The sequence below is a fragment of the Viridibacillus sp. FSL E2-0187 genome, from assembly GCF_038006425.1.
In the GTDB taxonomy this organism is placed as follows: domain Bacteria; phylum Bacillota; class Bacilli; order Bacillales_A; family Planococcaceae; genus Viridibacillus; species Viridibacillus arvi.
Genome location: NZ_JBBOVG010000001.1, coordinates 3,287,275 through 3,517,960, shown reverse-complemented (window position 1 = coordinate 3,517,960; position 230,686 = coordinate 3,287,275). Strand labels below are relative to the sequence as shown.

Below are 230,686 nucleotides of genomic sequence, written 5' to 3'. Positions count from 1 at the left end.
ACGGGAGAGATCAAAAAAATCCGGCTACGATCATAGCCGGATTTTATCGATAATAATTTAGTTGAAATTGAATGATAATAGATCAAGGATTTCTTCGTCTTTTAGTTCTGTAATCCACTGACTTGATTGGATGAGATCCTCTGATAATGCTTGTTTTTCAGTTAATAGTGTATCGATTTTCTCTTCAATAGTTCCTGTCGTGATGAATTTATGGACATGTACAAATTGAGTTTGCCCAATACGGTAAGCACGGTCTGTCGCTTGGTTTTCCACTGCAGGATTCCACCAGCGGTCAGCATGTAGAACGTGATTGGCCGCTGTTAAATTTAGACCGGTTCCACCTGCTTTTAAAGACAAGATGAAAATAGGGAATTCACCTTTTTGGAATGATTCAACGAAATGATCGCGCTGTTGCTTAGGCATACTACCTGTTAAAAACGGCACATCTATATCATAAAGTTCAGAGAAACAATGTTGTAGTAAGTGACCCATACCAATATACTGAGTGAAAATTAAGCATTGCTCATTATTACTGGCAATTTCAGAGCCAAGTGTTACAAGGCGATCTAACTTTTCTGAACGCGGTAGCATATCTGCCGCATTATCAAATGGTTCTTTTAAATACAGAGCGGGGTGATTACATAACTGCTTTAACTTACTAAGCATTTTCAAAATCAAACCTTTACGTTCAAAGCCAGTTAATGTTTCGAGCTTATGCATTGTTTCTTGGATAAAGCTTTCGTAAAGCACAGCTTGTTCTTGTGTTAATGGACAGTATTCAAGCTGTTCAAGCTTATCTGGTAAGTTCAGCATAAGTGCAGGATCCTGCTTCGTTCTACGTAATAAGAATGGTTGAATTTTTTTACGTAATTTTTGCTTATGAGCTTCAGAATCATCACGCTCAATCGGAGCGATATAATCTTCTTGGAAGCGACGAATGCTTCCTAAGTAACCTTTGTATATAAAGTCGAAAATAGCCCATAGCTCGGACAAGCGGTTTTCAACAGGTGTCCCAGTTAAGGCAATATGATGCTCACCATGCAACTTACGAATCGCTCTAGATTGCTTTGTTTGCATATTTTTTATATTTTGAGCTTCATCCAGTGCAATACAAGCCCACTTCAATTTTTCAAGGCTATCTGCATCTTGTGTAACCGTTCCATATGTTGTCAACACAACTTGAGGGGATTGCTCTTTTAAATAACTAACTAGTGATTCTTCCTTCAAACGACCTGCGCCATAATGTAAGTAAACTTCTAAAGAAGGGGCAAATCGTTCAAGTTCTTTTTGCCAGTTGCCTAAAACAGAAGTTGGGCAAATGATTAGAGTTGGTGGCTTTTCTTCTTCATAGACATGACATAAATATGAGATAAGCTGAACCGTTTTACCAAGTCCCATATCATCAGCCAAACAAGCTCCAAATTGCTGCTCACGCATGAATGTCAGCCAGTCATAACCTTCCTGTTGATAAGGACGTAAAGAAGCCTGTAGCTTGTCTGATACAGGCACAGACGGCAAACCTTTTTTATCTTGTAGCTTTTTCACATAGTCCTTCAATGACTTCTGAATTTCAAATTGGAAGAATGGATCATCCGCAGAATCATCCTCATCCTCTTCCACTGGTACAACAAGTTCTTCAGGCAACTCCTGGAATAGCAGATCACGAACGGTCCAATTTTCATTTTCAGCTTTATCCATTAGTTTACGGATCTCTTGCATCCAAGCCGCATCCACCCGTACCCATTCTGTACCAGCACGTATAAATTCACGATTATCATTGACCATTTGTTGAAATTGCTCCATGGTAAGTTCTTGCCCGTTTAAGGACAATTTCCAATTAAATGTTAGAATCTCTTGTAAACCAGCAGCTGATTTATAATTTGAAGAAGTGCTAGCACTAGCTCGTACTTTCACACGAGAATCTTTTATATCTTTTAACCAAGCAGGTAAAATGATTTCAAAACCAAGTGCTTGTAGGCGAATAAAATCTGCACGTAAAAACTGTCTAACATCAGCATCCGATAAAGTTAAAGACAAGAATAAACTGGTATCTGCATTATCCATATAGTCATGCATATGCAATAAACTAGACATTTGACCTTGTAGCTTTTCTATTCCGTCAGCATGTTGCTTCCACTTATCAGGCAGCGCGTTTTCGATTTTCAAAGCGCGCTTGCGCATAGGTGGTGCCCAATAAGTTGCACTTTTTTTTCCACGAATAACGGTCTCTAAAACCCAATCCTCAGACAATTCCTCTGGTTCACGTAATCGCAAAGCGACGAAAATTTCATCATGCACATTTTTGGTTGTAATCGGCCATCCACCATTTCGGAAGAAAGGCAACAATGGAGGTAAATCTGTAAAACGCAAACCAGCCTCCACCATTTTTTGCATCAATGCATTTTCTAGTAAATTTGTAGCTGTTTCATCTAATGGAACCTTTAGCTCCAACTTTTCTTCTTCTTCGTCTAGTGAAATTGAATCCCATAGGCGAGGAGAATACCAAAAACTAGATGCTTCATTTGCTGCAGTAAGCAACTTAGCTGATGCTATGTCGATACCTTCATACTGAACAAATGGATGTTGCTCTTTTTCAGAAAATAATTCAACCATTTCAAGGGGTGTTAATGTAACATAGTCCTCCGTATGATTAGCCGTTAAACCATAAAAAGTAGCTTCGTAGTGGAAAAAGAGAAAAGGAAGCCATTCATGTGTATACATTGGTTGTCCATCGGATTTAAAAGCTTGTAACGTGAACGACTGATTGGACTCGGTTTGAATGCCAAGCGTGATGGATTTCATGAAAGTAGATGGCACGTTTGAAATAGTTGTCATAGCTTCAGATTTCCTTTCTCGATTTCTTCTTGTAAAGCTCGTAATCGTTTATATTGTTGTCGAAGCGTTTCGACATATTGATTCCAGTATTCATTTTTTGCACTTTTCTTCGCCGCAGACTTCATTTTCTTCCAGACTCGGACGGCTTGTTTATAATGCTGTCTCGATTTTTGAGAAACTTCTTCTAATGCAAGTGCATGATAAAGAGGAAGAAGAACTTCAGGTTTATACTCCAATACATCCTTCACACCACATAACTCCAAATAAGCTAGTGAAGAAGGGAAGCGATGATGCAGAGCAGCCCATTCTAAATAACGTTCCTTTTCAATCAAATAATGTGAAAAAGGTTGCATGCCATACATACCAGAAGCTGTAAAGAGTACTTCTGCCTCTTCATCAGTTAAATTTATTTTTGAACAAAGACGATTGAAAGTATTAACAAAATTAGAACGATACCTCGTTGCAAGCCAATTATTGATGAATTCATCTAACAGAGGAAGCATCGAACGTAAAATCATTTGTAACGCTTCTGAATCCTCATTGCGGTCTGCAAAATGAGCTAGATCAAGCCATACTAATAACTCATCGACTTTAATCTGAGTCAATGATTGTTGTAAATCATCATATTTTTTCAGCATAAGGAAGAACATAGCTCGGATGCTTTCTACATTTACATCACTCGAAAAGTCTTTTTCTGCTCGAAGCATATCAAGTTCAAGCTCACGTCGCTTTTTCTCATTAAACATAGACTCCCAAAACAATGTGTAAATGTACAAACGCTCTTCAAAATAACCTTCCTGTTTTACAAGGAAATAATGCGTCATTTGTTGCAATGTATCATAAAACGGATCCGTCGCAAAAAGACGAGATTTACTAGCAGTTGAGCGAATATAATCTTTTAATGCCTGGCTCTCTTGCTCGATAAAATTGATCATATAGGAACGCGCTGACTCATTAGCTGGATGTAGATGCTTCCAAGTATGAGATAGAAGTGCCATATGCGTAAATAATTGATATAAACTGCGCCATTCACGTTCTAATGGCGTATGTTTTGCAATCTGAGACTGCATATCAGCAAAAATGCTCTCTATTAAATAAGGGTTTAATGATTGTTGATTATATAAATTTACTTTGTAAATATTCTCCACAAGCTTAAGCCAACTTTCAGGCGTACGCTCATCTTTAAATAAAGAAAGCTGATTTAACTTCTGAGAACGGAAATTCTCGAGCCAACCAGACAGTGAATCAACATATTGATATAACACGAACATCGCCGCTAATTTATGGCGGCACCATTTCTTGTTACGACAATCACATGTAAATAGATCATCGTTTATATATAACGTAGCCGTAGCAGGAGTAGCATCCTGCACAACAAAATGAAGTATATTAAGTACTTCACTATAAGAGGAAATTTTCACATAGTTATGGCGCGCTAAAAAAGCTGCTCTTCTGACAAGCTCTTCATCCTCGGGAACTGATGAATTCAGCTCTAATTCAATTGCAGCCATATTATTGCGAATAGCATCTTCGTATTTTTTGGCAATTTCTGAAATATTTGTATTCATACATTCCGCTCCTGAAAAAAATCGTTCCTTTCATTATACGGCTATTTCAGGTCATCCGTAAATGCATAAGGACAGTCTTTATTTTTTTATATAATTAATCAAACAAGAATAATATTATTTTTACTGAAAATAAGCGGCTGTAAGCATACAGAATGAATTAATAAATAGTGAAGAAAGTCTGTTTTTATTGCAAAATTACATAAAAAGCATGTAGAAAATCGATAAAACAAGGTACTTTTTCATTAAGTTATTGAAATGTTCAGAGAAAAATGTGAGAATGTATATAACTAAATATTGGAATAAATAATAATATTAGGGTGGTGATTAATTGGCACGCTATATGATTCGAATTCCTGATTTAAGATCATCCATACATTCAGTTAAATCATTTAAATGGTATTTAGTATATGCACCTAAAAACCGATCTAAAAAGGTCATCATTTCTTCTGAGGGAAGTTATGAAGAACGCCATGACGTTTACATTGATAACCAATTTTTTGATACAGTTAGTGTAGACTTAACCCGGAATCATATTTTACTACATCAACGAAGTATGCCATACGAGCAAAGCGAGGAGAATTTAAAAGCTTTATTAACGACTATTTATGTAATCGCTGAGCCGAATACTTTTTATTTTTTTACATATGGAAGGAAGAAAAAGAGATAAATTCTAGAAAGCAAAAGAAATTTGTTCTTTTGCTTTTTATCTGAACTTAATGAGCATATAATGGTAACATGTAAATAATCTGAAAATTCTATAAAAAGGAGTGGCTTACATGTTACATGTACGAAGAATGGAACCTTTTTATACTAAGAAAGAGGGGAATCGACTAAAACTAGTATTTGCGTATCAATATTTCTCCATCACAAAAGAAGATGAGCTATATCATTTTGTCCCAGTAGAGGGCAAGGAAATCATTATCAATCTAAATAATTTACAAATTGAAAACTTATCTGAAGTATTTGTTTTCCAGAAGGGTAGTCGTTTCATACGCTTACCGTTGTATCAATTGCTAACCATTTCTAACATCCATGATCATCTGCAACTCATTTATGACTCCCTTGAGTTGAGTAAGGAAAAGGGCAAAACAGAGCAATTCACTAGTACTAATAAGGAAGTAGTAGACCTAATCACTCAACTTGAAAAGGACAACAAACTTCGCCTTATCGATCAAGCACTAGCTGTTCGAGATGAAAATTTATTTATCACACTAACACACAAACTATAGCATCGTACTAACGGAGGATTTCCAATTGAATAACCAAACCACATAGAAAGCACCTATCATTAATAAAACGATAGGTGCTTTTAACATGCCCTCAATGTGTTAACACATATACAAAAATAATTAATAGTGCTATAAAAACCCCAAATGCATTAATTACAAAATCATAGAAATCCAATTTCACATTTTTTTTCGATTCCAATTCACTACAGCCCCTTTCGATGGAAACCAATGATATTTATATAAAGCTTCTCCAAATCACCTAAACTTTAAACACATTAACTAGAATTATAATTTCCTAATAAAGGAATTAATGTAAAAGCCGATATAAATGAAAAACACAAAAGGACTGAGGGGTATGAGGATAGGTGATTGGTCTTCACAAGGACTATCTATATTAAAAAGTATGAATAACAACTGGAATATGGCGAGTAAAGCCCTCGAACGCCTTTCAACAGGCTACCGTATTAATCGAGCAGGTGATGATCCTGCAGGTCTAGCCATTTCAGAAAAAATGCGCGCCCAAATTCGTGGACTCAATATGGCCAGCAAGAATATTCAAGATGGCATTGGGATGATCCAAACAGCCGAAGGAGCACTCAACGAAACACACGCCATGCTTCAACGTATGCGAGAACTATCAATTCAAGCCTCAAGTGATACATTAACTGACGAAGATCGTCGTCAACTGGACCTAGAATTCCAAGAACTAAAAAAAGAGATAACTAGAACATCAACAGACACCGAATTCAATACAAAAAAGCTTCTCAACGGCAGTGCATCAAAAGATCCTTTGAAAATTCAAGCAGGTGCAAATGCAGGTCAGGCTATCGACATATACATTAACGATATGAGTGGCGCAAGCCTAGACATCGGCGGACTATCCATTGATACCAGAGAGAATGCCGATTCAGCCCTCTCAAAACTCGACGCAGCTATCAACAAAGTATCCAGCGAACGCTCACGCCTAGGAGCTTACCAAAATCGTCTCGAACATGCCTACAACAACTCAGTCAACATGGCAGAAAACTTAACCGCTGCCGAATCCCGCATCCGTGATGCAGACATGGCCCAAGAAATGATGAACTTCGTCAAAGCCAACATACTTCAACAAGCAGCTCAATATGCCTTAAGCCTACACATACAACGAGCCCAATCCATCCTAGAACTACTACGCCCACCAAATCCAAAACGCTAGAGGAGGGAGCCTGAGTAGCGCCAAAGGGAGTTTGAGTAGAGCCAAAGGGAGCTCGAGTAACGATAAAGGTAGCGAGTAGAGCTAAAGGGGTCTCGAGTAGTGCTAAAGAGAGCCTGAGTAGAGCTAAAGGGAGTTCGAGTAGCGATAAAGGTAGCGAGTAGAGCTAAAGGGGTCTCGAGTAGCGATAAAGAGAGCCTGAGTAGAGCCAAAGGGAGTTCGAGTAGCGCCAAAGAGAGTCTGAGTAGCGCTAAAAGCACCTCCAGTAGCGCCAAAGAACCCACAATCGGCTCCTAATCCTTCTCAATTACTGTATAAAGAAATATACATATATACTGTATAAAAATGAATAAAAATACGATATGTATATTAAAATATGAATAAAACCTCTAATAAACTCATAATATATTAATTTTTATGTAGACATATGTATAAAAATAAACTATACTTCAATTTATCAACTTATTCTAAAAATTAAATGAAATGAGGTATATATTATGAAGAAATGGTTAGCGGCATTATTAATGATTACCATGCTAGTAGTTGCAGGTTGCGGCAATGGTGGAGATTCAAATTCATCTGCAGGAAAGAGCAATAGCAACTCAACTATCCAAAAAGTAATCAAAGCAAAAAAACTAGTAATTGGTACAAACCCAGGTTACTTCCCATTTGAAATGGTCGACTCAAAAGGAAAATTCATCGGTTATGATATCGACGTTGCTCAAGCAATTGCAGATAACTTAGGCGTTAAATTAGAAGTAAAACAATACGGATTTGACGGACTAGTTCCGGCTCTACAGACGGGTGAAATTGACATGATCTTCGCAGGTATGTCTATCACAGGTGAACGTGCGTTGGCAGTTAGCTTTGCAAATCCTTACTATAAAACAGGACAAGCTATCATGCTTCAATCAAAAAACAACACTATAAAATCATATGAAGATCTAGATAAAAAAGGCACTAAAATTGCAGCTCAAATTGCAACAACAGGTTCATTAATTTCAAAAGATATGTTCAAAAATGCAGAAATTAAAGATTATGAAGACTTCCCAGCTGCAGCACTAGCACTACAATCTGGACAAGTTGATGCAGTAATCTATGATGAACCAGCTATCCAAGTTTACAACTTACAACATGTAGGAAAAGTGAAGAAACTTGAAGGTGTCATCTCTGCAGACAACTTAGGCCTTGCAGTACAGAAAAATGATTTCGAATCAGTACAATGGTTAAATTCATTCTTACACTCATACATCGATAGCCCGGCTGAATTACAATCACGTGCAAAATGGTTCGAAAATAGCGATTGGTTAACAACAGTTAAAGAATAATAGAACAAGCTGTACTTTGAAACATTACAAACGGCGTAGCTAAACATAAGGGGGACGACTCCACTATGTTTGCTGACGTCGTTGTAGTCTTTCATCGAATAAAAACCGATCACAGAAATGATCGAGGAGGACATTTACATGGACATTCAACTAGACTGGAGCGTCATTCCAAATAATATAGACGTCTTCATCCAAGGCGCCTTACTAACATTAGAAATTTCAGCTATCTCACTATTATTAAGTATTCCATTAGGAGTTATTTTTGGAATCGGACGTATTTCACGTAACCCTATTATTCGTTTTATATCAAGTGCTTACGTAGAAATCATGCGTGGCGTACCATTACTAGTATTGTTAATGTGGATTTACTTCGGGTTAGGTCAATTTTTCTCATTAGGATCTTATTGGGGTTCAATTGTTGGTTTAGCAACATTCTCAGGGGCATTTCTTGCTGAAATCGTTCGTTCTGGTATCCAGGCTGTTCCTAAAGGTCAAATGGAAGCGGCACGTTCAGCAGGTATGTCAAACTTCCAAGCAATGCGCTACATCATATTGCCTCAAGCATTTAGAAGAATCTTACCACCAATGGCATCACAATTTATCATTCTTATCAAAGACTCATCGTTAATTTCTGTCATCGCAGGTGTAGATTTAACGTTAAAGGCAAAAAATTTAGCAGCAACATCATTCCGTTATATAGAAATTTGGACATTCGTTGCGCTCGTTTATTTCATCATGACATTCAGCTTATCTTTAATCATTCGTCAAATCGAAAAACGTATGCTGAAAAATGAACAATAAGAAGGGGAATACGAATTATGATTTCTATCAAAAATGTTAATAAAAGTTTCGGTAATCATCATGTATTAACCGACATCGACCTAGAAGTACCAAAATCAAATGTTGTCGCATTAATCGGACCAAGTGGAGCAGGTAAATCAACTCTGATCCGTACCATAAATGCACTAGAAGAAATCGACACGGGTGAAATAATCGTAGACGGTATTTCTATCCATGACAAAAAAACGGATATTAACAAAGCTCGCACGAACATCGGCTTCGTATTCCAAAGCTTTAACCTATATCCGTTCTTATCAGCACTAGAAAATGTCACAATCGCCCCAATAAAAGTAAAAGGGCTATCAAAAGCTGAAGCAGAAAAACGTGGCAAAGAACTACTCACATCTCTAGGTTTAGGTGACAAATTCGATGCCTACCCAGGACGCCTATCCGGAGGTCAACAACAACGTGTAGCAATTGCACGTGCACTTGCAATGGATCCACAAGTCATGCTTTTTGACGAACCAACATCAGCCCTTGACCCAGAAATGGTCAAAGAAGTACTCGACGCCATACGTAAACTTGCGAATGATGGCATGACAATGGTAGTCGTTACTCACGAAATGGGATTCGCAAAAGAAATCTGCGATCAAATCGTCTTCATGGCCGATGGTAAAATCGTCGAAGTAGCACCACCAGAAAAATTCTTCACAAACCCAGACTCAAAACGTGCACAAGACTTCCTATCAGTTGTCTTAAATCACTAATAACGAGCCAGCCGCATAAGCAGCTGGCTTTTTTGTGCAAAATATTAAATTGTAATATATTCCATAAAAAGATATAATGGTATGTAAAATTATGTTGAAAAGGAGCGATAATAATTTTCGAACCACGACCAAAACCAGTGATATTGTCAGCATATCCAAGACTACTGATGAGACTTTCCCCAACATTCTCAAAAACCATTGATTTGCAAAAAGAATTGGAAAACATCCAAGCAGGATACAATGGAGAATGTAGAGTCGACCAATTGATCCAAGAAACGCATTTTACTCTACCATTTCAAACTCTTCCAAATGTTGAAATTCAAGCATCCCCAAACAGACTAATTCAAATAGATTCATTAATAATCACCCCAAGCTATATTTGCGTCCTTGAAGTAAAACATCTAAGAGGAACATTAAAATTCTTAGAAAACCCCTACCAACTAATCCAAACAATCGATGGCAACAACACACCATACGTATGTCCTCAACAACAAATTTTACGAACAGTAGACAGCTTAGAATACTGGTTGCAACACGAAGTCGGCATCCAATTACCAATTTTCAAAGCAATCGTAATACCAAACAAACGCACACACATCGAGATCCCACCAACACAAATTAAATTACTAGGACCAAAAGAAGTACCACTCTACCTACAAAAATTAAATAAATATCCAACCATTATCACAACAAATCAATTGCAACATATTATTTATAAAATAAAGAACAGCAACAAACCATACAACGCCTTTCCATTAATAAAAAAACATAGCATTCCTTTAGACCAACTTAAAACTGGTATCATCTGTTGCTGTGGGGGACAAGGCCGACGTTATTCCCAACGTAAATGGACATGCCAAACCTGCGGAAAAAATATCGATAACGCAATCAAAATAGCAATGCAAGACTGGTTCTGGCTCTTCAAATCAACCATAACCCATAAAGAATGTAGTCAATACCTACAAATCAACAACAAAAACCGAATAACAAAACTACTAAAACAAATGAACCTAACCCCCACCGGTCAAACTAGATCACGAACATATCACTATAAATATAGAAAGCCATTGTTTAAAGAGACTCGATCTAATTAACAAACAAGTATAGTTTCTAAATAAGAAAGCCCGCGCTAAAGCCGTTGTGAGTAGAGCCAAAGCCGTAGCAAGTAGCGCTAAAACCAAAGTGAGTAGAGCCAAAACCAAAGCGAGTAGCGCTAAAGCCAGTGAGTAGAGCCAAAACCAGGCCGAGTAGCGCCAAAGCCAGCGAGTAGCGCTAAAGCCAAAGTGAGTAGCGCCAAAACCAAAGCGAGTAGCGCTAAAGCCAAAGTGAGTAGCGCCAAAACCAAAGCGAGTAGCGCTAAAGCCAGTGAGTAGCGCCAAAGCCAGGACGAGTAGCGCCAAAGCCAGGACGAGTAGCGCCAAAGCCAGCGAGTAGCGCTAAAGCCAGTGAGTAGCGCCAAAGCCATGCCGAGCAGCGCCAAAGCCATGCCGAGCAGCGCCAAAGCCAGCGAGTAGCGCCAAAACCAGAGCGAGTAACGCCAAATCCCGCTCGAGTAGCGCCAATCCCTACCAGAGCACCCAACCAAAAACCAAAAATTCTCCAAAATAAGAAATAAAATATTTAAGTTTTCAGAATATGAGAGTATAATAAAGAGCAAGAAATAATAATGCTAATCATATGAAAGAAGGAACACCAAATGTCTTTATCCCTTAACCCGAAAGCTCTAAAGGGTGGTTTACCTGGTATACGTCAATTCTCAAATCAACTTGTCAATTACCCTGATGCCATCAACTTAACGATTGGCCAACCAGACTTCCCAACTCCTGAATCAATCAAACAAGCAGGTATCCGTTCAATCGAACAAAACCTTACAACATACTCACATAACGCCGGTGTCATCGAACTTCGCGAAGCGGCTGTAGCGTTCTTTAAAGAAAAATACGATTGCCATTATAATGCTGTTGACGAAATTATCGTCACGAACGGAGCAAGTCAGGCCATTGATTCTGTATTCCGTACAATCTTTGAAGAAGGGGATGAAATCATCCTCCCTGCACCAATTTACTCAGGATACGAACCAATTATCCAATTCTGCGGTGCAAAAGTAGTTTACCTAGACACGACAGACACTAACTTCCAACCATCTGCGGAACGTCTAGAAAAACTAATCACGCCTAAAACGAAAGCCGTACTATTTAACTTCCCATCTAATCCAACAGGAGCTACGATCTCCCATGAACAAATGGATGCATTAGCAAAAGTACTAGTGAACCAAGATGTCTATATCATTTCAGACGAAATTTATAGTGAAAACACATTCGAAGGAGAACATCGTTCATTCGGTGCATATCCTGAGCTAAAAGATAAATTGTTCTTAATTCACGGTTTATCAAAATCACACTCAATGACAGGATGGCGTATTGGATTCCTTATGACATCTGCTAAGCTTTTGGCAGAAGTCGTGAAAATTCATGCATACAATGCAATCTGTGCAGCACTTCCTAGCCAATATGCTGCTATCGAAGCACTTACAAACTGCAAAGACATTCCAGCTGAGATGAACAAACAATATATTGTTCGTCGTGATTACGTTTACGATCGCCTAATTGCAATGGGGATTGAAGTTCAAAAACCAACAGGTGCATTTTACATTTTCCCATCGATTAAAAAGTTTGGATTATCATCTCAAGAATTTGCAATCCGTCTTATGAAAGAGGGGGGCGTTGGTGCCATTCCGGGATCTGTATTCACTCCATATGGTGAAGGCTACCTTCGTATCACTTACGCGTATGCACCAGCAAAATTAAAAGAAGGCCTTGATCGTCTAGAAGCCTTCATTCAAACACTATAAATATAAAAATATACCCAAAATGCCAAGTGAAACTATCTCACTTGGCATTTATCATGAACAATGCAAAACATACGGCTAACTTGAAAATAATTGAATTCAGAGCTGAAAACAGAGTATAGTAGACCTTAACAAACACACCCAAAAAGAAAGTAGTGAAATAATGAAAAAAATATTCATGGTCGTTTGGGACATTGACGTAGATAAATATGGCGTTAATAGTGTCATGTATAAGAGAGCTGGCTTATTAAATAACGCTGACTATAGCTCTGAACTAATCACACTAGACTATAAAGATAATTATTCTGAAATAGAATTACAATTAAAAAAAGCAGGCAGACTTGCCGAAAACGTCAAAATCACGAACATTTATGACTACTATAAAAAAAGCTACACAACAAGTGAACCAACAGCTGAAAGTATTGAAAGCTACCGTCTAGCCAGCGAAAAACTTGAACCCGGATATCAAGTAGAAGATAGCGAAGCACAGACGCATTACTTCCAAAATGGTACATATGTAAAATGCAAAGCTTGGGACAAGCATCGAAAACTGAGATACATCGACTATTACACACCCGAGCAAATTCATATTAAACGTGATGAATTTCATAACGATGGTTATATTAATCGTACGCTCAATTATCATTTGTCTAACAATGAGCTAATTCAAGAACTATACTATACACCAGATGGCTTTTGTTATCTTTCGAAATGGTACAACCATAAAACGGGTAAGCAACAGAAGATTTTCCTATTTCATCCGCAGTCAAAGAAAGTCTTAAGTTTTGCCAATAACAGAGAGTTCCATGTAAATTGGTTTAATGAATTATGCAAAAACGAACCTGAAAAGCCAATTGTCATCTGCGACGGAGCAGGCACAGCAAGCAAGGTTCGTAGTATGGAATCCGGCTTGGCACACCGTATTTATACCATTCATGCAAACCATTTTGAAGCACCTTACACATACGGTAGCGAGCTCAAGGAATATCACAAAGGTATACTAGAAAACATGGAGAATGGCGATCCTATTGTTGTCCTAACAGAAAAGCAAAAAGAGGATATTATCAAGCAATTTGGTGAACACGACAACATTTATGTCATTCCAAATGCAATCGAAGTGAAAAATGTGGATATCGCTCAAAAAGATCCACTTCTAGTTACAGTCGTAGCAAGATTAGATGAGGGGAAAGCGGTTGGTGAAGCGGTTCGTGCATTTGCTAAAGTTATTCAAGACGTTCCTGACGCTAAACTTCATATTTACGGTGAAGGACCTAGAAAACGTGCGTTAACTTCGCTTATTCGAAAATTAAAACTGAGAAAAAATGTCGAATTAAAAGGTTACACAAACAAAGTAGACGAAGTATTAGCAAAATCTACCGTAACAGTCCTAACATCAAAATACGAAGGCTTTAGCTTGGTAGCATTAGAATCATTTGCAAATAAAACGCCGGTCATTATATACGACAACAACTACTATATAGACGAATTTGAACCAGCTGGACAGAATGGCTATGCTGTTCCAAATAAGGACCGTGAGCAATTAGCAGAAAAGATCATCTACCTACTAGAAAATGAAGACGAGGCAAAAAGAATGGGCGAAAATGCATACCGTACCGTTCAAACGAAATACTCGCCTGAACTTCAATACAAATTATGGACTAACCTTATAAATAAAGTCATTTCACAAGATTAAAAGGTCGCTTAGGCGGCCTTTTTGTCGTTTCTGTACATACAAAAAACCACCTCTCCAAAATAGGAGCAGGTGGTTAGTTAAAGCGAAATGCTTATTTAGTTACTTGAGTGTTTAAATCTTTTTTAATCTTAGTTGTAGAAATACCTTCAGTACGAGGTAAGTAGATTACTTCGCAATGATCTTTTAGGAAATCGAATTTACCTTCCCAGTCGTGTCCCATAACAAATGTGTCGATATTATGTTCTTTCACGTCTAGAACTTTTTGTTCCCAATTATCTTCAGGAATTACTTCATCTACATACTTGATCGCCTCAAGTATTGTCTTGCGGTCCTCAAAACTATAGTAAGCTTTTTTCCCTTTTAAAGCATTAAATTCATCAGAAGAAATAGCAACAACAAGGTAATCGCCTAAAGCTTTTGCACGTCGAAGAATATTAACATGTCCCACATGAAGTAAATCAAATGTACCATACGTAATTACTTTTTTCATAGTGTGCCTCCATACATAATACTAAATGGTATTATATTATATTTAACTAGAAATGCCAAATTCATTTCTGTAGAAAATCTCCATAAAAAGTCTTAATAGAATAAGAAACGACTAGAACTGATATAAGGTTCCCAAGAATAAGCTCCAAACCATTTACCTAATCCATCAAATACGCTGCCAATCTTTCGCTAGCATGCCCATCAGAATAGGTATTCCAATCATTTGAAAAAGCCTCCACTTGTTCTTGATTAAATTCATGATGGAGTAGAACATAAACTAGTTCTTCATCATTTGAAACAACCGGACCGGGTACTAGCTGTTCATAATCCGTCCAAAAACCGCGCTCCATCTCATATGCTTCTAGATCGTAAGGATAGAAAATCTGCGGTTTCCCAAGTAGAGCAAATTCAAATGGGATTGAAGAGTAATCACTGATTAAATAATCCGTTACAAACAGTAATTTGGAAATAGGTACATCATTAGCAACGGAAATAATTGCAGGATGAGCAATGGACTCAACATTATGAGCTACAGCAGGGTGTAACTTAATCACCATTGCAAAATCTTCTCCAAGTGAATCCATGATTTCTACAAAATTCAAAGGAATCTTCTGTTCTAATAATTGTTGATCACGGAAAGTTGGTGCATATAAAATTACCTTTTTCCCCTCTAATTGAGGATACAACTTGAGAATTTCGCTTCGAGCATTATTCTCTTCCTCTTGTTTAAAGTAAAAGTCAGTTCGTGGAATACCAAAACGCAAAAATTGATCTTGGCGCATGCCAAACGCTGACCTGAAAATCGGTACCATCTCATCCGAACCAATAATTACTTTCGTCATCCGACCATAAACCTTCTCAAATCGCTTTACAGCAGAAGGCGAACGAAACATGATACTAGGATCTTGTAACGCAAATTTTTTAATTGCTCCAGCCGCATGCCATAATTGAATACACTCAACACCTTCACGAAACGGCGTTGCACTTAAAATGGCAAAATAATTGTCGATTAATACCTTACTACCCGTTGCCAAATGATATAAACCTTTCAAATAGTCACCAATATTGGATGTGTGGAAATCCACTACATGCCCAGCAGGTAAGCCTAAATCGGTAAAATCATCTTTGCATTTGCTAGTTTTCAGAACATAAATCTCTTCAAAACCGCGTAATTGCAACTCTCGTATAACAAACCGCGCATTATCCCCAAAGTCACATAAAAAAACAATTTTATTCTTTTGTGGCAAAAACTTAAAAAGCCCAAAGACAATTCTATTCAAAAACAAATATATATATATTATAAATTCCTTTAACATTCATTCACCTATTTTTCTACATTTCATTGGATAAACAAAAAAATATTCGCATATTTATGTTTAATTACCACATTGTGAGAGGTATTGTAATTTAGGAATTACATACAATAACTGCTATTAGTATAACTGAAATAATAGTTATATAACAAAGAAAATTTTAAGAATAATTATACTGATAAATATGTCCTGTGGTATTATCAATGAGGTATTTATATCAAAAAAATAATAAATATGATGGAATATTTACAAGAATCATCATAAAGAGGAAGATAGAATACATAACAATTAATTATTTTAGGATAAGCATGAACTTAATAAAGAGGTGTAAGAATGGATAAATTAGTATCAATTATCGTAACTGTATATAATACAGCTGAATTTTTAGAAGAATGCTTAACATCTGTAACGAACCAAGTATACAAAAACATAGAAATAATTATTGTAAACGACGGCTCTACAGATAATTCAGCAGAAATTATTGAGCAATTTACAAATGCAGATTCTCGTAGCCGTAGCATCAATTTAACTGAAAACAAAGGTGTAGGTTTTGCAAGAAATCTTGGAATCGAACAAGCAACTGGAGACTTTGTATATTTTGTTGATAGTGATGATTTTATCAACGAACATGCGGTTGATAAATTAGTACAAGGCCTTGGTAACAAAACTTATATTATTGGCCGCACTAAGAAACTAACGAATAAAGAAGATAGCAATATCGATATTGATGAACAAGCAGTGACAGTAAGAAAACGTAAAAAGGTATTTAAAGTACTACAAAATTTAAGTGTGCTCAATAGCTTGTTTTCTATGGAAATTATTCGTAAATACAATCTTCGTTTCTCAGAAGAAACAGATTGTTATACCGAAATGGCATTCTTAGTGCCTTTATTTAAAAAGCGTACAGTAATTTATCAAGTAAAAGAAAGTGTATATTTCCGTCGCCTTCGAAATGATCCTATTACAAACCCTTCGCTTATGCAGCAAGATAGAGAAAAGGTATTAAAGGATTTCTTAACAGTTTATAATCAGCTTAAAGCAGAACTAAAGGGGAAAAGCAAAGAACAAAAACTCCTTGATAAATTACTTATTCATTTTTATCGTTCTAAATTTATCCTAATTATGAGAGATGCAACTCAAATCGAACGTAACTTCGAACAACTAGCAGATGCAATGGAAAAGGTTTCTCCAGGTCAATATAAAAATCAAAACCTGTTAGTCAGAGGTGAACTGAAAGCATTACGTGAACACAAGTTGAAAAGTTATAAAAGAGCGATTAGGATTCACCATTTCGGGAGAGAGTCAAAACAAACATTTTCGAGCAAAACAAAATTGACTCGACAAATTTATAAAGACATATTCCAAAAGAGACCTCTTAATGATAAGAAAATAGTATTCGAAAGCTTCCTTGGAAAAAACTACGCGGATAGTCCGAAGTATATTTATGAATATATGGTTAAACACTACCCAGACTATGAATTCGTCTGGTCATTTAATGAAACAAATCATGATATTCCTGGAAATGCGAAGCAAGTGAAGCGTCTAAGCCTTGCTTATTACTATCACATGGCAACGGCAAAGTATTGGGTAAATAACATGCGTCAGCCTCTTCACCTTCAAAAACGTGAAGGGAATGTATTTTTACAGACTTGGCATGGTACGCCGCTGAAAAAACTAGTATTCGATATGGATGAAGTATATTCAGCCAACCCTAAATACAAACAACAATTTTATGAACAGTCACGATTATGGGATTATTTAATTGCAGCAAATTCGTACTCATCGGATATCTTCAAAAGCGCATTTAAATTTGATAAAGTCATGTTAGAAGATGGCTACCCACGTAATGATACGTTGTACATTAACAACAATTCAGATTACATTACGAAGATGAAAACTAAATTAAACATCCCGTTAGATAAAAAAGTCATTCTTTACGCACCTACATGGCGTGATGACGAATTTTATGAACCTGGAAAATACAAGTTTAATCTAAAATTCGACTTGCAAAAACTGCATGAAAAACTTGGTGATGAATATGTCATCTTACTAAGAATGCACTACTTCATAGCAGATGATCTTAACATTGATGGTTACGAAGGTTTTGTCTATAATATGTCCAAATATGATGACATTGCGGAACTATATTTAATCTCAGATATCCTTATTACAGATTACTCATCAGTATTCTTTGATTACTCAAACTTACGAAGACCGATTCTGTTCTACACTTATGATCTCGAAAAGTATCGTGATCAACTGAGAGGCTTCTATATCGATATCGAAAACGAAGTACCTGGGCCACTAGTCAAAACAACTGATGAAATCATTGATGCCGTGCTTAATATCGATAAAGTAACAATTGATTATAAAGAAAAATACGACATTTTCTATGACAAAATTTGTAGCTGGGAATCCGGAAAAGCAACTGAGAAAATCGTAGAAAAAGTATTCAAGAAAAATTAAATTGATGAAAAGCGTTCCCACCCGTTGTATAATCATCGGGATGAACGCTTTTTTTTGAATAGTAAAAAATAAAAATTTTAATGTTTTTTTCTTGTAATGCTTAATGATAAAATATACCTTAGGTCAAATATCCTTAAAAAACAAACGAATATAAATATGAATAGAAAGAGTGGATTCAGTTGTTAAAGAAGATAAAGAAAAGTAAATTCACTAAAAAGCTTATTACAAAGGCATTTAGGGTTTTATCTAGAACACCTCGAAAGAAAAATTTAGTCGTATTTGAAAGTTTCCACGGAAAACGTTATAGCGATAATCCGCGTGCCATTTATGAATACATGAAAGAAAATAACCCAGAATACACACTGATTTGGAGTGTAGCAAAAGACAGTATACCTCTATTTGAAGAGATGGGCGTTCCATACATGAGACGCTTCTCACTAAAATGGTTACTGAATTTCCCTCGTGCAGAATATTGGGTCAACAACGTCCGCTTACCAAAATGGATGCCAAGACCGAAACAAACAACGTATCTTCAAACATGGCATGGTACTCCGCTGAAAAAATTAGGTACTGACATTGAAGAAGTATATATGCCAGGTACAAAAACAAACAAATATCGTAAAAATATTATTGCTGAATCAAAAAACTGGAACTACTTAATAGCGCCAAATGCATATTCAGGAGAAATACTAGCACGTGCATTCCACTTTAAAGGCAAAGTAATTGAGTCAGGATATCCACGAAATGATGCATTGCAAAACACAGATCCAAGCAAAATCGAAAAAATCCGTAAGTCATTGAACATCCCTGAAGGCAAGAAAATCGTCCTTTACGCACCAACATGGCGTGATGACCAATTCTTCAAAAAAGGGAAATACAAATTCGAATTCCAATTTGACATTCAAAAACTTAAAGAACAGTACGGAGACGATTTCGTCCTACTTGCTCGCATGCACTACTTAGTATCAGAAAGCTTTGACTTCGCTCAATACGGCGACTTCATCAAAGACGTTTCAAATTACTATGACATTGCAGACTTATACTTAGTCAGCGACCTATTAATCACTGACTACTCATCTGTATTCTTTGACTATGCCATCCTAGATCGCCCAATTATCTTCTACATGTACGATCTTGAAGATTACCGCGACCGCCTACGTGGCTTCTACATCGACATCGAAGCAGACGCACCAGGACTAATCGTCAAAGAACAGGACGAGCTATTTACTGAAATCGGTCGTGCCCTAACTGAAGGCCACCACTCAAAAGAACAATTCGACCGCTTCGCAGAACGCTTCTGCGAATGGGAAGACGGCAAAGCCTCAGAGCGCGTAGTCAACGAAGTATTCAAAAAATAACACCAAATAAAAAGCGAGGAGAAAATATAATTTTTTCTCCTCGCTTTTTTTATTTGGCAAAGATAATCTTGAGCAGTGCTAAAGCGTTCACGAGCAGCGCCAAAGCCCGAATGAGTAGAGCGAAACCCCGTGAGTAGCGCTAAAGCCTGAGTGAGTAGAGCGAAACCCGTCGCGAGTAGCGCTAAAGCCTGAACGAGCAGCGCTAAACCCCGCGAGTAGCGCCAATGCCCGAACGAGTAGCGCCAAAGCCTGAACGAGCAACGCCAAAGCCCAAGCGAGCAGCGCCAAAGCCCAAACGAGTAGCGCCAAACCCCACGTGAGCAGCGCCAAACCCAGACCCAATCACCCCAAATCAGCCTCAATCCACACCACATCAACAAAACTGTTAAATACTCTCAAATCTTTACGTTTTGAAAACAGAATTAAAGGATATTATATGATATACTATGTTGTATGTTTTTATGGTAATATATATAATATTTGGCGTGATAAAATGCCGTCATCATACACTTTCAAGACTTTTAACAGAGCTACAAAATGATGGAAGATAGTATCGCCAAAAAATGCGAAAATGCATCTTTTCGAAAACAATAGCGTCATGATAAACAATCATTCAATATCTAAGCTATCTAATATACGAAACAATGCGACAAAATCATCCCTTAATGAAATTCGAGGAATTGAGGAAAATACAATATGAAAGCACTTATTAATATTATTAAAGAACAAGTAACGTCTTTTTATATGGTACAAAGACTAGCAAAGTTCCAACTGAAGATTGATAATCAGAACAACTATCTAGGGTTCATCTGGGAAGTACTTAACCCAGCGATTCAAATGGCTATGTACTGGGTTGTCTTCGGAGTTGGTTTGCGTGGTAAATCAGAATTGGACGGAGTACCCTATGTCTACTGGATGCTTGCAGGGATCTCTATGTGGTTCTTTATTAACAAAGCTATATTAAACGGTTCTAAAGCGATTTATCAAAAGTATTCCATGGTCGCCAAGATGAACTTTCCGTTATCCGTTTTACCAAGCTACATTATTACTGGGAAGTTTTACGGACACTTAGCATTAGTGGGCGGCATTATGGTCGTCTTTTGGATAAAGGGTTACGCACCGAGCATATATTATATCCAGCTTATTTACTTCCTAGCGATGAGCTATATATTTGCGTTTAGTATTACACTATTAACTTCGACATTAACAGTCGTAGTTCGCGACGTACAAATGCTAATCCAATCCGTATTACAAGGGATGTTCTTCTTATCACCAATCTTATGGGATCGTAGTGGAAACTTCCCTGAATGGCTACAAAGTTTATTGGCACTAAATCCATTCTATTATTTAGCAAATGGATATCGCGCATCACTACTTTATAACAATTGGTATGCCATTGAAAATTGGCAATTAACGTTATATAACTGGGGACTTATTCTCGTCATATTGATAATTGGTTCATCAGCACACTATAAATTCAGAAACCGTTTCTCTGACTTTATCTAAAAGTAACATGGAGGACATAAAACATGGCAGAATCAGTCATTATAAAAAATGTATCTAAAAAATATCGTATGTATAGATCCAAAAAAGAACAAATCGGTGACCTACTTTTCCCTGGTAAAATGGGCTCTGACTTCAACGCTATCGATGGCATATCGTTTGCCGTTGAAGAAGGAGATGTAGTTGGGCTAGTAGGTATAAATGGCTCTGGTAAATCTACCCTTAGCAACATCATTGGCGGAATTATTCCTCCTTCTTCAGGTGAAATCATTGCTAAAGGTGAGGTCAATGTTATCGCCATTAATGCAGGTTTAAACAACCAACTTACAGGTATCGAAAATATCGAATTTAAATGTCTATTAATGGGCTATAGCAAAGAAAAGATCGATGAAGTAACACCACAAATTGTCGAATTCTCAGAACTAGGAGATTTCATCTATCAACCTGTAAAGAAATACTCTAGTGGTATGAAGTCCAAACTAGGCTTCGCCATCAGTGTTACAGCAGATCCTGATATTATTGTTATCGATGAAGCGTTATCCGTAGGTGATCAGACCTTCGCAGACAAATCACTAGCCAAGATGAATGAATACAAAAATCGCGGCAAAACGATCTTCTTCGTCAGCCATAACTTAAGACAAGTAACAAGCTTCTGTAACAAAATAGCTTGGATTGAAGGCGGTCAACTTAGAGAATTTGGCCCGACAAATGTCGTTATGAAAAACTATAATGATTTCATCAAACAATACAACAAACTTTCATATGAAGATCAAAAAGCGTTCCAAAAGAAACTGGCAGATCGTCGTAAATATGGATCAAAAAAGAAGAAATAAATAACTGCACTAGAAAGGATGTGAACCCCTAATGAAAAGAAAAATCTTCATGACAGCATGGGATATGGACATCGAAAAAGGCGGCATCAATAAAGTCATGCTCAAGCGCGCCAGCCTTTTTGCTAATGACGAATATGATATTGAACTCCTAACAATGGATTTCAAATTTAACTATGACATCATTGAAAAAGAACTGAAGCTATCAGGGCAACTTCCGAAAAGCGCAAAAATAACAAACGTCTATGATTACTATAGAAGAAAATTCACGAAGAATACGATATCACCTGCAGCTCAAGCTAAATTCGAACAGCAACTAAAAAAATTCGAAGAAGGCTACTGGGTTGAAGATGGCGGAGAATTCGCTCGCTACTTCCAAAATGGTACTTATATAAAGTATAAAAAGTGGAATGAAGATGGCACGATTAATTTTATCGATTACTTCGATGACAACCGAGTACGTACACGTCGTGAAGAATTCCATAACACTGGATTCCTTCAACGTGAAGTCCTTTATCATCCAAGTAACAACAAAAAGAACCAAGAACGTTTCTATACGGAAGATGGTTTTTGTTTCTTATCACTTTGGTATAACAACAAGAGTGGTAAGCTTCAAAAAGTATACTTATTCAGTCCAGATTATGATAAGGTCGAATACTTCCCATCGAGCAAAGAATTCCATGATTTCTGGCTAAACGAAATGTGTCGTGTAGAAGTCGTTAAGCCTGTCATCATTTGTGATGGCTCTGCACCAACAACGCGTGTGACATCAATTGACGATGAACTTGTCTACAAAATTTATATGTTACACTCAAATCATTTCGCTGCTCCATATGAATTGGGTAGTCCTTATAGAACCGTGTATCAAGCGAAACTTGATATCATTCCAAAGGGGTATCCGGTCGTAGTGCTAACAGAACAACAACGACTTGATCTACACAAAGAAATTGGTAACCGTGGCAATATCCATGTTATCCCAAACTGTGTAGATGTAAATGATTTTAACATCGAAAAGAATCCGAAGCTTGTGTCGATGATTGCCCGTTATAGTCCAGAAAAACGATTAGACGAAGCAATCAAAGCCTTCTCACTAGTTGTAGAACAAGTACCGGAAGCAAAGTTGCACATTTACGGTAATGGCAATGAAGAAGAGGCGCTAAATAAGCTGATTCAAGAGCTTAAGCTAGAAAACAGTGTTGAACTTAAAGGCTACACAAACAAAGTGCATGAAGTACTTGCGTCATCATCTGTCTCGCTCGTTACTTCAGCATACGAAGGTTTCAGCCTAGCGATGCTCGAGTCACTAGCAAATAAGACACCAGTAATTAGCTATGATATCAACTATGGTCCATCTCAAGTAATCGAAGACGGTGTAAATGGCTATCTAGTCCCAAATGGCGACCGTGAACAACTAGCGGAGAAAATCATTCATCTATTAAATAACCATGATTTAGTAGTGAAGATGGGGGACCAAGCACGTAACACTGTGCTAAAAGATTACACACCTGAAAGATATTATGAAAAGTGGTCAAAATTACTACAAGACGTCGTAAACGAAAATCACAATCTATATACACAAGAAATCTAAGAGTTGCCCCAGGCAGCTCTTTTTTTGCCCCAACAGCGCATTAATTTCCAAAAATAATAAAAAACAACGAACTACAAATGCTACTCCGCAATTTTGTAACATAATCGTAACGACAAACTCTACTATTAATAAGCTATACTTAACGAGAATGGTGATAGGTCGATATACATATCAGATTAAAGAGCGCATTATATTACAAATTATCTGCTTTTTTTAAATATAACGACAACTACATAAGTCATAAGATGTGATAATAAAGAACTAATTTAAGTATTGCAACACAAATTTAATATAATTTGCTATATAATGGAATGTGTGTAATCTAGTAATCTCGTTTTCATAAGGCAAAAGTCTATAGTTCCGCATCAATTTAACCACCCTACGCGTTATCCGCTTTATTACCAATATCTAATGACCACCTATTTTGTTGCCGTAACTAAAAAAAGCTCAAACGATCGCCAACAGTATCCAACATATCTGACGCGTATATGAACCTATTAAAGTGAAAAAGAAAGGAAGTAGAAAATGATAAAAAAACACGCATGGACAATCGTCTGCACATTACTACTAGCAATTTTCGTCATTGGAGCTAACGGCACCAAAGCTGCGGAAAGCTACAAAACAACAGCAATCAGCAAAATCACAGTCATCAAATCTACAAAAGCGAAAATCTATAAACAACCAGATGCAAAGTCTTCTAGTAAAGTCGCAACAGCAGCTCAAACAAAACAAGTAATGATGAGCGATAAAAAAGCCACAACAGGCGGTGTGACATACTATGCCATCTACAAATTTGGAGATACGAAAAAAACACAATTGGGCTGGGTGAAATCCACAGACCTTAAAATCCGAAACTATAGCGTTACTTCGACAAAAGCCCAAACATTTTATCTAAAGGGCTCGGGTAGAGGATATGTTAGTCCGTGGGGAAGTACCGATGCTATCTACACGTCATTAAAAACGTATAAAAACGTTAAATTCTCAGCTACAACAACTATCACATCAACAAGCAAATGGTACCAAGGCAAGTTAAATGGCAAAACAGTTTGGATTCACAACAGCCATCTATCAACAAAGCCAACTGTTGATACTTCAGCAGTCCCAACAGAAAAACCAGTAGAAACAAACGTTAGTTTCGTAGCTAAAGTTAATAGCAGTTCAGCTAAAATTTTCAAAGATATCACAAAATCAACATATACAAAAGCAGGAACTAGCAATATTAACACCGTTTTATATGTTAAAAAGAAAGCTACATATAAAGGGAGTAAATACTACCTACTAAGCACTAAAGAAAGTGCAACATCAGGAGTCATCGGCTGGATCAAATCGACAGATGCAAAAGCCTATAACCATAAAGCAATCAGCACAAAATCTAAAACCCTTTCGCTAACTGGATCAGGGTCAGCCTATACGAAAATTTGGGGCGGCACAAATGATGTTGCCATCAAAACCCTAACAAAATATAAAAACGCAAAATTTGTCGTAACAAAAACAGAAAGAATCGGTAACACAGATTGGTACCAAGGTAAAATCGGTACAAAAACAATTTGGATTTCATCAAAATATACAAAGGCATATGTGGAAGTAGCAGCAGAACCAGAAGAAACTGATGTGAGCTACCTAGGTCGCCTTTCTAGTAAAACAGTGAAAATCTACAAAGATATCACAAAACCAGAAGACTACATCATAGCAAATAGCACATACACAAACGAAACCTTCTATATTAAAAAAGAAGCTTCATACGAAGATGAGGAATATTACCAAATTAGCCGCACAAACGGTACATCAACAACGGTAGTCGGTTGGGTAGAAGCAAGTGATGTAACTACTTACAATAACTCACTTGTAGATACAACTAAATTTACAACTTACATTGCAGGGACAAGCAGTGCTTATAACATCCCTTATGGTACAACAAACAACATCGTCTACGACTTAAGTAAATACCGTGCAAAAACATTCAAAGTTACTCGCACAGAAAAAGTCGGCTCAAGTATTTGGTATCAAGGTACATTATCAAGCAAAACAGTATGGATCAATTCAGCTTACGTAGAAACAAATCCATATATTGCACTAAACTTAAGAAAATCAACAGATCTAACAGCGACACAAATGCGCTCGTTCCTTATTAGTAAAGGAAAAACGACAGATAATGTACTATATAAGTTAGTACCATCATTCTTAGAAGTTCAAAAAGAAGCAGGCATTAACGCACAGTTCATGCTAGCACATGCAATTTTAGAAACAGGTTGGGGCGGCTCAGCCATTTCGCAATATAAAAACAACTACTTTGGCTTCCAAGCATATGACACATGTGCTTTCACATGCGCGAAGTACTTCCCAACAGGGAAAGATGGATTGAATGCCTACGCATTTAAAATCTACCGTGATTACCTAACTACTACAGGTGCTTATTACAACGGTCCGACATTATTAGGTATGAATGTAAAATATGCGACAGACAAAGAATGGAGTCGTAAAATTGCCAACTTAATGGCACAGATGAAAGCCTATAGCTCATCAGACTACAGCAGTAAAACAGCGAGCACAAAAGTAATGACAGCTCCAAAAGAATATGATCATATTCTGCCAGAGTCTAAAGCACAACCAGCTCAATTCGTAAAACTACCAACAGATGTAACAGCAACAGTCTCAGCAAGTAGCTTGAGCATCTACTTTATGCCATACGCGTATTCGAAAAAGATTGGAACTTACGGCAAAGAAAAAGTAATCACATTAAAGGCTTACCATACAGATGTACGTGACTTTAAAAACACGAGTGGCAAAAACACACGATGGTTACGTATTGCTTATAATGGCACACAAGGCTGGGTACGCACGGACGAGATAACGCTAGATAACCTAACATTCACAAAAGACGAATCGAACCTACGCTCAAGTGCAGGAGCAACAGCAAGTAATACAATCCAAGAAGTAGTGCCAAACAACGCACCACTTAAACACGTCTATACTATTTTCGGAAACAAGAAAAAAGAAAAAGTAGGAAAAGACACATGGTACCAAGTATACGCCCCTAAATCAGGCAAAAAACTATGGATCAGTGGCAGCCTATTAACAACATTCTAGATAGAAGGCACCCTTGCAAACGCAAGGGGGTTTTTTTGTCTAAAGAGAATAATCCCATCACCCACCAAAACTCCACAAAATACACTGAATAACGCGCATTTTCCCAGGTCACACAAAACTGCATAAAACGCCTCTAAAAGAGATTCCCCTCAATAAATATGGCTCACACAACTAAAAAATTTTCATTAATTAGGACGTGAATATTCTGCTAAATAACAAACAATCAAGTTAGCGCAACAATCCCTGAACTTAGTGCAACAATCATCCAAGTTAGCGCAATAATCCCCCTACTTAGTGCAACAAACACCCCAGATAACGCAACAATCCACCCCAACCACGAAATATTATATGGATAATATTGGTTTAAACCCAAATTACTAGTATACTAAAAAGGAACAAATAGATTGGAGATGAAAGAAATGAAAATGATGAAGTACATAGTAATGATGGCGGTGATGGTCATGATATCCGTATGTCTAAACAGCACCATAAGTCATGCTGATGAAGTTTATGCAACCATCCCGCTAAACAAAACGCTATCAAAAACATTGCTCATGGATGAAAACGGAGAAGCAGGTAATATGTATAAAGTGAAAATACCAAAAGACGGGGTTGCAAAGCTTCAAATTGAGTCCCCCAAAAACAAGGAATTTACACTGTTCCTTATGAGTAGTTTAAAAAATGTAGGCATTCTAGATCCAAAAGTGAACTCGCCAGTCATTAGCTATGCCATTAGTTCAAAAGCAGCCGATTACTACAAGCCAATTATGACCGATTCAGTAGGTGTTAAAAAGGGAACTTACTACGTATTCGCGTTCACACAAGGGAAAGTAGAGAATGTGAAATTCAAAGTATCCTTCAAAGCAGCTTCCAACTACGAAAAGGAAAACAACAACACGATAAAAACTGCGACACCGATGAAACTTGGCAGTACCTATAAAGCAGATATAAAGATGTATGACATGAAAGATTACTATAAAATCACAGTACCTAATAAGACAATGCTTCAAATTACAGTAAAGAAACAACTAAAAGCTCCATTTAAAATCTCTCTACAAAATAGCAAGAAGCAAACCCTCAAACAGCTAAAATTAAAAACATTAAACAATACATTAACACACACTGGCAAGGTAACAGTAAGTAAAGGAACATACTATGTCAATGTATCCAGTGGAGTATATTTTGGCTCTTCATCTGACTATGATAAAGCACCTTATACGATTAAAGTGAGTACTGTTAAGTAGAAAGTAGCATCACTAGTAGAGCGAGGTTGGAATATTACAGTCTGCAACATTTAACATGCAGACTGTAATATTTGTAATGGAAGAACAGGCATGCTATAGGAAGTGGAATCATATAAATGATTAATAACGAAATGATAGCGCTTTCAATGATGTGAGTGAATTGTGGGAATATTTCTATATAATAGGAAGAAACTCACTTTATTTATTAAGATGAGATAGCTATAAAGCAAGTATTGGTAAGATAAATTTTCCTGAAGTATGTGTCTAATGTTACAAGGAAGTAACTATCGTGTAAGTTATGAATATTAATATAGGTTTTTAATAAACAAACCTCTTAATTAGTATTATATTACTAACTTTTAGAATAAAATTGTAATATAATCATATCTTTTATAATAAATTGACAATTTTGATGTTTTTTAATGATAATTTTAACACATTAATCATATTGATATTAAAGTAATATACATATTCAAATCTTTTACATAAAAAAGGGTGGAAATTCTCTCTTTAATGGACGATAATTAGGCTAAGCATGATTAGCTGAAGACTTAATAAAAACAGCAAAATGCTAATCATATCCAATAAGGGAGGATTTTTTTAAATGGGTAAATTTAACTTAAAATTCGTAAAACCTGTCGCATCATTAGCAATCGGTGCAGCAGTATTAACAGGATCATTTGCAGTAACTGGTGCAACTGACACAGCTTCAGCTGCTACAGCTACTTATAAATTATCAAAGACAGGTAAATTAGTATCTGCTAAAACAGGTAAAGTAGTAAAAGGGTACAAGACTTACAAATCAGTATTATACAAAGATGGTAAGAAATTTACTGGTGTTTATAACAAGACTTATTACAAGTCTGGTAAAAAAGCGACTGGTACTTACAAAAACGTATACTACAAAACAGGTAAAGCATTTACTGGCGTAGCAAACAAAACTTATTACAAAGCTGGTAAAAAAGCGACTGGCGAATACAAAGGCACATACTATAAATCTGGTAAAGCTTACACAGGCTTAGTTGGAACAACATATTACAAAGCAGGTAAAAAAGGCACTGGTTGGTATGGTTCAGGAGATTCTAAAAAATGGTACGAAAATGGTAAAGTACTAACTGGATTAGGTAAAAACTCGGGTAAACTATTTATCGATGGTAAATATAACGTTGGACTAACAGAGTTTGAAGGTAAATGGTACTTCGATACTGCTTTAGCTAATGGTACTTACAACGATAAAGATGGCGTTGAAAAAGCATTTGAAAACGGTGTTGAAGTTGGCGCTAAAGTTAAATCTGTAGAGGCGATTAACGCTAAAGAAATTAAAATTACTTTCAACAAATCTATCGATGAATCAACTGTAATCGGTACTAATGATGCTCTTAGCAACATTACAATTGCTAAAGTAGGTCAAGTTAATGAAACTGGCTTAACAGCTGAATTATCTGACGACAAAAAATCATTAACTATTACTTCAGGTTCAACATTTAATGGTGACTACACTATCAATGTTACTGATTCAGTAAAAACAACTGCTGGTGATAAAGTAGAAGCTTCTACAAAAATTATTAAAGCAGAAGATAAAGTAGCTCCAACATATGTAGGCTTCACTAAAGAAAATGCTTCAACATTCTTCTTTAACTTCTCTGAACCAATTAATGACCTTGGCTCTGTAGTTGTAAAAAAAGCTGATGGTACAGTAATCCCATCTTCTGATGCGACTGTAACAAAAGACGGTTCATCAATTAAGATCGTATTCTCTGGAAACGTTGAAGCTGGTAAAGATATTACAGTTTCATTTGCGGGACAAACAGACTTTGCTTTTAACGTTCTTGAAGCACCATTCACAGTAACTGTTCAAAAAGGTGCTAAAGATGGTGTAGCTCCAGAAGTTACTAGTGTAACTCCACTTAATGCTAAAAAATTCGAAATCAAATTCTCTGAAGAAGTTCAAGGATTTACAGCAGCAGATTTATCTGTAGCTGGTTCAACAGTGAAATCAGTAACTCAAGATAAAACTGATAAAACAAAATACATCGTTGAATTAAACTCAGCTGTATCTGGTTTAACAACTGTATCAGTAACAGACAAATCATACGCTGATTTATCTGGTGAAGAAGGTAAAGCGTTCAGCCAAATCGTAAACTTTGCAGCTGACACTGTAAAACCAACTGCAACAGCAGCTATTTCTGTAAACAAAGATGGTAACCAAGTACTAACATTTACTACAAGTGAAGATACTACTTTAGCTGCTTCAGGTACAATTACATTGTCAGCTAAAGCAGTTAAAAACTTTGTAACAACTTCTGGTAATATCACATTTACTGCAACTGATTTAAAAGCAGTAACTGGTTCTTCAACTCAATATACAGTTGAATTATCTAAAGTTAAATTTGCTGGTTCAGCATTAGTTAAAGATACTGTTTACACAGTAGACTTAGCAGCTGACGTATTTGCAGATGTAGCTGGTAACAAAAATGAAGCTAAAACTTCTGCATTCTCATTCACTCGTGGTGCTGATAAAGATGCTTCTAAACCTGTATTAGCAGCTTCTGATGTAACAGTTACTAGCAATGATACATTCACTGTAAACTTTGGTAAAGCTGTAGAACTTGATAATTCTACTGTAGTAAACAAAGCTAATTACTATGTAGCAGGAGCTACTATTGAATCAGTAACATTATCAAAAGATGAGTTTGAGAATAATATTGCAACAGTGAAACTTGTTTCAGGCTCAAACAACTACACTGGTAACCGTACTGTAAAAGTAACTGGTATCAAAGCTGCAAATGGTAATGTAATGGATGAATTTACTGCAACTAAATCTTTCAATGAAAACGTAAAACCAACTATTCAATCTGTAAAAGTTGCTAACATTGTGAAGGCTTCAGCAGCAGTAGAAAGTAAACCTGCAAAAGCAACTGGTAACAATGAAGATGCTACAGTAGGTGGTTCTTACACAGGTACTAAAGATGCAACTGCAACTTACACTTACAATTCAGATTCAAATACATGGACTTCTGATGCACCATTAGCTGGTGTAACAGTTGTAACTGCGGATACTAAAACTCCATTAAATGGTGCACAAGTAATTGTAACAGCTACAGCGGCAGTACAAGCTAAAGATGCAGATGCAGGTTCTACTACTGTTAAAGTAACATTAAGCGAAGAAGTTAATGCAACAAATGGTACAGAATATGTTGTAAACATCGGTGGTAAAGCAGTTACTGCTAAAGCAACTGTAACTGGTGCAACTAACTCTAAAGAAGTTACAATTACTGTTGATAAAGAATTAACAGCAGAAGATTTCTCAAATGGTGTAACTCTTACATCTACTGATTACAAAATTGTTGATGGTGCTGGCAACAAAGCTGACATCCAAACAGGGATTAAAGTTTCACTTTAATCGTTAAGAAATAAATCCTTTCCAAAACCTTATTGGGCGAACGGATTCAAAGACTCCTATCTTCTTCGGAAGATGGGAGTTTTTTTGTTTCATAGCGTTTGGATTCTCTTTTTAAATATATATTATTATCTTGAATTCTAGCTCTCATGTATTCGTACATGAGAGCTTTTTAGTTAGGAGGGAGATTCATGAGTGTTCTAAATCCAACGTACAGCGTCTAAAAAGCGATTACTTTTAAACGAGCCTAAGAAAGTTAGGGGTTCAAAAAGTAATCGCTTTACACGTCTATTTCAAGGTTTGAAGAGAGAAGGAGAATCCAAATGAAAGAGATTTTTGTGAGGGAATGGTTTACGAAACAACTAAGACAGGTATTTCATGTGTACCCACAAGCATCAAATGTAGAAATTGAGGTCATTGATTTAAAACACCCAGACCTAGAACGATACATGCATTTAATGGAGAATAAATGATGTTTAAAACTAGCTACTAGTGCTTACTTTTGCACACATGATGATATTAGAGGGAATCACTGGGAAGCATATTTCATTTGCAAAGAAACGGGTGTTTTGTTTGAACTGTGGAAGAAGAATGATGAAGTAATTGCTTACGAGGTCAACAAGTAAAGGAGCACTAGCACATTATTTACAGCAACGAACGATTTTTAAAAGGGGTGGCACTAAGAATATCTACCAAGTTACATTAAATGTTATTGCCTACGAAACAATTGAACTCTACAAGCCCCATGCCATTTGGTGTGAGGGCTATTAAAATTTAGGAGAATTAGATAGAGAGCATTTCCAAGTAATATGTCTAAATACAAAGGATGGGCCAACTTAATTGAATATCTGCCATATTGGTAGCTTAAATGATAATTATCTATTCAAACAGGACAATCCATCACCAAAGGATATTGATGTAACTAAGAGATTACAAGATTCGTGAGAGATATTGTCGCCATAGATTATCGAAATTATATCGTGCTCGATACCAAATTATCTAGCTGATAAAGACTATCAACATTAATAATATATTCGTGAATGTTTTGTGAATCTCTCTAATATACATAGCTAAGGAGGTTTATAAATTGTGTAGACAAGTAGCTATGGCCATTATAGTAGATGCACTTGTATATACATATTAATACTACTTTGAGGAGGGCAGCTAAAAATATTTCCTGAATTTTTAGTATTTAGGTAATCTATAGTCTTAACTTAGAAAAGATTGTAGAACTAGATTTAAATTTTTGTGAATATATTTTTTATTATCTTATAACTTGCTGTAATTCTTAGTTAAATACGAGTTGAGGTATGTTTGGAAATTATTATACTTATAAACTTCTTTTAGAGTAGAAAGTTTTTAACTGTTTGTACCAAATTCGTTTTTTGAAAAGGAGAGAAATGAGTGAAAAAGATTCAGAGTTTCAGAAAGAGTGCAATTATTGGCTTGATGGGCTTATTAACAGTCTCAAATGTAACTTTTAGCACTAATTTTGCGAATGCGGAAACAAATAATTTAGACAAGCTAATCAAGATTCAAAAATCAAATAAAAAAATTAAAGAAACGACCAAGGATTATAATAACGATGATGTCGTCAGAGTAGTTGTGGAGTTGGAAGGTGCGCCAGCTATTACTTACTCTACAAAAAAAGGAATAAGATATAAGGATTTAGGTCAAGCAAAGAAAAATGAATTACAAGCTAGTGTAAAAAGTGAACAAGCTGAATTTTTAACTGATGTAAAAAAGGAGAAAATTGATTTCGATGTTGAAAATACCTTTACAACTGTAGTTAATGGAGTGAGTGGGGAAATTGAATTTGGTCAAATTGAAGAACTTGAAAAACTACCAAACGTTGAAGAAGTAAGTATTGTGAACGAGTATGAAAGACCATCTGTAAAACCTACGATGATCTCTAGTAAAGATATGGTTGAAGCGATTCAAACATGGAATGCTGGCTATAATGGCAAAGGCATGGTTGTAGGTGTCATTGATACTGGGATTGATAGTAAACACAAAGACATGACGTTAAAAGCGGATGAAAAGCATAAATTATCATCAACAAAAGTGCAAGACATTGTGAAAACAAATAAACTAACGGGGAATTATTACTCATTAAAAGTTCCTTATGGCTACAATTATGCAGATAAAAACAATGAAATTCGTGATCTTGGTCCTGATGCTTCGATGCATGGAATGCACGTTGCCGGTACTGTAGGAGCTAATGGCGACGAAACAGGTAATGGTATTAAAGGTGTGGCTCCAGAAGCTCAATTATTGGCACTTAAAGTGTTTGGTAATGACCAAGCGATGCCATCCACTTTCGGAGATATTTATATCAAAGCGATTGATGATGGAATTATTCTTGGGGCAGATGTTTTGAATATGAGTTTAGGTTCAACTGCAGGTTTTGTAGATGTGAATAGTCTAGAGCAAAAAGCAGTTGAAAGAGCAGTTGAAAATGGTGTGTTAATGTCTATTTCAGCGGGTAACTCAGGTGATTATAGTTACAATTACGGCGAAAATCCGTTAGCTTCTAATCCTGATATTGGATTAGTCGGTGCTCCTGGACTGGCTACCAATTCAATCTCAGTAGCTTCTATTGAGAATGATAAGATCACATTGGATCAAATGACATTGAAAATTGGATCAGAAACACTACCAATTGCTTATAAAACGCAGTCTTCTCCAATTCCTATAGAGGTATTTGGAAAAAATGTTGAAAAAGATGTTGTCTACGTTGGCGATGGCGGTGCCGCTCAGTATAAAGGCAAAGATGTGAAGGGGAAAGTAGTCTTCGCAGTAAGAACTGCAGCAAATCCAAACTATGGAGAGATTCAAGTGCAAGCTGAAAAAGAAGGCGCAGTAGGTGTCATTATTAGAGGGACTGCTGCCCATGGTGATTACGTTAACATGGCACTAAATAATCCAAAGATTCCACTTGTTTCATTAAGTGTAGCAGATGGAACTACTTTAGAAACCAAGATTAAAGCATCAGGTGGAACAGGTAAAGTGAACTTTAGCGGGAAAATGACTACAGTTGTTAATGGTGCTAAAGGAAAAATGGCAGATTCTAGTTCTTGGGGTGTAACACCAAGTCTTGAGCTGAAGCCAGAAATTACTGCTCCAGGTGGACAAATCTACTCGACATTCAATGATGATAAGTATGGTGTCATGAGTGGTACTTCGATGGCGGCTCCACATGTTTCAGGAGGAGCAGCTCTTGTCCTGGAGAAGGTACAAGAAACGTTCCCAGATTTAAAAGGTGCAGATAAAGTAAAACGTGCAAAAACACTTTTAATGAACACAGCCAAGGTTATTAAGGAACAAGGAAATGACAATATTGCTTACTCACCTCGTTTGCAAGGTGCTGGCATAATGCAGTTGAATGCAGCTGTTACAACGCCAGTTTACGTCGAAGCAAAGGGCACAAAAGAAGGTAAATTGGAGCTAAAGGAAATTGGCAAGGATAAGTTCAGTATGACTGTTACGGCAACTAACTTTAGCGATGAAGATGCTACTTATAATGTTAATGCATCTGTTTTAACTGATGCGACTTCAGGTTCAGGAGAAACAGCAGTTAATGAGTTGAAGGAACAAGTTATTAAAAATGCGAAGGTAACAATTGATACGCCGAAGGTCACCTTATTTGGAGGGCAGTCTAAAGATATTACAGTTCAAATAGATCTAACTAATGCTAAAGAAGCGTTAGAGAAGATTCAAAAGAATGGTTACTTCGTTGAAGGATTCATCACACTGACAAATGATTCCCAAGATGTCGTTTTACCTGACTTATCTATTCCTTACCTAGGTTTTAAAGGTGACTGGAATAAACCACCAGTATTAGATCCGATGATTTACGATACAGGCTCTTACTATGGTGCTGCAGGAATGGTAGATGATCAAGGCTATTATCTTGGTATAAATCCTTTCACTGAAGAACCTAACAAAGATGTAATTGCTATTTCACCGAATGGAGATGGTGAAAATGATTCAATCACACCAGTACTTTCATTCTTACGAAATAGTAAGACAGTTGAATACGTAATTACCGATGCCAGCGGGAAAACATTGCGTAAACTTCGGACTGACAAAGAACAAAGAAAAACGTATCACAATGGTAAATCGAACGGCTCTATATACTCATATAAACCGGCTTATACAAAATGGGATGGTAATCTGAATAATAAAGTGGCTGTAGATGGAACGTATTATTATCAAGTGAAAACAAAAATCGATTTTGGCGAAAAAGAACAACAAGTAACAAAGATTCCTATCATAGTTGATAACAAGGCACCAGTCGTATCTAACATATCTTATAGTAAGACAACGGGCATCCTTTCATTCGATGCTACGGATGAAAATGGAAGTGGATTGCAATATGTTGAATTATATCTGGATGATAAATACCTAGGTGCTATAGATCCTGGTACTAAAAATGACTTTAAAGTATCTCTTGGAAAAGTGGATGATGGCAAGAATATTACAGTGAAGGCATATGACTATGCATATAACCATAGTGAACAAAAAGTATCAAGTCCTGGGGATAACACAATTCCTTACATTGTCTCTGATGTTCCTGAGGCATTAGGAGTTTATGATACACGTGAAGTACCGTTTACAGGTTATGTAACAGATGCTTCAAAAGTGGACTATTTGAAAATAAAAGGTGAAACACTAAGTCCTTCTTCACAAGATGTAAATTTAGTGTATAACAATGTAACAAAGCAATATGAATTCGCTACAAATATTGAATTTACAAAAGATGGTGTCAATGAAGTTTATATTGAAGGTGCAGATAAAGTTGGCAATAAAATTGAATTTAGACGACAAGTAATAATTGATACAGAAGCACCAACACTTACAGTAAAAGACCTTCCAACAAATAACTTTGTTGATTCTGATAGTGAGGATCCAACGGTTACTGTTACAGTTTCTGATAACTTTGATGACTTACGTCTACTAGTGAACGGTAGTGAGGAGTTTACACATGAGTTCGACGAACCTTTTGAAATGAGGTCATTGACGCATGCTCAAAAAGTTCAATTGCAATTAGACGAAGGCAGAAATGATATTGTTTTCCAAGTAGAAGATCTTAGTGGCCATATTACTAAGAAAATCGTTACGATCTATTTAGGTACTCCTGCACCTGCAGCATTTGTAACTTCAGTAGAATTAACAAATGGCAACGCAGATGTAACAGTGGATAATCCTGCAGAAATTCAAGCAGAAGCTTCTGAGTCTATCACTTGGGATGCAAAAGTGATTAGCCCAAGTGGAGAAGAAACGACTCTTGAAACTAAAGAAGGGCAAAAGTATACTGGTAGTTTCACACCAAACGAGTTGGCTGAAAGCGGTAAGTATAAACTGTTAATAGGTGCTGCTGAAAGTAAAGACTCAGAGAAGCAAACTGTTGAATTCACTGTATCGAATTATCCTTTAGCAGTTGAGTCTATCTCAACTACTGATTCAAAAGGAACTGTTGCATCTAGCTTTACTCCTGATAACAGTGTCAGCATTAAAGCAGATATCAAAAACCGAGGATCAAAAGTATCAAATCCTACAGTTGCCTTCCAGATCAAAGATAAAGAAGGTGCGGTCGTATACTTTAAAGAAGCAAGTGCAAGTAAGTTAAATAGCAAATCCAAAAATCGTTTTAGAGTAGATATCCCATTAGAAACGTTTGATAAAGGCGAATATAAGGTTGAAATGTACATCTGGGATAACAATGACAACCCAATTCCACTCGCTGAATCAAGAAAAGTCGGGTCCTTCACAGTCAAATAAGCTATATCGAAACAAAAGGTGAGAGGGGAATAGCTACCTCTCCCTCTTTTATATACTAAAATAGGAGTGAGTGTTTTGAACAAAAGCCTAGTCACCTTCATAGTAACTATCTTTATCATGTTGAATACAATTCTCCCAGCATTTGCGGACAGTAATGTAACACTAACGGTCAAAACAGATGCAGCGCAATATACGGCTGGCAGTAAGATACAAGTTTCTGGAACTGTTTTAAAAGGACAGGTAGCAGGGAAGGGAACTTCTCCAATGATGCAAGTGAAAAATACAGAGAGTAAAGCCATAGAAATTTATCAATGGAATGATTCTGAAATCGATGGAAAAGGGAATTTTTCAACAACAATTAATACAGCAAAATATAGTAATGGATCATATAGCATTCAAATTTCTGCAAATAGTGCCCAAACAGTTTATGCTTCAATTGTAATAACAGAGGGTAAACCTAAAAAGGAAATTACTTTAGATACTAATAAATCAGAATATACTATAGGTGAAAAGGTCATAGTATCAGGACAAGTATTACTTGATAATAAACCTATTAGCAGTGAGAATGTGTATGTCACTGTAGATAGAGAAGGTGAAAAGGTACTGACAGATAGCCCGGCTAAAATAACGAATGATGGGATCTATAGCTTTGACTACGACACTAATAATGCAAAAGTCGGTTTATATACAGTATCTGTTAGGTTGACTGATAAGAGTATTACTAATACAGCATCATTTAAATTGATTGCATCGACTACACAACCAGATCCCGGAAAACCGGTTGAACCAACTCCTGAACCAGATCCAGGTCCAACAGTTCCTACTGATCCAAAGCCAACTCCAAATGCACCAGAAGTATATGTAGTGACTTCAGAAAGTCTTGAAATTAAAGGGCTGGCTGATAAAGGTTCTAAGGTGAAGATTACTGACAAAAAGAAATTTATAAAAGAATCTATAGCAAAAGCTGATGGTACTTTTTCTATTTTGTTAGATAAGAAGTTTGAAGCAGGAACAATCCTTTATGCTACGGTAAGTAATGCTGAAAAAGTAAGTGGAGAAACCAAAATAGTTGTTATAGATAAAACTCCTCCAACTAAGCCAGTCGTCCATAAAATAAGTGATAAGGATCAGAAGGTAACGGGAACAACAGAAGCATATGCAAAAGTGATGGTCAAAGCAGGAAGTAAAGTACTTGTATCAGGAAATGCAAATAAAAAAGGGCAATTTTCACTAAAGATTAAATCCCAAAAAGCAGGCAAAGTCCTAACAGTGGTAGCAGCAGACAAAGCTGGAAACAGCAGCACATCTAAAAAAATCACAGTAGTAGACAAAACTCCCCCAAAAGTACCTTCAGTTAGTACAGTTAAGTCAGTAACTACTAAGCTGACAGGAAAGGCAGAAGCCAACTCCAAAGTCTATGTAAAAGCTGGCAAGAAGGTTATAGGATTAGCCAAAGTAAGTAAAAAAGGCACTTTCTCAGTAAGCATAAAGAAACAGAAAGCCAAGACAAAGCTATCTATTTATGCAAAAGATAAGGCAGGTAATGTTGGAAAAGCGAAAACTATTATTGTGAAAAAATAAACCTTACGCTAAAAAAACAAGATGTTGAAATTTCAAAAATTCTATGAATATGCCGTAATAAATAAGATTTCAAATATATATCATAAACATGGTTGAATGATAAGCCCTAATACCACTGGTATTAGGGCTATTTATATTACTAAACATGAATGATGATGAAAAAGCTTTTAAAAGTGCAAGAAGTAAACAATCTTGAAAAGGAACCACGAATTAATGTAAATAATGTAGCAGGAAAAAAATGAGCAAAACTTCAAAAGGTAAAAGTGTCACACTACCAGTTAAACAACTAGTGAAAAAGCTGGAATTCTATACATCGCTTCAACCGATAATAATAATTACAAACATGAAAGTCATCGAACAGCTGTAAAATATAAAACCGAGTAATTAGAGTTTATCAACCCACTGAGTAATATCTCGGTTTGCTATCGTTTTTATGAATACTATTAACTAATAAATATCCTTTTATTTTAAATAATATGATATTATTGAATTATTATTTATGGAGGTGTATATTTTGTTTAAAAGTTTTATATCTATTTTTAGTGTTTTAATCGGTTTGGTCTTATTTTCTAATGTGAATAATGTATTAGCAGCAAGTGAATATGAATCGAATGATAGCGCTTCGACAGCACAAAGTATAAGTCTTACAAAAAATACGGTTACAATAGATGGTGATTTTTATGATAACTATGATGATGATTATTATGTCTTCACTTTGGACCAAGCAGGGAAATTGGATGTTTCAATCAATCGTCATTTAAATGTACAATATTCTGTGAAATTATATAATGCGAGTATGAATGAAATGGAAAGTTACTATACAAATTATGGAGTGAATAAAGGAACGGCTAATTTATTTTCGCAAGGGTTAGATAAAGGAACATATTATTTAAAGGTTGAAAGATATGCTGGTCAAGGGGAAGGCATACCATATAAATTAAAATTGGATTTTAATCCAAGCGAAAGTTATGAAAAAGAATTTAATAATGATTTTTCATCTGCAGATTTAATTCCTTTAAACAAAGAGGTTCGTGGTTTTGCTGATTTCTTTTCATCAGATTATTTTGTATTTGAATTACCTAAAAGTGGCGAATTAAAAATTGATATGAATCGAAGTTTACAAACGAAATATGAAGTTACTCTTTACTCAGGTAGCAGAACAGAATTAGAAAGATGGACCACTGATTATAGTAATAAGAAAATGAGTAATATTATTAATATTGGTCTTCCAAAAGGCACATATTATTTAAAAGTAAGAACATATGAAGGTGATAGAGATAATATACCATACTCATTTAAAGTGAATTTTAGTGCATCGACTGCGATTGAAAATGAGGACAATGATGATGAATCTCGAGCGGACTCACTTAGAATAGGTTCTTCTAAAAAAGGTATTATTGGATCATATTATGATGTTGATTACTATCGTTTAGATTTATCAAAAAATACAAATGTAGCATTACAAATTACAAATTCAAAAAACGCTAGATTTTATATTGAGGTATCCAATCCAAATAGAACATTTGTACAATATTACTATACACAGTATGGTCATAATAAGTTAAAAACGTTTGCTAATGTCAATTTGAAAAAAGGCATATACTATATTAGGGTTAAAAGATATGATGGTCAAGAATATAAAATTCCATATACAGTCCGTGCCTTCAAGCGTGATACAACTCCGCCAGCTATACCTAGCGTAAATAGAGTAACTTCTAAAACAATCATGATTACTGGGAAGGCTGAGAAAAGTGCAAAATTATATGTATATAAGGGGACTAAATTATTAGGGCAAGGAGTCGTTACTAGTAAAGGAACGTACTCAGTTAAAATTGCCAAACAAAAGAAAGGCACCACTTTGAAAGTATACGCTAAAGACGCAGCAGGAAACAAAAGTAAGGTGAAAACAGTTAAGGTTAATTAGTTAGTTTAATATGAATTACCTATAAATAGGTGGGTAAGCGTAGGGTATCGATTCAATGAAGTTAAGTCCTTACCCTAGAAATTAAGAGTAGAAGTGTCTGTTATGGAAACATTGGGTAAGTCAATTCAAATACTTAATTAGGTGGGAAACATGAATAAAATTTTAAAAATAATAATGACATTTGTTATAGCATTTGTTGCCTTCTATTGTATAAATCATGAAGATGCACAAGCAGCGAAAAGCTTACCATATAGCACAATGAAAAAATATCAACCAAGCAGTAAAAAATGGTCTTTTGTTTATCAAAATACATCAAATGGTACAAAGACTAAAGCTACACTGAAATATCGTAAAGCGATAGATGGATGGGTTTCAAATAATAGTAAACTACCTGATTTAAGCTATAACGTAAATAGGGCAGGATTTTTAGTCGGTGCACCTAGTTCAGACTGGATTTATACTGGATTTAAAGTGCCAACTAAAAAAGGAAAAGTATTAAAAGTGACTGATTTTGATGGAAATATCGTTAACAATTCGAAAATAATAAGTATTCAAAAGACCGTTAAATTAAAAGGAGGAACTTATAAAAACTGTGTTGTAGTTAAAGAACGTGCGACCGATGTAACGTATTATTTTGCTAAAAATATAGGGTTGATATTACTTAAATCTGATATCGGACGAATGGAACTTGTGAAAGTGAATAAATAAATGGTAATAGCCAGCGATTTGTGTGAAAATCGCTGGCTATTTTTTTATAAAAATCACTTTATATTCCACTATTTTATTTGATACTAGTATCCATTAAAATATGCAGCTAAATCCATCATATCGCGTGTACCAATCGCGATATCTGTTATATAATTTTTCCCTCTTTTATAGCTACGGAAGCCAATATAGTAAACACCTGATTTATAAAGCTTGTTTTTTGTACCATATGTACGATTACCAACAGGATGACCGAAATATTTTTTCATTTGTTTGTGTGTTAATTGACCAGAATAAGTGTTAGAAATGTACTCTACATCATCAGTACTTTTAATTTTATATGAGATTGAACCAGTATGTGGATTATATTGCTCAAATCCATACATAGTACCGCCTCTTTTAGCATTATAGACATTTACAGCTTCGGCAGTAATAGCTTTACCAGGTACCGATTTCTTTAATTCTTTATAAGACATACCGACATAGCCTTTATTACCAAGAAGCTGGCCTTTTTTTGCAGCACTTTTAAATGATTTGCTTACTTTAATGCTCTGCGCATGTGAAGTAATTGGAACTACAACTTCTATTATTGAAAAGAGCAGTACAAAAGCACATAGAAAACGCGTCAAAAACTTCATAGTCATTTCTCCTTTTATTGTAAAATATGTATTTACTTATTTTATAATATTGGACATATAACGTCAAAAAGGTATTTTAGGTCTTTAAATTTATACAAGGCTATCAACGTATCACCACAATACTCAAGCAAATCCACATTAACATAGTGTATTGTGAAAAGACGTAGAATATTAATATTACATAACTATCTTTATTTTCAATATAATGGTAAAATTAATAATAAACTTACTAGTATAAGAGGGATACCATGAAAAAATTACGAATTTTTGTATCAAGTCTTATTGCCTTATGCATTTTCTTTACGACATCGGTTGCTTATGCTGCAGAATCATTGGATGAAGTGAAGAAGTTGGTAAAAAAATACTATTACCCAAATGTATCTGAATCAGTATTAAAAAGTACATCAATCGGGGATTTAACAAAACAGCTTGATCCGTATTCCGTTTATATGACGAAAGAGGAATATAAGGATTTTACGAATTCGATTGATATGAAGTTAGTCGGAATCGGTGTGACGATTGAAGAACATAAAAAGGGATTGAAAATTATCACTACTATTAAGGGTGGGCCCGCAGCAAATGGGGGTTTACTTCCAGGAGATATTATCAAGGCAGTCGATGGTAAGAATTTGGCGGGAGAAGCAGTTCAAACAACGATTGGGCTCATTACAGGAAAAGAAAACACAAAAGTAACTTTGACCATATATCGTTCAAAAACGAATAGTACATTTACGAAAACGTTAATCCGTAAAGTCATCAACATACCTAATGTTGAAACAGAAAAATTAGCGGGTAACATTGGCTACATACGTCTGAATAGTTATGCTGAGAATAGTAGCAAAGAGATCCAAAAGGCTATTAAATCAATGCCTGGTATGAAAGGTTGGATTTTTGACTTAAGAAGTAATGGCGGTGGTTACATTACTGCGGCTGAAGAAGTAATTGGTTTGTTTCCAAAAGCACGAGTAGCTTATTTGTTTAAATATAAGGATAGTGAAACCTACTACACAGAGCCGATAAAGCAAAAGATTAGATGGAATGCACCTGTTTCCATCACTATGGATGGCAATTCAGCGAGCGCCTCTGAAATGACTGTAGCATCATTAAAAGATCAAAAAGCAGCTAAATTATATGGGCAAACAACATATGGTAAAGGTGTTATGCAGCAAGTATTTTCTTTAAAAGATGGTAGCCAGTTGAAACTGACCATTGGAGAATTCATGGGACCAAAAAACACTAAAATACAGAAAAAAGGTATCACACCAAATGTTAAAACACCAGTCGGTAAAGAAATAGAATATAGCCATCGAGACTTCTTAAAGCAACAACTAAAAGGGTATAACAAACTCTCGAACATTAATCAAACAACAGTTCAAAAAACGATCACCATTAAAAGCAGTACGAAAATGAAATGGAGCACTATGAAAAACGCTAAAGTATCCCTACTACAAATTGGTGGCAAACAACAATCAATTAAAGTGCAAAAATCAGCAAAACAACAATTGAAACTAACACCAAACAAACTGCTAAAACCTGGCACTAAATACTATGTTGTACTAACGAGCAAAACGAAAAATTCCAAAAGGGCATATACAGAGCTTGCTATTACTAAATAACTCAATTACTCGAATCACCAAATGAAAATATCAATTCCGATACTATAAACAATAATCCTCCAATGCTGAATTGGGGGATTTTAGTCTCTAAAAGGGACAATAGATATATATAGTTTATAAATCATGGATCCATTTTACTTTGCCAAAAAAAATCAATTAAAGCTAATAGCGATTTGGATGCAATAAAGGCGTTCTACACATCATAAAGAAAATCGAAACCAATTAACAAAACAATACACTTAAGGGGATTTGTGATCATGAAAGAATTCAAAATAACATACTTCTTTGATGAAGAGCATTATATTAGAAGGTTTATCCATATCGAGTCTCAAGAAAAAGCGGAAGAGCTCATTCAAAGTGAAAGGGAGCAATATATTACATTTACCGATAGTAGAGGCATATACCACGAACTTCATACAAGTAATGTTCGCGTAATTCAAATATCTGAATACCACAGAGTCGACAAGAGTAAAAAAACGGTTAATTGAATTTAGTGGTCCATACATTTCACTTATAAAAAACTGAGCTTGAGGGAACATAATGGCATACCGAAATGGAGGTGTCTTTATGAACAATAATGGCGAGGGCAATTTTACGTCTTCTGGAACAGATATTGATGAGGTAAAAAGAAAAAATGCAGAGTCTGGCATGTCTTATAATGAAGTAAAAGCAATGCTTGCAAAAACGGATGGAAAAGGTACAGAAATGTATAGTGATACGAATAGTGAGGCAGTAAAAAATAACATTCAAAACAAATACCCAAATTAATAATGAAGCCATGTTAGTTTAAACAATAGGCACAATTTAATTCCTAATCTCTGAGAGGTTAGGTTTTTTGTATAAAGGAATAAGTAACGTAAAAAGAACATGCCATTAGCAGAAGTATTTGGCGAGTAGGAGGAATTGAATGCAGGTTTGACTAAGATGATTAATTTCAAGCTATTATTACTTCAATATACTAATAAGTATAGGGAATTAGTAGAAGTTCTTTTTACACGATTTTTATAATAGGAAGGAAATCATAGTTGAACTATTATGCCAAAATTATTTAAACACTAATAATGGGATGATTCATTTTTTTTATATTGATTGACTCTTTAGTAAAAAAGCACAATAAAAAACGTAGGCACACCTTTAAGTGACTACGCATTCTATACACTATTTAGCTACTCGCAAGTACCCAGTGACCAGGCTTCACTTCTTGCAAAGTACTTTGGTCAAAATCGTATTGTGGTACTTCTACCGCTTCTTTTTTTAATTTCTTCGATTCAATAGAAGGGTCAGGAACAGGTACAGCAGCTAATAATGATTTCGTATACGGATGAATTGGGTTGCTATATAACTCTTCACTGTCTGCGAGTTCAATAATTTTACCTGCATTCATCACTGCGACACGATCGCTAATATGCTTCACCATCGATAAATCATGTGCAATAAACAAATACGTTAAGCCGAGTTTCGCTTGCAAATCCTTAAGTAAATCGACAACCTGAGCTTGAATGGAAACATCGAGTGCAGATAGTGGCTCATCACAAACGATAAATTTTGGATTAACAGCTAGAGCTCTCGCAATACCAATTCTTTGACGTTGGCCGCCAGAGAATTCGTGTGGATAGCGCATCGCATGTTCTTTTTGTAAGCCAACTAGTTCTAACAATTCCTCCACACGTGCAAGACGTTCAGCTTTCGTTTTACATAATTGATGAATATCTAAAGATTGACCTATAATATCCAACACCTTCATGCGTGGGTTCAAAGAAGCATAAGGATCTTGGAAAATAATCTGAATCTCTTTGCGCAGCTGTTTCATTTCCTTCTTGTTCAATCGATTAATAGCCATGCCTTTGTATAAAATTTCTCCGTGAGTAGCTTTTTGTAGCTGTAATAGCAATCGTCCAGTAGTTGATTTTCCGGAACCGGATTCGCCAACAAGACCTAATGTTTCGCCAGGTTGGATTGAAAAGCTAATAGAATCGACAGCTTTTAAAGTACGACCACTTCCAAGTGGAAATACCTGATTTAAATCTTGTACTTCAATAAGCGGTTTATCAGGGTTAATATCTGCTGGTAAATGTAGTTTCCCTTTAGGTTTTTTCTTTTCATCCATACGGGGAAGAGCATTCAACAATTTCTTTGTATATGGATGTTGAGGAGAAGCGAAAAGCTCCTCAGTCGTATTTGTTTCAACAATTTGACCTTCTTTCATCACGACGACACGGTCACACATACCGGCAACAACACCTAAATCATGCGTAATTAAAATAATCGAAGTACCAAATTGTTGTTGCATTTTCTTCATTAAGCGCAATATTTGAGCTTGTATAGTTACATCAAGCGCAGTAGTTGGTTCATCAGCAATGAGTAATTTAGGTTGGCAAGCGAGAGCCATAGCGATCATGGCGCGTTGACGCATCCCCCCAGAAAATTCATGTGGATATTGATTGTAACGTTCTTCGGCATTTTTAATCCCTACAAGTTGCAGCATTTCAATAGATCTGTTTTTCGCTTCTTTAGAAGTAAGCTGCTGATGCTTTGTTAGAATTTCATCGATTTGCTTGCCAACTTTAATCGTTGGATTCAGAGATGTCATTGGATCTTGGAAGATCATACTAATCTCTTTTCCGCGAACTGCTTCCATTTCGTGATCAGTAAAATTAGAAATCGTTTCTCCTGAGAATTCAATAGAGCCGTCAGTCATTAAAGCGGGTGGAGATGGAAGTAAACGCATAATGGAACGTGCAGTAACACTTTTTCCGGAACCAGATTCACCAACAATTCCTAAAGTCTCTCCTTTATGTAATTCAAAAGAAACTCCTTTAACCGCTTCAAAAACTTCGTGATTTGAAACAAATGAAATATGTAAGTTATCAACCTTTAAAATACTATCCATATAATAATTCCTCACTTACTGAAAATTTAAAATAATTATGTTGACTTCTAATACGATAAAATTTATACTTTGTTTCTAATAGTATACTAAATTACTAGGAATAATCAAGATTAAAGGAGTGATTTTTCTGAAAATAAAAAATGGACGGATAAAAGGTAGTTTAGAGAATGTTTATAGCAATCTAAGCTCTCTCCTTTTTTATAAGTACATAATATTCTTGTTAGGTTTACCAGTTCATATCGTCATGTGGTGCGTTTATAAAACAAAATATAAGAGCACGCAATATGAGCAAATGCTATTTGAGCATATGGAAAAGATAAAGAAATCTTCTACATATAGTGAACTGATTCATCGGTATGAAGAACAATATCGAAGTAAAAAGCTATATTTCAATGAATCCATTAGTGAACAAGAAATGCAGGAGGAAGCAACAAAGCTTGCAGATGAAAGAGTATTAAAAATGGCGCAAGCTGAATTGGATACAACTGATCAAAGCAACACCAACTATCAGCACTTCTTTGCGAAATGCTTACAAAATAGAAACTTTGTTGTTGTCAGTTTTATACCAGGTATTCTTATGTATTTGTTCTTAATGATTTATGCTAGACCACTCGTTCGCTATATTTTTGAACGATTAGTGATGACAGTTTTTGTAATAATATCTGTTACTATCTTTGTATTCTCCATTTTGCATTTTTCTCCTGCTGATCCAGCAGCAAATATTTTAGGAGAATCAGCAACAGCTGAGCAGCGAGCAGAGTTTGATCATAGATATGGGTTAGATCAATCGTATTGGGTGCAGTTATGGGATGCGACAAAAGGGATTCTGACGTTAGATTTAGGCTATTCCTATACAGGTAATGAAGATGTAATGGCGAGCATTGCAAACAAATTCCCTGTCACACTAACAATCGCGTTTTGGTCATTATTAATGGCTATTGTAATCGCGATTCCAGTTGGGATGATATCAGCAGCGAAGACCAATTCATTTTGGGATTATAGCTTTATGTTTATCGCCTTAATCGGTTTATCTATTCCTAACTTTTGGCAAGGGCTTGTATTCATTTTGAACTTCTCTATAAAGTGGCACATACTACCAGCTACGTATTCTCCAGGTGATTGGTTATCAATCATAATGCCTGTAATTGTATTAGGGACAGGGTTAACAGCGTCTATTGCGCGAATGACTAGATCCTCTATTTTAGAAGTAGTGAACGAAGAGTATATTGTGACTGCGAAGGCGAAGGGTTTAAAGCCAAGTCGAGTATTTATCAACCATGCTTTACGTAATGCAATCATTCCTATTATTACAATTATCGGATTGCAGTTTGGTGGCATGCTAGGCGGGGCAGCCGTAACAGAGAAAGTATTTAATATTAGTGGTTTAGGCAGTTATATCGTAGATAAACAATTCGTACCAGATATTCCTTCTATATTAGGGGGAGTTGTCTACATTGCTATCACGATTTCGATTGTAAACTTAGCAGTTGATATTTTATATGCTTTCTTAAACCCAAGAATTCGATCGCAAATGAAAAATACTTAACGAGGTGTATGAAATGACAACACAACAGGATTTTGCTTTAAAACGATCGCAAGAGTATAAACATGCACTCTTTGTTTTAGTTATTTCAATTGCGCTAGTACTTGTTTTTTTAGTGAATGCCTTTGATGTTACAGAGGGAACATGGAACAAAGTGTGGGGTTCTTTGACAATTGCGTATTTAGTAATAGCATGCTGGCAAGCTATTATTCTATTTTGTATGAAAAGAGATTTACTAAATACGGGGGATATTCAAAAAAGAACAAGGTTAATGAGTGCAGTAAACTTACTAACTATTTTAGTGGGAAACGTTTTTACTACAACCTTCGCCTTTCGAATGTTACGTCGCAAAGCGTCTATTGAATATACGCTTTCTTACTATATGTTGCTGACTCAATTGTTAATTGTATCAGTATCATTGATAAATCTATTTAAACCATATGTATCAGACATGTTTTTACTGACAATGGCTTTATTCATTTTATTAATCATCTTTGATGTCGTTGCAGTAGTTATCTTTGGCAAGGTAGATACGGACCGTCAAATTAAACCTGCATTTAAATGGTTAGGTATTGCTTTAATCATTACAGGGTTTTCCGGAAATATATTTGGTTTTATTTTAGGGTATAGCGTGTTATTAAAAAGTACAAATAGAGATATGTCCACAATTGAAAAGTGGAATAAGATTTGGTCTAAAATCACAAAGAATTTCACAGCGATGCTAGGCTTACTATTTGTAATTTTCACATTTGCTATTTCAATTGCTAGCTACGGTACATTTGTTTATGAATTTGCTGTAGAAAACAATTATGAAGCCATGTTATTAGAGCCAAGTTTAGCTAATCCATTTGGCACGGATAACTTCGGGCGAGATGTATTTTCACGCATTATTTATGGCGCACGGATTTCATTAATTGTTGGTGTAGTATCAACACTTATTCCATTAGTTATTGGTGGATTCCTAGGTGCTGTTGCTGGGTATTACAACAAGTCAATTGACAACGTCATCATGCGTATTTTAGACGTTCTTTATGCGGTTCCTGGTATCTTACTTGCGATTGCAATTATTGCCGCATTTGGTGCAAATACCGTTAATTTAATCATCGCATTAAGTGTAGGATCCATTCCTACTTATGCAAGAACAATGCGTGCAAATGTCATGATGGTATCCAATTTAGAGTTTGTAGAGGCTGCAAAGGCATTAGGGGAAGCAGATTGGAAAATCATCTTCAAGCAAGTAGTACCCAATTCATTTGCTCCGATGATTGTCAAAGCAACCCTAACAATTGGTGGAGCAGTTATTGCGACAAGCAGTCTAAGCTTTTTAGGATTAGGCGTGGAACCACATATTCCAGAGTGGGGCAATATTTTAAAAGTAGGAAGCATGTATCTTGAAACCAACCCTTATTTAGCGATTTTCCCAGGGATAGCAATTATTTTATTAGTACTTTCCTTTAACTTCTTAGGGGACGGGTTAAGAGATGCTTTAGATCCAAAATTGGATTGATAAATATTATGTATGGAGGAATTCAAATGAAAAAGAGATTAGTGCTTTTTTTAGCAGCAGTAGTACTCGTTTTAGCAGGATGTGTTAATACAAAATCCGATGTAAAAAAAGATGAATCAAAACCATCTTCCGAAACAAAAAACACGTCTATTGAAATTTTAGGCATGAGCACAGGTGAAGATGATTTAAATATTCTACGTGACCAACTAACAAAGAATGGATTCAATGTAAAACTAAACATTCAACCTGATTACGGTAGTTTCACTGCGCAAAGAGATGCAGGTAACTATGATTTAGCGCTAAGTGGATGGACTACAGTAACAGGGAATCCTGATTATGCTGTTCGTTCATTGTTTACAACTGATGGTGACAATACTTTATTTGCTGACGAAGAAGCAGATAAATTAGTAGAAAAAGCAAGTACGCAATTAAAAGAAGAATACACTCAAACGTATAAAGATTTAGAGCAGTTAGTAGTGTTCGATAAAGCTTATATTGTTCCACTATATACTTCTTATAAAGCGCAAGGCGTAAACAACCAAGTAATCGATGAAAAAACTTTACGCTTACCAAAATCAAGAGCAGCAGTTTGGGAAGCAGTATCATTCAAAGATAAGGCTAAAAATGCATCACAACCTTTACTTGTTCAACAAGGAATCGGTGCTTTAACTTCGTTAGATCCGATAAAAGGAAATGACGGTTCTATCAATACATTAAATACAAATATGTATGTGCGTTTAGTAAATTTAACGGATGATGATGAAGTTGTATCAGATGGTTCATTGTCGTTAAATCACGCGATTGCAGATGGTAGTAAAGATTATTATTTCCTATTACGTGATGATATTCATTTTGCATCAGTTAAAGACAAAAAAGCAGCTGACTCAGGTGAGCGCGTAGGAGCAGAGGATGTAAAATTCTCACTTGATCGTGCTAAAGACAAAAACTCTGTACCTGATCACCGTACGTATAGTCTTCATGAAAGCATGAAAGACATTTCTATCGTAAGTGACTTAAAAGAATTAGATGTAAAAACAACAGATGGCCAATCAACTGTTCGTGAACAACTAGAAAAAGGTTTAGATAAAAAGATTTCAACATTAGTAACAGATAAAACAAAAGCAAATAACGGCTCTGGTGCATATCAGATTGTTAAAGTAACGACTGAAAAGCCATTCCCACAAGTACTAAATTACTTAGCGCACCAATCTGCTGGTATCGTTTCTAAAAAACAAGTTGAAAGTATTAACACATATGATGTAGCTAAATACGACGTCAACAAAGATATCGCGTATGGTGATCAAAAAACAATCACTGAAGGCAAAGACTACAATAATGCTCTTTATGCAAGCGGACCTTACATCTTAGTTTCTAAAAATGATTACGAAGCGAAGTTTGTGAAAAATCCTGCTTACATGAAAGGCACAGATTATGAACCGAAAATTTCAACAATAACAGTGAAATTTATTCAAGATCCAGAAAGTGCATTATCTGCATTACGTAACGGTGAAATTCATATTTTAAATGGCGTACCAGAAAGTAAATACGATATCGTGAAGAAAGACGACAAGCTTACATTGCAACAAAATAAGAGCAATGGTGTCTCGTATCTTGCCTTTAATATGAAAGACCGTGATGTGTCTAAAAGTGTAGCATTACGCCAATCAATCTTATATTCAATCAATCAAGAAGAAATTAAAAACTTCTACCAAGGTAACAAAATGAACGCAGTTTCAACGTTAAGTCCTCTTGTAGAAACTGGTTTAAAACTAGAGGCAGATAACAACAAAGCGAAAGAATTATTAAAAGAATACCAAAGTGAGAAGTAACGATTTCACTTAACAAATCATCCCCTAATCTTTTTGGTTAGGGGATTTTAAATTTGTTTTTAATAATATATTGAGGTCAATAGCAGTTAAATGCTTAAAAGACGTAATTAGTATCACATTTATATGATTTTTATGTAATATAACATCAATTCTAATAACAAAACCCATGAATTATAAAAAATGCCTTTATTATACTATTATTGGGTATTTTGATATACTATTCTTAATGGAAAGTAGAGTGTGATATCTATTAAGGAGGATTTTTGAAATGGGGAAATTTAGATTGAAATTTGTTAAGCCTGTAGCTTCTTTCGCAATCGGAGCTGCAATATTAACAGGGTCATTTGCAGTAACGGAAGCTACCAATACTGCGTTCGCTAAATCTGAGACTGTCACAATTACAAAAGGTAAATTAGTTTCAGTAAAGACAGGTAAAGCCGTTAAAGGCTATAAATCTTTCAAAAGTGTATTATACAAAGACGGTAAAAAATTTACGGGACTTTATAAAAAAACGTATTACAAAGCAGGTATAAAAGGAACAGGTCTTTATAAAAAAGTCTATTACAATGCTGGTAAAATAGGAAATGGATTATTCGGCAAGAAATTGTATCAAAACGGTAAAGAATTTACAGGTATTGAAAGCGCCTCTGGAAAACTGTATGTAAAAGGTACTGTGGCAAATGGTGTAGTACTTTATCAGGGGACTAAAAAACTTTATAAAAATGGATTTGTTGTTTCAACTACAGTTAATGCAGTGAAAGTAATCAATAACACAACGATTGAAGTCACATTTGAGAATGCACAAAAGGTTAACGAAATTAATGTTGGACGTTTTATCATCGACGGTTTAACAGTGACGAATGCTTCGATTAAGGCAACGGATGATAAAGTGGTTGTATTAAAGACTTCTCCACAACAAGGTGGCAGAAAGTATATAGTAGCACTCGATGGCGTTAAACAACCAGAATTTGTAGGAGTCTCTGCTGTGATGCCAACAAAGGTCTCATTAAAAAATGCTTCCCTTCAAGGAATTTTAGGTTCTCAAGTAACGGTTGAGGCGCAAGTAGAAGTAGAGAATGGTCAGCCAAAATCTTATATTCCGATAACAATTACAATTGGTAATGCAACGGATACAAGTAAGAAAACAACTGTCGAAGTTCTAACGGACGAAAATGGTATTGCCAAATATAGTTACATACAGCATGTCTTTACCCAGGATTCTATATATGCATATTCATCGGTAAATTCTGGCGTGAAATCATCCGAAACAAAAGTCTATTGGGGTGACTCAGAACGCTTAAGAATTACGGATGTGACAAAGGAATCTACAGTAGCCAACAATTCTAAAAAAGTATATAAAGTAAACGTTAATCCAGTAGATGCGTCAAGTGATACAAAAGGCAAATACGTCAATGTTACATTTGCTGAAAACTTAAATGTCACATCAGATAAGATCAATCGCAAAGCACAGATTGTAGAGAGTAATAAGACAACACCTTATCAAACTGCAACGACTCAAGCAGGAGCAAAAGTGTATGTTAATGCTAAAGGCGAAGGAACTTTTACAATTACGGGTGCTAGTACATCTATAACACCGATAGTATTTGCGAATGGTAATGATTCATTAGAAAGATTAGATACGACAGAACTACAAGCAAAAGGATCGACAGTTAAGTTTGATATTAAGCATTCGATGATCTTAAATGTTGAAGCGCTAGGAACAGAGAATGCTTCAAACGTTTCGACTGCAAAAAATGTCGTAGTAGGTAATACATATGCAGCGAACTTCGGTGGTCGTCAATATGTAGCAACAATAACAGACTTAGCGGGCAATAAAGCACCAGCTAAAATTTCTGTTAAAGTAGCGTTAAAAGGTGACACAGAAACAGCGTATATCTTCCAAGATAATAAAATAATAACGCCAGATAGATACGGTAATTACACATTAGTAACGGATAAAAAAGGCGTTGTATCATTTACAGTTATTAATAAAAAAGTAGGTTCTTATATCATTCCAACAATATTTATAGATAAAGCTTCTAACGCGGGAACTGGTCAACTAGATGTTGGTGATTTACAACAAACAGCACCACTTACTTACTTTAACGAAGCAATCATAAGTATCGCTAGTATGAAATTCGTCAATGCAAATGGTGAGGATGTAACTTCAATTTCAGCAGAAATGCCAGTGATACTAAACTATCAAACTGTAGATCAGAACGGCCTACCATATGCACCTAAAGTCGGCAGTACAGTTACGTTTGAATTTAAGTCAACATTTGCTACGGTGATGTTATCAAATGGTATAAATAAAGTAATTACGCCTGAAAGTCCAGATAACAGTCAAGTAGTAACAATGGGGAACAACGGAAGCATCACATTTACGCTTAAATCAAACCTTGCGGATATAGTGAATATCGAAGCAACTTCATCAGATAGTCTCATCGTACCTGCGATCGCTACTTTAAAAGTTTTGGATCAAGCAACTCCTTTTGAAAGAGCTAATAGTGTAACAGATATTGATGGGATGCTTTCCACACTATATGAAATGGACACTTTAAAGGATAAATTAAGTAGTCTAGATGTTGTGAAAAGTAGAGAAATTGCAAAATACATCCTAGAAAAACGCCCTGCAGGAGCAGGTTATACTAAACAATCAGATTTAGAAAAAGAATTCAATGTAAAGTTCAATGGATTATAAATAATTGATTACTCACAAAGCCCTTCAAACACTTAGGTTTGGGGGGCTTTGTTTTCAAAGAGTTAAAAATAGCATCATTATGCCTACTGATAAAGGAGGATTTAAAAATATTATACATAATTAATGGTTAATTTTTCCTATTTATGATAAATTAAGAGAGGGGATAAAATTTCTAAAAGGAGATGGGAGAAGTGAAGTACTATTATCAAGGGGAAGAAATAATCGATTTTAGTGAAATAACGGTGCATATAATTGAGGCAGATCGAAATGAGCAGAGAATGATATATTTAGTTCGAAAATTATTTCAATTCCCGGTAATATTTATTGTTGATGACACTATGAAGACCAATTCTACTTTTGATATGGAAACAACTGAAACGAGACTTCAACGAAAAGACTTACATATGCATATGAAAGAATGGAAAGGGTTTAAAACCCACCATCATTTTATTACAAGACGAAGAACAAACGAAAAGTAAGACAATCATGCAATCTAAGTAGGTGGAAATAATAAGTCTCCATTATAAAATTGTACGATTACTAATACATAAAATGACTGGAAGAATCCTAATACTATGTAATTAGTGAAAAAGAATGTAAAAACAATAGAAGTATTAAAAAGTAAACCTCCATATGCTCTATTAGGGGGTTTTTTTACTTTTAAAATGAATGTTTTTCGAAGATGAAAAGTGGTATATAAAATTTGATTATACAGTATTTGGTAGTTGTATAGTAATTGGTAAATGCGGTTATTTTTCATTCGTGATAAATTGTAATGACAAAAAAGTATTATTAGTTAATACTAATGGATTATATTTATTTTAAAAACATGTGGATTTTATCATTGTTTTGTTGGATAATAGGACTAGTAAATTTCAATTCAATATCAATTTATAGATGAAATTACTAATTATATAATCTAATTGGGGGAATTATCGATGGAAAAACATAGTATGAAATTCATTAAACCTATAGCAACATTAGCTTTAGGGGCAACAGTATTAACAGCAGCAGTATTAGGAACTCCAGCAAATGTCGCTGAAGCAGCTAGCTATAAAGTATCAAAAGGATATTTAATCTCAAAAACAACTGGTAAAAAGATCAGCGGATATAAAACATACAATGGTAAAGTTTACAAAGACGGTAAACTATTAAATGGCTTAAAATCAGGTGTTTACTATAAACAAGGTAAAAAAGCATCAGGTACATATAAAGGGAAATACTATTCAAAAGGTAAAAAATATACAGGCTTAAAATCAGGCAATTACTATAAAGACGGTGTTAAAGCATCAGGTACATATAAAAGTAAGTATTACTCAAAAGGTAAACTATACTCAGGTTTAAAATCAGGCGTTTACTATAAAAACGGTGTAAAAGGAACAGGTTCATATAAAAGTAAATACTACTCAAAAGGTAATTTACTAACAGGTATCCGTACATCAACTGGTAGTCTTTACGTTAAAGGCGAGCTAAACAAAGGTTTAAAACTATACAAAGAAGAATTGTATAATGGCAGTAAATTAAATAAAGGTTTAGCATTATACGCTGGAAAATTGTATAACGGCAGTAAACTAAACAAAGGTGTCGTAGAATTTAACGAAAAATGGTACAACGGTTCAACACTTGCAAATGGATTAATCAAAACACCAGACGGTAAGACGATTAATGTTAAAGATGGTATCCAAATTTTAAATGCGGTAGAAAAAGCTACAAATGCAGTAGAAAAAGCTGAAACAAGCAAAACAATTGCAGAAGTAGCAGTTGCACAAAACTTGTTAACAGCATTAGAAGATGGCGAAGTAAAAACAGCATTACAAACACGTTTAGATGCAATCGACCTAGCTGAAAAAGTAGCAACAGTTGAGGAATTAACTACAGCTTTAGCAAATGACCAAGTAAAATCTATTACATTAACAGCAGACATTACAACGACAACTCCTGTAGCACCAAAAGCTGGAGTGACAATCGACGGTGCAGGTAATAAAATAGCTATCAATACTTTATCTCCTGAAGGTAATAACACAGCTGATGGTTTATACATCCAACAAGACAACGTAACATTAAAAAATATTACAGTAACAGGAACTCATACCGACAACCTAATCGAAATTTACAGTGACAATGCAACACTTGAAAACGTAACAGTTTCTGGTGGTAAAAAAGCGGGTATTTACGTAAATAATGATGGAGTAAAAACACTTACAGTTAATTTTAATGGTGTTCATACAACTGATAATGGTTGGAATGCAGGTATTGGCTTAGCAGCACAAAAAGCAGATTCTAAAGTTATTGCTAACTTCTCAGGCAATAATACTTTTGGTGAAGATGTAGCGGTTTATTCAGAAAAAGGTACTAAATATGCAGGAACTTATGAAGTGAACGGTTTAGAAAACTTTGTAAAAACAGAGATTGCTTCACAAGATAAATGGATCTATGAAACAAAAGCATTTGTATCAAATGAAGAAGAACTTTCAAAAGCTCTAGCAAATGAAAAAGTAAAAACAATTAAACTTACAGCAAACATTACATCAACAACACCAGTAGCACCAAAAGCTGGAGTGACAATTGATGGAGCAGGTAATGAATTAGCTGTTCATACAGTATCACCAGGAGGAAACAACACAGCTGATGGCGTATTCATCCAAGAAAAAGATGTCACGTTAAAAAACATCACTATTACAGGAACTCATAATGACAACCTAGTTGAAATTTACGGTGACAATGCAACACTTGATAACGTAACAGTAACAGGTAGTAAAAAAGCTGGCATTTATGTGAATCATAATGGAGTAGGCGACATCACTGTCAACTTCAAAGATGTACACACAGATACTAATATTTGGGCAGGTATTGGCTTAATAGCGCAAAAAGAGGAAGCTACTATCATCGCTAATTTCTCTGGAGAAAACAAACTGGATGAAGAAGTAGCACTTTACACTGATGATAAAATGCTTTACCTTGGCGATTATAAGGTAAACGGATTAAAAGGTTATGAAGTGAAACGTGTAGGACAACAATATCATTGGAAAAAAACAAAATAAAGCACTAATTTGAAGAGGTCCCCTTAACTTCGGTTGAGGGGATTTTTTTGTTGTGAATAATTTCCCTTTGAATGTTTTTCTCTTTTTAAAATCTAATGCAATTTGGAGTGCCTTAATCGGGCAGTAACAATAGTTAGGTCATACTCATAAAATATGACTAAAGAAATAGTTGAATCAAACAGCTATTTCACCTTTAGTGAGTATAATTTAGGAGTGTGCGTATGACAGCAATAACCGGCAAACAATATATTGACCGAATTAACAAGTTGAAAACAAATGTTTGGGTTGATGGTAAGCAAGTGACAGGTAATATTTCCGAGCACCCTGCATTCAATGGAATCATGAAGAGTCAGGCAGCATTATATGAAATGCAGCATGATAATTCATTAAAAAGTATCCTCACATATCCATCACCATCTACTGGAAATCCAGTAGGTCTGTCTTATCTACAACCTAAAACGAAAGCGGATTTAGCTAAAAGAAGAGAAATGATTCAGCAATGGGCAAAATCAAATAATGGAATGATGGGCAGAAGTCCAGATTATATGAATACAACGTTAATGGCGTTTGCATCGTCAGCTCAATTTTTAGAAGGGAAAGAAAACTGCTTTCCTGAAAATTTACGAGCGTTCTACGAGTATGCACGAGAGAATGATATATCGATGACACATACATTTGTGGATCCCCAGGTTAATAGAGGGCAATATTATGTGGAGACTACAAAAGAGCCTATTGCTGCAAGAGTAATAGATAGTAACGATGAAGGTATTATTGTCAAAGGCGCGCGATTGCTCGCAACACAGGGTGGTATAACTGACGAATTATTAGTGATGTCAGCTGCAGGAATGTTGGAGGAGGAAAAGGGATTTGCCTTTTCAATACCAAGTAACACGGAAGGGTTGAAATTTCTATGTAGAGAGTCTTTTGTTGGGGGAGATTCAACATTTAATTACCCATTAAGCTCTCGTTATGATGAAATGGATACGATTGTAGTATTTGATAATGTATTAGTTCCTTGGGAGCGCGTTTTTTATTATAACAATTTAGGTGTCGCTAATAATTTTATGATGGCAAGTTCTTTTCAACCTTTTGCGTTGCATCAAGTAGCCTGTAGACAAATTGTGAAAACTGAGTTTGTATTGGGTGTAGTACAGTCTATTATCAATACGATTAATATCGGTGAATACTTACATGTTCAAGAAAAGGCTACTGAAATTATCGTTGCGTTAGAAACAATGAAAGCACTGGTCATGAAGTCTGAAGCAGAAGCCAAGTTGGATGAGTCAGGCATAATGAGACCAGATCGTACAACGTTACAAATATCTATAAATGTATTTCCTAAGGTCTATCCGAGGTTTGCTGAAATCATTCAAACCTTGGGAGCAAGTGGGTTAATGTCAATCCCAACTGAAAATTCATTCCAATCAAGTATAAGAAATGACCTAGATCAATATTTGCAATCGAAAGCCGATACGGCAGAAGATCGGGTTAAAATATTCCGACTTGCTTGGGATATGACTATGAGCTCTTTCGGCACACGTCAAACATTGTATGAGCGACTGTTCTTTGGTGATCCCGTAAGGCTCTCTAGTCAGCTTTATTTTACGTATGATAAAGAGCCATACGTGCAAAGAGTGAAGGATGTACTGAATTCTAATACCGATTCGCTAAAAAAAATTTAGTGTACGAATAGTCCCAATAGCAATAACGAAAATCTCCTCATCATTAGATAAGGGGATTTTTTCACGTCATAATTCAACTCATTTAGAGGATACTACACGTACATTAATTCGAAGAAAAAAGGGGAGTGGTTGTATGAATCAGCATTTGTCCAAAGGCAAAAGATTGATGTTCCAGTACATAGTTATGCTCATCATTCTGACTTTAATAGGTTGCTCCTCTTTCCACACGAAAATTGCTGCAAGTAGTGAGACAACATTATTAGATATGACGATTTTTCAAATTGGGAAAGCTGACAGCATGCTTTTAATGTCGGGTGGCAAAACGATATTGATTGATACTGGAGAAGACAAGCATGGCAAAAAAATTGTCGATTATTTAGAAAAGCATAATATAGAAAAAATTGATTACCTAATCTTGACACATTTTGATAAAGATCATGTTGGTGGAGCAGATACAATCATCAATAGTGTAGACGTCCAAGAAATTATAACGCCAAAATATAAGCGGAGCAGTATACAGTATCTAGAGTACAAACATGCCATTACAGCAAATCACATCACGCCTATAGCTTTGACCGCTACGTACTCCTTTACTGCAGGTACCGCTGAATTCACAGTATACCCACCTCAAAAAAGTAAATACAAAATAGAAAATGATTATTCACTTATAGTAAGCGTTCAGCATGGAAGCAACAGTTTTTTACTAACAGCAGATGCAGAAGAAGAACGCATGGATGAAATAATGAAGCATAGCGTAGTTGAACATACATTTTTAAAAGTACCGCATCATGGGAAATTTGAAGATAATACATTGGAATTTTACAGCATGGTAAATCCAAAATTCGCTGTCATCACCAGTGGAAGGAAAAGAGCAAAAACAGTCAGTGCCTTGGAGAAATTAGGAACAAAAGTTTTTGTCACAAGAGACGGAACTGTATATGTTAAAAGTGATGGTACTTCGATTAGTATGCAACAATAACTACAGTTTAAAACTCGGTCCGTATTAAAGATGTATTGAAACCCTAACCTTTTCGGAGTTTAGGGTTTATTTTTTAATCGTTTGAATATATTCATCAAAGGGAATAATAAATATTGTGAAGTTATTGAAAGGAGTTATGAAATGAATAATAGACCTTGGATCATATCGCAGGAATGGCACGATATATTATTTCTACATTGGCCGGTTTCCGCTGAAGATATACGTCAATACATCCCATCAGAACTCGAACTCGAGATCTTTGACAATAAAGCGTGGATCAGTTTAGTATTTTTTCAAGTAAAAGAAAATCGTCCAAGATTTATACCATCCATACCCGGCATCAGTTCATTTTTAGAATTAAATGTCCGCACATACGTTACTTATAAAGAAAAGGCTGGCGTATATTTCTTAAGCATAGATGCCAATAATCAACTAATCACAAAACTAGTGAATTATAAAAACTTTATGCCTTTCAGAAATGCGAATATTACTTTGAAAAAGTACGAAAAAGCTATTACTTTTTATAGTAGAAGCAAACAAATAGAAACAAATTACGAAACTCTAATAGCTTCATACGAACCAATTTCTGGACCCATTGAACGTAGTCAACTCGAGTGCTGGCTAAGCGAACGTTATCATTGCTGGACAAAAATAGACGACCAGTTACTTAGAGTAGACAACGCCCACCAACCATGGACGCTGCAAAAAGCCGCATACACCATCCATGAAAATTCAATCGCTTCTTATTTAAACTATGATGCCAAAGAAAATTACCCAATCGCTCACTACTCCAAAATGAAAAAAGTCCAACTTTACCCTCCAGTTAAAGAAACGTAAAATCATTGATGTCTTTAGGGGCGAATGAAAGCCTCTAAAGACGTGAATATTCTGCTAAATAACAAAGAGGTGAGTTAGCGCAACAAACGAGTGAGATAGTGCAACAAACAAAGCGCTTAGCGCAACAAACGATTAAGTTAGTGCAACAAATCCCTAAATTCGATCGGCATTAAAATCTGCTGCAATCCAATCCAGAAATACCAGCGAATATCAAAATTGAGATTATCCCAGCCTCAATGTACTTGAAAACGAAGAAAAAGGTACCTAAAAGGACGTGAATATTCTGCTAAATAACAAAGAGGCGAGTTAGCGCAACAAACAGCCGGATTAGTGCAACAAACCCCAACTCACCTCAAATCTCTATTGAAATATTTTCCATATTATGATAGATTCTATCTAACTATAGTTGAGAGGGAGTGAATCTTCATCATTATTATAAGACCCGTTCCACTACAAATTCAAGCACTCAATCGGCTCCTTTATCGAGTCCCGACCACACATCATCAAGCCATCAACAGTATACGGCAAGACTCCGAGCGTATTTTAGCAGGCTATAAAGGAGAATTGCGTGTCGACCATTTCGTCCAAGAAACTCATTTCAAACTGCCATATATCTATGTTCCTAATGTTGAATTACAAGTTTCAAAATTTCGCTTTGTGCAAATAGACTCTCTCATTATTACTCCGAGCTACATTTGCATATTTGAAGTGAAAAATATGCGAGGGGTACTACGATTTCACGAAAATCCATATCAATTAGTCCAAATAGTAGATGGTGAAAAGCGAATATACGAGTGTCCCCAAAGTCAAATTATCCGTGCAGTAAGTAGCCTGAAATATTGGCTCCAAAATAACAAATATGAAATCCCGATATACTATAAAATTATCATGCCAAACACCAACACATTTATACGCCCCAAGAAAGTGCAATTACTGTTCAATAAAGAAATCTCCATCTTTCTAGAACAGCTTAATTCTCTCCCACACAAACACAACGTTGAAGAATTCCGTTTACTTTGCAATCAACTAAAGTCACAAATCAAGCCCTATAATCCCTTCCCCTTATGTCAAAAATACAACCTACAACCCGAAAATTTAATTCCAGGTATGATTTGCACATGTGGTGTCTCGATAGAGAGCACGAAATCGCGTGTGCATTACTATGATTATAATCAACCGTTATTAAAAAAATAAAACCAGCAAAAGCTGGTTTTTTTATGCCCAAAAACCATAAAAATACTAAATGTAAGGATGTGAATATTCTGCTAAATAACAAACGGACGAGTTAGTGCAACAAACAACAGAGATAGTGCAACAAACAACGCACTTAACGCAACAAACAGCCGAGTTTGCGCAACAATCTCCGCACATAGCGCAACAATCGAAACCCAACCTACTTTCTATATCCATCTACAAAAAAAAACTACCCAACTAACTGCGGGTAGTCCCTACTATAAAAAATCACTTCTCAACAGGCTTCGAAACAATCACCGAAGATTCGCCTTTAATAAGATAAATACAAAAACCAATAGCAGTCCCGACAATTGCAGGAATAATCCATCCCAATCCAAGATCAGCAAATGGAAGATAGCTCATATATTTATCTACTACACCAAACGTGAAGCCAAATGCTTTTAGTCCGTCATATAGTGCAACGATTCCAGTAAGTGTCATTGCTGAAACATAAACATATGAAGAACCTTTGAATAACGGATGGAAAAGAGAAATCACGATCAAGACAATTGTTAATGAGTAAGCAGCAACTAAAAAAGGAACGCTTACCAATAAAATTGTACTAAGTCCGAAATTAGCTAACCCGAAACCAATCAATGAAAAGAATAGAGATATTTTCTTATAACTGAATTTAGGAACTAATGAATTGAAATAGTTTGAACAAGCAGACACCAATCCAACACATGTAGTAAAGCAAGCGAGAACGAAAATAATACCTAATAATAAGTTGCCCCATTGTCCGAACAATAAATAGGAAGCAGAAGATAGAAGGTCACTACCGTTTTCAAATGTACTTGTTCCTGCCATTTTCACACCAATATAGCCTAGTGAGCAATATACAACAGCAAGTAAAGATCCGGCTAAAAGACCCGCTTTCAGCATTTCTCTTCGAAGCATTTTACCTTCAGTAGCTCCTTGTTGCTTTAGCGTTGTCAGTATAACAATACCGAATGCAAGTGCAGCTAGTGCATCCATTGTGTTATATCCTTCTAAAAAACCTTTTAGGAAAGGGGATTGAGCATACTCTGTTGTTGTAGGAGCTAATGCACCATCTTGTAAACGAACAAAACCTACTACAACTAAAATTACCATGCTAAGTAAAAGAAGTGGTGTAATGATCTTGCCCATAAGATCCATCATTTTACTTTGATTTAAGCTAACTAAAAATACTAAAAGGAAAAATAAAGCCGTAAAGCCTATTAGCGCAAAAGGAGAATCAGATATAAAAGGTTTTAACCCCATTTCGTATGCAAGTGTTGCATTACGTGGGATAGCAAGAAATGGTCCGATTGATAAATATACGATGATGGTAAATACGATTCCGAAAATAGGATGAATGCGACTTGCTAGTGAACGTACTCCTCCTTCAACAAAAGATAGAGCTGTTAATACAAGTAGAGGAAGACCGACAGCAGTTACGATAAAACCAGTAATTGCGAGTGGAAAGTTTGTTCCTGCATTAGCGCCTAAAAACGGTGGGAAAATAAGATTACCGGCTCCGAAGAACATTGAGAATAACATTAATCCAATAAATAAAGTTGTTGATTTTTTCATTTCATTCACTCCTTCAAAATAGTAATCCATATTCAGTGAAAATAGGCACAAAAAAAACTCGCCCCTATAAAAAGGGACGAGATTACTCGCGATACCACCCTAATTCCGGAATTTTGTGTTCACAAAAAATCCAGCACTCAGCCACCGTACTATCATACGTGATCCCAAGGTAACGGAGGATTTGCCGGCAAAATTTACATCAGGTTCAATTTTGCTTCTCGGAGATGATTTCAGAAAAGGACTTAAACATCGACTTTCAGCAAGCGTCGACTCTCTATAGATTAAGTGTCCATTCGTACTTATTCTCTTCATCGAATTTGGATATGTTTTATAGCTTATCAGCTTGAAAAATAATTGTCAATATAAAATGAAAAATTAGATATTTCAGAGATTAGTTGAGGTGCTATTACATCTAATTAATAGTTTCAGTGAATGTTTAATAGTTATATAATAATGATTAAATATAATAAAATTACATTTTAAGGTATAATAGGTATATCAAAGTGGGTTGTTAATAGATTTAATGGGAGGGGTTTTAATGCGGAATCGTACGAAAAAGGAACAAAAAATGATGGATGAATTAATGGGACTCTTAGTACTTATAGCGGCGATAATCGGCTGGTTTACTACTAACACTTTGACGGGTGTTTTTGTTGCAGTTGGATTATATATTATTGTTATTATAATATTCTCGATTTGGAGATCTATTAGGTTTAACAAGAAGATGAAGGAATCTGGGATACAAGAAATCGATAAGATGACTGGAAGACAATTTGAGGAATATGTTGGTACAATATTTAAGAGCCAAGGCTACAAAGTGTCTTATACATCTACAACTGGAGACTATGGAGCAGATCTAATATTAAAAAAAGAACAGCAAGTTATTGTTGTACAAGCAAAGCGATATAAGCAAACAGTCGGTGTTAAAGCAGTACAGGAGATAATCCCAGCTATTAAGATGTACAATGCAACAGTAGCTTGGGTAATTACGAATAGTACATATACAAAACAAGCCTTAATACTCGCAAAAAAGAATCATGTCCGGATGATTGAAAGAGATGAACTAATCAAGATGAGTTTAGATATGAAAAATAGGAATGTGAAACTGGAGCTCAAGACTGATTAATCCAATCTACGCGATAAAATATATTTGTAATAAATTGGAATTTTATGAAAATAATAATATGTTGAAATCTCATTGATTACATTAGTATCCTGAACACTAAATAATGGATAATTCTAAAATAACTTGAACGATAGTACAAATGTTACTATTACTCAAGTTATTTTTATTTTTAAATACAAATTACAACGGAAATATCATAATAATTTTTCCACTTCACAAAACTTTGGGGCAATCCTAATCATTAATAATTTTATGTAAAACAAAAACCCGACGCATGAATTATCACACGTCGAGCGTAAAAATAGTCGAGTTTCTTCTATTTATATTGTAGAAAAAATTATAGTGTTTCTGAAGTTGTTTTTGCTTGCATATGAAGCTGTAAATAATCAGGACCGCCAGCTTTTGAATCTGTACCTGACATGTTGAAACCACCGAATGGTTGGTATCCTACGATAGCACCAGTACAGCCACGGTTGAAGTACAAGTTACCAACGTGGAAGCGTTGACGTGCGTATTCGATGTTAGTACGATTTTTTGAAATGACAGCTCCAGTTAAACCATATTCAGTATCATTAGCAATTGCGATTGCTTCTTCGAAATTAGAAGCTTTAGAAATAGCTACAACTGGTCCGAAGATTTCTTCTTTCATAATACGTGCTTCAGGAGATACATCTGCAAATACTGTTGGCTGAACGAAATAACCTTCTGATTGGTCAGCAGTACCACCAGCGATTAAGCGACCTTCTTCTTTACCAATTTCGATGTAGCTAGTAATTTTATTGAATGCAGCTTCATCAATAACTGGTCCAGTATAGTTAGTAGGATCTTCTGGATTACCTACTTGTAATGCTTTTGTTAATTCCTCAACACGTGCTACTACTTCATCATAAACTTCATCTACAATGACAACACGTGAACATGCTGAACATTTTTGACCACTAAAGCCGAATGCAGATTTAACGATAGATTGAGCAGCTAATTCTAAATCAGCCTCTTTATCTACTACAATCGTATCTTTACCGCCCATTTCAGCGATAACACGTTTAATCCAAATTTGTCCTTCATTTACTACAGAAGCACGTTGATTGATACGAAGACCAACATCACGAGAACCAGTGAAGCTGATGAAACGAGTAAGCTTGTGATCTACTAAATAATCGCCAACTTCAGCGCCTGAACCTGGGATGTAGTTAACAACACCTGCAGGAAGTCCAGCTTCTTCTAATACTTCAATGAATTTGTAAGCAACAACTGGTGTAGTTGAAGCAGGTTTTAAAAGTACAGTGTTACCAGTTACAACTGCTGCTACAGTAGTACCAGCCATGATTGCAAATGGGAAGTTCCAAGGAGAGATGATAACACCAACACCTAACGGAATGTAGTCATAACGGTTAAATTCGCCAACGCGACTTTCAACTGGTTGACCATCTTTAATCGCTAACATTTGGCGACCATAATACTCAAGGAAATCGATTGCTTCTGCAGTATCAGCATCAGCTTCGTTCCATGGTTTACCAGCTTCGAATGTTAACCAAGCAGAGAATTCGTGTTTACGACGGCGAATGATTGCAGCTGCTTTAAATAAAATATCAGCTCTTACTTCAGCGGGCGTATATTGCCATTCCCCAAAGGCAGTATGTGCAGCTTGCATTGCTTTTTCAGCTAATTCTTGGTCAGCTTTTGATACAACACCAACTAATTCTGATTTCTTAGCAGGATTGTAAGATGAGATTTTTTGCTCAGTTGTTACTTTTTCACCGTTTATGATTAAAGGATATTCTTGTCCTAATTGCTCTTTAACTTGTTTTAATGCAGTTTGATATGCATCTGCATGCTCTTGCGAAGTGAAATCTGTAAATGGTTCATGTTTGTATGGAATCATTATTTTTTCTCCCCCTATGTTGTAAGGTGCAAAATGAGTTTGCACTTTTCTGAAAAGTATATATATAATAATGCAATATCATTTGGCATATTACAATAAAAATATTCAAAAAATTATAAAAAACTTAAAGGGGCATATAAAATTGGAATTAAATGGTCTGCTTCAAGTGTATGAATTTATTACAGAAATGAGTGATATCGGCATTAGTGCAATCGATGCCAATGGAATGCCGGTAATTTATAATAAAAAAATGAAAGAGCTTGAGGGCATAACAGATGAGGAGGTTAAAAAACGCTCTGCAAGGGAAATTATAAATTTTGAAGCTGAAGAGAGTTTATTGCTTCAAGTGTTACATAAAGGTCAACCTATTCGAAATCATAAAAAAACATTTTGGAATCGAAAAGGGCAGGAGATTACGACCATCAATAATATTTTGCCGATTGAAAAAGAAGGGCGAATTCTTGGAGCCGTTGAATTTGCGAGAGATATTTCTACACAAGAATTCATGATGTATCAGCCACTCCGACGTTATGGTCAACCTTTAACATTTGAAACAATCACAGCTGTTTCAGCATCGATGAAAAATGTAATTTCAACTGCAAAAATAGCTGCGACTAGTCGCATTTCTGTAATGCTTATCGGGGAATCAGGAACGGGTAAGGATATGATCGCTGAAGGAATCCACCACTCACTTTCTGTACCCAACGAACAATTTATAACGCTCATATGTAGAAGAGACGAAGAAGCGGTAATTGCACAGTTAGAAAAATATATAACCGAGCATCATAACATTACGTTTTTCGGTGAACGGATTGAATATTTATCAATGTCAGCACAGGAAAGAATCGTAGAATTATTGAAAATCCATGAAACAAAAAATCACGTATTTATAGCTAGTATTGGTGGCGACCCAATTGAACTAATAAGTGATGGCAAGCTATCGAAAAGTCTATACTTTTTCTTCTCATCACTTACAATCCGTGTTCCATCAATCAGAGAAAGAAAAGAAGATATTATGCCCTTCGTGAATGATTACTTTTCGAGGCATCGACAAGACTACGGATCCTTTGTAAAAGGTCTTGCACTAGAAGTCGAAGAAATATTTTTGTCTTATGATTGGCCAGGAAACTTGAAGGAATTAGAAGTGTTATTAGACGAAATAGCATCTCTTATCACTACAGAAGAGAGTATTACTTACGAGATGTTACCGGCTTATTTCCGATGGAAGGTGCAAGACATTCATCGTCAGGAAAATAGTGTGCAAAGTGAATTATTTATCGTGCAGACAGTAAAAGACCTTCGTCCACTCGATCAATATATCCGTGAAGTGGAAGACTATTATGTAGTCAAAGCCCTTGAATTCTTTGGTGGTAATGTCTCAAAAACTGCAAAAGAGCTTGGTTTGAAAAGACAAAGTTTACAATATCGCATGAAACGAATGAAAGATGCTGAAGAGAAAAAATAAAAAATCCCGCCTTTTGAGCGGGATTTTTTTATTTGCGTTTAGATAGACGACCAACGATGAATGCTGATGCAGCTAAACCAATCGCAGTGTTTGTTTTTTTATTGAAAACTTGTTTTGTAACAAGTGTTAAGTTTTGAGGACGCTCCGCTAAACGGCGCATGAAGTAACCATACCAATCACGACCAAATGGAACATAAGTACAGAAGTTATAGCCTTCTTTTGCTAATTGAAGTTGCATATCTTTACGGAAACCATAAAGCATTTGGAACTCAAATTTGTCATTCGGAATATTATTTGTTTTAACAAATTGTTTTACATGATTAATGACACGGTGATCATGTGTTGCGATTGAAGTAAATTTACCATTCAGTAAGTGATATTCAATCAATTTAATATATTTTGCATCGATTTCAGCTTTATCTTGGTAAGCAATATTTGCTGGTTCTTTATAAGCACCTTTTACGATACGCAAACGGTAGTTTTTATATTTTTCGATATTTTCATCAGATTCATGGAAGTATGCTTGGATAACTGTACCGATATTTTGATGCTCACTATTCAATTGCTCCATCAACTCAAAAGAAGGATGTAAGCGATCATAGTTCTCCATGTCAAAGTTCACGAAAATATTGAATTGATCAGCTAGAGCGACGATTTCTTTTAAATTTTCATAACAGAAGTCAATATCAATATCTAAACCTAATTGTGAAGGTTTTAAAGAGATATGAGCATCTACCCCATGATCGTGAATTGCTTGAATTAATTCTAAAATTTGATTTTTAGCAGCAGTAGCTTCTGATTTTTCAAAAACAAATTCTCCTAAGTTATCAACTGTACATGCGATACCATGCTTATTTAATTCTTTAATACTATCAATCGTTTCTTGAATATTAGTACCGGCTACTACACTTTGTGCCCCCATCTTTAAACCGTATCTTTGAGCAGCTGCATTTAGTGTACGATTCTCAGATAAATACATAAAAAAGTCTCTTAATATCATAAAAAATCTCTCCCCATCATTTGTGAACTAAATTCCAAGCGATTATATCACAAAATTTCAAATTGCAAGAGTTTTCTTTTAAAATAAATTTTGACAAAAGAAATAATTCAGATAAAATCTCTGGTCAAAAAAAGCTATAAAATCAGAGTATGATATATATAAATTAAGCCCCTATTAGATTTTTAAAATTTTTTTTCTAATACATTCTTTAGAACTAGTTTTTTGCTACAACTAACATCTGAAAGATTGCTAGTTCATAAAAGTAGAAAAGCTCTAAATATAATACTAGTATAATAATTAGAGCCGTAAGTGATTGCAATATGTTTAGTCATGAATCAATTGAGATAGTTGTAACATGTAAGGGGCTATCAGAAAAATAAACATAACTATATTGATTTATTTGGTAAATGTTGAATTAAGGATGATTTTAAAAAAAGAGGTCAAAATTAAATTATAGATAATTAGATGAGTTTTAGATGAAATGGTACTTTTATATAAATTATTTTATAATAATAAATACCGGGGGATTTATAAGTAAATCTTGTTAGTTTTCATTAGAGAAGAGTAGAGTGAATTTAGCTGCATTTACATACGTTTTTCGCATTCGAAATTTACAAATAGTCTTTAAGTGATTCAGTTACATGTTGATGTATTAAAATGAGTATCCAATGTTATTGAAGAATTGACAGTGTAATAGGACAAGGTTACTCTGTCAATTTTGTATATATAATTGTTAAATCTAAAATTGTCCAGATCTCTTTATCAAGTTCGGTATTTGGCTTATTTTTGTACGAAGTTTATTACTTGGAAACGTGATCATCAACTAATAATAATTTGTTTAAATCGTGCAATGGCAATAGTGCCTTCTGAAATGAGTTTCCAAGTAATTAGCATATAAACTATCAATAACAGGACACAGGCTAATATGACGCTTTAAAAGTTGAAATACATGACGATCATCAAATGGATCTCTAATTTATATTGGTGTTCAAACGAAGAATTAAATAGCTACTTATATTGAGATGACTATCAAGAACAAGAAAAGCTAACGTCACATTTTTATAAATGCTGTATCAGTTTAACACGGGACTTTTTTAATTAGAGAGCGACGCATAATTTCAATTTTTAATAGGTAAATAAAATCTGGATTTAACATGCTAGTAGTTGCAGTAACATAAGCTTTAATCAGTAAATCGTCTGATAATTTACTCACGAATTAGTTCACCTCCATATTTTTGTGAGTCGAGTTCTAAACCAAAACAAGATGGAATATATTGATAGTTAACTTTGCTATAAATAATGTAGCAAATTGCTTTGTACAAGACAACCACCCCTTTATCCACAGACTTTGGTGGATAATTTGTGATTAACTTATGGATATAATGGTGAAATATAGAAGGGGCGGTATGTATAATGTGCATAAAGTTATCCACAGTTGTATGTACCACTAAAATTTGTCGAAAGATTTTTCTGAATCATCAGCTTTTTGTTGGTATTTCGAGTTGAATTGACATCATAAATAGGATTTTAACGCTAGAAATTGAGGTATTAAAAGCTCCCAAATCAGCATGAAATCTAGAATTCACTCAAAATAAGACGTGAATATTCTGGTAATAATAAATTGGATAGTTATTATAATGAATAGTCATAATATTACAAATATTTAGAGTTGTATTATAATGATTTTTACGTTTCCCTCAAAAATCATCGTTTTTAGGCAATAAACCTGTACATGCCCCTTATGCTTAACCCTCAAATAATATAAAAAATATTAATTATCGTAAAACTCTGTCGATTTGTATTTTAAATATAGTTACAGTTGAAATTGGCGCTGTTACTTTTCATGAAAACACCAATTGAAGGAAACTGGAAAAGGTGCTTAATGGATAAAATTTTCAACATATATAAATTGATCTCCTAATTTAATATTTAGGAGATTTTTTTGCATTAACCTCACTTATTTCAAAAATCTTAAATGAGTTCTTATATCTTTTTTTTGCTTTCCTAGATAGAAAAATTGGATTGTTTGTTTTAGAGGTTATCCTCTCATTTTATTGGGGTTAGGATATTAGTCCTTTGAAAACGCAATGTTAAATTTGATATTTCAAATTTCAATAAATAGAAAAATAAGTAAAAAAAGACCTTGTGGATAAGGATGAAAAACACATGAAAACTCTTTATTTTCAACTGTTTATATAAAAAATATATACAGTGAAAAGACAGCGAAATGGAAAATAGAAACAATCCTTTAGTACTATTCATTTATTTTGAGAATTAATAGTCATATTACCCTCTTTTTAATTTTATAGGTGTATTTAGGCATTTTACAATAAAATTGAAAATCTAATAAATTTATTAAAAACACACTTAAACCTTATAAATATTGTTATAGCAACATTCCTGCGTATTTTGTGTGAATAGCTTCAATGTATCAAAATGAACTTTTAGTGACTTAAGACCTGTAATCTAATAGTAAATTACTATTATTTATAAAAATGGAGAAAAAAATCGCTAAAAACTGACAAAAATTTGAATTGTAATCTTATATAGTTGTAGTTACAACTAGAGATTGATATTTGGCACCATTGATTCTGTTTACCTAAATGTCTGTTTGGGAAAGGAGGCAAAGGTGTTTTTCTTTGGTCTTTTTAGGGTGACTTTAAAGGCTATCAGCTTCTATTAAAGAACAAATATCTTTATAAAATTAGAGGGGGAATGAAGATGAGGAAAACAAGTAGTCCTGGCAAAGCATTTAGCATCGCTGCATCTGTACTCATGGCATTTTCTTTAGTTGCTCCAAATGTTGCTAGTGCGAAAACGACTGATAAGCTGCATCAATCTTTCAGAGATTCAAGTTCTAACACAACTCTCGTGAAAGACAAGCTAAGTGATCGATTACTCAATAATTTTAAAGATGATGAAAAGGTAACTTTCCTTATCAAATTTAAAGAAAAGTCTGCTGCAAATAAGGTAGCTACTGAAGCGAAGAAAAATGCAAAGGCAGATAAAATGACAGCCCATCAAGCTAAGCTCGCTCAACGATCTGCAGTTGTATCTGATTTGAAGGCAACTTCAATTGAATCGCAAGAAACAGTCAAAGACTTCCTTGAACAAGAAGAGAAAAAAGGGAATGCAAAAGATATCACATCTTACTACATCGTCAATGGGATGGTTGTTACCGCAACAAAAGAGATTGCTGAAAAAGTGGCGACATTTGCAGAAGTAGAAAAAGTATTACCAAATGAAAAACGTCAATTATTTACGACAAAAACAAAAGAGACACCTGCGCCTAAATCAAAAACTGCAAATGTTGAGTGGAACGTTGAACGAGTTAAAGCTCCTCAAGTTTGGGCAAAAGGAATTGATGGAACAGGAACAGTGGTGGCAAGTATTGATACAGGTGTGCAATGGGATCACCCAGCATTAAAGCAAAAATATCGTGGTTTCAATGCATCTAATGGACAAGTTTCACATGACTTCAACTGGTTTGATGCGACTGTTGGACGTACCACTCCGTATGATGATCTTGGACATGGTACACACGTTACAGGAACAATGGTAGGTAGTGAACCAAACGGGTCTAACCAAGTTGGGGTTGCACCTGGTGCGAAATATATTGCTGTCAAAGCATTTACATCAGAAGGTGGTACAGATGCGGATCTATTGGCAGCTGCACAATGGATTTTAGCGCCAACTGATGCCAATGGAAATGCACGTGTTGATATGGCTCCAGATATTGTGAATAACTCTTGGGGTGGCGGTCCAGGTCTTGATGAATGGTACCGAGATGTAGTGCTCAATTGGCGTGCTGCAGAAATTTTCCCTGAATTCTCGGCAGGTAACACAACGAAAACGAATCCAGGTGGACCGGGTTCTGTTGCTGCACCAGCTAATTACCCAGAGGCATTTGCAACTGGGGCGACTGATATTAATAACAAAGTAGGAAGTTTCTCACTTCGTGGACCATCGCCATATGATCAAATCAAGCCAGACATTTCAGCGCCTGGTGTGAACATTCGATCAACTGTTCCAGGTAGTGGCTATGAAGGTGGCTGGAATGGAACATCGATGGCTGGCCCAGCAGTATCGGGGGTATTAGCTCTTCTTCGTCAAGTAAATGCGAACTTAACAGTTGATGAAATGGAACAAATTTTACTTGATACAGCAATTCCATTAACTGACTCTGAATATCCACAAACACCAAATCATGGCTATGGTTATGGATTAGTAGATGCTCAGGCAGCAGTTTCTTCAATAATTACTGGTCTAGGTACGTTAAAAGGTCAAGTGACAAAACAAGGTGATGACAATGAAGCGCCAGTACTAAAACATAAAAGTCCTGTAGAAGCATTCGCAGGGATGGATTTAGATTTGACAGCTTCAGTAACAGATAACATTAGTGTTTCATCTGTTATCTTAAATTACAAAGACGCAAGTGGTGCTTGGAAAGCAATTACTGCAACTCATAAATCAGGAGATTATAAATCAGGGGAGTTCGGTGTAACGATTCCTGGTGAAGCGATTAAAGTAGATTCATTCAAGTACAAGTGGACAGTCAATGACTTCGGTAATAACGAAGTGAATAGTGAAGAATATGTAGTACAAGTAAAACCTGGTATCACAGTAGGGTACTTTGAAAACCTAGAAAAACAACCTACTGGCTGGTCTTCGTTTGGCAATAAAAACAGCTGGGAGTGGGGAACACCAACGTCTGGTCCAGGAAAAGCTGCTTCTGGGGACAAAGTGTATGCTACAAATTTAGCTGGTAACTATGACAGCCAAATGAACGCAACACTCGTGATGCCTCCAGTTGATTTACCACAAGGCCAATCTTATTTACAGTTCAAACAATGGCATAACTTCGAGGAATCTACATCGGGAAGAGCTTGGGATTATGGACATGTCTTTGTCTCAACAGATAGAGAAGAGTGGACACAAGTAATGATGGTTCAAGGTGCTTCAAACGGTTGGAAAAATGCAGAAGTTGACTTATCAGCTTATGCAGGTCAACGCATCTACATTGGTTTTAATGCTTTCTCTGATGGAAGTGTTAATAAAGAAGGTTGGTATATTGATGATATCGGGTTAGTGGATGTCTCACAAACAGGTAAAGTGTCTAAAGATAAGGACAAAAACAAAAATGTAAATGGCAATAAATCTAATAACGCTAGCGATAAAAATAGCAGTAACAAAGGAAATGTAGGAAAAGATAAAGATAAAGAAGCTATGAAAGAGTGGGTTGATCCTAAGACTATTCGTCCGGTATTGCCTACAAAAGAAAAACCATCGGTAGAAGAAGCTATTGTGAATCCAACGCTTTTACCTTTAGGTGCTCAAGTAAGTATTCTTGAATCTGGCCGTTCAGTGTATTCAAATCCTGCTGATGGTTCATATTCATTAACACATGGTGCCGGAACATTCACTGCGAAAGCAGAAGCTTATGGGTTCACATCTAAACAGCAATCTGTTTCGATTGAAGCAGATGGCATGGCAACTGCAAACTTCACATTGAATGAAGTTGCACAAAATACAGTGAGTGGTAAAATCACTGACAAATCAACAGGTGAAGGCGTAGCAGGAGCAACTATCTTACTAGTTGAAGATGCCAATATTACGCCAGTTACTACAGACGCAAAAGGTAATTATTCATTGACTGCATATGAAGGCGACTACACATTAAAAGTTGTTGCTCGTGGCTTCTATAGCCAAGAAACAACTATTAAAATTGGCCAACAAGCTACGACTCAAGATATTGAGTTAAAACCTTTCTACACTTATCCGGGTGGCGAAATTGGTTATGATGATGGTACTCCTGAAAATGCACGGGCATTTAATGCAGCAGGAAACGCTTGGGCAGTGAAAATGTCCCTTCCTGAAGGAAAAGAAAACGGCATTGTAACTGATGGTGTATTCCGATTCTGGGACACTGAATGGCCAGTTCCAGGTGGTACTGCATTCGCAGTTGAAGTTTGGGACACGACTGGGGCAGATGGATCGCCTGGTAAGAAAATTGCGGGTCCAATTGATGCAACAGCTCTACGTAATGGTGAATGGACAGTTGTTGATTTAAGTGAACACAATATTATTGTAAATGGCGACTTCTACATGGTATATCGTCAAACGCATGCTAGTCCGAACACACCAGGTCTTGCAACAGATGAAAGTGGAGAAAATGCAGGACGAAGCTACCAAGGTGTTTCCGATGCTTGGTCACCATCACCTGCTGAAGAAGGAAACTACATGATTCGTGCCCGTGTAAGTTATGAAGTACAGGGCCCAGTAATTACTTCACCAGCAACAAAATCTGTGACAAATGAAGCATCAACAAAAATCGAAGGAACAGCTTCACCAACAACAACGATTAAATTAAAACAAAATGATCAAGAAGTTGGATCTGCCGTCGTTGGAACAGATGGTAAATTCTCAATCGATGCTAAATTATCAGAGGGTTCAAATGAATTCGTAGCAGTTGCAACTCTTGATGATAGAGTAATAGGAGAATCTAAAGCTGTTAATGTTGTATTAGACACTATGAAACCGGAACTGAAAATCGAAAGTCCGCTTGACGGGGATAAAACAAATCGTGAGTCAGTAACCGTTGAAGGTACTGTTGAAGATGCGAACCTAGATTGGGTCCGTGTAAATGGAAAAGACGCACCTGTGGTCAATGGCAAATATTCAAAACGTATCCTTCTCGACAACGGTTTAAATGAAATCAAAGTAGTAGCTAGCGATAAAGCAAACAACAAAGTGACAAAGAAAATTAGTATCACAGCAAATTACGATGCACCTGTCATTGAAAACTTAACACCAGTAGAAGACCTTAATCTGGAAACAGGTAAAAGTGTTAAAATTGAATTTGATAGTGCAGCAGGATTGAAAGCTACTTTCGTCATCCACATGCCTCTAACAAACGTTAATGGACAAGATCAAAATGCGACTGAGCTACCTATGTCAGAACAAGCAGATGGTCATTACGTAGGCTATTGGACAGTACCATCAGGAACAGTAGCAAAAGGAGCAGTAATTGAAGTAAAAGCTGTTGATAATTTCAAAAACGAAACGCGTCAAGAAGCGAAAGGTAAGCTGTATATCAATATTGAGAAATAAACGCTATTAAGTAATGAACCCCCTATCTCTTTGGAGAAGGGGGTTTCTAACGTCTAAACGAAAAATGCATGTGCTTTAGCAATGGAATTCTAGAGAAACACAGTTTTTTAATCACTATTTTGGACCATTTTATACTCTTATACATATCCTACAAAGAATGAAAAGAAAAAGGAGTGAAATTGAATGGTTCAACCTTTTCATGGAGGACAGTGGCAACGCGAAAGTTCTAATTTTTGGCGGGGGCAGCAATGGAATCAAGGCAACAATTGGCACCAAGGTAACGACTGGCACCACGGCCAAAACTGGTTCCCAGGTCAGCAGTGGCATCATTGGAATCAATGGCAACCGTGGCAACCGTGGAATCCTTGGAATCAATGGAATCAATGGGGTCCATGGCATCCATGGCACCAAGGGCATCGTTGGTAATAAATTAGAACGAGTATAGTCACACATAGATTTCACATATATTTTATACGACTATCAAGCATCCCCTGATTCGATTGAGTCAGGGGATATTATTATGCCTCAGAGGTAAAAACACTTTAGAAATGCTTTTGGGATGTAAATTATCTAACAGAAGCACGCATATAATTGATTGAAGGGTGGGGGAATATTGGAAGAATATGCAGGTGTATTGATGAGATTTTTACCTTCAACGGCAACCATTTTACAATTACAACAACCGGAAAAAAAGCCGGCAATACTACTAGCAGATATAGATGGCGATCATAAAGAAGAGATAATCGGAGCATACAACTATCAAGGTCGAAATTATATTAAAATATTAAAGAATAACCATAATGAATGGGTTCCAATAGCAGACATCAAAGGAAGCGGGTATGGAATAACGAATTTAGTAGCTGTGCCATTAGTTAACAAAAATATAAATACTTTAATTGTAGGTTGGCAAATAGGGAGTATATGGTCGAAGTTAGACCTACTACAATGGACAAACAAAGGTTTTATTCATATACCAACGAATAATATGGTCTATAGTAAATTGCAAGTAGAAGATATGCCGAGTACCCAAAATTCGGACGGGAAATATGAGCTAGCTATTTGGGTTCATGATACGGGTGATGCCTATAAAATAGCTATCTATCGTATTAATGACATGAGACTTATAAAGGCAAAAGATGTGTACCCATATTATTTCAAAAAAGTAGAAGCGTACTATAAGAATCTATTGAAGAATAATGATTATCCTTTTTATTGGTACTATTTATCGGATGCTCAGATGAAGGCGGGAGATTTAGAACAGGCACTTATTTCAATTGATAAAACGTTGTCGTTTAATTCACCATATCCATCTAAAGAGACTCTACTAGAGAAAAGAAGACAAATTTTAAATAAGTTGAAGCAACATCAAGAGGGTGCCCAAATTGTCATTGATAAAAAAAGAGGTGATGTTACAGGAGATGGCTTAATTGATACAGTTCTTCTAACTGCTGAAAAAACTGAAGGAAGCCCATATTTAAAAAATATTACCTTAATTGTTTTTAATGAAAAAACTAATTTCTATGAACAAATCCCATTAAAAGAAAACTCAGGTTATAACCCCACCATATCGCTCGGGGATTATACAGGAAATGGTGTAAAAGACATATTAGTTGTCATAGATTCAGGTGGAAGTGGAGGCATCATATTCGCATATATATTTACATATATGAACGGAGAAATGCGCCAAGTATTTGACTCAGATGCCTATAATGAACTTTCAAAATATGAAGTGAATTATTTGGATAATTACAAAGTAAGTGTTACTAGCTCCTATCCAGCGAAAAAATATATCTTAGATCTAACATATAAAGGGAAAGATTATCTATCTGAAATTTATAATGTAGACGGCACACTTAAAGCGCCAATCCAAGGGTGGGTGGATCCTATTAGCGGATTCTATCCTATTGATTACGCAAGGGACGGCAACTACGAATTTTTGGCGTACCAAGAAATCGCCGGTAGATACCATGCAGATGGCTTAGGTTATGTAGAAACTATATTGAAATGGAATGGACAAAAATTTGTTTCAGACCGCCAAACCGTATCAATTTTCGGTGAAGATTTACCAGTGAAATAATCTATTAGTTAGTAATTAGAGGGTGTTTTAGGACGTGAATATTCTGCTAAATAACAATCAGTCGAGTTAGCGCAACAAACGCTGGAGTTAGCGCAACAATCACCAGAGTTAGTGCAACAAACGCCGAAGTTAGCGCAACAAACACCGGAGTTAGCGCAACAAACACCAGAGTTAGCGCAACAAACCACCAAATTCCAAAACCCAAAAACAATCGTTTCCAAATAAATATTGGAATCTTTTGTTTTTTTGATATAATAGATGAGAAAAGTTCATATGTGCAAGAATGTGGGGGGGCTGGTGTTGCCAGCTGAGAATGTATCCGATAGATGCTGACCCTTAGAACCTGATCTGGTTAACACCAGCGGAGGGAACATCAGCTAAAATCTCGAGTATCATTGAATTTTAGAGTGTATGTTAACGTCCGGAATAGTTCCGGGCGTTTTTCTTTTTGCATGGAACTTGTCAAAATAATATAGATGGAGGCAAGGGAAATGAAAAAATGTATGCTGCTACTTGTAGCATTATTCGCTTTAGTAGGTTGCCAATCAAATGAGTCAAAAGGAAATGATAATGACTCGAAAAACGAATTAAAAAAAGTAACCGTCGTTTTAGATTGGACACCAAATACAAATCATACTGGTTTGTATGTAGCAAAAGAAAAAGGTTTTTTTAAAGAGCAAGGTTTGGATGTAGAAATCATTCAACCAGGTGAAACAGGAGCAGATCAACTAGTAGCTTCAGGAAAAGCCGAATTTGGTATTACAGCGCAAGAATCGATTACACAAGCAAGAGTTCAAGGAGTTCCACTTGTGTCAATCGCTGCGATTATTCAACACAATACATCGGGTTTTGCATCCCCAATAGACAAAAATATTAAATCACCGAAAGATTTCGAAGGTAAGACTTATGGTGGTTGGGGTTCTCCAATCGAAAAGGCTGTTCTTGATTCTCTTATGAAAATCGAAAATGCTGATAGTAAGAAGCTAGACATTATCAATGCCGGAGATGCAGACTTCTTTACAATGGTCAAAAAAGATGTAGATTTTGCATGGATTTACTATGCATGGACAGGCGTCGAAGCGGAACTGCGTGGAGAAAAAATAAATATGCTTTATTTAACAGACTATAGTGACAAACTAGATTACTATACTCCAGTTCTTACAACTAACGAAAAAATGATCCAAAGTAATCCAGATACAGTGATAGCATTTACTAAAGCAACTTCACAAGGATATGAATTTGCTATAAAAGATCCCGAAGCTGCTGCAGATATTTTACTTAAAGCAGCCCCAGAACTAGATGCAGAGTTAGTTAAGAAAAGCCAACAATGGCTAGCTGACAAATATCAAGATGATGCAAAACAATGGGGAGAGCAGAAACTTGAAGTTTGGGAAAACTATGCAAATTGGATGAGTGATAATAACGTATTAGAAGGTAAATTCGATCCTGAAAATGCGTTCACAAACGAATTTTTACCACAATAAGGAGGAGAAAGAATGGCTAATTCATTAATCAGTGTACAAATTATTCCGAAAACAAAAACTTACGAGGATGTTATTCCTTTTGTAGATGCAGCTATCAAAATTATCGACGATGCTGGAGTGAAGTATGAAGTGCATCCACTTGAAACCACAATGGAAGGTGAACTTTCAGAACTGCTAGACATCATCCGTGTGATGAATGAAAAGATGATTGAACTTGGTAGCGTAAACGTCATCACTCAAGTGAAAATGCTTTACCAACCATCTGGTATTGAACTAGGTACATTAACGGAGAAATACAGATAATGAAATGGATACGTGAAAAAGGAGGAGCGATTTTTCTGCTCCTTTTCATTTTATGTTGTTGGGAATTGATTGTTCGCTTAAAAGAAGTTCCAGGTTGGTTGTTACCGGCTCCTACAGCCATCTTTTCAGAAGCAATCAAAGCAATTCCTACTTTTTCAACAGATATTTTATCAACAACTCAGTTGGCAGTATTAGGACTTACAATTGGAAGCCTTGTAGGGTTTATTATAGCGGTCTCCCTCCATATGATGCCTAAAGTGCAGAAACTTGTTTATCCGTTACTTATTCTATCGCAAAATATTCCAATCATTGTTTTAGCTCCGCTTCTAATTATTTGGTTCGGTTTTGGCTTATTACCAAAACTGATTATTATAGGTTTAGTCTGCTTTTTCCCGATCGTTGTAGCAGCATTAGATGGTTTTAAAAATACCGCACCGGAGCTCAAATACTATATGGAAATGGCGGGGGCATCAAAAAGCCAATTATTTTGGAAACTAGAATTGCCACATTCACTTCCGTCCTTATTTTCGGGATTGAAAATCTCCGCGACTTATAGTGTCATGGGGGCAGTTATTTCTGAATGGTTAGGTGCGAAAAAAGGCATAGGCGTATACATGACATTATCTCAATCCTCGTTCCGTACAGATCGTGTGTTTGTCGCTATTTTCACCATCATGCTACTAAGTGTCATCGTATTTGGTTTGCTACGTGTAGTTGAAAGAATAGTAATTAAAGGCAAACTGGAGAGGTGAATACAATGTTACTTAAAATGGATCATATCGAAAAATCTTTTGGTACAACACAGGTTTTACATGATATCTCTATACATGTAGAAGATGGAGAATTTGTTGCATTACTCGGACCTTCAGGGAGTGGCAAGAGCACCATTTTTAATTTAATAGGCGGAATGGGAACGCCAGATGAAGGAACTATTTCTTTGAATGACAAAATCATTCATGGACAAAAAGGGTTAATTGGCTATATGCCTCAGCAACCATCTCTTTTCCCATGGAGAACCGTCATTGAAAATGTCGTACTGATGCAAGAATTATCAGGTAAACCAAATTATGATGAAGCAAGTGAATGGTTAGAAAAAGTAGGATTACGAGACTTTAAAAAATCCTACCCAATTGAATTATCAGGTGGCATGAAGCAACGCGTAGCTTTTATAAGAGCGTTACTCAGTAAACAAAATTTATTATGCCTAGATGAGCCATTTTCTGCGTTAGACGAATTCACAAGAATTGAAATGCAAAAATGGCTTCTATCTGTATGGGAAGAAAATCGAAAATCCGTGCTATTCGTCACGCATAGTATTGAAGAGGCTATCTTTTTAGCAGATCGAATATATATACTAACGAAGCGCCCAGCTACTATAAAAGAAGAGATAAAAGTACCCTTTGCAAGACCGAGAGAGGAAAGTCTCTTAAATACAAATGAATTCTTTCAGCTCAAACAAAAACTTTTCAATCTGTTAAAGGATGAAATTGAGGTAGGTGAGTGAAGTTGATGATCGATGCTCATATCCATTTTGATCAATACAATGAAGAACAACAAAAGATGATTTTAAAAGAAATGGCTCAATTTAATGTAACTCATCTAATCGCAGTATCTACTCACTTAGCATCAAGTAAGGCCAATTTAAAAATAGCTCAAAATGATAAACGCATCCAACCTGCATTTGGTTTTCATCCAGAACAAGAACTGTTGGGGGAAAGTGAGCAAGCTCAATTGTTTGAATGGATAAGAGCACATAGAGATGAGATGGTTGCAATAGGAGAAGTGGGGCTCCCTTATTATTTGAAGCAAGAAAAAGAGGTCCTATATCAACCATATATCGACTTACTTGAAAAGTTCATCGCACTTGCAGCAGAAATGGATAAGCCTATTATTTTGCATGCTGTATATGAAGATGCTCACATTGTTTGTGATTTATTAGAAAAATATAATGTAACTACTGCACATTTTCATTGGTTTAAAGGGGATACACAAGTAGTTCAAAGAATGATTGAAAATGGATATTTCATCTCTATAACACCTGATGTATTGTATGAAAAGGAAATCCAGCAGCTCGTAAAGCAATATCCATTAGAGCAAATGATGGTAGAAACAGATGGACCATGGCCGTTTAAAGGGACATTCTCTGGTAAGATGACGCATCCAATCATGATCAGAGCATCTATTGAGAAGATTGCTACTATTAAGCAGCTATCATATGAAAAAGTTTCTACTAAGCTATATGAGAATACACAGAAATTTTACCGGTTGAAGTGTTCAAATTCATCTCTAAAAGTTTGACTTAATCAAAATATAATCCTCTTTGTCTTTGGGCAAAGGGGATTTTTTTGATATTGAGAATAATAAGAAATACAGCAACAATTTCCACAAAAAAAGCCAGAGATATTTAAATCTCTGGCTGAATCTCAAGCTAAAGCAGTTTTCCGATCTAATAATGTAACACAAGCAAAGCACAGTAATAGGATTCCTGTAAAAATAAAGCCGCCTGTGATTCCAAGTGACAACCAACCTAAAAGGGAAGATCCCACAACTACTCCTAATGAGAAGAACGCATAGAAGTAACCATAAGCCTTGCCTCGGACATCAACAGTTGTCGAATCAATCAGTAACGAATTTAATGAAGGGAATAAGAAGGCGAACCCAAAGCCATAACAAGCCATTGCAATATAAAGTAATGTATTTGAATCTGCCTGGCTAATTAATAGTTGGCTTAATCCCATCAAGCTAATCCCAAGTGCTAATGTTTTGATTGGCTTGACTCTATCGAAAATTCTATTAGTCGGTAGTAAGAATACAAGAACAGCAACAATGCCAAATGTACTCATTAAAGTTCCGCTCAAACGTGAATCAAAACCTAAATCTTGTACCTTTAAAGGTAATAAATAAGCGATAGCTCCTTGAGAAAACATAAGGAAAAATGCGCCTATAAAGGCTTTAAGTGTGCCTGCATTTTTGAAGAACGCTCGAATAGGAACGTGGGCACTAGTAGATGAATCTTTTTTTATTTGAGTTGATTTTAAGATAAAGATGGATAAAAAAGCGAGCACTAGCATGCAGGCAGCAGTAATGTTAAAAACAAATGGCACGCTTGTCCGACTAGCTAAAATACCACTAAATGCAGGGCCGGTAATGGCAGCAATACCTACAAATGCTCCTGATATAGCACTACTCTTACCACGTTTTTCTTGTTCAGTTTCATTTGCTAAAAAAGTAAATGCAGCTGGAACGATTAAACCCGCAACTAAGCCGTGGATAAAGCGAACAACTAAGAGCATGATCGGTGCATCAGCGAACGTATAAAGCAACAAAGCTAGACCAGTAGTGAATAATCCTGCTATCAAGATTTTATATGGACCTCTGCGATCTGTTAAAAACCCTGAAATGATGTTACCAAATGTATTAGACAATGAATACATACCAACCGCCAAGCCTGTTATAAAGGCCGATGCTCCAAGCGATTCAGCAAATGTACTCATGACAGGTAGTTGTGTAAACAAATCGAAGAACGAAAAGAACACAATGACATATATAAATTTTTTCATGTAAAACCTCTCCAACAATTAAATTCTTTATATATTATAGCCTATCTAAGCTAATCACCCAAATTTTCTTGAGTTTATAGAAAATATAAAAGGGAAAATAAGTAATTAAATTATCCTAGTACATGCTATAATAGATTGTAAAAAAGAACCATTTTAAAAAATCAATAGCAATTCAAACTAACTATCAAGATAAACTAGAGGTGTTACTATGGAATTAATACGCTCCAATTCTACGAAGCAAACAAATACCGTAGAGGCAGTTAAAGAAGTTACAAGTAAACTACATACCGAACCTTCATTACTATTATTTTTCACAAGCACGACACATTCATTTCAAGAAGTAACAGCACTATTTAATGCACAATATCCAAATTGTGAAGTTGTTGGCTTAACGACGACAGGCGAAATTGGGCCATCTGGCTTCTTAGAAAATGGTCTCGTAGCAATGAGCTTTGCAAAAAGTATTGGACAAATAAGTACGGTTTTGATGAACGATATTTCCAAATACCCTATATTTTCTCGTAATGATTTAATTTCCTCAGCAAAACATATAGGTATTAATCTTAACAGTCAGTCACTTGAAAAAGAAGGGCTAGCATTAGTATTTCCGAATGGATTAATTGCTGCAGAAGAAAAGATGCTATCAATCGTCAATTCAATCTTCCCGCATGAGGGGTTCCCTGTATTTGGCGCAACTGCTGGTGATGATGCAAAATTCATTGAAACCTTCGTTAGCTTAAATGGAGAAGTATCAAGTAAAGGTGGCGTAGTCATCTTTATGAAACCAACTGTAGATTTTGTCATGCTAAAAGAGAACATTTTCACTAGTACAGGTAAATCGATGAAAATTACTAAGGCTGATACTGAGCAACGTGTTGTCTATGAGTTAGATGGAAAAAAGGCAACGACAGTCTACGCAAATCGATTAGGTGTAAAAGAAAACGAATTAGATCGATATTTTATGACAAATCCACTTGGCAGGAGATTTAATAATGAAATTTTTATCGCATCACCATTCCAAATACTACCGAATGGAACGATCCAATTTTATTGCCAAGTTTTCCAAGATTCGATTGTTGAGATTTTAGAACCAAAAAACCCAGTTGAAACTTTACAACAAACATTACATACTTTCAAGTCCAATTTTACTGAATTAGAGGGCGTATTAGCCTTTAACTGCATTCTAAGAAAACTACAATTTCAAAATCACGGTCTATTCCCAGAATTAAATCGAGAACTTGAGAAATTGCCTAACTTAGGTGGATTCTGCAGTTACGGTGAACAATTTAACAAATCGCTTGTTAACCAAACACTAGTACTTTTAGGTTTAGGGAAGAGAAGATAGGAGCGCTGAGCATGCTGAAAAGCTTTTTCAAACAAAAAGAAAATCACTCTGACATATTAATAGAAAAAATCAACTCATTAACACCCAAAGAAAAAGAATCAATGATTGATGGTTTACTGGATTTAGTCACATTATTAAAATCATCCAATGAAAAGAACGCGAAAGGTGACAGTGTATTTATCGAGCGTATTACAGAGGTAAAAAATACTGTGGAAGAGGGCAGGACATCTTTAATTACCTCGAGTGGTAATATCCAAAGAATTCTTGATGAAGCGCAAAACATACATAGTATTACAGCTTCAGTGGAAGCACAAGGTGAGCAAAATATTCGCTTAGTAAATGAAGGTAATGAAAATATGAACAAGCTCGACTCGCAGATGGATTATGTCAAAGACGTATTTACTAATTTCGAAAAATCCATCGCCGAAGTTCAGCACGAAACAAATGACATCATAGCCATTACCAATATAATAGCGGGGATAGCAGACCAAACAAATTTATTGGCTCTAAACGCCTCAATTGAAGCTGCAAGAGCTGGGGAACATGGGAAAGGTTTTGCAGTAGTGGCTGCTGAAGTGCGTAAATTAGCCGAACAAAGTAAAAATGCATTAGTGAATGTGAATAAAAAAGTAAATGAAATTGTCGATCAAGTTTCGGTACTATCTGCAAATATCGTTGAAAAATCAAAAGAATTCGATCATACGCAAGAAATGACTCGTTTGACAAGTGAATTCTTCGGGAAAATAGCAACATCTGAAAAAGAGCTATTTACAAGTATGTCAGGCATTAAGCTCGCAACAGATCAAACAATGACTGAAATAAGCACATTCCGTCAAGAACTTGAAGCGATCGTCCAATTATCCGAACAATCAACCAAAAGCATTGATGAACTGTACATATTCTCACAAGATAAATTTTTTATTTCAACAGATATGACATCCTATATTACTCAAGTAAAATACTTAGTTGAAGCATTAAAGAATGACCAGCTTTAATATAAATTCAAAAACCCCCAATCACTATTAGCGTGATTGGGGGTTCTCTACATATTCATTAGTTAGCTATAATGATTAATTTACCTTGATCTAGTTCCTCTTCCGCATTTGCAGCTTCTTCTTTTGTTAAGCCAGCAGCTTCCATCTTATTGCGTAGTTCATCACCACGAGAAGTGAACATATTCTTCATACTATTTAAGATACCTTGTTCTTTGATTCCAACTTCAGCAGTATCTAGAGCCTTATTGATATCATCAGATCTTTCTTTAAAGTGTGCGAATACATAAATGTCATCTCTTGTATGACCTTGCAGTTCTAACTTTTTGATTTCTTCCAATGCTTGTACGGCGTTTTCTACTGTTAATTTTAATGTCATTTGAATCCCTCCGATTTTGTTTTACATATAATCTTTACCCTGAAGAACTAGCATCTAAACAATAAGTTGAGAAATACCAAGAGTTCAAACAATAAAAGTAGTAAAATCTTATACTTGAAATAAGTTCCTATATATAGGAAGTAAAGTGCTTTGAGAGAAAGAAATGAATTACTTTATTTTTTTTGAAACCTTTTGTCAATTCGAACGTATATAAAGTAAATCATGATAATTATCTGTGATGAGATGGACTAACGCTCGTATATCAGTGTAAATATCGAGTAGTGCATGATACACTGTTCAGTGGGGTTAGCACCAAAGAAAAACTACCAAAATTGACGGAGGGTCATACATTGAAAAAATTAGTAGCAGCTTTATTTGCAGCCACTCTTGTATTCTCAAGTGTCGGAAGCTTTGTGTTCAACGATCAAGCAACAACAGTTGAAGCAAAAGGGTATAAATCAGGTAAAAAAGGCTTCAATACGAACAAGAACTATAACAACAACCAACCAACAAATTCAAATATTCAAAAAGATAAACAAGATACAAAAACAAATAACGGAACATCAGCTACAAAATCAGGCGGTGGCTTCATGAAGGGCGGCCTTATGAAAGGTCTTATGCTTGGTGGACTAGCAGGACTATTATTCGGTGGTCTATTTGGTAACATGGGAGCACTTGGTTCTATTTTAGGATTCGCAATCAATATCCTTGCGATTATCGTATTAATTGCTTTAGTTCGTAAAGTATTTACTATGATAAAAGCAAAAAAACGTAAAGAGGAAGCAAACCCATGGAACAGATAATTATTCCAGAACAAGATATCATCAATGCAATCTGTCTTTTCCAAGCTCGTAACAAAAACGTTATGCCAGAAGATGTTGAAGTTGAATTGGCATACGATGATGATGAAGGCTTTTCAGCAGAATCATTCATTAGAGGTCAAGTTGAAGCAGTTAGCGAAGCGGGTCTAATAGCGGCAGTTCGTCTATGGATTTCCGAATTCCTAAATCGCGATCCATTCGCTTCAGGAATTGAACTTGTACTAGATGATGAAGAAGGCATTATTGCCGTAGTAAACTAATAAAACACAAAACAAGGCATCACTGATCTTTAAAATCAGTGATGCTTTTTTGTGTTATTTTAATAATAAAACATAAATACCAGCATTTCTCAAAAAAATAGGTTCAAATGTGGTAAAATAAGTATGTTAAATGAATTGGAAGAACTAAATACATATAAGTGAAGGAGCTTTAAAATCGATGCAGAAGAATAACAATACCCGTATCAAACTTCTCAGACGGCTTATGCTTTGTTCCGTACTATTAATCCCTTCGATAATAACGTTAACGAAAACAGACATCGCACAAGCTGCAAATTCAAAAGCGAAGGTCGGTTTTCAAACAACGACAAAAAAACCAACAACGACAAAAAAGCCAACAACAACTAAGAAAAAAGTTTCTCAAAGCTATAATGTGAAAAACGGCAAACTGTATAAAGGAAGCAAGCTCTATAAAAAGCAAAAGCTTTATCAAGGAATCCTCTATGTAGATGCAAAAAAAGCAACTGGTCAATACACGGTTTCTGGTAATAAACGATATTATAAATCCGGTATACTTTTTACGGGTCTATTAGAAGGTTATTATTACGAATCTGGTAAAGAGCCTGGAAGATATGTTGTATATAAAAACAAACTTTATGCCCCAGATGGCTGGCCAAATGAAGGTTATAGAATTTATAACGGTTTACTTTACGATGGGGAAGATTTAAATATAGGTGCGCTTATTTATCAAAGCAAATTATATTACGGAGCAAAAATAAATAGTGGTTATAGAATCTTTGAAGGCGAACTATACTACGGAGCCAATTTAAGAAACACCAAGACAGTATATAAAGATAGATTGTATATTAACGCAAAGCCGAATATCGGTTATACAACCTATAATAAGAAACTATACGATGGATCATATTTAAATGAAGGGTACTTCCTATATAACGATATCTTATATAATGATGCAGATTATAATAAAGGATATACTTTATTTGAGGATCGACTTTATAATGGCAAAGATGAAAACTATGGAATTGCAAAATTTGATGGTCAATATTATTACCATACAGATATCGCAAATGGCAAATACGGCGGAAATCTATACGAAGATGGAGAATTAGTTAGAAAAGCAACGACTATTAAATCTATTCGTATTGTTGATACAAAAACGTTAGAAGTAACATATAGCCAAGCAGTTAACAATAAGAAACCTTTAATTAACGTAGAAAAAAATGGCGTTCTATATACAATCTCAGCATTTAAATGGAACAAAGCCAAGACAGTATCAACCTTTGATATCTCAGGATCCATCACTGCAGGAAAATATAACATTACTATTTTCGGCATCGATAATATTAAACTGTTCGGTTCTATTGCAGTAGAAGGTGAATCAGCCCTCCATATTGCAGATGCCAATTATGGGTATGAAATGGTAGAAGATTAAAGTATAAGAAACGTAGTCAGTAAACTTCTGGCTACGTTTTTACTTTTTTGGGTTAATAAATAATTATGTTAAAATAATATAAATATATTTTAAAACTCCTATTTTCTTTGGAAGATAGGAGTTTTTTTGTTGCCTAGTGAAATACATTTCTTTTCAAATATTTATTATGATTCTGATAATATTCCATGTGGTATGTATTAATCACGTATCAGAACAAGTCAATCCATCACCAGATGATTTACATATTTAACGGTATTGGTTAACATATATAAGTTATTATTTTAATAATTGAAACAATTAACCACATAATTTCTTAAGAAATTATGTGGTTTTGATTTATTAATAAATTTAGAAAACCTCTTTTTTAGGATGTGAACATTTAAAAAAATAGAAAGTGTTTCTTACACAAACGAAACTTAACCTAAACAATACTCATCCAAATCATCAATTAAACTCGGGCATTCAACAAAACTATTTATTCTTCACTTACAGTTCCTTGAAGTATACTTAAATTATTTTCTTCAAAATAATAATCAAGATTTACTTTTTGTAACTTTTCAGTAGGTGCGGATAAAAGGTTTGTATAGTTATTTTGGTTTTCCAGTTTATCACCTTTAATGCCATCTTTCTCTTGGTTTGGTGCGTTTTCTAACTTATCATTACCGAAGCCTAATGTGTTGGATAAGATAATTTTTAACTCATCATATACTTTTTCTAGGTTTTGAGGCAGAACTGAAATTAATTCAACGCCGTCTTGGAAAATAGATTCCTTATTCCAATCAAGGAGTTTAGAGGGGGAATTGTTCATTGTATAATATGATCCTGCAAAAAAAGAAATCGAACTTATTAATAAAATGGCGAAAAGCTTTTTGATCATAATTTATCATCCTTCTTTCAGTGATAAATACATACTTTCCAAAAAAGGATGAAATTATAACTATAAGTTAATAATTAGAAAATGTCCGTTGAGAATAAAACCATTTATTGATGAACTCATTAGACTGTATGGCTAATAATCGTGAATTTTGAGTTGGTTTGAATTATAGATATAACTTTTCACTTAACTCTAAGATTAAGTGGTTTTTGACTGTATAATATTGAATTTCAAGCATATATAAGAATACAGTATCAGTAATCGAAATTACTTTGTCCTCTAATCATTTCTTGAAAATTCCCCCAACAAAAAAGTATATTTCGCCAATGTCTTTACCAGAATAGTACAAGCATACTATTGAATAAAAAAGGGGTTACATTGTTTGAAAGTGAAACTTGCATTTTTTCCTCGTAGCAAACTGTTTTTTGCGGGATTACTTCTATTATTCTTATCCATTTTAGATTCGATTTTCACAGATTTCGGGATTCGATATAACCACATTACTGAAGCAAACCCACTCATGCGATTAGTATATGAAAATAGTGTTATTGTGTTCTATTCGTTGAAAATTATGTTTCCATTATTGTTATTGTACATCCTCAGTAAGGTTCAGCTGAAAAGATCATTACAGCTCTTAATGGGAGCGGCTATTGTCATTTACTCCGTTGTATTCATTCAGCATGTTTGGTGGATTTCATTAGTCATTTAATCAGTAGTTTCCAGATTCTAAGAGTATTTTAATGCTATTAGTCCTTAATCTTCTCGGAGGTTAGGGGCTTTCTTTTGCTGAAAAGGGGAATAATGATATATCAATCAAGTTAGAAAACTACCCTTTATTCAAACAAAAACCTAGCTTCTAAGGACGTGAATATTCTGCTAAATAACAAACATCGGAGTTAGCGCAACAAACAGACGAGTTAGTGAAACAAACACCAGAGTTAGCGCAACAAACAGCGCAGCTACCACAACAAACACCCTAGTTAACACAACAATCCCAAAACCACCCCCAAAACAACACAAAAAAGCCGCCCATTAAGGCGGCTTTCCAAATCATTCAATCCAATTAACAATTCAACTACACAACCTACACTCATTTCCGGCCATCTTTCTTCACCGCAAGCAAAAACTGCGGAATCTTCAGCATTCTCTTCCAGCGTGTAGGTTGTGTAATCAAGCGGTGGAACCATTCCAAATTTAACTTAAGGAAGATGTCTGGTGCGCGATCAATGTTCCCGGATAGTATATCTAAGCTTCCACCAACACCCATCAAGATAGAATTAGGAAACTTTTCGAGATGTGCAGCAATCCATTCCTCTTGCTTTGGAGCGCCTAACGCTACGAATAAGTAGTCAGGAGATACGGCTGCCGCTTTTGCTGCTACTTCATCACCGTTACCGTCTCCGCCATAGCCATCAGCGACTCCGACGATTTGAATATTAGGGTACTGGGCTATTGCCATCTCAGCTGCTTTCGCTGCGATACCAGGCTTGCCACCATACATGAAAATTTTATTGCGCGTGTCCGTTGCATTCGCAACAGCCATAAACTCATGTACTAATTCGACCCCTGGTATGCGCTCTTTTAATGGTTGTCCTAGCATTTTGGAACCAATGACAACGCCTATACCATCTGCCACTACATAATCAGCAGTGTGTAGTAGTTTTTCATAACTAGGTAGCTCTTTAGCAAGCATAATGATTTCAGGATTCGCGGTTACGATCCATACTTGTCCATCATGTTTTGTGACTGTATTTACAAATTCTTTTTTTGTTGTATCCGCAATCGGGATCGATAAAATATCTATTTTTTTCATTTAAAAACCTTCTTTATAAAAGCATTTCTTTCTATTATATAGTAAAGCATCTGAAAGGGGCGTAGTTAACGTGTAAACGTCCAATATGTTTACTTCTTACTATCAACGCCTACAGTCTCTTTTACCCAATCAACGGATCTTACAGCCTGTTTTTCAACATCCTTCAAAAGCTCTACTGAATAGAAACCGTCTTTATTCATAATAGCAGTTGGGGTGAAGCGGGGGGAAGTGATTCGAATAGCCCCTTCAGCATTTTTTACAACATTTAACGAGCCGATGCCACCAACATAAGTAGATGGATCTTGCATAGCCGAGAAGAAATTACCTAAAGAGTAAAATACATGCGTCTCGTGTCCGTCTTTTGCGGTTATTTTCTCATAGGGTTGTAAGACATGTGGATGATGACCAAAAATTATATCTGCACCAGCTTCAGAAATGACTTTAGCCATTTGTTTTTGCTTCTTATTTGGTGTAGATTGGTATTCGGTGCCCCAGTGCATATTGACGATGATGACGTCGCTATTAGGGCGCATTTTTTTGATGTCCTTTTGAATAGTGTCAAGATCGATTCGATTAACTAGGTAGTCTTTACCGGAAGGTGTTTCATTATCATTTGTTCCATAAGTGTAAGATAAAGTTCCGACTTTAATACCTTTGACATCGATAATACGCATCTTTTCGCGATCTTTCGCGGATTTATATGCCCCAACATAAGGAAGGCCATAAGATTTGATATTCTTAAGAGCAGCTAGAACGCCTGCTTCACCACGGTCTAATGTGTGATTATTAGCTACTGACAAGAGATCAACACCAGCTTCTTTTAAATCACGAACAATATAATCAGGGCTTGCAAATTTAGGGTATCCGGATAAGCCAAATTCTTTTCCTATTGGTAAGGATTCCTGATTCGCTAGCAGAAAGTCGTAGCTCTTTAATGTATCTTCTACCCCAGCAAAAGAAGGGGAGTAATCTTGGTAATATAATAATTGTTCATGCAATAGGATATCACCAATCATAGCGATGGAAATCTTCTTATCCTTTATGACAGGCACCTTTTGCTCAACTTGCTCAACTTTTTCTTGTTGTTTATCAGTAGTAGTTTCATTGGATGGTATTTTTTGATATTTTTCAGAAATCGTGCATGCGCTAAGTAAAAAGAGGGTACAACATATTAATAGAATTTTTTTCAAAGAAAATCATCCTTTCTAAGTCCATTTTCTATAGATTGTGCTATGATAAACTTTGTGAAAAATGATTACTACATTTTTTGAAACTTTAGATGTAGTTAATCCGTCTATTATAGTAATGAATTTTATGCAGACAGGAAGTGGATGTGAAAGTGACTAATAATAGGAGATATAATCCCAAAAATACATCCTTTAAACGTGTAGTAGCTTCCGTTATTTTAATCATAGCAGTTATTGCAGGATTATACACACTCCTTACAAAAAATGATGAAGCGACAAATGAACCCAATGTGAAAGTGGCTGATGTCCAAAAGCCAACTTCGGAAGAACCAAAAGAAGATTTAGATGAGGGCACTTCTGATAAGCAAGAAGGATCTGTCACGTCAGCTGTTAAAGATGGCATCACGAATGAAGATGTCACCGATGTGATAATGCCTAAAAACGATACTTCTGCTATTATTGCGAATGCAAAAACGCAAGTGTACACTGTCTACACAGACTTACAACAAGGATCGGGCTTTCTTTTCAATAGAAAAGGGGACATTATTACAAATGCCCATGTTGTAAAGGATGCATCCTATGTATTTGTAACAAATGAGCATGGTCAAGAATTCCAAGGACAAGTAATAGGTATCTCCAAAAAAACAGATATTGCACTGATTCGTGTTCCAGGTTTAGAAGGGAAAGACCCACTTGTACTGGATACTACAAAAGCAAAAGTAAATACGCCAGTCATCGCCATTGGAAGTCCAAATAACAAGGGTGGTACATCAACAGAAGGCGATATTAAGAGTTTAGATAAAAATTTTTCAGATGAATATAATTATTCAAATCTATATGAAATTACAGCAAGATTAGAGCCAGGTTCTAGTGGTGGACCTCTAGTTAATGCGCAAACTGGTAATGTTATCGGTATTAACTCCATCATTTTAACGGATAAACCTGAAATTGGTTACGCAATCCCGGTCTATTCAATAATGTCACTTATTACTAAATGGGCAGACCAAGACGTCGACATTAAACTAGATGACGAAGAAGATTACGATCACAAGCAGGATGCTTATTTAGATAAAAAATTAATTAAAGACTATATTGATGGCTACTATGAGCTATTCCCATACGCTATCAAAGATAAAAATAAAAACTACTATGAAACTTATTTGTTACCAAACAGTAGTGCAGCAACAACAGCAAAAGAGATGATTGCAAACTATTCATCAAAAGATAAAGAGTATCAAGATTTGAAGTTTACTTTTGGCGCAGTGCATATTTACGATGATTCACCGAACATCTCTGATCACTATGCGACAGCGACTATTAACTCGACTTACACTTATAAAGACGTTAAAACAGGTGCAAAAGGAACGATAAAACAATCTATTCAATACACAATTATTATTGATGAATACGGCGATTATCAGTTCTCTAAAATTGACATCTTATCAACAAATACTGATTTACCTACATCAGGTTCTGGTGATAAAAAAGAAGACGATAAAGAAAATGTAACTACTCCACCAACTGATGACAATGGAAAATCAGATGATGAAGAAACAGAAAAAGAAAAGGTACCTGTAGAAACACAAGGTACAGAAACATCTTCTGATGAAAAAGTAGAAGAATAAGTACCCAAACCTCGAGCTAGCAAAGCTCGAGGTTTTTGTATGTAATATAGACTTAAAAGTTTAGAAGAGAAGTAAGGTTACTAATTTTAAATATAAAAACCTCTAAGTAAAGGGCTTTTTTCTAAAAGTCCAATACTTAGAGGTTCTAAAGTGAATGATTTAATTAAATTAGTTTAAAGTACCATAGCTGTGTAAATAGCGATTCCAGTATCCATTGTTGATAGATTGTACTTGAACTTGGCTTCCAGCAGCATGTACGATTTTACCATTACCCATATAAATTGCTACGTGATCGATTGAGCCTCCACCTTGTGTGAAGAATACTAAATCACCTGCTTGTGGGTTGCTTGTATATCTCGTTTCACTACGTTGTGAACGACTTGTACGTGTGAGAGATTTACCTTGTTGTTTGAAAACATATTGTGTAAAGCCACTGCAATCAAATCCAGAAGTAGTCGTACCACCATAACGGTATGGAATACCAATATATTTAAGAGCTTGATCGACAATGTCGCTACCAGAATCATTACTTGCAGATGCTTTTGTTACTCTCTTTGATGTTTTTGATAGGTAATCACCAGACATCCAGCCGTTTTTGCCGTTTACTGAAACTTTATACCATGTTTTGTTATTAATAGTTTTTTTAGCAGACGCCTTTACAACAGTACCTGAAGAAACCGTTGTTTTTACTCTTGAGTTAGTTGAAGCATCAGTACGTAGGTTCAAGCTTGCAGTTGTTTTAAAGCGACTATTAACTTTAGTAGCAGTCGGGTTTGAAACTTGAGTTACTTCTACTGTTCCAACTTTTGTATTTTCTTTAGTGTTGTTGTCGTTTTCAGCAGCTTTGGCACTTCCAAAGGTAAGTGTTAAAGCAAGTGTGCTTGATGCGATTGCTGTAAATAATGCTTTCATATTCATCAATTCGTCCTCCAACTTTTCAACAATTTTTTTGTATATAATGTTCAACGATTATTTTGAATTTTAGTTTGTTTGACTAAGTAATACTTTAAAGAATTCAGAAAAGAAACACAATGCTATTTCGTTTACAGTTATATTACAGTTGTGTAACAAAAATGGGGATAAAGTTCTAATGACTTATGGTAATTAAGTCTTTGTCGCTTGAATATTAGTGGGAAATCACTAATTTGTATTACTTAAAAGTTAAACAATTTATGTGAAAGTAAAAATGGAGGAATAAGTCAGTTGATTTGAGTTTTTAGCGAAGCGTTTTGTAACATAATGTTACAAAATCTAGCCGTTATTGAAATATTTCGTTGCAAGTAACTTTGAAGTATTTCTAGAAGGGTATTTCGGTAATGAGTTCTACTTTGGTCAGGTTACTATTTTCTGGCTAGCCTAATTACACAAAAAAGCATTCCTGAGGCAATTTGAATCGCCGTGGAAATGCTTTTTTGACTGTGCTTTAAAACATCAGTACTGGATTGTAGAATACATTCTTTCATTTATAAGTTTAATCAAGTGAATAGAAACGTTTATAACTATCAAAATGCTGAGCCCAATAAGGTTCATTTACTGAAGAGACTTGAACATGTGTGCCACCAGCATGTACGAATTGACCATTACCAATATAAATACCTAAATGCGAAATACCAGTTTGATATGTATCACGGAAAAATACTAGGTCACCTACTTGAGGTGTATTGATATAGTAAGATCTAGCTTCATAACCAATAGCATTTGTACGAGTCATGGAAAGGCCGGCGTTATTAAATACATAGTGAATGAAACCGCTACAATCAAAACCTGCTGGTGTTTGTCCGCCCCAAACATAAGGGGTATTTTGTAAGGATAGACCTAAGCTAACAGCTTTTTGTTTAATTTTATTTGTTGAAACTGTTGGTGGTGTTGGTTTTGAAACATTTGTTGTATTTTCCTTGTCTTGTTGGATAGTAGAGTTTGAGCTATTTTTGACTTTTAATGTTTGTCCAACACGTATTAGATCAGAAGTTAAACCGTTCCAAGATTTCAACTGTGTTATCGTAATACCGAATTTATGAGCAATGCCAGATAGTGTATCACCAGCTACGATTTTATAGGAAGTAGCATTAACATTATTTGAAGTTGGTGGTTTAGTTGTTTTATCAGGCTTAGGCTTAGATGTTGTAGTATTACCATTTGGTTTACCAGCAGTTGTCGTTGTTGTAGGGATTTTAATCTTTTGTCCTACATATATTAGGTGATCTTTAATATTATTCGTTCTTTGAAGTGCACTGACAGATACTTTATATTTTGTTGAAATTTTTGAAAGTGTGTCACCTTGTTTCACTTTATAAATAGCTGTATTACTAGATGGAGAAACTGCATTTGTATTCACTGTATTAGATGGTGTTTTTGATGTTTGAGTAGATACTTTGCCGGAAAGTATCAATTTTTGTTTTGGATAAATTATATCTGATTTCAAGTTATTCGACTTTTTTAGTTTAGTGACTGTTGTACCATGTTTAAGTGCGATTGTGTATAAAGAATCACCACTTTTTACCGTATAAGTATTTGAACTTGCTTCTGTCGATTGACTATTTATACAAAGTGCGAGTGCACCTGTAGCCAGAATGGAATAGGCAGCTTTTTTCACAAAAATCACTCCTCTTTATATTTCAAATTGTCATCCCTGCTCTTTGTACCCTCATTCTATTGAAAAAAAACAGAGAAAACAATGAAATTAGTAAAAAGGGGTAATAAGATAGTGATTAATTTTTTAAAATGCGCAAGATTCGAAAGTAATGGTAATTTTAAACCATAAAAACCATTGTTATAAAAATAACAAGGGTTTTTATGACTAATTTAAAATAATAAAATTATATCAATAGTAATAAAAATAAACTATTTAACTATTTCAAGCCTAAATGGACTTTTAATTCAGTAGATACATCATTAAGTTCATTCTTATTCATCATATAATACCAAATACCATTCTTCGTCTGACCTTTTCCTTTATTAAAACAGAGTTGTTCAATCGAATTTAGAGCTTCTTTGTGCTTTTTTTGTAGCTCCATCATTTGTCCAAATGTTAAATTAGTTGAAATATTGTCACCAAGTGCATTAAAAATATCTTTATACTGCCATAGACTACTAACAGAAGCTCCTTCTTTTAGAATTCCTTGAATAAGTTGTTTTTGTCGTTCTTGGCGACCAAAGTCCCCGTTAGGATCTTCCTTCCTCATTCGTACAAATGAGAGTGCATGTTCACCATCTAATTTTATTTTCCCTTTTGGAAAACTATAACCGTCTTCCTTAAATGTGAGCATATTAGTCACTGTAATACCTCCAACAGCATCTACTATATCTTTGAAACCTTCCATGTTTACTTCCGTTACATAATCAATTGGAATATCAAGTAAATTTTCAACTGAGGCCATTGCCATTTTAGTGCCTCCAAAAGCATAAGCATGATTCAATTTATCACTCGTTCCGTACCCAACAATTTTAGTATAAGTATCTCTTGGAATACTGAGCATTTTCGTACTTCTTTCATTAGCATTAATCGTGAGTACAATAATCGTATCAGATCGTCCTTTATCATTTTCCCTTTGATCTACCCCTAATAGTAAAATGGAAAACGGCTCTTTTTTCTCTAAATTGACTTTTTCCACCCTCAATTCAGATTTATCTCGATTAATTTCTACGTGAACACTCTTTAAATTTGAAGCTAAATTAGCATATACGTTCCAAACATACATCCCAATTCCTAATATAATTAGTCCAATAATCCACGGCCATTTTCTTTTCTTCTTCTTTTCTATCGGTACATCCATTGGTATAACACCTCCAAAAAGTGGAATTCGACTATTCTATGTATAATCGCAAACTGATTCGACAATTTTGTCAATTATCATATTTACTGGAAAATACGAAATTATACAATATACTACAAAGTATAAAAGTAATCGACAAAAGTTATTTTTATGATCGACTTGCCAGAGAATGTGTCGTAAAAGGTAGTATGTATACATAACTGCTAAAAGTGATTTCAATGAAATTTTTATTTTTTCTTTGTGTAATGTCGTCGTTAAAGTTGTATCAAAACAACATGGAAAGACCTTTTAACAATATATTTAAATAATAAAAAAGCCCGCATTTCTCATGAAAAGGAGCTTTTTTTGATATCACTTTCGGCGAATTAGTGTTTGCTGCTTATTAAAACGTAAAGATAAAATAATCGAGGCTAATCGTTGCTGTTGTTCTTTAACAGTATGTAGTGAAATGTCCAGTATGACTATTTCACCGTGATCAAAATAAAGAATGGTTTGTCCTTTACTATATGCTTCATAACGATAACTATGATAAAACACCCATACACACTCAGGGTGATAAGGTGATCGTGTCGGATATGCGTAAATACCTTCGCCGATATAAAGTGGTAGCTTTTTTGAATAGCCGAGAAGTTCCTTCACAGCATCTATCCGACCTTGAAAAGTAGAACCATAGCGAATACAAATTTTTTCGAGTAGCTGAATAGGCGTTAAAGTCGAGTATAAATATCCATCTCTAGTCATTACCTTTGACTTCATTTCTCCTTCAAATAAGGGGGATAAAACGAATGAATTGGTAGTGATTAAATCTAAATCCTTATCAAACATCATCAAACACCTCGCATTTTCATCCATCATACGAAAATAACCAACTGAAATCAACATAATATTGTATAATTTCCAAATATTATAAATTATTAATGATCTTAAAGTAAGGTATACGTTAAATTTGGTGTAGTAAACGTTCACTATAGTCATTCGTCCTGGACGATAATTCCATATACGATAAGTAGTACCCGGGAATACAAAGCGTTGTGCACAACTAGAAAGGCCATCTAATGGACCGATTTGAAATTGTTTTAGCACAATTTGAACCAATGATTACAAGTATTATGAACCGCTGTCGTATTTATAGAGATCACGAGCTATATAGACAAGCAGCACGTATCGGACTTTGGAAAGCGTGGACAAAATATGAAGACAGTAGAGGTGACTTTGCTCCGTATGCCTACCGATGTATTCAAGGTGCAGTTTTAGATGAATTGAAGAAAGAATCTCGCAATGAAGATCAATATATACCTTCCGAATCAGATACGTTAGAAGTACTAATAAAAAACAACCATGTAGAAAGGTCGGGCACTCACATACTAGATACTATATTAGAATCACTACCGACTAAGGATTTACAGCTACTCATTCTACTGTATATAAAAGGATACAGCTATGACGAATTAGCGGTTATGGAAGGATTGACAATAGGAGGTATAAAAAAACGGAGAGATCGAATTATGAAGCAAATACGTGAAGAAAAAATGAAGAGTCGTAAAAAATAAGTAAAGGCTGATAGTTCATAGAAATGGGAGGTGGGAAAATTATGCAAATCGGAGTGAAATTATTAAGGAATCTATCAGTTTACCGTAGTAAATGTCGAAATCAGTAGCTTTCTCGGCAGAACTTCAAGAGGTGCTGCAGAAAATGTCATAGATAATAGAGAGTAAGAGGATAGTTGTAGAAGAGATTGTAGATTGAAGTGGGAATCGGTTGTCGAATTGACTACAAGCTTTTTGAGAATATATGATTTCTTCGCGAAAACGCATGAATTTAAATTCATGCGTTTTTCAGCATTGAGAAGTAAAAAAGAAAGTAACTGTAATATAACTTTAAGATATAATGCATTTGTAAAAGACTTGAAAGTAGTAAAAAGTAGTAAAAACAACCTCAATTTGCGAATAAGTTAGTTTTTTTATGATTTTTTATAGGTAAACGTATTTACGTGTAGCATATAGAGTAGTATCATAAACTCCATAAACATAAAAGCGTTTTCATATTTGGGAGGAAAGAAATTGAACGTTCAAAGCATTATTCGTAATCTAATAGTAGAAACACCATCTATACCTGGTAATTTGGCAAAGGTTGCTACAGCAATTGGCTCAATTGGCGGTGATATTGGTGATATCAAAACAATGAAAATCGGTACATTATCTACAATTCGTGATATTTCATGTACTTGTGCAGATATAGCTCAACTTGATCAGATTGTAGAAGCGATTAATAATATAGATGATAATATTCACGTTCGTTCAGTTTCGGATGACGTCATGAAAGCGCATGAGGGCGGAAAAATACATATGACGAGTCGAGTAGACGTGCGCTCATTAAGTGATTTACGTCGAATTTATACACCGGGTGTGGCGAACGTTTGCCAAGAAATTCAAAAAGAACCCGAAAAAGCACATTATTACACGAGCATTGGTAATACTGTTGCCATCGTTACTGATGGTACAGCCATTTTAGGTTTGGGGAATATAGGACCAGTTGCAGGTATGCCAGTGATGGAAGGGAAGGCCGTATTATTTGATCAATTTGCCGGTATTAGTGGTATTCCAATCCTACTCGATACAAGTAATCCTGATGAAGTAGTTGAAACCGTAAAACATATAGCAAAAGGTTTTGGTGGTATATTATTGGAGGATATTGGTTCACCGCATTGCTTCGAAATTGAAGAGCGTTTAAAAGCTGATCTATCAATCCCTGTTATGCATGATGATCAGCACGGAACAGCTGTTGTTACTTTGGCTGCAGTAATCTCAGCTTGTCGTTATGCAGGAGTTGAATTGAAAGATGCTGTTGTTGGTCAAATTGGTCTCGGTGCAGCAGGGCTGGCAATTTGTCGTATGCTAATGGCTTATGGTGTTAAAGAAGTATGTGGCACAGATCGCCAAGAGAGTGCATTAGTCCGTTTGCGTAGTTTTGGTGGAACGGTAGTAGGGTCAGTTGAAGAAACGATGGCCAAATGTGATATCGTCATTGCAACAACAGGGGTATCAGGTCTGATTAAACCGTCAATGGTGCGCGAAGGACAAATCATTTTGGCCCTTTCAAATCCATATCCAGAAATCACTCCTGAAGATGCAATTGCTGCTGGAGCTTCATACGCTGCAGATGGACGCCTAGTTAATAATGTTTTAGGCTTCCCTGGAATTTTCAGAGGGGCATTAAATGCTAATGTTAAAAGTATTACGTACCCAATGTTATTAGCTGCCGCTAATGCCATTGTAGACGCAACGCGAAACGGTGACCTTGTACCACACCCACTAGATCCAAACGTCCATAAATCGGTAGCAGAAGCAGTTGAAAGAGTAGCTTTAATAGAGATGGCAAATATAGATTAATAACAATAGACCGCTTATTAAGCGGTTTTTTTGTATTAAAAAAGCATTTCGCAAATGCGAAATGCTTTCTCTCAAAGCCATTTTATTTTTTCTCTAATTCCTCAACGGAGAATACGCGACCATATGCATCTTTATAAACAATATGTTCACTACTTAATTTTGTTGGAGAATCAAGTCCTGCAGCAGCTGCTACACGGAAAAGACCTTCACGCATTGAAACAATATAGTTTGTTACACGGTATTTTTTTTCATCAATGATTAATCCATTTTGTAACTTAGGATTCGTTGTTGCTACACCTGCTGGACAATCATTTGAATGACATCGCTGTGCCATAATACAGCCAACTGATATCATAAAGCCTCGTGCGATATTGATTAAATCTGCACCTAAAGCAAGCATAACAGCTGCACGGTCAGGTGTAATTATTTTTCCGGATGCGATGATTTTCACACGATCACGTACACCATGGCGAACCAATGCATCTTGTAATAACACTAGGCCTGAATGGATAGGTAGGCCTACACCATCAGCTAAATCTTGGAATGTAGCACCAGTACCACCTTCAGCGCCATCAATTGAAATGAAATCAGGACCTTTTCCAGATTCCTTCATATAAGTAGCCAACTCATCCGCATCTTGCGGGCTACCGACTACAATTTTAATACCTACTGGCAGACCACCATGTTCTCTAATCTTTTCGATGAAGTCAAATAGAGTAGGGAAGTCATCAAATTGACGGAAGCGGTTTGGGCTATTAATCGTGACAAATGGTTCAATATTACGGATATTAGCAATTTCTTCTGTTACTTTTTCCGCTTCAACGTGACCACCACGTGTTTTAGCACCTTGCGCCAATTTTAGTTCAAATGCTTTTACATGAGGCATGGCTGCTTTTTCAGCGAGCTTTTCCCAACTGAATTCACCATCTTTTGTACGATAACCAAAGAGACCTGAGCCAATTTGAGCAATTAAATCCGTTTTACCTGCTAAATGGTGTTCTGAAATACCACCCTCACCAGTATTCATCCAAGAACCTTTTGCCATACCAATTCCTTTTGATAACGCAGTGATGGCATTTTTGCCAAGTGCACCATAACTCATAGCAGATTGACCAACTAAACTACGAACGTGAAAAGGCTCACGGCAGTTAGCGCCTATTACAACAGCATCATCTTCTGACAATAACCATGGATTGATATCAACTTCTTCAGTATGTTCTTTACGTGAAAATAAATTGTCCGCATCCATTACATATTTCTTTGTATGAATGCGTTCTTCTGAATCCACATGTAATTCATCCACTTGTTTCGTGAACATTGCATTACGAATATAAAACCCTGCTTCATTAAAATCACGTTTTGAGCCGAAACCAATAACGTTTCCTAAGTATTTCCCAGGTAATACAATATGTAAAAAATCTTCACGATTAAATGGTTTCCCGTCGTGATCATCGTCAAATAAGTATTGACGGAATTCAGGACCGACCTTTTCAAGGATATATCTCATTCTTCCTAAAATAGGAAAGTTTCTTAGAATAGCGTGTTGCTTTTGATGACGGTCAAGGAAATATAAAAAGACTACTGAAATTAATGGAATAACAACTAATACGACTAGCAATATGAGTAATATAGAAGAAATACCTTCAAACCACCCCATATGCGTCACACCCCTTTTTTATATAAAAATCATAATCTATATCAATAACTTATATAACATATCACAATTTGAGATAGATTCAAGGGTTGAATAATAGATAAAAAATATAGAAAATACTATATTTTTAGAATAACTAGAACTCTTAAGTCGCGTAAACACAAAAATACCCAGAGCACGAAGCTCTGGGTAAGTTGATATAAAGTAGCTTATTTTCTAATAAATAATGAAATAATCCAACCAATGATTGTTCCAACTATTGCAGGTACTAACCAACCAATACCTTCTGCATAAAGAGGTAAGTGACTTAATAGATCTGCGTATGCTGGGATATCCATTTTGGCTGCATGTAAACCGTCATATACACTAACTAGTGCGGTAGCGATTAATGCAACAGTGTAAACAATTGATGCGCCATTAAAGAATTTATCGATTAAAGCTAAACTCATTAACACGATGGCAATTGGATAGATAGCTAATAGTACTGGTAAAGAGATCGAAATTAGTTGCTCTAAACCAAAGTTCGAAATAGCCGTACTGAAAATCGCGAAAATGAAAACAAAAGCTGGATACGAAATTTTAGGGAAAAGTTTTGTAAAGAATTGAGATGATGCTGTTAATAAACCAATTGAAGTAGTTAAACAAGCAAGTAAGATAACTGCTGACAATAGAATATTACCAAAATCCCCATAAAGAACGTTTGCCGATTTTGCAATAATTTCAGCGCCACTACCTTGAGCGCCAATTGTTTGGAAGCTAGATGCTCCAATATAACCTAAAGAAATATAAACTAAAGCTAAACCAGCTGCTGCAATAAATGCAGCAAAAATAGTTGTCTTAACAATCTTTTTACTATCGGTTACACCTTTAGCATGTAAGGCTTGTATAATTACAATTCCGAATATTAAAGCAGCTAAGAAGTCCATTGTTAAGTATCCTTGTAGGAAACCTTCAGTAAATGGCTGCGTAGTATATTTACCAACCGCTTCACCGGGACCGTCCATTGGTGTAATAATACTTTTTGCTGCTAAAAGAGCAATTACTAATAGAAGTAATGGAGTGAGAATTTTACCAACACGGTCAACTAATTTAGTTGGATTTAGTGCAAAGAATGTTGTTATTCCGAAGAAAACGATTGTAGAAATCAATAACGGAATAGAAGATTCACGCATCGCATCTGATAAAAATGGTGAGACACCAATTTCATAAGATACTGTACCAGTACGTGGAATTGCGAAGAATGGTCCAATTGCTAAATAGACGATTGAAGTAAATACGATTCCAAATATAGGGTGAACTTTACCGGCCATATCTTGTAATTGTCCGCCAGCTTTAGCAACAGTGATAACACCAATCAGTGGTAAACCAACACCGGTGATTAAAAAACCAAGCATTGCTAAACTAAATGATTCACCAGCTTGTTGTCCTAATTGCGGAGGGAAGATAATATTTCCTGCACCTAAGAATAATGCAAATAGCATTAAACCTACTGCAACTTGCTCCCCAAGTGATAAAGATTTGTTCTTCATAAGTAAGGCTCCTTTAAAAATTTCTTGCGTAATGATTTCATCTATGAAAACACAACACTGATTTTCCGTATGATAAATAATCTTTGTAATCTGAAAATTCTAATTACAAAAGTTATAAAAGTTACTAAACAACTTTAACATGAATATGTTAAGAATGGAACCTTAAAAAAAAGACAAGCTAGTAGGTTTTTTCTCAATCTAGCGCTTTATAGTAATAAAGCGCTTTCATTTAACGGAAAACGATTATGGAGATAGTGTAAAGGAACTGTTAAGTTTTTGTATAATGAAACTTTTAGTCTATTTTCTATGCTAGATTGTCCTTAAGGGGGAATATATATGTTTATATGGAATAAAATGGACCTAAGAAAGAAGTATTTTCTTTCACTTAGTATTACTTTGCTGTTATTTGCCATTATGACAATCACACTTACTTTTCAAGTAAACGAGAATAGAAAATGGTCTCAAGAATTAGATAGTTTATCGAAAAGTATTAATGACATAGATATGTTATCAAAGGAATTCAGTACATTATATATTGCAATTATCCATTATGCAGGGGATCCTTTAGCTAAGCATGATGCTTCGTATGGCGCTTCGATGTCTACTCTTGAAAGTTTACTGAAAAAATCCGGGGATGTAGTGCAACAACGAGACTCGGAAGCAATCGTAGTGGAACTAAATAGGATTCATGAATTATACATAAAGCGTTTGAAAGTATCAGTTGCGAAAAAAGACAATATCGCAAAACGACGTCAACTTAACTCGGTATATCAATCGTATGACAATATAGAAAAAAACTTAAACACAATTCGGGCGGGAGCATCAACGGAACGTGAACAGATTTTGCAAAGTATGAATGAAAGCCAGCGAAGAACATTAATCGTATTATGTGTGTCATTCCTACTGGCGGTAGCTATATCGACCATATTAATGGTGATCACAAATCGCCAAATTCGCCAACAACTTGAATTAGTTGCACAAACAGCAAAAAGTATTTCAAAAGGAAATTTGAACGTTGTAGATTTACCTATACATACGAATGACGAGATAGGACAAGTATCGACAGCGATGAATCATATGAAACATCAACTTGTAGAGATGCTTCAAATAATTAAATCGTCAGCACATGAAATATCAAATGACAGTCATGTACTACAAAATTATTCAGTACAATCTTTAGAGGGATCCAAAATAGTTTCAGTCTCACTTAAGGAGTCTTTACAAAATGCAAAAGCACAGCAATATTCATCTGATGGTATTGTCGCTTTTATGGAACGCTTCTCAGATAATTTGCAACAAATGGTTGGTCAAGTAGAGCAACTGTCAGTAAAGGGGCTTCAAGCGGAACAATATGTAGAAGATAGTAGTGTATCAATGACTGAAGCAGTAAGTAAAATGACTGGGTTACAGCAACTTCTAATAGAAGCAGAGCAGGAAAGAATACTTTTGCAAAAGCGTACTGATGAAATTGTCCGTGTCTCTCTTTCGGTAAAACAAATTGCCAAGCAAACGCATTTGTTAGCATTGAATGCCGAAATTGAAGCGGCACGATCTGGTGAAGCAGGGAAGGGGTTCGCTGTTGTAGCAGAGGAAGTTCGTAAATTAGCGAAGGAAGTTTCGAATGCTGCTCACAATATTCATAATTTGTCCGATGATATAACTGTGCAAGGCGCAACAATGGCGAATACTTTCAACTCGGGTCTCATAACATCAGAAGAAAGTGCAACAGCAATTCAAAATGCGGCACAGCAAATGACGATTATCATACAATATATAGGCGATACACTGGGACAATTTAAAGCGATGTCCAGACAAATACAAACTGTAGAAAAAGAAAAAGAAAGTACTAAAACCTTGATTCACCAGTTAAATGACGCTATTTTTCAAAATACTGAGCATATTGAAGAGACGACATTGTTTTTAAACGATAATTTATTAACTATCGAATTATTGTCGGCACGTATTCATGATGTCTCTGATCAAGCGATGACTATGCGTCAATCAACAACGAAATTTGAAATGTCCAGTTAAATGTAATATATGGAAAAATGTTTAGCCTTCCTAGGAGGGGGGTACAATATTAAGCAAATGCCGTAATGCTTCTCCTAACTGCATTGTTGGGAGATTTTTTCTGTGAAAGTGGGAACTATTTAAAGGGAATCGTCGTCCTATAAAAGAATTGACTAGAGTGTAAGAAAGTAATAATTTCGGTTAAACGAAGTGTGTTTTCTAGTAATTCATGCTATAATACATTGTAAATAAATTGTAAATATATTGGATGCATATTTTCTGCGTCTATAAAATATAAATGAAAAGAGTTATTAAGGAGGAAGGGTATGACATACCTTGCATGGATTGTAGCATTCATAGCTTCAATTTTACTGACTCCGCTTGTGAAACGACTCGCATTTCGTGTCGGTGCGGTCGATCGTCCAAATTATCGAAAAGTGCATGCTAAAATTATGCCAAGACTTGGTGGCTTAGCCATCTATCTTGCATTCCTCATAGGGATTTTGATTTTACGACCTATGCATGAAGCAATGCTTCCTCTATTAATTGGGAGCTTTGTCATTATTGTGACAGGCGTCCTTGATGATATGTTTGAGATTTCAGCGAAGGCTAAACTACTTGGTCAGTTAATTGCTGCAGTAATCGTAATATTTTTTGGCGGAATTCAAATTGACTATATCAACATTCCTTTCGGTGGAGAACTTAATTTCGGTTTCTTAAGTATCCCATTAACAATCATTTGGATTGTGGGGATTACGAATTCGATTAATCTAATTGATGGACTAGATGGCCTTGCTGCTGGTGTTTCAACTATCGCATTAATAGCACTTGCTGGAATGGCCTTTATCATGGGAGATATATTTGTTATTATCATGGCTACAATGTTAGCTGTAAGTACTATCGGATTTTTATTTTACAATTTCCATCCTGCGAAAATTTTCATGGGGGATACAGGATCGTTGTTCCTAGGCTTCATGATTTCAGTTTTAGCTTTAATGGGATTCAAAAACGTTGCGTTTGTTTCACTAGTTATTCCGATTATTATGTTGGGCGTACCAATCTCAGATACATTCTTTGCGATTGTTCGCCGTTTGTTAAATAAACAACCACCATTTTCACCAGATAAGTCACATTTACATCACTGCTTATTAAATGTTGGTTTCACACATCGCCAAACTGTAATAATCATTTATGGAATGGCATCGATGTTTGGTTTAGCGGCGATTGTCTTCTCTATGGCTAAGCTATGGGGAGGTATTCTACTTATAACCGTACTGCTTATTGCAATTGAATTATTTGTAGAAATAATCGGACTAGCAGGATCGAACTATAGACCGCTATTAAACTTAGTGCGTAGTAAAAGTAAATAATAAAAGACGATATTGCAGGGATGACTGCGATATCGTCTTTTTATTTGAAGATAGATATCTTTCTAGAGTAATTATGGATTTAAACGATAGTTAGTAACTTAAGGTCATTGTTATGAATTGTATAAGTGCTCACATTAAAGTACATAAAGGTCAGTTGTGTTTAGTGAGATAACGCTAATGTATTTACTTAAATAAACTACTCTCTAAAATTCTTGATGTAAAAAAAATCCCTTAGTCGTATGTGACTAAGGGATTTTCATGATTATTGATTATTATTGTCTGATTGATAGTTCGATTTATAATCTGAATTATATCCAGAGCCTTCAGCATTATTTGAGTCTGCTGCATTATCTGTTTCACCTGAAGTATCAACTAGGTTACTATCTGTTAGGCCAAGTTGAGTACGTAAGATATTTTGTGTTTCTGTTAATGCAGGCTCATCTAATTGGTAGTAGTAAATACCAGTAGAAGTATCATCATTACCTTTAAGGGACAATGATTCTACGTTTGGCATACCACCTTTAATGTATTCAAAAAATGATTTCATTTCATTGAAAGTCATATTTGTTTTCATATTGTTACCAACAGCTTCTAGAATGTTATCGTATTTAGTAAATGATGTAACGGAAGATGCTTTTTTCAGGATGGCAGCTAAAATCATTTGTTGGCGTTCACCACGTTGAATATCGCTATCTTGTTTACGCGTTCTTGCAAGTGCTAAAGCTTCACGACCATTTACCGTTTGTAAACCCGGTTTTAGGTTTACTGTACGCTTATCATTTTCATCAAGTTCATGAAGTTCATATGGAACATCTACTTCAATACCACCAAGAGCATCAACGATTTCGATAAATGCATCGAAATTTAAGCGGTAATAATAATCAACCGGGACGTTTAATAAATTCTCAACAGTATCAATTGTTGCGTTCGTACCCCCAAGATGTGCGTGCGTAATTTTATCTTTTCTGTCTACATAAGGAATATAAACATATGAGTCGCGAGGAATACTTAGTAACTTTACGGATTTCGTTTTATTATTTAACGTTGCTAGTAATAATGCATCAGAACGGGAATGTTCTGAACCTTGTCCGCGTTTTTCACTATCGTCGATACCGACAAATAGAATAGAAACATTATCTGTCATTGGTTTTACAACCGATTCACGTAAATCCGACTTTACACGTGTATTATCTTTGTCATATGCATTATTTGCAGCTTCTTCTGCTTTTTTTGTTAACCAATATGCATAGGTGCCAGTTGAGACAACCATAAGGCCAATCAGAATTAAAAAAGTGCGTAATATCAGTTTTTTCTTTGAGGGCTTCTTTTTTCTTTGGCCCATTCTTAAATTAGTCATACACGATCTCCTCTAAATTAGGAATAAATGCTATATATAAATATTGGACGTGTGGCGTATCCAAAAAGTTTCGAATGTAAATGTATAGCGAATTTTATTATACTATGCAGTTTTGTAACAGTAAAATTAAATTTATATTACTGCTTGTCGAATTCTAAAAATTCTTGCTTATTACAATTTACTTTACATTGCCCATTAGTCATTTCAATTATCCAATTCGTAAAGTCTTCTACTTCCTCTTTTGGTACAAAGGTATAAAAATCGACATCATCAGTATATTCAATGTTATCTAATATATAAGAAGAATTGCGAATAGCATTTTCTACTTTTCCTAACCATGTATAGCTAACGGAAACTTTCATCAAACTATGAAGGCGACGTTCAACAACCGTTGCAGCTTCAATCCCAACGGTAGTTGCTTTGCCGTATGCACGGACCAAACCACCAGCTCCCAATTTAATGCCTCCAAAGTAACGAGTTACTACAACAACAGTATCTTTTAAATGTTGTTTTTTTAATACTTCAAGCATAGGTACTCCGGCCGTACCGCTAGGTTCACCATCATCATTCGCTTTTTGAATTTGATCGTGTTCTCCGATTTGATAAGCTGAACAATTATGTGTTGCGGAATGATGCTCTTTTTTTATCTTATTTATAAATGTAATAGCTTCTTCTTCAGTCTCTGCTCGCGCGCAATGCGCGATAAATCTCGATTTTGAGATGATTATTTCATCTGTTCCAAAGCTTTTTAGTGTATAATAGTTTTCTCTCATGGTAAACTCCTTAAATAAATCAATTTATTTTTGACATTTAGTTGACACGAAATTTTAATAAAAAAAAATCATAAAAATGCTATAATTAACTTTGTGATGCAGGAAAATAGGTTCATATATATAATTATAATATATGCTCATTACTTCTTCAAAATGTAGCACAATTTGTAAGGGGTTTGGTATGGTGGGAGACAAAATTGATATAAAATCATTAGATTTAATTTTTAATCGAATGGTAAAAACAATAGACGAATCTAAAAGTGATATTTTTACAATCAGTGAACAGAGTAGACAAACATTTGAAGAAATGAAAATCGAACTGGAAGAAGTTCGTGAAAAAATCGCTGATGTAATCACTGAAAATGACATTTTAGAGACCAAAACGAAATTTGCCAGAGGAAGATTAGCGGAAGTATCAAAAAACTTCCAAACTTATTCTGAAGCAGAAATCCACAAAGCATACGATCAAGCAAATCAACTTCAAATACGTCATTCTGTTGTCCAAGCTGAAGAAAAGCAGCTACGTGAGAAAAGAGATGACCTTGAAAGAAGGATGCGCAATTTACTTGATACGATTGAAAAAGCAAATCATCTCGTAAACCAAGTAAATGTCGTATTGAATTATTTGACCTTTGATTTGAAGCATGTCGGTCCAGCACTCGAAAATGCGAAGATGAAAGAAGATTTTACGATTAAGATCATCGAAGCAACAGAAGATGAACGTAAACGTATTTCTCGTGAGATTCACGATGGACCTGCACAAATGTTAGCCAATGTATTACTTCGCACAGATTTAATCAATCGCACGTATCAAGAACGAGGGGTAGAAAAAGCATTACAAGAAATACTACAATTAAAAGATATGGTGCGCGATGCATTACATGAAGTAAGACGCATTATTTACGATTTACGTCCAATGGCTTTAGATGACCTAGGTATAATTCCAACACTAAAGAAATACCTTTCTTCAGTTGAGGAGTATAATAAAGGTACTACAATCCATTTTCAGTCAATGGGTGAGCAAAGAAGAATGGGGACAAATTACGAGGTAGCCATTTTTCGACTTGTACAAGAATGCGTAAATAACGCTATAAAACATGGCAAAGCACTTGAAGTATGGGTTAAATTCGAATGGTTGGAAGAACATGCCAATATAACTATAAAGGATAATGGTGTAGGATTCGATACTAATATTGTGAAAAAAAATTCATTCGGTTTAATTGGTATGCGCGAACGCGTAGAATTACTTAGTGGAGAAATGGAAATGATTTCTGAGATTAATAATGGAACTCGATTCATATTCAAAATTCCACTAAATCATGAACAAAAGAATTAAAGTAGTATTAAATAGGAGGATTTTATATGACAAAAATAATAATAGTAGATGATCACCAATTATTCCGTGAAGGAGTAAAACGCATTTTAGATTTTGAAGATACATTCGACGTAGTAGCAGAAGGCGATGACGGTACTGATGTTGTCCAACTTTATGAAGAGTATAATCCAGATGTTGTATTAATGGATATTAATATGCCTCAAAAAAATGGTGTTGAAGCAACAGCAGAACTTTTAGAGAAATACGCAGATGCAAAAGTTATCATGCTTTCTATCCATGATGACGAATCATATGTATCACACGCATTAAAATCAGGTGCTCTTGGTTATATGTTAAAAGAAATGGATGCTGACGAAATCGTTGAAGCTATCAAAATCGTAGCTTCTGGTGGTTCTTACTTACATCCAAAAGTAACTAAAAACCTAGTTGCTGAGTACCGTCGTTTAAGTGAACGCGAAAACAAAGGTTCATTCCATCAAACTGAAATTCGCCGTCCATTCCATTTATTAACTAAACGTGAATGTGAAGTATTGCAATTGTTAACTGATGGTCAAAGTAACCGTGCAATTGGTGAAACTTTATACATCTCAGAAAAAACAGTTAAAAACCACGTATCAAGCATTTTACAAAAAATGAACGTAAATGACCGTACTCAAGCTGTAGTGACAGCAATTAAAAACGGTTGGGTTGAAGTACGCTAATTGTTTAACACAATCAAGATGATGACAAGCTAGTTGACGCAAGTGAACATACCGTTGCATACTTGTGCTAAATTATGAATTAGCCTATTATTAAAAGTGCAGTTCAACTTTGAACATGATGCAATGTCAGAGCCTGCATTTAAAACTTGAATAGTATTGGTTACTTTCTACATTCTTATAGTTTGCGATTAGCACTGCAAATTTATTTGCACGCATTCTATCATTTTGTATTTGATGGTACCAAACACAACCCTGTTTCTCCTTGTCGAGAAGCGGGGTTTTGTGTTTTTTCTGCAACTTTCAACGTGCTACAAACGTCATCTATTTGTAAATAATTTTTTAAAAAAATGGTGTATTAATCGATAAAAAAGTTTAAGCTATAAGTTGGAACTTTGCATAAAGCTATTAATTTTTAGGTAATCTACAATTATGCTACAATATCCGCGGGAGGTTTTGGAATTGATTATAAAAAAATGGTTGCTTGTCCCAGTATGTGCCGTATTATTAGTGGCATGTGGCAATGATGACAGCACAACAAAAGATAATACTGGTTCAGTCAATGATGGTGAGAACGCATCAACATCTAATGCGGTTGACCATAGTATTAAAGATAAAACTGAAGAAGAAACAAATAACGAAACCAAATCAGAAAAATCAGCAATAGAAGAAACAAAAGAAACAAAAGAAACAAAAGAAACAAAAGAAACTAACGAAGACGAACAAGCTGTAGGATTTGCAATGCAAGATGGCAAAGTAGAAGCGGCGAAAAATGTTCCTGTAGAAGAAGAAAAAGCGCTCCTTCAAGCATTTGATGAATACGTTGCTGCTTTAAATGCAGAAGACCTAGAACGCTATAGCAAAACACTTTCAAAAAATCCTAGAGGCTTCAATCTAGAAGAAGATGTGGAATATCAAAAGCTAAACTTTGAAAATTTCGATTTAAAACATACAGCAAAAGATATCCATGTAGTGCAATATGATGAAAATGAAGCGCAACTTTTGTCTCAAATTACTGTTGAAGTAGAATTAGAAAATGGCGAACCTTTTAAACAGGCTGCCAGAACAAACACTGTCTTTGTTAAAGAAGATGGCAAATGGGTAGTAACAAGTGTAGCTGCTATTGGTGAAAAAATGGATTAAGAAAAGTGAGGCTGGGATAAAACAACTAACCTCAACAATGAAAAGCCTCGAAAATTTTACGATTAGTAAAATCTTCGAGGCTTTGTTTTTTAGTCTACTTCGTAGCCATTGTTCTCCGCTATGGCGGACGCTTTCCGCGGGCACGGCTCCACCCTTCTCCCTCACTTCGCTCAGTCCGGTGCTTCCGTTCGTGCTGTTCCCGCAGGAGTCGCCGCCTTCGCTCCGAACAACTAATGAACTCTTCTATTTCAATTAAATCTATTCATAATTTCAGGCATGAAAAAAGACATCTTCTCATAAAATTTAAGTACCCGTACAAAAATTAACACAGAAAGAAGTGTCCTTATGTTCAAAGATTATTACATGAATCAACTTATTTTACCGCTAGATATAGAAGTGAAATTACAAAAAACGAGATTGCATCATGCAATCTCGTTTTTTTACGTGAACTGAACCTATTTATGTCCCAGCCTCTTTCTATTTTTCCGTAAATAAAAACGAATAGTAGCGAAAAGTAACATTCTTTGTAAACACATTATTTTTCATTTCACTTTCTTACGATATTAATATACTATTGAAGTAGGAGCGTGAACGATCAATGACAACTGCCATCGTAACAGACAGTACAGCTTACTTAACTAAAGCCGAGCGTGAACAATATAATATTCGCATGGTTCCATTAAGTGTTGTAATTAAACATGAAACATTTGAAGAAGAAGTAAACATAACAACTACTAACTTTTATGATAAAGTACGAAATGAAAACGAGCTTCCAAAGACGTCTCAACCACCAATTGGTACTTTTGTGACATTATTTGACGAACTTTCAAAAGAATATGATGAAATTGTGGCTATACACTTATCAAGTGGTATTAGCGGTACATATCAAGGCGCTTTACAAGCCGGAGAAATGGTCCAAGGCATTGATGTCTATGGATTTGACAGTGAAATTTCTTGTGCTGTCCAAGGGTTCTATGTATTGAAGGCTGGAGAAATGGCCAAAGACGGTGCATCAGCGAAAGAAATTTTAGAAGCTCTTGAAGAAATGCGTAAAACAATGCGCGCTTATTTCATGGTGGACGATCTGGCTCATTTACAAAGAGGCGGTCGCTTATCAGCAGCTCAAGCTCTAATCGGTGGACTTTTACAAGTTAAGCCAATACTACATTTTGAAAACAAAGTCATCGTACCCTTCGAAAAAATTCGTACACGTAAGCGTGCTCTAAAACGAGTAGAGGATATGCTAGGTGAAGACGCAGCGAAATACGATCAACTTGATGCAGTAGTAATACACGGTAATTGTGAAAATGAAGCGAAAGAATGGATGGCAACTTTGCAAGATAAATTCCCAAATGTTAACGTCAAATTAAGCTATTTTGGACCGGTTATTGGAACCCATCTTGGTGAAGGCTCTATGGGTCTTGGTTGGGTGAAAAAATAAAGTAAGCGACGAACCCCCTTACAAATGTAGGGTGGTTTTTTTGTGGATTTGTAACTCTAAAAATGTTACTTGCCAACACATGCTGGAAATTGTAAAATAAATCCAACTCTAACCCTAGTAAGGAGGCAATATTTGCGAAAACGATTATTCAAGCAACGAAACAAAACATACCGCTATATAGGTATCTTAGAAAACCCGTCCCTGCGTGATTTCCTAACAGGACGCATTTGGCTACGTGAACATTCCCCTTTCTCAGAAGAACTAATCACCCAACACATCCAATTTGGCTATATCGCCACTCTCCCAGGTGTGAAGAAAAACTCCAAAATGAATTCTCAATTTAAGCGTATGAACTATATATGTAATCGATGTGTTAATAACAATCCAAATCTATTTGTAACTTATTATTGTGCAGCTTGTGAGCAAGCTTGCGTCTATTGTAGACATTGCATCAGCATGGGGCGTGTCAGCAGTTGCTCGGATCTCATAAAATGGGTTGGACCAACACCTAGAAAAGCAGCAAATCACCTATTCTCATGGACAGGCACCTTCACACCCTATCAGCAAAAGGCTTCGAAAGAACTTATTGAAAGTATAAATGCAAACAGAGCTCATCTAATCCATGCGGTTTGTGGTGCTGGAAAGACAGAAATTTTATTCCCAGCTATTTACGAATGCTTAAAAGAAGGAAAACGAATTGCGGTCGCAACGCCTCGAACCGATGTCGTATTAGAGCTAGTACCGCGCATTCAACAAGTTTTCCCAAAGACAAAAATACAAGCACTTTACGGTGGAGCAGATGTCGACAAGAATTACGCCCCGATTATTATTGCGACGACACATCAGCTTTACCGTTTTGAAGATGCTTTTGATACAATCATTGTCGATGAAGCCGATGCATTCCCATATACGCATGATGAAACTTTACAACAAGCAGTCATTAAAGCTAAAAAAAGAGATGCGCCAATCATGTACGTGACAGCAACGCCATCTGATAAACTAATCAACCAAATACAAAAACAGAAAGGTGGCTATTCATTTATCCCTAGAAGATATCATGGGCATCCACTACCAGTGCCACGTTATCAATCATTATGGCGATACAAAAAGCAGATTGAATCAACTAGGTTACCAAAAAAACTTATTCAATGGACAAAAAAACAGCTCCTTGAAAATAAACCTTTTCTCATTTTCTTTCCAACTATTGCTCTAATGGAAAAGGCCATCCCGTTGTTTCAGCAATTGGAACCAAACATTCAAGCTGTTCATGCAGAAGATCCAAATCGAAAAGAAAAGGTGTTAGAGCTCCGTGCAAAAAAAGTGAGAGGATTATTAACAACAACCATTTTAGAACGTGGTATCACAATACCTAACGTACAAGTGGCGGTAGTAGGAGCAGAAAGTGGTATCTTCACTTCAAGTGCACTCATTCAAATAGGAGGAAGAGTTGGACGTTCTTTCGACTGTCCAACAGGTGATCTTGTCTTCTTTCACCACGGTATCTCTATTGAAATGGACCGAGCAACAAAAGAAATTAAACGTCTCAATAATACGGAGCTAACAACAATATGAATATGATTTGTTATCTATGTTCAAAACCTCTAAAAAGACGATTAACATGGAAGCAACTGATTATGTATGAACAGCAAGCAGTCATTTGTCCTACTTGCCATAGTAAATTTGAGCTTGTTAAGCCTGAGGAACAAAAGTCTCCAGATATCCAAACATTATTTCATTACAATGAAGCAATGAAAGACTTCCTACATCAATACAAGTTTTTTAAAGATATTGTGTTAAAAGATGTATTTAGATCCGAAATTGCCAAAGCACTAAAAAACACTGATGCTGTTATTGTGCCAATTCCAATGCATCCAGAAAAAATAAAAACACGCACATTTGCACATATTGATGAATTATTGAAAGCAACTGGTATCCCCTATACACATTTACTAGAGAAAATATCAATTGAATCCCAATCATCTAAATCAAAAGTAGAACGTGAACAAAGCGCTCAATTATTTCAATTAAAACCGAATAGTATAATTGAACATCGTCTACATATTTTAATAGATGATATTGTGACAACTGGAACCACTTTAAAACATGCCAAAGCGATACTCTCTGCGGCTGGAGCACCTTCCGTAAAAGCATTCACCCTAATTCAAGGTTAGTCATAAAGATACAAAAAATCGTACGATTCTTTACAAACTCCCTGCATTTTATAAATTTTATGTTGATTTTACCGACAATATAACTAGTATATTAAGTAGTAGAATTTAAATTCCAGGGGGTAAGAACATGGGTGAATTGCGAAGCTGTCCAAAATGTGGGGACTTTTATAACTATACTGGCATTAGAGAAGTTTGCGGAAAATGTGCGCAAGAAGAAGAGAAAATGTACGAGGATGTATACCGTTTCTTACGCAAACGCGATAATCGATCAGCTACAATCGAGCAAATTGTCGATGCTACAGGTGTAGAAGAGGACTTACTACATAAATGGGTAAGGAAAGGTCGCTTGCAACCAGCTATGTTCCCAAACCTAGGCTATCCTTGTGACAGCTGTGGAGCTCTAACTACAAAAGGCAAGCTCTGCATTAATTGCCAAACCGAACTAAAATCCGAACTCAATAAATTCGAAGCAGCACGCGAATTCAGAGAAAGCGTAGAAGAATCAGAACGAACAACATACTATGCCGACTCAAATAAGAAAAAGCAATAAAGTATAAATCTTCGCATACTTAGGTATGTGGGGATTTTTTGTTTTGGGGGTTACTTGTTTTTGGGTGAGGGAGCTTGTGAGTAGTGCTAAAGCGAGAGCGGAGTAGCGCTAAAGCGGGGTCGAGTAGCGCTAAAGCAGGAGTGAGTAGCGCCAAAGCGAGAGTGAGTAGCGCCAAAGCGGTGGTGAGTAGCGCTAAAGAGAGCGAGTAGCGCTAAAACGGGAGTGAGTAGCGCCAAAGCAGGAGCGAGTAGCGCCAAAACCCGAATGACTAGCGCTAAACCGAGAATGACCAACCCAAAACAAACACCACCAAAAACTCCCGTCAATTACCCTCCCACAAATAAGGCATATAGCACTAGCAATTAAAAAACGGATTAGGATGTCTTTCGCTTTTATTACAAAATACTTAACATCGATATAAACCAACCGAAATAATGAATATATAAAAGGAACGATTGAGAGGAGGCCATTCTATATGAAAATTACTAACTATGGCGTAAACGCTGTAAACCCATATAAAAACCAGCCTGTAAAATCTGATTTTGCCAATAAATCGGTAGCGAATAAGGCAGATCAGCTAGAAATTTCATCAGCTGCAAAGGATCTTCAAGGAATCGTAAGTTATGCAGATGAAAGAGCTGAACGCGTACAAGCGTTAAAAGCACAAATTCAAGAGGGCAATTATAAAGTAGACGCAAAACAAGTCGCTTCAGATTTATTGAAATATTACCGCCCATAAGTAAAAGGAGTATGAGAAATGTCCATTGAAATGATTTTATCTATTTTAGATAAATTAGAAAAAATGCATAAGAGCCTGCTAGAACTTGCATATCACAAAACGGAGTTCATCAAGACAGGAGACATGGACGGACTCGATCAATTGCTCAAGGACGAGCAATCGCACGTAGCTGCCATCTCACAGCTCGAGCAACAGCGTCAGCAAGCGGTAACGGATTACCTTAAGGCAAAAGGAATTGCCTCTGCTGAACATGCAACTGTCGCTCAAGTAATTGAAGTAGCTGATACGCCAATTGAACAACTTAAATTAGACGAAGCACGCAAAAAACTGCTACTCGTCATCGAAACTCTCAAGCACCAAAACGACCTAAACCAAAAAATGATTTTCCAATCACTTCAATTCGTCAATATGACATTAGATATGCTGCGACCTCAACCAGACCAAATCAACTACTCACAAACCGAAGTTCGTGGCAGTACTTTAAAAACCAGCTTTGACTCACAAGCATAAAGAAACAGAGGAGGAAATAAAATGCGCTCCACATTTATGGGATTAGAAACAAGTAAACGAGGGTTGTTTACACAACAAAGCGCCCTATATACAACAGGCCACAATATCTCGAATGCTAATACAATTGGCTACTCTCGCCAACGCGTCAACATGCAATCAACATTAGGTTATCCAGGTGTTGGTTTAAATGCCCCGAAGACCGCTGGGCATATCGGAACAGGGGTAGAAGCTGGATCTGTAGAACGTATCCGTGACCAGTTTCTAGATAGGCAGTTTAGACAGGAAGCAACTAAGCTTGGATACTGGGGTGCTAAAACTGAAGCTATTAGTCAGATGGAAGACATTATGGCTGAACCATCTGAATATGGTTTAAACCAAGCATTCAATGATTTTTATAAATCATTTCAAGACATAAGTACTAATCCAGAAAATGCTTCTGCTCGTAAAGTAGCGCTTGAAAATGCTAAACATCTAGCGGATTCTTTCAACTATATAAACTCGCAGCTTAAGGAAGTTCAAGGCAACTTGAAAAATGAACTCAAAGTTGAAACCGATGCTATTAACTCAATCTTACGTCAAATTGCTGAAATAAATGAACAAATACAAAAAGTTGAACCGAATGGATATCTACCAAATGATTTATACGATGCGCGTGATAACTTAATAGATCAATTATCAGAATATGTACCTATAGAAACTAGCTATAATAAATCTGGTGGTAATGCTTTAGGAATTGCTGAAGGATCAGTCGTTATAAAACTAAAAGGATCAGGTACAACGCTAGTTGACGGAAATAAAGTAGCACAATTACAAGCTCAAGGTAAAAGTATAGATAAAGATGGTAATATAACTGGAGCAGCTGGTGCATTAACTGATGATTTAACAGAATTTCAAGTATTTACGGGTTTTGGTGTTTCGAATTTAGTGAGTGTAGAGGATGCTAAGAACTTGCAATCAAATCAATTTGGTGCCTCTTCTATAAAGGTACAAGATATGCAAATTGGTGGCGGTAAAATGATTTCACTTGCTCACTCATATGGGTATGAAAAAAACGGAGTAGCATTGCCACAAGGTGACTACCCAAATACTATGCAAGAGCTAAGCAAACTAGCAAATGCATTTGTTAGTGCGTTTAATCAAATTCACAATGCAGGATACCAATTGAATAGTGCTACAAAAGGAACTGATTTCTTTAAAATTGATGCTGATGGTAAAGTAACAGTCGAGATTACAGACCCGTCTCAAATTGCGGCATCTACAGCGCCAAATGAAGAAGGTAATGGTAAATTAGCAATTATCTTATCTAATTTAAAAACAACTGCTTTATCAGACGGCAAAGTAATCGATTTAGGAAATGGTAGTTCAATTACATTATCATTCAAAGCGGGAGAAGATTTAGAAGGGGCTACAACACAATCTTTCTACCAAGGTCTTGTAGGTAAAATTGGTGTAAGTGGCTCTGAGGCAGATAAAATGGCGTATAACGCAGCTACAATCCAATTAACAGTTAGTAACAAACGTGCCTCAGTAAGTTCAGTTTCTCTTGACGAAGAAATGACGAATATGATCATGTTCCAGCAAGCTTATAATGCTTCAGCACGAATGGTCACAGTAGTGGACGAAACATTAGATAAAATCATTAACGGTATGGGCCGTGTAGGTGTATAGGAGGTTAGGTAAATGCGTATAACACAATCAATGCTATCAAGTAATATGTTACGTAATTTAAGCAATAGCTATAACAAAATGGGTAAACTTCAACAACAAATTTCATCTGGTTCTAAGCTTACACGTCCATCAGATGATCCGGTTGCTGCTATAAAGGGAATGGGCTATCGTACAGACTTAACAAAGAATGCCCAATATACACGTAATATGAATGAAGTAAATAGTTTGTTAGATACGACTGACGAAGCTTTAAGTCAAGTTGGTGAGGCTTTAAAACGTGTGCAAGAACTGGTCACACAAGCAGCAACTGATACACATACAGATGAAGATCGTCAAAAAATAAAAACTGAAATTGATCAAATTCGTCAGCAAATTCGTGATGTGGCAAACACGCAAAGCGGTGAGAAATACATTTTCAGCGGAACAAAAACATTAGAACCTTTATTTGCAGATACAACAGCAAATGCTGGTGCTGGCCAACTAACAACACTCCAAGGTAATACGAACCAAGTTGAAGTGGAAGTATACAATGGCGTGACATTAGCCGTGAATACAAATGGCAAGGATCTTTTTGCAAATATTGATAAATTAATGAGTGAAGTTCAATCGAAACTAAATGATCCAGATGCTTTGAATGCAGGATCTACATCAGGTACTGAAATTGGTAACTTATTGGGCGATATTACAACTCAACAAAACTCGGTATTAGAATCACTTGCTCAGGTTGGTGCTAAGCAAAATCGGGTAGAAATGATGACGAACCGTCTTTCGGCCCAAGAAGTAAATGTCACAAAACAACTGTCTAACAATGAAGATGTAGACTATGAAAAAGCTATAACACAACTTATTACAGAAGAATCAATTCATCGTGCTTCATTATCTGTAGGTGGAAAAATTATTCAACCCACACTAGTAGACTTCCTATAATCAATAATTAGCCAAAAGGCTCTCGCTATTTAGAGCGGGAGCCTTTTTCAAAGGAGTGAGATTACTATGAAACTTGATCAAATTCAAATTCGTACAACAGATGCTAAAGTAGGACTTAATATTATTGACTCTAATCAAATTATTAGGCAACCACGAGCGCAACAACATATCGAACAGCCTGCAGCTATTTTACAAATAAATTCAGAACCAGCTAAACTAATTGTTGATTCATCTCGCGCATATCGAGACTTAGGATTATATACAAATCGTGAATCTATTGAAAAATTTGCAAGTGATGGCAGACAAAAAGGTTTAGAAGGTATTGGTAGAAGAGCGAGCCAAGGCCGCCAAATGATGGATATTGGTAAAGGAAAAGGCAGTGTTATACCTGCTATTGCTAAAAATATTGCAAATCCTCCAGCTAAGGATATCGGAATCACATGGAAACCTTCAGTAGGCTCTGTGAAAATAAAATATGTATCCGACCAGCTAGATATCAACATCACTCGTCAAAACCCAAGAATTGATGTCCAGGTTGGAAAAGTTGTTCATGATTACACACCAGGTGATGTAACGGGCACTATGCTACAATACCCATCAGTAGAAACTACAGTTATTAAAGGAGAATAAAGATGAAAATCGAAACAAAATTTTTAGGCTCTGTTGAAATAGAAGAAGAAAGTATACTTACATTTGAAGAGGGAATTCCTGGGTTTGAAGAATCAAAAAAATATGTATTCTTACCATTAGAAAATGAATCGCCATTTGGTATATTGCAATCAACTGAACATATTGAAGTTGGATTTGTAGTGGCTTTTCCTTTCTTATTTAAAAAAGATTATGCATTCGACTTATCTGAGTCAGATAAAAAAGCATTACAAATTAAAGACGAATCGGATATTATCACATATGCCATTGTTACATTAAAAGAGCCGTTCGAAACGTCAACCTTAAATTTACTAGCACCTGTACTTATTAATGTTAAAGAAAAAATAGGTAAACAAATCGTTCTACAAGATAACGAGAAATACGCATTACGCCATCCAATAGGTACATTGGAAGGAAGTGCAAAATAATGCTAGTCCTAACACGTAAAAAGGGCGAGTCTATTATGATTGGCGACGAGATTGAGTTTAAGATACTGTCAGTAGATGGTGAGCAAGTCAAGCTAGGCATCGTTGCCCCAAAATCAGTGAAAGTTCATCGTTCTGAAGTTTATGAAGCAATTCAAGAGCAAAATAAAGAAGCAATGAATGTATCCCAATCATTAATAGATCAACTTTCAAAAAAAACTTTTTAAAAACTCAAAAAAACTATTAAACATTTCTATTAAGGTACGATATAAGTATTGTGAGACAAAAGGTAAGTGAAAACGAGCCAGCAGTCAAACAAATTCCACATGGATGTGGAACTAAAAAACAATTTCAAGGAGGAATCTCACAATGAGAATTCAACACAATATTTCAGCTTTAAACACACACCGTAACTTAGGTTTCAACAACACGCAATCATCTAAAAACTTAGAAAAATTATCTTCAGGTTACAAAATCAACCGCGCTGGAGACGACGCTGCTGGTCTTGCTATCTCTGAAAAAATGCGTGGACAAATTCGCGGTTTAGACATGGCTTCTAAAAACGCACAAGATGGTATCTCTTTAATCCAAACTGCTGAGGGTGCTCTTAACGAAACTCACGCTATCCTACAACGTATGCGTGAACTTTCAGTACAATCTTCAAATGATACAAACACTGATGACGACCGTGCACAACTTCAAAAAGAAGTTGCAGCACTAACAACTGAAATTACTCGTATTTCTACTGATACTGAGTTTAATACTCAAAAGCTATTAGACGGTTCTTTCACTGGTAAAATGATTCATATTGGTGCAAATACTGGTCAAACATTATCAGTAAGCGTCAACACAATGGATTCAAAAGCACTAGGTCTTAGTGGGTTATCAATTGCTAAACAAACAGGAGCTAATAAAGCAATTGCGTTACTTGACTCTGCAATTAAATCAGTTTCTTCACAACGTTCTGATCTTGGTGCGATTCAAAACCGCCTAGAGCATACTATTAACAACCTTGGTGCAACTTCTGAAAACTTAACTGCTGCTGAATCTCGTATCCGTGATACTGATATGGCTAAAGAAATGATGGAATTCACTAAAAATAATATTTTAACTCAAGCAGCACAATCAATGTTAGCTCAAGCTAACCAACAACCACAAGGCGTTCTTCAATTATTACAATAATTGAAAACAGTCAGTGATTAAAAAAGCTGAAGCTTATTGCTTCAGTTTTTTTTATAGATTTCTAAATAAAAAGAATATAATACATAGCCTTTTATACGAGATACTTTATAATCATAGAAAAGTACAATGCTGATTAGATGGAAGAGGGACCCAATGTATAAAATTAGTCGTGAAATTAATGCTAGAAAAAACGAGATAGTTAAAGTATTTGACTCCGAAAATAAGAAAATAATCTCGTTAAATTCTGAAATATCCCCAATAAAGGAAATTGAGAGATTTGGTAGTAAATTTACTAATAATAAAAGTTATATTATTATAGGTTCTGGAAATGGTACATTATTAGATTATATTTTAGAGAAAAATCTGAATTCAAAATTTTACATAATAGAAATATTTGATGATATCGATTATGAAGAGGAGTATATAAATAAATTAAATGAAATAAATGTTAATTTTTATCATTCGTCAAATTTAAATTATCTAGAAATTAGTGGTGCTATCAGAAATTCATTAGGAATGGAATTTGAAATATTAATACATCCTAATTATGATAGATTAAACGAGAACCTAACGAAACCTATTATTGAAAAAATAAAAATGGGATCTGTAACTGCCACATTAAATAAAAATACTGAAAAATACTTTATGTATGAGTGGTTAACAGAACCAATATTAAATTTATCAATTTCAAAAAATGCTAAATCATTATTGGAATTAAAAGAACATTTTATCAATAAACCATTTATTCTCATTTCATCTGGGCCATCATTAATAGAAAATTTAGAATTTGTGAAAAAAAATAAGGATAATGCCTATGTAATAGCTTCTGGTTCTGCTGTTAATGGTTTGATGAACAATGGTATTCATCCAGATTTCGTTACAGTAATTGATGGATCAGACATAAATTATACCGCTCATTTTAAAGATACAAAATATGATGGACCACTAATTACGACGGGTACAACAAATCATTCAATTTTAAAAAATCATCTGGGTGATATATTAGTTACAAATATAGCGCAAGATACTGTAACTAAAGAGGAACGACCAGATCTAATAATGGTGCCAACGGTTCCTTCTGTGGCACTATACTCGTTAATGCTAACTCATTTTCTAGGAGCCAAAGATGTATATATGGTAGGACAGGATTTAGCATTAGCTAATGGTCAGTATTATGCTTCGGGTGTAAATGAGCATAAAAATATGAAAAACCTAGGACAGACAATAGAAGTTGAGGATAATCAAGGTGGCAAGGTATTTACAACTCTTCCCTTAGCAACTACGTTAGAAAGTTTTAACAACGTCATTTCTGTTATTCAAATGGCTAATAAAAGCATTCATATTTATAATTTGGCAAAAGATGGTGCGAAGATTTCGGGAGTTGCATATAAACCTGCTGATGAAATTAAGTTTAATGGAAAAGTTGATAAGTCATGGATTAATCGTGCGGGGGAAAAAAACACTCCAAATTATTCTTATTCGATTGAGTTTCTCCAGAAGATAAAAGATTGTAAATATGAAGTTGATGATGTAGTGAGAAAAATAAATAGAATGAATTCAGCTGCAGTTACTTTAAAGGACCTAAAAAAAATATTACAATTAATAAAAAAATTGAGAGAAAATGAAGTTTTAGAGATTCATGTATTGAACATGATATATTCCACAACAAAATCTATAAATAATATGTTTGAATTTGGATTTGATGGTAATTTTGAAACGAATGAAGAGAGAGTAGAAATGCTGAATAAAATAAAGTTTTTTGTTGAGCACATTCAAAAGTATCTTATTGGTTTTGAAGATTCGCCCGCATGGTCTGAGTTTGAATAAAGGAGATAATAAAATGATAAGTATAGAGAATCAACTAATTGAGTTAATAGAAAGTGTTAATCTTTATATGTCTAAGATTCCAAATGGTTGTACGAAAATTGCTGAGTTTTTAAGAAATGGGCAACGTGATGAGGCATATAATTCAATTAGTAATTTTGTAGAAGGAATAGAATGGGTTAGTAGTTCATTTAATATATTAAAAAATAATAATTATTCTATTATATTTAATGAAGAAAAAATGAAATCATTATTATTAGAAGTAAATGATACTCTAGAACAAAGAGATCAAAACGTATTAGCAGATTTGTTTGAATATGAAATAGCAAGCTTTTTTGAAGAAGAAAGCCAATTAGCTATAGCTAAAAAGATGTAGACATATAAAATGTGAAAGATAGGCGATATGATGAAAATATTAGTAACCGGAGCCGATGGATTCATCGGATCCCACTTAACAGAAGAACTTATAAGACAAGGGCACGATGTAAGAGCATTTGTTTATTATAATTCATTTAATTCATGGGGATGGTTGGATCAATCTACCAAAGAAATAAAAGAATCATTGGATATTTTCTCTGGAGATATTAGAGATCCTTTTGGAGTAAAAGAAGCGATGAAGGGGTGTACGCATGTTTTACATTTAGCCTCACTTATAGCCATTCCTTACTCTTACCACTCACCAGCAACATATATTGATACAAATGTAAATGGAACGCTTAATATTGTACAAGCTGCGCGTGAGTTAGGTGTGGATAAGGTTGTACATACTTCTACAAGTGAAGTGTACGGCACAGCTCAATATGTACCAATAGACGAGAACCACCCATTACAGGGGCAGTCTCCATACTCTGCTTCTAAAATTGGTGCAGACCAAATGGCGTTATCATTCTATCGTTCATTTGATACACCAGTTTCAGTGATCCGTCCGTTTAATACATATGGTCCTCGCCAATCAGCACGTGCGGTAATCCCAACAATTATTAGCCAATTAGCTAATGGTAAAACGACGATTAAATTAGGCGCTATTAGTCCAACACGTGACTTTAACTACGTGAAGGATACAGTTAGCGGCTTTATTTCTGTTATGAATTCTGAAAAATCATTAGGTGAAGTCATTAATGTGGGCTCTAATTACGAAGTATCAATAGGGGAAACAGCTGAAATGATTGCGGATATTATGGGTGTCAAACTAACGATAGAAACAGACGAACAGCGTTTACGCCCAGAAAAAAGTGAAGTTAACCGCTTGTGGGCTGAGAATAAAAAAGCTAAAGAATTAATCGGATGGCAACCTCAATATGGTGGTAAAGATGGTTTTCGACGTGGCTTAGAAGAAACAATTGAATGGTTCACAAATCCAAAGAATTTATCTCAATATAAGGCAGATGTATATAATATATGAACACTCAATGGTTAGAGTTCACAAAACAGATTAAAGAGCATTATAAGAAGGATTTTGTGCCATTACATGAACCAACATTCAATGGCAAAGAGTTAGAGTATGTGACAGACTGTGTTCAAACCGGGTGGGTATCGTCCGTTGGTTCATATGTGACACGCTTTGAAGAAGACTTAGCACGCTTTACTGGTGTAAAACGTGCTGTTGCTGTTATGAATGGTACAGCTGCATTACATATTGCCTTAAAGGTTGCTGGCGTTCAGCCAAATGAAGAAGTATTTATGCCAGCTTTAACATTTATTGCGACAGCTAACGCAATTTCATACCTTGGTGCTATGCCACATTTTGTAGATGTTTCTGATAAGACATTAGGTCTAGATCCGCAAAAGTTAGAAGCACATATCTTAGAGATTGGTGAATTGAAAAATAACCAATTAATTAATAAAGAATCAGGTCGAATTATTCGTGCAGTCGTACCGATGCACACATTTGGACATCCTGTTGATTTAGAAGAATTGCAATTGGTTTGCGAAAAGTATCATTTAGTATTAGTAGAAGATGCAGCAGAATCATTAGGGTCTTACTATAAAGGTAAGCACACTGGTGGTTTTGGGAATGTGAGTGCGGTTAGCTTTAATGGTAATAAAATCATTACAACAGGTGGTGGTGGTGCCATTTTGACGGACGATGATGAGCTTGCAAACTATGCAAAACATATTACGACAACTGCAAAAGTTCCACATCTATGGGAGTATAATCATGATGAAATTGGCTATAATTATCGCTTACCAAATATTAATGCCGCGTTAGGATGCGCACAGCTAGAACAGGTGCCACATTTTATCGAACAAAAACGTGAATTAACAGCTTTTTATGGAAAACTAGTTGCTCCGATAGAGGGTGTAAAACTCTTCAAAGAGAGAGAAAATACATCAAGTAACTATTGGCTGCAAACATTGATTTTAGATGATACTTTAGAGCGAGATGAAGTGTTAGCTTTCTTAAATGATAATGGTGTAATGAGCAGACCTATTTGGACACCTATGCACTATTTAAAGCCATTTATAGAATGTCCTAGAGCTGATTTATCAACAGTTGAGCGATTAAAAAAGAAAATTATTAACATTCCAAGCACACCGATAAAAGAGGGATAAATTTTGAAACGAAAAATATGTGTTGTTACGGGGACGCGTGCCGAATATGGGCTGTTATATTGGTTGATGGATAAAATTCAAAAAGATACAGAGTTAGGACTGCAGGTAATTGTTACTGGAATGCATCTATCTCCAGAATTCGGATTAACTTTTCAACAAATAGAAAAGGATGGTTTTGTAATAAATAAAAAAATTGATATGTTATTATCTGGAGATACACCAGCAGCTATTACTAAATCTATAGGATTAGGTGTCATAGGCTTTGCAGACGCATATCAAGAAATTGAACCAGATATCGTTGTAGTACTGGGAGATCGTTTTGAAATTTTAGCAGCAGCACAAGCTGCCATGGTATCAAGAATTCCTATTGCCCATATACATGGGGGAGAATTAACAGAAGGTTTAATAGATGACCCGATTCGACATTCTATTACTAAAATGTCACATATTCACTTTGCAGCTTCCGATGAATATAGAAGAAGAATTATACAAATGGGCGAGCAACCTGATTATGTTTTTAATGTGGGGACTTTAGGAATTGAAGGTATTAAAAAAACAGAAGTATTATCGAAAGAAGCATTTAAGGAATCAATCCAATTTGAAGTGGATAAATTCTTTTTGATTACACTACATCCAACCACTTTGGAAAATAGTACAGCTGAACAACAAATACAAACTTTACTTTCAGCTTTAGATACATTCGATGATTACAAAATAGTCTTTACTAAGACGAATGCTGATACAGATGGTCGTATTATTAATACGTATATTGAACGTTATGTACAACAAAACAAAGAACGGAGTATTGTTTTTGATTCTCTAGGGCAGCTTAGATATTTAAACGCTATACAGCATTGTGCTGCAGTAATAGGAAATTCTTCAAGTGGTTTAGTAGAGGTACCGGTGTTTTTAAAACCGACAGTTAATATTGGAGATCGTCAAAGAGGAAGACTTAAGGCTGAGTCTGTCATTGATTGTAATTTTGAAAAAGAAGATATTATTAATGCAATTAGTAAGAGTATCGATAAAGTATTCCTGCAAAAAATTCAATCAATGAATCAAGTATATGGTGAAGGTAATACTTCTGAACAAATGGTAAGTGTGCTAAAAAAAATTTCACTAGATTCCATTCTTAAAAAGAAATTTTATGATATAGAATAGGGGCAAAACATGAAAATATTATATATAGGATGCGTACAATCAAGTGAAAATTTTCTAAAGGCTTTAATAAATAATACAAGTGTAGATATAGTAGGTATTGTAACAAAAAAGAAATCTAATTTTAATGCAGACCATGTATCACTAGTTACAATTGCAGAACAAAATAATATAGATTGGCTAGATTATCAAGATAACAATAACCTATTAAATTGGATTTCTGAAAAAAAACCCGATATTATTTATTGCTTTGGGTGGTCACATTTATTGCCTAAAGAGATTTATAGAGTTGCTAAAAAAGGTGCAGTTGGTTATCATCCAGCCCTTTTACCACAAAATCGGGGAAGGCATCCTATTATTTGGGCTTTGGCTTTAGGATTAAATGAAACAGGTTCAACTTTTTTTAATTTAACTGAAGAGGCCGATGCAGGGGATATATTGAGTCAAAGAGTTGTAAGAATAAGTGATAGTGATGATGCAAAAACGCTCTATAGCAAACTTTTAAAAGTTGGAGAAGAGCAAGTTGTTAAATTGACAGAGGATATAATTAATAACCGAGTTAGATCGTTTCCGCAAGATGAGAGTAAAGTTAATTATTGGAGAAAAAGAACAAAGGAAGACGGAAAAATCGATTGGAGAATGGGAAGTAAAACTATTTTACAATTAATTAAAGCTCTAACAAAGCCGTATGTAGGAGCTCATTTTACTTATGAAAATAGAGATTATAAAGTTTGGGCAGCAAAAGAAATAATATATGAATACAATATATATGCTAACATTGAGCCTGGAAAAATCGTAGCTATAACTTTAAATTCTTTTATAGTAAAAGTAGCAGATGGCTTACTCGAAATTACAGATTGTGAATTAGATATTATTCCAAAAGTAGGAGAATATTTATGAATAAAAAAATTATTATAGTCACGCCCCATCCAGATGATGAAACATTAGGCTGTGGGGGTACTTTATTAAAATATAAAAAAGAAAACCATGATCTTTATTGGCTAATTGTTACCGGTATGGGGGGTTCCTTTACAAAAGAACGAAAACTGAAACGTCAAAAAGAAATTGATACAGTGGCAAAAATTTATGATTTCAAAGAAGTATTCCAATTGGATTTTCCAGCAGCGGAATTAGATTGTATTCCGATGGGAGATATCGTTGGTCGTATAAGTCAAGTTTTTTCAAAAGTAATGCCACAAATAGTTTTTACACCTTATCCTGGAGATATTCATAGTGACCATAAGGTTGTATTCGATGCTACTATGTCTTGTACGAAGTGGTTCCGTTATCCTTCGGTTGAAAGGGTGCTTGCGTATGAAACTTTATCTGAAACAGATTTTTCTATTGATCCAGATGTTAATGGGTTCAGACCAAATGTCTACATTAACATTGGTGGGTTTTTAGAAGAGAAGATTAAGATTATGAATATTTATGCTTCCGAGATTAGCGCATTTCCCTTCCCAAGAAGCGAGAAAGCTATCAAATCGTTGGCATATTTAAGAGGTGCAGCGAGCGGTTATGAAGAGGCAGAAGCATTTATGTTACTGAAGGAGCGAATAGAATGACAAATACTTATATCATTGCAGAAGCAGGAGTCAATCATAATGGTTCCTATTCGATTGCGAAAAAGCTTGTCGATGTTGCAAAGGAGGCTGGAGCAAATGCAGTTAAATTCCAAACATTTCGTGCGGAGAATTTAGTGACAAAAGAAGCGATGCAAGCAGATTATCAAGTGGAAAATTTAGGTGAGGCTACATCTCAATATGAAATGTTAAAATCATTGGAATTATCATATGAAGAATTCACAGCACTGAAAAGCTATTGTGATGAAATAGAAATCGAATTTTTATCTACGCCATTTGACCATGATAGCGTGGATTTTTTAATTGAAGATTTACAAATGCAGACTATTAAAATACCATCTGGAGAGCTGACTAATTCACCTTTTATCCATTATATTGCGACTAAGAAAAAGAAAATGATTATTTCAACGGGTATGGCTACAATTGCAGAAATACATGAAGCCTTATCCTTTGTCGCATATGGCTTATCAAAGCCGTATGAGGAAGTTTCTATCGAAAACGTCTATTCTTATTATAAAACAAATGAGGCTAAAGAGACTTTACAAAAATTTGTAACGGTACTACATTGTACAACCGAATATCCAGCACCTTTTGAAACAATCAATCTAAAAGCTATGAATCAGTTAGCTGAAGAGCTAAATTTGCCAATTGGATTTTCTGATCACTCTCAAGGGATCTCAGTTCCAATTGCTGCAACTAGCATGGGAGCAACTATCATAGAGAAGCACTTTACATTGGACCGAAATTTACCGGGACCAGATCATGTAGCTTCATTAGAGCCAATGGAATTAAACGCTATGATTGAAGGTATCCGTCAGATTGAGAGTGCTTTAGGAACAGGATTAAAAGAACCAACACCAATTGAGATGAAAAACAGAGTAGCTGCTAGAAAAAGTCTTGTGGCAAGTACTGATATCAGACAAGGAGAAATATTAAAAATATCTAATATCGCTGTTAAAAGACCTGGTAATGGCATATCTCCATCAAAGTATTGGTCGATTTTAGGGAAAAAGTCTACTAAATTTTATAAAGAGGATGAACAAATCGATGAATAAGTCGATAATAATAATAGGAAATGGTGGACAGGCTTCTGTTTTAACAGAAATCTTATTATTGCAACATCGAGATATATTGGGTTTTACTGCACCGAAAGAAGAAGTAAATAGATACGGCTTAAAGTATCTTGGAACAGATGCAGTAATTACTAACTATAATCCCGAAGAGATAGAACTTGTCTTAGGAATAGGAACTGTTCGTATTTCAAATTTTCGTGAAACTCTTTTTGAAAAAATGAATAAAATAGGATATACATTTGCAACATGCATTCACAATAAGGCTATTATTTCAAAAACAGCTATTTTAGCTGAAGGTACCCAAGTGATGGCTGGAGCAATTATACAACCACATGCTCAAATTGGTAAGAATACGATTATTAATACTGGGGCAATTATTGAACATGATTGTGTAGTAGGATCTCATGTTCATATTGCACCGGGTACGACTCTATCAGGCAGTGTTATTATAGGTGACGGGTCTCATATTGGTACAGGTAGTTCTATTATTCAAGCTGTTGAAATTGGTGAAAAAACACTTATTGGTGCAGGTGCTGTAGTTATTTCAAATATAGGTACAAATAAAAAAGCTTTTGGAGTACCTGCAAAGGAAGTGAAATAGTTGAAAAATTGGAGAAGTATCTTAGTTAATGAAAATACAACACTTTTAGAAACAATGAAAATCATCGACGACTCTTCCATGCAATTTGCAGCAGTGGTAGATGAAACACTGAATTTACTAGGTACTGTAACCGATGGAGACATTCGCAGGGGTATTTTAAGAGGTGAAGGATTAGATGTCCCAATTAAACAGGTAATGAATGCTTCTCCTGTAAGTGCATGCATTAATAATACATATAGTGATTGTTTGAATCTGCTAAAAAAACATAAATTAAAGCAATTACCAATTATAGATATGGATAATAAAATTATTGATATCATTTTTGCTGATGAGGACCCAGCTACTAAAAATAATGGAAATACGGTTATTTTAATGGCAGGAGGCCTTGGTACACGCTTACGTCCATTAACTGAAAATATTCCTAAGCCAATGCTAAACGTAGGAAATAAGCCGATTTTAGAAACGATTATAGAAGGTTTTAAGCAATATGGCTTCACTAATTTTATACTATCTGTAAATTATAAAAAAGAAGTCATTCAAGATTATTTTCAGGATGGTTCAGCTTTTGGGGTGTCCATTTCTTACATAGAAGAAGATAAAAGAATGGGAACGGCAGGGGCTTTATCTTTATTGAAGGAAAAACCCTCAAGCCCTATTTTTGTTATGAATGGAGATTTGTTAACTCAAGTAAATTTTGAACAGCTTTTGCAATTTCATGAAGAGACAGAAGCGGCTGCGACGATGTGTGTACGTGAATATGAATATCAAATACCTTATGGTGTTATTGAAACGGAAGGACAGCAGTTAGTTTCAATTAAAGAAAAGCCAATGCATAGAAGCTTTGTGAATGCAGGAATTTATGTATTAAGTCCAGAAGTGTTTGATTATATTCCACAAGATGAATTTTATGATATGCCAGATTTATTTAAAAAATTAATGGATGAACAAAATAATGTATCAGCATTTCCTGTGAGAGAATATTGGTTAGATATTGGACGAATGGCAGACTTTGAGCAAGCTAACTCTGATTATAAGGAGGAAGTAAAATGAAGCCAACCTTTTTAGCGGTGATTCCTGCGAGAGGTGGATCTAAAGGTATCCCTCGTAAAAACATCAAAGAATTAGCAGGGAAACCACTCATTGCTTGGACAATTGAAGAAGCAAAAAAATCGAAGTATATAACGAGACTCATTTTGTCTTCAGAAGATCAAGAGATTATTCAAGTAGCAGAAGAATATGGCTGTGAGGTTCCCTTTGTAAGACCATATGAATTAGCAAGAGATACAACATCGGGTATGGAGCCTATATTACATGCCATTGCTCAATGCCCAGGTTATGATTATATTATCATGCTGCAACCAACTTCTCCGTTGAGAACGGTAGAAGATATTGATAATGCCATTGAAAAGCTACTTGAAAACGATAGTAACTATTGTGTTAGTGTAGTGGAAACATCTGAATCTCCTTATTGGATGTATAAAATGAGTGAAGAAAAAGTTTTACAACCTTTACTTGCAGATGAACCAATCGCTGTAAGGAGGCAAGAGTTGCCTGTAACATACTCATTAAATGGTGCTATTTATATAGGTAAAACAAAAGTATTTCAAGAGTCAAAATCTTTTTTAAATAATGATACAGTGGGCTATTTAATGAGTAAGGAACATTCATATGATATTGATAGTATGATGGACTTTATAATTTGTGACACTTTAAAAAAAGATGTAGAATGTTTATCTAAAAGCTAATAGCTAAATATAATTTTTTATTCTTCCTTTTACATTCAAGTTTGTGTTTATTTTCTTTTAATAAAGAAGCTACAATAAAAGTCATGTTACTTCGACTTTTATTGTAGCTTTATTTTTCTTTGTTTACTTAAATAGACCTAGAATTGATTGAACATTTCGATTGGTAGATTGTATTAGTAATTCGTCACCTTTTTGAACTATGTTTTGTTTTACTAAATCCATCATTTCAAGAGCCATATCTGGATCGCGAATTAGAGATTCTGATTTTTGAAGACTTTCCTCTGTACGGCCTACATTTTCGTGATGCATAGATATTGCATTATAGTCTGCACCTACGTCAGTTAATTTCTTTGAAGTAAAAGCTAATGCTTTGTCGATTTTTGCTATTAATTCATTTGCACTAGAATTCGTTTCTAAACTAGCATTTTCTAAATCCAATGCTTTAGTGCTTACATCTACTGTATCAATTGCTAGTATTTGACCTGAATTCGCACCTGCTTGGATATAAATCGGACGGATTTCCCCTAAAATCTTATGGGTATTAAATTCCATATGATTTGCAGTATCATTAATAGAATTCATTAATTGATCCAATTCTTTTTGTGCAGCATATCGATCATTTTCAGTTAATGTATCATTTGCTGCCTGAACTGCTAATTCACGACCTCGATGTAGAGCATCATTTACATTCTGTAATCCAGAATCAGTAACCTCTAAAACAGATAATCCATCTTGCATATTTTGTTGTGCTCGAGACAAACCTTTAATTTGAGTACGCATTGCTTCAGATATACTGAGCCCAGAAGCATTTAAAGAAGCTCGAACTATTTTATCTCCACCCGATAACTTCTCCAGTGTTTTTGTGATTGCAGATTGATTTTTTTGAACACGGTTATTTGCAAAGGACGTCCATGCCTTATCTTGTATCCTCAATCAATTCACCTCCATGTGAAATATTTGTTTTCAAATGTAATATCGGTTGAAACTTGTGAAATTTTTAGATTTGGTAAAAGATCCTTAGATGATTCCGATAATAACAATAAGAAATATTGTGAGTGTAGGAGGATTGAATCAAATGCGAATATCGTCACAAGCACCCATAGAGAATGCCACAACTACTGTTGTACCCCAAACTAAACCGAATGTTGAAGTGGGTGAAATAAACAAAATGATTAACGTGCAACAGCAGTCGCAACAGGAAGAACAACCAACTAAAGAAACATTAGACAGAGCTGTGAATGCTCTAAATGAGTTTATGGAATTTCATAGCAAAAATTCTAAATTTGTGCTACATGACGGACTAAATCGTTACTTTGTACAAGTAGTAGACACCGAAACAGATGAAGTGGTTCGTGAAATCCCACCAAAAAAACTGTTAGATGCTTATTACACAATGCAAAAGTATTTAGGGATGGTAGTAGACGAAATTATCTAAAGCAAGATTACTGGGAGGTAATATAAATGGTAAACCGTGTAGGTGGATTAGCATCTGGAATGGATATTGATGCATTAGTAGAAAAGTTAATGACAGCAGAACGTGTACCACTAAATAAATTAAATCAGAAGAAAACGACGTATGAATGGCAACGTGATGCATATCGTGCAGTAAATACAAAGCTAAAAACTTTTAGTGATTATTTATTTGACAACTTTTCATTATCAAGTAATTTTGCGAAAAAAACGTCAACTGTAACGGGTGTTAATAGCGGTAAAATCACTGTAAATGCAGGTTCAGGTGCATCAGGCACATTAGATATACAAGCTGTGAAACAATTAGCAACAGCGGCTAAAACAGATATTGCGACTGCTAATAAAACGTCTCATCGATATGCTACAGAAACAGATTCATTAGATGATATTAATGTTACGCCAGGTACTATTACATTAAATGTTACAACTAAAGCTGCAGATGGTAAACTTACAACAACTCAAAAGGATATAACAATTGAGGCCGGAGATTCAATTAAAGATTTTGTGGATAAATTGAAAAGCGCTGGTTTAGATACATCCAGTTACGATCCTTCTACAGGAAAGTTTAAAATTTCAGGTAAAGACACCTCATTTACTATTGATGACCAACAGAGTGCAGAAAAATTAAAATCATTTGGTTTTTCTACTTCTACTACAGTTGAGGGTTTAAAAGTGACAAATGATGAAGGAAAAGAAGTAGCTGCTTCTAAAACGACTGATTTAAATACACTTAATATAAGTCAGGGAATATATAATTTCAAAGTTGGAGATAAAAATGTTTCTATTGAAGTTAAAGCAGGCGACACTATTGAATCATTACTAACTGAGCTTAATAAAGAGGGAAATGGTATTAAAGCTTCTTATAATGAAACAACTGGAAATTTATCCATTTCAGCTAGTAAATCTGGAGAAACAGTTACAGCCGCAGATCCAGATGCATTTGAAATGTTAAATAAACTTGGTATTAAATCAACTACATCACAAAGCAGTGCTCACACTATTAAAAACAAAGACGAAAGTGAATCTAATGCATCGTCTGGTTCAACAGTATTAGGGCATTTAGGTCTTAAGAATGGCTCAATTACATTAAATGTAATACAAGCAGATGGTTCAATGAAAGAAACAAAGGTTTCATATAATGAAACAGACTCAATAGATACATTTGTTAAACGTTTAAACTCATCTGGAGCAGGTGTAACAGCAATATTTTCTCAAGGTCAAATGTCGATTGTTGCAAATAATACTGGTAAAGCTATAGATCCAAGTGTTAAAAGTGAAATTCAAATTGTGACAAATGTTAAAGATTCAGATGGTAATATAACCCAAAATAAAGAAGGTAAAGAACTATTTGCTGCATTAGGATTTATTAGTGCAGATGAAGCGGCTAATAATGAAAATATTAATTTAGTTTCTGAAAATAATCATGGTCAAAATGCAATTTATGCAGTAAACGGTTTAGTCATGGAAAGCCAATCCAATACAACTAGTATTTCAGGATATAGTTTAACACTTAATAGTACATTTAATGCTAATAATCTAGTTACTGATAATAATGGTAAGACAACAATTCAAGGAACTATTTCGGATAGTATTTCTGTTACATCGACAAATGATATTAATTCAATGGTAGACAAAGTAAAAGAATTTGTTACAAAATATAACGAATTGATTGAAGGTATGAATTCACAAATCAAAGAAACAAAATATCGTGAATATACGCCTTTAACTGCTGAGCAACGTAAGGGTATGTCTGAAAGTGAACAAAAATTATGGGATGAAAAAGCAAGAAGTGGGCTCTTAAGAAGTGATTCTATTATTCGTAATGGATTAAGTGATATGCGTAATTCAATTTATGGACAAGTAAATGGTTTAGGAGATAAAGTCATGGATACATTGTCTGAAATGGGTATCACTACATCAAGTAGCTATAATGATGGCGGTAAGCTTGTTATTGATGAAACAAAATTACGTAAAGCATTAACGGATGATCCTGAGCTTGTAACTAAAACATTTACACAAGCCGGAGAAAAAGATGCTCCTGAGGGAGATACTCGTGGTATTGTACAACGTTTACGTGAATCAATGAGTGATTTTACTAAAAGCATAGAAAGCAAGGCTGGTCGTGCTACAATGACTGATAACCAATATTCAATTGGTAAGAGTTTGGTAGATACAGATAAGCGAATCACTACTTTAACAGATCGTTTAAAAGACGTTGAAGCACGCTATTGGAAGCAATTCTCTGCAATGGAAGCTGCAATTAACAAAGCTAATTCACAATCGTCAATTTTCGCGCAATTTGGCGGACAATAACTGGTATAATAGTAGTAAACATTTTGAAGGAGTTGTATGATTTTGGCAGCACAATCAGCGCATCAAGCCTATAAACAAAATAGTGTGACGACGGCATCCCCTGGTGAGCTTACGTTAATGCTTTATAATGGATGTATTAAGTTTTTACATAAAGGTAAACTTGCTATTGAGACTAAAGATGTAGAAGCGAAGAATACGAATCTATTAAAAGCACAGGCAATTATCTCTGAATTAATGTCAACGTTGAACATGGATATCGAAATTTCAAAACAGATGCTAAATTTATATGAATATATGAATCGTCGTTTAGTTGAGGCGAATATTCAAAATGATGTAGCAATAATTGATGAGGTTGAGGGCTATGTTGTAGAATTCCGTGATACATGGAAAGAAGTTATACGTTTAAATCGTCAACAACAATTCACAGGGAATCAGATTTGATGGGAAAAGTGCAGCAATTGCTAATTGCCTCTGAACAGCTTTATTCCCACTTAACAAATTTACCAGCTGATCAAGACCGTGATGCTTTTATCGAGAAGATAGATACCTTATTGGATGCTCGTGGAGCTATCATAGATGATTTGCAGGGTAACGAGCCGAATGCATTGAATAATCATCCGCTTTTAAAGAATCTTATTGAATTGGATAAAGGAATTCAAGAACGTCTTTTGAAAGTGAAAAATATGATTAAAGCTGATATGCAGCAACTCCAAACAACTAAAACTTCGGAGCAAAAATACACGAATCCATATGCCTCTGTTCGTACGATGGATGGCATGTATTATGACCGAAAAAAATAACTCCAACCCTCCTCACCCAATGAGGAGGGTTTTATAATCACTTATACCTATCAATTTACCAATATAAACAATTTATTAATAATGAAATTACATAAAAAGAGAAGGTGAGTTCTGATGAAATATAATCGCTTGGAGTCGTTTCGCCATATTCTTCAAGAGCCTGTGAAAGCTGAATTTCGTTTGTGTATGGATGGCAAAGAACGGGGTAAATTATCAAGTAAAGTTGACTGTTTGATTTTAGAAATGAGTCCGAGTGGCTTGAGGTTATCAACACCTTTAAATTTGCCTGCGGAGAATTATTTAATTCGAATGGAGTTAATGTTTGTTCTTTTTTCGAAGCCTATACGTACAATAGGTGAAGTGAAATGGAAAAAATCAGGTAATGGCTCGTATGTATATGGAATTGATTTAGAAGAAGATGAAGCGGTTGAAGAGATGATTATTTCAGAACTCAAAGCGAGACGACGTACTGAAGTGATGACTAATAAAACGTCTTCTGATAATTGAGTGTTCAATATTTCGACAAATTTCTGCAGAATTCCTAAATTTTTTAAAAGTTTTTTACGGTTTAAGAAGGAGTTTTTAGGGAAATGTAGAATTAGTAAGACATGGTTGAAATAAAGGAGGAGTTTACATGCTAACATTTAACATTCGTGGTGAAAACATTGAGGTGACTCCAGCAATTCGAGAGTACGTTGAAAACAAGATTCAAAAAATGGAGCGTTATTTCAACGAAGATTTCGAAGCAACAGCTAACGTTAACTTGAAGCTTTACAATGATAAGCAAACTAAAGTTGAAGTAACTATTCCTATGAAAAACCTAACATTACGTGCTGAAGAGCGCAATGCAGATTTATATGCAGGTATTGATTTAATTATCAACAAACTTGAGCGACAAATTCGTAAGCACAAAACAAAAGTGAACCGAAAATTCCGTGAGCGTGAAGGTGTAGGCTATTACTTTGCTACTACTCAATCACCGACTGCAGCGGCTGTTACTGAGGAAGAGGACGAATTAACAATCGTGCGTACTAAACAATTCTCATTAAAACCAATGGATCATGAGGAAGCTGTTCTTCAAATGAACCTACTTGGTCATGACTTCTTCATCTTTACAGATGCAGAAACAGACGGTACGAACATAGTCTATAAACGTAGCGACGGCAAATACGGCTTAATTGAAACTAACTAACCAATTAACATTTCATCCCTCCTTTATTAGGAGGGGTGTTTTTTTATGCCGAAAAATGGATTTAGTATAAATATATATATTGAAAATTTCTTTAATTTTCCAATTTAATATTTGTATTGCAATATTTTTTCCATGTAATAAAATAGTTATAGATTAGTTCTTATGTATTATTAGAAGAGGTGTGTTAGTGGTTAAAAAGTTTTGGTTAAATGAAATAAGCTTTACTTGGAAAGTTTTAGTACCTATGTTAATCGTCGTACTTTCTTTTTTTATACTTACTGCAACTTATACATATTCGAATACAAAGAAAATACAATTACAACAATTGGAAAAGGAGCTTTCACTTGAAATACAAAGTATTGAGAAGCAATTTTCAAATGAGTTATTTCAAAAAAGGTTGATTGCCGAGCGTATCGGTGAAAAGAATGAAGTAGAAGCGTACTTACAAAAAGCGTATACACGTGACAATGTGAAATTTAATGACCCAAATAATTCTGTACAGAAATTATTAGATGATGCTAAAAGTAAGATTAGTTATATTGATCGTATGTGGATTACTAATGCTGATGGAGAGTTTCTGATGGGGAATTCAGGATTATCGGCTGAGGATATGATGGGTATAAAACAACGTCCTTGGTTAACACTAGCTACAAAAAAAGAAGGAGTTATTTATACAAAACCCTATCAAGATGAATATACGAAAATGCGTACAATCAGCGTAATTTATCCAGTTACCAAAAATGGTAAGAAATTAGGTTATATAGCCATTGATATGGCCCTAAATAATATTTTACCTACCTCTAAAACAGGTGGTATCACGGGTCAAAATATCCTTCTTTTCTCTTCAGATTGGCAAGTATTATTCGACGAGAATCAAATGTGGTCATTATTAAAAAAAGAGCATATTCCATTGAACATAAGCTCAACGGTCTCTATTGATAAAGGGAAGTATTATGTCGAATTACGTAAAGTGAGTAATAGTGATTGGAAGATGGGCGTTTATGTTCCCGTAGAGAAAGTATTAGCACCTTTAAAAGATTTCCAAAAGAGAATTGTTTTTTTCTGGTTAGTCGCTATTCTTATTTTACTTTTTGTCATTAAGACTGTGATGACTTATTCAATGAAAGATTTTAATTCCGTAGTTGACCAGTTAAAGCAAATTGAAAAGGGAGATTATACAAAGAAATTCAAAATTCAACGCCGAGATGAAGTAGGAAGAATAGCAGATGCAGCAGAACATATGGGGAAACAAATACATAAGCAGATGGAAATTTTGAATTTTCAAGCAAGCTTTGATATGCTAACTAAACTACCAAATCGCTCTTCCATTGAGCGTCGAATAGATGTCGGAATTCGTCATTGTCGCTTGCAAAATGACGAAATGACTGTCGCTTTTATTGATGTCGATAATTTCAAAGATGTAAATGATACACATGGTCATGCTTATGGTGATGAGTTATTAATTCAAGTTGGGCAACGAGTGCAAACGATGATAAGTAAAAGTAGTTATCTAGGTCGCTTCGGCGGAGATGAATTTATATTATTACTTAAAGCAAATTGTGAAGCTAGTTGTCAAAATCTAAAAGAAATACTGCTACTATTCAATGAACCATTCCATTTGAATGGTCATGATATATACGCTACTGCATCTATAGGTGTTGCCATATATCCGAGAGATAGCAAATCAAGGGCAGGGTTATTGGCGAAGGCAGATACAGCTCTCTATGAAGCGAAGAAACAAGGGCGGAACCGGGTTGAATTTTTCCAAGGTGAGATGCAGGAAAGTTTTGAAAAAAAGATGCGTTTAGAGGCGGGGTTACGGACCGCACTTGAAAATAATGAATTTGAGTTATTCTTTCAACCGCAGTTAAATGTTTCTTTAGGGTTTATGGCGAGCGCAGAGGCCTTAATTCGCTGGAATCATCCAGAGTGGGGAATAGTGCCCCCTGATGAATTCATCCCTTTAGCGGAGAGTTCTGGCCAGATACGTTCAATTGGCGCTTGGGTCATTGATGAAGGAATTAAGATGGCAAAGACGTTAAAACAGCATTATCCTAGATTACATCGAATCGCTTTAAATATTAGTTCGGTGCAACTAAGAGAACGAAATTTTGTTGAGCAAGTAAAAACTGCAATTGCAAAATACAATATTGACCCTTCTTTAATTGAGCTAGAAATTACAGAATCCGTTGTCATTGATCGTTTAGAGGAAACAATTGAAAAACTTACAGCGTTAAAAAAATTAGGAATTGCTCTTGCTTTAGATGATTTTGGGACAGGTTATTCGTCACTTAATTATTTACGTCGTTTGCCAATTGACAGGGTAAAGCTCGATCGATCGTTTATTCAAGAAATGGATGAAGATCCTAAAATGGCAACAATGGTGCATTATATTATTGAAATGGCGCATAGTTTAGGACTGAAAGTTGTGGCGGAAGGTGTCGAAACAGAGAAACAAATGCAAATGTTAAATATGCTACAAGTGGACAAGATACAAGGCTATTTTTATAGTAGACCTATAACACAAGAAGGACTTTTCACATTTGTAGATGAAAAATATGGAGAAATTCAATTGTAAAATAACTAGGGTTCATTTGCACTAAGTATCAAATCAGTGTTAAAATGAGCTTTGAGACTATATGGGATGTGAAGATAAATGCTTGGCATATTAAATAAAGTTTTCGATTTTAATAAACGTGAAATTAAACACTTATCAAAAGTTGCAGATGCTGTTGAAGCGTTTGCTGGACAAATAGAGAAATTATCTGATGAAGAATTGAAAGCAAAAACAGAAGAATTTAAAGAACGCTATGCAAATGGTGAAGATTTAGATTCGCTTCGTCCTGAGGCATTTGCTGTTGTTCGTGAAGGAGCTCGCCGTGTTTTAGGTATGTTCCCATTCCGCGTACAGCTTATGGGGGGCGCTACCCTTCATGAAGGTAATATCGCCGAGATGAAAACGGGTGAAGGTAAAACGTTAACTTCTACTTTACCTGTGTATTTAAATGCGATCACTGGTAAAGGTGTTCATGTAATTACAGTCAACGAATACCTTGCAAGTCGTGATGCTGCAGAAATGGGTAAACTATATGAATTCCTTGGTTTAACTGTAGGTTTGAACTTAAATAGTTTGTCTAAAGATGAAAAACGTGAAGCATATAATTGTGATATTACTTACAGTACAAACAATGAGTTAGGATTCGATTACTTACGCGACAACATGGTTCTTTATAAAGAAGAGCGCGTGCAACGTCCACTTTACTATGCTGTAATTGATGAAATTGACTCCATCTTAATTGATGAAGCGCGTACGCCTTTGATCATTTCTGGACAAGCTGGAAAATCAGCTCAACTATATAAACAATCAAATGCATTTGTACGTACTTTAAAAATTGATGAAGATTATACGTATGAAGAACAAACAAAAGGTGTTACGTTAACCGAGAAAGGTATTGAAAAAGCTGAAGGTGCATTCAATATCGACAACCTTTTTGATTTAACACATGTAGGATTAAACCATGCTATTAACCAATCGTTAAAAGCACACGCTTCAATGCATCTTGATGTAGATTATGTCGTTCAAGACGGGGAAATTGTGATCGTTGACTCTTTCACTGGTCGTTTAATGGATGGTCGTCGTTATAGCGATGGTCTTCACCAAGCGATCGAGGCGAAGGAAGGTCTTGAGATTCAAAATGAATCCATGACAATGGCAACAATTACGTTCCAAAACTACTTCCGTATGTATGAAAAGTTATCTGGTATGACAGGTACAGCGAAAACAGAGGAAGAGGAATTCCGCAACATTTACAATATGCAAGTTGTGACAATTCCAACAAATAAACCGATTGCTCGTGATGACCGTCCCGATTTAATTTATGCTTCTATGAAAGGCAAGTTTGAAGCTGTTGCAGATGACATTGCCGAACGCCATAAAAACCAACAGCCAGTTTTAGTAGGTACAGTTGCTATTGAAACATCTGAATTGATTTCGAATTTACTAACAAAACGTGGCATTCCACATGAAGTATTAAATGCGAAAAACCATGAACGTGAAGCTGAAATTATTGCTGAAGCAGGTTCAAAAGGATCAGTTACAATTGCAACAAACATGGCTGGTCGTGGTACAGATATTAAATTAGCTGATGGCGTATTAGACATCGGTGGTTTAGCTGTAATTGGTACTGAACGTCATGAATCTCGTCGTATCGATAATCAATTACGTGGTCGTGCTGGTCGTCAAGGTGACCCTGGTGTGACTCAGTTCTATCTTTCTCTTGAAGATGAATTAATGCGTCGTTTCGGTTCTGATAATATGAAGAATATGATGACTAAACTAGGCATGGATGATACTCAACCAATTCAATCTAGTATGGTATCTCGTGCTGTAGAATCAGCGCAAAAACGTGTTGAAGGTAACAACTTCGACTCTCGTAAGCGTTTATTACAATATGATGATGTTATGCGTCAACAACGTGAAATTATCTACAAAGAACGTTACGAAGTTCTTGAAACGGATAATATGCGTGATTTAGTTGAAACGATGATTGATGAAGTGTTAGTGAACACAGTAAATGCTTATACTGCATCAGATTCGGAAACTGATTGGAACTTAAAAGCAATTGAAGACTTCGTTGCAGCGAATTTATTACCTGAAGGGGTTATCACTGTTGAAGATTTACAAGGTAAATCAGTTGATGATATCCTAGATGAAATTCGTAAAGAAATTAAAGCGCATTATGATGAAAAAGAAGCAGAACTTTCAGCAGAGCGTATGCGTGAGTTTGAGAAAGTAATTTTACTTCGTGCAATTGACTCTAAATGGATCGATCATATCGATGCTATGGACCAATTACGTCAAGGTATCCATTTACGTGCATACGGTCAAACTGATCCACTTCGCGAATACCAACAAGAAGGTTTCGAAATGTTCGATGCTATGGTTGAAGCAATCCGCGTAGATGTTGCAAAATATGCGATGAAAGCTGAAATTCGCAGCAATTTAGAACGTGAAGAAGTGGCGAAAGGCCAAGCCGTTAACCCTAAAGAAGACGGCGAAAAAGTGAAGAAAAAACCAGTCCGCAGCAAAGATGCAAACATTGGTCGTAATGATTTATGTCCATGTGGTAGCGGTAAAAAATATAAAAACTGCCACGGTGCGGTATAATAAAGCCTAATTGTATGATTAAATGAATAGGTGGCAACTAACAAAACATGGGGGGATTTTATCCTCTCATGTTTTATGCCGTCCTAAGGGGTAATCATTTAGGCAAAGATTATTGTGAAATAATCAAACCAAATTTGGAGGAATACAAAAAATGTTTGAATTAGCAGACGTGCGTAACGAGTTAGACAATTCAGCTAAGAAATTAGCGGACTTCAGGGGGTCTCTTTGACTTAGAAAACAAAGAGGCACGAATACAAGAATTTGACGAATTAATGCTTGAACCAGAGTTCTGGAACAATCAACAACAAGCACAAAATGTTATTAACGAGTCAAAGGGCTTAAAAGAAGTTGTGAATGAATATAAAGAATTAGAAGATACACAAGAAAACTTAGAAATGACATTAGAATTACTACGTGAAGAACCTGATGAAGAATTACAAGAAGATTTAGCCGTGGAGTTAAAAGAATTCGTAGCACGTTTAAAAGAATTCGAACTACAGTTATTATTAAGTGAACCGTATGATAAGAACAACGCAATCTTGGAACTTCACCCGGGCGCTGGTGGTACCGAGTCACAAGATTGGGGTTCGATGTTATTACGTATGTATACACGTTGGGCTGAAAAACGAGGCTTTAAAGTTGAAACAATGGATTATTTACCAGGCGATGAGGCCGGCATTAAGTCGGTTACATTGGCTATCAAAGGGCATAATGCGTATGGCTATTTAAAAGCTGAAAAAGGTGTTCACCGTCTTGTACGTATTTCGCCTTTCGATTCATCAGGTCGCCGTCATACTTCATTCGTATCATGTGATGTGATGCCAGAATTCAACGACGAAATTGAAATTGATATTCGCACAGAAGATTTAAAAATTGATACGTATCGTGCAACTGGTGCAGGTGGTCAGCATATTAATACTACTGACTCCGCTGTTCGTATTACACATATGCCAACAGGTACGGTTGTTCAATGTCAGGCTGAACGTTCACAAATTAAAAACCGTGAAAAAGCAATGGGTATGTTAAAAGCGAAGTTGTATCAATTGAAAATTGATGAACAACAAGCGGAATTGGATGAAATTCGTGGAGAACAAAAAGAAATTGGCTGGGGTAGTCAAATTCGTTCTTACGTATTCCACCCATATTCAATGGTAAAAGACCACCGTACAAGTGCTGAAACAGGAAACGTGCAAAATGTTATGGATGGTGACATTGATCAATTTATCAATGCTTACTTACGATCTAAACTTTAATTTAACTATGAAAAGCCATTCGACGGAGTAATTCGTTGAATGGCTTTTTTGCATGTAAAAAGGGTATGCTTCCTACTTGCAATTTCTTATAAACGTAGTAAAATACAAATTAAGAACAAATGTTCCTATTTTGGAGGTGGAAGCATGTCGCGTATCCCAAATGAAGCTCTTGTAGTGCTTGAAACAGTTATTTACTTACCAATGGTACTATCCATTTTCGAAAGAGACTGTAAAGCATTTGAACAAGGAACATTCAAATTGAAGCGGCCATATATCGATTTAGTGCATGAAGCGATGAAACAGGTGCAAAGTGAATTACATGCAGCTCATCAATATTTGCAAAAAAACCGGCTTAAAATTATGCGAGGAAATCGTGATGAGTTATTTTCGGAATATATTTTCATTTACAATAATAATGAAGAACATCGTCGGTATTCTAATATTCGATTACGTAACCGAGTAGAAGAATTGTTATCAATTTATTTAACACAAGTTCAATTTAAAAAAGAGAAGGACGTTTAATCTCAAAACGTTGTTGTAAAAAGTATGCCATTGCTAGTTGAGTTCTCATTGTGATAACTGATACGTCTACTTCGACATCCTGACCATTTTTAAAAGACACAAGACTTTTTGATGGGCCAGCATCTTCAAAAAACTCAATTGCATGCATAGCAAACCACACATTATAATGCGAACTAGGCGATAAAGTGGGCATGAAAATACAAGGTGTACCATAATCATATGCAACAACAATCGGTAGTTTATGGCGTGCGCCAAGATATTCTTTTGACTTGTTAGTAGCAAGCTTAAAAGAAGTACCATAGTCAGAGCAAGATTTATGTATTACTCGAGATGGCCTTGCATCTACAAGAAATTCTCTCTCCTTTTCAACTACTCTTGTGTAAATGTGATTACCCTCAAAAACTGGCATAAGTGCAAATGTACTAAAAGACAATGTAAAATTCGATAATTTTGTCAGTTTTTCATCCAATACTTGTTCCTCCCTTCGAAAATGATTGAAATTAGTATAATTTCACTATCATTTTAACTATAATTGGTATAAAGCGCAATGATAAAATGGGATATATAATTAAAATTCCCTATATATTACCTATACTTTAAATTAAGATTGCTTATTTTTCTGAAATTTCTTATAATAGAAAAAAGGCATTCGAGGTGAGATCGTTGGATAAATATTATTCCTATACCGATTTTCTAAAAGCTCTTGGACGAACTGACAACACGAATAATGCTGAAAAATTATTAGATACGATCTATTTAGATTTGTTCTTAAACCATGTACATCGTGCACAAACGGAAGAGTATCTATTAGCTTGCATTGACTCAGCCCTAGATGAAAGAAATGAAGCCGCCTTTAATAAATACGTAAAAGAATTAGAAAAATTGCAGACGACTGTCGGATAAGCATTGTTAGACGATTAATGATAATAGAAATACTCGTATAAGTTTCGAACTTGTACATAGAGAATTTACAGCATAAAAAATCGTTCCTATATGGGAACGGTTTTTTTTTGAAAAAATAATTGGGAAAATAAAAGCAGCATGAAAGCACAGAAATTATCTTGTTTTTAATTTGAAATTAACAATAGTAAAAGAAGTGAATAAAACCTAAATAACAAATGCCTTGGGAGTACAATAATTGGTAAAACAACGAAACTAGTTTAAAAAACATATGTTCGCTTATCGCTCGATAATTCCAATTTGCTATGGTAAAATATATGTAATTAGTAACAAGGAGGACGTGGCTATGGTTCAGGCATTTGATTTACATTCACCATACAAGCCAAATGGCGATCAGCCAGCTGCAATAGCAGAGCTTGTCGAAGGTGTTCGTCAAGGTAAACAACACCAAACCTTACTAGGAGCAACTGGTACAGGTAAAACATTTACAATTTCCAATGTAATAAAAGAAGTAAAAAAGCCGACTCTTGTTATTGCGCATAATAAGACACTCGCGGGTCAATTATATAGTGAATTTAAAGAATTCTTTCCAAATAATGCAGTAGAATATTTCGTCAGCTATTATGACTACTATCAGCCAGAAGCTTATGTACCACAAACCGATACATATATCGAGAAGGACTCTAGTATTAATGATGAAATTGATAAGCTACGCCATTCAGCAACATCTTCATTATTTGAAAGAGAAGATGTCATCGTCATAGCATCTGTTTCTTGCATTTATGGCCTCGGTTCACCAGAAGAATATCGAGAAATGGTGTTATCCATCCGAACAGGGATGGAAATCGAAAGGAATCAATTGTTACGTAAACTTGTAGATATTCAGTATGAACGTAATGATATTAATTTCACCCGCGGAACATTTAGAGTACGCGGAGATGTTGTCGAAATTTTCCCAGTATCTCGAGATGAGAGATGCTTACGTGTAGAATTTTTCGGTGATGAAGTAGAGCGTATTCGTGAAGTCGATGCGTTAACAGGAGAAATTATAGGCGAACGTGAACATGTCGCTATATTCCCAGCATCCCACTTCGTTACGCGAGAAGAAAAAATGGTCAAAGCCATTGAGAATATTAAAGATGAATTGAAGGAACAACTTGAGAAACTTCGTGAGGAAGATAAATTACTAGAGGCACAACGCTTAGAACAAAGAACAAATTATGATTTAGAAATGATGAGCGAAGTCGGCTTCTGTTCAGGTGTAGAAAACTATTCTCGTCATTTAACGCTAAGACCAGCAGGTGCAACACCTTACACATTATTAGATTACTTCCCAGAGGACTTTTTACTAGTGGTAGATGAAAGTCATGTTACATTACCACAAATCCGGGGAATGTATAACGGTGACCAAGCACGCAAAGGTGTTTTAGTTGATCATGGATTCCGTTTACCATCAGCACTTGATAATAGACCGTTAAAATTTGAAGAATTTGAGAAACATGTTCATAACGCGATTTTTGTTTCTGCTACACCAGGACCTTATGAATTGGAACATACACCTGACATGGTAGAGCAAATTATTCGTCCAACGGGTCTACTTGATCCTGAGATTGAAGTACGACCAATTGAAGGTCAAATCGATGATTTAATCCATGAAATCAATTTACGTACTGAAAAAAATGAGCGTGTATTAATTACAACATTAACGAAAAAAATGTCAGAAGATTTAACGGATTATTTAAAAGAAATCGGGATTAAAGTACAGTACTTACACTCAGAAGTTAAAACATTAGAGAGAATAGAAATCATTCGTGAATTACGTATGGGAGTGTACGACGTATTAATCGGTATTAACTTACTACGCGAAGGTATCGATATTCCAGAAGTATCTTTAGTTGCCATACTGGATGCAGATAAGGAAGGCTTCCTACGTTCAGAGCGTTCGCTTATCCAAACAATTGGACGTGCAGCGCGTAATTCGAACGGTCACGTTATTATGTATGCAGACCGTATGACGGATTCGATGACAAAAGCAATCGACGAAACAAATCGTCGTCGTACAATTCAAGCTGCCTACAATGAGGAGCATGGGATTACGCCAAGAACCATTCAAAAAGAAATTCGCGATGTAATTCGGGCAACACAGGCAGCGGAAGAACAAGAAACATATGTAACGAAAGTATTGAAAGGTAAAAAGCTAACAAAGCAAGAAAGAGAAACACTTTTACTTTCATTAGAAAAAGAAATGAAGGATGCAGCAAAAGCGCTCGACTTCGAACGTGCTGCAGAGCTTCGTGATACAATCCTGGAACTGAAAGCGGAAGGATGAAGGAATTGAAAAACCAAGAAATTATCGTTCAAGGCGCACGTGCAAATAATTTAAAAAACGTAGATGTTAAAATTCCGCGAGATCAGCTAGTTGTTATAACTGGCTTATCGGGTTCTGGAAAATCATCTCTAGCATTCGATACAATCTATGCAGAAGGTCAAAGACGTTATGTGGAGTCCTTATCTGCATATGCTCGTCAATTTCTAGGGCAAATGGACAAACCAGATGTAGATGCTATCGAAGGTCTCTCACCTGCTATTTCTATTGACCAAAAAACAACAAGTCGCAACCCACGTTCAACGGTTGGAACAGTCACAGAAATATATGACTATTTACGCCTATTATATGCGCGTGTGGGCAAACCAATTTGTCCAAATCACGGCATAGAAATTACGTCACAGACTGTGGAACAAATGGTTGATCGACTTGTGCAATACCCTGAACGTACGAAAATGCAATTGTTGGCTCCAATGGTTTCAGGGCGTAAAGGAACACATGTGAAACTTCTTGAAGACTTGAAAAAGCAAGGATATGTCCGTGTTCGAGTTGACGGAGAGTTGCGTGATTTAGATGATAATATTGAATTAGACAAAAATAAAAAGCATAGTATTGAAGTGGTCATTGACCGTGTTGTTTTAAAAGAAGGCGTGGAAGCTCGTTTAAGTGATTCTCTTGAGACAGCACTTAGATTGGCAGAAGGCCGTGTAATGGTTGATGTAATGGAACATGAGGAGCTACTATTCAGTGAACATCACGCTTGTCCTATCTGTGGTTTTTCAATTGGTGAGTTGGAACCGAGAATGTTCTCCTTCAACAGTCCTTTTGGTGCTTGCACAAAATGTGATGGCTTAGGAACAAAATTAGAAGTTGATCCAACGCTTGTAATACCTGATTGGAGTCGCACATTAAATGATGGTGCAATTGCACCTTGGGAACCAACGAGCTCGCAATATTATCCTCAACTATTAAAAGCGGTTTGTGATCATTACGACATCGATATGGATATGCCAGTTGAAGACATACCGAAAGATAAAATGGATAAAATTTTAAACGGTTCGGGTACGGACAAAATCCACTTCCATTATGAGAATGACTTTGGAAATATTCGTGACCAAGATATTGTTTTTGAAGGTGTTCTACGTAATATTGAAAGACGCTTTCGTGAAACAACTTCTGATTATATCCGCGAGCAAATGGAAAAGTATATGGCACAGCAACATTGCCCATCTTGTAAAGGATACCGCTTAAAACCTGAGACATTGGCGGTTAAAATTGATAGCAAACATATTGGAGAAGTGACGGACTATTCTATTAAGGTTGCATACGATTTCTTCTCGACGCTATCGCTTTCAGAGAAAGATATGCAAATTGCCCGATTGATTTTACGCGAAATACTTGAGCGTCTAGGATTCCTCATTAATGTTGGACTTGATTATTTAACATTAAATCGAGCTGCGGGAACATTATCAGGTGGGGAAGCGCAGCGTATTCGCTTAGCAACTCAAATTGGTTCTCGCTTAACCGGTGTTCTGTATATTCTTGATGAGCCATCCATTGGCTTGCATCAACGGGATAATGACCGTTTGATTGATACACTAAAAAACATGCGTGATATCGGTAACACATTGATAGTAGTAGAGCATGATGAAGACACAATGCTTGCGGCTGATTATTTAATTGATGTTGGTCCAGGGGCTGGTGTACATGGTGGAGAAATCGTCGCTGCTGGAACACCTGCCCAAGTTATGAAAAACAAACATTCATTAACTGGGCAATATTTAAGTGGCAAAAAATTCATTCCACTCCCATCAGAACGTCGTAAGCCAGACGGACGTTTCATTACGATAAAAGGTGCTAAAGAAAATAATTTAAAAAATGTTAAAGCGGATATTCCACTTGGTTTATTTATTGCTGTAACTGGAGTTTCAGGATCAGGAAAAAGTACGTTAATTAATGAAATTTTATATAAATCGCTAGCGCAAAAACTGAACCGTTCAAAGGTGAAGCCAGGTGAAGTGAAAGAAATTACAGGTATCGAACAGCTTGAGAAGGTAATTGATATCGACCAGTCGCCAATCGGCCGTACACCGCGTTCAAACCCTGCGACATATACAGGTGTCTTTGATGACATTCGTGATGTATTTGCAACAACGAATGAGGCAAAAGTACGTGGCTATAAAAAGGGTCGCTTTAGTTTTAATGTTAAAGGTGGACGTTGTGAAGCTTGTCGTGGTGACGGAATTATTAAAATTGAAATGCATTTCTTACCTGATGTTTATGTGCCGTGCGAAATATGTCATGGTAAGCGTTATAATCGAGAAACATTAGAAGTAAAATATAAAGATAAGAGTATCGCTGATGTTTTGAAAATGACAGTTGAAGATGCAGTGGAATTTTTCACAAACATCCCTAAAATCTCACGCAAGTTACAAACGATAGTTGATGTTGGTTTAGGCTATATGGAACTTGGCCAGCCTGCTACAACTTTATCAGGTGGGGAAGCGCAGCGTGTAAAATTAGCGTCTGAGTTGCATAAACGTTCAAATGGTAAGTCCATTTATATATTGGATGAACCGACAACTGGTTTGCATGCAGAAGATATCGCTCGATTATTAAAAGTATTACAACGCCTAGTTGAAAGTGGCGATACTGTGTTGGTAATTGAACATAATCTGGATGTCATTAAAACAGCGGATTATATAATTGATTTAGGCCCAGAAGGTGGCGATAAAGGCGGTATGATTATTGCAACTGGAACACCTGAAGAGGTAATTAAAGTGAAAGAATCTTACACAGGACATTATTTGAAGCCAATTATAGAACGCGATCGAGCACGTATGGATAAAGTATTGACAACAGCTACAAACAAGTAGAGATAAATTTTCTAGGTATGTGAAACTTTTTCCATAAACTTTCGTAAATAATAGTAATAAGTAGAAGGAGGCCGAAAAATGCAAAGTGAACGTAAACGCATTTTAACATTGCTTGAAAATGGCACCATTACAGCACAAGAGGCAATATTACTACTAGAAGCATTGGAAAATAAAACAGCAAATACATCAACTGGAGCGAATTCTACAAGTTCCAGCCAAACTGAAATGAATCAACAAGTAGGGCAATCACAACCTGAAAGAGAACAGAAACAAACAAATTATGATGACTTCTTTGAGAAAAAAGAAGAACCAAAACAACAGTCATCTAAACAAAAAACTAGTTCAGAGCAAGAATTCTTTGAAGAAATTAAACAAGATTTCTCACAATTTAGTACAAAGTTTATGGACTTTATGAATACGGCTGTTTCAAAAGTGAAAGACATGGATTTTGACTTTTCATTTGGTGAAAAAAACGCATTCGAACAACGTTTTGATCTAGATAATGCGGACTTTTCTCATATTAGTGTTGATATTCCGAATGGTCAATTGCAAATTAAACCTTCTGTTGATGCAACTGTACATGCAGAATGTCGCGTACGTCCTACAATCGTTCGTTCAGGTGAAGATTTACAGAAAGAATTTCTCAATAAATTTATCTTCACGAACGATCAAGGGAAACTACGCATTATTAGTGATTTGAAATCGATGCGTGTTGATATTGTTCTATATGTACCAATAAGACAATACGAAGCAATTTCAGCGAACTTATTTAATGGTAGTTTTGTATTAACTGATTTGGATGTCAGTAAACTGAAGGTTAAGACAAAAAATGGTCTAATCGATTGTGAAAGATTCGCATTTAAGAGTGCTGAGTTAGAAACCGCTAACGGTGCTATTAAAGTGAAGGATGTAGCAGGAGAAGACCTTGAAGCTGAGACGTTAAATGGCCAAGTGTATATTGACGGTGCAATTCGAGATATAGAAGCGAAATCTGTCAGTGGTCATGTTGTAGTGACTACTCGTGCAATGGATGCGACAAGAATGAAGGCACAAACCGTTGCAGGTGCTGTAGAACTTTATATTCCAAGTACATTGTCACTAGAAGGAGAAGTTTCTTCTAACCTAGGTAAAATGGATGTTCAATTGTCAGATGTTCAATATCGCAATGAGCATGATCAGTTTTTACAAAAATCGGTGCGCTTCTCTAAAAAATTACTAGATGTTTCAACATTAACGATTGATGGTGAAACTAAAACAGGATCTGTCGTTGTTCGATATAATCTGTAATATAAAATAATTTTTAGCGAAGGAGATTCTATCTCCTTCGCTTTTTTAATACATATTTTTGATTAATTCGCTATGACAGCAAATTTTTTTTGTAATAAGCTAGAATTGAAATTACAATTTAATTGAAATGAAATTGTAATAGTAGACAGGCTATTCAATGATATAATAGCTTTATAATAGAGTTGGGTTTATAGAAAATAGGTGGTAAAAAAATGATCGAAATGAAGAATGTTTACAAGAAATATCCGAATGGAATAGTAGCAGCAAATGGGTTAAGTATTAAGTTTAATCAAGGCGAATTTGCTTATATTGTAGGACCTAGTGGTGCTGGTAAGTCGACATTTATCAAAATGATGTATCGAGAAGAACGAGCTACATCTGGAGATGTTATCGTAAACGGTATGAATTTGACGACATTAAAAAACAAAGAAATACCTTATCTCCGTCGACAAATTGGAGTGGTGTTCCAAGATTTTAAATTGTTACCGATGCTAAATGTCTATGAAAATGTTGCATTTGCTTTGGAAGTTATTGAAGAACAACCGGCTACGATACGTAAACGTGTCATGGAAGTGTTAGATTTAGTTGGATTAAAACATAAAGCTCGAATGTTCCCGAATGAATTATCGGGTGGAGAGCAACAACGTGTGTCAATTGCGCGCTCGATTGTGAACGTGCCGAAAGTTGTCATTGCTGATGAGCCTACTGGAAACTTGGATCCTGAGACATCTTGGGATATTATGAATCTTTTTGAGGAAATAAATGCACGTGGAACAACAATTATTATGGCAACACATAACAAAGAAATTGTTAATACAATAAGACGTCGTGTTATCGCTATTGAGGGCGGATTGATTGTTCGTGATGAAAATGGAGGTAGTTACGGCTATGAAATCTAGAACTATAAGTCGCCATTTCCGTGAAAGTATAAAATCGATTGGTCGTAATAGTTGGATGACAGTCGCTTCTGTCTCAGCAGTAACGGTCACACTATTAATAGTTGGCGTATTTATCATGATAATGATGAACTTGAATAAAATTGCAACAGATTTAGAAAATGATGTCGAAATTAAAGTGCTTATTGATTTAGAAGCGGATCAAAAAGCTGAAGATGCTTTACAGAAACAAATTAAAGAATTATCAGGTGTAGATTCTTTCGAGTACTCAACAAAAGAGGAAGAACTTAATCATCTTGTGAAAGATTTTGGAGAAGATTTAAGCCTGTTTAAACAGAGTAATCCATTAAGAAACGTCATCTATGTAAAGGCTAGTGACCCGCAGAAAACGGCAACAGTAGCCGAGGCGATAGACAAGCTCGATAATACATATGAGGTATTATACGGTAAAGGTAAGATTGAAAAGCTATTTAACTTTTTAAATATTAGTCGAAACGTAGGTATTGGTTTAATCATAGCGTTACTATTTACAGCAATGTTCTTAATCTCAAATACAATTAAAATCACAATTGTAGCAAGAAGAAAAGAAATAGAGATTATGAAATTAGTAGGTGCAACAAACTGGTTTGTACGTATTCCGTTTATTCTGGAAGGTATGTGGTTAGGCCTATTAGGTTCTATCATTCCAATTACGGTTGTAACAATTTCATATGTGAAATTACATAGTGTATTGCAACCAAAATTACAAGGTGAAATGTTCCAGCTGTTAGATGTAACTCCATTTATTATCCAAGTAGATTTATTAATTTTAATAATGGGTGTATTTATCGGTGTTTGGGGAAGTTTCATGTCCGTACGCAAATTCTTAAAAGTATAAGTAATAGAGATATATTAATAGGAAAGAGGGGGTTATTAGTTGAAAAAGCAGTTTAAAAATATTTTATATGTCATTACAGCTACGGTATCTTTATCATTGGTTGTTCAACCAATAGCGAATGCTGAATCACTAAGTGATTTAAAGTCTAAACAGCAAGAATTAGATCAAAAGAAATCGAAACTGAATTCTAACATAAATGAAAAATCAAGTAAGATTAAGTACAACAAATCAAAGCAAGAGAAAATCAACAAACAAATCCAAAAGCTTGATAACAAGATTATCAAAACGGATGAGAAAATTAGTATTGTAAAATCAACAATTGCTCAAACAACTAGTGAAATTGAGGACTTACAAACTTCTATCAAAGATTTAGAAAAGAAAATTGCAGAACGTGATGCATTATTGCAAGAACGCGCGCGTGCCATTCAAGAAGGTGGCGGTTCAATTAATTATGTTGACGTTCTATTTGGTGCTAGTAGTTTTGGAGATTTAATTGACCGTTTTTCTGCAGTAAACACTTTGTTAGATGCGGATCGTAAAATTTTGCAAGAACAAGCAGATGATAAAAAAAGCTTAGAAGAGCAACAGAAGAAACTTGAAGAAAAACGTAAAAAACAAATCGACAATCGTGATCGATTAGAAGATCTTAAGAAATCTTTGGACTCACAAAAATCAAGTAAAAATAAGTTAATTGATGATTTAGAGCGTGAGCAATCAAAGCTGAAATCTCAAAAGAAATCACTCCAAAAAGAGTATTCTGAAGCAATTAAAGTAAGTAAAAAAGTGCAAAAAGAAATTCAAAATGAGCAAGCGCGTCTAGCTGAACGAGCACGTAAAGAAGCTGCAGCGAAAGCAAAAGCGAAATCTAAATCAGCATATGTTTCTAATGTGGGAGAATCAGGTGATGTTCCAACTGTTTCAAGTGGTACTTGGACAAGACCTACAACTGGTAGGGTTACATCTAATTTTGGCTGGCGCGATATAGGCTCAGGTCCAGAAATTGATTACGGTATCGATATTGCAAACAGTGTAGGTACGCCAATCGTAGCCGCAGCTGATGGAGTAGTCTTCCGTGCAAGTCCTCTATCTACATACGGTAATGTAATTATGATTACTCACTCAATTGAGGGGAAAACTTTTACAACTGTATATGCTCACTTAAGTGGTTATAAAGCAAAAGCTGGACAATCTGTTTCTAAAGGTGAAGTAATCGGTTATATGGGACAAACGGGTCGTGCATTCGGAAGTCACTTACATTTCGAACTTCATACAACAGCATGGCAAGGACAAAAAGTAGGGGCAGTTGACCCACGTCGTTATATTTCATTCTAATCAGATCAAATAGAAGTCGTCTGGAAATCGGTAAATTCACCGACTACAGGCGACTTTTCTTCTAGGGATAAAAATGATTTTAAATAGAGCTTTAAACTGTGAAAATCAGTCCAGACATCAATTAGTAAAACAAAAATCTTGTATTCTTTCATCACACCCATTAACATACGGTGTAGGGTATATTAGTGGGAGAAGGTGTGAACTTTGCCAATAACAGAATGGTATACTATACGCGGAGTGACATTACCGACATCATGGGTTTCAGTTCTTATCGCGTTTACTTTGGCAGGAATTATTCTATGGTGGCGTTATGGTAAAAAAGAAGCAAGTGTATATGCGGATCATGCTATATTTTTCATTTTAGTTTGGAAATTTAGTGTGATTGTCACAGATTTGTCGTTGGTAATAAAACAGCCTTTAATTATACTATTCTTTAACGGTGGGACGGTGGGCTTTTACATAGCGATAGTTGCAACTTGTATTTCTATTTTCCGTCAATTTAAAAAGAATGCATTTGCAGCTTCTCAATTACGTACATTAACAATGGCTATTATTTTAACGCAAAGCTTGTATCAAATTGCAATGGCCTTGCAAAATGATGGACTCGCTTGGCAAAGGTGGCTGACTGTTGTAGTCTTTATCATTTGGCTACTCATAGCGATAAAAAATGGTCTCAATCAGGATATTTGGCGTAAGCAACTCATCATTTTATTTAGCTTATCGCATATTTTTATCGCATTATTACAGCCTGGTGGTTTTTCGCAAAAGTCACTGATGGCAACTTTCATATTTAGTTTGTTTGTGTTATTTGTCCATTTCTTAAAAGATAACAGTCGTAAACAGATGGAGGCTACCTCATGAAGAAAAAAATATTTGCGTTGCTAATAATTGCAGCGATGATTGGAATTGCTGTTACAAATTTTGTGAAAACAAAAGTTGCTGAAGAGCAAAAAGTGGATACGAGAGCAACAATTGTTGAGGACACATTAGGTGTTAAAAGTGGCTTAGCTATTGGTGAGTTGGCACCAGATTTTGAATTAGAAACATTAGAAGGAAAAAAAGTAAAGCTATCTGATTTTCGAGGGAAAAAGGTTATTTTAAATTTCTGGGCAACTTGGTGTCCACCTTGTAAGGCAGAAATTCCTCATATGCAAAAGTATTACGAGAAATATGCAGAAGAAGATAATTTTGAAATTGTAGCGGTCAACTTAACTAGTTATAAAGAAAGTGTTAAATATGTGAAAAAGTTTGTTAAAACGTATGAGATGACCTTTCCTGTATTATTAGATACTAAGGGTGAACAAATGGATGCATATGAAATTTACGTCGTTCCAACGACTTACTATTTAGATACGAAAGGAGTCATTCAAAAGAAGGTAAGAGGACCTGTCGATCAAGATAGTATGCGGGAAAGTATAAAAGCATTAAATTAATAAAGGAAAATCCACTTTTTGATAGTGTTAATCCTAAGGTAACATTCATAAACTGAATGGATATGAAAGGGGTAGACATAATGCGGAAACGTTGGATTTTTCTTTTTTTTATAGTATTGCTAGGCGCCACAGGAATGTACGCAGTATCAAAAATGCAAGGAGCGGAGCCTTCAAGTGCAAAAGTGAGTAAACTAGAAAAAATTGATGAAGCTTTTAAACTAATAAGAAAAGAATCAGTGCATGAGACTTCTGAGGAACAGTTAGTCGAAGGAGCAATTAAAGGAATGGCGAGTTCATTGGGTGACCCATATAGCACTTATTACACAAAAGAAGAAGCTAGAATGCATAAGGAATCATTGTCTGATTCACGTGTAGGTATTGGGGCAGAAATTACAGCAAGTGATGGTAAATTTATTATTGTTTCACCTGTAAAGGCATCTCCAGCAGAAAAAGCAGGATTAAAACCTTATGATGAAATTGTACAAGTAAATAAGGAACGATTAGAAGGTAAATCGATGGCGCAGCTCTTAGCTCTTATTCAAGGAGAAGAGGGCACAACAGTAAAAATGACTATATTCAGACCATCAGAAGACCGTCATATTGAGGTTTCAATGACAAGATCAGCAATTTCCATGGAAACGGTGCATAGTGAAATTTTACAAGCTGATGATCAACTAATCGGATATGTAAATATCACACTATTTGGTGAAAAAACTGCAGAAGAATGGCAAAAACATACGACCTCATTAATGAAACAAAAAATATCTGGTCTTATTATTGATGTGCGTAGTAATCCAGGTGGCTATTTACGAAGTGTAGAACAAGTTATAGCAAGTGTTGTAAAACCAGGCTCTACATATGCTTTTATGCAAAATGCCAAGGGTGAGCTTGAGCCGTTAGTAACCGAAGAGAAGAAAAACAAATTAAATTTTGACGCACAATTAAAATCGTTACCGATTGTATTACTTCAAGATGAAGGAAGTGCTTCTGCAAGTGAAGTTTTAAGTGGGGCATTAAAAGAATTAGATCGAGCTACTATAGCAGGTGTAAAAAGTTTTGGAAAAGGCACAGTACAAGAAACCTGGCCATTGCTAAATGGTGGAGAATTAAAGTTATCTACGCATAAATGGCTTACACCAGATAAGAAATGGATTCACGGTAAAGGAATAGATGCAACTTTACATGTAGAACAGGATGATTTATATCATATGGAATTGCCGCCATTAACGGGAAGCTTCGTAGAAGGAGATTTCAATGAGCAGGTAAGATATGTACAAGAATTATTATCTAAAATGGACTATAAATTAGAACGAACAGATGGCTATTTTGATCGCCAAACAGCTGAAGCAGTTCTGTTATATAGAAAAACAAAGAAATTAGCACAAGAACCTATTATAAATGAAGCATTCTTTTCAGCATTACATAAAGAAATGGTAGAATATAAGGGTAACAATGAAAATGACCATCAATTACAAATGGCTATCGGTTATATGCTGAAAAATTTAAAATGATGAATTAACAAACAATTTGTTTTTGAAAGTACTTAAAAAGAGTTGTAGTCTTATAATTTTGAGAAATGGTCACGCCTTTACAAGCTTTTTTTAATATTTAAACCAAAATAGGTTCTAATTTTGAAATTTAATCCAAATACTACTACGTTTTCAAACAGTCGTTTGATACAATTAATAAATAGACAAACTACTAGATACACTACGGAAGGTGATACGGAAAATGTACTTAGATATAATAGTTGAGCTGGTTAAAGGCATTGGCCGTTTCTTTTTAAATCCAATTCTATACATTGCCATTATTTTTGCCACATTACTAGGCTACCGACGCGTAATTACAGAACGTAAATCATTCAACACTAGGATTCGATGGGGCTGGACAGAAACGCTTTTCTTGTTAAAAGACGGATGGCTATTAGCACTAGGCATATCGATAGTAAGCATTGCAATTGGATTAGTTGTACCATTTGAATACTTAGTGTTATTCAGTTGCGCAAGTATCATATGTATTTTAACTTTTTATTATTATACAGCTTCAGCGGTTTATCCTTTCGCCATAGCTTTCGGTGTTATTTGGTATTTATATGCGAATGACAAGTCTTTTGATTTTTTAGGATGGACTTTTTCTGGAGGATCGATAGACGAAGGGTTATATGTAGTAATACCAGCGTTTATCGGTTTACTCTTATTAGCAGAAGGTATACTTATTTATAAGTATGCATCGAATTTTGCTTCACCAAGATTAGAAAAGTCTGATCGAGGTATGCAGGCAACTACATATTTAGTGAAACGATTGTGGCTGTTGCCGATTTTCTTCGTTATTCCTGGTGGATTAATTCAACAATATATCCCATATTGGCCACAATTTACGATGTTCAATTCTACGTTTTCGATAATATTAGTACCAGTTGTGATTGGATTTCAGCAGCGCACACGTAAAACATTGCCTGTTCACTTTTATCCTCGAATGGGAAGAACAATTATCTTACTAGCTCTAATTGTATTAATAGGTGCAGGTATTGCTTACGAGGTATCTGTTCTTGGTTATATTGCTGTTTGTATCGCTGTATGTGGGCGTGTGTTAATTTCTATTATATATGCTTGGACTGAGCGAAATGCAGGCTATGCGGTAACGCCAAACAATTCTGGTGTGGTCATAGCTGCTGTCTTACCAGAATCTCCTGCACAGGCGATGGGATTACAGGTGGGGGAATGTATCCGTAAGGTGAATGGTATTGAAGTGCAAACAGAAGAAGAATTATATGAAGCTTTGCAAATAAATGCCGCACATTGTCGTATTGAAGTATTAAATCATGAAGGCGAAGTTCGTCTGCGACAACATGTTATTCATCGACATGATCATTACAAAATCGGTCTACTCGTCGTCAGATAAAGGAGAAAAAATAGAATCTATGGTTACTAAAGTAATTTTAGCGCTGTTCATTCCAGGGTTACTCGTCGTATTGTTTACACGCATCACATTTAGTCATTATGTAGCTTTAGTGCTATCTGTAGCGCTTATTGCAGCTTCAGTTTATGCTGGTTTTACACATACAACTTTTTTATATGTTATTGATGCGTTATCATTAACCGTTGGATTCTGGTATGCCACACGTATGATGAATCGCAATAAAGAACAATAAAAATACAAAAGAAAGCCCGATTCGTCGAATGAGACAATCGGGCTTTTGCTTTTCCAGGAAATGACCTGAATGAATGTGAACTACGAATGAGTAGTATTCATAAAAATATTGCTCGAATGAGAGCGGAAAGAATAGTTGTTACAAATGAGTAACAAATGATATGACTGTACTCAAATGAGAGTGAATGATTAGATTTTCTCGCAAATGGGCGATACTCAAATGAGAGTTTCTTAGCAGACAATTGATATCATCAACTTTCTTTATTGAACGAAAAGAGCCTATTGCTCCTTTACCAGAAAGAAAACAATAGGCTCTCAAATATATACGAACCATCTCGTTCTCATCTTTCAAGCAAATGATGCTTGTAGGAATTGGCACAGTGTTCATACGTGAATCTGTTGCCGAGACTTCATAGGGCCTGTCCCTCAGTCTCTCTGGATAAGAAAGTGATATTACTATGTAATTGTTGTAAGAATTATATATTACTATATACTCCATAGATTGAAAAGTCAAATAATTTTTAAGGGAATTAAAAAAACAAACTGTAAATTGATAAAATAGCAATAGCACCAATTACAACGATGATCACATTAGCACCTGCAAATGCGATGGCAAAAGCAGTTACAGTGCCAACTAAGCCGAATAAAATATCGCCTTCTTTAATCAGTAATATTGCTGGGAAGATCATTGCCCCTAAGATGGCGTAAGGGATATTTTGTAAAACCCCTGAAATAATAGGGGGTAATTCTTTGCCCTCTAAAAAAGTTAACGGAATTGCGCGTGGAATATACGTCACAAGTGCCATACCAATAAGCATCCACCAGTACCAAGAACCCATTACACAAAGCCCCCTTTACGTTTTGCACGATTTGCGTAAACAATTTCAACTGTTATTGAAGAAACCAGGGCAGCAACTAATAATGCCCAGCCAGTTGATAACATTTGTGTCCAGTAGAAAAAGCAATTAATAACTGCAGCGAGTAAAGCGAGCATAACTACTTTGCGATTCCCCTTCATAGAAGGAACTAAAAGGCCGACGAACATAGCATATAGAGCAATTCCCATAGCTACTTGCAAAAAGGCTGGTAAATTTGCGCCGATTAAATGACCGACTGCTGTGAAAACAACCCAACTCCCATATGCAATGAGCATTACACCAACACCAAATGAAGTAGGTAGCTTTTCTTCTTTTCGTGTTGCAAGTACAGAAAAAGATTCATCAGTTACCCAAAAAGCATAGATGGATTTTTTCCATTTTTTTTCGGATTGCATCTTTTCATTAAGTGATGCCGTCATTAAAAAGTGACGGATATTGACGACAAAAGTATTAAGGACAATAAGTAAAGGATCTGTCCCTGTTGTCAATAAATTTAAAGCTATATACTGTGAAGCCCCAGCGTAAACAAGTATACTCATAGCCGTTGCTTCAAGCATTGACAGACCGGTTGTTTTTGCGAGCAAACCAAATGTCAGTGCAATTGGAAAGTAGCCGATCGCAATACTTGAACCTGCCTTCATACCAGCTGAAAAGCCAAGTTTTTTCATGTGTAGGTCCTCCATTGAAATGTTTAATAAAGTATACAACCGTATGATAAAATATACAAGAGGTGAAATTTATGGAAGAAATAAGCCGTAATTTAGGAAAACAATTGAAGAAAATCCGTCATCAACGCTTGCTTAGCTTAGACGATATGGCTAAATTAACTGATGTTAGTAAAGGTCAGTTAGCACAAATGGAAAAAGGAGAATCCAATCCAACTGTGTCGACGATGTGGAAAATTGCTACCGGTTTACGTATTTCATTTTCAACGTTATTACAACCACCGAAGGAGCAATTTTTAAAAATAAATAGTGCAGAAATGCCATTTGTCACAGAGAACGAAGGAAAATATCGAGTATATTCAATTATTCCTTATGACCCTGAACGAGGTTGGGAACTCTTTAAAGTAGAAATGGATCCTGGATGTAGTCATAGGAGTGATGCACATACTGATGGGGTAGAAGAAACTATAACGGCTATAAAAGGACAACTAGTTGTCGAAGCTGGTGATATGAGTGAAACCTTAAATGTTGGTGAAACGCTCGTATTTAAAGGACATCAAATCCATCAATATACGAATACAGCAGATGAAATGACTGTCCTGCACTTTATTTTACAATATAAACAGTAACTTTTAAGTAGCGCTCATTCCTCAATTGGGATGCCGACAAGACGCTATTTTTTAGAGAGGGAGAAACATATGCCTGACTGGTTAACATTAGAAAATTTTCATGCATTAGCAAAAGAATATCGATTATTTGGCACGCTTTTAGGTATATTACTACCATTTGTTGAAGCTTTCCTACCATTTCTCCCACTAGCCGCATTTGTCGTCGCAAATGCCAGTGCATATGGGCTCTGGATTGGTTTTCTACTTTCTTGGAGCGGAGCTGTGTTAGGATCTTATTGTGTATTTTTGATCGTACGAAAATATGGGCAAAGTCGATTATTGAACTACGTGACAAATCGTGCTACGGTGAAAAGATTAATACATTGGGTTGAAATGAAAGGGTTTACTCCATTATTTCTATTATTATGTTTTCCTTTTACACCATCAGCGCTCGTTAATATTGTTGCAGGCTTATCCAATTTAAAGCGCCATCACTACTTATTTACAGTAATGGCTTCAAAACTTGTTATGATATTCGTTATTAGCTGGATTGGATCAGATTTAAGAGCGCTGGTAACAGATCCTATCCGTACTGGTATAATTATTATATTGATAGGAATTATGTGGTGGGGCGGAAAAATGGTTGAAGGACACTTAAATGCAAAAGTAGAAGAAGATATGAGAAGAGCTTCCAGAATGAATAAAAAGTGAAGTAATTTGCCACTGTTCTATTTTTAATATAAAATAGGAACAAGTGTTCTTTTGGTAATGGTCTACATATTTTTGCACATAAATAGTAAAAGTGGTTGGAACTTTTATCGTGATTAAAGAGGGGGAGTTAGAATGTCACTGCGTATCGTTTCTGGAAGGTCAGGCTCTGGAAAATCGACGCTTATTCATCATGAAATAGTTGATATTATAAAGGAACAGCCGATAGGGGCACCAATATTCTTGCTTGTTCCTGACCAAATGTCATTTTCTTCTGAATATGATTTAACACATCGCTATGGTGTATCAGGGCTTATTCGAGCGCAGGTTACGACGTTTAAACGTTTAGCGTGGCGCGTCCTGCAAGAAACTGGAGGCATTAGCCGACAAGAGATTAATGGGTTCGGCTATCGAATGCTTATCAAACGTTTATTAGAGGATAATAAAGAACAGTTTTCATTGTTCCGTCAAGCAGCTGGAAAACGTGGTTTTACAGATGAGATGGAAACTTTGTTAAAGGAATTTAATCGCTATAGTTTAGATAGTAATACATTAGAACTGCTTCTATCAGATTTTGAGGGTATGAATGCACCGCAAACATTGCGTGATAAGGCACATGATCTTCAGTTAATATTGTCAGCTTTAGAAGAGCGATTAGGTACTACATATATTGATAGTGAAGGTTATTTTCCCTTGCTAACAGCACAGCTAAAGGATTCGGAAATTATACAATCAGCAGATATTTATATTGATGGATTTACAGCATTCACAACACGAGAATTTGAACTAGTGCAAGAATTATTAAAAGTAGCGCGTCGAGTAACGGTTGTTTTACCTATGGAGTCAGATGCTGATGCAGACGATGAGCAAGCACTATTTTATCAATCTGCTCGGACAAGTGTACGCTTAAAAGAATTAGCATTTGAAGAAGGTATTGAAGTAGAGCCAACAGTACATTGTCAAACAACATTCCGTTTTCAAAATAATGATTTGAAATGTATCGAAGAAAAGTTTGATTCACATGAAGAAGCAACAAGTTACTCTTCGGATGATTTTGAGATTATTGAAGCCGTCAATCGCCGTGCAGAAGTACATGCGATTGCAAGGAAAATAAGAGAGTTTATGCAAAATGACGCAATTCGTTATCGTGAGATGGCTATTTTGTATCGTCAGGCAGATGTATACGATCCTCTGTTTGCGACAATTTTCCCTCAATACGATATTCCTGTTTTCGTAAGTCAAAAAAAACCAATGCTTCATCATCCATTAATTGAACTAAGTCGCTCGGCTCTGGAGGCTATCCAATCTGATTGGAAGTACGAGCCTATTTTCCGTGCAGTTAAAACGGATCTGTTTTTCCCGGTAGATGCAGATTTACAAGTTTGGCGGGAGCGCGCAGACCGTCTAGAAAATTTTGTTATATCACAAGGGATCTATAGTGAGCGCTGGTTTGATGAGAATCGTTGGCTATATAAAAAATATCGTGGACTGGAATTTTTAACAAAAAATCAAACAGATGAAGAGCGCGCCTTCCAACAAGAAATTGAAGCAGCGCGTAGTAAAGTAAGAGAACCTTTAAAAGAGTTAGAAAATCAATTAGCTAGCTGTAAAACGGGGCGTGACATCGCAACAGCGCTGTTTAAATTTATTGAAAATCTAGAAGTTTATGAAAAACTACAAGCTTTAAAAGATAAAGAAATAGACAAAGGCCAACTGTTAGCTGCAAGTGAACATGAACAAGCGTGGAATCAATGGGTAGACGTACTTGATCAGTTCGTCATGATGTTTGGTGAACAAGAAATGACGCTAGAAGAAGCACTGCACACGTTAGAAGAAGGGTTCGATACATTAGAATTTTCACGTATCCCACCGTCATTAGATCAAGTAACCATTGCAACAGCAGATTTGTCTCGTTTAACGAATATGAAAGCAGTTTTTGTAATGGGTATGAATGAAGGTGTATATCCACAAAGGATGGACCATGAAGGATTACTTTCGGATGCAGAACGTGAATGGTTTATGCATCTTGGAATGGAGCTGGCACCAACTTCTAAAACGAGATTGTTAGAAGAATCATTCATTACTTATAGAGCCTTAACCATGGCTTCTGAAAAGCTCGTTGTTAGTTATGCCATTGCGGATGAGGAAAGTAAAGCATTATTACCATCTCTATATGTGAAGAAGTTACAGCAACTTATTCACAATGCACCATTTACAAGAGCATTAATAGATCCAACAGAGGCTTTATCAGAGCGCTCGAATCTCCCTTATATTAATCACCCAAATACGTCTTTAGCTTATTTAATGATGCAACTTAGACAAGTAGAGCATGGAAAAGAGCTGAAACCCGAATGGCGTGCTTTACAGGTGTATTATGAAGAGGATCCTTATTGGTCGGATATTCTAGAGCGTTTAATGCGCCCACTAAAAGTGCTGAATAAAGCAGAACAACTTACACCAGATATTACTGATGCCTTGTATGGCTCAACTCTGACCTCAAGTGTTTCACGTATTGAGAAGTTCTATGGTTGCCCATTTTCGCATTTTTCAACGTATGGTTTACGTCTTGAGGAGCGTCCGGAATATCGACTTGAAACACCGACAATCGGAGATTTATTCCATGCAGCGCTAAAATGGATTTCAGAGGAAACTCATGAGAAGAATCTAAAATGGGGTCAATTGACGCCAGAGCAATGTGCAGATTTAGCAAAACGAGCAGTAGATAAGATTTCTCCACTGTTGTATCACCAAATTTTAATGAGTACATCCCGTTATCGTTACATTCAACGAAAACTGACATTGATCGTACAAAGAACGATGCTTTCTTTAAGTCAACATGCACGTGTATCAAATTTCAAACCGATTGCTTTAGAAGCTGCATTTGGACCAGGGGAACCTTTACCACCATTAATGATCAAATTAGATGGAGGTAAGAAAATGCAAATGCGCGGTCGAATTGATCGAGTAGATGCAACTACAATCAATGATAAACCGTATATTCGCGTTGTAGATTATAAATCTTCTGCGAAAAAGCTAGATTTAAATGATGTGTATTATGGTCTATCTTTACAAATGTTAACTTACTTAGATGTGGCTGTAGAGAATTCAGAGGCATGGTTGCCATTGCATTCAGAAGCTGGTGGTGTGTTATATATACATGTCCACAATCCGATGTTAAAGCCGCATGATAATTTGGATGGCCAACAAGCGGAGATGGAGCGATTAAAAGAATTCAAGATGAAGGGTCTTTTAATAGATGATCGAGAGACTTTGATTGATATGGATGAGGCGCTTGAAGAAGGGGGCCATTCACAAGTAGTACCAGTTTATGTGGGTAAGAAGGATGGTACCGTTTCACCGAAAATGTCTTCTGTTATCTCGACACAAGATATGGGGCATCTCCGAAATTTTGTACGACACAAGCATCAACAGGCTGGTGAGGGCATTTTAGCAGGTCATACTGATATAAGTCCATACCGTATGAAAACACGTACAGCTTGCGAGTATTGCTCATTTAAGAGCGTATGTCAGTTTGATACAACAGATGCCAATCAACATTATCGATATTTACAACCAATCGGTAAAAAAGAAGATGTTATTGAGCAAATTCGAAAGGAGACTAAAGCAGATGAAGGAAATTCCTGTGAAGCCGGCGACAGCAACTTGGACTGATGAGCAGTGGAAAGCAATTTGGACTACTGGACAAGATACTTTAGTTTCAGCAGCAGCGGGCTCAGGGAAAACAGCTGTATTGATCAATCGTATGATTGAAAAGGTTATCTCGTCGGATAATCCAATCGATGTTGATGAGTTGTTAGTCGTAACATTTACCAATGCTTCTGCAGCTGAAATGCGTCATCGTATGGCAGAAGCGCTTGAAAAAGCTATTATCAATCAGCCAGAATCAAAGCATCTCAGAAGACAATTAAGTTTATTAAATAAAGCACAAATTTCTACATTACACTCATTTTGTTTAAATATTGTTCGACAATATGCGTATCTATTAGACATTGATCCAGGCTTCCGTATTGCAAACGATACAGAAGCTGCACTTTTAAAAGATGATACGTTAGCAGAAGTACTAGAAGAAGCTTATAACAGTGACCAAGTTGACGATGTATATCGATTAGTTGACAGTTTTACATCTGACCGTGATGACCAAGCAATTGAGACATTAATTGAAAAATTATACGAAATGTCACGTGTTAATCCAGAGCCGATGAAATGGCTAGAATCACTACCAGATCAATATGACCTTGAAGGCATTACATCAATTGATGAGTTGCCAATTAGTAAAATAATTAAGCGTTCGGTTAGTCATGCTATTGAAGCTGCCTACGCGCTTATTAAAGATATGCGGGAGCTAAGCCTAGAACCAAGCGGCCCATCAGCTTATGGTGAAACAGCTGAGAAGGATTTTATTTTATTAACTGAAGCACGTGCCTTTTTACACGAACGCTCTTGGGAAGAGGCATATGAATATTTTAATGCAGTTAGCTGGGCGAGAATTTCTACGAAGAAGATGGATTGTGATTTAGAATTAAAAGCTTTAGCTCAAAACAAACGTAAGCAAGCAAAGGAATTATTTGATACGGCTAAAAAACAATATTTCACAAGAAGACCAGAACGATTACTAGAAGAGATTCGTTTAATGAAGCCAATACTCTTAACACTAGTGAAAATAGCAGCAAGTTTCAGTGGAAAATATGCAGCTGCGAAAAATGAAAAAGGTCTTGTTGATTTCTCCGACTTAGAGCATTTTGCGTTGCAAATTCTAACTGATGAAAAAGACGGAGAACTTGTTCCGTCAGCTGTAGCGCTTAGCTATCGAGAGAAGTTCAATGAAGTACTTGTTGATGAATATCAAGATACTAATAGGCTTCAAGAAACCATTTTGCAGCTAGTGAAAAGTGGTGGGGAAGCGGATGGTAATATGTTTATGGTTGGTGATGTGAAACAATCTATTTACCGATTCAGATTGGCAGAGCCGACACTATTTTTAAACAAATATTTGGAGTTTGAAGAAGAACCAACAAATACAGGTATGAAAATTGACTTAAATGCAAACTTCAGAAGTCGTCAAGAAGTATTGCACGGTACAAACTATATTTTCTCACAGATAATGGGCGAAGAAGTCGGAGAAATCAAATACGATGAAGCTGCGGCATTAAAACCACAAGCTCCTTATAATGAAAAAGATGCCCCTATTGAATTGACAGTATTATATACAGATCAAACTGAAGAGGAAGAGTCTAAAGAAACTGATGATGGTGAAGCGGGTGTCAGTTCTGAATTACAAGCTGAAGAAGAATTAAAAAAATCTCAGCAAGAGGCACGCTATATAATTGAGAAAATAAAGCAATTAATGGATTCTGGACAAATGGTTTATGATACAAAAAAAGGCACCGAACGACCTTTAGAATATCGTGATATTGTCATATTAATGCGCTCGATGACTTGGTCAGGTGATTTAGCAGAAGAATTTAAGCTAGCGGGGATTCCGTTATATGCAGAGTTGTCTAAAGGATATTTTGAAGCGCTTGAAGTAATGATAATGATAAATACGTTGAGAATTATTGATAATCCATATCAAGATATTCCATTAGCATCTGTATTAAGAGCGCCATTTGTTGGATTAACGGAGAATGAGCTAGCGAAAATTCGTTTAGCTGACCCGAAAGCACCTTTTTATGATGCTTTGAAACAATTTGTACGCATCGAAGGTACGGGTCTAAAATCTAGTACTGCTGAAAAGTTACAACGTTTCTTACTGCACTTTGAAGATTGGCGTGATTTAGCTCGTAGGGGTTCCCTAGCAGATTTGATTTGGCGAGTATATATTGATACGAATTATTATGAAATGGTTGGTGCAATGCCTAACGGCAAACAACGCCAAGCGAATTTACGCGCACTACATGATCGTGCGTTATCGTATGAAAAAACGTCATTCCGAGGGCTTTTCCGATTTTTGAGATTCGTAGATCGTATGAGATTACGTGGTGATGATTTAGGAACTGCACGGGCTATTAGCGAAACGGAAAATGTTGTTCGTTTAATGACAATACACTCATCTAAAGGATTAGAGTTCCCTTATGTTTTTGTAGCTGGATTAGGTCGAGAGTTTAACAAAATGGATTTTAATTTACCGTATTTATTCGACCAACAATTTGGTTTAGCGGTGAAAATGATTGATCCCGAGAATCGTATTCAATATACCTCTTTGCCATTCCTTGCGATGCAGGAGAAAAAGAAGCTTGAGTTAAAGGCAGAAGAAATGCGTGTTCTTTATGTTGCGATGACACGTGCAAAAGAACATCTTTATCTAGTAGGTACAGTGAAAAACTGGGATAAGACAAAAGCTATTTGGGAAGATGCAAAACTATTACCTGCAGGTGAAATGCTACCTGATCATGTTCGAGCTTTAGCAAAAAGCTATTTAGATTGGATTGGTCCAGCTTTAGCTAGACACCCAGACTATGACCGATGTCTAAATGATGAAACTCAGTTAGCTACTAACGAATTATCAAGATGGAAAGTTCAAGTGATAGGTGCAGAACATTTTAAAGCTCCATTAGAAGTGGGGGAAGTAGAGGAAGAGATTGTTGAGGATACGAAAAAATCTACTCTTGTTGATGAGGATTTATTAACATCTATCAAAAAGCGTTTTGATACAGTATATGCATATGATAGAGCGATAGCAAAACGCTCTAAAACATCTGTTAGTGAACTAAAACGTCTACAAACTTTAGAACAATCCGAGCAACCTGAATTTTTTTGGAATGCACCTAAAAAACAACAACAAGTGGCAAAAAGACCTAGCTTTTTACAACAACGTTCGTTAACTGCAGCCGAAATTGGAACAGCTATGCATACGGTTATGCAACATATACCACAGCAAGGCCTGCATTCAATTGAAGAGGTTGAAGTTTTTGTACAAGGTCTTGTTGACCGTCAACTTTTGACGAAGGAAGAGGGAGCAGCTGTACATGCACCTAAAATTGTAGGCTTCTTTGCAACACCTGCGGGTCAGCGATTTATGAATGCAGTGGAACTTTATCGAGAAACGCCATTTACCTTTAGTATTATTGATGACGACGGTGATTCCCAAATCGTACAAGGGATTGTCGATTGCCTATTTAAAGACGCAGATGGTAATTGGATTCTACTTGACTATAAAACTGACCGAATTAAAGAAACGATGAAAACAGATGAAGGCTTACAAAAAGAAATGAAAGTGCGTTACGATGTACAGTTGACGCTATATAAAAAAGCAATCGAAGAAACTTTAAAAATCAACGTTTCAGAAAAATTAATATATGCATTTGACGCACAGCGTTCAATTGAATTATAGGAGGAAAAGCTTTTGAATTTAACACCAACACCTATGCAAAAAAGGATTGAAACGCTTGACATAATACGGGGGTTTAGTTTGCTAGGTATTTTTTTAGTAAATATGTTTGCGTTTAGTACACCTTCGCCACATATTGATTTAAAAACTTGGTTCGAATCACCACTAGATATTCAATATCATCAGTGGCTAGATATTTTTGTGCAAGGAAGTTTTTATCCACTATTTTCAATGTTATTTGGATACGGTTTAGCGATGCAATTTACAAAAGCAACACAGTTAGGTGACAACTTCTATAAGATTGGTTCGAAACGTTTAGGTGTGTTATTTGGCATTGGTGTGTTACATGCCTTCCTTATTTGGTGGGGAGACATTCTAATGACGTATGCATTTTGTGGTTTCTTCTTATTAATTCTGTTACGTCTGAAACCAGTTTGGTTAATTACAATTGGTGGCGTATTATATGGAATTGTCCATGGCTTTTTAGTGGTATTAATGGGATTAGCATCATTAGTGGAAGAGTCTACTGATCTTTCAGAGTTTGTTGACATAGCAGCTATCGAAAGTGCAATAGCTGCTTACGGTTCCGGTTCGTGGACGGAAGCTTTCATGCAACGTCTAGCAGATTTACAAGTACAGGCATCCCCGAGTATGTGGATTGTGGCGTTATTTACGATTTTACCTTATATGTTATTAGGGGCAGCTGCATCTAAATGGCAACTAGTTGAACGTGCAAAGGAAAAACGAGTGTTTTGGATTACTTTAACTGTTATTACTATACCGGTCGGGGTGGCACTTAAAATGTTGCCATATAATTTAGAGCGAAATCTTTTCCTTGATTACGTGCAAGTTTCTTTCGGTGGTCCAATGCTTGCGATAGGGTATGCGGGTCTAATCGTCTTATTATGCCAAATTCCTAAATTCACAAAAATATTGTCGCCTGTTGCAAAGGCAGGACGCATGTCGATGACAATATATTTAATGCAGTCTATTATTGGAACATTCATTTTCTATCACTACGGATTAGGATTATATGGTAAAATCGGTGTCGATACTGTTACGTGGTTAGCTGTCGGGATTTTTGTTCTGCAGATAGTATTTGCGGAGCTTTGGTTCCTGAAATTTAAGCAAGGACCGGTTGAAGCAGTATGGAAACGATTAACATACGGAAAAATGTTACAGAAAAAAGAGGAAATTAGTCGATAATTAATGTATCATTGATAAAAAAGAAGGAGTGCCAATATTCATGAAAATTTTATCATTTCGTTATAACGATGTAGTAAGTTTTGGTCCGAAAGTAAAAAAAGAAGAAGCTGTATGGGATGTTTTAGCAATCCAAGAAGCTCTTCAAGTACTACCTTCTTTCGCTACAACAATTGTAGAGGGGATGACAGCTGGTTTCGAATTTGTAGAACAATCTCGTAAACTTGTAGAAGCTGCACAGAATTCAGAAAACCCAGAGCAATTTAAATATGCATTTACGGAAATTGAGTGGTTAGCACCAATTCCACGTACAACGAAAAATATTATTTGTGTTGGTAAAAACTATCAAGATCACGCCAAAGAAATGGGCGCTGAATCTGCTCCAGAAAATTTAATGATCTTTACAAAAGCACCAACTTCGATTGCTGCAGATGGGCAAACAATCTCAGCTCATGCAGACGTCACTTCAGAACTTGACTATGAAGGTGAATTAGCAGTTGTTATTGGTAAAAAGGGTAAAAACATCCCTACTAAACTAGCATACGATTATGTATTTGGTTATACAATTGCCAATGATATTACTGCTCGTGATTTACAAGCAAAACATAAGCAATTTTTCTTAGGAAAGAGCCTAGACGGCGCATGTCCAATGGGGCCGTACTTAGTAACAAAAGATGAACTTCCAAATCCACATTCTTTATCAATCGTAACAAAAGTGAATGATGAAATTCGCCAAAATGGTTCAACAAAAGATATGATCTTCACGATTGAAGAAATCATTTCTGAGATTTCTAGATTAGTAACTTTAGAACCAGGTGACGTAATTTTAACAGGTACTCCAGCTGGCGTTGGTAAAGGTATGAACCCACCAACATACTTAGCATCTGGTGATGTGGTAAAAGTATCAATAGAGGGTATTGGAACTCTAGTAAACCGCTTCGAATAAGCTTTTTAGCATTTTTTAGATAATACTACAGACCGGTGGATGATTTTCCATCGGTCTGTTATATTTGTATAGTTTTTCACCTCGTGATAGGATATTAATGATTATTAAAACTAATTAAGGTGGGGTATTTAATGGATTTTTTAGCTAGCACCCATTTACACATTACAACTTGGGTAATCGCAATTATCTTGTTCCTAGTTTCTGCTGCTATGCAAAGTGGTACTAAAGGACAAAAAGTAACGCATATGATTTTACGTGTATTCTATATTTTAATCATCATTACTGGTGGAGCATTATTCGCTAAAGGTATGGATTTTAATATGGGTATGCTTTATGGTTTCAAATTCATTGGTGGTATTTTAGTTATCGGTATGATGGAAATGGTTTTAGTGAGAAAAGCAAAAGGCAAACCAACAACTATGTTCTGGATTCTATTTGCAGTATTCTTATTAATCACTATGTTCCTAGGATTCAAATTACCAATGGGTATGCATTTCTTAGCTTAATAACTGGCATGATAAACAGCCACACAACGAATCTCGTTGTGTGGCTGTTTTTTTTGTTGGGTAAAGATGGTGTTTTAATAGAGTAATTCGTTCTTTTAGGACGTGAATATTCTGCTAAATAACAAAGAGGGCAGTTAGCGCAACAAAGAGGCCGTTTAGCGCAACAAACGATGAAGTTATTGCAACAAAGGAGCCACTTAGCGCAACAATCAATGGAGTTAGTGCAACAAACGTGGATTTGCGCTTTCAGTATCTCGCGCTGGAAAAAATATAGGTGATTAACTAGGTGAATCATGCTTTTAGGACGTGAATATTCTGCTAAATAACAAAGAGGGCAGTTAGCGCAACAAACATCGGCTATAGCGCAACAAACGATGAAGTTAGCGCAACAAAGGAGCCACTTACCGCAACAATCAAAGGAGTTAGTGCAACAAACGGGAAATTCCGCTTCAGCATTTAAGATATCCAGCTTCAAGCGCTAGACTCTCGGGTCGTTTCGGTCTCTCGGCACAAGACAAAAAGCGTCTTGTGTTCGAGCCTTCCAACGCTTGTCGATTCTGAACGAGCGCTTTCAGCATTTAAGTAAATTCACATTTTTGTCGAATTTGTTTCGGTTTCGTTTGTTTTTAGTGTTAAAGCATAGCGGGGATGGTGGGGGTTTGGTAAAATTACGATGGACAGTTCTGCAGAGGAGGACTATAAGTGAACGTTGCAAAGTGGATTAGTACGGTAGTTGCGTCAGCGCTTTTGGCTACGACAATGGGGTTTGCACCTATTGCGAAGGCAGAGACTGAAGTGACGCATAATATTAAAGACGAAAGTATCTATGATCTTTTAGTGGATCGTTATTTTAATTCATCGGTCGAAAATGACTATAATGTAGATGCTCGAGATCAAAATGCTTTTGCTGGTGGTGATCTTACAGGGATTGCTACTAAGTTAACACATATTCAAGATATGGGATTCACTGTTCTATCAATTGGTTCGATTTTTTCGACTGAATCATATGATGGAAGTGCGGTAGTGGATTACGAAAGTATTGAGCGTCAATTTGGCACAGCAAAAGAATTTAAATCTTTGCTTGCTGATGTTCATAAAGGCAAGATGAAGCTGATGGTTGATTTTCCGCTAAATAATGTTAGCAAAAATCATGTCTGGGCTAAAGATAATGCCAATTCAGATTGGTACGAAGCCGCTGATAACGGTCGTATTAATTGGAATACAGAGAATCCTGAAGTACAAAAGGCATTAATCAAAGCAGCAACTGATTTTGCTAAGAAATATGATATTGATGGGATTCGCTTAACTAATTTAGGTTATAGTGATACAGCATTTTTAAATGAAATGATTCAGTCATTAAAAGATACAAGTAAAGATATCTATGTGCTATCTTCCGAAGATAGCGATGCAAATTTTGATATGTCTATTAATAAAGAGACAATAGATATTTATCAATCGATTTTCAAAAATGTCGATATGGATTCATCAAAAGTGGAACAACCACTCGGCACAATGAATAAAGGCGATGCAGAAAAACCTTCAGCTATTATGTTAGATAGTTTAAATAGTTCTCGTTTTACATTTGCTTCAGCAAGTGAAAATATGTATCCACCGACACGTATTAAAGTGGCGATGGCTGCGATGTTTACGTTACCGGGTGTACCAGTAATGACATATGGTACTGAAATTGCACAAAATGGTGTACAAGCGCCTGAATCACATGCAATATTTGATTTCAAAACGAAGGATGATATCGTTTCATACATAGGCGACGTTCAATCTGTTCGTAATAAATCAGAGACTCTACGTACTGGGAATTTTAAATTATTACAGAATAAAGATGGTTTCATTGTATTTGAACGTTCTTCTGAAGATGAACAGTGGATTGTCGTTGTGAACAACACAAAAAATACAAAGCATATCGATTTAGGTAAAGATATTATTGGAGAAAACAAAGAGCTTCATGGCTTATTGGAAAGTGATATCGTACGTCCGAATGATAAGGGCGTATACCGACTAGTGGTTGATCGTGAAATTGTCGAACTATATCAAGTAAAAGAACATACTGGATTAAATATTTCATATATGATTTCATTAGGTTTTGTCTATGTACTATTCATAACATTTATCGTATTAGTGTTACGTAAAGGTAAAAAGAATCGAAAAGCAAAAAATAACTAAAATTAAATCCCTTAGAGAAAGTAAGTTATCTCTAAGGGATTTTGTATTTTAAGCGGTAGGGTATTGATTTAAAAAGAAGATAGCTAAAGTACCAGGACCCGCATGCGATGCAACTGCAGAGCCAATCAAATGGATTTCGACAGCTTTAGGCTTGAATTTGTCCATAATCATAGCTTTCATCTCTTCAGCAGTGGCTAAATCATCTCCATGACTAATGGCAATAACTTGATCACTTAGACGGACACCTGTTTCTTCCATCTTGTCTAAGATACGTTTCATCACTTTCTTACGTCCGCGATGTTTTTCAATAGGTACCAGTTTACCATCTTCTACATGAAGTAAAGGTTTAATACTAAGTAAGCCACCAATAAATGCGCTTGCTTTTGAAACACGTCCACCACGTGCTAAATAATCTAAGTCTTCTACTGTAAAGAAATGTTCCATATGCTGCGCATTTAAACGAACTTTCTCTGAGATTTCATCTAGGCTTAAACCTGCTTCGCGAAGGCGTACAGCTTCTTTTACAACTAGACCATAGCCAAGTGAAGCACATTTAGAATCTACAATTGTTAATTTTAAATCAGGGTACTGTTCTTTTACTTGATTGTAGATCATTACAGCAGTGCTGTATGTACCAGATAATTCAGATGAAAAGGCTATATAAAGACCTTCCTCACCTGATTTTGCTAGCTCTTCGAAAAGTTCTAAAAACAATTCAGGAGATGCTTGAGAAGTTTTTGGCTGTCCGCCTTGACGGATAAATTCGTATACTTTCAAGACGTCGATACCAACGACATCTGCATATTCTTCGTTGTTCATATGAACTCGTAAAGGGATTAGTGTGACATTATTTTCTTCATAAAAAGATTTAGGTAAATCAGAAGCGCTATCTGCATAGATTCTCATTTATTTACCTCCTAGTGTAATTTATTTTAAGTTTAGTCGGTCGATCAAGAGGTTAGCTATACCATCTTCATTGTTAGTTTGTGTTATTTCATCTGCAATGTTTTTGAGCTGTCCAATACCATTACCCATCGCAACTCCAAGGCCTGCGTATTCTATCATTTCTAAGTCATTATCTTCATCGCCAAATGCAATAATGCGTTCGCGCGGGATTTGTAGATCCTTTGCAACATGCGATAAACCAACTGCTTTATGCATGCCTCGACGAACGATTTCAATAACTTCCCAAGGGTCACCCCAGCGTCGATGATCGATAAGTTCGGCTTTAGTGTCTGCTAAATGTTGACGAATTAAGGGTACATTTGAAGAGTTAGCCTGAATTAAAAGGCTCGTAGGATTATCTTTTAAATAATCACGTAATATACCTGTCGTTACTTTTGGTTCGCCCATCGTTAAAATATCTAAGATTTTTTGGTCATGGTATTGAACATACACATCATCCATAACCTCAGCGATTAAATTTTCAATTTCATAATGGTTGATGGATTCGACAACATCTTTTACAACTGATAAATCTATTGGGCTATGAATTGTTTGCCAAGAAGTGTTAGTTGGGTGATGTACGAAGGCTCCATTAAAATTGACGATTGGTGTATGTAAACCTAGTTCTTGATAGTATATTTTACTCGCACGATACGGTCTACCAGTAGCAATCATAACTTGATGACCTGCTTCTTTCGCCTGTAGTAAAGTGCGTTTTGTTTTTTCAGAAATAACTTTCTCGTCGGTTAAAAGTGTACCGTCTAAATCTAAAACAATCAAATGTGGTTGTACCATATGAAAAAACTCCTTTCCTACTTTAATAGAGTGTATCGTTAATCTTACTTGTTCGTCAAAACTTTGTCACCGTCAATTATTTTTGTTACGATATTAGAATAAACTATCAAGGAGTGAATGCAGTGAAGGTTCAACAAGAACAGTGGGGTAAAATTCCGTTACTTCACATATATGATGAAGAGACAGTAACATCAGCATCACCAGTTGTCATTTTTCTCCATGGCTTTATGAGTGCGAGTGAACATAATTTGCACTATGCGTATAAACTAGTTGAAAGAGGCGTTCGAGTACTATTACCAGATGCTTACCTTCATGGTGAACGTGATGAAGGGCTGGATGAAGTTCAACTTAGTTTACGTTTTTGGGAAGTAATCTTAACTTCAATTGAAGAAGTTGATTTTTTACATAAGCAATTAATAGAAAAAGGTTTACTGCCAGAAGGCAAAATAGGCTTGGCAGGAACTTCTATGGGTGGAATTGTTACATTAGGTTGCTTACGTGTATACCCTTGGATTCAAACTGCATCAGTTATGATGGGTTCACCTTGTTATGTGGAGCTATCAAAAGCACAGATGGCCCAATTTGAAGAACGAGGTTTTAAAATACCGATATCTGATGAAGAGCTTCAGAAAATGGAACAAACACTGAGCTACTTTGATATGTCAAAACACCCTGAATCAATGGCTAACCGTCCAGTGTTATTCTGGCATGGTAAGAAAGATCATATGGTTCCATTTGCGCCTACATATCAATTTTATGAGAGTATACAAGCAGATTATGCAGATCATCCGGAAGATCTTGTCTTTATCGTCGATAAACAAGCCGGGCATAAAGTATCTCGTCCAGGAATGATTGCGGCAACAAAATGGCTTGCAGACCATTTGGCATAAGTCGTTTCATTTGTTATGATGGGATAAACACTATGCAGAAAGGGGAAATACTATGGATGCAGATATGAAAGAAAGTATATATGGTGCTTTAGAAAACGTAATTGATCCTGAGTTAGGTATTGATATTGTCAACTTAGGTTTAGTATATGAAGTAGATTTATCTGAAGAAGGATTATGTGTGGTAACTATGACATTAACATCAATGGGATGCCCGCTTGGTCCAGTTATTGTTGACCAAATCCGTACAGCACTATTTGAATTACCAGAAATTAAAGAGGTAACTGTTGATATTGTATGGAATCCACCATGGAATAAAGACAATATGTCACGTTATGCGAAAATAGCTTTAGGCATTCGCTAATACTGTAAAGAAAACCCGTTCTGACTTAAAAGTCGAGCGGGTTTTTTTAATTTATAAATGGGTATAATATATGAGGTTAGTCAATTCTACAAATAGTAAGAGGACAGTTTTCACATTCACATTCATCTTTTAGAAATTGTAAATTAAGAACTGTGATTGTACTCTTGTCAAATGTAATAATATTATTCTTCTTCAGGTCATTTAACATGCGGTTAATGACTTCTCGGCTAGTAGCACAGAGATTAGCTAGCTCATTATTGGTCAATTTATAGTTTATATGTATTGATCCATCACCCAACTTTTCACCATAAGTGTTCGCTAATCGTATTAGAGTAGAAAAGAGTGCGCCCTTTTTTCCATGTAGTAATAAATCACGAAGTCTAGATTGACTTTTCATATTTTGCAACTGTATCCAACGCAAACATGCAATCATCAATGACGGTTCTTGACTGAGGTAGAGTTCAAGCATGTTGTTATCAATCGTTAAAATAGTAGTCGGTTCCATAGCTGTTGCTGTTGTTGAATTATAATCTAGAGAACTAAAAATAGTACTTTCACCAATTAAATTATTGCCACCACAGATACGAATCGTTAATTCCTTCCCACTTGCAGTTTCCTTTGAAATTCTCACTTGTCCTGATACAACAAAAAAAACATCTTGAGTACGGTCACCTTCTAAGAATATAGGTGTGTCTTTGGCGAATTTGACAACTGTACCATGCTCTTTGAAAAGTGAATGGATCTTAGGTGGGATAGTTTCAATTGCCTCCAAAATATTCACAACCTCTGCTGTTTTTCACAATTATAACATACTGATTTCTTGCAATTGGAGAATATTTGAATTTCCCAATTTTTCCTTATTTGATGACATGGATTTTTGATTAAAAATATATTAGAAATGGGAAAATATTTTAGTCAAAAAAGGTCAAACAAATTACTTTACTTTCATGAGAAGACGGTAATATAATGTAGTTAATCAAAAGGTCAAAAAAGGTCAAATAAGGAGTGAACTATAATGCAAATGAATATGAATAATGAAGAGCAAAAAAGTCCACTTGAACAATTTGGACGTAATTTAGTAGAAGAAGTGAAAAACGGCAAAATGGATCCGGTTATTGGTCGCGATCAAGAAATCCGTAATGTCATTCGAATATTATCACGTAAAACAAAAAACAACCCTGTATTAATAGGTGAACCAGGTGTTGGTAAAACTGCGATTGTTGAAGGATTAGCGCAACGTATCGTCAAAAAAGATGTACCAGAAGGATTAAAAGACCGCAAAATATTTGAGTTGGATATGAGTGCACTAATTGCTGGTGCTAAATATCGTGGGGAATTTGAAGAGCGTTTAAAAGGTGTCTTGAAAGAAGTAAAAGAAAGTGAAGGTCAAATCATCCTATTCATTGATGAGATTCATACAATAGTTGGTTCAGGTAAAACGGATGGTGCGATGGATGCAGGGAATATGCTTAAACCAATGTTAGCTAGAGGTGAGCTACATTGTATCGGTGCAACTACATTAGATGAGTACCGTATGTATATCGAAAAGGACCCCGCACTTGAACGTCGTTTCCAACAAGTTTTAGTTCGTGAACCATCTGTAGAGGACACGATTTCAATTTTGCGTGGTTTAAAAGAACGTTTCGAACTACATCATGCTGTCAAAATTCATGACAGAGCAATTGTAGCTGCAGCAGAATTATCAAATCGTTATTTAACTGAGCGTTTTATGCCAGATAAAGCGATTGATTTAATCGATGAAGCTTGTGCGATGATTCGTACAGAAATAGATTCGATGCCTCAGGAATTAGATGAAGTGACACGTCGGACAATGCAACTTGAAATCGAAGAGCAAGCTTTGATGAAAGAAAAGGATGACGCAAGTAAGAAACGACTTGTAGCACTTCGGGAGGAATTATCGGAGCTAAAAGATTCTACTTCTAATATGCGTGAGCAATGGGAAGCAGAAAAATCATCTCTTCATGTTATACAAGAAAAACGTGAAACACTTGATCGTTATCGCAGGGATTTAGAAGAAGCTGAAAATAATTATGATTTAAATAAAGCAGCAGTTCTAAGACATGGTAAAATTCCTGAATTAGAAAAAGAATTAGTAGAACTAGAGCAGACTTTGCAACAAGGTAATGATCGTCTGTTACGTGAAGATGTTACAGCTGAAGAAATAGCTTCAATCGTTTCAAGATGGACAGGTATTCCTGTAACAAAATTAGTTGAAGGCGAACGCGAAAAATTACTCAACTTAAAGGCTACATTACAAGAGCGAGTTGTCGGTCAAGACGAAGCTGTTCAGCTAGTGACTGAAGCGGTTTGGAGAGCACGTGCAGGTATACAAGATCCACAAAAGCCAATCGGATCTTTCTTATTCTTAGGCCCAACAGGTGTAGGGAAAACAGAATTAGCGAAAGCATTAGCTGCTCAATTATTTGATTCAGAGGATCATTTCATTCGAATCGATATGTCTGAGTATATGGAAAAACATAGTGTATCTCGTTTAGTAGGTGCTCCTCCTGGCTATGTAGGTTATGAAGAAGGCGGTCAATTGACAGAAGCTGTCCGCAGAAACCCATATGCAGTAGTATTATTAGATGAAATTGAAAAGGCACATCCAGATGTGGCGAATATTTTACTACAAATTCTAGATGATGGTCGTATCACCGATAGCCAAGGTCGTATGGTTAATTTCACAAACACAGTAATCATATTGACATCTAATATTGGTTCGAGTTATTTACTTGATATGCCTGAAAATAGTGAACATGCTGTTGAAGACTTAGTAATGGCTTCATTAAGAGAACATTTTAAACCAGAGTTGTTGAATCGACTAGATGATATTATAATGTTCCATTCATTAACCAACGAACATTTTTATCAAATTACTTGGAAGTATATTCAGTTATTACAAAAACGAGTGGCTGAACAAGAAATTGAACTTGAAGTAAATGAGGATGTCATCCAGTGGGTAGTAGCGGAAGGAATAGATCCAACTTTTGGTGCAAGACCTTTAAGAAGATTTGTACAGCGACATATTGAAACGTTAGTTGCAAAAGAATTGTTAAAAGGGGAAACTGTACCAGGGGATCGACTAGTCATTTCAATGGAAAATGGTAAAGTAACAATTCATAAGGACCCAGCGTAAAGACAAAAAGTCTGAACAACCTTGATAACAGGTTGCTCAGACTTTTTTTAAAGAAAAAAACCCCGTCCAATCTTTGGACAGGATTTTCATTATTGTTGGTGACCTACTTGTTTAGGTGATTCGTTTGGAATAACATTGCTAATAATAATTAAGAATACAGAGAAAACTACTGATAGCCCTAATCCAAGATTTAAGTTAAATCCAACATTCTGAATTGAACTTACTACGTAGTTCAGTACAGAAACTAATAATGCTGACCAGAAAAATAGCATAATATATCTCATTAATTTCACCTCTAACTAACTTTTTTACCTGTTCTATCATATCATATAGCCACATTTAAATAAAAGAATCTTTTCATTATTATGCCCCGTTATTTGGACAAAAATTGACGAAGTGTTGAAAAAATATAAATCTTTCGTTATAATTGTTACCAGGTACTAATAATTGATAACAAAAGAAAAGAGGCGCTACTTCATGAACGCTGGAATAATAGGCTTAGGAAGATGTATCCCTAATCGCGTAGTCACAAATGCTGACTTAGAAAAAATTATGGATACATCGGATGAATGGATTCGCACTAGAACAGGAATTGAAGAACGAAGAATCGCATCAGATGAACATAACTCTTCTCATTTAGCTTTTGAAGCTGCAAAAAATGCAATAGCTAATGCTGGAATTTCGGCTGATCAAATCGGACTTATTTTAGTTGCAACCGTAACACCTGACCGACCATTTCCGAGTGTAGCGTGTATGATACAAGACCAACTCGGTGCACACAATGCAGCTGCAATGGACTTGTCCGCTGCATGTGCTGGATTTATGTATGGATTGGTAACGGCTAAGCAATTCATTGAATCTAATACATATGATTATGTATTAGTAGTTGGTGTCGAAAAACTTTCGAAAATTACAAACTGGGAAGATCGTAATACTGCAGTCCTATTCGGTGATGGTGCATGTGCAGCTGTGATGGGTAAAGTATCTGAAAATCGAGGCATTTTATCATTCGAGTTAGGCGCAGACGGCACAGGCGGAAAACATTTATTCCAAAATGACGCAGGCCATATTGAAATGAATGGCCGTGAAGTTTTCAAATTTGCAGTACGTCAAATGGGTGAATCAGCTTTAAATGTCATAGAGAAGGCTGGATACACTAAGGAAGATGTTGATTTCCTTATTCCGCATCAAGCGAATATTCGAATTATGGAATCTGCAAGACAAAGACTTGGTTTGCCAGAGGAGAAGATGTCTACTGCTATTAAAAAATATGGCAATACATCGTCTGCTTCAATCGGCAATGCATTAATAGAAGAACTAGAAGCCGGCAAAATTAATGATGGCGATTTACTTGTACTCGTTGGATTTGGTGGTGGCCTTACATGGGGCGCCGTTGCAATGCGTTGGGGAAAATAACAATACAAGGAAAAGAGGGAGTTAAAATAACATGACAAAACGTCGAGTAGTTGTTACAGGTTTAGGTGCTGTAACACCTTTAGGAAATGATGTAGAAACAACATGGAAAGCGATTAAAGAAGGAAAAAGTGGTGTAGGTCCATTAACGCGTATAGATGCTGAACAATTTCCTGCAAAAGTTGCTGCAGAAGTAAAAGATTTTGATATAGAAGCATATATTCCTCGTAAAGAAGCTCGTAAAATGGATCGTTTTACACATTACGCATTAGCGGCGTCTATTATGGCTGTAAAAGACGCAGGATTAGAAATAACTCCTGAAATTGGCCTGCGTACAGGTGTTTGGATCGGTTCTGGTATTGGTGGAATGGAGACGTATGAGCAACAATTCCGCAATTTCCTTGAAAAAGGACAACGACGTGTTAGTCCATTCTTCGTACCAATGATGATTCCAGATATGGCTGCAGGGCAAGTATCTATTCACTTTGGTGCAAAAGCCATTAACTCGTGTTCAGTAACAGCTTGTGCATCTGGTACAAACTCAATTGGTGATGCGTTCAAAGTTATTGAACGTGGCGATGCAGATGTCATGATTACTGGTGGAGCAGAAGCACCAATTACGAATATGGCGGTTGCAGGATTTTGCTCAAATACTGCACTTACATTAAACCAAGATCCGCAAACTGCATCTCGTCCATTCGATGCAAATCGCGATGGTTTTGTTATCGGTGAAGGATCAGGTATTGTTATATTAGAAGAATACGAACATGCAGTAAAACGTGGCGCCAAAATCTACGGTGAAGTTGTAGGGTACGGTTCAACTGGAGATGCGCACCACATTACAGCACCTGCTCCAGAGGGTGAAGGTGCGGCACGTGCAATGAAGCAAGCGATTGATGATGCTGGAATTGATGCAACAGAAATTGGCTATATTAATGCCCATGGTACAAGTACACCTTATAATGATTTATTTGAAACGAAAGCTGTAAAGACTGTATTTGGAGAACATGCGTATAATTTAGCAATGAGTTCTACGAAGTCGATGACAGGTCATTTACTAGGAGCAGCTGGTGGGATTGAGGCAATCTTTTCAGTACTTGCATTAAAAGAAGGTATTCTACCACCAACAATGAACCTAGAAACTACAGACCCTGAATGTGACTTAGATTATGTTGCCAACGGTGCTAGAGAAAAAGAAATTACTTATGCTTTAAGTAATTCACTAGGTTTTGGTGGGCATAATGCTTCACTACTATTTAAAAAGTTTTAATAAGTTATAAATGACCACAGGGGGAATACCCTGTGGTTTTTGATCTATGCAATTTTATTGTAATAGTGTTGTATTTCATTATAGTAAGTGGAAGATTATTAATTAAATAGAACATCATATTTTCGTATAAAAAATGACCTCGTTAGTTATAACGAAGTCATTTTTTCATATAGTAGTAAAAACTAGAAAAGGAAATATGCATATGCGCTTACTATTTTTCTTAACTTTTTACGGTCTGATTGTATTAAGTTCAACACATATGATTCTATATTTGAACTACCGTGGTCTAGGATATACTTGGACAGCCGTTTTTATGTTCATTCTGAATTCAGTTGATTTCAAAATTTTCATCGGCTCAAGTATTGGACTAGTTATCGTCTATTTCTCCCAAGGCCCATCGCGTCTTCCATTTTCTTGATTGTTGCACTTGCAATAGCATTCGCTTTTTCAGCACCAGCGTCTAAAATATCATCTAATTGTGGTGAGTCGATTAACTCGTTAAAACGTTCTTGGATAGGTGCTAGATGATTAATAACACTTTCAGCAACGCCTGCTTTAAAAGCACCATAACCTAGCCCAGCGTATTTTGCTACAAGATTATCAATGGATTCATTTGTTAATGATGCTTCAATTGTTAGTAAATTAGAGACACCAGGTTTAGATTCAGTATTGAAAGCAACAACGCCTTCAGAATCTGTCACAGCAGATTTAATTTTCTTCTCGATCTCTTTAGGAGTATCTAGAAGGCGGATTGTTGCTTTTTTGTTTTCATCCGATTTACTCATTTTTTTCGTTGGTTCTTGAAGTGACTTAATGCGAGCTCCATTTTTTGGTAATTGAATAGTAGGAATTGTGAATACTTTACCGTAACGTTTATTGAAACGTTCAGCTAAGTCACGTGTAAGTTCTAAATGTTGTTTTTGGTCGTCACCAACTGGCACGATGTCTGTGTTATATAGAAGAATATCTCCAGCCATTAGTGGTGGGTAAGTAAGTAAGCCTGCAGAAACTGCATCTTTACCAGTAGATTTATCTTTGAATTGTGTCATACGCTCAAGTTCACCAGTGTAAGAAATACATTGCAACATCCATCCAGCTTGTGCATGTGCAGGTACTTCTGATTGAATAAATAGTGTTGATTTTTCTGGATCAATACCTGTTGCTAAATATGTTGCAGCAAGTGTGCGAATGCTGTTACGAAGTTCTTTACTATCTTGTGGCATTGTAATTGCGTGTTGATCTACAATACAAAAAATACAATCGTACTCATCTTGCAAAGTTGTAAACTGTCTGAAAGCACCGATGTAGTTACCTAATGTAATGACACCTGTTGGTTGTACACCTGAAAAAATACGTTTCATAATTGAATTCCTCCTTGGATATAAAAAAACATCATGCGTCTCCTAAAATAGGGACGAATGATGTTGAATCCGCGGTACCACCCAAGCTTGTCGATAAATCGACCACTCATCCTCGTAACGTGAGGTAACGAACTGAGCTACTACATAAAGGTTCGCAAAGTTAACTCGGAAGTCCATTCCATTTAGCGTATCATCTGTTTGCACCAACCACAGACTCTCTTTACATACGACATAAATGTACTACTCTTCGTCTTCGTTTTTCTATATTACTTTGTGTGATTATAATATAGTACAAAGCCAAAAATCAAGTAAACATCAACAGATTACAAATAATAAAAAATTAAGGAAATGAACATCATCAAAATGGTAGCTCCACCGATTTGTAAAATACCCAAATAGGGTATTGAAACAATTTCAGATGGGGCTCTCATACTTTTAACATCCTCTAATCTAGATGACTTAACAAAAACCTTTCGCATACTAACCGTGAAAATGTCAAAAAAGCCCGTTGATAGAATATATGTAGCAAGTCCAATAAAAAGCACAATAGCTCCAACGATAAATGAAACATTAATGTAATCGATTAATCTCAGCATTTTATATTGGAAAAGCATGATGATTACGATTAAAAATTGCAGTGTTAAGAAGAGAATAACTTTCTTTTTCAAGCAAAAACCCCCAATTCTGTATTCATTTTAGTTGAAAAAAGATGAAAAATCAAAAATATTTAACATCATTATATATTCAGAATATTAGAACTTTGTGCTGATAAATGCTGATGTTATCATATTTGCTAATCAAGTATACGTCAAAAAAAGACATTTTTATCAAAAGGTTACTGTACAACTTTTTTTGAATATGTATAATTAGCAATGTAATGATTTTTCAGAAAATTCAAGGGGGATTAGTTATACATGAAGAAAAGTAAACTAGTATGGCTATCAAGTCTTATCCTTGTTCTTAGTGTTTTCTTAGCTGCTTGCGGCACAGGAAATGACAAAGATACAAGCAAAGAATCTGGTAGTGGTAGCAAAGAAAATTCAGGTAGTGTTGATGCAACTCAAGAACTAAATGTAATGGAAAGTGCTGAAATTCCAACAATGGACTCAGTATTAGTAACAGATGTAGTAGGATCTAACGTTTTAAACAACGTTAATGAAGGATTATATCGTTTAAATCAAGAAAACTTACCAATTCCAGCGATGGCTGCTGAAGAACCAAAAGTAAACAAAGAAGGTACAGTTTACACATTTAAGATTCGTGATGCTAAATGGTCAGATGGCTCTGCAGTAACTGCTAATGACTTCGAATATTCATGGAAACGTGCAATTGATCCTAAAACTGGATCTGAGTATGGTCCATATATGATGGATGGAGTAATTAAAAACGCAAGTGCAATTGGTAAAGGTAAAGCAAAAGTTGCTGACCTTGGTGTAAAAGCTCTAGATGAAAAAACACTAGAAGTTACACTTGAAAAACCAGTTCCTTATTTCTTGTCTTTAATTTCACTAAGTACATTCTTACCACAAAAAGAAGAATTCGTAGTAGCGCAAGGTAAAAAATACGCTTCAAACTCAGATACAACTTTATACAATGGTCCATTCGTTCTTGAAGACTGGGATGGAACAGGATTAACTTGGAAATATACTAAAAACGATAACTACTGGGACAAAGATAATGTAAAACTTGACACAATCAATGTTGACGTAGTGAAGGAAGTTCAGACTCAATTAAATCTTTACACTTCTGGTAAAAAAGACCGTGCAGGATTATCAGGTGAATTTGCAATGCAATATGCTGACAATCCAGATGTAGTGAAAGACGTTGAATCTTCACCTTTCTACTTGAAATTAAACCAAAAACGTGATGGTAAAACAGATACAGCTCTTGCAAATGTAAACATTCGTAAAGCAATTTCTATGGCTTTCAACAAAGAAGATTTAACTAAAGCTGTATTAGCTAATGGTTCATTCGAAGCTAACTACCTAATTCCAGCTGAATTCACATTTGATGAAGAGGGTAAAGACTTCCGTGAAGTAAACGGAGATATGAACAAATACAACCTTGAAGAAGCTAAATCATATTGGGAAAAAGGTCTTAAAGAACTTGGAACCGACAAACTTGAATTAGACTTCTTAGGCGATGATAGTGACTTAGCTAAAAAAATGGACGAGTACTTGAAAAACCAATTAGAAAAAAATCTACCTGGTTTAAGTATTAAACTGAAAGAAGTTCCTTTCTTAGTACGTGTTGATTTGAATTCTAAACAAGATTACGATATCCAAGTTGCAGGTTGGGCTCCAGACTTCCAAGATCCATACACATTCTTAAATTTATGGTTATCAGATAGTCAACAAAACAATATGAGCTATGCATCTGAAAAGTACGATAAATTAGTAACAGATGCTCAAACAATTTATGCAACTGAGCCAGCAAAACGTTGGAAAGCAATGGCAGATGCAGAAAAAACATTGATTGAAGAAGATGCAGCGCTTGCACCTATTTATCAACGTGGTACTATGGCACTTCAAAAACCTTATGTTAAAGGTTTAGTGAAACATAACTTTGGTGCTCAATATAGTTATAAATGGACATATATCTCAGGTAAATAATAGTATTCTATTTTTTGAGATTATGCTAAAACCCTGAATAGGGAGAGTATGTGGTTGATTTTAAGCCATATACTCTCTTTTTAATCAGATATTAATTAATTGGAAAATCATGCTACTAAGGGTTTTGTTAATAACAACATTTACAAAGGAAAGAATTTTCTAATTGAGATATTTCTATGAGTTCCATAGTTACGACCACTATTTTAGGAGGTGCAAGAATGGCAAAGTACATTTTTAAACGAGTATTGTATATGATACTAACATTATTCCTGATTGCAACATTTACGTTCTTCTTGATGAAGATGTTGCCGGGTTCCCCTATAGCTAGCTCACCTAAACTAACCCACGAACAGTTAGCTGCGGTGGAAGCAAAATATGGATTAGATAAACCGCTTCCAGTTCAGTATGGAATATATATGAAAAAGATGGTACAACTTGATTTTGGCGTTTCTTATCAATTTAAAGGTGCAAACGTTACAGAATTAATTATTAACCGTGCTGGTCCTTCATTCCTTTTAGGTATTCAAGCGCTTATACTCGGTACTATAGGCGGTATTATTTTAGGGATGATTGCAGCTTTAAGGCAAAATACTGTATGGGATTACGGCAGTACCTTAATCGCAATATTCGGTATCTCCATTCCTTCATTCGTATTTGCTTCATTACTTCAATATTGGATTGGTGTTAAGGGAGGATTCCTTCCTGTTGGATTATGGGAGAATGGCTGGCAATCTAGTATTTTGCCGACAATTGCATTAGCAATGGGTCCTCTAGCGACATCAGCTCGTTTCATTCGAACAGAAATGATAGAGGTATTGGGAACTGACTATATTACTCTAGCAAAAGCTAAAGGTGCTAGCGGCCTTGAAATTGCATTTAAGCATGCATTTCGTAATGCATTAATTCCATTAATAACAGTAATGGGTCCTTTAGCAGCAGGTTTAGTAACAGGTTCTCTTGTAGTTGAACAAATCTTTGCTATTCCTGGTATTGGTGAACAATTCGTTAAAGCGATTAATTCTAGTGATTATTCCTTAATAATGGGAACAACAATGTTCTTTTCTGTACTATTGATTTTAGTTATTTTCATTGTTGATATTTTATATGGCATTGTAGATCCACGTATCCGTTTAACAGGAGGTAATAAATAATGACAAATGAATATCGTAAATTACCACCTGAAGCTTTTAAACACGTGCACATGGATGGCAGCCACTCTGAGAAAATTTCTAAACCATCCTTAAATTTCTGGCAGGATGCTTGGTTACGTATACGAAAAAATAAAGCAGCTGTAGTGAGTATATTTGTACTGTTATTCATCATTCTGATGTCATTTATCGGACCGATGATTAGCCCACATGACTTTGAAACGCAAGAAATAACTCATGCAAATTTACCTCCAAAAGTACCTGGTTTAGAAAAGTTGGGAATCTTTGATGGTACGGGTAATATGGGTGGTCAAGAAGTCAATTTGTATGAAATGAAAAACGTTGACACTTACTACTGGTTTGGTACAGACGGACTTGGTCGTGATATGTTCTCACGTGTCTGGAAAGGTACTCAAATTTCATTATTAATTGCTCTTGTTGCAGCTGTAATTGATATGGTTATTGGTGTAGCTTACGGTGGTATTTCGGCATTTTATGGTGGTCGTGTTGACGATGTGATGCAACGTATTGTTGAAATTTTATATGGAATACCGACACTGATTGTTGTTATTTTAATGATTCTTGTAATGGATCCGGGTATTGTGGCCATTATTATTGCCATATCAATTACTGGATGGATTGGTATGTCTCGTATTGTTCGAGGACAAGTATTGAAATTTAAAAACCAAGAGTTCGTACTTGCAGCTAGAACTTTAGGAGCAAGTAATGGGCGTATTATTAAAAAACATTTATTGCCAAATGTTATGGCGGTTATCATTATTAACACAATGTTTACAATTCCTAGTGCGATATTCTTTGAAGCATTTTTAAGCTTTATCGGGTTAGGGTTACAATCACCCGACGCATCTTTGGGTACTTTAATTAATGATGGTTACAAGCTAATACAGTTCCAACCTCATATTTTAGCTATTCCAGCAGCAATTATAAGTCTATTAATGATTGCTTTTAACTTAATTGGTGATGGTCTACGTGATGCACTTGATCCAAAAATGAAAGATTAATAGGAGGAAAGCAGTTATGGAGAAAATACTTGAAGTAAAAAATCTTGAGCTTTCCTTCCACACATTTGCTGGTGAAGTGAAAGCGATTCGTGGTGTGAACTTCGATTTGAAAAAAGGAGAGACACTAGCAATCGTTGGGGAATCAGGTTCAGGTAAATCGGTTACGACTAAAGCTATTATGCGCCTTCTACCTGAATCTAGTTCGGAATTTAAAAATGGTCAGATTTTATTTAATGGAAAAGATTTGACGAAGTTAACTGATAAAGAAATGCAGAAAATTCGCGGAAAAGACATCTCTATGATTTTCCAAGATCCTATGACATCTTTGAATCCAACGATGACAATTGGTAAACAAATAATGGAGCCGATTTTAAAACATCAAAATGTAGAGAAATCAGAAGCTCGAAAAATGGCTATTGATCTATTAAAACTAGTAGGTATGCCACAACCAGAGCAACGTATGAAACAATATCCACATCAATTTTCAGGTGGTCAACGTCAACGTATCGTAATTGCAATTGCATTAGCATGTAACCCAAAAATTTTAATTGCTGATGAACCGACAACTGCACTAGACGTTACAATACAAGCTCAAATTCTTGAACTGATGAAAGATCTACAAAAGAAAATTGATACATCTATTATTTTTATCACGCATGACCTTGGTGTTGTAGCAAATGTGGCTGATCGTGTAGCTGTTATGTACAGTGGTAAAATTGTTGAAATTGGAACAGTAGATGAAATATTCTACAATCCACAGCATCCATATACTTGGGGGCTACTAAGTTCTATGCCTTCTTTAGATGTACAGGAAGAGAAACTATATGCAATTCCAGGCACACCACCAGATTTACTGAATCCTCCAAAAGGGGATGCCTTTGCGCTTCGTAGTGAATATGCGATGCAAATCGATTTGGAAGAAACGCCGCCATTCTTTAAAGTAAGTGATACACATTATGCGGCAACTTGGTTATTACATCCTGATGCACCAGAAGTGACACCACCTGCAACAATTATTGAAAGAATGAAACGATTCCCTAATAGTCGCTATTACGAAAGTGCTAATGGAGGTATTTTAAAATGAAAATACAAAAAAAACTATTAGAAATCAAAAATTTAAAACAATACTTCAATTCTGGAAAACCAAATGAAGTTAAAGCCATCGACGATATTACATTTGATATTTATAAAGGAGAAACTTTAGGGTTAGTAGGGGAATCAGGTTGTGGTAAATCTACGACAGGGCGTACGATTATTCGCCTATATGATGCCACTGACGGTGAAGTTCTTTATGATGGTGTAAATGTCCATGGTCGTAAATCTAAAACGGAACTAAAGTCGTTTAACCGTAAAATGCAGATGATTTTCCAAGATCCGTATGCATCATTAAATCCTCGTATGAAAGTAATGGATATCATAGCGGAAGGTTTAGATATTCACGGCCTTGTGAAAAATGCAAAAGAACGTCAAGAACGAGTCTATCAATTATTAGAAACAGTTGGACTAAATAAAGAACATGCAAACCGTTATCCACATGAATTCTCTGGTGGTCAACGTCAACGATTAGGAATTGCTCGTGCACTTGCAGTAGAACCAGAATTCATCATTGCAGATGAACCAATATCTGCACTAGATGTGTCAATTCAAGCACAAGTTGTTAACCTATTAAAAGAGTTACAAGAAGAAAAAGGATTAACCTACTTATTTATCGCCCATGATTTATCGATGGTTAAATACATTTCAGACCGAATCGGTGTAATGTATTTTGGTAAATTAGTAGAACTTGCACCTGCAGAGGATCTTTACAAATATCCAATGCATCCTTATACACAATCATTACTATCAGCTATTCCACTTCCAGACCCTGATTATGAGCGTAATCGTGTTCGTAAAACATACGATCCAAAGTCTCATAATTATAAAGATGGAGAGGACGTAACAATGCGTGAAGTACGTCCCGGACATTTTGTCTATTGCTCTCAAGCTGAATTTAAAGTATTACAAGCTCAACATGCAAATAATTAAGCATCATGATTAATTAAAGGCTGCCTCTTTAGTCAATGAAATCGGTTGACTAAGGGGGCAGTTTTGTATTTTGTCAAATTTGATTTATGAAATTTATTTAAAATTGAAACTTTTTCGAGGATTGAACGTATAATTAGTGTAAATATAATAGACATTTTTTCAATATAGAGATTCTAAATGAGAATATTTTTTTGAAATAATAGGTTTACCGTAATGCTTTATTGGGGATACTACATATATACGCGTAATAAAGAGGTCTAACCTGTATGGAAAAACTTGAAATGATAGAAAAAACGGTCATAACTTACAATGGAAATTTTTCTTAATAGCATATATTCAAATTGGACAAAATGTTGTATAATATGCTTACAGTTCTTTTTTTAAAGTCATTCTAATTTAGGAATGTTATTATATTCGCTACACATTTTGAAAGGATGTGTTTTATATGATGGTGACATTATTTACTTCACCCAGTTGTACATCTTGTAGAAAAGCAAAAGCATGGTTAGAAGAACATGATATTCCATATACAGAAAGAAATATTTTCGCGGAGCCTTTAAGCATAAGTGAAATTAAAGAAATTTTACGCATGACTGAGGATGGTACAGACGAAATCATCTCAACTCGTTCTAAAATTTTCCAAAAACTAAAAGTGGATGTAGAAACATTACCTTTACAACGTCTTTATGAGTTAATCCAAGAACATCCAGGACTTTTACGTCGTCCGATTATTTTAGACGAAAAACGTTTACAAGTTGGGTATAACGAAGATGAAATTCGCCGATTCTTACCTCGTAAAGTTCGTGCTTATCAATTACAAGAAGCACAGAAGATGGTTAACTAAAAATAAGAGCCATTTACATATAGCATGCTTGCTCGGAATAGTCAGCAGTATGCAATATGATTTCAGAGCCAGTTGTTGTTAAGTGTTACACAACTGGCTTTTTTTTATGCGTTAAAAAAATTTTATTATTTACGATATAAAAGAGGCAAGTACACTTATACATAGTAGCGTTATGACTTGATTTACTAAACCTTGTCTACTACAATTCATATACTGTTGTAATTTTCCGAGTTATTTCCTTTCCATTTTCAACAAACTCATCATACAATAGTATTAGACACTGTATTATCAAGAAATTTTAAAGACTTGTTCATAAGTGGACTCGATGCATCTATTAGTATTGACCGAAGGGAGTTGTGTAATATGGACATCGAACGCATAAATGAGAATACACTTAAACTCTTCATTTCTTATCATGACATTGAAGAACGTGGATTCACGAAAGATGAAGTATGGTATAACCGGGAAAAAAGTGAAGAACTCTTCTGGTCTATGATGGATGAAATAAATGACGAAGAATATTTTGAAGTTGAAGGACCATTATGGATCCAAGTGATAGTTCAAGAGAATGGCCTTGAACTGACTATCACACATGCTAAAATTTATAAGGACGGTCAGCATATCGAACCGCCCTTCGATATAGAAGATAAACAAAGAATGATGTCATCCGCATTTGGTGGCGATGAGCCAAAAGCGCATGAATTTGACGATTTTGAAGATCTTGTAAATAGTACAATTGATGAGGACTCCGATTTTATCTTTAAATTACAGGAATTTGATGATATTATTCCTCTTGCACAAAAAATACAAGAGACATCACTATACCATAATGCGTTGTATCAGTGGGAAGGTAATTATTATTTGCACATCCGTTTTAATGAAGAGGTTTTACATGATGAAGCTGAGGACATTTTCAGTGTTATTACTGAATTTTCCACGGACGCAGAAGTAACAATCCACATTCTTCAAGAATACGGTAAAGCATTAATGGAAAAAGACTGCTTTGATACAGTCATAAAATATTTTGTTAAATGACAGTGAAAACCCTCCGAATACCGGAGGGTTTTTTTTCTTGCAATTTATCCCATAAATCAATAGAATGGATAAAAATAGGGGGTGTTTGTATTTTAACTGCATTGACAATAAAAAATGAACTCTTTATATTGTCTATTTCACATACTAAAGAAAAGCTAAAACAGTTAAGGAGGACTCATAAGTTTTTTTGTCCACAATGTAAAGAAGAGTTACAACTTCGAATAGGTGATATTGTTGTTCCGCATTTTGCTCACAGAAAGGATTCGAATTGTCCTCAGTTATTTTCGGATGGAGAGTCAAAAGAACATTTAATAGGTAAGCAACAGCTGTTTCATTTTTTTGTAAACAAAGGTTTAACTGTTGAACTGGAGCCTTTTATAAAGAACTTGTCTCAACGGCCGGATTTATTGGTAACAACTCAAAATGAGAAATTCGCGATTGAATTTCAGTGTAGTAATATTCCTATTGAAGTTGTACAAGCCCGGACTAAAGGTTATATGAATGCAAGTATAGTTCCTCTATGGCTTCTTAAAACCCCTAATTTTAAGCAGCTAACATCTACACGTATCCAACTTATTCAACTCTCTCCATTTCGTCAGCAATTTATTACATGTCATCCCCAACACGGATCAACCCTTCTTACTTACAATCCAACCACAGCGACGTTTATTTATTATTCACATCTATTGTTCATACATGGCTATCGTTTTATTGCCAAAGTACAGCAGTTACCTATTTCACATCAACATTTTCCTTTTTTGCATTTAAAAGAGCCTACAAAGGAGGAATTCGCTCAATATTGGCAATTCCATTTGCATATCCGCCAGCGTTTTTTAAGTCAACGTTTCTACTTAAGTAGAAAGGGAGTTCAGGATAGGCTCTTAAAAACCTGTTATAGTGCGCGTATGAGGCTTGACCAATTGCCTCTTTTCATTGGCTTACCTGTACGAAACGCCCAGTATATTGACGTCTACATTGTAGAATGGCAAGCTACATTATTATTCTTTTTACAAGATTGTCAAATTAGTATATTACAAGTAGATGATGAGGTTATTTCAGTATTTATCTTAAATAATCCGAATTATTTCCAAGATGAACGAGGCAAAGAAGCGATTTTTCACTATATTTTGTTGTTGAAAAAACTAGGTATTCACTCCATTCATTGTTCAACAAAAGAAGCTAATATCTTACAATTATTGCATAGTGAATTCCTTGCAAAGTGTTATGAAAATTGAGAAAATAATAAAGTATTTGTTTCTCAACGTATTTACTATAGGAGGTCATAAATATGACAACGAAATCAGAGCAAAAAGTATTAACAAGACAAGAAGTACCTGTGGAACTTACTTGGCGTCTTGAAGATATCTTTGAGACAGACGAAGCTTGGGAAGCAGAGTTTAAGGATATTAGTACCTTGAGTGAAAATGCTGCATCTTTTCAAGGAACAATTGAAAACGGTGCACAGGCACTTTTAGCGGTTCTACAATACCGAGATGAATTGTATTCAAAATTAATGCGTCTTTACACATATTCACATATGCGATTAGATCAAGACACAGCGAACAGTTTCTATCAAGCAATGGATAGTCGTTGCAAATCACTTTATGCAAAGGTTTCAACTGGTCTGTCATTTTTAACACCTGAAATTCTAGCATTAGATGAAAAAATAATTGAACAATATCTTGCTGAAAATGAGGAACTTCAATTATACAGACAAGAATTACTTGAAATTAACATCGGACGTCCACATATTTTACCAGCGGAGCAAGAGGCAATCCTTGCACAGTTGTCAGAAGTAACAGGTGCATCGTCTGAAACATTTAGCACATTAAATAACGCTGATTTACAGTTCCCTACGATTGAAGATGAAAATGGTCATCAAGTTCAGCTAACACATGGGAATTATACACATTTCTTAGAAAGTGGAGATCGCAAAGTACGTGAAGCAGCATTCCGAGCAATGTATAAAACGTACGGAGAATTCCGAAACACATTTGCAACGACCCTTGCTGGTAATGTTAAAGGTGATAACGTAAATGCACGTATTCGCAAATATGAATCAGCTCGTCAGTCAGCCATGGCTGCAAATCATATCCCAGAAAAAGTGTATGATCAACTTATCACGACAATTCATAAGTATTTACCGTTAATGCATCGTTATATTGCGCTGCGTAAAAAAGTATTGGGTGTTGATGAACTTCATATGTGGGATATATATACACCACTTGTACAAGAGTCAAAAGTGGATATGCCATATGAAGAAGCAAAAAACCACATGTTAAAAAGCTTTGAAGTACTTGGTGATGAGTATGTAAGTATTGTCAAACAAGGTTTAGAGGATCGTTGGGTAGATGTACTTGAAAACAAAGGGAAGCGAAGCGGCGCATATTCTTCAGGTGCCTATGGTACGAATCCTTATATCCTAATGAACTGGCAAAATAATTTAGATAATTTATTTACTCTTGTTCATGAATTTGGACATAGTGTCCATAGTTACTTCACTCGTAACAACCAACCGTTCGTATACGGTAACTATTCTATTTTCGTTGCAGAAGTTGCATCAACTTGTAATGAAGAGTTATTAAACCATCATTTATTAAATACGATTGAAGATCCACAACAACGTATTTATATATTAAATCACTGGTTAGAAGGTTTCCGTGGTACAATTTTCCGCCAAACAATGTTTGCTGAATTTGAACATATTATTCATCAGCTTGACCAAGATGGGGAAGCACTAACGGCAGAAAAAATGACGGAAGTCTACTATAATCTAAATAAACAATATTATGGTGACGATATTGTTGTGGATGAAGAGATCGGTCTAGAATGGGCACGTATCCCTCACTTCTACTACAACTACTATGTATACCAATATGCTACAGGTAAGAGTGCGGCAACTGCTCTAAGTGCTCAAATCCTTGAAGAAGGACAACCTGCAGTAGATCGTTATATTAATAATTTCCTAAAAGCGGGATGTTCTGACTTCCCGATTGAAGTTTTAAAAGCAGCGGGCGTTAATATGGAATCTGCTGAGCCTATCGAAGAAGCTTGTAAAGTATTCGAGAAAAATTTAGAGGAACTAGAAAAACTTCTAGATGTATAATAATTTATGATTAAAAGTCAAGGTGGTAATTTTGCATTGCGACCGTTATTGAGACAATATTTATTAATTCTTCATACACAAAGGAGAAATCAACAAGGTCATTGATTTGACTGAGCTGATTATCTTTTGGCACAACGATATCGTAAATTGCCATAAATGTAGCGTTTTTTGATTAGCAATCATCGGGGACAACCACCTACATTTGATAATACTATTATCTAATAAAATAGCGATTCATTCCTCTAAATAAATTTGGAATGAATCGCTTATTTTTTTACGTTCTATTTTATTTTTTTATGGGAGATATTCCGTTGATTGTAGTGTAGAGCAGCGACTCCTGTAGGATTAGCGTGACATGTGAGACCCCGCAGAAATGAAGTGACGAGGAGGCTCACCGCCCGCCTCACGGAAAGCGTCCGCTCGGAACGTAAATCAAACGTAATCCTATTTAAAAGGACTTTTTCAGTAGCCTCGTAATATTCCCCCTCGGCTTTTTAATTTGAAATCATTCTGTATAGAAAAATATAAAACAGGTAATATTTAATTAAAAACCCACAAATAATACTAATATGACTCGACAAAACCATGTCAATTTGAAGTTTAAATGGCTGATTACTACTTGCAAACGCTTTCCTTATGACAACTTTGTGAAATCAGTTCTGAAACATTGCTATATCATTTTTTCCATGCTAAAGTGTTAGATGTGAAATAAATCACAAACAAACATACACCCCTTTGTTTGAACGTGAACATTTCTCCCATCCCCTTTGTGAAAAGAAGGCGTCTCTCGTAGAGGCGCCTCTTTTATTTTGTTTTATTTTATTAATTGGTAACTGTCATCGACATGTTAACTAGTACCTTACATATAATCAAGAAGATTTATAATTGAATAATAAAAAAAGACTAGCAACGACATAATAGATCGTTACTAGCCTATATATAATTTATTTTAAACGCCACAGCGATGATTCTTCATAATTGATGCGGTCGACTTTTTGTTGTAGCATTTTCTTTTTTAACTCTCGGTCAGCAGTTTGTTCAGTAATATTATAAATTGATGCTACTTCTTTAGTTGATAATGTATGATACCGTTTAAATAATTCTTCTACTGATGGTGGCTGTTGACAAATAAGTTCACCGTCTAATAATTCTTCTAATATTTGTTCATAAACTTCATATGAATAATTTCCGCTAACTTTTAAACCTTCATCTTCAATATTTTCATTAAAGAAAACGAAGCTTGGTACTTCTTCTACATCCATCTCACGCGTTATGCATAAGTCACTTTGAAATGCACGAGAAGCTTCCAACGACTGGAAGTCTGTTTGGAACTCTTGAATATCTAAATTGGCCTCTTTGGCAATTTCAAGTAAGGTCGAGCATGAACGAACGTTTTTCATATTTAATAATACATATTCTTGCAATTTCATTAGGTAGCGATAGCCAGCTTTTTTTCCTTGTAATTCAGCAGCCTTTACTGCGATTGAAGGAAGAACAGGATGAGAAACATCGGATTCTTCATATTCACTATTACAGCTATTTACACGTTGGCAAGCGACATTAAGCGAAGCTAATTCTGTACTAAGAACAAAACGTAAAGTAAAGTACTGATTATAGTTTACTTGAAGCTTACGGATAATTGCTTGTAAATCCCAACTGTTTGGAGCAAGTGGATCAATGAATACATAAAGTTCAATCGGTCTACTAAGAGTAGTAGTAGGCGAAGGCGGTGCCGGCATGATCTGAATAGTATTCACTCTAATACCTCCTCGTCGTTATCAGGTGAATTAATCATGTGGTGCGCTGTAAGGACGAGTCGTTTATAGTATATTTCTCGAATCTTTCCATCTAATCCAACCTCATCCATTGCTTCAGCCATACATTCTAACCATGCTTGTGCACGTTCAGGTGTAATTTTGAAGGGCATATGGCGGGCTCTCATCATTGGATGCCCATGCTCTTCAGTAAAAAGATTTGGACCACCTAAATATTGAGTTTGAAATTGAATTTGCTTGCGTGCTGTTTCAGTTAAATCATCAGGAAATATCGGCTTTAGCTTCGGATTTTTAGCGACTTTGGAGTAGAAAATCTTAATCATTTTTGATAGTGTTTCTTCGCCAATTTCCTCATAAGGAATAATAGGTTTTTGCGTCATTGATGATGCTCCTTTGCTTTAGCTGTAATTCTATTCTATCAACCTAAACGTTTTTTCTCAAACAAATCGATTAAATTACATTACTTTTTTCATATAGTTTAATAAAAAAGTCCGTAAAAGTGTATGATTACTATGAAAAATCGTGTCTTCTATTCAATTTATTCATAAAAAAAATCGACATAATAATAAGTTATATGTCGATTCTAAGAGTGAATTGATATGTAATTATTCGACAACTACGGCAGTTGACTAATTAGGCTTGATAGCTATTCATGATTTTAGTAACATAGTTTGTTGTTTCTTTAAATGGTGGAATACCATTATACTTAGAAACATTCCCTGGCCCTGCATTATATGCAGCTAACATTAAATTCATATCTCCACCGAACTTATCATACATTTGTTTCAAATATTTCGTACCGCCCATAATGTTTTGTTCTGGATCAAAGACATTGGAAACACCAAGGAATTTGGCTGTACCTGGCATTAATTGCATTAGACCAGCAGCCCCAGCATGGCTAACGACTGAGTTGTTAAAATTAGATTCTTGTTTAATTACAGATTTAATCATCTTTTCAGGAATACCATAAGTTTCGGACGCTTTTTTTATAATGGCATCGTATTGCGTATTTGAAGTGACATTAGTAGGTCCCGCAGTATAACCTGTTAATACTGGATTCAAAGGTGTTGTACCATATGTATTATTAGACACTGAAGTTGGTCTATAAATAGGTGAAGTACCATTATAGTACAAGCCCGACCCTGCATTATTTGAGCTCGTTATTGATGCCCCCATTAAGCCACTACCTAATAACGAAGAATAATCAGAAGCAGGTAAAGTGTTTGAGCCCGACAGTGAATTTGTTAAGCCTAGTAATTGTGAAGGGTTGTTCTGAGATGTTGATGAAGTCATCATTTCATTCATTAGTTGGGTAAACATATTAGATGAAGAAGATGATGAATCCGTAGCAGATAAGCTAGTCGATCCCATTGATTGAAGCCCTTGAATTTCAAGGAGCGTTTTCAATGCTGATATATCCATTTATTAACCTCTTTTCTTGTTGACGGCGGCCATGAAGCGAGCAATTTTTTTATCAGCTACTCTAATAGGTATTGAATATTTTGCTAAAAATTCCTCGAATATTATTCTACCGGTTTCCTCATTTGTCACTTCAAATTCAAGTTCATAATCGTCAGTGTCCAAATAGCGAGAATGGTCGAAAACGAGAAGACCGCCATTATATTTTATTTCGGCACGCTTTGTAAAAAGTGTACCTAATAGTTGTAAATCTGCTGGATTAATCTGAAGTTTTTTCAATCGAATATCTACTTCATCTGCTTTTAGGGTAGCTCCATTTAACACAGCATTTACGTGTTCCTCAGTTAATAAATCCGTTGTTTCTAATAATCCAATACCAGCCCCAGGTTCTTTTAGTGTACATTCAAAGCGATTTTGAACTTCGCGTATTCTTAAGCCTGAATGTGCTTTCTTCAATCTGAAATCAGCTGTATCGAAATAATGATTTGCCTGTTCGTGAAAATCTTCATTTGGAATTGCAAAAGTAGTACAAAGCGCTTCATATTCCTCTTTTGAAAGTAGGTTTTTAAACTCAATTTCAAGTTGTTGTGCCATACCAATCACCCTTTCTTTTTTTGAAATCATATTAATTAATTATAGGTGAAGTATAGATGGCATTGCAATGATTGTCGAAATGGGGAAAAGCATAACAATTCACTGAAAAAGTGGGTAGTAATGAGGCTTACTATGATAAAATAATAGGAGATTCACGGAAAGGAAGATAAGCTTTGCGTAAAACATATATAGTAGAAAATGGATCACAACAAGAAAAACAAGTGCATTTACAAATATGCGGAGAAATATCTGATTGTGAATGGCGAGCTGCAGGTCAGGTTATTACTGATTCAGATGCCATGGCTTTTATCTATTTAATGGATGCAGGGGAAGACTACCATTACATAAAATTCCCTCAAGCTATTTGGCCACTATTAGTCAAAACATTACAATCTGATTTAGAGCCAATATTAACTTGGGGGAATGGACAGACTGAATTAGTGAACTTTCAGGATGAATTAAACGCACTTATATTTAATATTGAAGGAAATCATAATTATGGAGCAGACTTTTCAACAGCTGTTGAAGAAGCTTTTGCGGAAATATTGAACGAATCCCGAGAAGATTAGGGGGACTTATCATGGGACAATGGGATCGCTTTTTACAGCCCTATAAGCAAGCAGTAGATGAATTGAAAATTAAGCTAAAAGGAATGCGCGCACAATTCGAAAAATCAAATGAAACGTCACCAATAGAATTTGTAACAGGTCGGGTGAAGCCACTTGCAAGTATTTATGACAAGACGTTAGAAAAAGGCTTAGTCTTTGAACCTTCAGATATGCTAGCTCATGAGTTACAAGATATCGCAGGGGTACGTATCATGTGTCAATTCGTGGATGAAATTCCTACTGTTATTGAATTATTACGCCAGCGCAATGATTTAACAGTTGTAGAAGAAAGAGATTATATCACCAATGTAAAAGTTAGCGGATATCGTTCTTATCATATGATCATCGAATATCCTGTCGGAACCATTCAAGGTGAGAAAAAGATTTTAGCTGAAATTCAAATTAGAACACTTGCAATGAACTTCTGGGCATCTATTGAGCATTCATTGAACTATAAGTATAAAGGGATTTTTCCAGAGGAAATAAAAAATCGCCTGCAAAGCGCAGCAGAGGCAGCGTTCCGCTTAGATGAGGAAATGTCTTTAATTCGCGAGGAGATACAGGAAGCTCAAAAATATTTTACCGAATACAAAGAGGCTTCAAATCCAAAAGTTAGAGAGGATAATTCGAAGGGAGCTCATGAAAACCTATGAAATTTGCTGTTCAATCACGTAACGATCCACAATCTAATGAATTAATGGAAAGAGCCATCTCTTACTTAACTGATTTTGGATTAGAGATAGATGAAGAAAAACCAGATATCGTGTTGTCGATTGGTGGAGATGGTACATTGCTACATGCATTTCATCGATATAGTCATATCTTGTCAGATGTTGCATTTGTAGGTATTCATACGGGACATCTAGGTTTTTATGCTGACTGGAAGCCAATTGAAATCGAAAAATTGGTTATCTCCATAGCAAAGAGTGACTTTAAAGTAATCGATTATCCTCTGCTAGAAGTTGTGATTAATTATCAAAACTCAGATGAAAATTACACTTATTTAGCTTTGAATGAATCTACAGTTAAATCCCCAGAAGTCACATTAGTAATGGACGTTGAGTTAAATGGGAGACCATTTGAACGCTTTCGTGGAGATGGGCTATGTGTTTCTACACCTTCAGGAAGTACAGCATACAATAAGGCTCTTGGAGGTGCCATTTTACATCCATCAATAGAAGCTATTCAAGTGACTGAAATGGCGTCTATTAATAATCGCGTATTCCGTACAGTCGGATCTTCACTAGTGTTACCAGCGCATCATAGTTGCGTGCTAAAGCCAGTGAAGGCTAAAGATTTTATGGTAACAGTGGATCATGTGCAATTATTGCATAAAAATGTAAAATCAATTCAGTACAAAGTTGCGAAGGAAAAGGTGCGGTTTGCACGCTTTAGAGCATTCCCGTTTTGGCAACGTGTACATGATTCTTTTATTGATAGTGATTTGAAATAATATGAAAGATTTACGATATCGCTTAACGTTTAAAGTAGAGCAAGATCAACTTTTTAGAGATGCACTTGCTATGTGGGGAATTTCTAAGAGAGCTTTAACTGCAATAAAATTTCAAGGTGGACAACTTTTAGTAAATAATATAGAGCAAAATGTCCGCCATATTCTAAAGAAGAACGATTTAGTCACAATTATCTTTCCACCGGAAGAAATTAGTCAAGGGTTAGTTCCGGAAGATGGGAATCTAGAAGTCGTTTTCGAGGATCATGAACTGCTAGTTATTGCTAAACAACCTTATCAAAATACGATTCCTTCCCATGATCATCCCAATGGTAGTGTTGCTAATTTTGTAGCTGCCCATTTACAACAGCAGGAATTAACTTCAACTGTGCATATTGTAACACGTCTAGATCGAGATACTTCAGGCCTTATGTGTATAGCAAAGCATCGTCACGTTCATCATCTTATGAGTGAAGCTCAAAAGAGACATGCTATACATCGGACGTATGAAGCAATCGTACATGGCCATATGGAGCAAGAACAGCAAAAAATTATTGCTCCAATTGGGCGTAAAGATGGAAGTATTATTGAACGTGAAGTACGAAGTGATGGACAGTTTGCACATACCGATGTTGTCGTATTAAAACGAACAATGTTAGATGGAGAAGCAATTACTCATATTCGTTTAAAACTGCACACAGGACGTACGCATCAAATTCGTGTACATATGGCATCTATTGGACATCCACTTATTGGAGATACATTGTATGGAGGGCGTAGAAATTTAATAGATCGCCAAGCTTTACATTGTGTAGAGCTACAGTTACACCATCCAGTGACGAAACAATATTATAGCTGGCAAATAAATTTGCCAAAAGATATGCAATCACTACTAATAGAATAATTAATGTAAGGTGCTTTTATAAAAAAGCACCTTTTTTTTGATTTCCCGGGAAATTTAAAGATGCCATTTGTAAAAGTACATTCACGAATGTTAGTATTAGGGGTGTTCAAAGAGCTGTAATTAAAAGTTTTTAAAAAAATAATTGCACTTTTGAAGGTCTACACACTATTATAGTAAGGTGTTATTTTAACTGACTTAATGAGTCGAGAGGAGGGGACATGCATGATAGAAGAAACAAAGGAAAAAGATGAAGTACAATTCGATGAGCAACATCTACGTCAATTACTGGAGAATCTAGAGACAGATAATTTTCGCGAGGAGTATCTAGCACTTCATCCGTATGATCAGGCACAGTTTTATGAGAAGGTGGGGCCAGATATACGACAGATTATCTATCAGTATCTCTCCCCTAAAGAGATGGCTGACATTTTTGAAGCTATTGAACTCGATGATGACGAATATAAAGGTATTTTAGAGGAAATGGATACGACATATGCAGCGCAAATGATTGCTGCTATGTATACTGACGATGCGGTTGATGTTTTAAATGAATTAGATAAAGATCAAATCACTCATTTCCTTAAAATAATGGATAAAGATTCAGCACAAGATATTAAAGAGCTTTTGTACTATGCGGAGTATACAGCCGGGTCTATAATGACGACAGAATATGTCGCTATTCCTGAGAATTCAACCGTACGTTCAGCGATGACAATTTTACGCAACGCAGCGCCAGATGCAGAAACGATTTACTATATATTTGTAGTGGATGATACAAATCATTTAACGGGTGTTATTTCTTTACGTGACTTAATCATTGCGGAAGAAGACACATTAATACGTCAAATAATGAATGATCGTGTGGTAAGTATTAATGTAACTGATGATCAAGAGGCAGTCGCTCAAATTATGAAGGACTACAACTTTTTAGCTGTACCTGTTATTAATTCAAAAAACGAAATGCTGGGTATCATTACAGTCGATGATATTATTGATGTAATTGATGAAGAGGCGTCAGATGACTACTCTAAATTAGCCGGGGTTTCAGACATGGTAACATTCGATAAAAGTCCGTTTGCTGCAGCGAAAAAACGCTTGCCGTGGCTTGTTGTATTATTATTTTTAGGCATGTTAACCGCTAATTTAGTAGACTTATTTACTGGAACATTAGAAAAGGTGGCGATACTTGCTGCTTTTATTCCTTTAATAGGTGGTACTTCAGGGAATAGTGGAACCCAAGCATTAGCCGTTGCTGTTCGAGGAATTGCAACTGGTGATGTTGAAGAAGAAAGTAAGATGAAGTTATTAATACGAGAAGCAATTACAGGCATAATTACAGGTGTTGTTTGTGGTGTTATTGCATTTGGTATTGTGTTCTTTTGGAAACACATGTGGCTTTTAGGGTTATTAGTAGGAACCGCTATTTGTTGTTCAATTATTGTGGCAACAATTGCAGGATCTTTTATACCGTTATTAATGCACCGATTAAAAATTGACCCTGCGGTAGCATCTGGTCCGTTTATTACAACATTAAATGATATAACAAGTATTTTAATTTATCTTGGGATTGCAACGATGTTCATTAGTAAATTGATGTGAACTTATTTTCCGGGGGAGCATACAATATGAAAAAAAGGATGTGTTAACTTGGGGAATCGCCCACTCCTTTTTGTCAAAGCTCCCCCGGCTTTTTTTATTGATATTAATAGCGATAGTACTCCTGTTTTAGAGGATGCTATTGAAGAGGCATTTGTAGATGGTATTGTAGAAGCGGAAACAGAGCAAGTAGAATCCATTGAACTAGTAGAATCTGTAGAACCATTTATAGAAGATGCAGAAGTACGTCGTAAAACAGAGCGTTTAAAATTTTTGTCTGCACCGTTTCAGCAGAAAGCTTATCAACCATTGCAATTTAGTTTATCGGATGGCCGTATTATAGAAGGAATCGTTGATCGCGTAATGCAAGATGAAGTGATTTTGAAAAGTTACACAGGTGTTGTATATCCAACGAAAATTAATGAACTCGTACAAATTAAGTGGCGAGGAAAAGTGTTTTAAAAGCTATCCCTTAAATGGGATGGCTTTTTTTATGCAAAAATAAATATTAACTGCATAAGCTAAAAGTACAATATCACAAAAAGCTCCGGAAGTTAGAATACCTAACTTCGGAGCTCATTGCCTGACACTGCTATCATCCATTTTAAAACAAAGACACTACTGCAAAGTCCTTTGACTTGATATTAGTCGCATACACCTAAAAAGACGTCTTTTATACATTGAACTGCACAGAAGCAATTCAAGTCAACAGTAACACAGCTAGTTGATGCTTCCCAATCTACAACTTTACAGATAGTTGATAAATCTACATCAGTACCGCAATCTGTTAACAAATCAGCTACATGATCACCGTGTTTTAATGGAATTAATACACGTAAAGTAGCACAGCAACCGTCGAAAATATCCTCTACTCGGAAAAAGACCGAGAAACAGTGATGATCGCCAGAAGCTCTAGTTCTGAAAAACGCTTTAAAAGGAGTGCCGTCTTTGTTTAATAGCATAAATACACGTGTATCAGCTTGTGTGCGTGCAGGGCTTACTAATCCACCAAGAGGTTCTAGGAAACAGTTAGTTGGGCATTGGCCACAACCCTCATCAACGTTTTGGTCTTGAATGTCTTTAATAGCGCGAACTACGTCGCAAACACATCCTTTTGAAACTTTGTGACCTGCATCATCATTTCTTCCGCATCCCATATTCAATTTCACCTCCTTTTCAATCTCCTTATACAATATGTCATATTAGAAAATGAACTAGGGCAACTGCCTCAGTTATGCATAATTTTTCAAAAGAAACGCATACTGTTTTTAAAAAAAGGTGAAGTATATGAAGAGAAACGTTTTAAGGTTTTTGTTATTAATATGCTGTATTCAGTTATTGGTCGCTTGTAGTGGAGAACAGAAGGAGAAATTTGCTACGTACCATGCAGCAGGGGATAATGGGTCGCAATCGACTATTGAAAAGCTTCTGAAAGAAGAAAAATCGATTAATAAGGGTACTGCTGTCTTCGTGGATGACGTTATTTTAGTGGGTGTGCAGATAAAACCTTTTTCAAAATTGAAACGAACCAAAATCGAAGAAGGATTACAAAAGAAATTTGAAAAAGAATTTCCTGATAAAGAAGTACTCGTTAGTACTGATTTTAAAATATCTTGGGAAGCACAAAAGCTTATGAAAAAAGAGTTAACTGAAAAAGAACTGAAAAAGAAAATTAAGAAATTACAAGATCTTGCAAAGGAAGAAACCTGATGAATCAAAAAGATTACGAGCAATTACAAACGAAACTGTCACCTAAAACGCCAATTGGATTAAATTTACTAAAAGCTTTTTTAGTCGGAGGTATAATTTGTACAATCGGACAAGCCATTTCTTTTTTCTATATTATGAATTTTGATTTTACAGAGCGTACAGCAGGTAATCCAACGGTAGCAACAATGATTTTTATTTCATTATTACTGACAGGATTTGGACTTTATAAAAAGCTGGGGCAATTTGGAGGAGCAGGCTCAGCGGTACCAGTTACCGGCTTTGGTAATGCAGTTATTTCAGCAGCTATTGAACATAAGACAGAAGGCTTAGTACTCGGAGTTGGTGGGAATATTTTCAAATTAGCGGGTTCTGTTATTGTGTTCGGAGTTGTATCGGCCTTTTTCGTAGCACTTGTTAAATTAATTTTAGTAACGATTGGGGTGACTCAATGGTGATGGATAAAGGTGTAATTTATTTTCCATCTAAGCCGTCTATTTTAGCAGCCGGAGTAGTAGTTGGACCATTGGAGAAGAGAAGTGTTTTTGCTAAAAATTTCGATTTAGTACTAGATGATGAAAGGGCAGATCAAAAAACAAATGAGCAAGGACATCAACATTTGATTGAAGAAGCTGCACAAATCGCATTACAAAAAAAGAAGTTGACTAAGGATGCGGTAGATTTCTTTATCGGTGGAGATTTAGTCAATCAAATGACGCCGACGAATTTTGCTGCTGCAACTATTGGTAGCCCTTTTATTGGTATGTACTCAGCATGTGCTACATCAACCTCAGCCGTCATTATCGCTAGCTTACTAACTGAGCTAGGTGGTAGCCATTATGCACTCGCTGGGGCTGCGAGTCAACATAATGCGATTGAAAGGCAATTCAGATATCCTGTCGATTATGGAGGCCAAAAACCAGCGACGGCACAATGGACTGTAACCGCAGCAGGTTATGCTCTTATTGGTAAGCATCAAGAAGGCGAACCTTGTATTGAGGCTGCGACTTTCGGAAAAGTAGCTGATTTTCAACAATCAGATCCATTTCATATGGGGGCAGCAATGGCACCGGCAGCTTTTTCTACGATTAAACAACATTTAAAAGGTAGAGGTCAAACTGTACAAGATTATGATGTTATTATGACGGGTGATCTTGGAAAAGTGGGCTTGCCTATTTTAAAAGAAATGTTAAGGCAAGCTGGATTTACGACAAAACAGTTAGAAACAATTCGCGATGGCGGAGCTGAGTATTATGGAGATGATCCATTGTTTTTAGCTGGTGCAAGTGGAGCAGGTTGCTCCGCGTCTGTTTTTTTTAGCGAAATACTAGCGGAGCTAAAAAGCGGACGGATGAAGCGAGTGCTGTTAGTAGCAACAGGCGCTCTCTTATCGCCGTTATCTGTGCAACAAAATCAATCGATTCCAACCGTTGCACATGCAATCGAAGTAACGATGAAATGAGGGAATAAAATGTTTACTACTTTTATAATCGCATTTATTGTTGGCGGATTGATTTGTGTAATTGGTCAACTGCTGATGGATGTCGGTAAATTAACCCCTGCACATACATTGTCCATACTTGTTGTCACAGGTGCAATATTAGATGGCTTTGGCTTATATGAGCCACTTATTGATTTTGCTGGTGCAGGAGCAACAATCCCTATTACGTCTTTTGGGAACTCTCTAACACACGGTGCTTTAGCAGAAGTAGAAAAGCATGGTTGGATAGGAGTTTTAACGGGAATGTTTGAAGTGACAAGTTCGGGTATTAGTGCGGCCATCATATTTGGATTTATAGGAGCTTTAATTTTTCGATCAAAAGGAAATATCGACTAGTTCAAACGCCCTCTTCTTTCTGTAAACCGTTGCATACAATACGGTGAGAGAGAGGAGGGATTTCTTATGTCTGGATTCTCAGGTTATGGTTACGGCTACGGCGGTGGCTACGGCGGCGGAAACGAATGCTACTATGGCGGCAATAGCGGCAATGGTTCAACGTTCATCTTAATCGTTGTTCTATTCATCTTGTTGATTATTGTTGGCGCAAGCTTTATCTAGTTTTATCGGTTAAAAAGGGGGGACTTAAATGCAAAGCTCATTCTTTCGAAAAATTGAAGGAAAAACGGGTGTACCAATGGCAGATGTACTTGCATTAGCAAATGCTATTCAATATGCAGATTTTCAAGACGAAGCCCAAATTCGAAAAATTATTCGTAAAGTATCTCAACTAGCAAATAAACCAGTAACAAAAGAGCTAGAAGAAAAAATCGTCGCATCTATCTTAAAAGATGGTAATTCTTTAGATTTGAATAAAATTCAAAAAATGTTATAGCATAAAATAATATTCTCAGTAATATACTAACTTTAATCGAAAATATGTCTTTGCAGGAAAAGTTATAGTATAGGAGGGGATTGTGATGGGCTACATTCTACCAGTTCAGCCGTTACAAGCAACGCAATATGCAGAACGTATGAACATGAAAGCATTTAATTATGCTCACGTCCATACAATTGCAAAGGTGAAAAAGCAATCTCATTTTGAACGAGTGCTTGATATGCGTGCTGAACTTACTGAAATGCAATTGAACAAGAAAAAAAACAAAAATCGTGGGAACTCCCTTCAAGTCCATCAACAATTCATCCATCCTAACCCAGCAGAGTTACCAAAATTTGATCTAAAGGTTACTGATAGAGGTAAATATTATAGTAAATATGTTTAAAAAATACTATAGACGATTATCATACGGTACTTCGAATAATAAAAAGGAGCCAATCCATGGTTGAGTTTACAATCAACCGTGGTTGGCTCTTTTTGTTCTAGAACTTAGGAAGTTAGATGATTGATTATAACATTTACAACTTGAAAGTCGACAAAACCAATAAAAAAGAGATGCAAGTACCAAACAGTAAATAAAAAAGCTACTAAAACGTTGATTTTCAGCGTTTTAGTAACTTATTATTAGAATTCCTTTTCCATTGCGCGATGTGGGATACCAGAATCCAAAAATTCAGGTGATGTAATAATATAATTTTGTTTTTCGTAGAAAGGAATAGCGTGAGTTTGGGCATTTAACTTCACTTTTGCTAATTGATGACTTTTAGCGTATTTCTCTAAATGTGTCATCATTAAAACACCGATTTGCTTTCTTCGAAAATCAGGTAATACACAAACACGGTCAACTTTAGCGATATTACCGTCAACAATTCGCACTCTGCCTGCTGCAATCGGTTCTTCGCCATTGTATGCTACGAAATGTGTTGCTTCTTTGTCGTATTCATCTTTTTCTAAAGGAAGAGGAACACCTTGCTCTTTAACGAAGACTTCCTCCCGAACAAAGAAAGCGTCTCGTAACTCTTTCTCTGTCTCAGCAATTTTAGCAAAAACCAATAATTACTCAGCTCCAGACAGTCGGAACGTTTCGTATACCGTCCATGAACCGTCTTCTAATTGATAAAGTAAATGAATACGATCAATAACTTCTTCGGAATGAACATCTGTCATGCGTAACTGACCATAAATATCATCATGCTCACCTGAGGACATATCTTGTGCAATAGTTATATGCGGAACAAATTTATATTCTGGTTCTTGTCCGAATGATTTAGCATGCAATGCATCATGTAATTTTTGAAGCTGTTCTGTTGCTTCTACTTTTAGATAGATAGCATTGTTCACTGGCGCAAATGAACTTACCTTTGATACGTGAATTGAAAGCGGTTTAAATTGTTTACTAATTTCTTGGAGCATATTAGTAACTTCGTTCACTTTTGAGTCATCTACTTCAAAAGCACTTTTTAAAGTAATATGAGGTGTGATTTTAGAGAAATGCGTGTCATATCTTTTTCTATATGAATTCGCAAAATCTTGTAATTTCTTAGATGGAAATGCAACGATACCGTATTTCATAATTCCGTACCCCCTAAGTAGTTTTATATAGCTTTTCTTAATTTTCAGTATAACAGAAAAAAGTTAATATTCATTGTGAAATACATGCTAAATACTAAAGTTTTGTTTTATGACACGTTTTAAGTCAGGTTGCCAAAACTTCCATGAGTGATTTCCTTCGAATTCATCATAAAAAGTAGAAAAGCCTTTGTTGACTATCAACTCATGTAATGCACGATTAGGTGTAAGGAAATCTTTAATGCTCTTATCCATAGTTACTACTTCATGTTCTTTTGTACCAATAACGTGATAGATTGAAAAAGCATGAACATCTTGTACCTGTTGCACTTTTTCTAAAACATTTTCATTTACTAGAGGTGACTGCATTAATACTTTACCAAAAATATTCGGATATTGGATGGCTGCTAGTAAAGAAACTGTCGCAGCCTGTGAATCTCCAATCAATGCTCGACCCATCCCCATTTGATATGTAGAGTAATGCTCGTCAATATAAGGAACAAGTTCATGTGCTAAAAAGCGCAAGTATGCTTCATGTTTTTCTCCATTTGGCAAATATTTTTGTCGTCGATCCTCTACACTTTTATAAGGTACACCTACAATTATTAGATTTTCGATATCACCTTGCTCCAAATACTCATCTACTACTCGAGAGATTCGACCGAGTTGGAAATAATCTTTACCATCAGATGCGATTAACACTGAGTATTTATAAAGTGGTGAATAGTTTGCAGGTAAGTAAACTAATAGATGGATGTCCTCTTGTAAGGATTCACTGAAAAAATCTATGTCTGTGATTGTGCCACGATTCAAAGCTGTCACTCCTTCAGTTTTCTGTACGAAAATTGTAACATATAAGAAAGTAAAGGTATAATAGTAATGATAAAGGACTATAAACATGGAAATGAGGATGAGTCATGTATAACAAAAAACTTCAAGTTTCATCAGAAGTAGTCGCTAAAGCGGCGCGTGATGCATTAGAACGCCGTGGTGTTACATTAAAGGATATCGCGGAAATTGTGTATGAAATGCAATTTGCATATAATGAAGGACTATCTCTAGATCATTGTATTGAATCGGTTGATAAAGTACTAAATAAACGTGAAATTCAACATGCAATTTTAGTAGGGATTGAGCTAGATGAATTAGCAGAGAAAAAGTTACTGTCAGCGCCACTACAACAATTAGTTGAATCCGATGAAGGATTATTTGGAGTGGATGAGACAATCGCTTTAGGAGCAGTATTTACTTATGGTAGTATTGCTGTAACAACTTTTGGGCATTTAGATAAACAGAAAATCGGAATAATACAGCAACTTGATACAAAAGCGGGTGAAGGTGTTCACACATTCCTAGATGATTTAGTTGGAAGTATTGCTGCATCTGCTGCGTCACGTCTTGCACACCGTATTCGTGATTTAGAAGAGCAAGGTAAATTAATAAAAGACATTAAACCATACGGTACTACAACAGATTAATATCCAACTAGTCAATACCCAGCCCTCTGCCGAAGACTGGGTATTTTTATGCTCTAAATGCTGAAAGTAAGCCGATAACTAATAGTTTATGTTAAGATTACGATGGTGATGACAATGAGAAAATGGGGACTCCTTCTGATAGGCTTTCTAGTATTTATACTGCAAGCATGTACAGAAGCTACAGTGACAAAAAAAGAAGAATCAGAAAATCTAATCGATGTCGAAGTAGTAAGTATCATGGACGGTGATACAATTAAAGTAAAATACGACGGAGAAACAAAAAAAGTACGCTATTTATTAGTAGATGCGCCTGAAATGTACCATCAACAATTAGGTGAACAACCTTTTGGTCGAGAAGCGCAGGCTCGTAATCGTGAAATATTGAACAACGCAAAGCAAGTTTCTATTGAATTTGATGTTGGTGAACATGAAGATAAATATGGTCGCCTTCTTGCCTATATATATGCGGATGGGAAAAGTGTTCAAGAGCAACTAATTCGTGAAGGTCTTGTACGTGTTGGATATATATATGAACCGAATACTACAAATGTGAAAGCTTTTGAGAAAATTCAAGATGAAGCTAAAGCATTGAGAAAAGGAATTTGGCAGTACGACGGTTATGTAACAAATCGAGGATTTGATAAATCGGCTGTGAGAAGCGGGGCGTCTACTGAAGGGCAAACAAAAAACTCACATAAATCCGATAGCTCAAATCAATGGAATAAAACAAGTTGCTCTATTAAGGGAAATATAAACAGCAAGGGTAATAAGTTCTATCATATGCCAGGCTCCAACAATTATGATGCAGTAAAAGAGGAAAAAATGTTCTGTACTGAAAAAGAAGCGGAGCAAGCTGGGTTTAATAAAGCTAGCTAATATATAAAAAAGACTTCTCACAAATTGCGAAAAGTCTTTTTTAAATTTATTTATTACCTTGTTATTATTTAATAAAATACAATACATTATCGGTCGGTTCATACTTCGCATCGTAAAGAAATTCATCTTCGTACGCATGAATATTTTCATATATCCATTTCATATGTCCAAGTATTTTTTCTTCAGCAATACCTGTTAGAGCCCAGTAATGAATATCCATTTTCAGTGGTTTGCCTGTCTTTACATGATGCCTGCAATAACAAATATGTGATGCTAAATTGAAATCGTGACGTTTATAGAAGCGTAATCGCTTTTCAGTGTCTACTTCAGCTTGTTCAAGTGATTCTACCTCCAATAAAATTGGTTTGCCATTCCCTTTTAAATGCTCTAAAATTTCCCCACCCAATCCTTCACCACGTGCTGACGAAGAAACAAATAAATAATCGACAAATATAAAATTAGGGTGATCTACATATGTTAATACGTATTTTTCGTTTTCTAACTTATTATAAATACCTACTTTATCTTTCAATAAAAGTTCTATATGTTGACGTGATTTCATTTCCTCTACGGGAAAATATTCATTTAGTTTTTCAAACCAATCCATATGTATAACCCCTTTCGATTTAGCATTATTATGCAGTTTTTTGCAAAAAAATAAAACAGAAATACGTCAAAAGAGTGAGATGTTGTTCAATCTTCTGACGGAATAAATAAGTTTAATTAAATGGTAATATCCTTTCAAAGGGGTGGTAAGAATGAATAACTATTGGTCAGAAAATGTGTATGTTACACAGGTTAGGGTTGCTAGACCTACAGATCAGTTAAGACAAGTTGAGCGTTTTTATTGTGAAGGTTTAGGATTGACGAAAATTGGGTCATTTACAGGGCGAGGTTATGAGGGTTTGTTGATTGGGCTTCCAACTGCAACATATCATTTGGAATTTACCCAACACAAAGATGGGAGCCCTTGCCCAGCACCAACTAAAGACAATTTAATTGTATTTTATATACCAAATCAACAACAGATTGATACGATTATCGAGAGATTAAGAGCATTAGGCTATAAAGAGGTTCCTCCAGAAAACCCTTATTGGGAAAAGGAAGGTAAGACAATCGAAGACCCTGATGGCTGGAGAGTAGTGTTAATGCATACAGCTGGAATATAATATGATACTCTAATGTAAAGATAGTTTAGGAGGTACTAACATGACAGAAATTTGTGTGGTAAGACATGGAGAAACGGATTGGAATGCACTAGGGAGATTACAAGGTGTAACAGATGTACCTCTTAATAATAAAGGAGTCCAACAAGCAAAAGAATGTGGTGTGTTTTTCAAAAATTCTAACTGGGCTGCAATTTATACAAGTCCATTATCAAGAGCAAAACATACAGCAGAAATAATTAATGAACAATTACACATATCGCTAATTGAAATTGAGGAATTTAAGGAACGTTCTTTCGGCGAAGCAGAAGGTATGGATATGGAAGAACGTATAAAAGCGTTTCCAAATAAACAATATCCAAATCAAGAATCCTTGGACTCAGTGCTTGCAAGGTTACGAAATGGACTTGTTGAAATTCACGAGCAGTATCCAAAAGATCGAGTCATTCTAGTCGCCCATGGAGCGGTTATTCATGCACTTTTTACACTACTCGAGAATGGTGATACTTTTCCACAGGAAGTACGATTAGCAAATGCAGGAATCAGTTATATTTCAATTCAAGATGATAGATGGATACTTGGCGATTTCAACCAATCAGCGCATTTATCGCAAATCAGTGAAATAGGTAAGATTTAAGATGTGTATGATATTATACACATCTTTTTTTTATTCATTTTGAAAATACGTTTAAATGAGGGGTTTTTTTAATGAATGATATTTAACGCTGATGTCGAGAAATGGATCAAAAATTGAAAGGATTAAAAAGAAAGTTATGATCTGAATTTACAGCTAGTAATTGACGTTGGTAAGAACTAAGAGTAGTGAATGGCATATTTCAAAAAATCAATATTTGAGATTTACATGATTGCTTTATTTTATGTTGGACATACTACTCTGAAATGAATTAGTTATAATTCATTTTCAATTTTCCCTTCATTCATTATTTTTATTACAGTATTCTTTTTTGTTTTCTGTGATTTCGATGGTTGTGAGAAGCTGTTTGTGGTGTATGTATCTTTGAAGGTATACAAGAATTTTTTTATTGTTTAACGATTCTATAGTTTTTGAAGTTGGACTCATATTTGTCGTGTTGTAAACGACAAAAAGGCTTTCCTTTTGTCGATATCGTTAGTTTTGTAAATTGTAAAACCTACATTCTATATTAAAGTGGTAGGTATTTTGTCGAAAAATAAAGCGTTTACAAATAAATTCGATATTGACAAGATAGTTGTATGTTTATCAAGTAGTTAAGCCTAGTATTTAAGGTCTTTTTATTCAACAGGATGTATATTTTTCAGCAATTTTCGACAAATGAAACTATGTGATTTTCCACATTGGAACAATTTTTTTTCGAAATTGTGAACGCTAATGTTACAGGATTGTAAAAGTTGTCATAGAATATGTAAAAATTGCAGATATTCTATTAAATTATTGTTAAGCTAATTTAGCGTTCAGGACAAATATATGTTTTGACACTAACTTTTTCAGGAGGAATTTATGTTTAATCGAAAAAAGCCAGATCCATTCTTTGAGGTTTTAGCAAAAATTGCAGTTAATGTACAAGAGGCAATGCATTATGCCAACGATTTCCGCATTCAGAGTTTGGAAGACTTAGAAGAAATTAGCAAACGAATGAAAAAATATGAAACGGATGGGGATTCTCTCATTCATGAATTAATCGTGATGCTGAATAAATCATTTATGACCCCAATTGAAAGAGAAGATATTCTTGCGCTTGCAAACAGTATGGATGACGTCCTTGATGGAATGGAAGAATGTATTGCACACTTCGACATGTTCGCGTTAATCGATATCGATGATTCAATGAATACATTTATCGGCTATATTGTGAAAAGTGCTGATGAAATTGTAAAAGCAATGGAATTATTAAAAACGAAAAACTTAATTGGTATGCGTGATCATGCCATTTTAATAAAAGATTATGAAAGCAAATGTGATGAAGTGCTTCGTACATCCATTAAGCAACTATTCTTGCATGAAAAAGATCCAATCCAACTTATTAAGTTCAAGGATATTTATGAACAATTAGAGGATATTGCAGATGATTGCCAAAATGTAGCGAATACTATGGAAACTATTATTATGCGTAATGCATAGGAGCAGGAGTCACGAATGGATACAATACTCTTATTAACAGTCTTAGTTGTTATTTTTGCACTGACATTTGACTTTATCAATGGTTTCCATGATACAGCAAATGCTATTGCTACTTCAGTATCGACAAGAGCATTGCCACCGAAAGTAGCTGTAATAATGGCTGCAATTATGAACTTTATCGGGGCAATTACATTTACAGGTGTTGCAAAGGCAATTACGAAAGACATCGTAGATCCTTTCGCATTATCAAATGGTTCTGTCATCATTTTAGCTGCATTACTTGCAGCTATTATTTGGAACTTAATTACTTGGTATTACGGAATTCCGTCTAGTTCTTCTCATGCAATTATTGGTGCTATTGCTGGTGCTGCTATTGCTGCAGCAGGTTTTGGTATCTTGAACTACACAGGTTTCGTGAAAATATTACAAGCTTTATTATTATCACCGTTTATTGCTATAGCAGCTGGTTTCTTAATGATGTCTTTATTCAAAGTCATTTTCAAAAATGCAAATTTATATCGTACAAATAAAGGAATCCGATATTTACAGATTTGTACGGCTGCACTTCAATCGTTTACACATGGTACGAATGATGCACAAAAAGCAATGGGTATTATGACAATGGCTTTAATCGCTGGTGGATTACAAACTGGCGATGATATTCAAGGTTGGGTTCGAGTTTCCGCAGCATTAGCAATGGGACTTGGAACATCAATCGGTGGTTATAAAATCATCAAAACAGTTGGTGGTAAAATTATGAAATTGCGCCCTGTTAACGGTGCAGCAGCCGATTTAGCTTCTGCTTCAGTTATCTTTAGTGCAACATTAATTCACTTGCCAGTTAGTACTACACATGTTATTTCTTCCGCTATTATGGGGGTAGGAGCTGCACAACGTGTGAAAGGTGTTAAATGGGGAGTAGCTCGTAAAATTATTATGACTTGGATTATTACGATGCCATCATCAGCAGCAATGGCTGCATTGATATTCTACATTTTAGATTTCTTTTTCTAAAACTTAGTTAACAACTGCCTGACAACTGATCACAAATCGGTTGCAGGCATTTTTTATTTACATTATTATTTGAAAATTATGAAAATATACTTATAATTGATAGAAGGAAGAAAATAGGATGTGGGGGGATTTTTATGAAGAATAAGAGATTAGGATTTAGCATTTTCTTAATGGCTATGCTTTTCCTATTGGTGGCATGTTCATCTGATGATACAAAAGGTGAGAAATCATCAGATGATAAAGTAAATAACAAGGACTTGCAAACTATTGTTTATGGCCGAGGAGCGGATTCAGTTTCGTTAGATCCAAGTACAGTAACGGACGGTGAATCGTTCAAAGTAGCACGCAATATTTTTGAGACATTATTAGTTTTTGGCGAACAAGATACATCAACAAAACCTGGATTAGCCAAAGATACGAAAATCTCTGATGATGGTAAGACGTATACTTTTACGTTAGAGGAAAATGTTAAATTTCATGATGGTACAGACTTTAATGCGGAAGCTGTTGTTAAAAACTTCGAACGTTGGATGAATGGTAGTGCAGATCAATTTCCTTATTATGCAGACATGTTCGGCGGCTTTAAAGGCGACAAAAATCACATTATTGAAAGCGTGAAAGCTGATGGAGATTATACATTTATCATTCAATTAAAGAAACCAATGATGCCACTTTTAAATAATTTAGCAATGGTGGCTTTTTCAATTGCCAGTCCAACTTCTTTTGAAAAAGACGGTGAAAAATTTGGAGAAAACCCTGTAGGGACTGGTCCATTCAAATTCTCAGAATGGAAAAGAAATGATTCAGTTGTTTTGACAAAAAACAATGATTACTGGCAAGATGGTTTACCAAAGCTTGATAGTGTCATTTTCAAAGCAATGCCAGATAATGCAGCAAGGTTAAATGCATTATTGAGTGGAGAAATTGATATTGCAGATGGTGTAGCACCTGCATCTATTTCCACAGTTGAACAAAATGATCAAATTACTTTAATTGAACGCCCTTCATTTAATGTAGGCTATTTAGGGATGACAACAAATAAAGCACCATTTACAGACATAAAGTTACGTCAGGCGATTAGCCATGCAGTAGATCGTCAAGTAATAGCGGACACATTCTTTGAAGGGAAAGCATTGGTAGCAAAAAATCCGGTACAACCAACAGCTTTAGGCTATAACGAGGATACGCCTTTATATGATTATAATCCGGAAAAAGCGAAAGCATTATTGAAAGAGTCTAGTTATGATGGCAAAGAATTAGAGTTATGGGCAATGCCTGTACCGCGTCCATATATGCCAGATGGCCAAAAGGTTGCTGAGGCGATTCAGAAGAACTTAGCAGATGTGGGGATTAAAACAAAAATTGTGTCATTTGAATGGGCGACATATTTAGAGAAAACAAAAGCAGGGGAAGCAGATTTATTTTTACTTGGTGGAACAAGTGACAATGGTGATCCTGACAATTTATTATCGTTGTTCTTTGATCAGGATGGATCATTAAATAACTCTCAATTTTCAAATGATGAAGTTCAAAAGCTTCTACAAGCTGGTCGTTCTGAACAGGATGAAGAAAAACGTAAAGAGATATATAAACAAATTCAGCTTATTTTGCATAAAGAAGCACCTGTATTGCCATTAGTACATTCCACACCACTATTAGCAGCATCTAAATCAGTAAAAGACTTTAAAGCACATCCAACAGAAGCTGATGATTTAAAGAATGTCTCTGTAGAATAAAAAAACAACACGCTCGTTATATAGAGCGTGTTGTTTTAGTATTTATAAACGATATTAAATAGCGCGATATTTTTTTAAAGCAACGAAATTTAAGGTTATGAATAGGATTGAGAATAATAATAATACACCGAGATTAACAATGATATCTGTAAATACAAACCCTTTATACATAACACCCGTAAGAGCATCTGCGGCATAGTATAGTGGCATGATTTTACCGATTGAAAGCAACCAATCCGCCATGCCATCCAGTGGAAATAATCCTGTAAAGAAAATTTGCGGCACAATGACTAGTGGAATGAATTGAACCATTTGAAATTCTGAAGATGCAAAGCTAGATAATAAAATGCCTAATGACAAGGCAACTAATGCGAGCAATAGGTTAATAAGTAGCACATACCAAATAGATCCAACTAGAACAATATCAAGTATTTTCACAGCATATAAAACGACGATTGATGTCTGAATGATAGCGAATAGTCCGTAGCCTATTAAATAGCCAAGCACAACTTCATGACGACGAATAGGTGTAGATAATAACCTTTCTAATGTGCCTGTAGTACGTTCCTTTAATAATGCGATTCCTGCAATGAGGAAGACGAAAAAGAATACAAAGAAGCCGACTAAGATAGGGCTAATGGTGTCAAATAATTGGGTGTTTTCATCACCATATACATAACTTGTACTCACTCCTAGATCCGAGGATTTACTAGGATTATTAGACATTTGAAAGGATGATAGAGCTTGTTTCACCTGCATTTGTAATGCCCTTGCTTTACTAGGTGAGTCATTCTGTAATGTCAAAGAGAGTTGCTTATTTTCAATTGTTAGCCAACCGTCTAAACCTTCAGCAAGTGCCTCTTTTTGAGAAAGCTGGTTAAACTTTTCTATTTCAATATTAGCATCTTCTAATGCATTAACTATTTTCGTATCTCCACCAATCACTCCAAGCTTCGGAGAACTATCTTCTGTATGAAAGATAAAGTACATCAAACTCAAGATGAGTAACGGTGCAAGAAATAATAGTGCAAGTGTCCGTTTATCTCGTAGCATTTGCTGAATTATTCTGTTTACTAAAGCAATAATTCTCATATTTTAGCACCCCCAGCTCGTAAAAACACTTCATCAAATGTGTCTGCGCTATATAGTGCTTTTAATTTAGTAGGTGTCCCAGTTGCGATTATTTTACCTTCTCGCATTAAAGCGAGCTCATCGCATTTTTCGGCTTCATCCATTACATGTGTAGTTAGAAGGATGGTTTTCTTCTCTATTTTTTTCAGACGTTCGAGCTCTTGCCAAATTGTAAGTTTTAGAGCAGGATCAATTCCTACAGTTGGTTCATCTAAAATAAGAATATCTGGGTTTTGAAGTAGTGCTATGGCGAGTGATAATCTGCGTTTCATACCGCCAGAATAATTTTGTACCTTATGAGAAAGCTCATTTGTTAGTTGGACAATATCCGCAGCATAAGCAATACGTTTGTCTCTTTCAGCTTTATTTAAAGAATATAACTTCGCAAAAAATTGCATATTTTCCATTCCCGTTAAATCGCTATATAGTGCATCGGATTGTGCCATATAGCCGATTCTTTTGAGTATATTGTAGTTAGGAACAGTTTGATGAAATACTTTTATTTGACCTGCATCTGCTTTTAACATGCCTACTATTAATTTGATTAATGTTGTTTTACCACAACCAGATGGACCGATTACACCGAAAATTTTTCCTGAGTCAATAGACAGACTGACATTTTGAATAATGGATCTTTTTTGAAAGTGCTTTTGAACATTTGTTAATTGGATTGAAGACATAAAATTCACTCCTTTTATACACATTAATAAATTGAGTTGATTGTTCACATAGTCTAATTTATTGTGGAAGATATTACAATATCAATTTGTATCATGGAGGTAACTAGATGGATGAAAAGATAATAGAAGAAATTGTAGACTGTATGGCCATTTATGGTAACGATAGTACAATTCAAAAAATCCAGACAGCACATCGTTTGAAGTTAGGACAGTTTTGGTCAATCCAAAAAGGGATGAGAGTACTAGAAATAGGTTGTGGACAAGGGGATACTACAGCAGTATTAGCGCATCTAGTAGGTGAAGAAGGCCTTGTTCATGGTATTGATGTCGCGGATGTAGATTATGGTAGTCCTATCACATTAGGAGAAGCAGCCAGGCATTTAAAAGCTTCAAAGTTAGGTGCCCAAATAAAAATAGATTTAGCTACAGATGTGATTGCGGATGAAATCGATTTTCCAGAACAATCATTTGATGTGGTGGTGTTATCCCATTGTTCTTGGTATTTCCAGTCAGCTGAGCAGCTAACAGTCATATTAAAGAAAGCTAGGAAATGGGGAAAAACATTATGCTTTGCAGAATGGGATGCAAGGGTAACAAGTATTGAACAGTATCCTCATTTTCTGGCTGTATTAATTCAGGCTCAATATGAAACATTTAAAGACACAAGTATCTCTAACATCCGTACATTATTTACGGCAAAGGATATTAAGAAAATCATTCAACAAACCGGATGGGAAATCCAAAAAGAGAATATAATTTACTCTCCGGAATTACAGGATGGAGAATGGGAAGTGGACTTTACTATCCAAGATTATGCCAAAGAGCTTATAGCTTTAGATTATATTCCAGAAAAGTTGGTTCAATTACTGCAAACTGAAATATTGATACTTACAGAGGCAATACAAAAAAATGCTATTAAACCGATGTCTACGTATGTACTAATAAGTAATTAGAAGAATGTACTGATTCATTAATGTTGCTATGCCTTTAATTTTAGTGGGAAATTAGTTAAAGACGATTGTGCATAACTTCATCAAAAAATCATTTTAGCGAGATACACTTCAACTGTACATGACATAATCTATATACCCAAAAAATAATTGAGTATTCAGTTATTAGAATTCGGTAGAATAACAAAAAACCTTACGGGCCCTTCAATTGATAGAAGGCAGCATAAGGTTTCTTGTTTGAGATTATTGAGTCTTTTGTAAGAATCACTATTCATCATAGTTGTCGAGAGGATAAAAGTCAATATGACGGAAGCTTTTTAGTGAATCTTGATAATTAAAATAATCGAATAAAGGCTGACATGTCGTGAAGACAGTGTCAGCCTTTTATTTTTAATTTTTATAATAACTCTTTACGCAGTTCAGCTGCTGATTTTGGTGACAACAAGCCAAAAGGTACATCGAAAACTGTTTTAGCTCCATTGTTGCCAGATTTGTTAAGTTTGAAAGCAGCACGTGCAAAGGCAACTAGGACGCTTGATGTGAAGTATGGATTGCTTTCTAAGTTTAAAGAGAACTCCATAATTTGCTTATGTTCTGCTTTAGATTCACCACTTCGAATAACGAACCCACCATGTGGCATACCGCTATGATTTGTAGCAAGTTCATCTTCAGAGATAAAATTAACAGTTGTATCATAATCAGAGAAATAGTTTGGCATTGTTTTAATTTGTTCTTCGATTTTCACTGCATCTGCTCCATCTTCTAATACAACGAAACATTCACGGGCATGCTTTTCACGAGTAGTTAATTCAGGGTTTTCACCATTGCGTACGCGATTTACTGCCTCTTCAATTGGTAATGTATATTGCACTGCATTTTTAACGCCTTCAATACGACGAACTGCATCAGAGTGGCCTTGACTCAAGCCATCACCCCAAAAAGTATAAGTATTGCCAACAGGTAACACTGCTTCTCCTAAAAGACGGTTTAATGAAAATAGACCTGGATCCCAACCAACTGAAATGATACTCACTTTATTTGCAGGTTCTGCAATCGCATTTACTGCATCATAGAAAGCTGGAATGTTAGCGTGTGTATCAAAGCTATCAATAGTATTAAACCATTGTGCGAAATGAGGTACTTGCTCCGGTAAGTCCGTAGCAGACCCCCCACACAAAATCATAACATCAATGGCATCTTTAAATTGTTCAGCATCATTTACCGCATATACGGGCACATTAGCGCTCGCGATTTTTAATGAAGAAGGATCACGACGAGTAAATACTGCCACTAATTCCATATCAGAGTTTTGCGCAATTGCCCCTTCAACGCCACGTCCTAAATTACCATAACCTACAATACCAATTCGAATTTTACTCAAAGTCTTTCCTCCTAAAAATATGTATAGTACCAACAAATATAATTTCAATTGTACTTTTAATTTAGAAAATTCACAATGCTATACACTAGATTAATAGTGAGAGGGATGGGGTTGTTTGAATTTTTAAGTCGTGTAGATAGAACTTCGCTAAGGAGATGACCACTCATTATTGCATTAATTTTACTGAGAGAAAAACTAATCTTTAATGAGTGATATTATCTCTTAAAAGTAATAAATTTACTATTTCAATAAAGAGGTTTCATCTATATTTAAATAGAGAAATATGATTAATGTTGATAATTAGCTAGATAAAGTTAATATTTTCTCGAAATATATTAATTATATACATATTCAGAAAATTTGATGTTATTGTAATATTACAAATTAAATGACGTGGAGGTTATATTATGGCTCAAATGCTAGCCCTTGTTATTTTATTAGGGATTTTATATATTGGCGATGTTGTGGCAACTAAAACGAAAGCATGGATTCCATCTGTATTTGTTTGCGCGGTACTGTTTTTATTGGGTTATTGGACATTTTTCCCGAAGAATATTGTAGAGATTGCAGGTATTCCAGCAATCGTAGCAACAATGATGATGTACTTATTAATTACGAATATGGGAACTTTACTTTCATTGAAAGAATTAAGAAATCAATGGAAAACAATAGTTATTGCACTATCAGGGATTTTAGGAATCATCGTTATATTATTTACAATAGGTGCTTTGATTTTCGATATGCAAACGATGATCGTAGCGATTCCACCACTTGTTGGTGGATTGGTTTCAGCTCTTATTATGTCTGAGGGAGCTGCAAATGCAGGGTATGATGATCTAGCTGTTTTCGCAATTGTTATATATGTTATTCAAGGTTTTGCTGGTTATCCGCTAACGTCAATTTTCTTAAAAAAAGAAGGAAACCGTTTATTAAAGCTATATCGTACTGGTGAGATGAAAGCACAAGAGATAACTGTTGAAGAAGAAGAAAAACTAGAAAAACCAAGATTATTTAAGAAATTACCCGATCGCTACAATACGGATTATTTCAAATTTTTCCGCTTAGCCATTGTAGGCTGTTTAGCATATTTTACATCAACTGCATTAGCCCCAATTATTACAGTAAATGCATTGGTACTATGTTTACTATTTGGTGTTATTGCTACTTCACTAGGTTTCTTAGAAAAGCAGCCATTGCAAAAAGCAAATGGTTTCGGTTTCGCCATTATGGCATTAATGTTATTTATTTTTGATGGTTTAAAAAATGCGACACCAGAAATGATGCTACGAATAATTACACCTTTAATTGTTAGTATCGTTCTTGCCGTAATTGGCATGTACATCTTTTCATTTATCGTAGGGAAAATTTTAAAAGTAAATCCAAATATGGCGTTCGCTGTATCATTAACAGCCTTATATGGATTCCCAGCAGACTATATTATTACAAATGAAGTTGTGAACGCTGTAACTACAGATAAAAAAGAACGTGAATTCTTAAGCAGTCATATGCTTCCACCGATGCTTGTTGGTGGTTTCATCACAGTTACGATAGTTTCTGTTGTATTAGCAGGTTTGTTTGTAACATGGATTAAATAATAAAGGGGTCCTTCAAATGGGGAAAAATATAAAAGAAATCATTGCAAGTTATAATGATGAGTTAGTTGCAATCCGTCGTAAATTACATAAAGAGCCAGAGTTATCATGGCAGGAGTTTAAGACAACTCAGTTTGTATGCGATTATTTAAAACAGCTGAATATTCCATATAGAACAACAGAACCAACAGGTGTAATTGCGGATATTACAGGAGAGAAGCCAGGTAAAACGGTTGCTCTTCGTGCAGATATGGATGCGTTATCTGTTTATGAATTAAATCGTGAGCTTGAATATCGCTCACAAGAAGATGGCAAAATGCATGCATGTGGACATGATGCTCATACAGCAATGCTATTAATTGCTGCAAAAGCATTAAATGAAATTAAAGATGAATTAGCAGGGAATATTCGTTTAATATTTCAACCTGCTGAAGAAGTAGCATTAGGTGCAAAGGAAATGGTTCGCCAAGGTGCAGTGGACGGTGTGGATAATGTGTTTGGTATTCATATTTGGTCTCAAACACCTTCATATAAAATCCAATGTGCACCAGGACCAGCTTTTGCATCGGCCGATCTCTTCAAAGTAACATTCAAAGGTCGCGGTGGTCATGCAGCAATGCCACATGATTCGGTTGATGCAGTAATGATTGCGTCATCATTTGCATTAAATGTACAAACAGTTGTATCGAGAACAGTTAATCCATTACGACCAGCAGTACTAACAATAGGTAAAATGGAGGTTGGCACTCGCTTTAATGTTATTGCTGAAAATGCAGTTCTTGAAGGAACGGTTCGTTGTTTCGATGTAGAGACTCGTCAACATATAGAAGCGCAAATTCATCAATATGCAGAGCAAGTTGCCGCAATTTATGGTGGTACTGCCGAAGTTGAGTATGACTACGGTACACAAGCTGTCATCAATGACAAAGATAGTGCGGAGTTAGCACGTCATGTTATTGAACAATCATTCGGAGAAGATTCATATTATCTTGATGATCCTACAATGGGCGGAGAAGATTTCAGTATCTATCTTGATAAAGTACCTGGTTGTTTTGCTTTAGTTGGCTGTGGTAATACTGAAAAAGATTCACAATGGGCACACCATCATGGACGCTTTAATGTAGATGAGGATACATTGAAAGTTGGTTCTGAGTTATATGTACAATATGCAGTAAACTACTTAAAGAAAAATTAATAATCTTATTTTAAGAAAATAAATGTCTAATCAATACGATAGTTCTTTTATGTTTATAACTATAAATTTATTCTTAAAAGAAAATTTAAATTTTTCTGATAATTATATTGACTATTAAGAATTCAAAGGTTAGAATCATAACTAATCAAATAACGAATGAGCAATGATTGGAAATAGTAAAGGGATAAATAAGCTATTCAGAGAGCCGGTGGTTGGTGGAAACCGGTAGTTATTTGCCTTTGAACTCGTCCAAGAGCTACTCCGTGAAATAATAGTAACGGATGTCGGGATTCTGCCGTTAAAAGAATAGATGGTGATAGCCATCGAACTGAGTGGGTTCATGTATTAGGCATGGATCAATTAGAGTGGTACCGCGAGCACAGCCTCGTCTCTATAGTTTCTATAGAGGCGGGGCTTTTTATTATTTTATAAAAGAAAAGGAGTGTATGTGAAATGTCGAGAAAAATATGGGTGTTTGATACAACTTTACGTGATGGGGAACAAGTTCCGGGGGCCAAACTAAATTTATACGAAAAGCTAGAAGTAGCTCATCAATTAAAGAAATTACAAGTAGATATTATTGAAGCGGGTTTCCCGGCATCATCGGCCGGAGATTTTAATGCGGTAAAAGAAATTGCGATGAAGGTCGGGAATACGGATAACATAATGATTACGGCTCTAGCACGTGCTGTTAAAGCAGATATTGATGCGGTTTATAATAGCGTGAAGTATGCTGAAAATCCGTTAATCCATATGGTTCTTGGCACTTCAGACATTCATGTTGAAAAGAAATTTGGTAAATCAAAAAATCAAATTTTAGATATAGGAGTAGAGGCTGTCAAATATGCTAAAACGCTTTTGCCGGAAGTGCAGTATTCTACAGAAGATGCATCACGCTCTGATTTTGAATACTTATGGTCAACAATTGAAGCGGTTGTAAAAGCTGGTGCTACAATGATTAATGTTCCTGATACAGTTGGTTTTGCCGTGCCAGAAGAATTCGGTGAACTTATATTTAAATTGAATGACCGCCTAAAAAATCTGAATGATAAAGTACTTTTAAGTGTACATTGTCATAATGATTTAGGGATGGCTACAGCAAATACATTGGCTGCTATAAAAAATGGAGCGGATAAAGTTGAATGTACAATCAACGGAATCGGCGAGCGCGCTGGAAATGCAGCATTAGAAGAAGTAGTGATGGCTTTAAATACACGCTCACCATTTTTCAATGCAAATACAAATATTAATACAAAAGAAATTATGAATACATCTAAGCTAGTGAGTAGCTTAATGGGGCTTGATGTACAGGTGAATAAAGCTATTACAGGAGATAATGCATTTGCCCATTCATCAGGTATTCACCAAGATGGTTTACTAAAATCACGTGATGCTTACGAAATTATTAGTCCTACTGAAGTTGGTTTAGATGATATGGAACTGGTCTTAACAGCCCGATCTGGACGCCATGCAGTGAAAAATGCACTTGGAAAATTAGCCTTTAACCAATTAACAGACGAACAATTCGAAGAAATCTTTGCTGACTTTTTAGTATTAGCTGATGCGAAAAAAGAAGTATATAACCATGATCTATATATTATTGTAGAAAAATACTTCAAAAGACATGATATGAATGAAGAAATTCAACATCATAGTGACAATTTTTATGAACTGTTGGATCTTCAAGTCATTAGTAATACGATTTTCCCTTCAGCAAGTGTCAAGATTAAAAAGGGTGATCAAATTTTCAAAAGTAGCGCTGAAGCATCAGGTCCAATTGATGCACTTTACTCTTCAATCAAAGAAATCATCGATATCGATATAAATTTATTGGAGTACAAAATTAGCAGTGTATCAAGAGGGAAAGAAGCATTAGGTAAAGTAAAGTTACAGGTAGAATATAAGGGTGAAAAGTATGTTGCAAAGGCAACTGATACAGATGTCATCAAAGCAAGTGCATTAGCTTATATAAATGCAGTGAACAGTATAATTGTGGATAATCTACTGCCTGAAATAAACAAAGAACCTGTTGCACAATCACTTTAAATGCCAAAAACAACTTCTGCTTATAAGAGAAGTTGTTTTTGTTGTTGATAGAATTTTTCTATTAATGAAAGGGGAGTAATGAAATGAATGTTTTTCAAGCAGATTTAGCTGATACGGTCGGTGTAGCGGGGTTGTTCGATATGTATCGCCAATTTTATGAGCAACAAACAAATATAGAAGGGGCCTATAAATTCATCCACAGTCGTCTAACTAATAAGGATTCGGTCATATTTGTAGCAAAAAAGGGAGAGGAGTATGTAGGATTTACACAACTTTATCCAACCTTCTCATCCATATCAATGAAAAAAGCTTGGATAATAAATGACTTGTTCGTAATAAAAAATAATCGAAAATCGGGCATTGCGCAGCAATTATTACAATCAGCAATGGAACTAGGTAGACAAACAAATGCAAGTTATTTAACGTTAGAAACGGCT

At 35.7% G+C, this 230,686-nt stretch carries 198 protein-coding genes, 2 riboswitches and 3 other annotated features (1 of these 203 cut by a window edge); of the genes, 151 read left to right on the top strand and 47 right to left on the bottom strand.

The features are described 5' to 3' along the window. Nucleotides 1–57: 57 nt before the first annotated feature. Together MHH85_RS17055 and MHH85_RS17050 are read right to left on the bottom strand one after the other, a co-directional pair. Nucleotides 58–2,835: a DEAD/DEAH box helicase gene (locus MHH85_RS17055; protein WP_340707851.1), complete on the bottom strand. Its 2,778-nt coding sequence runs from the start codon at nt 2,833–2,835 to the stop codon at nt 58–60. Next, the gene (locus MHH85_RS17050) at nt 2,832–4,403 is read right to left on the bottom strand and encodes a hypothetical protein (protein WP_340707850.1); all 1,572 of its coding nucleotides are present in this window, start codon (nt 4,401–4,403) and stop codon (nt 2,832–2,834) included. Before MHH85_RS17050 ends, MHH85_RS17055 begins: the two co-directional genes overlap by 4 nt. 328 nt (nt 4,404–4,731) lie before the next feature. On the opposite strand from MHH85_RS17050, the gene MHH85_RS17045 reads away from it, so the two are divergent. From MHH85_RS17045 to MHH85_RS17015, 7 genes are all read left to right on the top strand, one after another. Continuing rightward, the gene (locus tag MHH85_RS17045; RefSeq protein WP_193738367.1) at nt 4,732–5,070 is read left to right on the top strand and encodes a hypothetical protein; all 339 of its coding nucleotides are present in this window, start codon (nt 4,732–4,734) and stop codon (nt 5,068–5,070) included. Nucleotides 5,071–5,179: 109 nt separating this feature from the next. Further along, a complete protein-coding gene (locus tag MHH85_RS17040; protein WP_193738368.1) occupies nt 5,180–5,632 on the top strand; it encodes an IDEAL domain-containing protein in 453 nt (150 codons plus the stop codon). 355 nt (nt 5,633–5,987) lie between these two features. Then, on the top strand, nt 5,988–6,827 hold the full coding sequence (locus MHH85_RS17035; RefSeq protein WP_340708194.1) for a flagellin N-terminal helical domain-containing protein: 840 nt from the start codon (nt 5,988–5,990) through the stop codon (nt 6,825–6,827). 494 nt (nt 6,828–7,321) lie between these two features. After that, nucleotides 7,322–8,152 carry a transporter substrate-binding domain-containing protein gene (locus tag MHH85_RS17030; protein WP_340707849.1) on the top strand — a complete coding sequence of 277 codons (831 nt, stop codon included), beginning with the start codon at nt 7,322–7,324 and terminating at the stop codon, nt 8,150–8,152. Nucleotides 8,153–8,290: 138 nt separating this feature from the next. After that, nucleotides 8,291–8,953 carry an amino acid ABC transporter permease gene (locus MHH85_RS17025; protein ID WP_340707848.1) on the top strand — a complete coding sequence of 221 codons (663 nt, stop codon included), beginning with the start codon at nt 8,291–8,293 and terminating at the stop codon, nt 8,951–8,953. Nucleotides 8,954–8,970: 17 nt separating this feature from the next. Beyond that, on the top strand, nt 8,971–9,699 hold the full coding sequence (locus MHH85_RS17020) for an amino acid ABC transporter ATP-binding protein (protein WP_193738371.1): 729 nt from the start codon (nt 8,971–8,973) through the stop codon (nt 9,697–9,699). Between the two features lie 167 nt (nt 9,700–9,866). Beyond that, nucleotides 9,867–10,793: a nuclease-related domain-containing protein gene (locus MHH85_RS17015; protein ID WP_340708193.1), complete on the top strand. Its 927-nt coding sequence runs from the start codon at nt 9,867–9,869 to the stop codon at nt 10,791–10,793. A gap of 262 nt (nt 10,794–11,055) precedes the next feature. On the opposite strand, the gene MHH85_RS17010 is transcribed toward MHH85_RS17015, so the two are convergent. Beyond that, on the bottom strand, nt 11,056–11,280 hold the full coding sequence (locus MHH85_RS17010) for a hypothetical protein (protein WP_340707847.1): 225 nt from the start codon (nt 11,278–11,280) through the stop codon (nt 11,056–11,058). Between the two features lie 115 nt (nt 11,281–11,395). Here MHH85_RS17010 and MHH85_RS17005 point away from each other — a divergent pair, with 115 nt between their 5' ends. Continuing rightward, entirely contained in the window at nt 11,396–12,550 is a 1,155-nt protein-coding gene (locus MHH85_RS17005; protein ID WP_340707846.1) for an aminotransferase class I/II-fold pyridoxal phosphate-dependent enzyme, read from the top strand. Between the two features lie 160 nt (nt 12,551–12,710). Continuing rightward, the gene (locus MHH85_RS17000) at nt 12,711–14,240 is read left to right on the top strand and encodes a glycosyltransferase (protein WP_340707845.1); all 1,530 of its coding nucleotides are present in this window, start codon (nt 12,711–12,713) and stop codon (nt 14,238–14,240) included. A gap of 91 nt (nt 14,241–14,331) precedes the next feature. Here MHH85_RS17000 and tagD read toward each other — a convergent pair whose 3' ends face one another. Continuing rightward, nucleotides 14,332–14,730: a glycerol-3-phosphate cytidylyltransferase gene (tagD, locus tag MHH85_RS16995; protein WP_053417861.1), complete on the bottom strand. Its 399-nt coding sequence runs from the start codon at nt 14,728–14,730 to the stop codon at nt 14,332–14,334. 157 nt (nt 14,731–14,887) lie between these two features. Beyond that, on the bottom strand, nt 14,888–16,045 hold the full coding sequence (locus MHH85_RS16990; protein ID WP_340707844.1) for a CDP-glycerol glycerophosphotransferase family protein: 1,158 nt from the start codon (nt 16,043–16,045) through the stop codon (nt 14,888–14,890). A gap of 330 nt (nt 16,046–16,375) precedes the next feature. On the opposite strand from MHH85_RS16990, the gene MHH85_RS16985 reads away from it, so the two are divergent. Further along, the gene (locus MHH85_RS16985; protein WP_340707843.1) at nt 16,376–18,508 is read left to right on the top strand and encodes a bifunctional glycosyltransferase/CDP-glycerol:glycerophosphate glycerophosphotransferase; all 2,133 of its coding nucleotides are present in this window, start codon (nt 16,376–16,378) and stop codon (nt 18,506–18,508) included. Between the two features lie 179 nt (nt 18,509–18,687). Further along, nucleotides 18,688–19,866 carry a CDP-glycerol glycerophosphotransferase family protein gene (locus MHH85_RS16980; protein ID WP_193738377.1) on the top strand — a complete coding sequence of 393 codons (1,179 nt, stop codon included), beginning with the start codon at nt 18,688–18,690 and terminating at the stop codon, nt 19,864–19,866. 202 nt (nt 19,867–20,068) lie between these two features. On the opposite strand, the gene MHH85_RS16975 is transcribed toward MHH85_RS16980, so the two are convergent. After that, on the bottom strand, nt 20,069–20,212 hold the full coding sequence (locus tag MHH85_RS16975; RefSeq protein WP_340707842.1) for a hypothetical protein: 144 nt from the start codon (nt 20,210–20,212) through the stop codon (nt 20,069–20,071). A 350-nt stretch (nt 20,213–20,562) separates the two neighbouring features. Between MHH85_RS16975 and MHH85_RS16970 the strand changes: the two genes are divergently transcribed. From MHH85_RS16970 to MHH85_RS16915, 12 genes are all read left to right on the top strand, one after another. After that, nucleotides 20,563–21,372: an ABC transporter permease gene (locus tag MHH85_RS16970; RefSeq protein ID WP_340707841.1), complete on the top strand. Its 810-nt coding sequence runs from the start codon at nt 20,563–20,565 to the stop codon at nt 21,370–21,372. A gap of 23 nt (nt 21,373–21,395) precedes the next feature. Further along, complete coding sequence (gene tagH / locus MHH85_RS16965; RefSeq protein ID WP_193738381.1) at nt 21,396–22,202, top strand: teichoic acids export ABC transporter ATP-binding subunit TagH; 807 nt, start codon at nt 21,396–21,398, stop codon at nt 22,200–22,202. A gap of 31 nt (nt 22,203–22,233) precedes the next feature. After that, a complete protein-coding gene (locus MHH85_RS16960) occupies nt 22,234–23,787 on the top strand; it encodes a glycosyltransferase (RefSeq protein ID WP_340707840.1) in 1,554 nt (517 codons plus the stop codon). A gap of 525 nt (nt 23,788–24,312) precedes the next feature. Then, the gene (locus MHH85_RS16955) at nt 24,313–26,874 is read left to right on the top strand and encodes a GW dipeptide domain-containing protein (RefSeq protein ID WP_340707839.1); all 2,562 of its coding nucleotides are present in this window, start codon (nt 24,313–24,315) and stop codon (nt 26,872–26,874) included. A 419-nt stretch (nt 26,875–27,293) separates the two neighbouring features. Further along, nucleotides 27,294–28,118, top strand: coding sequence for a hypothetical protein (locus tag MHH85_RS16950; RefSeq protein ID WP_340707838.1), 825 nt, complete (start codon nt 27,294–27,296; stop codon nt 28,116–28,118). Nucleotides 28,119–28,722: 604 nt separating this feature from the next. Beyond that, the gene (locus MHH85_RS16945; protein ID WP_340707837.1) at nt 28,723–31,521 is read left to right on the top strand and encodes an Ig-like domain-containing protein; all 2,799 of its coding nucleotides are present in this window, start codon (nt 28,723–28,725) and stop codon (nt 31,519–31,521) included. Nucleotides 31,522–31,841: 320 nt separating this feature from the next. After that, complete coding sequence (locus MHH85_RS16940) at nt 31,842–31,991, top strand: hypothetical protein (protein ID WP_340707836.1); 150 nt, start codon at nt 31,842–31,844, stop codon at nt 31,989–31,991. A gap of 931 nt (nt 31,992–32,922) precedes the next feature. Continuing rightward, a complete protein-coding gene (locus MHH85_RS16935; RefSeq protein ID WP_340707835.1) occupies nt 32,923–37,302 on the top strand; it encodes a S8 family serine peptidase in 4,380 nt (1,459 codons plus the stop codon). 75 nt (nt 37,303–37,377) lie between these two features. Then, the gene (locus tag MHH85_RS16930; protein ID WP_340707834.1) at nt 37,378–38,883 is read left to right on the top strand and encodes an Ig-like domain-containing protein; all 1,506 of its coding nucleotides are present in this window, start codon (nt 37,378–37,380) and stop codon (nt 38,881–38,883) included. 238 nt (nt 38,884–39,121) lie between these two features. Then, the gene (locus tag MHH85_RS16925) at nt 39,122–39,250 is read left to right on the top strand and encodes a hypothetical protein (protein ID WP_340707833.1); all 129 of its coding nucleotides are present in this window, start codon (nt 39,122–39,124) and stop codon (nt 39,248–39,250) included. 147 nt (nt 39,251–39,397) lie between these two features. After that, nucleotides 39,398–40,807 carry an Ig-like domain-containing protein gene (locus tag MHH85_RS16920; protein WP_340707832.1) on the top strand — a complete coding sequence of 470 codons (1,410 nt, stop codon included), beginning with the start codon at nt 39,398–39,400 and terminating at the stop codon, nt 40,805–40,807. Nucleotides 40,808–40,957: 150 nt separating this feature from the next. After that, the gene (locus tag MHH85_RS16915; protein WP_340707831.1) at nt 40,958–41,515 is read left to right on the top strand and encodes a hypothetical protein; all 558 of its coding nucleotides are present in this window, start codon (nt 40,958–40,960) and stop codon (nt 41,513–41,515) included. An 83-nt stretch (nt 41,516–41,598) separates the two neighbouring features. Here MHH85_RS16915 and MHH85_RS16910 read toward each other — a convergent pair whose 3' ends face one another. Next, the gene (locus tag MHH85_RS16910; RefSeq protein WP_340707830.1) at nt 41,599–42,150 is read right to left on the bottom strand and encodes a hypothetical protein; all 552 of its coding nucleotides are present in this window, start codon (nt 42,148–42,150) and stop codon (nt 41,599–41,601) included. A gap of 248 nt (nt 42,151–42,398) precedes the next feature. Here MHH85_RS16910 and MHH85_RS16905 point away from each other — a divergent pair, with 248 nt between their 5' ends. The 3 genes from MHH85_RS16905 (at nt 42,399) to MHH85_RS16895 (ending at nt 44,534) form a co-directional block, all read left to right on the top strand. Beyond that, entirely contained in the window at nt 42,399–43,766 is a 1,368-nt protein-coding gene (locus MHH85_RS16905; protein ID WP_340707829.1) for a S41 family peptidase, read from the top strand. Nucleotides 43,767–44,023: 257 nt separating this feature from the next. Then, nucleotides 44,024–44,254, top strand: a complete 231-nt coding sequence (locus MHH85_RS16900; protein WP_053417842.1) for a hypothetical protein — start codon at nt 44,024–44,026, stop codon at nt 44,252–44,254. Nucleotides 44,255–44,333: 79 nt separating this feature from the next. Next, on the top strand, nt 44,334–44,534 hold the full coding sequence (locus MHH85_RS16895; protein WP_340707828.1) for a gamma-type small acid-soluble spore protein: 201 nt from the start codon (nt 44,334–44,336) through the stop codon (nt 44,532–44,534). A 394-nt stretch (nt 44,535–44,928) separates the two neighbouring features. Here MHH85_RS16895 and MHH85_RS16890 read toward each other — a convergent pair whose 3' ends face one another. Continuing rightward, nucleotides 44,929–46,656 (bottom strand): ABC transporter ATP-binding protein, encoded by a 1,728-nt coding sequence (locus MHH85_RS16890; RefSeq protein WP_340707827.1) that lies wholly within the window; start codon nt 46,654–46,656, stop codon nt 44,929–44,931. Nucleotides 46,657–46,873: 217 nt separating this feature from the next. Between MHH85_RS16890 and MHH85_RS16885 the strand changes: the two genes are divergently transcribed. From MHH85_RS16885 to MHH85_RS22310, 10 genes are all read left to right on the top strand, one after another. Beyond that, on the top strand, nt 46,874–48,202 hold the full coding sequence (locus MHH85_RS16885; protein WP_340707826.1) for an ABC transporter permease: 1,329 nt from the start codon (nt 46,874–46,876) through the stop codon (nt 48,200–48,202). 13 nt (nt 48,203–48,215) lie between these two features. Continuing rightward, complete coding sequence (locus MHH85_RS16880) at nt 48,216–49,706, top strand: ABC transporter permease (protein WP_340707825.1); 1,491 nt, start codon at nt 48,216–48,218, stop codon at nt 49,704–49,706. A gap of 26 nt (nt 49,707–49,732) precedes the next feature. After that, the gene (locus MHH85_RS16875) at nt 49,733–51,535 is read left to right on the top strand and encodes an ABC transporter substrate-binding protein (RefSeq protein WP_340707824.1); all 1,803 of its coding nucleotides are present in this window, start codon (nt 49,733–49,735) and stop codon (nt 51,533–51,535) included. A gap of 268 nt (nt 51,536–51,803) precedes the next feature. Continuing rightward, nucleotides 51,804–54,236 (top strand): hypothetical protein, encoded by a 2,433-nt coding sequence (locus MHH85_RS16870; RefSeq protein ID WP_340707823.1) that lies wholly within the window; start codon nt 51,804–51,806, stop codon nt 54,234–54,236. Nucleotides 54,237–54,427: 191 nt separating this feature from the next. Continuing rightward, on the top strand, nt 54,428–54,715 hold the full coding sequence (locus tag MHH85_RS16865; RefSeq protein ID WP_340707822.1) for a hypothetical protein: 288 nt from the start codon (nt 54,428–54,430) through the stop codon (nt 54,713–54,715). Nucleotides 54,716–55,174: 459 nt separating this feature from the next. Then, on the top strand, nt 55,175–57,277 hold the full coding sequence (locus MHH85_RS16860) for a pectate lyase-like adhesive domain-containing protein (protein WP_340707821.1): 2,103 nt from the start codon (nt 55,175–55,177) through the stop codon (nt 57,275–57,277). Nucleotides 57,278–57,498: 221 nt separating this feature from the next. Continuing rightward, on the top strand, nt 57,499–58,959 hold the full coding sequence (gene hpaB, locus MHH85_RS16855; protein ID WP_340707820.1) for a 4-hydroxyphenylacetate 3-monooxygenase, oxygenase component: 1,461 nt from the start codon (nt 57,499–57,501) through the stop codon (nt 58,957–58,959). Between the two features lie 133 nt (nt 58,960–59,092). Then, complete coding sequence (locus tag MHH85_RS16850) at nt 59,093–59,938, top strand: ComEC/Rec2 family competence protein (protein ID WP_340707819.1); 846 nt, start codon at nt 59,093–59,095, stop codon at nt 59,936–59,938. Between the two features lie 141 nt (nt 59,939–60,079). Further along, complete coding sequence (locus MHH85_RS16845) at nt 60,080–60,775, top strand: YqjF family protein (RefSeq protein ID WP_340707818.1); 696 nt, start codon at nt 60,080–60,082, stop codon at nt 60,773–60,775. A 420-nt stretch (nt 60,776–61,195) separates the two neighbouring features. Then, a complete protein-coding gene (locus MHH85_RS22310) occupies nt 61,196–61,969 on the top strand; it encodes a nuclease-related domain-containing protein (protein ID WP_445684128.1) in 774 nt (257 codons plus the stop codon). 267 nt (nt 61,970–62,236) lie between these two features. Here MHH85_RS22310 and brnQ (MHH85_RS16840) read toward each other — a convergent pair whose 3' ends face one another. Further along, nucleotides 62,237–63,562 carry a branched-chain amino acid transport system II carrier protein gene (brnQ, locus tag MHH85_RS16840; protein WP_340707817.1) on the bottom strand — a complete coding sequence of 442 codons (1,326 nt, stop codon included), beginning with the start codon at nt 63,560–63,562 and terminating at the stop codon, nt 62,237–62,239. Between the two features lie 69 nt (nt 63,563–63,631). Continuing rightward, nucleotides 63,632–63,883: a binding site (T-box leader), on the bottom strand. A 217-nt stretch (nt 63,884–64,100) separates the two neighbouring features. Here brnQ (MHH85_RS16840) and MHH85_RS16835 point away from each other — a divergent pair. Then, nucleotides 64,101–64,688 (top strand): restriction endonuclease, encoded by a 588-nt coding sequence (locus MHH85_RS16835; RefSeq protein WP_340707816.1) that lies wholly within the window; start codon nt 64,101–64,103, stop codon nt 64,686–64,688. A 337-nt stretch (nt 64,689–65,025) separates the two neighbouring features. Here the strand turns inward: MHH85_RS16835 and pruA are convergent, their stop codons facing one another. After that, nucleotides 65,026–66,573 (bottom strand): L-glutamate gamma-semialdehyde dehydrogenase, encoded by a 1,548-nt coding sequence (gene pruA, locus MHH85_RS16830; RefSeq protein ID WP_340708192.1) that lies wholly within the window; start codon nt 66,571–66,573, stop codon nt 65,026–65,028. A 139-nt stretch (nt 66,574–66,712) separates the two neighbouring features. On the opposite strand from pruA, the gene MHH85_RS16825 reads away from it, so the two are divergent. Then, complete coding sequence (locus MHH85_RS16825; protein WP_340707815.1) at nt 66,713–68,035, top strand: PAS domain S-box protein; 1,323 nt, start codon at nt 66,713–66,715, stop codon at nt 68,033–68,035. A 28-nt stretch (nt 68,036–68,063) separates the two neighbouring features. On the opposite strand, the gene MHH85_RS16820 is transcribed toward MHH85_RS16825, so the two are convergent. Both MHH85_RS16820 and MHH85_RS16815 read right to left on the bottom strand, forming a co-directional pair. Then, nucleotides 68,064–69,035, bottom strand: a complete 972-nt coding sequence (locus tag MHH85_RS16820) for a proline dehydrogenase family protein (protein ID WP_340707814.1) — start codon at nt 69,033–69,035, stop codon at nt 68,064–68,066. A gap of 1,078 nt (nt 69,036–70,113) precedes the next feature. Further along, nucleotides 70,114–70,248, bottom strand: a complete 135-nt coding sequence (locus tag MHH85_RS16815; RefSeq protein WP_053417825.1) for a sporulation histidine kinase inhibitor Sda — start codon at nt 70,246–70,248, stop codon at nt 70,114–70,116. A 1,508-nt stretch (nt 70,249–71,756) separates the two neighbouring features. On the opposite strand from MHH85_RS16815, the gene MHH85_RS16810 reads away from it, so the two are divergent. The 7 genes from MHH85_RS16810 to MHH85_RS16780 all read left to right on the top strand — a co-directional run bounded on the left by MHH85_RS16810 (nt 71,757) and on the right by MHH85_RS16780 (nt 82,307). After that, nucleotides 71,757–76,145 (top strand): S8 family serine peptidase, encoded by a 4,389-nt coding sequence (locus MHH85_RS16810; RefSeq protein WP_340707813.1) that lies wholly within the window; start codon nt 71,757–71,759, stop codon nt 76,143–76,145. Between the two features lie 613 nt (nt 76,146–76,758). Further along, nucleotides 76,759–78,222, top strand: coding sequence for a hypothetical protein (locus MHH85_RS16805; RefSeq protein ID WP_340707812.1), 1,464 nt, complete (start codon nt 76,759–76,761; stop codon nt 78,220–78,222). A 277-nt stretch (nt 78,223–78,499) separates the two neighbouring features. Then, nucleotides 78,500–78,609, top strand: a riboswitch (TPP riboswitch). Nucleotides 78,610–78,713: 104 nt separating this feature from the next. Beyond that, a complete protein-coding gene (locus MHH85_RS16800; protein ID WP_340707811.1) occupies nt 78,714–79,706 on the top strand; it encodes an ABC transporter substrate-binding protein in 993 nt (330 codons plus the stop codon). A gap of 12 nt (nt 79,707–79,718) precedes the next feature. Continuing rightward, on the top strand, nt 79,719–80,009 hold the full coding sequence (locus tag MHH85_RS16795; RefSeq protein ID WP_193738424.1) for a thiamine-binding protein: 291 nt from the start codon (nt 79,719–79,721) through the stop codon (nt 80,007–80,009). Next, the gene (locus MHH85_RS16790; protein WP_340707810.1) at nt 80,009–80,761 is read left to right on the top strand and encodes an ABC transporter permease; all 753 of its coding nucleotides are present in this window, start codon (nt 80,009–80,011) and stop codon (nt 80,759–80,761) included. Before MHH85_RS16795 ends, MHH85_RS16790 begins: the two co-directional genes overlap by 1 nt. A gap of 5 nt (nt 80,762–80,766) precedes the next feature. Further along, the gene (locus tag MHH85_RS16785) at nt 80,767–81,513 is read left to right on the top strand and encodes an ABC transporter ATP-binding protein (RefSeq protein ID WP_340707809.1); all 747 of its coding nucleotides are present in this window, start codon (nt 80,767–80,769) and stop codon (nt 81,511–81,513) included. Nucleotides 81,514–81,518: 5 nt separating this feature from the next. Next, complete coding sequence (locus MHH85_RS16780; RefSeq protein WP_340708191.1) at nt 81,519–82,307, top strand: TatD family hydrolase; 789 nt, start codon at nt 81,519–81,521, stop codon at nt 82,305–82,307. A gap of 125 nt (nt 82,308–82,432) precedes the next feature. On the opposite strand, the gene MHH85_RS16775 is transcribed toward MHH85_RS16780, so the two are convergent. After that, nucleotides 82,433–83,569, bottom strand: a complete 1,137-nt coding sequence (locus MHH85_RS16775) for an MFS transporter (protein ID WP_340707808.1) — start codon at nt 83,567–83,569, stop codon at nt 82,433–82,435. A 208-nt stretch (nt 83,570–83,777) separates the two neighbouring features. Here MHH85_RS16775 and MHH85_RS16770 point away from each other — a divergent pair, with 208 nt between their 5' ends. Together MHH85_RS16770 and MHH85_RS16765 are read left to right on the top strand one after the other, a co-directional pair. Next, a complete protein-coding gene (locus MHH85_RS16770; protein ID WP_340707807.1) occupies nt 83,778–84,914 on the top strand; it encodes an FIST signal transduction protein in 1,137 nt (378 codons plus the stop codon). 11 nt (nt 84,915–84,925) lie between these two features. Next, complete coding sequence (locus MHH85_RS16765) at nt 84,926–85,909, top strand: methyl-accepting chemotaxis protein (RefSeq protein WP_340707806.1); 984 nt, start codon at nt 84,926–84,928, stop codon at nt 85,907–85,909. A 58-nt stretch (nt 85,910–85,967) separates the two neighbouring features. Here MHH85_RS16765 and MHH85_RS16760 read toward each other — a convergent pair whose 3' ends face one another. After that, nucleotides 85,968–86,285, bottom strand: a complete 318-nt coding sequence (locus MHH85_RS16760) for a general stress protein (protein WP_053417815.1) — start codon at nt 86,283–86,285, stop codon at nt 85,968–85,970. A 350-nt stretch (nt 86,286–86,635) separates the two neighbouring features. Here MHH85_RS16760 and MHH85_RS16755 point away from each other — a divergent pair, with 350 nt between their 5' ends. From MHH85_RS16755 to MHH85_RS16745, 3 genes are all read left to right on the top strand, one after another. Next, entirely contained in the window at nt 86,636–87,088 is a 453-nt protein-coding gene (locus tag MHH85_RS16755; RefSeq protein WP_053417814.1) for a hypothetical protein, read from the top strand. Further along, nucleotides 87,076–87,366, top strand: a complete 291-nt coding sequence (locus MHH85_RS16750) for a DUF2653 family protein (RefSeq protein WP_193738430.1) — start codon at nt 87,076–87,078, stop codon at nt 87,364–87,366. The genes MHH85_RS16755 and MHH85_RS16750 overlap by 13 nt, the downstream gene beginning before the upstream one ends. A 178-nt stretch (nt 87,367–87,544) precedes the next feature. After that, nucleotides 87,545–88,777 (top strand): hypothetical protein, encoded by a 1,233-nt coding sequence (locus tag MHH85_RS16745; RefSeq protein ID WP_340707805.1) that lies wholly within the window; start codon nt 87,545–87,547, stop codon nt 88,775–88,777. Between the two features lie 475 nt (nt 88,778–89,252). Here the strand turns inward: MHH85_RS16745 and MHH85_RS16740 are convergent, their stop codons facing one another. Continuing rightward, a complete protein-coding gene (locus MHH85_RS16740) occupies nt 89,253–89,654 on the bottom strand; it encodes a hypothetical protein (protein WP_340707804.1) in 402 nt (133 codons plus the stop codon). Between the two features lie 385 nt (nt 89,655–90,039). On the opposite strand from MHH85_RS16740, the gene MHH85_RS16735 reads away from it, so the two are divergent. After that, nucleotides 90,040–90,360, top strand: a complete 321-nt coding sequence (locus MHH85_RS16735) for a DUF5658 family protein (protein WP_340708190.1) — start codon at nt 90,040–90,042, stop codon at nt 90,358–90,360. Between the two features lie 381 nt (nt 90,361–90,741). Here MHH85_RS16735 and MHH85_RS16730 read toward each other — a convergent pair whose 3' ends face one another. Next, complete coding sequence (locus MHH85_RS16730; protein ID WP_340707803.1) at nt 90,742–91,464, bottom strand: WecB/TagA/CpsF family glycosyltransferase; 723 nt, start codon at nt 91,462–91,464, stop codon at nt 90,742–90,744. Nucleotides 91,465–91,553: 89 nt separating this feature from the next. Beyond that, nucleotides 91,554–92,654 carry a CapA family protein gene (locus MHH85_RS16725; RefSeq protein WP_340707802.1) on the bottom strand — a complete coding sequence of 367 codons (1,101 nt, stop codon included), beginning with the start codon at nt 92,652–92,654 and terminating at the stop codon, nt 91,554–91,556. A gap of 149 nt (nt 92,655–92,803) precedes the next feature. Between MHH85_RS16725 and MHH85_RS16720 the strand changes: the two genes are divergently transcribed. Next, a complete protein-coding gene (locus MHH85_RS16720) occupies nt 92,804–94,276 on the top strand; it encodes a S1C family serine protease (protein WP_340707801.1) in 1,473 nt (490 codons plus the stop codon). Between the two features lie 168 nt (nt 94,277–94,444). On the opposite strand, the gene MHH85_RS16715 is transcribed toward MHH85_RS16720, so the two are convergent. The 4 genes from MHH85_RS16715 to MHH85_RS16700 all read right to left on the bottom strand — a co-directional run bounded on the left by MHH85_RS16715 (nt 94,445) and on the right by MHH85_RS16700 (nt 98,877). After that, nucleotides 94,445–95,194, bottom strand: coding sequence for a C40 family peptidase (locus MHH85_RS16715; protein WP_340707800.1), 750 nt, complete (start codon nt 95,192–95,194; stop codon nt 94,445–94,447). A gap of 553 nt (nt 95,195–95,747) precedes the next feature. After that, nucleotides 95,748–96,869 (bottom strand): C40 family peptidase, encoded by a 1,122-nt coding sequence (locus MHH85_RS16710; RefSeq protein WP_340707799.1) that lies wholly within the window; start codon nt 96,867–96,869, stop codon nt 95,748–95,750. 256 nt (nt 96,870–97,125) lie between these two features. Then, entirely contained in the window at nt 97,126–98,049 is a 924-nt protein-coding gene (locus MHH85_RS16705; RefSeq protein WP_340707798.1) for an LCP family glycopolymer transferase, read from the bottom strand. A gap of 351 nt (nt 98,050–98,400) precedes the next feature. After that, nucleotides 98,401–98,877 (bottom strand): competence protein ComK, encoded by a 477-nt coding sequence (locus MHH85_RS16700; RefSeq protein WP_340707797.1) that lies wholly within the window; start codon nt 98,875–98,877, stop codon nt 98,401–98,403. Between the two features lie 227 nt (nt 98,878–99,104). On the opposite strand from MHH85_RS16700, the gene MHH85_RS16695 reads away from it, so the two are divergent. Then, entirely contained in the window at nt 99,105–99,599 is a 495-nt protein-coding gene (locus MHH85_RS16695; RefSeq protein ID WP_340707796.1) for a sigma-70 family RNA polymerase sigma factor, read from the top strand. A gap of 510 nt (nt 99,600–100,109) precedes the next feature. Continuing rightward, entirely contained in the window at nt 100,110–101,438 is a 1,329-nt protein-coding gene (locus MHH85_RS16690; RefSeq protein ID WP_340707795.1) for an NAD-dependent malic enzyme, read from the top strand. A gap of 82 nt (nt 101,439–101,520) precedes the next feature. Here the strand turns inward: MHH85_RS16690 and MHH85_RS16685 are convergent, their stop codons facing one another. Both MHH85_RS16685 and brnQ (MHH85_RS16680) read right to left on the bottom strand, forming a co-directional pair. Beyond that, complete coding sequence (locus MHH85_RS16685; protein ID WP_340707794.1) at nt 101,521–103,095, bottom strand: FMN-binding glutamate synthase family protein; 1,575 nt, start codon at nt 103,093–103,095, stop codon at nt 101,521–101,523. Between the two features lie 206 nt (nt 103,096–103,301). Next, on the bottom strand, nt 103,302–104,621 hold the full coding sequence (gene brnQ, locus MHH85_RS16680; protein ID WP_340707793.1) for a branched-chain amino acid transport system II carrier protein: 1,320 nt from the start codon (nt 104,619–104,621) through the stop codon (nt 103,302–103,304). A gap of 336 nt (nt 104,622–104,957) precedes the next feature. On the opposite strand from brnQ (MHH85_RS16680), the gene MHH85_RS16675 reads away from it, so the two are divergent. Beyond that, on the top strand, nt 104,958–106,652 hold the full coding sequence (locus tag MHH85_RS16675) for a methyl-accepting chemotaxis protein (protein ID WP_340707792.1): 1,695 nt from the start codon (nt 104,958–104,960) through the stop codon (nt 106,650–106,652). Between the two features lie 305 nt (nt 106,653–106,957). After that, entirely contained in the window at nt 106,958–108,001 is a 1,044-nt protein-coding gene (locus tag MHH85_RS16670; protein WP_193738451.1) for a glycosyltransferase family 4 protein, read from the top strand. A gap of 262 nt (nt 108,002–108,263) precedes the next feature. Here the strand turns inward: MHH85_RS16670 and MHH85_RS16665 are convergent, their stop codons facing one another. Then, nucleotides 108,264–109,358, bottom strand: coding sequence for an LCP family protein (locus tag MHH85_RS16665; RefSeq protein WP_340707791.1), 1,095 nt, complete (start codon nt 109,356–109,358; stop codon nt 108,264–108,266). A gap of 137 nt (nt 109,359–109,495) precedes the next feature. Further along, the gene (locus tag MHH85_RS16660; RefSeq protein ID WP_340707790.1) at nt 109,496–110,131 is read right to left on the bottom strand and encodes a YigZ family protein; all 636 of its coding nucleotides are present in this window, start codon (nt 110,129–110,131) and stop codon (nt 109,496–109,498) included. Nucleotides 110,132–110,312: 181 nt separating this feature from the next. Between MHH85_RS16660 and MHH85_RS16655 the strand changes: the two genes are divergently transcribed. The 26 genes from MHH85_RS16655 to MHH85_RS16530 all read left to right on the top strand — a co-directional run bounded on the left by MHH85_RS16655 (nt 110,313) and on the right by MHH85_RS16530 (nt 134,106). Continuing rightward, the gene (locus tag MHH85_RS16655; RefSeq protein ID WP_193738453.1) at nt 110,313–111,467 is read left to right on the top strand and encodes a sensor histidine kinase; all 1,155 of its coding nucleotides are present in this window, start codon (nt 110,313–110,315) and stop codon (nt 111,465–111,467) included. Between the two features lie 26 nt (nt 111,468–111,493). Next, nucleotides 111,494–112,168 carry a response regulator gene (locus MHH85_RS16650; RefSeq protein WP_053417790.1) on the top strand — a complete coding sequence of 225 codons (675 nt, stop codon included), beginning with the start codon at nt 111,494–111,496 and terminating at the stop codon, nt 112,166–112,168. A 459-nt stretch (nt 112,169–112,627) separates the two neighbouring features. Continuing rightward, on the top strand, nt 112,628–113,308 hold the full coding sequence (locus MHH85_RS16645) for a hypothetical protein (RefSeq protein ID WP_340707789.1): 681 nt from the start codon (nt 112,628–112,630) through the stop codon (nt 113,306–113,308). A gap of 598 nt (nt 113,309–113,906) precedes the next feature. Continuing rightward, nucleotides 113,907–114,749, top strand: a complete 843-nt coding sequence (locus MHH85_RS16640) for a DegV family protein (RefSeq protein WP_340707788.1) — start codon at nt 113,907–113,909, stop codon at nt 114,747–114,749. Between the two features lie 132 nt (nt 114,750–114,881). Next, nucleotides 114,882–116,321: a DEAD/DEAH box helicase gene (locus tag MHH85_RS16635; RefSeq protein WP_340707787.1), complete on the top strand. Its 1,440-nt coding sequence runs from the start codon at nt 114,882–114,884 to the stop codon at nt 116,319–116,321. Continuing rightward, the gene (locus MHH85_RS16630; RefSeq protein ID WP_340707786.1) at nt 116,318–116,920 is read left to right on the top strand and encodes a ComF family protein; all 603 of its coding nucleotides are present in this window, start codon (nt 116,318–116,320) and stop codon (nt 116,918–116,920) included. The genes MHH85_RS16635 and MHH85_RS16630 overlap by 4 nt, the downstream gene beginning before the upstream one ends. A gap of 127 nt (nt 116,921–117,047) precedes the next feature. Beyond that, nucleotides 117,048–117,470 (top strand): TIGR03826 family flagellar region protein, encoded by a 423-nt coding sequence (locus MHH85_RS16625; RefSeq protein WP_053417785.1) that lies wholly within the window; start codon nt 117,048–117,050, stop codon nt 117,468–117,470. Nucleotides 117,471–117,945: 475 nt separating this feature from the next. Further along, the gene (gene flgM / locus MHH85_RS16620; RefSeq protein ID WP_038179738.1) at nt 117,946–118,209 is read left to right on the top strand and encodes a flagellar biosynthesis anti-sigma factor FlgM; all 264 of its coding nucleotides are present in this window, start codon (nt 117,946–117,948) and stop codon (nt 118,207–118,209) included. An 18-nt stretch (nt 118,210–118,227) separates the two neighbouring features. Next, entirely contained in the window at nt 118,228–118,719 is a 492-nt protein-coding gene (locus tag MHH85_RS16615) for a flagellar protein FlgN (protein WP_340707785.1), read from the top strand. A gap of 21 nt (nt 118,720–118,740) precedes the next feature. Next, entirely contained in the window at nt 118,741–120,387 is a 1,647-nt protein-coding gene (flgK, locus tag MHH85_RS16610) for a flagellar hook-associated protein FlgK (protein WP_340707784.1), read from the top strand. Between the two features lie 12 nt (nt 120,388–120,399). Further along, nucleotides 120,400–121,314, top strand: coding sequence for a flagellar hook-associated protein FlgL (gene flgL, locus MHH85_RS16605; protein ID WP_340707783.1), 915 nt, complete (start codon nt 120,400–120,402; stop codon nt 121,312–121,314). Nucleotides 121,315–121,380: 66 nt separating this feature from the next. Continuing rightward, nucleotides 121,381–121,944 (top strand): DUF6470 family protein, encoded by a 564-nt coding sequence (locus tag MHH85_RS16600; protein WP_340707782.1) that lies wholly within the window; start codon nt 121,381–121,383, stop codon nt 121,942–121,944. Nucleotides 121,945–121,946: 2 nt separating this feature from the next. Continuing rightward, on the top strand, nt 121,947–122,390 hold the full coding sequence (gene fliW, locus MHH85_RS16595) for a flagellar assembly protein FliW (RefSeq protein WP_340707781.1): 444 nt from the start codon (nt 121,947–121,949) through the stop codon (nt 122,388–122,390). Continuing rightward, nucleotides 122,390–122,614: a carbon storage regulator CsrA gene (gene csrA, locus MHH85_RS16590; RefSeq protein WP_340707780.1), complete on the top strand. Its 225-nt coding sequence runs from the start codon at nt 122,390–122,392 to the stop codon at nt 122,612–122,614. The genes fliW and csrA overlap by 1 nt, the downstream gene beginning before the upstream one ends. A 142-nt stretch (nt 122,615–122,756) precedes the next feature. Continuing rightward, the gene (hag, locus tag MHH85_RS16585; RefSeq protein ID WP_340707779.1) at nt 122,757–123,569 is read left to right on the top strand and encodes a flagellin Hag; all 813 of its coding nucleotides are present in this window, start codon (nt 122,757–122,759) and stop codon (nt 123,567–123,569) included. 153 nt (nt 123,570–123,722) lie between these two features. Then, nucleotides 123,723–125,396, top strand: coding sequence for a motility associated factor glycosyltransferase family protein (locus MHH85_RS16580; protein ID WP_340707778.1), 1,674 nt, complete (start codon nt 123,723–123,725; stop codon nt 125,394–125,396). Between the two features lie 13 nt (nt 125,397–125,409). After that, nucleotides 125,410–125,769 (top strand): hypothetical protein, encoded by a 360-nt coding sequence (locus MHH85_RS16575; RefSeq protein WP_340707777.1) that lies wholly within the window; start codon nt 125,410–125,412, stop codon nt 125,767–125,769. Nucleotides 125,770–125,799: 30 nt separating this feature from the next. Next, on the top strand, nt 125,800–126,795 hold the full coding sequence (locus MHH85_RS16570; RefSeq protein ID WP_340708189.1) for an NAD-dependent 4,6-dehydratase LegB: 996 nt from the start codon (nt 125,800–125,802) through the stop codon (nt 126,793–126,795). Further along, nucleotides 126,792–127,946, top strand: coding sequence for a LegC family aminotransferase (locus MHH85_RS16565; RefSeq protein ID WP_340707776.1), 1,155 nt, complete (start codon nt 126,792–126,794; stop codon nt 127,944–127,946). The genes MHH85_RS16570 and MHH85_RS16565 overlap by 4 nt, the downstream gene beginning before the upstream one ends. Nucleotides 127,947–127,949: 3 nt before the next feature. After that, nucleotides 127,950–129,107: a UDP-N-acetylglucosamine 2-epimerase gene (gene neuC / locus MHH85_RS16560; protein ID WP_340707775.1), complete on the top strand. Its 1,158-nt coding sequence runs from the start codon at nt 127,950–127,952 to the stop codon at nt 129,105–129,107. A gap of 9 nt (nt 129,108–129,116) precedes the next feature. After that, the gene (locus MHH85_RS16555) at nt 129,117–130,004 is read left to right on the top strand and encodes a methionyl-tRNA formyltransferase (RefSeq protein ID WP_340707774.1); all 888 of its coding nucleotides are present in this window, start codon (nt 129,117–129,119) and stop codon (nt 130,002–130,004) included. Beyond that, nucleotides 130,001–130,669, top strand: a complete 669-nt coding sequence (locus MHH85_RS16550; protein ID WP_340707773.1) for a PIG-L deacetylase family protein — start codon at nt 130,001–130,003, stop codon at nt 130,667–130,669. The genes MHH85_RS16555 and MHH85_RS16550 overlap by 4 nt, the downstream gene beginning before the upstream one ends. Next, entirely contained in the window at nt 130,666–131,742 is a 1,077-nt protein-coding gene (neuB, locus tag MHH85_RS16545; RefSeq protein ID WP_340707772.1) for an N-acetylneuraminate synthase, read from the top strand. The genes MHH85_RS16550 and neuB overlap by 4 nt, the downstream gene beginning before the upstream one ends. Further along, nucleotides 131,735–132,361, top strand: a complete 627-nt coding sequence (locus MHH85_RS16540) for an acetyltransferase (protein ID WP_340707771.1) — start codon at nt 131,735–131,737, stop codon at nt 132,359–132,361. The genes neuB and MHH85_RS16540 overlap by 8 nt, the downstream gene beginning before the upstream one ends. Then, entirely contained in the window at nt 132,362–133,411 is a 1,050-nt protein-coding gene (locus tag MHH85_RS16535) for a nucleotidyltransferase family protein (protein ID WP_340707770.1), read from the top strand. After that, on the top strand, nt 133,408–134,106 hold the full coding sequence (locus tag MHH85_RS16530) for an acylneuraminate cytidylyltransferase family protein (protein ID WP_340707769.1): 699 nt from the start codon (nt 133,408–133,410) through the stop codon (nt 134,104–134,106). The genes MHH85_RS16535 and MHH85_RS16530 overlap by 4 nt, the downstream gene beginning before the upstream one ends. A gap of 123 nt (nt 134,107–134,229) precedes the next feature. Here the strand turns inward: MHH85_RS16530 and MHH85_RS16525 are convergent, their stop codons facing one another. Next, complete coding sequence (locus MHH85_RS16525; protein ID WP_340707768.1) at nt 134,230–135,039, bottom strand: flagellin; 810 nt, start codon at nt 135,037–135,039, stop codon at nt 134,230–134,232. A gap of 142 nt (nt 135,040–135,181) precedes the next feature. On the opposite strand from MHH85_RS16525, the gene MHH85_RS16520 reads away from it, so the two are divergent. The 10 genes from MHH85_RS16520 (at nt 135,182) to MHH85_RS16475 (ending at nt 146,823) form a co-directional block, all read left to right on the top strand. Next, the gene (locus tag MHH85_RS16520) at nt 135,182–135,541 is read left to right on the top strand and encodes a flagellar protein FlaG (protein ID WP_340707767.1); all 360 of its coding nucleotides are present in this window, start codon (nt 135,182–135,184) and stop codon (nt 135,539–135,541) included. 26 nt (nt 135,542–135,567) lie between these two features. Then, nucleotides 135,568–137,889, top strand: a complete 2,322-nt coding sequence (fliD, locus tag MHH85_RS16515; RefSeq protein ID WP_340707766.1) for a flagellar filament capping protein FliD — start codon at nt 135,568–135,570, stop codon at nt 137,887–137,889. A 36-nt stretch (nt 137,890–137,925) separates the two neighbouring features. Then, nucleotides 137,926–138,330: a flagellar export chaperone FliS gene (fliS, locus tag MHH85_RS16510; protein WP_340707765.1), complete on the top strand. Its 405-nt coding sequence runs from the start codon at nt 137,926–137,928 to the stop codon at nt 138,328–138,330. Continuing rightward, entirely contained in the window at nt 138,330–138,689 is a 360-nt protein-coding gene (locus tag MHH85_RS16505; RefSeq protein WP_340707764.1) for a flagellar protein FliT, read from the top strand. The genes fliS and MHH85_RS16505 overlap by 1 nt, the downstream gene beginning before the upstream one ends. A 114-nt stretch (nt 138,690–138,803) precedes the next feature. After that, a complete protein-coding gene (locus MHH85_RS16500) occupies nt 138,804–139,196 on the top strand; it encodes a PilZ domain-containing protein (protein ID WP_340707763.1) in 393 nt (130 codons plus the stop codon). 127 nt (nt 139,197–139,323) lie between these two features. Next, nucleotides 139,324–139,881 carry a ribosome hibernation-promoting factor, HPF/YfiA family gene (hpf, locus tag MHH85_RS16495; protein WP_193738485.1) on the top strand — a complete coding sequence of 186 codons (558 nt, stop codon included), beginning with the start codon at nt 139,324–139,326 and terminating at the stop codon, nt 139,879–139,881. A 187-nt stretch (nt 139,882–140,068) separates the two neighbouring features. Next, nucleotides 140,069–142,459, top strand: coding sequence for a bifunctional diguanylate cyclase/phosphodiesterase (locus MHH85_RS16490; RefSeq protein WP_340707762.1), 2,391 nt, complete (start codon nt 140,069–140,071; stop codon nt 142,457–142,459). A 78-nt stretch (nt 142,460–142,537) separates the two neighbouring features. Next, entirely contained in the window at nt 142,538–145,048 is a 2,511-nt protein-coding gene (gene secA / locus MHH85_RS16485; protein ID WP_340707761.1) for a preprotein translocase subunit SecA, read from the top strand. Between the two features lie 151 nt (nt 145,049–145,199). Then, nucleotides 145,200–146,301 (top strand): peptide chain release factor 2 gene (gene prfB / locus MHH85_RS16480; RefSeq protein WP_193738488.1). Its coding sequence is split into 2 segments (ribosomal slippage): nt 145,200–145,274 and nt 145,276–146,301, totalling 1,101 coding nucleotides; the frame shifts between segments, so codons are not numbered across the junction. Between the two features lie 144 nt (nt 146,302–146,445). Next, nucleotides 146,446–146,823 carry a hypothetical protein gene (locus tag MHH85_RS16475; protein WP_193738489.1) on the top strand — a complete coding sequence of 126 codons (378 nt, stop codon included), beginning with the start codon at nt 146,446–146,448 and terminating at the stop codon, nt 146,821–146,823. Here MHH85_RS16475 and MHH85_RS16470 read toward each other — a convergent pair. Continuing rightward, nucleotides 146,801–147,292: a competence protein ComK gene (locus MHH85_RS16470; protein WP_053417755.1), complete on the bottom strand. Its 492-nt coding sequence runs from the start codon at nt 147,290–147,292 to the stop codon at nt 146,801–146,803. The two genes, MHH85_RS16475 and MHH85_RS16470, sit on opposite strands and share 23 nt — an antisense overlap. 185 nt (nt 147,293–147,477) lie before the next feature. Here MHH85_RS16470 and MHH85_RS16465 point away from each other — a divergent pair, with 185 nt between their 5' ends. The 12 genes from MHH85_RS16465 to MHH85_RS16410 all read left to right on the top strand — a co-directional run bounded on the left by MHH85_RS16465 (nt 147,478) and on the right by MHH85_RS16410 (nt 161,901). Next, nucleotides 147,478–147,726: an IDEAL domain-containing protein gene (locus MHH85_RS16465; protein WP_370588295.1), complete on the top strand. Its 249-nt coding sequence runs from the start codon at nt 147,478–147,480 to the stop codon at nt 147,724–147,726. Nucleotides 147,727–148,069: 343 nt separating this feature from the next. After that, nucleotides 148,070–150,052 carry an excinuclease ABC subunit UvrB gene (uvrB, locus tag MHH85_RS16460; RefSeq protein WP_340707760.1) on the top strand — a complete coding sequence of 661 codons (1,983 nt, stop codon included), beginning with the start codon at nt 148,070–148,072 and terminating at the stop codon, nt 150,050–150,052. Nucleotides 150,053–150,057: 5 nt separating this feature from the next. Next, nucleotides 150,058–152,925: an excinuclease ABC subunit UvrA gene (gene uvrA, locus MHH85_RS16455; protein WP_340707759.1), complete on the top strand. Its 2,868-nt coding sequence runs from the start codon at nt 150,058–150,060 to the stop codon at nt 152,923–152,925. A gap of 78 nt (nt 152,926–153,003) precedes the next feature. After that, on the top strand, nt 153,004–154,212 hold the full coding sequence (locus tag MHH85_RS16450) for a DUF4097 family beta strand repeat-containing protein (RefSeq protein WP_340707758.1): 1,209 nt from the start codon (nt 153,004–153,006) through the stop codon (nt 154,210–154,212). 212 nt (nt 154,213–154,424) lie between these two features. Continuing rightward, the gene (ftsE, locus tag MHH85_RS16445; protein WP_038179675.1) at nt 154,425–155,111 is read left to right on the top strand and encodes a cell division ATP-binding protein FtsE; all 687 of its coding nucleotides are present in this window, start codon (nt 154,425–154,427) and stop codon (nt 155,109–155,111) included. Beyond that, nucleotides 155,101–155,985 (top strand): permease-like cell division protein FtsX, encoded by an 885-nt coding sequence (gene ftsX, locus MHH85_RS16440; protein WP_340707757.1) that lies wholly within the window; start codon nt 155,101–155,103, stop codon nt 155,983–155,985. The genes ftsE and ftsX overlap by 11 nt, the downstream gene beginning before the upstream one ends. A gap of 39 nt (nt 155,986–156,024) precedes the next feature. Beyond that, on the top strand, nt 156,025–157,317 hold the full coding sequence (locus MHH85_RS16435; protein ID WP_193738495.1) for a murein hydrolase activator EnvC family protein: 1,293 nt from the start codon (nt 156,025–156,027) through the stop codon (nt 157,315–157,317). A 204-nt stretch (nt 157,318–157,521) separates the two neighbouring features. Continuing rightward, nucleotides 157,522–158,178 carry a hypothetical protein gene (locus MHH85_RS16430; RefSeq protein WP_340707756.1) on the top strand — a complete coding sequence of 219 codons (657 nt, stop codon included), beginning with the start codon at nt 157,522–157,524 and terminating at the stop codon, nt 158,176–158,178. Next, nucleotides 158,175–158,750 carry a peroxiredoxin family protein gene (locus tag MHH85_RS16425; RefSeq protein WP_340707755.1) on the top strand — a complete coding sequence of 192 codons (576 nt, stop codon included), beginning with the start codon at nt 158,175–158,177 and terminating at the stop codon, nt 158,748–158,750. The genes MHH85_RS16430 and MHH85_RS16425 overlap by 4 nt, the downstream gene beginning before the upstream one ends. Before the next feature lie 80 nt (nt 158,751–158,830). Beyond that, nucleotides 158,831–160,261 carry a S41 family peptidase gene (locus tag MHH85_RS16420; protein ID WP_340707754.1) on the top strand — a complete coding sequence of 477 codons (1,431 nt, stop codon included), beginning with the start codon at nt 158,831–158,833 and terminating at the stop codon, nt 160,259–160,261. Nucleotides 160,262–160,481: 220 nt separating this feature from the next. After that, nucleotides 160,482–161,651 carry a PDZ domain-containing protein gene (locus MHH85_RS16415; RefSeq protein ID WP_340707753.1) on the top strand — a complete coding sequence of 390 codons (1,170 nt, stop codon included), beginning with the start codon at nt 160,482–160,484 and terminating at the stop codon, nt 161,649–161,651. Nucleotides 161,652–161,661: 10 nt separating this feature from the next. Continuing rightward, nucleotides 161,662–161,901, top strand: coding sequence for a CsbA family protein (locus tag MHH85_RS16410; RefSeq protein ID WP_053417745.1), 240 nt, complete (start codon nt 161,662–161,664; stop codon nt 161,899–161,901). Between the two features lie 337 nt (nt 161,902–162,238). After that, a riboswitch (SAM riboswitch) is annotated at nt 162,239–162,346 on the bottom strand. Nucleotides 162,347–162,430: 84 nt separating this feature from the next. Here MHH85_RS16410 and MHH85_RS16405 read toward each other — a convergent pair. Together MHH85_RS16405 and MHH85_RS16400 are read right to left on the bottom strand one after the other, a co-directional pair. After that, nucleotides 162,431–162,739: an AzlD domain-containing protein gene (locus tag MHH85_RS16405; RefSeq protein WP_193738500.1), complete on the bottom strand. Its 309-nt coding sequence runs from the start codon at nt 162,737–162,739 to the stop codon at nt 162,431–162,433. Beyond that, nucleotides 162,739–163,446 carry an AzlC family ABC transporter permease gene (locus tag MHH85_RS16400; protein ID WP_340707752.1) on the bottom strand — a complete coding sequence of 236 codons (708 nt, stop codon included), beginning with the start codon at nt 163,444–163,446 and terminating at the stop codon, nt 162,739–162,741. Before MHH85_RS16400 ends, MHH85_RS16405 begins: the two co-directional genes overlap by 1 nt. 71 nt (nt 163,447–163,517) lie before the next feature. Between MHH85_RS16400 and MHH85_RS16395 the strand changes: the two genes are divergently transcribed. The 8 genes from MHH85_RS16395 to MHH85_RS16360 all read left to right on the top strand — a co-directional run bounded on the left by MHH85_RS16395 (nt 163,518) and on the right by MHH85_RS16360 (nt 176,943). Next, entirely contained in the window at nt 163,518–164,072 is a 555-nt protein-coding gene (locus tag MHH85_RS16395; RefSeq protein ID WP_193738502.1) for a helix-turn-helix domain-containing protein, read from the top strand. A gap of 69 nt (nt 164,073–164,141) precedes the next feature. Further along, nucleotides 164,142–164,762, top strand: a complete 621-nt coding sequence (locus tag MHH85_RS16390) for a TVP38/TMEM64 family protein (RefSeq protein ID WP_193738503.1) — start codon at nt 164,142–164,144, stop codon at nt 164,760–164,762. Between the two features lie 132 nt (nt 164,763–164,894). Next, entirely contained in the window at nt 164,895–168,431 is a 3,537-nt protein-coding gene (gene addB, locus MHH85_RS16385) for a helicase-exonuclease AddAB subunit AddB (protein ID WP_340707751.1), read from the top strand. Continuing rightward, nucleotides 168,388–172,110, top strand: a complete 3,723-nt coding sequence (gene addA / locus MHH85_RS16380; RefSeq protein WP_340707750.1) for a helicase-exonuclease AddAB subunit AddA — start codon at nt 168,388–168,390, stop codon at nt 172,108–172,110. Before addB ends, addA begins: the two co-directional genes overlap by 44 nt. A 12-nt stretch (nt 172,111–172,122) precedes the next feature. Next, nucleotides 172,123–173,313, top strand: a complete 1,191-nt coding sequence (locus tag MHH85_RS16375) for a DUF418 domain-containing protein (protein ID WP_227751985.1) — start codon at nt 172,123–172,125, stop codon at nt 173,311–173,313. A 40-nt stretch (nt 173,314–173,353) separates the two neighbouring features. After that, nucleotides 173,354–174,256, top strand: coding sequence for a fumarylacetoacetate hydrolase family protein (locus tag MHH85_RS16370; RefSeq protein ID WP_193738506.1), 903 nt, complete (start codon nt 173,354–173,356; stop codon nt 174,254–174,256). A gap of 131 nt (nt 174,257–174,387) precedes the next feature. After that, on the top strand, nt 174,388–174,762 hold the full coding sequence (locus MHH85_RS16365) for a YisL family protein (RefSeq protein ID WP_340707749.1): 375 nt from the start codon (nt 174,388–174,390) through the stop codon (nt 174,760–174,762). Between the two features lie 702 nt (nt 174,763–175,464). Next, nucleotides 175,465–176,943: an alpha-amylase family glycosyl hydrolase gene (locus MHH85_RS16360; protein WP_340707748.1), complete on the top strand. Its 1,479-nt coding sequence runs from the start codon at nt 175,465–175,467 to the stop codon at nt 176,941–176,943. Nucleotides 176,944–176,991: 48 nt separating this feature from the next. On the opposite strand, the gene MHH85_RS16355 is transcribed toward MHH85_RS16360, so the two are convergent. Beyond that, complete coding sequence (locus tag MHH85_RS16355; protein WP_340707747.1) at nt 176,992–177,849, bottom strand: DegV family protein; 858 nt, start codon at nt 177,847–177,849, stop codon at nt 176,992–176,994. 21 nt (nt 177,850–177,870) lie between these two features. Further along, the gene (locus MHH85_RS16350) at nt 177,871–178,683 is read right to left on the bottom strand and encodes a Cof-type HAD-IIB family hydrolase (protein ID WP_340707746.1); all 813 of its coding nucleotides are present in this window, start codon (nt 178,681–178,683) and stop codon (nt 177,871–177,873) included. Nucleotides 178,684–178,805: 122 nt separating this feature from the next. Between MHH85_RS16350 and MHH85_RS16345 the strand changes: the two genes are divergently transcribed. After that, nucleotides 178,806–179,573, top strand: a complete 768-nt coding sequence (locus tag MHH85_RS16345) for an alpha/beta fold hydrolase (protein WP_193738511.1) — start codon at nt 178,806–178,808, stop codon at nt 179,571–179,573. Nucleotides 179,574–179,625: 52 nt separating this feature from the next. Continuing rightward, the gene (locus tag MHH85_RS16340; protein ID WP_053417733.1) at nt 179,626–179,934 is read left to right on the top strand and encodes a metal-sulfur cluster assembly factor; all 309 of its coding nucleotides are present in this window, start codon (nt 179,626–179,628) and stop codon (nt 179,932–179,934) included. A 76-nt stretch (nt 179,935–180,010) separates the two neighbouring features. Here the strand turns inward: MHH85_RS16340 and MHH85_RS16335 are convergent, their stop codons facing one another. Beyond that, complete coding sequence (locus tag MHH85_RS16335) at nt 180,011–180,715, bottom strand: Crp/Fnr family transcriptional regulator (RefSeq protein ID WP_340707745.1); 705 nt, start codon at nt 180,713–180,715, stop codon at nt 180,011–180,013. 234 nt (nt 180,716–180,949) lie between these two features. Between MHH85_RS16335 and MHH85_RS16330 the strand changes: the two genes are divergently transcribed. Beyond that, the gene (locus MHH85_RS16330) at nt 180,950–183,091 is read left to right on the top strand and encodes an ATP-dependent Clp protease ATP-binding subunit (protein ID WP_340707744.1); all 2,142 of its coding nucleotides are present in this window, start codon (nt 180,950–180,952) and stop codon (nt 183,089–183,091) included. Between the two features lie 89 nt (nt 183,092–183,180). Here the strand turns inward: MHH85_RS16330 and MHH85_RS16325 are convergent, their stop codons facing one another. Then, nucleotides 183,181–183,375: a YjzD family protein gene (locus MHH85_RS16325; RefSeq protein WP_038179641.1), complete on the bottom strand. Its 195-nt coding sequence runs from the start codon at nt 183,373–183,375 to the stop codon at nt 183,181–183,183. A 193-nt stretch (nt 183,376–183,568) separates the two neighbouring features. Between MHH85_RS16325 and MHH85_RS16320 the strand changes: the two genes are divergently transcribed. Together MHH85_RS16320 and fabF are read left to right on the top strand one after the other, a co-directional pair. Beyond that, complete coding sequence (locus tag MHH85_RS16320) at nt 183,569–184,507, top strand: beta-ketoacyl-ACP synthase III (RefSeq protein ID WP_193738513.1); 939 nt, start codon at nt 183,569–183,571, stop codon at nt 184,505–184,507. 31 nt (nt 184,508–184,538) lie between these two features. Then, nucleotides 184,539–185,774, top strand: coding sequence for a beta-ketoacyl-ACP synthase II (gene fabF, locus MHH85_RS16315; RefSeq protein ID WP_340707743.1), 1,236 nt, complete (start codon nt 184,539–184,541; stop codon nt 185,772–185,774). 371 nt (nt 185,775–186,145) lie between these two features. Here the strand turns inward: fabF and trpS are convergent, their stop codons facing one another. Continuing rightward, on the bottom strand, nt 186,146–187,135 hold the full coding sequence (gene trpS, locus MHH85_RS16310; RefSeq protein WP_193738515.1) for a tryptophan--tRNA ligase: 990 nt from the start codon (nt 187,133–187,135) through the stop codon (nt 186,146–186,148). A 46-nt stretch (nt 187,136–187,181) separates the two neighbouring features. After that, nucleotides 187,182–187,398 (bottom strand) — a binding site (T-box leader). 60 nt (nt 187,399–187,458) lie between these two features. After that, complete coding sequence (locus tag MHH85_RS16305) at nt 187,459–187,803, bottom strand: DUF3899 domain-containing protein (protein ID WP_340707742.1); 345 nt, start codon at nt 187,801–187,803, stop codon at nt 187,459–187,461. A gap of 246 nt (nt 187,804–188,049) precedes the next feature. Between MHH85_RS16305 and MHH85_RS16300 the strand changes: the two genes are divergently transcribed. The 9 genes from MHH85_RS16300 to pepF all read left to right on the top strand — a co-directional run bounded on the left by MHH85_RS16300 (nt 188,050) and on the right by pepF (nt 198,927). Beyond that, nucleotides 188,050–189,747 (top strand): peptide ABC transporter substrate-binding protein, encoded by a 1,698-nt coding sequence (locus MHH85_RS16300; protein WP_340707741.1) that lies wholly within the window; start codon nt 188,050–188,052, stop codon nt 189,745–189,747. Nucleotides 189,748–189,965: 218 nt separating this feature from the next. Further along, entirely contained in the window at nt 189,966–190,898 is a 933-nt protein-coding gene (opp3b, locus tag MHH85_RS16295; protein ID WP_340707740.1) for an oligopeptide ABC transporter permease, read from the top strand. After that, complete coding sequence (opp3C, locus tag MHH85_RS16290) at nt 190,898–191,917, top strand: oligopeptide ABC transporter permease (RefSeq protein WP_193738519.1); 1,020 nt, start codon at nt 190,898–190,900, stop codon at nt 191,915–191,917. Before opp3b ends, opp3C begins: the two co-directional genes overlap by 1 nt. Before the next feature lie 16 nt (nt 191,918–191,933). Further along, nucleotides 191,934–193,001, top strand: coding sequence for an ABC transporter ATP-binding protein (locus MHH85_RS16285; protein WP_193738520.1), 1,068 nt, complete (start codon nt 191,934–191,936; stop codon nt 192,999–193,001). A gap of 2 nt (nt 193,002–193,003) precedes the next feature. Beyond that, nucleotides 193,004–193,942 carry an ABC transporter ATP-binding protein gene (locus MHH85_RS16280; protein WP_053418309.1) on the top strand — a complete coding sequence of 313 codons (939 nt, stop codon included), beginning with the start codon at nt 193,004–193,006 and terminating at the stop codon, nt 193,940–193,942. A gap of 448 nt (nt 193,943–194,390) precedes the next feature. Beyond that, complete coding sequence (gene spxA, locus MHH85_RS16275; protein ID WP_179078282.1) at nt 194,391–194,786, top strand: transcriptional regulator SpxA; 396 nt, start codon at nt 194,391–194,393, stop codon at nt 194,784–194,786. Nucleotides 194,787–195,149: 363 nt separating this feature from the next. Continuing rightward, nucleotides 195,150–195,821: an adaptor protein MecA gene (mecA, locus tag MHH85_RS16270; RefSeq protein ID WP_193738521.1), complete on the top strand. Its 672-nt coding sequence runs from the start codon at nt 195,150–195,152 to the stop codon at nt 195,819–195,821. Then, nucleotides 195,818–197,056, top strand: coding sequence for a competence protein CoiA (locus MHH85_RS16265; RefSeq protein ID WP_340707739.1), 1,239 nt, complete (start codon nt 195,818–195,820; stop codon nt 197,054–197,056). The genes mecA and MHH85_RS16265 overlap by 4 nt, the downstream gene beginning before the upstream one ends. A gap of 53 nt (nt 197,057–197,109) precedes the next feature. Beyond that, entirely contained in the window at nt 197,110–198,927 is a 1,818-nt protein-coding gene (pepF, locus tag MHH85_RS16260) for an oligoendopeptidase F (protein ID WP_340707738.1), read from the top strand. Nucleotides 198,928–199,871: 944 nt separating this feature from the next. On the opposite strand, the gene MHH85_RS16255 is transcribed toward pepF, so the two are convergent. The 4 genes from MHH85_RS16255 to MHH85_RS16240 all read right to left on the bottom strand — a co-directional run bounded on the left by MHH85_RS16255 (nt 199,872) and on the right by MHH85_RS16240 (nt 202,715). Beyond that, nucleotides 199,872–200,684, bottom strand: coding sequence for a ClpXP adapter SpxH family protein (locus MHH85_RS16255; protein ID WP_340707737.1), 813 nt, complete (start codon nt 200,682–200,684; stop codon nt 199,872–199,874). Then, the gene (locus MHH85_RS16250) at nt 200,681–201,082 is read right to left on the bottom strand and encodes a globin domain-containing protein (protein WP_038179615.1); all 402 of its coding nucleotides are present in this window, start codon (nt 201,080–201,082) and stop codon (nt 200,681–200,683) included. The genes MHH85_RS16255 and MHH85_RS16250 overlap by 4 nt, the downstream gene beginning before the upstream one ends. 253 nt (nt 201,083–201,335) lie before the next feature. Further along, nucleotides 201,336–202,124 (bottom strand): lytic transglycosylase domain-containing protein, encoded by a 789-nt coding sequence (locus MHH85_RS16245; protein WP_340707736.1) that lies wholly within the window; start codon nt 202,122–202,124, stop codon nt 201,336–201,338. A 3-nt stretch (nt 202,125–202,127) separates the two neighbouring features. Continuing rightward, on the bottom strand, nt 202,128–202,715 hold the full coding sequence (locus MHH85_RS16240; protein WP_340707735.1) for a CYTH domain-containing protein: 588 nt from the start codon (nt 202,713–202,715) through the stop codon (nt 202,128–202,130). 173 nt (nt 202,716–202,888) lie between these two features. On the opposite strand from MHH85_RS16240, the gene MHH85_RS16235 reads away from it, so the two are divergent. The 6 genes from MHH85_RS16235 (at nt 202,889) to MHH85_RS16210 (ending at nt 207,735) form a co-directional block, all read left to right on the top strand. After that, a complete protein-coding gene (locus tag MHH85_RS16235; protein ID WP_053417720.1) occupies nt 202,889–203,284 on the top strand; it encodes a UPF0738 family protein in 396 nt (131 codons plus the stop codon). 11 nt (nt 203,285–203,295) lie between these two features. Further along, the gene (locus tag MHH85_RS16230; protein WP_038179606.1) at nt 203,296–203,976 is read left to right on the top strand and encodes a GTP pyrophosphokinase; all 681 of its coding nucleotides are present in this window, start codon (nt 203,296–203,298) and stop codon (nt 203,974–203,976) included. Next, nucleotides 203,973–204,776: an NAD kinase gene (locus MHH85_RS16225; protein WP_193738528.1), complete on the top strand. Its 804-nt coding sequence runs from the start codon at nt 203,973–203,975 to the stop codon at nt 204,774–204,776. The genes MHH85_RS16230 and MHH85_RS16225 overlap by 4 nt, the downstream gene beginning before the upstream one ends. 1 nt (nt 204,777) lies before the next feature. Then, complete coding sequence (locus tag MHH85_RS16220; RefSeq protein ID WP_340707734.1) at nt 204,778–205,677, top strand: RluA family pseudouridine synthase; 900 nt, start codon at nt 204,778–204,780, stop codon at nt 205,675–205,677. A gap of 222 nt (nt 205,678–205,899) precedes the next feature. Then, nucleotides 205,900–207,276 carry a magnesium transporter gene (gene mgtE / locus MHH85_RS16215; RefSeq protein WP_053417717.1) on the top strand — a complete coding sequence of 459 codons (1,377 nt, stop codon included), beginning with the start codon at nt 205,900–205,902 and terminating at the stop codon, nt 207,274–207,276. Nucleotides 207,277–207,324: 48 nt separating this feature from the next. Then, nucleotides 207,325–207,735 carry a hypothetical protein gene (locus MHH85_RS16210; protein ID WP_340707733.1) on the top strand — a complete coding sequence of 137 codons (411 nt, stop codon included), beginning with the start codon at nt 207,325–207,327 and terminating at the stop codon, nt 207,733–207,735. Nucleotides 207,736–207,917: 182 nt separating this feature from the next. Here MHH85_RS16210 and MHH85_RS16205 read toward each other — a convergent pair whose 3' ends face one another. Beyond that, nucleotides 207,918–208,430 (bottom strand): CotY/CotZ family spore coat protein, encoded by a 513-nt coding sequence (locus tag MHH85_RS16205; protein WP_193738532.1) that lies wholly within the window; start codon nt 208,428–208,430, stop codon nt 207,918–207,920. 130 nt (nt 208,431–208,560) lie between these two features. Between MHH85_RS16205 and MHH85_RS16200 the strand changes: the two genes are divergently transcribed. From MHH85_RS16200 to MHH85_RS16170, 7 genes are all read left to right on the top strand, one after another. Continuing rightward, nucleotides 208,561–208,983, top strand: a complete 423-nt coding sequence (locus MHH85_RS16200) for a YhcN/YlaJ family sporulation lipoprotein (RefSeq protein ID WP_193738533.1) — start codon at nt 208,561–208,563, stop codon at nt 208,981–208,983. Continuing rightward, nucleotides 208,983–209,438: a stage V sporulation protein AC gene (spoVAC, locus tag MHH85_RS16195; RefSeq protein ID WP_193738534.1), complete on the top strand. Its 456-nt coding sequence runs from the start codon at nt 208,983–208,985 to the stop codon at nt 209,436–209,438. Before MHH85_RS16200 ends, spoVAC begins: the two co-directional genes overlap by 1 nt. Further along, entirely contained in the window at nt 209,432–210,442 is a 1,011-nt protein-coding gene (locus MHH85_RS16190) for a stage V sporulation protein AD (protein ID WP_227751990.1), read from the top strand. The genes spoVAC and MHH85_RS16190 overlap by 7 nt, the downstream gene beginning before the upstream one ends. A 9-nt stretch (nt 210,443–210,451) precedes the next feature. After that, complete coding sequence (gene spoVAE / locus MHH85_RS16185; RefSeq protein WP_193738535.1) at nt 210,452–210,817, top strand: stage V sporulation protein AE; 366 nt, start codon at nt 210,452–210,454, stop codon at nt 210,815–210,817. 66 nt (nt 210,818–210,883) lie between these two features. Beyond that, a complete protein-coding gene (locus MHH85_RS16180) occupies nt 210,884–211,039 on the top strand; it encodes a YjcZ family sporulation protein (protein WP_193738536.1) in 156 nt (51 codons plus the stop codon). A 28-nt stretch (nt 211,040–211,067) separates the two neighbouring features. Then, entirely contained in the window at nt 211,068–211,313 is a 246-nt protein-coding gene (locus tag MHH85_RS16175; protein ID WP_340707732.1) for a stage VI sporulation protein F, read from the top strand. Nucleotides 211,314–211,398: 85 nt separating this feature from the next. Continuing rightward, complete coding sequence (locus MHH85_RS16170; RefSeq protein ID WP_193738538.1) at nt 211,399–211,701, top strand: hypothetical protein; 303 nt, start codon at nt 211,399–211,401, stop codon at nt 211,699–211,701. A 239-nt stretch (nt 211,702–211,940) separates the two neighbouring features. On the opposite strand, the gene MHH85_RS16165 is transcribed toward MHH85_RS16170, so the two are convergent. From MHH85_RS16165 to MHH85_RS16155, 3 genes are all read right to left on the bottom strand, one after another. Beyond that, on the bottom strand, nt 211,941–212,369 hold the full coding sequence (locus tag MHH85_RS16165) for a GNAT family N-acetyltransferase (protein ID WP_193738539.1): 429 nt from the start codon (nt 212,367–212,369) through the stop codon (nt 211,941–211,943). Between the two features lie 3 nt (nt 212,370–212,372). Next, nucleotides 212,373–212,888, bottom strand: a complete 516-nt coding sequence (locus MHH85_RS16160) for a YjcG family protein (protein WP_193738540.1) — start codon at nt 212,886–212,888, stop codon at nt 212,373–212,375. 87 nt (nt 212,889–212,975) lie between these two features. Continuing rightward, nucleotides 212,976–213,698, bottom strand: coding sequence for an alpha/beta hydrolase (locus MHH85_RS16155; RefSeq protein WP_193738541.1), 723 nt, complete (start codon nt 213,696–213,698; stop codon nt 212,976–212,978). A 104-nt stretch (nt 213,699–213,802) separates the two neighbouring features. On the opposite strand from MHH85_RS16155, the gene MHH85_RS16150 reads away from it, so the two are divergent. Together MHH85_RS16150 and MHH85_RS16145 are read left to right on the top strand one after the other, a co-directional pair. Beyond that, nucleotides 213,803–214,363: a phosphatidylglycerophosphatase A family protein gene (locus tag MHH85_RS16150; protein WP_053417704.1), complete on the top strand. Its 561-nt coding sequence runs from the start codon at nt 213,803–213,805 to the stop codon at nt 214,361–214,363. Between the two features lie 108 nt (nt 214,364–214,471). Continuing rightward, nucleotides 214,472–215,239, top strand: a complete 768-nt coding sequence (locus tag MHH85_RS16145; RefSeq protein ID WP_340707731.1) for a thermonuclease family protein — start codon at nt 214,472–214,474, stop codon at nt 215,237–215,239. Nucleotides 215,240–215,303: 64 nt separating this feature from the next. On the opposite strand, the gene MHH85_RS16140 is transcribed toward MHH85_RS16145, so the two are convergent. After that, the gene (locus MHH85_RS16140) at nt 215,304–215,846 is read right to left on the bottom strand and encodes a GNAT family N-acetyltransferase (protein ID WP_340707730.1); all 543 of its coding nucleotides are present in this window, start codon (nt 215,844–215,846) and stop codon (nt 215,304–215,306) included. A gap of 151 nt (nt 215,847–215,997) precedes the next feature. Between MHH85_RS16140 and MHH85_RS16135 the strand changes: the two genes are divergently transcribed. The 5 genes from MHH85_RS16135 to MHH85_RS16115 all read left to right on the top strand — a co-directional run bounded on the left by MHH85_RS16135 (nt 215,998) and on the right by MHH85_RS16115 (nt 221,274). After that, nucleotides 215,998–216,408 carry a VOC family protein gene (locus MHH85_RS16135; RefSeq protein ID WP_340707729.1) on the top strand — a complete coding sequence of 137 codons (411 nt, stop codon included), beginning with the start codon at nt 215,998–216,000 and terminating at the stop codon, nt 216,406–216,408. Between the two features lie 40 nt (nt 216,409–216,448). Further along, nucleotides 216,449–217,042, top strand: coding sequence for a histidine phosphatase family protein (locus tag MHH85_RS16130; protein WP_340707728.1), 594 nt, complete (start codon nt 216,449–216,451; stop codon nt 217,040–217,042). 861 nt (nt 217,043–217,903) lie between these two features. Then, nucleotides 217,904–218,524, top strand: a complete 621-nt coding sequence (locus MHH85_RS16125) for a DUF47 domain-containing protein (RefSeq protein ID WP_053417701.1) — start codon at nt 217,904–217,906, stop codon at nt 218,522–218,524. Between the two features lie 15 nt (nt 218,525–218,539). Then, nucleotides 218,540–219,538, top strand: a complete 999-nt coding sequence (locus MHH85_RS16120; RefSeq protein ID WP_038179566.1) for an inorganic phosphate transporter — start codon at nt 218,540–218,542, stop codon at nt 219,536–219,538. A gap of 134 nt (nt 219,539–219,672) precedes the next feature. After that, nucleotides 219,673–221,274: an ABC transporter substrate-binding protein gene (locus tag MHH85_RS16115; RefSeq protein ID WP_193738546.1), complete on the top strand. Its 1,602-nt coding sequence runs from the start codon at nt 219,673–219,675 to the stop codon at nt 221,272–221,274. 54 nt (nt 221,275–221,328) lie between these two features. Here MHH85_RS16115 and MHH85_RS16110 read toward each other — a convergent pair whose 3' ends face one another. Then, complete coding sequence (locus MHH85_RS16110) at nt 221,329–222,366, bottom strand: ABC transporter permease (protein ID WP_340707727.1); 1,038 nt, start codon at nt 222,364–222,366, stop codon at nt 221,329–221,331. Further along, nucleotides 222,363–223,085 carry an ABC transporter ATP-binding protein gene (locus MHH85_RS16105; protein ID WP_340707726.1) on the bottom strand — a complete coding sequence of 241 codons (723 nt, stop codon included), beginning with the start codon at nt 223,083–223,085 and terminating at the stop codon, nt 222,363–222,365. The genes MHH85_RS16110 and MHH85_RS16105 overlap by 4 nt, the downstream gene beginning before the upstream one ends. A gap of 107 nt (nt 223,086–223,192) precedes the next feature. On the opposite strand from MHH85_RS16105, the gene MHH85_RS16100 reads away from it, so the two are divergent. Continuing rightward, nucleotides 223,193–224,038, top strand: coding sequence for a class I SAM-dependent methyltransferase (locus tag MHH85_RS16100; RefSeq protein WP_340707725.1), 846 nt, complete (start codon nt 223,193–223,195; stop codon nt 224,036–224,038). A 394-nt stretch (nt 224,039–224,432) separates the two neighbouring features. Here MHH85_RS16100 and MHH85_RS16095 read toward each other — a convergent pair whose 3' ends face one another. Next, nucleotides 224,433–225,416, bottom strand: a complete 984-nt coding sequence (locus MHH85_RS16095; RefSeq protein ID WP_340707724.1) for a diaminopimelate dehydrogenase — start codon at nt 225,414–225,416, stop codon at nt 224,433–224,435. Nucleotides 225,417–225,823: 407 nt separating this feature from the next. Here MHH85_RS16095 and MHH85_RS16090 point away from each other — a divergent pair, with 407 nt between their 5' ends. From MHH85_RS16090 to MHH85_RS16075, 4 genes are all read left to right on the top strand, one after another. Then, nucleotides 225,824–227,011, top strand: a complete 1,188-nt coding sequence (locus tag MHH85_RS16090; protein WP_340707723.1) for a hypothetical protein — start codon at nt 225,824–225,826, stop codon at nt 227,009–227,011. 16 nt (nt 227,012–227,027) lie between these two features. Further along, the gene (locus MHH85_RS16085; RefSeq protein ID WP_340707722.1) at nt 227,028–228,203 is read left to right on the top strand and encodes an amidohydrolase; all 1,176 of its coding nucleotides are present in this window, start codon (nt 227,028–227,030) and stop codon (nt 228,201–228,203) included. A 154-nt stretch (nt 228,204–228,357) separates the two neighbouring features. Continuing rightward, nucleotides 228,358–228,599, top strand: a binding site (T-box leader). 57 nt (nt 228,600–228,656) lie between these two features. Continuing rightward, nucleotides 228,657–230,249 carry a 2-isopropylmalate synthase gene (locus MHH85_RS16080; RefSeq protein WP_193738553.1) on the top strand — a complete coding sequence of 531 codons (1,593 nt, stop codon included), beginning with the start codon at nt 228,657–228,659 and terminating at the stop codon, nt 230,247–230,249. A gap of 83 nt (nt 230,250–230,332) precedes the next feature. Next, nucleotides 230,333–230,686 carry the 5' portion of a GNAT family N-acetyltransferase gene (locus tag MHH85_RS16075; protein WP_340707721.1) on the top strand. 108 nt of this gene lie beyond the right edge of the window, so 354 of the gene's 462 nt are visible here — the first part of the coding sequence; its start codon is at nt 230,333–230,335; the stop codon falls past the right edge of the window.

Coding starts and splice junctions, on each gene's coding strand:
- MHH85_RS17055 (WP_340707851.1), bottom strand. CDS start 2,835: ATGACAACTATTTCAAACGTGCCATCTACTTTCATGAAATCCATCACG.
- MHH85_RS17050 (WP_340707850.1), bottom strand. CDS start 4,403: ATGAATACAAATATTTCAGAAATTGCCAAAAAATACGAAGATGCTATT.
- MHH85_RS17040 (WP_193738368.1), top strand. CDS start 5,180: ATGTTACATGTACGAAGAATGGAACCTTTTTATACTAAGAAAGAGGGG.
- MHH85_RS17035 (WP_340708194.1), top strand. CDS start 5,988: ATGAGGATAGGTGATTGGTCTTCACAAGGACTATCTATATTAAAAAGT.
- MHH85_RS17030 (WP_340707849.1), top strand. CDS start 7,322: ATGAAGAAATGGTTAGCGGCATTATTAATGATTACCATGCTAGTAGTT.
- MHH85_RS17025 (WP_340707848.1), top strand. CDS start 8,291: ATGGACATTCAACTAGACTGGAGCGTCATTCCAAATAATATAGACGTC.
- MHH85_RS17020 (WP_193738371.1), top strand. CDS start 8,971: ATGATTTCTATCAAAAATGTTAATAAAAGTTTCGGTAATCATCATGTA.
- MHH85_RS17015 (WP_340708193.1), top strand. CDS start 9,867: ATGAGACTTTCCCCAACATTCTCAAAAACCATTGATTTGCAAAAAGAA.
- MHH85_RS17005 (WP_340707846.1), top strand. CDS start 11,396: ATGTCTTTATCCCTTAACCCGAAAGCTCTAAAGGGTGGTTTACCTGGT.
- MHH85_RS17000 (WP_340707845.1), top strand. CDS start 12,711: ATGAAAAAAATATTCATGGTCGTTTGGGACATTGACGTAGATAAATAT.
- tagD (WP_053417861.1), bottom strand. CDS start 14,730: ATGAAAAAAGTAATTACGTATGGTACATTTGATTTACTTCATGTGGGA.
- MHH85_RS16990 (WP_340707844.1), bottom strand. CDS start 16,045: ATGTTAAAGGAATTTATAATATATATATATTTGTTTTTGAATAGAATT.
- MHH85_RS16985 (WP_340707843.1), top strand. CDS start 16,376: ATGGATAAATTAGTATCAATTATCGTAACTGTATATAATACAGCTGAA.
- MHH85_RS16970 (WP_340707841.1), top strand. CDS start 20,563: ATGAAAGCACTTATTAATATTATTAAAGAACAAGTAACGTCTTTTTAT.
- tagH (WP_193738381.1), top strand. CDS start 21,396: ATGGCAGAATCAGTCATTATAAAAAATGTATCTAAAAAATATCGTATG.
- MHH85_RS16960 (WP_340707840.1), top strand. CDS start 22,234: ATGAAAAGAAAAATCTTCATGACAGCATGGGATATGGACATCGAAAAA.
- MHH85_RS16955 (WP_340707839.1), top strand. CDS start 24,313: ATGATAAAAAAACACGCATGGACAATCGTCTGCACATTACTACTAGCA.
- MHH85_RS16950 (WP_340707838.1), top strand. CDS start 27,294: ATGAAAATGATGAAGTACATAGTAATGATGGCGGTGATGGTCATGATA.
- MHH85_RS16945 (WP_340707837.1), top strand. CDS start 28,723: ATGGGTAAATTTAACTTAAAATTCGTAAAACCTGTCGCATCATTAGCA.
- MHH85_RS16940 (WP_340707836.1), top strand. CDS start 31,842: ATGAAAGAGATTTTTGTGAGGGAATGGTTTACGAAACAACTAAGACAG.
- MHH85_RS16925 (WP_340707833.1), top strand. CDS start 39,122: ATGAGCAAAACTTCAAAAGGTAAAAGTGTCACACTACCAGTTAAACAA.
- MHH85_RS16915 (WP_340707831.1), top strand. CDS start 40,958: ATGAATAAAATTTTAAAAATAATAATGACATTTGTTATAGCATTTGTT.
- MHH85_RS16910 (WP_340707830.1), bottom strand. CDS start 42,150: ATGAAGTTTTTGACGCGTTTTCTATGTGCTTTTGTACTGCTCTTTTCA.
- MHH85_RS16905 (WP_340707829.1), top strand. CDS start 42,399: ATGAAAAAATTACGAATTTTTGTATCAAGTCTTATTGCCTTATGCATT.
- MHH85_RS16900 (WP_053417842.1), top strand. CDS start 44,024: ATGAAAGAATTCAAAATAACATACTTCTTTGATGAAGAGCATTATATT.
- MHH85_RS16895 (WP_340707828.1), top strand. CDS start 44,334: ATGAACAATAATGGCGAGGGCAATTTTACGTCTTCTGGAACAGATATT.
- MHH85_RS16890 (WP_340707827.1), bottom strand. CDS start 46,656: ATGGATAGTATTTTAAAGGTTGATAACTTACATATTTCATTTGTTTCA.
- MHH85_RS16880 (WP_340707825.1), top strand. CDS start 48,216: ATGACAACACAACAGGATTTTGCTTTAAAACGATCGCAAGAGTATAAA.
- MHH85_RS16875 (WP_340707824.1), top strand. CDS start 49,733: ATGAAAAAGAGATTAGTGCTTTTTTTAGCAGCAGTAGTACTCGTTTTA.
- MHH85_RS16870 (WP_340707823.1), top strand. CDS start 51,804: ATGGGGAAATTTAGATTGAAATTTGTTAAGCCTGTAGCTTCTTTCGCA.
- MHH85_RS16860 (WP_340707821.1), top strand. CDS start 55,175: ATGGAAAAACATAGTATGAAATTCATTAAACCTATAGCAACATTAGCT.
- hpaB (WP_340707820.1), top strand. CDS start 57,499: ATGACAGCAATAACCGGCAAACAATATATTGACCGAATTAACAAGTTG.
- MHH85_RS16850 (WP_340707819.1), top strand. CDS start 59,093: ATGAATCAGCATTTGTCCAAAGGCAAAAGATTGATGTTCCAGTACATA.
- MHH85_RS16845 (WP_340707818.1), top strand. CDS start 60,080: ATGAATAATAGACCTTGGATCATATCGCAGGAATGGCACGATATATTA.
- brnQ (WP_340707817.1), bottom strand. CDS start 63,562: ATGAAAAAATCAACAACTTTATTTATTGGATTAATGTTATTCTCAATG.
- MHH85_RS16835 (WP_340707816.1), top strand. CDS start 64,101: ATGCGGAATCGTACGAAAAAGGAACAAAAAATGATGGATGAATTAATG.
- MHH85_RS16820 (WP_340707814.1), bottom strand. CDS start 69,035: ATGATATTAAGAGACTTTTTTATGTATTTATCTGAGAATCGTACACTA.
- MHH85_RS16810 (WP_340707813.1), top strand. CDS start 71,757: ATGAGGAAAACAAGTAGTCCTGGCAAAGCATTTAGCATCGCTGCATCT.
- MHH85_RS16800 (WP_340707811.1), top strand. CDS start 78,714: ATGAAAAAATGTATGCTGCTACTTGTAGCATTATTCGCTTTAGTAGGT.
- MHH85_RS16795 (WP_193738424.1), top strand. CDS start 79,719: ATGGCTAATTCATTAATCAGTGTACAAATTATTCCGAAAACAAAAACT.
- MHH85_RS16790 (WP_340707810.1), top strand. CDS start 80,009: ATGAAATGGATACGTGAAAAAGGAGGAGCGATTTTTCTGCTCCTTTTC.
- MHH85_RS16785 (WP_340707809.1), top strand. CDS start 80,767: ATGTTACTTAAAATGGATCATATCGAAAAATCTTTTGGTACAACACAG.
- MHH85_RS16780 (WP_340708191.1), top strand. CDS start 81,519: ATGATCGATGCTCATATCCATTTTGATCAATACAATGAAGAACAACAA.
- MHH85_RS16775 (WP_340707808.1), bottom strand. CDS start 83,569: ATGAAAAAATTTATATATGTCATTGTGTTCTTTTCGTTCTTCGATTTG.
- MHH85_RS16770 (WP_340707807.1), top strand. CDS start 83,778: ATGGAATTAATACGCTCCAATTCTACGAAGCAAACAAATACCGTAGAG.
- MHH85_RS16765 (WP_340707806.1), top strand. CDS start 84,926: ATGCTGAAAAGCTTTTTCAAACAAAAAGAAAATCACTCTGACATATTA.
- MHH85_RS16760 (WP_053417815.1), bottom strand. CDS start 86,285: ATGACATTAAAATTAACAGTAGAAAACGCCGTACAAGCATTGGAAGAA.
- MHH85_RS16750 (WP_193738430.1), top strand. CDS start 87,076: ATGGAACAGATAATTATTCCAGAACAAGATATCATCAATGCAATCTGT.
- MHH85_RS16745 (WP_340707805.1), top strand. CDS start 87,545: ATGCAGAAGAATAACAATACCCGTATCAAACTTCTCAGACGGCTTATG.
- MHH85_RS16740 (WP_340707804.1), bottom strand. CDS start 89,654: ATGATCAAAAAGCTTTTCGCCATTTTATTAATAAGTTCGATTTCTTTT.
- MHH85_RS16730 (WP_340707803.1), bottom strand. CDS start 91,464: ATGAAAAAAATAGATATTTTATCGATCCCGATTGCGGATACAACAAAA.
- MHH85_RS16715 (WP_340707800.1), bottom strand. CDS start 95,194: ATGAATATGAAAGCATTATTTACAGCAATCGCATCAAGCACACTTGCT.
- MHH85_RS16705 (WP_340707798.1), bottom strand. CDS start 98,049: ATGGATGTACCGATAGAAAAGAAGAAGAAAAGAAAATGGCCGTGGATT.
- MHH85_RS16700 (WP_340707797.1), bottom strand. CDS start 98,877: ATGATGTTTGATAAGGATTTAGATTTAATCACTACCAATTCATTCGTT.
- MHH85_RS16695 (WP_340707796.1), top strand. CDS start 99,105: ATGGACCGATTTGAAATTGTTTTAGCACAATTTGAACCAATGATTACA.
- MHH85_RS16685 (WP_340707794.1), bottom strand. CDS start 103,095: ATGGGGTGGTTTGAAGGTATTTCTTCTATATTACTCATATTGCTAGTC.
- brnQ (WP_340707793.1), bottom strand. CDS start 104,621: ATGAAGAACAAATCTTTATCACTTGGGGAGCAAGTTGCAGTAGGTTTA.
- MHH85_RS16675 (WP_340707792.1), top strand. CDS start 104,958: ATGTTTATATGGAATAAAATGGACCTAAGAAAGAAGTATTTTCTTTCA.
- MHH85_RS16670 (WP_193738451.1), top strand. CDS start 106,958: ATGACATACCTTGCATGGATTGTAGCATTCATAGCTTCAATTTTACTG.
- MHH85_RS16665 (WP_340707791.1), bottom strand. CDS start 109,358: ATGACTAATTTAAGAATGGGCCAAAGAAAAAAGAAGCCCTCAAAGAAA.
- MHH85_RS16660 (WP_340707790.1), bottom strand. CDS start 110,131: ATGAGAGAAAACTATTATACACTAAAAAGCTTTGGAACAGATGAAATA.
- MHH85_RS16655 (WP_193738453.1), top strand. CDS start 110,313: ATGGTGGGAGACAAAATTGATATAAAATCATTAGATTTAATTTTTAAT.
- MHH85_RS16650 (WP_053417790.1), top strand. CDS start 111,494: ATGACAAAAATAATAATAGTAGATGATCACCAATTATTCCGTGAAGGA.
- MHH85_RS16640 (WP_340707788.1), top strand. CDS start 113,907: ATGACAACTGCCATCGTAACAGACAGTACAGCTTACTTAACTAAAGCC.
- MHH85_RS16630 (WP_340707786.1), top strand. CDS start 116,318: ATGAATATGATTTGTTATCTATGTTCAAAACCTCTAAAAAGACGATTA.
- MHH85_RS16625 (WP_053417785.1), top strand. CDS start 117,048: ATGGGTGAATTGCGAAGCTGTCCAAAATGTGGGGACTTTTATAACTAT.
- flgM (WP_038179738.1), top strand. CDS start 117,946: ATGAAAATTACTAACTATGGCGTAAACGCTGTAAACCCATATAAAAAC.
- MHH85_RS16615 (WP_340707785.1), top strand. CDS start 118,228: ATGTCCATTGAAATGATTTTATCTATTTTAGATAAATTAGAAAAAATG.
- flgK (WP_340707784.1), top strand. CDS start 118,741: ATGCGCTCCACATTTATGGGATTAGAAACAAGTAAACGAGGGTTGTTT.
- flgL (WP_340707783.1), top strand. CDS start 120,400: ATGCGTATAACACAATCAATGCTATCAAGTAATATGTTACGTAATTTA.
- MHH85_RS16600 (WP_340707782.1), top strand. CDS start 121,381: ATGAAACTTGATCAAATTCAAATTCGTACAACAGATGCTAAAGTAGGA.
- fliW (WP_340707781.1), top strand. CDS start 121,947: ATGAAAATCGAAACAAAATTTTTAGGCTCTGTTGAAATAGAAGAAGAA.
- csrA (WP_340707780.1), top strand. CDS start 122,390: ATGCTAGTCCTAACACGTAAAAAGGGCGAGTCTATTATGATTGGCGAC.
- hag (WP_340707779.1), top strand. CDS start 122,757: ATGAGAATTCAACACAATATTTCAGCTTTAAACACACACCGTAACTTA.
- MHH85_RS16580 (WP_340707778.1), top strand. CDS start 123,723: ATGTATAAAATTAGTCGTGAAATTAATGCTAGAAAAAACGAGATAGTT.
- MHH85_RS16575 (WP_340707777.1), top strand. CDS start 125,410: ATGATAAGTATAGAGAATCAACTAATTGAGTTAATAGAAAGTGTTAAT.
- MHH85_RS16570 (WP_340708189.1), top strand. CDS start 125,800: ATGAAAATATTAGTAACCGGAGCCGATGGATTCATCGGATCCCACTTA.
- MHH85_RS16565 (WP_340707776.1), top strand. CDS start 126,792: ATGAACACTCAATGGTTAGAGTTCACAAAACAGATTAAAGAGCATTAT.
- MHH85_RS16555 (WP_340707774.1), top strand. CDS start 129,117: ATGAAAATATTATATATAGGATGCGTACAATCAAGTGAAAATTTTCTA.
- MHH85_RS16550 (WP_340707773.1), top strand. CDS start 130,001: ATGAATAAAAAAATTATTATAGTCACGCCCCATCCAGATGATGAAACA.
- neuB (WP_340707772.1), top strand. CDS start 130,666: ATGACAAATACTTATATCATTGCAGAAGCAGGAGTCAATCATAATGGT.
- MHH85_RS16540 (WP_340707771.1), top strand. CDS start 131,735: ATGAATAAGTCGATAATAATAATAGGAAATGGTGGACAGGCTTCTGTT.
- MHH85_RS16530 (WP_340707769.1), top strand. CDS start 133,408: ATGAAGCCAACCTTTTTAGCGGTGATTCCTGCGAGAGGTGGATCTAAA.
- MHH85_RS16520 (WP_340707767.1), top strand. CDS start 135,182: ATGCGAATATCGTCACAAGCACCCATAGAGAATGCCACAACTACTGTT.
- fliD (WP_340707766.1), top strand. CDS start 135,568: ATGGTAAACCGTGTAGGTGGATTAGCATCTGGAATGGATATTGATGCA.
- fliS (WP_340707765.1), top strand. CDS start 137,926: ATGATTTTGGCAGCACAATCAGCGCATCAAGCCTATAAACAAAATAGT.
- MHH85_RS16505 (WP_340707764.1), top strand. CDS start 138,330: ATGGGAAAAGTGCAGCAATTGCTAATTGCCTCTGAACAGCTTTATTCC.
- MHH85_RS16500 (WP_340707763.1), top strand. CDS start 138,804: ATGAAATATAATCGCTTGGAGTCGTTTCGCCATATTCTTCAAGAGCCT.
- hpf (WP_193738485.1), top strand. CDS start 139,324: ATGCTAACATTTAACATTCGTGGTGAAAACATTGAGGTGACTCCAGCA.
- secA (WP_340707761.1), top strand. CDS start 142,538: ATGCTTGGCATATTAAATAAAGTTTTCGATTTTAATAAACGTGAAATT.
- MHH85_RS16475 (WP_193738489.1), top strand. CDS start 146,446: ATGTCGCGTATCCCAAATGAAGCTCTTGTAGTGCTTGAAACAGTTATT.
- uvrB (WP_340707760.1), top strand. CDS start 148,070: ATGGTTCAGGCATTTGATTTACATTCACCATACAAGCCAAATGGCGAT.
- MHH85_RS16450 (WP_340707758.1), top strand. CDS start 153,004: ATGCAAAGTGAACGTAAACGCATTTTAACATTGCTTGAAAATGGCACC.
- ftsE (WP_038179675.1), top strand. CDS start 154,425: ATGATCGAAATGAAGAATGTTTACAAGAAATATCCGAATGGAATAGTA.
- ftsX (WP_340707757.1), top strand. CDS start 155,101: ATGAAATCTAGAACTATAAGTCGCCATTTCCGTGAAAGTATAAAATCG.
- MHH85_RS16425 (WP_340707755.1), top strand. CDS start 158,175: ATGAAGAAAAAAATATTTGCGTTGCTAATAATTGCAGCGATGATTGGA.
- MHH85_RS16420 (WP_340707754.1), top strand. CDS start 158,831: ATGCGGAAACGTTGGATTTTTCTTTTTTTTATAGTATTGCTAGGCGCC.
- MHH85_RS16415 (WP_340707753.1), top strand. CDS start 160,482: ATGTACTTAGATATAATAGTTGAGCTGGTTAAAGGCATTGGCCGTTTC.
- MHH85_RS16405 (WP_193738500.1), bottom strand. CDS start 162,739: ATGGGTTCTTGGTACTGGTGGATGCTTATTGGTATGGCACTTGTGACG.
- MHH85_RS16400 (WP_340707752.1), bottom strand. CDS start 163,446: ATGAAAAAACTTGGCTTTTCAGCTGGTATGAAGGCAGGTTCAAGTATT.
- MHH85_RS16395 (WP_193738502.1), top strand. CDS start 163,518: ATGGAAGAAATAAGCCGTAATTTAGGAAAACAATTGAAGAAAATCCGT.
- MHH85_RS16390 (WP_193738503.1), top strand. CDS start 164,142: ATGCCTGACTGGTTAACATTAGAAAATTTTCATGCATTAGCAAAAGAA.
- addB (WP_340707751.1), top strand. CDS start 164,895: ATGTCACTGCGTATCGTTTCTGGAAGGTCAGGCTCTGGAAAATCGACG.
- addA (WP_340707750.1), top strand. CDS start 168,388: ATGAAGGAAATTCCTGTGAAGCCGGCGACAGCAACTTGGACTGATGAG.
- MHH85_RS16370 (WP_193738506.1), top strand. CDS start 173,354: ATGAAAATTTTATCATTTCGTTATAACGATGTAGTAAGTTTTGGTCCG.
- MHH85_RS16365 (WP_340707749.1), top strand. CDS start 174,388: ATGGATTTTTTAGCTAGCACCCATTTACACATTACAACTTGGGTAATC.
- MHH85_RS16355 (WP_340707747.1), bottom strand. CDS start 177,849: ATGAGAATCTATGCAGATAGCGCTTCTGATTTACCTAAATCTTTTTAT.
- MHH85_RS16350 (WP_340707746.1), bottom strand. CDS start 178,683: ATGGTACAACCACATTTGATTGTTTTAGATTTAGACGGTACACTTTTA.
- MHH85_RS16340 (WP_053417733.1), top strand. CDS start 179,626: ATGGATGCAGATATGAAAGAAAGTATATATGGTGCTTTAGAAAACGTA.
- MHH85_RS16330 (WP_340707744.1), top strand. CDS start 180,950: ATGCAAATGAATATGAATAATGAAGAGCAAAAAAGTCCACTTGAACAA.
- MHH85_RS16325 (WP_038179641.1), bottom strand. CDS start 183,375: ATGAGATATATTATGCTATTTTTCTGGTCAGCATTATTAGTTTCTGTA.
- MHH85_RS16320 (WP_193738513.1), top strand. CDS start 183,569: ATGAACGCTGGAATAATAGGCTTAGGAAGATGTATCCCTAATCGCGTA.
- fabF (WP_340707743.1), top strand. CDS start 184,539: ATGACAAAACGTCGAGTAGTTGTTACAGGTTTAGGTGCTGTAACACCT.
- trpS (WP_193738515.1), bottom strand. CDS start 187,135: ATGAAACGTATTTTTTCAGGTGTACAACCAACAGGTGTCATTACATTA.
- MHH85_RS16300 (WP_340707741.1), top strand. CDS start 188,050: ATGAAGAAAAGTAAACTAGTATGGCTATCAAGTCTTATCCTTGTTCTT.
- opp3b (WP_340707740.1), top strand. CDS start 189,966: ATGGCAAAGTACATTTTTAAACGAGTATTGTATATGATACTAACATTA.
- opp3C (WP_193738519.1), top strand. CDS start 190,898: ATGACAAATGAATATCGTAAATTACCACCTGAAGCTTTTAAACACGTG.
- MHH85_RS16285 (WP_193738520.1), top strand. CDS start 191,934: ATGGAGAAAATACTTGAAGTAAAAAATCTTGAGCTTTCCTTCCACACA.
- spxA (WP_179078282.1), top strand. CDS start 194,391: ATGGTGACATTATTTACTTCACCCAGTTGTACATCTTGTAGAAAAGCA.
- mecA (WP_193738521.1), top strand. CDS start 195,150: ATGGACATCGAACGCATAAATGAGAATACACTTAAACTCTTCATTTCT.
- MHH85_RS16265 (WP_340707739.1), top strand. CDS start 195,818: ATGACAGTGAAAACCCTCCGAATACCGGAGGGTTTTTTTTCTTGCAAT.
- pepF (WP_340707738.1), top strand. CDS start 197,110: ATGACAACGAAATCAGAGCAAAAAGTATTAACAAGACAAGAAGTACCT.
- MHH85_RS16250 (WP_038179615.1), bottom strand. CDS start 201,082: ATGACGCAAAAACCTATTATTCCTTATGAGGAAATTGGCGAAGAAACA.
- MHH85_RS16245 (WP_340707736.1), bottom strand. CDS start 202,124: ATGGATATATCAGCATTGAAAACGCTCCTTGAAATTCAAGGGCTTCAA.
- MHH85_RS16240 (WP_340707735.1), bottom strand. CDS start 202,715: ATGGCACAACAACTTGAAATTGAGTTTAAAAACCTACTTTCAAAAGAG.
- MHH85_RS16230 (WP_038179606.1), top strand. CDS start 203,296: ATGGGACAATGGGATCGCTTTTTACAGCCCTATAAGCAAGCAGTAGAT.
- MHH85_RS16225 (WP_193738528.1), top strand. CDS start 203,973: ATGAAATTTGCTGTTCAATCACGTAACGATCCACAATCTAATGAATTA.
- MHH85_RS16220 (WP_340707734.1), top strand. CDS start 204,778: ATGAAAGATTTACGATATCGCTTAACGTTTAAAGTAGAGCAAGATCAA.
- mgtE (WP_053417717.1), top strand. CDS start 205,900: ATGATAGAAGAAACAAAGGAAAAAGATGAAGTACAATTCGATGAGCAA.
- MHH85_RS16205 (WP_193738532.1), bottom strand. CDS start 208,430: ATGGGATGCGGAAGAAATGATGATGCAGGTCACAAAGTTTCAAAAGGA.
- MHH85_RS16200 (WP_193738533.1), top strand. CDS start 208,561: ATGAAGAGAAACGTTTTAAGGTTTTTGTTATTAATATGCTGTATTCAG.
- spoVAC (WP_193738534.1), top strand. CDS start 208,983: ATGAATCAAAAAGATTACGAGCAATTACAAACGAAACTGTCACCTAAA.
- MHH85_RS16190 (WP_227751990.1), top strand. CDS start 209,432: ATGGTGATGGATAAAGGTGTAATTTATTTTCCATCTAAGCCGTCTATT.
- spoVAE (WP_193738535.1), top strand. CDS start 210,452: ATGTTTACTACTTTTATAATCGCATTTATTGTTGGCGGATTGATTTGT.
- MHH85_RS16180 (WP_193738536.1), top strand. CDS start 210,884: ATGTCTGGATTCTCAGGTTATGGTTACGGCTACGGCGGTGGCTACGGC.
- MHH85_RS16175 (WP_340707732.1), top strand. CDS start 211,068: ATGCAAAGCTCATTCTTTCGAAAAATTGAAGGAAAAACGGGTGTACCA.
- MHH85_RS16170 (WP_193738538.1), top strand. CDS start 211,399: ATGGGCTACATTCTACCAGTTCAGCCGTTACAAGCAACGCAATATGCA.
- MHH85_RS16160 (WP_193738540.1), bottom strand. CDS start 212,888: ATGAAATACGGTATCGTTGCATTTCCATCTAAGAAATTACAAGATTTT.
- MHH85_RS16150 (WP_053417704.1), top strand. CDS start 213,803: ATGTATAACAAAAAACTTCAAGTTTCATCAGAAGTAGTCGCTAAAGCG.
- MHH85_RS16145 (WP_340707731.1), top strand. CDS start 214,472: ATGACAATGAGAAAATGGGGACTCCTTCTGATAGGCTTTCTAGTATTT.
- MHH85_RS16140 (WP_340707730.1), bottom strand. CDS start 215,846: ATGGATTGGTTTGAAAAACTAAATGAATATTTTCCCGTAGAGGAAATG.
- MHH85_RS16135 (WP_340707729.1), top strand. CDS start 215,998: ATGAATAACTATTGGTCAGAAAATGTGTATGTTACACAGGTTAGGGTT.
- MHH85_RS16130 (WP_340707728.1), top strand. CDS start 216,449: ATGACAGAAATTTGTGTGGTAAGACATGGAGAAACGGATTGGAATGCA.
- MHH85_RS16125 (WP_053417701.1), top strand. CDS start 217,904: ATGTTTAATCGAAAAAAGCCAGATCCATTCTTTGAGGTTTTAGCAAAA.
- MHH85_RS16120 (WP_038179566.1), top strand. CDS start 218,540: ATGGATACAATACTCTTATTAACAGTCTTAGTTGTTATTTTTGCACTG.
- MHH85_RS16115 (WP_193738546.1), top strand. CDS start 219,673: ATGAAGAATAAGAGATTAGGATTTAGCATTTTCTTAATGGCTATGCTT.
- MHH85_RS16110 (WP_340707727.1), bottom strand. CDS start 222,366: ATGAGAATTATTGCTTTAGTAAACAGAATAATTCAGCAAATGCTACGA.
- MHH85_RS16105 (WP_340707726.1), bottom strand. CDS start 223,085: ATGTCTTCAATCCAATTAACAAATGTTCAAAAGCACTTTCAAAAAAGA.
- MHH85_RS16100 (WP_340707725.1), top strand. CDS start 223,193: ATGGATGAAAAGATAATAGAAGAAATTGTAGACTGTATGGCCATTTAT.
- MHH85_RS16090 (WP_340707723.1), top strand. CDS start 225,824: ATGGCTCAAATGCTAGCCCTTGTTATTTTATTAGGGATTTTATATATT.
- MHH85_RS16085 (WP_340707722.1), top strand. CDS start 227,028: ATGGGGAAAAATATAAAAGAAATCATTGCAAGTTATAATGATGAGTTA.
- MHH85_RS16080 (WP_193738553.1), top strand. CDS start 228,657: ATGTCGAGAAAAATATGGGTGTTTGATACAACTTTACGTGATGGGGAA.